The sequence below is a fragment of the Streptomyces sp. TLI_146 genome (assembly GCF_002846415.1).
GTDB lineage: Bacteria > Actinomycetota > Actinomycetes > Streptomycetales > Streptomycetaceae > Streptomyces.
In genome coordinates, this window is record NZ_PJMX01000001.1 from 4103499 (window position 1) to 4334184 (window position 230686).

Annotated in this window: 187 protein-coding genes, 3 tRNA genes and 2 pseudogenes (2 of these 192 only partly in view); 95 read left to right on the forward strand and 97 right to left on the reverse strand. The window is 72.4% G+C overall.

All coding sequences use genetic code 11. The annotated features are described in order from the left end of the window. Positions 1–1524 carry the 5' portion of a transcription-repair coupling factor gene (gene mfd, locus BX283_RS18390; RefSeq protein ID WP_101388665.1) on the reverse strand. Its footprint begins 2010 nt before the window's first position, so the window shows 1524 of its 3534 coding nt (coding positions 1–1524); it begins with the start codon at positions 1522–1524; its stop codon lies off the left edge, out of view. A 259-nt stretch (positions 1525–1783) separates the two neighbouring features. On the opposite strand from mfd, the gene BX283_RS18395 reads away from it, so the two are divergent. From BX283_RS18395 to BX283_RS18410, 4 genes are all read left to right on the forward strand, one after another. Beyond that, positions 1784–2935 carry an acyltransferase gene (locus tag BX283_RS18395; RefSeq protein WP_101388666.1) on the forward strand — a complete coding sequence of 384 codons (1152 nt, stop codon included), beginning with the start codon at positions 1784–1786 and terminating at the stop codon, positions 2933–2935. Between the two features lie 132 nt (positions 2936–3067). Then, the gene (locus BX283_RS18400; protein ID WP_101388667.1) at positions 3068–3559 is read left to right on the forward strand and encodes a SigE family RNA polymerase sigma factor; all 492 of its coding nucleotides are present in this window, start codon (positions 3068–3070) and stop codon (positions 3557–3559) included. After that, positions 3552–4067, forward strand: coding sequence for a hypothetical protein (locus tag BX283_RS18405; RefSeq protein ID WP_101388668.1), 516 nt, complete (start codon positions 3552–3554; stop codon positions 4065–4067). The genes BX283_RS18400 and BX283_RS18405 overlap by 8 nt, the downstream gene beginning before the upstream one ends. A gap of 102 nt (positions 4068–4169) precedes the next feature. Further along, complete coding sequence (locus tag BX283_RS18410) at positions 4170–5513, forward strand: DUF2079 domain-containing protein (RefSeq protein WP_306822810.1); 1344 nt, start codon at positions 4170–4172, stop codon at positions 5511–5513. Positions 5514–5592: 79 nt separating this feature from the next. On the opposite strand, the gene BX283_RS18415 is transcribed toward BX283_RS18410, so the two are convergent. Together BX283_RS18415 and BX283_RS18420 are read right to left on the reverse strand one after the other, a co-directional pair. Next, complete coding sequence (locus BX283_RS18415; protein ID WP_101388669.1) at positions 5593–8172, reverse strand: ABC transporter permease; 2580 nt, start codon at positions 8170–8172, stop codon at positions 5593–5595. Beyond that, on the reverse strand, positions 8169–8957 hold the full coding sequence (locus BX283_RS18420) for an ABC transporter ATP-binding protein (protein ID WP_101388670.1): 789 nt from the start codon (positions 8955–8957) through the stop codon (positions 8169–8171). The genes BX283_RS18415 and BX283_RS18420 overlap by 4 nt, the downstream gene beginning before the upstream one ends. A gap of 367 nt (positions 8958–9324) precedes the next feature. Here BX283_RS18420 and BX283_RS18425 point away from each other — a divergent pair, with 367 nt between their 5' ends. The 3 genes from BX283_RS18425 (at position 9325) to BX283_RS18435 (ending at position 13334) form a co-directional block, all read left to right on the forward strand. Then, positions 9325–10929, forward strand: a complete 1605-nt coding sequence (locus tag BX283_RS18425) for an MFS transporter (RefSeq protein WP_101388671.1) — start codon at positions 9325–9327, stop codon at positions 10927–10929. A gap of 477 nt (positions 10930–11406) precedes the next feature. Then, the gene (locus BX283_RS18430) at positions 11407–11739 is read left to right on the forward strand and encodes a DUF485 domain-containing protein (protein WP_101388672.1); all 333 of its coding nucleotides are present in this window, start codon (positions 11407–11409) and stop codon (positions 11737–11739) included. Next, a complete protein-coding gene (locus BX283_RS18435; RefSeq protein WP_101388673.1) occupies positions 11736–13334 on the forward strand; it encodes a cation acetate symporter in 1599 nt (532 codons plus the stop codon). Before BX283_RS18430 ends, BX283_RS18435 begins: the two co-directional genes overlap by 4 nt. A gap of 262 nt (positions 13335–13596) precedes the next feature. On the opposite strand, the gene BX283_RS18440 is transcribed toward BX283_RS18435, so the two are convergent. The 3 genes from BX283_RS18440 to BX283_RS18450 all read right to left on the reverse strand — a co-directional run bounded on the left by BX283_RS18440 (position 13597) and on the right by BX283_RS18450 (position 18702). After that, on the reverse strand, positions 13597–14499 hold the full coding sequence (locus BX283_RS18440) for a cellulose-binding protein (protein ID WP_101388674.1): 903 nt from the start codon (positions 14497–14499) through the stop codon (positions 13597–13599). A 226-nt stretch (positions 14500–14725) separates the two neighbouring features. Then, positions 14726–17722: an SUKH-4 family immunity protein gene (locus BX283_RS18445; protein ID WP_101392437.1), complete on the reverse strand. Its 2997-nt coding sequence runs from the start codon at positions 17720–17722 to the stop codon at positions 14726–14728. Positions 17723–17727: 5 nt separating this feature from the next. After that, positions 17728–18702, reverse strand: coding sequence for an SMI1/KNR4 family protein (locus BX283_RS18450; protein ID WP_101388675.1), 975 nt, complete (start codon positions 18700–18702; stop codon positions 17728–17730). A 287-nt stretch (positions 18703–18989) separates the two neighbouring features. Between BX283_RS18450 and BX283_RS18455 the strand changes: the two genes are divergently transcribed. Next, a complete protein-coding gene (locus BX283_RS18455) occupies positions 18990–19568 on the forward strand; it encodes a YwqJ-related putative deaminase (protein WP_101388676.1) in 579 nt (192 codons plus the stop codon). Positions 19569–19578: 10 nt separating this feature from the next. Beyond that, positions 19579–20070: an SUKH-3 domain-containing protein gene (locus tag BX283_RS18460; RefSeq protein ID WP_101388677.1), complete on the forward strand. Its 492-nt coding sequence runs from the start codon at positions 19579–19581 to the stop codon at positions 20068–20070. A 386-nt stretch (positions 20071–20456) separates the two neighbouring features. Here the strand turns inward: BX283_RS18460 and BX283_RS18465 are convergent, their stop codons facing one another. Next, complete coding sequence (locus BX283_RS18465) at positions 20457–21773, reverse strand: sensor histidine kinase (RefSeq protein WP_101388678.1); 1317 nt, start codon at positions 21771–21773, stop codon at positions 20457–20459. 162 nt (positions 21774–21935) lie between these two features. Between BX283_RS18465 and BX283_RS18470 the strand changes: the two genes are divergently transcribed. The 5 genes from BX283_RS18470 to pth all read left to right on the forward strand — a co-directional run bounded on the left by BX283_RS18470 (position 21936) and on the right by pth (position 26184). Next, positions 21936–22010: transfer RNA gene (locus BX283_RS18470), tRNA-Gln, on the forward strand. A gap of 179 nt (positions 22011–22189) precedes the next feature. Next, entirely contained in the window at positions 22190–23638 is a 1449-nt protein-coding gene (gene glmU / locus BX283_RS18475) for a bifunctional UDP-N-acetylglucosamine diphosphorylase/glucosamine-1-phosphate N-acetyltransferase GlmU (protein ID WP_101388679.1), read from the forward strand. A gap of 117 nt (positions 23639–23755) precedes the next feature. Beyond that, positions 23756–24730, forward strand: coding sequence for a ribose-phosphate diphosphokinase (locus tag BX283_RS18480; protein ID WP_101388680.1), 975 nt, complete (start codon positions 23756–23758; stop codon positions 24728–24730). A 184-nt stretch (positions 24731–24914) separates the two neighbouring features. Continuing rightward, positions 24915–25505 carry a 50S ribosomal protein L25/general stress protein Ctc gene (locus BX283_RS18485; RefSeq protein WP_101388681.1) on the forward strand — a complete coding sequence of 197 codons (591 nt, stop codon included), beginning with the start codon at positions 24915–24917 and terminating at the stop codon, positions 25503–25505. Positions 25506–25590: 85 nt separating this feature from the next. Continuing rightward, the gene (gene pth, locus BX283_RS18490) at positions 25591–26184 is read left to right on the forward strand and encodes an aminoacyl-tRNA hydrolase (protein ID WP_101388682.1); all 594 of its coding nucleotides are present in this window, start codon (positions 25591–25593) and stop codon (positions 26182–26184) included. Positions 26185–26252: 68 nt separating this feature from the next. On the opposite strand, the gene ppc is transcribed toward pth, so the two are convergent. Next, entirely contained in the window at positions 26253–28982 is a 2730-nt protein-coding gene (ppc, locus tag BX283_RS18495) for a phosphoenolpyruvate carboxylase (RefSeq protein WP_101388683.1), read from the reverse strand. A gap of 218 nt (positions 28983–29200) precedes the next feature. Here ppc and BX283_RS18500 point away from each other — a divergent pair, with 218 nt between their 5' ends. The 3 genes from BX283_RS18500 to BX283_RS18510 all read left to right on the forward strand — a co-directional run bounded on the left by BX283_RS18500 (position 29201) and on the right by BX283_RS18510 (position 32917). Continuing rightward, a complete protein-coding gene (locus tag BX283_RS18500; RefSeq protein WP_101388684.1) occupies positions 29201–30229 on the forward strand; it encodes a fatty acid desaturase in 1029 nt (342 codons plus the stop codon). After that, positions 30229–30927: a TetR/AcrR family transcriptional regulator gene (locus BX283_RS18505; protein ID WP_067159980.1), complete on the forward strand. Its 699-nt coding sequence runs from the start codon at positions 30229–30231 to the stop codon at positions 30925–30927. Before BX283_RS18500 ends, BX283_RS18505 begins: the two co-directional genes overlap by 1 nt. Positions 30928–31207: 280 nt before the next feature. Then, a complete protein-coding gene (locus BX283_RS18510) occupies positions 31208–32917 on the forward strand; it encodes a VCBS repeat-containing protein (RefSeq protein ID WP_257583075.1) in 1710 nt (569 codons plus the stop codon). Positions 32918–32977: 60 nt separating this feature from the next. Here BX283_RS18510 and BX283_RS18515 read toward each other — a convergent pair whose 3' ends face one another. Further along, the gene (locus tag BX283_RS18515; protein WP_101388685.1) at positions 32978–33982 is read right to left on the reverse strand and encodes a methyltransferase domain-containing protein; all 1005 of its coding nucleotides are present in this window, start codon (positions 33980–33982) and stop codon (positions 32978–32980) included. Between the two features lie 131 nt (positions 33983–34113). Here BX283_RS18515 and BX283_RS18520 point away from each other — a divergent pair, with 131 nt between their 5' ends. Then, complete coding sequence (locus BX283_RS18520; RefSeq protein WP_101388686.1) at positions 34114–34611, forward strand: MarR family winged helix-turn-helix transcriptional regulator; 498 nt, start codon at positions 34114–34116, stop codon at positions 34609–34611. Here the strand turns inward: BX283_RS18520 and BX283_RS18525 are convergent. Beyond that, entirely contained in the window at positions 34570–35337 is a 768-nt protein-coding gene (locus tag BX283_RS18525) for a response regulator transcription factor (protein WP_101388687.1), read from the reverse strand. The two genes, BX283_RS18520 and BX283_RS18525, sit on opposite strands and share 42 nt — an antisense overlap. Before the next feature lie 241 nt (positions 35338–35578). Here BX283_RS18525 and BX283_RS18530 point away from each other — a divergent pair, with 241 nt between their 5' ends. Beyond that, positions 35579–36019, forward strand: coding sequence for an N-acetyltransferase (locus BX283_RS18530; RefSeq protein ID WP_101388688.1), 441 nt, complete (start codon positions 35579–35581; stop codon positions 36017–36019). 196 nt (positions 36020–36215) lie between these two features. On the opposite strand, the gene galK is transcribed toward BX283_RS18530, so the two are convergent. The 13 genes from galK to rsmI all read right to left on the reverse strand — a co-directional run bounded on the left by galK (position 36216) and on the right by rsmI (position 52063). Beyond that, positions 36216–37388, reverse strand: coding sequence for a galactokinase (gene galK / locus BX283_RS18535; protein ID WP_101388689.1), 1173 nt, complete (start codon positions 37386–37388; stop codon positions 36216–36218). After that, the gene (galE, locus tag BX283_RS18540; RefSeq protein WP_101388690.1) at positions 37381–38349 is read right to left on the reverse strand and encodes a UDP-glucose 4-epimerase GalE; all 969 of its coding nucleotides are present in this window, start codon (positions 38347–38349) and stop codon (positions 37381–37383) included. Before galE ends, galK begins: the two co-directional genes overlap by 8 nt. Further along, positions 38346–39395, reverse strand: coding sequence for a galactose-1-phosphate uridylyltransferase (gene galT, locus BX283_RS18545; protein WP_101392439.1), 1050 nt, complete (start codon positions 39393–39395; stop codon positions 38346–38348). Before galT ends, galE begins: the two co-directional genes overlap by 4 nt. Before the next feature lie 156 nt (positions 39396–39551). Continuing rightward, the gene (locus tag BX283_RS18550; protein WP_101388691.1) at positions 39552–40226 is read right to left on the reverse strand and encodes a LuxR C-terminal-related transcriptional regulator; all 675 of its coding nucleotides are present in this window, start codon (positions 40224–40226) and stop codon (positions 39552–39554) included. 266 nt (positions 40227–40492) lie between these two features. Then, positions 40493–42142: a PQQ-binding-like beta-propeller repeat protein gene (locus BX283_RS18555; protein ID WP_101388692.1), complete on the reverse strand. Its 1650-nt coding sequence runs from the start codon at positions 42140–42142 to the stop codon at positions 40493–40495. A 210-nt stretch (positions 42143–42352) separates the two neighbouring features. Continuing rightward, positions 42353–44134, reverse strand: coding sequence for a PQQ-binding-like beta-propeller repeat protein (locus BX283_RS18560; protein ID WP_180357189.1), 1782 nt, complete (start codon positions 44132–44134; stop codon positions 42353–42355). A 254-nt stretch (positions 44135–44388) separates the two neighbouring features. Then, entirely contained in the window at positions 44389–46197 is a 1809-nt protein-coding gene (locus BX283_RS18565) for an ABC-F family ATP-binding cassette domain-containing protein (protein ID WP_101388694.1), read from the reverse strand. Between the two features lie 260 nt (positions 46198–46457). Next, the gene (locus tag BX283_RS18570; protein ID WP_101388695.1) at positions 46458–47363 is read right to left on the reverse strand and encodes a 4-(cytidine 5'-diphospho)-2-C-methyl-D-erythritol kinase; all 906 of its coding nucleotides are present in this window, start codon (positions 47361–47363) and stop codon (positions 46458–46460) included. Beyond that, positions 47360–48220 carry a 16S rRNA (adenine(1518)-N(6)/adenine(1519)-N(6))-dimethyltransferase RsmA gene (gene rsmA, locus BX283_RS18575; protein WP_101388696.1) on the reverse strand — a complete coding sequence of 287 codons (861 nt, stop codon included), beginning with the start codon at positions 48218–48220 and terminating at the stop codon, positions 47360–47362. Before rsmA ends, BX283_RS18570 begins: the two co-directional genes overlap by 4 nt. Next, the gene (locus tag BX283_RS18580; protein WP_373979189.1) at positions 48217–49542 is read right to left on the reverse strand and encodes a ubiquitin-like domain-containing protein; all 1326 of its coding nucleotides are present in this window, start codon (positions 49540–49542) and stop codon (positions 48217–48219) included. The genes rsmA and BX283_RS18580 overlap by 4 nt, the downstream gene beginning before the upstream one ends. A 141-nt stretch (positions 49543–49683) precedes the next feature. Beyond that, positions 49684–50556, reverse strand: a complete 873-nt coding sequence (locus tag BX283_RS18585; protein WP_101388698.1) for a TatD family hydrolase — start codon at positions 50554–50556, stop codon at positions 49684–49686. 30 nt (positions 50557–50586) lie between these two features. Next, a complete protein-coding gene (locus BX283_RS18590) occupies positions 50587–51000 on the reverse strand; it encodes a hypothetical protein (protein ID WP_101388699.1) in 414 nt (137 codons plus the stop codon). A gap of 184 nt (positions 51001–51184) precedes the next feature. Continuing rightward, entirely contained in the window at positions 51185–52063 is an 879-nt protein-coding gene (gene rsmI, locus BX283_RS18595) for a 16S rRNA (cytidine(1402)-2'-O)-methyltransferase (RefSeq protein WP_101388700.1), read from the reverse strand. 95 nt (positions 52064–52158) lie between these two features. Here rsmI and BX283_RS18600 point away from each other — a divergent pair, with 95 nt between their 5' ends. From BX283_RS18600 to BX283_RS18620, 5 genes are all read left to right on the forward strand, one after another. After that, on the forward strand, positions 52159–53931 hold the full coding sequence (locus BX283_RS18600; RefSeq protein WP_101388701.1) for a dolichyl-phosphate-mannose--protein mannosyltransferase: 1773 nt from the start codon (positions 52159–52161) through the stop codon (positions 53929–53931). 117 nt (positions 53932–54048) lie between these two features. Then, positions 54049–55689 (forward strand): penicillin-binding transpeptidase domain-containing protein, encoded by a 1641-nt coding sequence (locus BX283_RS18605; RefSeq protein WP_180357190.1) that lies wholly within the window; start codon positions 54049–54051, stop codon positions 55687–55689. Between the two features lie 111 nt (positions 55690–55800). Beyond that, a complete protein-coding gene (locus BX283_RS18610) occupies positions 55801–56289 on the forward strand; it encodes a YbaK/EbsC family protein (protein ID WP_101388702.1) in 489 nt (162 codons plus the stop codon). After that, complete coding sequence (locus BX283_RS18615) at positions 56286–57137, forward strand: DMT family transporter (protein ID WP_101388703.1); 852 nt, start codon at positions 56286–56288, stop codon at positions 57135–57137. The genes BX283_RS18610 and BX283_RS18615 overlap by 4 nt, the downstream gene beginning before the upstream one ends. A gap of 273 nt (positions 57138–57410) precedes the next feature. After that, positions 57411–58574: a serine hydrolase domain-containing protein gene (locus BX283_RS18620; protein WP_180357191.1), complete on the forward strand. Its 1164-nt coding sequence runs from the start codon at positions 57411–57413 to the stop codon at positions 58572–58574. Positions 58575–58588: 14 nt separating this feature from the next. Here BX283_RS18620 and BX283_RS18625 read toward each other — a convergent pair whose 3' ends face one another. Genes BX283_RS18625 through BX283_RS18635 form a run of 3 tightly spaced genes read right to left on the reverse strand, consistent with a single transcriptional unit; the run spans position 58589 to position 61198 of the window. Then, positions 58589–59365, reverse strand: coding sequence for an energy-coupling factor ABC transporter ATP-binding protein (locus tag BX283_RS18625; protein WP_101392441.1), 777 nt, complete (start codon positions 59363–59365; stop codon positions 58589–58591). Between the two features lie 8 nt (positions 59366–59373). After that, complete coding sequence (gene cbiQ / locus BX283_RS18630; protein ID WP_101388705.1) at positions 59374–60135, reverse strand: cobalt ECF transporter T component CbiQ; 762 nt, start codon at positions 60133–60135, stop codon at positions 59374–59376. A 1-nt stretch (position 60136) separates the two neighbouring features. Next, positions 60137–61198, reverse strand: coding sequence for an energy-coupling factor ABC transporter permease (locus BX283_RS18635; protein ID WP_101388706.1), 1062 nt, complete (start codon positions 61196–61198; stop codon positions 60137–60139). A 201-nt stretch (positions 61199–61399) separates the two neighbouring features. Here BX283_RS18635 and BX283_RS18640 point away from each other — a divergent pair, with 201 nt between their 5' ends. Then, positions 61400–61750, forward strand: coding sequence for an SsgA family sporulation/cell division regulator (locus BX283_RS18640; protein WP_101388707.1), 351 nt, complete (start codon positions 61400–61402; stop codon positions 61748–61750). Positions 61751–61850: 100 nt separating this feature from the next. On the opposite strand, the gene BX283_RS18645 is transcribed toward BX283_RS18640, so the two are convergent. After that, on the reverse strand, positions 61851–64070 hold the full coding sequence (locus BX283_RS18645; RefSeq protein WP_101388708.1) for an MMPL family transporter: 2220 nt from the start codon (positions 64068–64070) through the stop codon (positions 61851–61853). 97 nt (positions 64071–64167) lie between these two features. Next, positions 64168–64743 (reverse strand): TetR/AcrR family transcriptional regulator, encoded by a 576-nt coding sequence (locus tag BX283_RS18650; protein WP_101388709.1) that lies wholly within the window; start codon positions 64741–64743, stop codon positions 64168–64170. A gap of 153 nt (positions 64744–64896) precedes the next feature. Between BX283_RS18650 and BX283_RS18655 the strand changes: the two genes are divergently transcribed. Continuing rightward, positions 64897–68184: a S41 family peptidase gene (locus tag BX283_RS18655; RefSeq protein ID WP_373979190.1), complete on the forward strand. Its 3288-nt coding sequence runs from the start codon at positions 64897–64899 to the stop codon at positions 68182–68184. A gap of 285 nt (positions 68185–68469) precedes the next feature. Here the strand turns inward: BX283_RS18655 and BX283_RS18660 are convergent, their stop codons facing one another. Next, the gene (locus tag BX283_RS18660; RefSeq protein ID WP_101388710.1) at positions 68470–69105 is read right to left on the reverse strand and encodes a MerR family transcriptional regulator; all 636 of its coding nucleotides are present in this window, start codon (positions 69103–69105) and stop codon (positions 68470–68472) included. 224 nt (positions 69106–69329) lie between these two features. Here BX283_RS18660 and BX283_RS18665 point away from each other — a divergent pair, with 224 nt between their 5' ends. The 4 genes from BX283_RS18665 (at position 69330) to BX283_RS18680 (ending at position 73001) form a co-directional block, all read left to right on the forward strand. After that, on the forward strand, positions 69330–70904 hold the full coding sequence (locus tag BX283_RS18665) for an NAD(P)/FAD-dependent oxidoreductase (protein ID WP_101388711.1): 1575 nt from the start codon (positions 69330–69332) through the stop codon (positions 70902–70904). Beyond that, positions 70901–71821: an alpha/beta fold hydrolase gene (locus BX283_RS18670; protein ID WP_101388712.1), complete on the forward strand. Its 921-nt coding sequence runs from the start codon at positions 70901–70903 to the stop codon at positions 71819–71821. The genes BX283_RS18665 and BX283_RS18670 overlap by 4 nt, the downstream gene beginning before the upstream one ends. Continuing rightward, complete coding sequence (locus BX283_RS18675) at positions 71818–72705, forward strand: SDR family oxidoreductase (protein ID WP_101388713.1); 888 nt, start codon at positions 71818–71820, stop codon at positions 72703–72705. Before BX283_RS18670 ends, BX283_RS18675 begins: the two co-directional genes overlap by 4 nt. A gap of 113 nt (positions 72706–72818) precedes the next feature. Continuing rightward, entirely contained in the window at positions 72819–73001 is a 183-nt protein-coding gene (locus BX283_RS18680) for a hypothetical protein (RefSeq protein ID WP_101388714.1), read from the forward strand. 84 nt (positions 73002–73085) lie between these two features. Here BX283_RS18680 and BX283_RS18685 read toward each other — a convergent pair whose 3' ends face one another. Beyond that, on the reverse strand, positions 73086–73889 hold the full coding sequence (locus BX283_RS18685) for an exodeoxyribonuclease III (RefSeq protein WP_101388715.1): 804 nt from the start codon (positions 73887–73889) through the stop codon (positions 73086–73088). Positions 73890–73947: 58 nt separating this feature from the next. Between BX283_RS18685 and BX283_RS18690 the strand changes: the two genes are divergently transcribed. The 4 genes from BX283_RS18690 (at position 73948) to BX283_RS18705 (ending at position 76722) form a co-directional block, all read left to right on the forward strand. After that, positions 73948–74430, forward strand: coding sequence for a GNAT family N-acetyltransferase (locus BX283_RS18690; protein ID WP_101388716.1), 483 nt, complete (start codon positions 73948–73950; stop codon positions 74428–74430). 83 nt (positions 74431–74513) lie between these two features. After that, the gene (locus tag BX283_RS18695; protein ID WP_101388717.1) at positions 74514–75104 is read left to right on the forward strand and encodes a WXG100 family type VII secretion target; all 591 of its coding nucleotides are present in this window, start codon (positions 74514–74516) and stop codon (positions 75102–75104) included. Beyond that, complete coding sequence (locus BX283_RS18700) at positions 75104–76243, forward strand: hypothetical protein (RefSeq protein ID WP_101388718.1); 1140 nt, start codon at positions 75104–75106, stop codon at positions 76241–76243. Before BX283_RS18695 ends, BX283_RS18700 begins: the two co-directional genes overlap by 1 nt. Before the next feature lie 5 nt (positions 76244–76248). Further along, positions 76249–76722 (forward strand): hypothetical protein, encoded by a 474-nt coding sequence (locus tag BX283_RS18705; RefSeq protein WP_101388719.1) that lies wholly within the window; start codon positions 76249–76251, stop codon positions 76720–76722. Between the two features lie 111 nt (positions 76723–76833). Here the strand turns inward: BX283_RS18705 and BX283_RS18710 are convergent. The 7 genes from BX283_RS18710 to galU all read right to left on the reverse strand — a co-directional run bounded on the left by BX283_RS18710 (position 76834) and on the right by galU (position 82307). Further along, positions 76834–76907: transfer RNA gene (locus BX283_RS18710), tRNA-Ala, on the reverse strand. A 75-nt stretch (positions 76908–76982) separates the two neighbouring features. Beyond that, on the reverse strand, positions 76983–78194 hold the full coding sequence (glpR, locus tag BX283_RS18715; protein WP_101388720.1) for a gephyrin-like molybdotransferase receptor GlpR: 1212 nt from the start codon (positions 78192–78194) through the stop codon (positions 76983–76985). 142 nt (positions 78195–78336) lie between these two features. Further along, positions 78337–78963, reverse strand: coding sequence for a GNAT family N-acetyltransferase (locus BX283_RS18720; RefSeq protein WP_101388721.1), 627 nt, complete (start codon positions 78961–78963; stop codon positions 78337–78339). Continuing rightward, positions 78960–79517 (reverse strand): molybdenum cofactor biosynthesis protein B, encoded by a 558-nt coding sequence (locus BX283_RS18725; RefSeq protein ID WP_373979595.1) that lies wholly within the window; start codon positions 79515–79517, stop codon positions 78960–78962. The genes BX283_RS18720 and BX283_RS18725 overlap by 4 nt, the downstream gene beginning before the upstream one ends. Positions 79518–79537: 20 nt before the next feature. Beyond that, positions 79538–80038, reverse strand: coding sequence for a cyclic pyranopterin monophosphate synthase MoaC (gene moaC / locus BX283_RS18730; RefSeq protein ID WP_101388722.1), 501 nt, complete (start codon positions 80036–80038; stop codon positions 79538–79540). Between the two features lie 59 nt (positions 80039–80097). Then, a complete protein-coding gene (glp, locus tag BX283_RS18735; RefSeq protein WP_101388723.1) occupies positions 80098–81399 on the reverse strand; it encodes a gephyrin-like molybdotransferase Glp in 1302 nt (433 codons plus the stop codon). Then, complete coding sequence (gene galU, locus BX283_RS18740; protein WP_101392444.1) at positions 81396–82307, reverse strand: UTP--glucose-1-phosphate uridylyltransferase GalU; 912 nt, start codon at positions 82305–82307, stop codon at positions 81396–81398. Before galU ends, glp begins: the two co-directional genes overlap by 4 nt. Before the next feature lie 93 nt (positions 82308–82400). Between galU and BX283_RS18745 the strand changes: the two genes are divergently transcribed. Continuing rightward, positions 82401–82994: a 5-formyltetrahydrofolate cyclo-ligase gene (locus BX283_RS18745; RefSeq protein WP_101388724.1), complete on the forward strand. Its 594-nt coding sequence runs from the start codon at positions 82401–82403 to the stop codon at positions 82992–82994. A gap of 34 nt (positions 82995–83028) precedes the next feature. Here BX283_RS18745 and BX283_RS18750 read toward each other — a convergent pair whose 3' ends face one another. Continuing rightward, complete coding sequence (locus BX283_RS18750) at positions 83029–85773, reverse strand: penicillin acylase family protein (RefSeq protein WP_101388725.1); 2745 nt, start codon at positions 85771–85773, stop codon at positions 83029–83031. Between the two features lie 202 nt (positions 85774–85975). Between BX283_RS18750 and BX283_RS18755 the strand changes: the two genes are divergently transcribed. The 6 genes from BX283_RS18755 (at position 85976) to BX283_RS18785 (ending at position 92052) form a co-directional block, all read left to right on the forward strand. Continuing rightward, positions 85976–87514: a potassium/proton antiporter gene (locus tag BX283_RS18755; protein ID WP_101388726.1), complete on the forward strand. Its 1539-nt coding sequence runs from the start codon at positions 85976–85978 to the stop codon at positions 87512–87514. 365 nt (positions 87515–87879) lie between these two features. Next, positions 87880–89157: an MFS transporter gene (locus tag BX283_RS18765; protein WP_101388727.1), complete on the forward strand. Its 1278-nt coding sequence runs from the start codon at positions 87880–87882 to the stop codon at positions 89155–89157. Between the two features lie 68 nt (positions 89158–89225). Further along, positions 89226–89531 (forward strand): FmdB family zinc ribbon protein, encoded by a 306-nt coding sequence (locus BX283_RS18770; RefSeq protein WP_101388728.1) that lies wholly within the window; start codon positions 89226–89228, stop codon positions 89529–89531. Between the two features lie 123 nt (positions 89532–89654). After that, positions 89655–90500 (forward strand): S-methyl-5'-thioadenosine phosphorylase, encoded by an 846-nt coding sequence (locus BX283_RS18775; protein ID WP_101388729.1) that lies wholly within the window; start codon positions 89655–89657, stop codon positions 90498–90500. 322 nt (positions 90501–90822) lie between these two features. Then, a complete protein-coding gene (locus BX283_RS18780) occupies positions 90823–91446 on the forward strand; it encodes an RcpC/CpaB family pilus assembly protein (RefSeq protein ID WP_101388730.1) in 624 nt (207 codons plus the stop codon). Positions 91447–91569: 123 nt separating this feature from the next. Beyond that, a complete protein-coding gene (locus BX283_RS18785; RefSeq protein WP_101388731.1) occupies positions 91570–92052 on the forward strand; it encodes an MscL family protein in 483 nt (160 codons plus the stop codon). A 19-nt stretch (positions 92053–92071) separates the two neighbouring features. Here the strand turns inward: BX283_RS18785 and BX283_RS18790 are convergent, their stop codons facing one another. The 6 genes from BX283_RS18790 to BX283_RS18815 all read right to left on the reverse strand — a co-directional run bounded on the left by BX283_RS18790 (position 92072) and on the right by BX283_RS18815 (position 97737). Then, complete coding sequence (locus BX283_RS18790; RefSeq protein ID WP_101388732.1) at positions 92072–92275, reverse strand: hypothetical protein; 204 nt, start codon at positions 92273–92275, stop codon at positions 92072–92074. 204 nt (positions 92276–92479) lie between these two features. Beyond that, positions 92480–92875, reverse strand: a complete 396-nt coding sequence (locus BX283_RS18795; RefSeq protein WP_257583103.1) for a hypothetical protein — start codon at positions 92873–92875, stop codon at positions 92480–92482. After that, a complete protein-coding gene (locus tag BX283_RS18800) occupies positions 92872–93459 on the reverse strand; it encodes a ubiquinol-cytochrome c reductase iron-sulfur subunit (RefSeq protein ID WP_306822811.1) in 588 nt (195 codons plus the stop codon). The genes BX283_RS18795 and BX283_RS18800 overlap by 4 nt, the downstream gene beginning before the upstream one ends. A 302-nt stretch (positions 93460–93761) precedes the next feature. Next, the gene (locus BX283_RS18805) at positions 93762–94361 is read right to left on the reverse strand and encodes a 4Fe-4S dicluster domain-containing protein (protein WP_101388734.1); all 600 of its coding nucleotides are present in this window, start codon (positions 94359–94361) and stop codon (positions 93762–93764) included. A gap of 8 nt (positions 94362–94369) precedes the next feature. Beyond that, positions 94370–96664, reverse strand: coding sequence for a molybdopterin oxidoreductase family protein (locus BX283_RS18810; protein ID WP_101388735.1), 2295 nt, complete (start codon positions 96662–96664; stop codon positions 94370–94372). Next, on the reverse strand, positions 96661–97737 hold the full coding sequence (locus BX283_RS18815; RefSeq protein WP_101388736.1) for an MFS transporter: 1077 nt from the start codon (positions 97735–97737) through the stop codon (positions 96661–96663). Before BX283_RS18815 ends, BX283_RS18810 begins: the two co-directional genes overlap by 4 nt. Positions 97738–97932: 195 nt before the next feature. Between BX283_RS18815 and BX283_RS18820 the strand changes: the two genes are divergently transcribed. From BX283_RS18820 to BX283_RS18835, 4 genes are all read left to right on the forward strand, one after another. Next, a complete protein-coding gene (locus BX283_RS18820) occupies positions 97933–99114 on the forward strand; it encodes a low temperature requirement protein A (protein ID WP_101388737.1) in 1182 nt (393 codons plus the stop codon). Beyond that, positions 99107–100132: a P1 family peptidase gene (locus tag BX283_RS18825; RefSeq protein WP_101388738.1), complete on the forward strand. Its 1026-nt coding sequence runs from the start codon at positions 99107–99109 to the stop codon at positions 100130–100132. The genes BX283_RS18820 and BX283_RS18825 overlap by 8 nt, the downstream gene beginning before the upstream one ends. Before the next feature lie 136 nt (positions 100133–100268). Continuing rightward, positions 100269–101549 (forward strand): Ig-like domain-containing protein, encoded by a 1281-nt coding sequence (locus tag BX283_RS18830; protein WP_101388739.1) that lies wholly within the window; start codon positions 100269–100271, stop codon positions 101547–101549. A gap of 167 nt (positions 101550–101716) precedes the next feature. Further along, a complete protein-coding gene (locus tag BX283_RS18835; RefSeq protein ID WP_257583104.1) occupies positions 101717–102478 on the forward strand; it encodes a DUF6227 family protein in 762 nt (253 codons plus the stop codon). Positions 102479–102576: 98 nt separating this feature from the next. Here the strand turns inward: BX283_RS18835 and BX283_RS18840 are convergent, their stop codons facing one another. Then, entirely contained in the window at positions 102577–104115 is a 1539-nt protein-coding gene (locus BX283_RS18840; RefSeq protein WP_101388740.1) for an MFS transporter, read from the reverse strand. 62 nt (positions 104116–104177) lie between these two features. On the opposite strand from BX283_RS18840, the gene BX283_RS18845 reads away from it, so the two are divergent. Further along, positions 104178–105155 (forward strand): YafY family protein, encoded by a 978-nt coding sequence (locus BX283_RS18845; RefSeq protein ID WP_101388741.1) that lies wholly within the window; start codon positions 104178–104180, stop codon positions 105153–105155. Positions 105156–105227: 72 nt separating this feature from the next. Here the strand turns inward: BX283_RS18845 and BX283_RS18850 are convergent, their stop codons facing one another. Together BX283_RS18850 and BX283_RS18855 are read right to left on the reverse strand one after the other, a co-directional pair. Beyond that, a complete protein-coding gene (locus BX283_RS18850) occupies positions 105228–106223 on the reverse strand; it encodes an RNA polymerase sigma factor RpoD/SigA (protein WP_101388742.1) in 996 nt (331 codons plus the stop codon). A gap of 384 nt (positions 106224–106607) precedes the next feature. After that, positions 106608–107363, reverse strand: a complete 756-nt coding sequence (locus BX283_RS18855) for a dioxygenase (protein ID WP_101392446.1) — start codon at positions 107361–107363, stop codon at positions 106608–106610. A gap of 168 nt (positions 107364–107531) precedes the next feature. Here BX283_RS18855 and BX283_RS18860 point away from each other — a divergent pair, with 168 nt between their 5' ends. Beyond that, complete coding sequence (locus tag BX283_RS18860; RefSeq protein ID WP_180357193.1) at positions 107532–108044, forward strand: MarR family winged helix-turn-helix transcriptional regulator; 513 nt, start codon at positions 107532–107534, stop codon at positions 108042–108044. 75 nt (positions 108045–108119) lie between these two features. On the opposite strand, the gene BX283_RS18865 is transcribed toward BX283_RS18860, so the two are convergent. Then, positions 108120–109655, reverse strand: coding sequence for an MFS transporter (locus BX283_RS18865; RefSeq protein ID WP_101388743.1), 1536 nt, complete (start codon positions 109653–109655; stop codon positions 108120–108122). A gap of 90 nt (positions 109656–109745) precedes the next feature. Further along, a complete protein-coding gene (locus BX283_RS18870) occupies positions 109746–110402 on the reverse strand; it encodes a TetR/AcrR family transcriptional regulator (RefSeq protein ID WP_101388744.1) in 657 nt (218 codons plus the stop codon). Between the two features lie 426 nt (positions 110403–110828). On the opposite strand from BX283_RS18870, the gene BX283_RS18875 reads away from it, so the two are divergent. Beyond that, entirely contained in the window at positions 110829–112034 is a 1206-nt protein-coding gene (locus BX283_RS18875; protein WP_101392448.1) for a M6 family metalloprotease domain-containing protein, read from the forward strand. 256 nt (positions 112035–112290) lie between these two features. Here the strand turns inward: BX283_RS18875 and BX283_RS18880 are convergent, their stop codons facing one another. The 4 genes from BX283_RS18880 to BX283_RS18895 form a co-directional block, all read right to left on the reverse strand. Continuing rightward, positions 112291–114009, reverse strand: coding sequence for a class I adenylate-forming enzyme family protein (locus BX283_RS18880; RefSeq protein WP_101388745.1), 1719 nt, complete (start codon positions 114007–114009; stop codon positions 112291–112293). A 14-nt stretch (positions 114010–114023) separates the two neighbouring features. After that, positions 114024–115976, reverse strand: a complete 1953-nt coding sequence (locus tag BX283_RS18885) for an anthranilate synthase family protein (protein WP_101388746.1) — start codon at positions 115974–115976, stop codon at positions 114024–114026. Beyond that, a complete protein-coding gene (locus BX283_RS18890) occupies positions 115973–116632 on the reverse strand; it encodes an isochorismatase family protein (protein ID WP_101388747.1) in 660 nt (219 codons plus the stop codon). Before BX283_RS18890 ends, BX283_RS18885 begins: the two co-directional genes overlap by 4 nt. Before the next feature lie 65 nt (positions 116633–116697). After that, a complete protein-coding gene (locus tag BX283_RS18895) occupies positions 116698–117870 on the reverse strand; it encodes a 3-deoxy-7-phosphoheptulonate synthase (protein WP_101388748.1) in 1173 nt (390 codons plus the stop codon). 550 nt (positions 117871–118420) lie between these two features. Between BX283_RS18895 and BX283_RS18900 the strand changes: the two genes are divergently transcribed. Beyond that, positions 118421–119563, forward strand: a complete 1143-nt coding sequence (locus BX283_RS18900) for a transposase (protein ID WP_257583108.1) — start codon at positions 118421–118423, stop codon at positions 119561–119563. Here the strand turns inward: BX283_RS18900 and BX283_RS18905 are convergent. Further along, positions 119542–121527, reverse strand: a complete 1986-nt coding sequence (locus tag BX283_RS18905) for a helix-turn-helix domain-containing protein (protein WP_101392450.1) — start codon at positions 121525–121527, stop codon at positions 119542–119544. The two genes, BX283_RS18900 and BX283_RS18905, sit on opposite strands and share 22 nt — an antisense overlap. 137 nt (positions 121528–121664) lie before the next feature. Between BX283_RS18905 and BX283_RS18910 the strand changes: the two genes are divergently transcribed. Continuing rightward, entirely contained in the window at positions 121665–122372 is a 708-nt protein-coding gene (locus tag BX283_RS18910; protein ID WP_101388749.1) for a methyltransferase domain-containing protein, read from the forward strand. Positions 122373–122580: 208 nt separating this feature from the next. Here the strand turns inward: BX283_RS18910 and BX283_RS18915 are convergent, their stop codons facing one another. The 5 genes from BX283_RS18915 to BX283_RS18935 all read right to left on the reverse strand — a co-directional run bounded on the left by BX283_RS18915 (position 122581) and on the right by BX283_RS18935 (position 127914). Further along, positions 122581–124080 carry an FAD/NAD(P)-binding protein gene (locus BX283_RS18915; RefSeq protein WP_101388750.1) on the reverse strand — a complete coding sequence of 500 codons (1500 nt, stop codon included), beginning with the start codon at positions 124078–124080 and terminating at the stop codon, positions 122581–122583. Positions 124081–124115: 35 nt separating this feature from the next. Further along, a complete protein-coding gene (locus tag BX283_RS18920) occupies positions 124116–125492 on the reverse strand; it encodes an FAD-binding oxidoreductase (protein WP_101388751.1) in 1377 nt (458 codons plus the stop codon). Between the two features lie 12 nt (positions 125493–125504). Beyond that, positions 125505–126338 (reverse strand): PhzF family phenazine biosynthesis protein, encoded by an 834-nt coding sequence (locus BX283_RS18925; RefSeq protein ID WP_101388752.1) that lies wholly within the window; start codon positions 126336–126338, stop codon positions 125505–125507. Then, entirely contained in the window at positions 126338–126826 is a 489-nt protein-coding gene (locus tag BX283_RS18930; RefSeq protein ID WP_101388753.1) for a PhzA/PhzB family protein, read from the reverse strand. Before BX283_RS18930 ends, BX283_RS18925 begins: the two co-directional genes overlap by 1 nt. Before the next feature lie 194 nt (positions 126827–127020). Then, the gene (locus BX283_RS18935; RefSeq protein ID WP_101388754.1) at positions 127021–127914 is read right to left on the reverse strand and encodes a LysR family transcriptional regulator; all 894 of its coding nucleotides are present in this window, start codon (positions 127912–127914) and stop codon (positions 127021–127023) included. A gap of 172 nt (positions 127915–128086) precedes the next feature. On the opposite strand from BX283_RS18935, the gene BX283_RS18940 reads away from it, so the two are divergent. The 3 genes from BX283_RS18940 (at position 128087) to BX283_RS18950 (ending at position 130473) form a co-directional block, all read left to right on the forward strand. After that, positions 128087–128470 (forward strand): nuclear transport factor 2 family protein, encoded by a 384-nt coding sequence (locus BX283_RS18940; protein WP_101388755.1) that lies wholly within the window; start codon positions 128087–128089, stop codon positions 128468–128470. Between the two features lie 182 nt (positions 128471–128652). Then, the gene (locus tag BX283_RS18945; RefSeq protein ID WP_373979196.1) at positions 128653–130248 is read left to right on the forward strand and encodes an MFS transporter; all 1596 of its coding nucleotides are present in this window, start codon (positions 128653–128655) and stop codon (positions 130246–130248) included. Positions 130249–130400: 152 nt separating this feature from the next. Beyond that, a tRNA-Arg gene (locus BX283_RS18950) sits at positions 130401–130473 on the forward strand. Between the two features lie 74 nt (positions 130474–130547). On the opposite strand, the gene BX283_RS18955 is transcribed toward BX283_RS18950, so the two are convergent. Then, on the reverse strand, positions 130548–131369 hold the full coding sequence (locus tag BX283_RS18955) for a DUF6415 family natural product biosynthesis protein (RefSeq protein WP_143676434.1): 822 nt from the start codon (positions 131367–131369) through the stop codon (positions 130548–130550). Between the two features lie 173 nt (positions 131370–131542). Here BX283_RS18955 and BX283_RS18960 point away from each other — a divergent pair, with 173 nt between their 5' ends. After that, a complete protein-coding gene (locus BX283_RS18960) occupies positions 131543–132298 on the forward strand; it encodes a DUF6879 family protein (protein WP_101388757.1) in 756 nt (251 codons plus the stop codon). 13 nt (positions 132299–132311) lie between these two features. Next, a complete protein-coding gene (locus BX283_RS18965) occupies positions 132312–133163 on the forward strand; it encodes a helix-turn-helix transcriptional regulator (protein ID WP_101388758.1) in 852 nt (283 codons plus the stop codon). A 40-nt stretch (positions 133164–133203) separates the two neighbouring features. On the opposite strand, the gene BX283_RS18970 is transcribed toward BX283_RS18965, so the two are convergent. Both BX283_RS18970 and BX283_RS18975 read right to left on the reverse strand, forming a co-directional pair. After that, the gene (locus BX283_RS18970) at positions 133204–134406 is read right to left on the reverse strand and encodes a GAF domain-containing protein (RefSeq protein ID WP_143676435.1); all 1203 of its coding nucleotides are present in this window, start codon (positions 134404–134406) and stop codon (positions 133204–133206) included. A 192-nt stretch (positions 134407–134598) separates the two neighbouring features. Then, positions 134599–135732 (reverse strand): helix-turn-helix transcriptional regulator, encoded by a 1134-nt coding sequence (locus BX283_RS18975; protein WP_257583111.1) that lies wholly within the window; start codon positions 135730–135732, stop codon positions 134599–134601. Between the two features lie 244 nt (positions 135733–135976). Between BX283_RS18975 and BX283_RS18980 the strand changes: the two genes are divergently transcribed. From BX283_RS18980 to BX283_RS19030, 11 genes are all read left to right on the forward strand, one after another. Beyond that, entirely contained in the window at positions 135977–137395 is a 1419-nt protein-coding gene (locus BX283_RS18980; protein ID WP_101388761.1) for an FAD-binding oxidoreductase, read from the forward strand. Then, positions 137392–138033 (forward strand): NADPH-dependent F420 reductase, encoded by a 642-nt coding sequence (locus BX283_RS18985; protein ID WP_143676436.1) that lies wholly within the window; start codon positions 137392–137394, stop codon positions 138031–138033. The genes BX283_RS18980 and BX283_RS18985 overlap by 4 nt, the downstream gene beginning before the upstream one ends. 79 nt (positions 138034–138112) lie before the next feature. Then, positions 138113–139300 (forward strand): MFS transporter, encoded by a 1188-nt coding sequence (locus tag BX283_RS18990; RefSeq protein ID WP_101388763.1) that lies wholly within the window; start codon positions 138113–138115, stop codon positions 139298–139300. Positions 139301–139542: 242 nt separating this feature from the next. Continuing rightward, entirely contained in the window at positions 139543–140436 is an 894-nt protein-coding gene (locus tag BX283_RS18995) for an AfsR/SARP family transcriptional regulator (RefSeq protein ID WP_180357194.1), read from the forward strand. 220 nt (positions 140437–140656) lie between these two features. Then, complete coding sequence (locus tag BX283_RS19000) at positions 140657–141973, forward strand: aspartate kinase (protein ID WP_101388765.1); 1317 nt, start codon at positions 140657–140659, stop codon at positions 141971–141973. Between the two features lie 18 nt (positions 141974–141991). After that, positions 141992–142831, forward strand: a complete 840-nt coding sequence (locus BX283_RS19005) for a 2-amino-3,7-dideoxy-D-threo-hept-6-ulosonate synthase (protein ID WP_101388766.1) — start codon at positions 141992–141994, stop codon at positions 142829–142831. Between the two features lie 14 nt (positions 142832–142845). After that, positions 142846–143952: a 3-amino-4-hydroxybenzoic acid synthase gene (gene griH / locus BX283_RS19010; RefSeq protein WP_101388767.1), complete on the forward strand. Its 1107-nt coding sequence runs from the start codon at positions 142846–142848 to the stop codon at positions 143950–143952. 135 nt (positions 143953–144087) lie between these two features. After that, the gene (locus BX283_RS19015) at positions 144088–144465 is read left to right on the forward strand and encodes a tyrosinase family oxidase copper chaperone (RefSeq protein WP_101388768.1); all 378 of its coding nucleotides are present in this window, start codon (positions 144088–144090) and stop codon (positions 144463–144465) included. A 25-nt stretch (positions 144466–144490) separates the two neighbouring features. After that, a complete protein-coding gene (locus tag BX283_RS19020) occupies positions 144491–145408 on the forward strand; it encodes a tyrosinase family protein (protein ID WP_101388769.1) in 918 nt (305 codons plus the stop codon). A gap of 19 nt (positions 145409–145427) precedes the next feature. Beyond that, complete coding sequence (gene asnB / locus BX283_RS19025; protein WP_101388770.1) at positions 145428–147290, forward strand: asparagine synthase (glutamine-hydrolyzing); 1863 nt, start codon at positions 145428–145430, stop codon at positions 147288–147290. 1 nt (position 147291) lies between these two features. Next, positions 147292–148908, forward strand: a complete 1617-nt coding sequence (locus BX283_RS19030; protein ID WP_101388771.1) for a carboxylesterase/lipase family protein — start codon at positions 147292–147294, stop codon at positions 148906–148908. Here the strand turns inward: BX283_RS19030 and BX283_RS19035 are convergent. Beyond that, positions 148901–149875, reverse strand: coding sequence for a LacI family DNA-binding transcriptional regulator (locus BX283_RS19035; RefSeq protein ID WP_257583118.1), 975 nt, complete (start codon positions 149873–149875; stop codon positions 148901–148903). The two genes, BX283_RS19030 and BX283_RS19035, sit on opposite strands and share 8 nt — an antisense overlap. A 209-nt stretch (positions 149876–150084) precedes the next feature. On the opposite strand from BX283_RS19035, the gene BX283_RS19040 reads away from it, so the two are divergent. Continuing rightward, positions 150085–151923, forward strand: a complete 1839-nt coding sequence (locus BX283_RS19040; RefSeq protein WP_101388773.1) for an amidohydrolase — start codon at positions 150085–150087, stop codon at positions 151921–151923. A gap of 275 nt (positions 151924–152198) precedes the next feature. On the opposite strand, the gene BX283_RS19045 is transcribed toward BX283_RS19040, so the two are convergent. After that, the gene (locus tag BX283_RS19045) at positions 152199–153926 is read right to left on the reverse strand and encodes an MFS transporter (RefSeq protein WP_257584337.1); all 1728 of its coding nucleotides are present in this window, start codon (positions 153924–153926) and stop codon (positions 152199–152201) included. 539 nt (positions 153927–154465) lie between these two features. After that, positions 154466–157069, reverse strand: coding sequence for a D-alanyl-D-alanine carboxypeptidase (locus BX283_RS19050; RefSeq protein WP_101388775.1), 2604 nt, complete (start codon positions 157067–157069; stop codon positions 154466–154468). A 195-nt stretch (positions 157070–157264) separates the two neighbouring features. On the opposite strand from BX283_RS19050, the gene BX283_RS19055 reads away from it, so the two are divergent. The 3 genes from BX283_RS19055 (at position 157265) to BX283_RS19065 (ending at position 159622) form a co-directional block, all read left to right on the forward strand. Further along, complete coding sequence (locus tag BX283_RS19055; RefSeq protein WP_101388776.1) at positions 157265–158017, forward strand: GPP34 family phosphoprotein; 753 nt, start codon at positions 157265–157267, stop codon at positions 158015–158017. 323 nt (positions 158018–158340) lie between these two features. Further along, on the forward strand, positions 158341–159198 hold the full coding sequence (locus tag BX283_RS19060; RefSeq protein ID WP_101388777.1) for a helix-turn-helix transcriptional regulator: 858 nt from the start codon (positions 158341–158343) through the stop codon (positions 159196–159198). A 214-nt stretch (positions 159199–159412) separates the two neighbouring features. Continuing rightward, a complete protein-coding gene (locus BX283_RS19065; RefSeq protein WP_101388778.1) occupies positions 159413–159622 on the forward strand; it encodes a DUF397 domain-containing protein in 210 nt (69 codons plus the stop codon). A gap of 99 nt (positions 159623–159721) precedes the next feature. Here the strand turns inward: BX283_RS19065 and BX283_RS19070 are convergent, their stop codons facing one another. Further along, the gene (locus BX283_RS19070) at positions 159722–160570 is read right to left on the reverse strand and encodes a hypothetical protein (protein ID WP_101388779.1); all 849 of its coding nucleotides are present in this window, start codon (positions 160568–160570) and stop codon (positions 159722–159724) included. A gap of 81 nt (positions 160571–160651) precedes the next feature. Here BX283_RS19070 and BX283_RS19075 point away from each other — a divergent pair, with 81 nt between their 5' ends. Together BX283_RS19075 and BX283_RS19080 are read left to right on the forward strand one after the other, a co-directional pair. Beyond that, complete coding sequence (locus tag BX283_RS19075) at positions 160652–161434, forward strand: SDR family oxidoreductase (RefSeq protein ID WP_101388780.1); 783 nt, start codon at positions 160652–160654, stop codon at positions 161432–161434. Positions 161435–161841: 407 nt separating this feature from the next. Next, positions 161842–163407, forward strand: a complete 1566-nt coding sequence (locus BX283_RS19080; protein ID WP_101388781.1) for a sodium:solute symporter family protein — start codon at positions 161842–161844, stop codon at positions 163405–163407. Positions 163408–163428: 21 nt separating this feature from the next. On the opposite strand, the gene BX283_RS19085 is transcribed toward BX283_RS19080, so the two are convergent. From BX283_RS19085 to BX283_RS19095, 3 genes are all read right to left on the reverse strand, one after another. Next, complete coding sequence (locus BX283_RS19085) at positions 163429–164586, reverse strand: ADP-ribosylglycohydrolase family protein (RefSeq protein ID WP_101388782.1); 1158 nt, start codon at positions 164584–164586, stop codon at positions 163429–163431. 377 nt (positions 164587–164963) lie between these two features. Then, a complete protein-coding gene (locus BX283_RS19090; RefSeq protein ID WP_143676437.1) occupies positions 164964–168359 on the reverse strand; it encodes an ATP-binding protein in 3396 nt (1131 codons plus the stop codon). A gap of 37 nt (positions 168360–168396) precedes the next feature. Next, the gene (locus tag BX283_RS19095; protein WP_101388784.1) at positions 168397–171006 is read right to left on the reverse strand and encodes a bifunctional FO biosynthesis protein CofGH; all 2610 of its coding nucleotides are present in this window, start codon (positions 171004–171006) and stop codon (positions 168397–168399) included. A gap of 194 nt (positions 171007–171200) precedes the next feature. Here BX283_RS19095 and BX283_RS19100 point away from each other — a divergent pair, with 194 nt between their 5' ends. Beyond that, complete coding sequence (locus tag BX283_RS19100) at positions 171201–172871, forward strand: CocE/NonD family hydrolase (protein ID WP_101388785.1); 1671 nt, start codon at positions 171201–171203, stop codon at positions 172869–172871. A 42-nt stretch (positions 172872–172913) separates the two neighbouring features. Here the strand turns inward: BX283_RS19100 and BX283_RS19105 are convergent, their stop codons facing one another. Beyond that, a complete protein-coding gene (locus BX283_RS19105) occupies positions 172914–173744 on the reverse strand; it encodes an LLM class F420-dependent oxidoreductase (RefSeq protein ID WP_101388786.1) in 831 nt (276 codons plus the stop codon). Between the two features lie 170 nt (positions 173745–173914). Here BX283_RS19105 and BX283_RS19110 point away from each other — a divergent pair, with 170 nt between their 5' ends. After that, positions 173915–175444, forward strand: a complete 1530-nt coding sequence (locus BX283_RS19110; RefSeq protein ID WP_101388787.1) for a CehA/McbA family metallohydrolase — start codon at positions 173915–173917, stop codon at positions 175442–175444. Positions 175445–175720: 276 nt separating this feature from the next. Here BX283_RS19110 and BX283_RS19115 read toward each other — a convergent pair whose 3' ends face one another. The 7 genes and pseudogenes from BX283_RS19115 to BX283_RS19145 form a co-directional block, all read right to left on the reverse strand. Continuing rightward, entirely contained in the window at positions 175721–177175 is a 1455-nt protein-coding gene (locus BX283_RS19115; protein ID WP_101392452.1) for an aldehyde dehydrogenase family protein, read from the reverse strand. A gap of 2 nt (positions 177176–177177) precedes the next feature. Next, a complete protein-coding gene (locus BX283_RS19120; protein WP_101388788.1) occupies positions 177178–178920 on the reverse strand; it encodes an amidohydrolase family protein in 1743 nt (580 codons plus the stop codon). A 396-nt stretch (positions 178921–179316) separates the two neighbouring features. Then, a complete protein-coding gene (locus BX283_RS19125) occupies positions 179317–180444 on the reverse strand; it encodes an LLM class flavin-dependent oxidoreductase (RefSeq protein ID WP_101388789.1) in 1128 nt (375 codons plus the stop codon). A 124-nt stretch (positions 180445–180568) separates the two neighbouring features. Further along, complete coding sequence (locus BX283_RS19130) at positions 180569–181354, reverse strand: SDR family NAD(P)-dependent oxidoreductase (protein ID WP_101388790.1); 786 nt, start codon at positions 181352–181354, stop codon at positions 180569–180571. An 11-nt stretch (positions 181355–181365) separates the two neighbouring features. Continuing rightward, positions 181366–182271, reverse strand: coding sequence for an LLM class F420-dependent oxidoreductase (locus BX283_RS19135; protein ID WP_101392453.1), 906 nt, complete (start codon positions 182269–182271; stop codon positions 181366–181368). A 156-nt stretch (positions 182272–182427) separates the two neighbouring features. Beyond that, complete coding sequence (locus tag BX283_RS19140) at positions 182428–182835, reverse strand: PaaI family thioesterase (protein ID WP_101388791.1); 408 nt, start codon at positions 182833–182835, stop codon at positions 182428–182430. Between the two features lie 358 nt (positions 182836–183193). Next, positions 183194–184410 (reverse strand): annotated as a pseudogene (locus tag BX283_RS19145) (amidohydrolase family protein). A gap of 379 nt (positions 184411–184789) precedes the next feature. Here BX283_RS19145 and BX283_RS19150 point away from each other — a divergent pair. Further along, positions 184790–187756, forward strand: a complete 2967-nt coding sequence (locus tag BX283_RS19150) for an AfsR/SARP family transcriptional regulator (RefSeq protein ID WP_101388792.1) — start codon at positions 184790–184792, stop codon at positions 187754–187756. Positions 187757–188078: 322 nt separating this feature from the next. Next, a complete protein-coding gene (locus BX283_RS19155; RefSeq protein ID WP_101388793.1) occupies positions 188079–188396 on the forward strand; it encodes a hypothetical protein in 318 nt (105 codons plus the stop codon). Between the two features lie 326 nt (positions 188397–188722). On the opposite strand, the gene BX283_RS19160 is transcribed toward BX283_RS19155, so the two are convergent. Continuing rightward, positions 188723–189463, reverse strand: a complete 741-nt coding sequence (locus BX283_RS19160) for a GbsR/MarR family transcriptional regulator (RefSeq protein ID WP_101388794.1) — start codon at positions 189461–189463, stop codon at positions 188723–188725. A gap of 226 nt (positions 189464–189689) precedes the next feature. Here BX283_RS19160 and BX283_RS19165 point away from each other — a divergent pair, with 226 nt between their 5' ends. The 3 genes from BX283_RS19165 to BX283_RS19175 are packed head-to-tail and all read left to right on the forward strand — an operon-like array spanning position 189690 to position 192129. Further along, on the forward strand, positions 189690–190355 hold the full coding sequence (locus BX283_RS19165) for a DUF4097 family beta strand repeat-containing protein (protein ID WP_101388795.1): 666 nt from the start codon (positions 189690–189692) through the stop codon (positions 190353–190355). A 35-nt stretch (positions 190356–190390) separates the two neighbouring features. Next, positions 190391–191347 (forward strand): ATP-binding cassette domain-containing protein, encoded by a 957-nt coding sequence (locus tag BX283_RS19170; protein WP_101388796.1) that lies wholly within the window; start codon positions 190391–190393, stop codon positions 191345–191347. Then, on the forward strand, positions 191344–192129 hold the full coding sequence (locus tag BX283_RS19175) for an ABC transporter permease (protein ID WP_101388797.1): 786 nt from the start codon (positions 191344–191346) through the stop codon (positions 192127–192129). Before BX283_RS19170 ends, BX283_RS19175 begins: the two co-directional genes overlap by 4 nt. A gap of 232 nt (positions 192130–192361) precedes the next feature. Here the strand turns inward: BX283_RS19175 and BX283_RS19180 are convergent, their stop codons facing one another. Further along, on the reverse strand, positions 192362–193981 hold the full coding sequence (locus tag BX283_RS19180) for a FadD3 family acyl-CoA ligase (protein ID WP_101388798.1): 1620 nt from the start codon (positions 193979–193981) through the stop codon (positions 192362–192364). A gap of 140 nt (positions 193982–194121) precedes the next feature. Between BX283_RS19180 and BX283_RS19185 the strand changes: the two genes are divergently transcribed. The 3 genes from BX283_RS19185 to BX283_RS19195 are packed head-to-tail and all read left to right on the forward strand — an operon-like array spanning position 194122 to position 196464. Next, positions 194122–195264 carry a lipid-transfer protein gene (locus BX283_RS19185; RefSeq protein ID WP_101392454.1) on the forward strand — a complete coding sequence of 381 codons (1143 nt, stop codon included), beginning with the start codon at positions 194122–194124 and terminating at the stop codon, positions 195262–195264. Between the two features lies 1 nt (position 195265). Continuing rightward, entirely contained in the window at positions 195266–195697 is a 432-nt protein-coding gene (locus BX283_RS19190; RefSeq protein WP_101388799.1) for a Zn-ribbon domain-containing OB-fold protein, read from the forward strand. Next, complete coding sequence (locus tag BX283_RS19195; protein WP_101388800.1) at positions 195694–196464, forward strand: enoyl-CoA hydratase/isomerase family protein; 771 nt, start codon at positions 195694–195696, stop codon at positions 196462–196464. Before BX283_RS19190 ends, BX283_RS19195 begins: the two co-directional genes overlap by 4 nt. Before the next feature lie 202 nt (positions 196465–196666). Here BX283_RS19195 and BX283_RS19200 read toward each other — a convergent pair whose 3' ends face one another. The 3 genes from BX283_RS19200 to BX283_RS19210 form a co-directional block, all read right to left on the reverse strand. Beyond that, positions 196667–197191: a hypothetical protein gene (locus BX283_RS19200; RefSeq protein ID WP_180357196.1), complete on the reverse strand. Its 525-nt coding sequence runs from the start codon at positions 197189–197191 to the stop codon at positions 196667–196669. A 362-nt stretch (positions 197192–197553) separates the two neighbouring features. Continuing rightward, positions 197554–199890, reverse strand: coding sequence for a PQQ-binding-like beta-propeller repeat protein (locus tag BX283_RS19205; RefSeq protein WP_101388801.1), 2337 nt, complete (start codon positions 199888–199890; stop codon positions 197554–197556). Positions 199891–200071: 181 nt separating this feature from the next. Beyond that, positions 200072–200848 (reverse strand): VOC family protein, encoded by a 777-nt coding sequence (locus BX283_RS19210; RefSeq protein ID WP_101388802.1) that lies wholly within the window; start codon positions 200846–200848, stop codon positions 200072–200074. Between the two features lie 376 nt (positions 200849–201224). On the opposite strand from BX283_RS19210, the gene BX283_RS19215 reads away from it, so the two are divergent. Then, positions 201225–201872, forward strand: a complete 648-nt coding sequence (locus BX283_RS19215) for a TetR family transcriptional regulator (protein WP_101388803.1) — start codon at positions 201225–201227, stop codon at positions 201870–201872. 77 nt (positions 201873–201949) lie between these two features. Here BX283_RS19215 and BX283_RS19220 read toward each other — a convergent pair whose 3' ends face one another. Beyond that, positions 201950–202453 (reverse strand): nitroreductase family deazaflavin-dependent oxidoreductase, encoded by a 504-nt coding sequence (locus tag BX283_RS19220; RefSeq protein WP_257583134.1) that lies wholly within the window; start codon positions 202451–202453, stop codon positions 201950–201952. Between the two features lie 35 nt (positions 202454–202488). After that, positions 202489–203674: pseudogene (locus tag BX283_RS19225) on the reverse strand (acyl-CoA dehydrogenase family protein). A gap of 185 nt (positions 203675–203859) precedes the next feature. Between BX283_RS19225 and BX283_RS19230 the strand changes: the two are divergent. From BX283_RS19230 to BX283_RS19245, 4 genes are all read left to right on the forward strand, one after another. Beyond that, positions 203860–204330, forward strand: coding sequence for an NUDIX domain-containing protein (locus BX283_RS19230; RefSeq protein WP_101388804.1), 471 nt, complete (start codon positions 203860–203862; stop codon positions 204328–204330). 61 nt (positions 204331–204391) lie between these two features. Next, positions 204392–205582 (forward strand): acetyl-CoA acetyltransferase, encoded by a 1191-nt coding sequence (locus tag BX283_RS19235; RefSeq protein ID WP_101388805.1) that lies wholly within the window; start codon positions 204392–204394, stop codon positions 205580–205582. A 116-nt stretch (positions 205583–205698) separates the two neighbouring features. Beyond that, positions 205699–206262 (forward strand): GNAT family N-acetyltransferase, encoded by a 564-nt coding sequence (locus tag BX283_RS19240; RefSeq protein WP_101388806.1) that lies wholly within the window; start codon positions 205699–205701, stop codon positions 206260–206262. 23 nt (positions 206263–206285) lie between these two features. After that, entirely contained in the window at positions 206286–206936 is a 651-nt protein-coding gene (locus tag BX283_RS19245) for a pyridoxal 5'-phosphate synthase (protein WP_101388807.1), read from the forward strand. 141 nt (positions 206937–207077) lie between these two features. Here the strand turns inward: BX283_RS19245 and BX283_RS19250 are convergent, their stop codons facing one another. The 4 genes from BX283_RS19250 to BX283_RS19260 form a co-directional block, all read right to left on the reverse strand. After that, a complete protein-coding gene (locus tag BX283_RS19250) occupies positions 207078–208247 on the reverse strand; it encodes a methyltransferase domain-containing protein (protein ID WP_180357197.1) in 1170 nt (389 codons plus the stop codon). A gap of 2 nt (positions 208248–208249) precedes the next feature. Next, positions 208250–208387 carry a hypothetical protein gene (locus BX283_RS40660; protein ID WP_180356956.1) on the reverse strand — a complete coding sequence of 46 codons (138 nt, stop codon included), beginning with the start codon at positions 208385–208387 and terminating at the stop codon, positions 208250–208252. A 93-nt stretch (positions 208388–208480) separates the two neighbouring features. Continuing rightward, a complete protein-coding gene (locus tag BX283_RS19255) occupies positions 208481–208693 on the reverse strand; it encodes a hypothetical protein (RefSeq protein ID WP_101388808.1) in 213 nt (70 codons plus the stop codon). A gap of 23 nt (positions 208694–208716) precedes the next feature. Continuing rightward, the gene (locus BX283_RS19260; protein WP_101388809.1) at positions 208717–209148 is read right to left on the reverse strand and encodes a Zn-ribbon domain-containing OB-fold protein; all 432 of its coding nucleotides are present in this window, start codon (positions 209146–209148) and stop codon (positions 208717–208719) included. 248 nt (positions 209149–209396) lie between these two features. Between BX283_RS19260 and BX283_RS19265 the strand changes: the two genes are divergently transcribed. The 4 genes from BX283_RS19265 (at position 209397) to BX283_RS19280 (ending at position 214580) form a co-directional block, all read left to right on the forward strand. Next, on the forward strand, positions 209397–210536 hold the full coding sequence (locus tag BX283_RS19265) for an NAD(P)/FAD-dependent oxidoreductase (protein WP_101388810.1): 1140 nt from the start codon (positions 209397–209399) through the stop codon (positions 210534–210536). 277 nt (positions 210537–210813) lie between these two features. Further along, entirely contained in the window at positions 210814–213039 is a 2226-nt protein-coding gene (locus tag BX283_RS19270; protein ID WP_101388811.1) for an acetate--CoA ligase family protein, read from the forward strand. Then, positions 213036–213857 carry an enoyl-CoA hydratase/isomerase family protein gene (locus BX283_RS19275; protein WP_101392457.1) on the forward strand — a complete coding sequence of 274 codons (822 nt, stop codon included), beginning with the start codon at positions 213036–213038 and terminating at the stop codon, positions 213855–213857. The genes BX283_RS19270 and BX283_RS19275 overlap by 4 nt, the downstream gene beginning before the upstream one ends. Before the next feature lie 126 nt (positions 213858–213983). After that, a complete protein-coding gene (locus BX283_RS19280) occupies positions 213984–214580 on the forward strand; it encodes a flavin reductase family protein (protein ID WP_101388812.1) in 597 nt (198 codons plus the stop codon). Between the two features lie 21 nt (positions 214581–214601). Here BX283_RS19280 and BX283_RS40665 read toward each other — a convergent pair whose 3' ends face one another. After that, on the reverse strand, positions 214602–215339 hold the full coding sequence (locus tag BX283_RS40665; RefSeq protein WP_180357198.1) for a hypothetical protein: 738 nt from the start codon (positions 215337–215339) through the stop codon (positions 214602–214604). 27 nt (positions 215340–215366) lie between these two features. Beyond that, positions 215367–216701: an MFS transporter gene (locus BX283_RS19290; RefSeq protein WP_101388814.1), complete on the reverse strand. Its 1335-nt coding sequence runs from the start codon at positions 216699–216701 to the stop codon at positions 215367–215369. A 212-nt stretch (positions 216702–216913) separates the two neighbouring features. On the opposite strand from BX283_RS19290, the gene BX283_RS19295 reads away from it, so the two are divergent. Genes BX283_RS19295 through BX283_RS19305 form a run of 3 tightly spaced genes read left to right on the forward strand, consistent with a single transcriptional unit; the run spans position 216914 to position 222314 of the window. Continuing rightward, positions 216914–220840 (forward strand): tetratricopeptide repeat protein, encoded by a 3927-nt coding sequence (locus BX283_RS19295; protein ID WP_101388815.1) that lies wholly within the window; start codon positions 216914–216916, stop codon positions 220838–220840. Positions 220841–220864: 24 nt separating this feature from the next. Continuing rightward, positions 220865–221263 carry a hypothetical protein gene (locus BX283_RS19300; RefSeq protein ID WP_257583137.1) on the forward strand — a complete coding sequence of 133 codons (399 nt, stop codon included), beginning with the start codon at positions 220865–220867 and terminating at the stop codon, positions 221261–221263. A gap of 52 nt (positions 221264–221315) precedes the next feature. Further along, positions 221316–222314: a GlxA family transcriptional regulator gene (locus tag BX283_RS19305; RefSeq protein ID WP_101388816.1), complete on the forward strand. Its 999-nt coding sequence runs from the start codon at positions 221316–221318 to the stop codon at positions 222312–222314. Here the strand turns inward: BX283_RS19305 and BX283_RS19310 are convergent. From BX283_RS19310 to BX283_RS19325, 4 genes are all read right to left on the reverse strand, one after another. Beyond that, positions 222234–223472, reverse strand: coding sequence for an MFS transporter (locus BX283_RS19310; RefSeq protein WP_101388817.1), 1239 nt, complete (start codon positions 223470–223472; stop codon positions 222234–222236). The genes BX283_RS19305 and BX283_RS19310 overlap by 81 nt on opposite strands. Positions 223473–223538: 66 nt before the next feature. Beyond that, a complete protein-coding gene (locus BX283_RS19315; protein ID WP_101388818.1) occupies positions 223539–224588 on the reverse strand; it encodes a Zn-dependent alcohol dehydrogenase in 1050 nt (349 codons plus the stop codon). Then, entirely contained in the window at positions 224585–225724 is a 1140-nt protein-coding gene (locus tag BX283_RS19320; RefSeq protein ID WP_101388819.1) for an acyl-CoA dehydrogenase family protein, read from the reverse strand. The genes BX283_RS19315 and BX283_RS19320 overlap by 4 nt, the downstream gene beginning before the upstream one ends. 338 nt (positions 225725–226062) lie before the next feature. Next, positions 226063–226983, reverse strand: a complete 921-nt coding sequence (locus BX283_RS19325) for an SDR family oxidoreductase (RefSeq protein ID WP_101388820.1) — start codon at positions 226981–226983, stop codon at positions 226063–226065. A gap of 86 nt (positions 226984–227069) precedes the next feature. Here BX283_RS19325 and BX283_RS19330 point away from each other — a divergent pair, with 86 nt between their 5' ends. Further along, positions 227070–228008 (forward strand): cyclase family protein, encoded by a 939-nt coding sequence (locus BX283_RS19330; protein WP_101388821.1) that lies wholly within the window; start codon positions 227070–227072, stop codon positions 228006–228008. A gap of 294 nt (positions 228009–228302) precedes the next feature. Here the strand turns inward: BX283_RS19330 and BX283_RS19335 are convergent, their stop codons facing one another. The 3 genes from BX283_RS19335 to BX283_RS19345 all read right to left on the reverse strand — a co-directional run. Further along, positions 228303–228794 (reverse strand): ATP-binding protein, encoded by a 492-nt coding sequence (locus BX283_RS19335; protein WP_101388822.1) that lies wholly within the window; start codon positions 228792–228794, stop codon positions 228303–228305. Between the two features lie 370 nt (positions 228795–229164). Next, positions 229165–230037: an acyl-CoA dehydrogenase family protein gene (locus BX283_RS19340; protein WP_101388823.1), complete on the reverse strand. Its 873-nt coding sequence runs from the start codon at positions 230035–230037 to the stop codon at positions 229165–229167. After that, positions 230037–230686 carry the 3' portion of an acyl-CoA dehydrogenase family protein gene (locus BX283_RS19345; RefSeq protein ID WP_101388824.1) on the reverse strand. 484 nt of this gene lie beyond the right edge of the window, so 650 of the gene's 1134 nt are visible here — the last part of the coding sequence; its start codon lies off the right edge, out of view; the stop codon is at positions 230037–230039. Before BX283_RS19345 ends, BX283_RS19340 begins: the two co-directional genes overlap by 1 nt.

Sequence of the window (230686 nt, forward strand, 5' to 3'; positions counted from 1 at the left end):
GTGCACGATGTAGTCGCCGACCTGGAGGGTGAGCGGGTCGATGGTCTTGCGGCGGCGGGCCGGCATCCGGCCCATGTCCTTGCTGACCGTGCGCTGCCCGGTCAGATCGGTCTCGGTGAGCACCGCGAGCCGCAGGCCCGGGTCGACGAACCCGTGGTCGAGGGCGCCGCAGGCGACATGGACCACCGAGGGGCCGATGTCGGCCAGCTCGGCGTCGAGGCGGGCGGCGATGCCCTCGCCGCCGAGGACCTCCACGGTGCGGGACGCCGGGCCGTGGGCCTCCGTCACATAGACCGCGCGCCAGCCGTCCGCGAGCCACTGCTTGGTGTCCGCGAGGGCCCGCTGGGTGTCGCCCCGGTAGGTCTCCGGCGCGTGCATGCCGAGCTTGAGGGTTTCGTCGTCCAGATCGGCGTCGTCGGCCGCGAACGGCGAGACGGACCACCACATCATGCCGAGCTCGCGGGCCCGGTCGCGGACGTCCGCGATGCCCCACAGCGAGGCCGCGCCGACGTCGATCGGGGCGTCGCCGCCGCCGGCCGTCGCCGCCCAGGAGGCCTGGAGGAACTCCTGGCTGGTCGCCACCAGGTCGGTCGCCCGGGTACGCACCCGCTCCGGGTCGCAGACCAGGGCCATCGCGCCCTCGGGCAGCACGTCGAGCAGCAGCTCCATCTCGTCGACCAGCACCGGCGCCAGCGACTCCATGCCCTCGACCGCGATGCCCTCCGCGATCTTGCCGAGCAGCTCGCCCAGCTCCGGGTGCGCCTCGGCCAGGGCGGCGGCGCGGCGGCGCACCTCGTCGGTGAGCAGCAGCTCGCGGCAGGGCGGCGCCCACAGACCGTGCTCGGCGACCTCCAGCGAGCGCTGGTCCGCGATCTTGAAGTACCGGATCTCCTCGACGTCGTCGCCCCAGAACTCGACCCGGAGCGGGTGCTCCTCGGTCGGCGGGAAGACGTCCAGGATGCCGCCGCGGACCGCGAACTCGCCGCGCTTCTCGACCAGTTCGACCCGGGAGTACGCGGCGGCCGCCAGGCCCTCCACGATCTCGTTCAGATCCGCCGACTGCCCGCTGCGCAGCGCCACCGGCTCCAGGTCCCCGAGCCCCTTGACCTGGGGCTGGAGCACCGAGCGGATCGGGGCGACCACCACGCTGACCGGGCCCGCCGCCGGGTCGTCGTCCCGGGGGTGCGCCAGGCGGCGCAGCACGGCGAGCCGGCGGCCCACCGTGTCGCTGCGGGGCGAGAGGCGCTCGTGCGGCAGCGTCTCCCAGGACGGGTACTCCGCCACCTCGTCGGGGGGCAGCAGCGAGCGCAGCGCCGCCGCCAGGTCCTCCGCCTCGCGCCCGGTCGCGGTCACCGCGAGCACCGGGCGCCCGGTCTCGCGGGCCAGCGCGGCCACCGCGAAGGGCCGCGCGGCGGGCGGGCCGACCAGGTCGACGTGCATCCGGTGTCCGTCGGTGGCGGCCTTCACCGCTTCGGCGAGCGCCGGGTCTCGTACCACCGCGTCCAGCAGACCGTGCAGGCTCATGAAGGGCTTCCATCCCGGGGAGAGGGCAACGCGAACCGCCCGACACGTCACACGGGCCGGGGGTTCCCAGCGTACGGCGTGGGTGTGACAGCCGCGCGGGAAGCAAGCCAGGGGGCGCACGTGGGCAGGATCACCCCTTCGGCGGTATTCCTGAGCAAAGGGTGAGCCTTTGCAAATCTTGTGGAACCCCATAGGCTCCGGCGGACGTGCCGAACGCCTGGCAGGACGGCGGCGTCGCGGAGACCATGCATTGACATCTGTGCCCGAGGGGAACCCGCTCGACATGCCCGACCAGGCCCGGACAGCGCTCCTTCAGCCCGAGCCGGTGCTCATCAGCACCGGCGTCCCGCAGCGGACCGGCTCCGCCACCGAGGGGAGCCGCCCGAGCCGCATCTACGCACTCGACGGACTGCGCCTCCTCGCGGCCCTGACGGTCGTCATGTTCCACTACATGGCACTCACCGGACGATGGCCGGGAACCGACTCCCGGGCGAGATTTCCGGCCACTTATCCGGTCGCCGCCTACGGCTGGCTCGGTGTGCAGCTCTTCTTCCTCATCAGTGGCTTCGTGATCTGCATGAGCAGCTGGGGCAAACCGCTCCAGTCGTTCTTCGTCTCGCGCGTGGTGCGGCTCTACCCCGCGTACTGGTTCGCGGTCATCGCCACCACGGTGGTCGTGGCGGCCGTCCCGGGCGGGCTGAGCGCGCACCCGGTCGCCGACGTGCTGACCAATCTCACGATGTTCCAGGAGCCGATGGGCGTCGAGAGCGTCGACAGCGTCTACTGGACCCTCTTTGCCGAACTGCGGTTCTATTTGCTGTTCGCAGTGGTGGCCTGGCGGGGGCTGACCTACCGCCGTGTCCTCTTCTTCTGCTGCGCCTGGGCCGTGGCCAGCGCGCTCGTCTACCAGTCGGACGACAGCACGCTCCGGATGATCGTGATGCCGGACAACAGCTGGTGCTTCATCGCGGGCGTGGCGTTCTATCTGATGTACCGGTTCCGGCCGAGCCTGATGCTGACCGGCATCGTCCTGTTCTGCCTGGCCGCCTCGCTGCCCGGCGTCCACCGCACCTGGGAGCACGCCCGGGAGCGCCTGACCCACCCGGTGCCGTACTGGCCGGTCGTCGTGATCATGGCGGCCTGCTTCGCGGTGATGGGCCTGGTGGCGACCGGGAAGCTGTCCTGGATCCAGTGGCGCTGGCTGCCGTACGCGGGCGCCCTGACGTATCCGCTCTATCTGCTGCACGAGTACATCGGCTGGGAGATCATCGGCGCGCTCTCCCCCCAGGTGAAGCCCGTCCCGCTGGTCAGCGGCGTGATCGTGCTGATGATGGCGGTGGCCTGGCTGGTGCACCGGTACGTGGAGCGCCCCCTCGGCAAGCGGCTGAAGCAGGGCCTGCAGAAGCTCTGAGGCCCCCGGTCTCCCCGAACCGGGAGCGGTCCGAAAATATGTGCGGCGGCCTGTCAACCGAGAGGCCGCCGCCAGGCGTACATCCCGTGAGACCTGTCCGCCGACAGGTCTGTCCATCCGACGGGAGCCGCCTTGACCGACGACGAGTTCGAGGAGTTCTACGCTCACTCGGTCAAGAACCTGGTCGGCCAGGTCTATCTGATGACCGGCGACCTCCACGAGGCGCAGGACGTCGTCCAGGAGGCGTTCGTACGGGCCTGGGGCCGCCGCGCGCGACTGCGGCGCGAGGCCGGGCCCGAGGCCTGGGTCCGCACCGTCGCCTGGCGGCTCGCGGTGAGCCGGTGGCGCCGGCACCGCCGGGCCGGTGAGGCCTGGCGGCTGCACGACGGCCGCCCCGAGGCCGCGCACGGCCCCGACCCGTCCTCCGTCGCCCTCGTCGACGCCCTGCGGCTGCTCTCCGAACGCCAGCGGCGCGTGGCGGTCCTGCACTACGTCTGCGATCTCACCGTCGAGCAGGTGGCCGCCGAGACCGGCCTGGCCACCGGCACGGTGAAGACGCACCTCTCCCGGGCGCGCGCAGCGCTGCGGCCCCACCTCACCTCCGAGGAGGATCAGGGTGTCTGAATTCCCCCATGGCTCCCCCGACGGCCACGAGGGCGATCCGGCCCTGGCCCGGGCGCTGAAGCGGGCCGCCGCCGAGAGCGGGCGCCGGATCGTGCCGGAGCCGCCCGCCCGGGTCGCCGAGCGCGGGCTGCGGCGGCGCCGCCGCACCCTGGCGGCGACCGCCGCCTGTGTCGTCTGCCTGGTCGCCGGTACGGGCGCGGTCGCCGCGCTCCGGCTCCAGAGCGACTCCTCGGCGACGGTCCCGGCCACCCCGCCGACCCCGTCCGGGACGCCCTCGGGCTCGCCGTCGTACGGCTCGGGGTCGCCGTCCCGCAGCCCGTCCGACATCGGGACCCCCTCGCCCGGCGGCTCCGGCTCGGGCTCCCCGCCCCTGTCGGCGACGCCGAGCATGCCCTCGCGCTCGGCCGTGGGCGGCGGGCCCGGCGGCTCGCCCACGCCCACCGGGAACCCGGCCCCGCCCCCGACCGGCACCCCCACCGCCAGTCCCACCCCGTCCCGCAGCCGCTGACCCAAGGACCTCACCGTGCACGGAGCTCTACTCGCGCTGCCCGAAAACCGGGTCCACTCGGCCCCCATATCTGAGCAAACGCTGCCAAAGCGTCACGTCGGTGTGCCCGCACGCCTGGACCCGTATCTGCTCGCCGCCGCGCTCTTCGCCGCGTACGCCGCCGTCTCCGTGCTCCGCTACCGGCGGATGGAGACGCTCTCCTGGGACCTGGGGATCTTCGAGCAGGCGGTGCGGGCGTACGCGCATCTGCGCACCCCCGTCGCCGACCTCAAGGGGCCCGGCACCAACATCCTCGGGGACCACTTCAGCCCGGTGACAGCGCTGCTCGCCCCCTTCTACCGGCTCTTCCCGACCCCCGTCACCCTGCTCGTCGCCCAGGCCGCGCTGTTCGCGCTCTCGGCCGTGCCGGTCGCCCGGGGCGCCGCCCGGCTGCTCGGGCGGGGCGCGGGGCTGGCGGTCGGCGTCGCCTACGGGCTCTCCTGGGGGCTCCAGCGCGCCGTCGACTTCGACTTCCACGAGATCTGCTTCGCGGTGCCGCTGATCGCCTTCGCCCTGGAGGCCGTACTGGCCCGGCACTGGCGGGCGGCCCTGTGCTGGGCGCTGCCGCTCGTCGTGGTCAAGGAGGACCTGGGGCTGACCCTCGCGGCGATCGCCGTGGTCGTCGCGCTGCGCGCCCGGCGGAGCTCGCCGCGCACCGCCGCGTACGCGCTCGGCGCCGCCGCCTTCGGTATCGCGGCCGTCGTGGTCACCCTCACCGCGGTGATACCCGCCTTCAACTCGACCGGCGCGTACGACTACTGGGGCAAGACCACCGGCGCCGGACCCTTCACCGCCTCCGGCACCAAGCTGCGCACCCTGCTGTGGCTGCTGCTGCCGACCGGGCTGCTCGCCGTGCGCTCCCCGCTGTTCCTGGCCGCCATGCCGACCCTGGGCTGGCGGTTCCTCTCCTCCGACGACCACTACTGGTCCACCGACTGGCACTACAGCGCGGTGCTGATGCCCGTCCTCGCGCTCGCCCTGGCCGACGCCGTGGACACCGGCCGCCGCAGCCCGCGCCCCTGGCTGCGTTCGTACGCCCGCCAGCTGCCCGCCGCCGCGGCCGCCGCCGCCCTCGCGCTGACCACCTCGCTGCCGCTGTACTCGCTGACCGAGGCCGCCGCCTACCGCAGGAGCCCGGAAGTCGCCGAGCGGGAAAGGATGCTGGCGAGCGTCCCGGACGGGGCGAGCGTCGAGGCCGACGTCGGGCCGGTCTCCCGGCTCACCTCCCGCTGCCGGGTCTTCTGGGTCGGCGACACCCGCGGAGTCGTCCCCGAGTACATCGCCCTCGACAACATCTCGGGCTGGGCCGGGAACCCGCTGGAGTACGCCCGCGAGCTCCACCCGGGCAGTCGGTACGCGATGGCGGGCGTGGCGTACGGATACGTCCTGCTGAAGCGGCAGACGTGACGGGACATCAAAAAAGAAGCGGCCCCGGAGAGTTCAGGAGAACTCTCCGGGGCCGCCCCGCCGACCCCCGTACGGCGGCTCACTCGCTCGCGATGGCTCCGAGCACATTCATCCGGCCCGCCCGGAAGGCCGGGACCAGGGCGGCGAACAGACCCACGAACGCCGACGCGACGAAGACCGTGATGATCGTCGGCCACGGGATGTCCAGGACGTTCAGGCCCTCCAGGGCCAGCAGCTTCTGCGCGGTCGTCCCCCAGCTCATGCCCAGGCCGAGGCCGAGCAGGGCGCCGAAGAGGGCGATCACCACCGACTCCAGACGGATCATCCGGCGCAGCTGGCGGCGCGAGAGGCCGATGGCGCGCATCAGGCCGATCTCCCGGGTCCGCTCGACCACCGACAGGGCCAGGGTGTTCACCACACCGAGCACCGCGACGATGATCGCGAGCGCCAGCAGGCCGTAGACGATGTTCAGGAGCTGGCCGATCTGGTCCTTCAGGTCCTTCTTGAAGTCCGTCTGGTCCTGCACCTTGTACTGCGGGTAGGGCTTGAGGGCCGCCTTCAGCGAGGCGTACGCCTCCTTCTCCTTGCCGTCCTCCGCCTTGGCGAACATGATCATGTTCTTCGGGACCCGGTCGGCGGGCAGATAGCGCTCGGCGGTCGTGACGTTGGTGTACATCGCGCCCTTGTCGACATTGGTGTCGTCCGAGGTGATCGCAGCGACCTTCAGGTGGGCCGTGCGGCCGCCCTTGAAGGCGACGGTGAGCGTGGAGCCCACCTTCACACCGTGGTCCCCGGCGAACTTGTCGCCGACCGACATGGCGTCCTTGCCGTACGCCTGGGAGAGCGTGCCGGAGACCGTCTCGCGCCGCAGGTCCTCGGTGTAGGTCGGGCTGGCCGCGGCGAGGTCCTCGCTGCTGGTCTTCCCGTCCGGCGTGGTGATCTTCACGTCCACCGACTTGTAGTCGGTGACATGGGCGATGCCCGGGGTCCTGCGGAGGGCGTCGGCGGCCTGCGGCACGATCGGCCGGCCGTCGTTGCCGCCCGACTGGACGATGAAGTCCGCGCCGACCGACTTGTCGAGCTCGGCGGTGGCCGAGGCGACCATCGAGGAGCCGACCACCGCGAGGCAGGCCACCAGGGCGAGGCCGATCATCAGGGCCGCGCCGGTCGCTCCCGTACGCCGCGGGTTGCGCAGCGCGTTGCGCTCGGCGAGACGGCCCACCGGGCCGAACATCCGCAGCACCAGGACGCTGATCACCCGCACCACACCGCTCGCCAGCAGCGGGCCGATGACCACGAAGCCGATGAGGGTGAGCACCACGCCGAGGGCGAGGACACCCGAGCCGGAGCTGGCCTTGTCGGCGTGGGCCGCGGCGTAGAGCGAGGCGGCGCCGGCGCCGGTCAGGACCAGGCCGATGATCGCCCGGACCAGGCCCGCCTTGCCGTCCGCCGGCGTACCGGCGTCGCGGAGCGCGGCCATCGGGGAGATCTTGCCGGCCCGGCGGGCCGGGAGGTAGGCGGCGAGGACGGTGACGACGATGCCGAGCAGCATGCCGACCACCGGGGTCGTCCACTTGACCGTCAGGTCGTCGGTGGACAGCTCCAGGCCCATCCCGCTCATGATCTTCATCAGGCCGACGGCCAGGCCGACGCCCGCGCCGACGCCGAGGACGGAGCCGAAGAAGCCGAGCAGCAGCGCCTCGACCAGCACCGAGCGGTTGACCTGCTTGCGGCTGGAGCCGATGGCCCGCATCAGACCGATCTCGCGGGTGCGCTGGGCGACCAGCATCGAGAAGGTATTGACGATCAGGAAGATGCCGACCAGGAAGGCGACTCCGGCGAAGCCGAGCATCGCGTACTTCATCACGTCGAGGAAGGAGCCGACCGAGTCGCGGTTCGAGTCCTTGGCCTCGGCGGCCGTCTCCAGCTTGTACGTGCCGGCGCCGAGCTTGGCGGCGACGTTCTTCTTCAGCTGCTCGTCGCTGACGCCGTCGGCGGCGGTGAGCGAGACATTGGTGAACACGCCGGTGCGGCCGAGCAGTTCGCGCTGGGCGGTGACGGTGTCGAAGTAGACGATCGCCGCGCCCGGGTTGGTCACCTTGAAGGAGGCGATGCCGGTGATCTTCGCCTTGAAGTCGCCGGTGACGGCGATGGTGCGCAGCTCGTCGCCGATCTTCAGGTTGTGCTTGTCGGCGGTGTCGGAGTCGACCATCATCTCGGTCGGCCCGCGCGGGGCGTGGCCGGAGGTGATCTCCATCGCCTTGAGGTCGTTGGCCGTCCAGTTGGCCGCGATGGTGGGACCTCCGTTGGAGGAGCCCATGTTCTCGTTCTCGGTGTTGACGACCGTGACGCTGGAGCTGGAGACGCCGCCCTCGGCGGACTTCACCCCGGCGGCGCCGCGCGCCTGCTCCAGGGCCGAGGCGGGCAGCGTCTCCGGCGTGCCGGTCTGCGGCCGGTCGTCCGGCTTCGCGTTCTTCGGGCTGACGGTGACGTCGGCCGAGGTGGCGGCGAAGAGCTTGTCGAACGTGGTGTTCATGGTGTCGGTGAAGACGAGCGTGCCGCACACGAACGCCACCGAGAGCAGGACCGCGACGGCCGAGAGCGCCATCCGTCCCTTGTGCGCGAAGAAGTTGCGCATCGAGGTCTTGAGCACGGTCACGACGTCCGCCCCCGCGCGTCGAAGTCCTTCATGCGGTCGAGCACGGCGTCGGCGGTCGGACGGAACATCTCGTCGACGATCCGGCCGTCCGCGAGGTAGAGCACCCGGTCCGCGTAGGACGCGGCGACCGGGTCGTGAGTGACCATCACGATGGTCTGGCCCAGCTCGTCCACCGAGCGGCGCAGGAAGCCGAGGACCTCGGCGCCCGCGCGGGAGTCCAGGTTTCCGGTCGGCTCGTCACCGAAGATGATCTCGGGCCGGGCCGCGAGGGCGCGGGCCACCGCGACGCGCTGCTGCTGGCCGCCGGAGAGCTGGGTCGGGCGGTGCTTGAGCCGCCCGGCGAGGCCGACGGTCTCGACCACGCGGTCCAGCCACTCCTGGTCGGGCTTGCGGCCCGCGATGTCCATCGGGAGCGTGATGTTCTCCAGCGCGTTGAGCGTCGGCAGCAGGTTGAACGCCTGGAATATGAAGCCGATCCGGTCGCGGCGCAGCTGCGTGAGCTTCTTGTCCTTGAGGCCGGTGATCTCGGTCTCGTCCAGATAGATCTGGCCGCCCGACACCGTGTCGAGCCCGGCCAGGCAGTGCATCAGCGTGGACTTGCCGGAGCCCGACGGGCCCATGATCGCGGTGAACTGCCCGCGGGCGATGTCCACGTCCACGTGGTCGAGGGCGACGACGCGGGTCTCCCCCGACCCGTACGCCTTGACGACCTGGCGCGCCCGAGCCGCGACCGCCGCTTGCCCTCCAGTACCCCCGTGCCTGGGAATGGTCACAGCCGTTGTCACGGTTCTTCTCCTCGTTGCGAGTCAGTGCGTCGTGCGTACGTCGTCCGTACGTCTCGTCCGTACGTCTTGAGTCTGGCGATCGAGGCGTCCCGGCACCCTGGTGCCCGGCGGTGTCTTCAGTGGGGGGTTAGCCCCACCTCCCACCTGCGGCTCCCCGCAGCCGCTCGATGTAGGACCACGTTAAAGAACCACTCCCCCTCTTCTCGTCCTCCGCCAGGACGAACACCCCCTGCCCTGAAGTAGGGAGTAACCCGTAGGGGCTCTCCACCCCAGGGCGGAGTCCGCTCGCGAGGATCTCCACCCCGCCGCTCTCTGTCGCCGCTCAGGGCCGGGGTGAGAGGGTGGAGCCCGGCCAACTACATGCAGAATGAACCGATCTTGGGGGAGCGCGCGTGAGTACGGGGCGTACGCGGTGAGTACTCGGGGCGGGTCCGGCGGCAGCACGGAGGCGATACCCGGCGCGGCGGCCGACGCCGTCCCCGCGCGGGGGCGCGGCCCGGTCGTCGCGGCCCTGATGCTGGGCATGGCGCTCGCCGCGCTCGACGGCACGGTCGTCTCCACCGCCGTCCCGCAGATCGTCGGCGACCTCGGCGGCTTCTCCGTCTTCTCCTGGCTCTTCTCCGGCTATCTGCTCGCCGTCACGGTCACCCTGCCGGTGTACGGGAAGCTCTCCGACACCTTCGGCCGCAAGCCCGTGCTGATCGCGGGCATCGTGCTCTTCCTCGCCGGGTCGCTGCTGTGCGCGGCCGCCTGGAACATGGCCGCGCTGATCGCCTTCCGGGTCTTCCAGGGCTTGGGCGGCGGGGCCCTCCAGGGCACGGTCCAGACCGTGGCCGCCGACCTCTACCCGATGAAGGAACGCCCCAGGATCCAGGCGAAGTTGTCGACGGTCTGGGCCGTGTCCGCGGTGGCCGGACCGGCACTCGGCGGCGCCCTCGCCTCGTACGCCGACTGGCGCTGGATCTTCCTGATCAACCTGCCGGTGGGGGTGCTCGCGCTGTGGCTGGTCGGCCGCCATCTGGTGGAGCCGGTACGGGAGAAGCCGCCGGGGCCGGTACGGGTCGACTGGGCCGGGGCCCTGTGCGTCTTCGCGACGGGCGCGCTGCTGCTCACCGCGCTGGTCCAGGGCGGGGTGGCCTGGGGCTGGCTCTCCGCGCCCTCGCTCGGTCTGTTCGCCGCGAGCGCGGCGCTCGCTCTCGTCACGGTGCTGGTCGAGCGGCGGTCCGCCGAGCCCGTCATCCCCGGGTGGGTGTGGCGTCGGCGCAGCATCTCGGCGGTCAACCTGGCGATGGGGGCGCTGGGGCTGCTGATGGTGGCGCCGACGGTGTTCCTGCCGACGTACGCGCAGTCGGTGCTCGGGCTCGACCCGGTGGCGGCCGGATTCGTCCTGTCGGTGATGACCCTGAGCTGGCCGGTCTCCGCGGCGCTCTCCAACCGGGTCTACACCCGGATCGGCTTCCGCGACTCGGCGGTGATCGGCATCGGGCTGGCGGCACTGATCCTGCTGGCCTTCCCGCTGCTGCCGTACCCCGGCCAGGCGTGGCAGCCCGCGCTGATCATGCTGGCGCTCGGGGGTGCGCTCGGCCTGTTCCAGCTGCCGCTGATCATCGCGGTGCAGTCGTCGGTGGAGTGGGCGGAACGGGGTACCGCCACCGCGTCGATCCTGTTCTGCCGCCAGGTGGGGCAGTCGGTGGGCGCCGCGCTGTTCGGCGCGGTCGCGAACGCGACGATCACGGCCCGGCTGGCGTCCGCGCCGCTGCCCGGCCTGCCGGACGACCTGGACTCGGCGTCCCGGGCCCTGTCGTCTCCGTCCGGGCTGTCGGCCGAGGCCGCGGACTACCTGCGGCGGGGGGTCGCGACGGCGGTGGGGCATGTGTACGTGGGCGCTGCGCTGGCGGGGGTGGGGGCGCTGGTGGTCCTGGTGCTGCTTGCGCCTCGGCGGTTTCCGGTGTTGGCGGAGCACGAGGGCTGAGGCCTGGGTCCGGCGTTTGTCTGCGGGCCGGTGGGTGGTTGCTCGCGCAGTTCCCCGCGCCCCTGAGGGGTTGCGAGGCTCGGGGCGGGCGGGCTGCCCGAGGGCGTGTTTTTCGTCTGCGGCCGGTGGTCGGCTGAGCGCGCAGTTCCCCGCGCCCCTGAAGGTGCCGCTCCGCGGCAATCCCCTGGGCGCCCCGCAGGGGCGCTCTCAGGGGCGCGGGGAACTGCGCGAGCAACCCGCCACCGGCCCGCAGACGAACACCCGGCCGAAGAAGGGGCGCGGGGAACTGCGCGAGCAGCCCAGCACGGTCCGCAGACAGACACGGGGCCCGGGCGCCCCGGATCGTTACCTACGGTAACCACCGTCCCGTGCCGAAAACTTCACACCAGGGGCTCCCCACACCGCATACCGACCGGTAAGTTCGCCGCCACCCACCAGCGCTTCCGGCTCCCCCGTCCCCCCTGCAAGGAGCAGCCGATGCCGCACCACCGCCCATCCCCCGGCATCCCCCAACTCCGCACCGCCTACCGTCTGTTGCGGCGCGTCTCCACCCTCACCGCCCTTGGGTACTTCGTCCTCTTCCTCGTCCTCTCCGGCTACGCCCCCGGTCTCCTCGCCCGGCACGTCTCCGGTGGGCTCACCGCCGGACTGCTGCTCGGGCTCTGCCAGTTGCCGGTGACGCTGGCCGCGATAGGCGTGTACGAGTGGACCGCCCAGCGGACCGTCGACCCGCTCGCCGCCGCCATCCGCCACCAGGCCGCGCAACGCCCGGCGAACTCCCGCCGGTACACGGACGGAGGCCCCCGATGACCGGATTCGCCTCCGACGCCCGCGCCATGTCCCTCGTCGCGTTCATCGCGGTGATCACCGTGACCCTGCTGCTCTGTGTGATGACCGCGCCCGACCGCGACGACCTCGGCGAGTTCTACACCGGCTACCGCTCGCTCTCCCCGCTGCGCAACGGCCTGGCCATCGCCGGGGATTACGTCTCGGCGGCCACCGTGCTCAGTACGGTCGGGGTCATCGCCCTGACCGGGTACGACGGTCTCGTCCTCACCCTGAGCACCGCGCTCTCCCTCGTCCTGCTGATGTTCCTGCTGGCCGAACCGCTGCGCAACGCGGGCCGGTTCACCATGGGCGACGCGTTCGCCCGGCGGGCGCCCGGCCCGGCCGTCCGGGTCACCGCGTGCCTGGTCACGCTCGCCGCGCTGCTGCCGCTGATGGTGGTGCAACTGGCCGGCGCGGGCGACCTCATCGCGTTCGTCCTCGGCTTCGGCGCCGCCGAGTTCAAAACCGGCTGCATCGTGATGCTCGGCCTGCTGATGATCGGCTACGCGGCGATCGGCGGCATGAAGGGCACCGCCTTCATCCAGGCGGTCAAGACCGTCGTCCTCGCCGTCTCCTCGCTCGCCGTCGCGGCCCTGATCCTGCACCGGTACGGGTGGAACCCCGGGCACCTGCTCGACGAGGCGGCGAAGGGCAGCGGCGCGGGCCCGGCGTACCTCTCCTCCGGGCTCCAGTTCGGCGGCGACTCGCTGGACATGATCAGCTCGCAGCTGACGGTGGTGATCGGCGCGGCCTGTCTGCCGCACATCACCATGCGGATGTACAGCGCCCGCAGCGCCCGCGCGGTCCGGCGCTCGCTCTCCTGGGCGGTGTCGGCGGTCGTGGTGATCGCCCTCGCGCTGATCGTGATCGGGTTCGGCGCGGCGGCGGTGGTGGGCCGCCAGGCCATCACCGAGGCGGATCCGCAGGGCAAGACGTCCCTGCTGCTGACCAGCCAGGCGATCGTCGGTACACACGCGTCGACGGTCGGCACGCTGCTGTTCACGGCGGTCGCCACGGCCATCTTCATGACCCTGCTCGCCTCGATCTCCGGGATGACCCTGGCGTGCGCCAACTCGCTCGCCCACGACCTGGTCGCGCACGGGCTGCGCGGCCGGGCGGGGGTACGGGACGCCACCGAGACGAACACGGCCCGGGTCGCCGCGCTCGCCGTCGGGATCCCGGCGATCGCGCTGGCCGCGGCGGCCCAGAACCACAACCTCCAGCCGCTGGTCACGCTCTCGTTCTGCCTGGGCGCGTCCGCGCTCGCCCCGGCGCTGATCCTGAGTCTGTTCTGGCGGCGCTACACCCGGGCGGGGCTGCTGTGCACGCTGATCGGCGGGACGGTGTTCACGGCGGTGCTGATGACGGGCACGAAGCTGGTGTCGGGCTCGCCCCAGTCCGTCTTCCCCGCCCATGACTTCAACTGGTTCCCGTTCACCACGACGGGCATCGCGTCCATCCCCTTCGGCTTCGCGGCGGGCTGGCTGGGGACGGCGTTGAGCCGGCGCGATGTGTACGGGCAGCGGCGGCGGTACGAGGCTGTGGAGGCGTGGATTCTGGCGGGGGCGCGGCGGTGAGTGACCGCCGCCGCCGTCCGTGCCGCCGCCGCTGTGGGCAATCGTGCCGCTAAGGGCTGGGGGTCCCCCCTGCTCCTTAAGAGCTTGGGGGAGGGTGGGCACACGGCACCCCCGTCCCGCCGGGCTGCGCACCCCGCCTTGGCCCCCGCTCCCGCCGGTGGGGGTCTGTCTGCGGACCGTGCGTGGTTGCTCGCGCAGTTCCCCGCGCCCCTTGAGTGGCCCTGCGGGCCAACACACGCCCCAGCCGCGCCGGAGTCGCCCCTCAGCCCTCCGCCGGAGCTCGGCCCGTCAGGCCCGCCAGGCCGCTTCGTACGTGGGCCATGTGCGAGACGACCTCCTCACGGGCCTCCGCGTGCTCGCGCAGCAGCCGGTCCGTGTCGCGGCCGATCCGTTCGGCCCGTACGGCCGCCGCCGCCAGCGCCTCCGCGGCCTGGGCCTCCGCGTTCTCCTGGGTGTGGCGGGCGGATTCCTGGGCGGCGGTCCAGGCGCGGCCCGCCTCGGCCAGGGCGGCTTCGGCGGACGTGGTCAGTTCGGCGTGGCGGGCGGTCGACTCGGCCTCGCGCGCGGCCACTTCGCGGTCGAGGGCCTCGACGCGCTCGGCGTGCTCGCGGGCCTGGTCGGCCAGCGTGGCGGCGGTCCGCTCGCGTACCTCGCGCAGCGCGTCCGAAGCCTCGGCCCGCCGCTCGTCGGCCTCGGCGCGGGCCTCGTTCAGGTGCTCGTCGGCGGTCGTGCGGGCGGCCAGCAGCAGCTGCTGCGCCCGCGCCTCGGCCTCCGCGCGGACCGACTCCCCGTACTCACGGGCGCTTTCGCGCGCCAGCCGCGCGGCCGCGTCCGCCGCGTCGCGCACGCCCGCCGCCTCCTCGTGGGCGGCCGCCCGTACCGCGTCGGCCTCCTCGACCGCGAGGGCGTGCAGCGCCTGGGCCCGGCGGCCGAGCGACTCGTACGACTGCGGGCCGAGCGCCGCGACCCGGTCGCGCAGCGCGGCCGCCTCCGCCTCCATCCGCTTGGCGAGGACGGTGAGCCGCGCCGCCCGCTCCCAGGCGGCGTCGCGCTCCTCGCCGAGGACGGAGAGCTGGCGGTCGACCTGGTCCGTGCGGTAGCCCCGGCCGCCGCGTACGACGGCGAAGCCTCGGGGTGACTGCGGTGGTTCGGGCGCTGCACTCATCGTTGACGTCCTCCGACCTCTCCGGCTTGTCCGGGCACATCCTGCTGGATCGAAGCGAAGTGGTCATAACGCGACACTCCGCCCATCCGTAACGGCCAAGGATGCGTCAACTTCCGTCGTAACCGGAAAGCGACACCGAAAGCGACACCGGAAAGCCGACGAGGCGCCCGCCGCGCGGGTGCGGCGAACGCCTCGTCGTATCAACGTACTTGCGTACGGCCGAATCTCAGAGCAGGCCGTCCCAGAACTGTTCCAGGAGCACCGACCACCAGCTCTCCGGCGACGCCAGCGCCGCCGGGTCGAGCGCGGCGAGCTGGGCCTGGAAGTCGACCGTCCAGCGGCCCGCCTGCTCGGGGTTGAGCCCGTAGCGCAGCCGCCACATACGGCCGAGCAGCGCCATGCACCTCACGAACTCGGGGAGTCCGGTGTTCACGAACTGCGGCGGTACGGACTGGCCGCCCGGGCCCGCCTCCACCGGCACCGCGACGATGTTCGCCGTGCCGTACTGGACGCAGATCGCACGGCCGAAGTCCGAGCCCATGACCAGGTACGAACCCGCGTCCGGGGCGGGCTGGACCTGGCGCTGGGCGGCGAGTTCGGCGAGCGTCGGGACCGGCTGGCCGGGTACGGCCTGGGCCCAGAAGAACGGCCCGAAGTCGGCCGGGAGCCCCGCCCACACCAGCGTGACCGCGACGGCCTCGGGCACGCCCTGGCGGGACACCGCCCGCTGGTCGAAGCGGAAGACGCCCTGCGGGCCGAAGGCGCCGGCGAGCTCGTGCGCGACGCCCTCCGGGGGGAGCGGCGGCGCGGGCTGCACCTGCGGCAGCGGCGCGCGCACCGGCTGCGGCCGGGCGGGGCCGTCCGCGACCTGCGCCAGCTCGCCCTGGTGGGTGAGCAGGTGCTGGACGCCCTGGCGGCGGGAGGCGTGGTCCGTGCCGTACGGGGCGACGGAGGTGATCCGCACCTGCGGCCAGGTCTCCCGGATCATCCGGGCGCAGTAGCCGCCGGGCAGCTCGCACGAGGCCAGCTCGGTGTGCAGCTCCAGGACGTGGTCCGGCGGCACGTTCATCCCGCGCAGCTCGTGGAAGATCTGCCACTCGGGGTGCGGGATGCCGGGCGCGGACCGCCGGATGAGCTGCTGCTCGGACCCGTCGGCGGCACGGTAGCGCAGCACGGCCTGGTACCCGGGCCCGACGGTCGGCAGGCCGGTGGGCTGCTGGGGGTAGCCGTACGCGGGCGGCTGGGGCGCGCCGGGCCCCATCTGGGCGGGCCCGGCGAGCATGGTGGCGGCGTGGTGCACACCGCCGCCGGGGGCGCCGGGAGCGCCGGGAGCTGCGGGCACGCCGGGGGCGGCGGGCTGGCCGGGGGCCCCGGGCGGACCGGGCGGCTGGGGCGCACCGGGCCGACCGCCGGGCCCGAGCTGGCTCGGGTCGGCGAGCATCGTGGCGGCGTAGTGGGCACCACCGCCACTGCTCCCGCCGGGAACACCGGGCGGGCCGGGGGGCTGCGGCGCGCCGGGCGCACCAGGGGGCCCGGGCGGCTGCGGCGCGCGGCCGGCACCGGGGGCGCCGGGCGGACCGGGAGGCGCGGGCGGCTGCGGCCCACCGAGCTGGCTCGGGTCGGCCAGCATCGTCGCGGCATGGTGCACCCCGCCGCCCGCGGGCGGCGGCGTGGGCGGCCCCGCGGGCTGCGGGCCGTCGGGCCCGAGCTGCGAAACCAGCTGCGTGGGTACGTACGCGGGCGCCCCACCCGGCCGGGCCCCGGGCGCCCCGGGCTCACCGGGCGGCGGCGGAGTACCCCCTCGGGCCCCACGCGGCGGAGCGGCCTTACTGGTGGCGGCATCGGCGATGTCAGCGCCGGGGGCGCCGGGGGCGCCGGGACCGGCGGGGCTGGAGTGGGCACCCGGGGCGGCGGGTGCGGCGGGGCCGGGGGCCGCGCCGGGGGTGCCGGGCGGGGGGCCGGGGGCGGGGGGCACGGCGGGGCCGCCGGGCTGGCCGGGGCCGCCGGAGCCCACCGGGGCGCCGGGCGCACCGGGAGCGCCCGGCAGGCCGGGGCCACCCGGACCCGCCGGAGTTCCGGCCGGACCAGGGCCACCGGCCGCACCGGGGCCACCCGGACCCACGGGCGCCCCAGGACCGCCAGCCGCATTGGGGGCACCTGGACCCGCCGGAGTTCCGGGCAGACCCGGACCACCAGCCGCACCATGGCCACCCGGCGCACCCGGACCGCCAGGCGCGCCAGGACCGGGGTGCGCCCCAGGTCCGCCCGGTGCCGGAGCCTGCGGGTCGATCGCCGGGGCGATCGCCGTCGGGGGAAGCTGACTGCCGCCCTGGAGCAGGGCCGTCTTCGCCTCGGGCAGGGCCCTCGGCGGCGGGGTGTCGTCGGCGTCCGAACCGGACAGCGGCGGGGCGAACACCGTCGCGGGCAGCGGTACGGAACCCTCGTCCGACCCGGCGTTCGTGTCCGTACCGGCCCACGGGGTGGCCCCCGACGCCACGTCGGCGGTCGGCGTCGGCCACGCGACACCGCCGGACGGCGCGGGCGGGGGCGTCGCGCCGGGCCACGCGGGGCCCGGCTCGGCCGGGGCAGGGGCCGCCGCATCCGGCGCGGAGGCCGCGCCAGGCCAAGCGGGACCGGATGCGGGCGCCGACTCAGACGCGGCGGCCGCCACCGGCTCCGGCCCGGACCCCGCACCCGGCCACGCGGGACCGGACGACGCGGACGCGGACGGAGCGGGCGTGGGCGTGGGCGCCGCGGCAACCCCGGCGTCCGCAGGGCCCGGCACCGAACCCGCGCCCGGCGCCGAAGGCGTCCCCGCACCCGTGTCCCCCGGGCGGCGGTCGGGGATGCCCATCCGGTCCGCCGCCTCCTGGAGCCACTCGGGCGGGGTCAGCAGGAACGACGTCTGGTTGAGGTCGATGCGTTCGGGCGGGGGCGCGGGGACCGCGTCCTCGGGCTCGTCCGGCACGCCGTACTCCTCCTCGTACCGGCGGATGACCTCACCCACCGGCAGACCGGGCCACAGCGTGGCCTCTCCGCTGTCCCGGGCGATGACGAGCCGCTGGCGGCCGCCGTCCGAGGAGGGGCCCTCGGCGCGGTCCTCGGCCCACACCACGAAGCCCAGCTCGAACTCCCGCACCCGCACCTCGCGGTGCTGGTACGCGGGCACGTCCCCGTTGATCCACTCTTCCGCGCGCTCCTGCGCCTGGGCGAAGGTCACCATCACACTCACTCCCCCACCGGCACGGCGCGCGCGAAGCCGCCGTCCACCATCAGGTTCGCCACGGTCTCCAGCTCCGGCGGGTTGCCCGCCAGCCGCTGGAGGAAGTCGTCGAAGTCGGCGCCGCAGGGCAGCAGCAGCCGCTCCACGCGCTCCTGCACGCTCCAGCCGTCCTGGTCGCGCGCGTCGTCGTAGGCGCAGAACCAGACCGAGCCGACGGCCTGGCCCTTCACCTTCACCGCGAGGATGCCGCCCTGGACGAAGGCGACGCCCAGGTAGTCCTTGGTGAGATGGTCGCGCAGGCACTTGTTGATATAGACGAGGTCGTTGACCGCCGCCTGGTCGCGCACCGTGAAGAACGGCTGGTCCACCAGGAGCCCCAGCTCCGCGTCGAGCGCCGCACCCACCGGCGCACAGCCGCCCGCCGCCTTCAGGAACGCCCGGTAGGCGCCCGGCAGCCGGTACCCCAAGTCCTCCTCCACGCCCAGGAGTTGGGCCTCGGAGACCGACACCAGGTGCTTGGGTACGCCGAAGTGCGCCGGGCGCGTCTCCTGGAGCGGGCGGGTGCCGCGCTTGTCCTGGTCGACACTGGTCGTCGCCAGACCGCCGTGGTGGCGCAGCAGCGCCTTCACCTCGACCGGGACCAGTTCGAGGCGGCGGGTGCCGGGCACGTGGTGCCAGGTCCAGCCGTGCGGGGTGGCGACGGCGGGGACGGTGTCCCACAGCTCGTGGCCCTCGGCGGCGAGCGCCGCGTTGGCCGACACGTAGTCGGTCAGCCGCAGCTCGTCCACGCCGAAGCCCTCCGGCGGCTCCGCGATCTCGGCGGCGGCGCGCGCGTACGCGGAGAAGTCCGGGTGCCCGTTGCCGTCCACCCGCACCCCTCTGGGGTGGCGGGAGGCGCGGACCGGGTCCGGGAAGTTCACGACCTGTCCGGCATAGGCCGCGTTCGGTGGCGCGGCGTGCCCGAGCCGACCTGTCGTCATGGCGGATGCCCCCTGCGTGCGAGCTGCTGCGTCTGGCTGGTGAGGACCAGACTATGCGGTGGGGCAATACCGGGTCCCTGCCCCGCACCCGGCCCCGTACCACCGTGACCAGGTGTCACAACCGGGTCACCGTGCGGCGATGGTGACGACACGGACGTAGTGACATCAGAGCCCCAGCTTCCGTACCACTGGGCACATTTGGCAGTCTGTTCCCGCAACGGGGCGTTAACGGGGGCGTTGACACCGGCTTGCGCACAGTGCCGGCAACGGGAGGGACAGCGAGCACCATGCACGGAACGACCGACATATCGGGTACGGCGGCGGACGCCTCCCGGACGGGGGACCCCCGGGCCGGGGCCGCGGGGACAGGGGACCCGCGCACCGGGGACCCGCGCCTGACGTGGAGCACCACGGTCGCCTCCGCGCCCGTACTGCGCCACCGCCGCGACGGGATCCTGCCGGCCGTGGCCGCCGCGCTCTCGGTCCGGGGCGAGACGCTGACCTGCACCGCGGGCAAGGGCGACCAGCCGCCGGTGCTCCACCCGCTCGTACAGGACTTCCACGACACCCTCACCAGCGGGCAGCGCGAGCGGTTCACCGGGCGCTGCCCTGAGGCGATCCTGCTCTCCCGCCAGCTCGCCTCCCTGGAGTCGGCCCGGGCGGGCAAGTCGCGCCGGTCGGGCCGCAAGCCGCTGACCCACGGCGAGGCCCGGCGCGCGCTCAAGCACGCCAAGGTGACGGCCCGCCGCATCCGCGAGGACGGCGACCCGCTGCACGGCAGCTACGCCCCGCCCTGCCGCTCCTGTACCGCCCTGCTCGCCCACTTCGGCGTGCGCGCGGTCGACCCCGCCGCCGAGAAGGGCTGAACCGAACGCGATGCCGGACGTGTCCACCACCCGCTTCCCCGTCCCCGTCGACGCCGCGCTGCGCGCCGCCGGATGGCACCCCGGTCGCTGGGACATCAGGCAGGCCGAGGCCTGGGCCGACGTGCTGCGCTCGCACACCTCGCCCGCCGGGCACCGGCACACCGTGTTCCCGGCGGCCGTGGAGGCGTGGGCCGAGTTCGGCGGCCTGCGGCTGACGGCGCCGGGGCCCGGCCGCCACAACGCGCCCGCGACGGTCCGCTTCGACCCGGTGGCGGGTCTGCACCTGGCCCGTACGTTCGCGGACCTCGGCCGGGCGCTGGAGACGGAGCTGGCGCCGTTGGGCGAGGAGGGCGATCAGCAGGCGGTGCTCGCGATCGACGCGGAGGGGCGGGTGTACAGCGTCGACCACACGGGGGACTGGTACCTGGGCTCCGACCTCGACGTGGCCCTGAACACGCTGGTGACAGGCACCCAGCCGATCCGCCTGACATCGCCTCGCTGACGCGCCTGACGTTTTGCCCGGGGTTCGTCTGCGGGCCGGTGGCGGGTTGCTCGCGCCCCTCTTTAGCCCGGGGTTCGTCTGCGGACCGTGCTGGGTTGCTCGCGCAGTTCCCCGCGCCCCTCTTTAGCCCGGGGTTCGTCTGCGGGCCGGTGGTGGGTTGCTCGCGCAGTTCCCCGCGCCCCTTAGCGGGGACGTGGCTGCTCAGCGCGGCAAAGCCAGGCGGACCGACCCCGCCGAAGTCGCGCCCCCGCCGATCGGCAACCCCCTAGGGGCGCGGGGAACTGCGCGCCCGGCCACCCACCACCCGCAGACGAACACCGGGCCCAAAAGGGGCGCGGGGAACTGCGCGACCAGCCACCCACCACCCGCAGACGAACCCCGGGCCCCTACAACCCCACCCGGTCCGGCAACACCGCCGACACCCGCCATCCCCCCGCATCCGTGACCCCGGAAACGAACACACCCCCCAGCGCAAGCACCCGCTCGCGCATCCCGACCAGCCCGTTCCCCCCGCTGGGAAGCCCCGCGTCGGGGCTCGCCCCGTCCGCCGGGCCGTTTTCGACCTGCATCGCGACCTCGTCGTCCCGATGCGCGAGGCGGACCATCACCTTCGCCCCCGCCGCGTGCTTGTGCACGTTCGTGAGGGCCTCCTGCACCACCCGGTACGCGGTCTGCTCCACCAGCGCGTCGTACGCCCGCGCCGCCCCGTGGACCGCCAGCTCGACCACCATCCCGGCCTCCCGGGACTGGCCGACCAGCGCCTCGATGTCGGCCAGGCACGGCCCCTCCTCGGCCGCGGCGGCGGCGGCCGCGGCGGCCGCGCCCACGGCGGCCAGCGGGACCGGCGCCGAAGCCGCGGCGTCGGCCCGGACCGCCTCCCCGCTCCGCAGCACGCCCAGCATCTCGCGCAGCTCGGTCAGCGCCTGGCGGCCCATGTCGCCGACGAGCACCGCGTTCTTGACGGCCTTCTCGGGGTCCTTGCGGGCCACCGCCTGGAGCGCGGCGGCGTGCACCACCATCAGGGACACCCGGTGCGCGACCACGTCGTGCATCTCGCGGGCGATCCGGGTGCGCTCCTCCGTACGCGCCCACTCCGCGCGCTCCTCCGCGCGGTCCGCGAGCAGCGAGAGCTCCCGCTCCAGGGAGTCGGCGCGTTCGCGCAGCGACTCCATCAGCCGCCGCCGGGCCCCTATATAGAGCCCCAGGAGCAGCGGCGGGGCGGTCAGGCCCAGCGACATCACGACGGAGAAGAGCAGGACCAGCGACCGGCCGCCGCTGAACGCGCCGTCGTCGACGCTCTGGTTCATCCGTACGAAAGTGACGATGAACGTGCCCGCCAGGCACATTCCGGCCAGCGCGGCGGTGATGCGGCGCGGCACCTCGGAGGCGGCCAGCGTGTAGAGCCCGACGATGCCGAGCAGAAAGCCCATGTTGGCGGGGGTCACGGCGATCGAGACCAGCACGACCGCGACCGGCCAGCGCCGCCGCGCGGCCAGGGTCGCCCCGGCCACCAGGCCGAACAGCACCCCGGCCGGTACGGGGACCCCCGCGTCCCCGGCGAACTTCACACCTTCCAGTGCGCACTCGAACGCGGACGCCAGCCCCAGTCCGATGTCCAGGGCGGCACTGCGCCGCCGTTCCCACCACCACCAGCCGCGGGAGGTCGTCCCCGCGGAGTCGTGGTCTGCCCCCGTTGCGGTCATGCCATCCAGCCTACGGGCGCCCGCCAGCGATTTTCCGGCGACTTCGGCCGACCTCGCGGCGATCACGGTGATCGGCACCGTCGCACGGAAGGGGTTCGGTACGGCATAGTGTGGGGTGCCGATCCGGTGACCTGACGCAATGTCCGGTCGAACCGGTTTCCATCCCCCGTGGTGTAATTGGCAGCACTGAGGCTTTTGGTGCCTTATGTCCGGGTTCGAGTCCTGGCGGGGGAGCCAGCGCAGTTCGGGTCCTGACCACAAAGGTCGGGACCCGGTTGTTTTTCCCCGCCACTCCCCTTCTGTGGTGCATTCCGCTCTCCGCGCCGTTTTCCGGCCGCCGACCCTCCTGGCATTTCGGCCCCCGGACCCCCCGGTATCCTGCGGATGTCCACCACACAAAGCCGAAGGGCATTCCCGTGAGCGCCAACCGCCCGGCAGCCGTCGTCGTCCTCGCCGCGGGTGAGGGCACCCGCATGAAGTCGGCCACCCCCAAGGTCCTGCACGAGATCTGCGGGCGCTCGCTCGTCGGCCACGTCGTCGCGGCCGCCCGCGAGCTCGACCCCGAGCACCTCGTCGTGGTCGTCGGCCACGCCCGTGAGCAGGTCGCCGCACACCTCGGCGCGATCGACGCCTCGGTGCGCACCGCCGTCCAGTACGAGCAGAACGGCACCGGCCACGCCGTGCGGATGGCCCTGGAGGAGCTCGGCCAGTCCATCGAGGGCACCGTCGTGGTGGTCTGCGGCGACACCCCGCTGCTCACCGGCGCCACGCTGGCGGAGCTGACCCGTGCGCACGAGGCGGACGGCAACGCCGTCACCGTGCTCACCGCCGAGGTCCCCGACTCCAGCGGCTACGGCCGGATCGTGCGCGACGGCGAGTCCGGCGCGGTCACCGCGATCGTCGAGCACAAGGACGCCACCGAGGCCCAGCGCGCCATCAAGGAGATCAACTCCGGCGTCTTCGCCTTCGACGGCGCCCTGCTCGCGGACGCGCTCGGCAAGGTCCGCACCGACAACAGCCAGGGCGAGGAGTACCTCACCGACGTCCTCGGCATCCTGCGCGAGGCCGGGCACCGCGTCGGCGCCTCGGTCGGCGGCGACCACCGCGAGATCCTCGGCATCAACAACCGCGTCCAGCTCGCCGAGGCCCGCCGGCTGCTCAACGACCGCCTGCTGGAGCACGCGATGCTCGCGGGCGTCACCGTCGTCGACCCGGCGACCACCTTCGTCGACGTCACCGTCACCTTCGAGCAGGACGCGCTCGTCCACCCCGGCACCCAGCTGCTCGGCTCCACGCACCTGGGCCGCGGCGCCGAGGTCGGCCCCAACTCCCGGCTGACCAACACCTCGGTCGGCGCGGACGCGCGCGTGGACAACGCCGTGGCGTACGACTCCGAGGTCGGCGAGGGCGCGTCGGTGGGCCCGTACGCCTATCTGCGCCCGGGCACCCGCCTCGGCGTGAAGGCCAAGATCGGCACGTACGTCGAGACCAAGAACGCGACGATCGGCGAGGGCACCAAGGTCCCGCACCTGTCGTACGTGGGCGACGCGACCATCGGCGAGTTCACCAACATCGGCGCCGCGAGCGTCTTCGTGAACTACGACGGCGAGGCCAAGCACCACACCACGATCGGCTCGCACTGCAAGACGGGCTCGGACAACATGTTTGTTGCTCCTGTCACAGTGGGGGACGGCGCCTACACCGCGGCCGGGTCCGTCATCACCAAGGACGTGCCCGCCGGCTCGCTGGCCGTCGCCCGTGGCCAGCAGCGGAATATCGAGGGCTGGGTGGCCCGCAAGCGGCCGGGCAGCGCCGCCGCGCAGGCGGCTGCGGCCGCCTCCGAAGAGGCCGTTGGCGAAAACTGACCGGAAACATCTGCGTCTGTCACGGCGTACCGTGATAGACGCACACGATTCGGCTGGCTCGTCGCCAAGGGACCGCGCGGGCTCAGCAGCAGAAAACACCTCTGAGGAGACAGTGCTGTGACCGGGATCAAGACGACCGGCGAGAAGAAGCTGATGCTCTTCTCCGGCCGCGCCCACCCCGAGCTGGCCGAGGAGGTCGCGCACCAGCTGGGTGTCGGCCTCGTGCCGACGAAGGCCTTCGACTTCGCCAACGGTGAGATCTACGTCCGCTTCCAGGAGTCGGCGCGCGGCGCCGACTGCTTCCTGATCCAGAGCCACACGGCTCCGATCAACAAGTGGATCATGGAGCAGCTGATCATGATCGACGCGCTGAAGCGCGCGTCGGCCCGCTCCATCACCGTCATCGTGCCGTCCTACGGGTACGCCCGCCAGGACAAGAAGCACAAGGGCCGCGAGCCGATCTCGGCCCGTCTGGTCGCCGACCTGCTGAAGACCGCGGGCGCCGACCGGATCCTCACGGTCGACCTGCACACCGACCAGATCCAGGGCTTCTTCGACGGCCCGGTCGACCACCTCACCGCCCTGCCGGTCCTCGCGGACTACGTGGGCGCCAAGGTCGACCGCTCCAAGCTGACGATCGTCTCCCCGGACGCGGGCCGCGTGCGCGTCGCCGACCGCTGGTGCGACCGTCTGGACGCCCCCCTGGCGATCGTCCACAAGCGCCGCGACAAGGACGTCGCCAACCAGGTGACCGTCCACGAGGTCGTCGGTGACGTCAAGGGCCGCGTCTGCGTCCTGGTCGACGACATGATCGACACCGGTGGCACCATCTGCGCCGCCGCCGACGCCCTGTTCGCGCACGGCGCCGAGGACGTCATCGTGACGGCCACGCACGGCATCCTGTCCGGCCCGGCCGCCGACCGCCTGAAGAACTCCAAGGTCAGCGAGTTCGTCTTCACGAACACCCTGCCCGACCCGGCCGACCTGGAGCTGGACAAGGTCACCGTCCTCTCCATCGCCCCGTCGATCGCCCGCGCGGTCCGCGAGGTCTTCGAGGACGGCTCGGTCACCAGCCTCTTCGAGGAGCAGTAGGCAGCACCGCTCCAGAAGATCCTTTTGGGTACGGCCTCCCCGCCGGGTAGACTCATCGAGTTGCTCGGCGAGGGAGGCCGTACCCATAGGTACGGCGGTCCGTTATCGACGCGCTCTTCGTAGCAGGCCAGTCGTGGCCGGGTAACCCGCCACAGCCATCCATCTGGTTATACGAGGAGTGCGCATGTCCGAGATCAAGCTTGCCGCCGAGGTCCGTAACAGCTTCGGCAAGGGCGCCGCCCGCAGCATCCGCCGTGAGAACAAGGTTCCGGCCGTCGTCTACGGCCACGGCACCGAGCCGGTCCACGTCACCCTGCCGGGCCACGAGCTGCTGCTCGCCCTGCGTACCCCGAACGTCCTGCTCTCCCTGGACATCGACGGCAAGAACGAGCTGGCGATCCCGAAGGCCGTCCAGCGCGACGCCATCAAGGGCTACCTGGTCCACGTCGACCTGCTGCTCGTCCGCCGCGGCGAGAAGGTCACGGTCGAGGTCGCCGTCGAGACCGAGGGCGACCTGGCCCCGGGCAGCTTCCTCGTCGAGAACGTGCTGAACACGCTCTCCGTCGAGGCCGAGGCCACCCACATCCCGACCTCCGTGACCGTCTCCATCGAGGGCCTGGAGGCCGGCGCCTCCATCCACGCCAAGGACGTCCCGCTGCCCAAGGGCACCACGCTGGCCACCGACCCCGAGGCCGTCGTCATCCAGATCCTGGCCGCCCAGGCCGAGGAGCCGGCCGCCGAGGCCGCCGAGGGCGACGCGTCCGCCGAGGCCTGAGCCGTACGCTCTGCCTGACGGGGTGGCGGGCCACTGCGGCCCGCCACCCCGTTTTCCTGTCGGCACGCGAGGAGACGCAGCACAGATGACCACGGAAGCGAACGCCCCCTGGCTGGTCGTGGGGCTCGGCAACCCCGGCCCCGAGTACGCGGGCAACCGGCACAACGTCGGCTTCATGGTGGCCGACCTGCTCGCCTCGCGCATCGGCGGCAAGTTCAAGGCGCACAAGGCGCGGGCCCAGGTCGTCGAGGGCCGCATCGGCCCGGCCGGACCGCTGAACCGCCGTGTGATCCTCGCCAAGCCCCTGTCGTACATGAACCTGTCGGGCGGCCCGGTCACCCAGCTGCGCGACTTCTACAAGGTGCCGGTGGAGAACATCGTCGCCGTCCACGACGAGCTGGACATCGACTACGGAGTGCTCCGCCTGAAGCTCGGCGGCGGCGACAACGGCCACAACGGCCTCAAGTCGATGACCAAGTCGTTCGGCCCGGACTACCACCGCGTCCGCTTCGGCATCGGCCGCCCGCCCGGCCGGATGCAGGTCGCGGACTTCGTCCTGAAGGACTTCTCCTCGACCGAGCGCAAGGAGCTCGACTACTTCGTGGACCGCGCGGCCGACGCCGTCGAAGCGCTGGTCATCGAGGGTCTTGAGCGCGCGCAGATGACGTACAACTCCTAGCTCGCGTAACGACGGGAAAGCCCCGGCGGCCGATCGGCCACCGGGGCTTCGCCATGTCCGCGCGAGGGTCAGCCGGTGTTGCGCAGGCCCGCCGCGACACCGTTGACGGTCAGCAGCAGCGCCCGGGCGAGCAGCGGGTCGGGGCTCTCGCCGCGCTCCGCCTCGGCCCGCTGACGGGCGAGCAGGGCCACCTGGAGGTAGGAGATCGGGTCCAGATAGGCGTCCCGGATCGCGAAGGTCTGCTGGAGCACCGGGTGCGAGCCGAGGAGCTCCTCGCCGCCGGTGATGCGCAGCACCTCGCTGACGGTGAGCGCGTGCTCCGCCTCGATGTCGGCGAAGACGTGCTTGAGGTCGTCCGGCACCAGCGTGTCGACGTAGTGGCGGGCGATCCGCAGATCCGTCTTGGCCAGCGTCATCTCCACGTTCGAGATGAAGTTCCGGAAGAAGTGCCACTGCTCGTGCATCTCGTCCAGGACGGTGTCCAGACCGGCCTCGCGCAGCGCCTTCAGGCCCGAGCCCACGCCGTACCAGCCGGGCACGATCTGCCGCGACTGCGTCCAGCCGAACACCCACGGGATGGCCCGCAGGCCGTCCAGGCCCGCGCCGGAGTCCGGGCGGCGCGAGGGGCGCGAGCCCAGGTGCAGCTCGGCGAGCTGGTCGACGGGGGTGGAGGCGAAGAAGTACGCGGGCAGGTCCGGGTCCTCGACGAGCTTGCGGTAGGCCGCGTGGGCCGCGTCGGAGACCGTGTCCATCGCCGCGTCCCAGCGCGCCAGCGCCTCGTCGGACTGGCGCGGGGCCGTGTGCAGCGCGGACGCCTGGAGGGTGGCCGCCACCGTCAGCTCCAGGTTCTCCCTGGCCAGCGACGGGATGAGGTACTTGTCGGAGATGACCTCGCCCTGCTCGGTCACCTTGATCTCGCCCTCAAGGGTGCCCCACGGCTGCGCCAGGATCGCGTCGTGCGAGGGGCCGCCGCCACGGCCGACGGTGCCGCCGCGGCCGTGGAAGAGCCGCAGCCGTACGCCGTAGCGGTGGGCCACGTCGCGCAGTCGGCGCTGGGCGCGGTGGATCTCCCACTGGCTGGTGGTGATGCCGCCGAACTTGGAGGAGTCGGAGTAGCCGAGCATGACCTCCTGGACGTCGCCGCGCAGCGACACCAGACGGCGGTACGAGGGGTCGGCCAGCATCTCGTCCAGGATGACGTCGGCGGCGCGCAGCTCGTCGGTGGTCTCCAGGAGCGGCACGATGCCGATCTTCGCCCAGCCCGCGTGCAGATCGACCAGCCCGGCCTCGCGGGCCAGCACGGCCGCCGCGAAGACGTCGTCGGCGCCCTGGCACATCGAGATGATGTACGACTCGATGACCTCGGGCCCGAACCGCTCGAAGGCCTCCTTGATCGTGCCGAAGACGCCCAGGGTCTTCTGCCCGGCCTCGTCCAGCGGCGCGGGCGTGGGAGCCAGCGGGCGCCGCGAGCGGAGCTCCTTGGCGAGCAGCTTCTGCCGGTACTCGCGCGGCATGTCCGCGTACCGCCAGGACTCCTCGCCGAGCCGGTCGAAGAGCTGCCCCAGCGCGTGGTGGTGGGCGTCCGCGTGCTCGCGTACGTCCATGGTGGCGAGCTGGAGGCCGAACGCGGCCAGCGTGCGGATCGTCCGGTCCATCCGGCCGTCGGCGAAGAGCGCGCCGCGGTGGGCGCGCAGCGACGTCTGGATCAGCGTGAGGTCGGCGAGCAGCTCGGAGGTGCCCAGGTAGTCGCGGCCGTTCTGGTGCGGGGTGCCCTTGGCGAGCCGCTCCTTGGTGTTGACGAGCTTCTGCCGCACGCACGTCGCCTTGAGCCGGTAGGGCTCCTCGGCGTTGAGCCGCTTGTAGCGGGGGCTGATCTCGGGCAGCGCCTCCAGGTCGGCCTGGAGGGAGGCGAGGAGCTCCTCGGTGGCCCCGGCGTACCGGATCGAGTTGGAGAGCAGCCCGCGCAGGAAGTCGATCACTTCGAGCGCGTCGTTGATGCCGTGCTCGTGCTGGAGGATCAGCACGTCCCAGGTGACCTGCGGGGTCACATTGGGGTTGCCGTCGCGGTCGCCGCCGATCCAGGTGCCGAAGGTCAGCGGCCGGGTGCCGGCGGGCAGCTCGACGCCGACCCGCTCCAGCTCGGCCGCCAGGTCCTCCAGGACGTCGCCGACGGCGTTGGCGTGCAGCTCGTCCAGGTAGTAGATGGCGTTGCGCGCCTCGTCGGCGGGCTCGGGGCGGACCACGCGCAGCTCGTCGGTCTGCCAGATGAGGTCGATGTTCTCGGCGAGCCGCAGGTCGTGGCGGCGCCGGTCGGCCTCGGTGACCGGGGTCTCCAGGAGGGCCGCGATGCGACGCAGCTTGTTGAGGACGGAGCGGCGGGCCGCCTCGGTGGGGTGCGCCGTGAAGACCGGGCGCACGTTGAGGTTCTTGACCGTCTCGCGCAGGTGCTCGGGGTCGGCGTCCTTGAGCATGTCGGCGGTGCGGGCGAGCAGCCCGCCCTCGGCGGCCCGGTGGGCGCGCAGCTCACGGCCGCGGTGCACCTGCTCGGTGACGTTGGCGAGGTGGAAGTAGGTGGAGAAGGCCCGTACGAGCTTGGCTGCGGTCTCCACCTCGGTGCCGCCGAGCAGCTCGGCGGCGGCCTCGCCGTCCGTCCGGGTGAGCGCGCGCACGCGCTCGACGAGCTCCAGGAGCTCGGGCCCTTCCTGGCGGACGAGCGCCTCGCCCAGGAGGTCACCCAGTCGGCGGATGTCCGCGCGAAGCTCGGGGCTGGCGGCGTGGGTCTGGTCGGCACTGCTCACAGGTGCGGCTCCTTGCAGTGTTTGAGCACGTCTGGAGGGGTACTGGAGGCTTGCGGACCGCGCTGTCCGACGAGACCCAGGATAGGTGTCCGTGCGCGCGACGCAGTCCACTGCCCTCTTGTACGGAGGCGCGGCACTGCCATACTTACGTCGCCGTAGGTTACGGATGCGTAGCCTGGCCTCTCGTCTTCCTCTCTCACCCCGCAGGGGGATTCCCCATGACCACAAGCCCCGACCTCATCGATCCGGCCACCGAGCCGCCGGGTTCCTCCGCGACGCGCGGGGGCGAGAGCAAACGGTCCGTCGAACAGATCGCGCTGCTGCTCTTCATCGTCGTGCCGTTCGTGGCCCTGCTCGCCGCGGTGCCGCTGGCCTGGGGCTGGGGCGTGAGCTGGCTCGACCTCGGCCTGCTGGTCTTCATGTACTACTGGGGCTGCCACGGCGTCACCATCGGCTACCACCGCTACTTCACGCACGGCTCCTTCAAGGCCAAGCGCCCGCTGCGGATCGCGCTCGCGGTGGCCGGGTCGATGGCCGTGGAGGGCCCGCTGGTGCGCTGGGTGGCCGACCACCGCAAGCACCACAAGTTCTCCGACGCGGACGGCGACCCGCACTCCCCGTGGCGGTTCGGCGAGACGCTGCCCGCGCTGATGAAGGGCCTGTGGTGGGCCCACATCGCGTGGATGTTCAACGAGGAGCAGACCTCGCAGGAGAAGTACGCGCCCGACCTGATCAAGGACCCGGCGATCCGCCGCATCTCGCGCGACTTCGTCTACTGGACGATCCTGTCGCTTGCCATCCCGCCGATCGTGGGCGGTCTGGTGACGATGTCCTGGTGGGGCGCGTTCACCGCGTTCTTCTGGGGCTCGATGGTGCGGGTCGCGCTGCTGCACCACGTGACCTGGTCGATCAACTCCATCTGCCACGCGGTTGGCAAGCGCCCCTTCAAGTCCCGCGACCGCTCCGGCAACGTGTGGTGGCTGGCGGTCCTGTCGTGCGGCGAGTCCTGGCACAACCTGCACCACGCCGACCCGACCTCGGCCCGGCACGGTGTGATGCGCGGCCAGATCGACTCCAGCGCCCGGATCATCCGCTGGTGCGAGCAGCTGGGCTGGGCGTACGACGTGCGCTGGCCCACCGAGGCCCGCCTCGACGCCAAGCGCAGCGAGCCCGGCGCCCCCTCCCGGCGTGCCGGGAAGGCCGCCGAGGAGAGCGCCCGTAAGGAGAAGGCCGCAGAGGCGGCATGATGGAGGACGTGGCGACCGACTCCAGCACCACCCGCACGACCAGCAGCAACGGCTCTGCGGGCACCGAACGACCCCGGCGGACCCGACGCACCCGGATGACGGGCGCGGAGCGCCGGGAGCAGTTGCTGGACATCGGCCGCACCCTCTTCGCCGAGAAGGGCTTCGAGGGCACGTCGGTGGAGGAGATCGCGGCGAAGGCCGGCGTCTCCAAGCCGGTGGTCTACGAGCACTTCGGCGGCAAGGAGGGGCTGTACGCGGTGGTGGTCGACCGCGAGATGCGCTCGCTCCTGGACGGAGTGACGGGCGCCCTGACGGCGGGGCACCCGCGCGAGCTCCTGGAGCAGGCCGCGTTCGCGCTGCTCGACTACATCGAGAAGTACACGGACGGCTTCCGCATCCTGGTGCGGGACTCCCCCGTGGCGCAGTCCACCGGCACCTTCGCCTCGCTGATCTCCGACATCGCGACCCAGGTCGAGGACATCCTCGGCCTGGAGTTCAAGGCCCGCGGCTTCGACCCGAAGCTCGCCCCGCTGTACGCGCAGGCGCTGGTCGGGATGGTCGCGCTGACCGGCCAGTGGTGGCTGGATGTGCGCAAGCCCAAGAAGGCGGAAGTGGCCGCGCACCTGGTGAACCTGGCGTGGCACGGCCTCGACGGCCTGGAGCAGAAACCGCGGCTGATAGGGCACCGCAAGAACTGAAGCGCGGTGGTGGGTCCCGAATGATCTCGAATGGGTCGCGAGTCTCCCTCGTGGCCCATTTTCCACTTCAACCACCCATGCATCAGCTGTAGGCTTCACGCACATTCCCGGGGGGATTTGGGCATTCCTTCGTGAGCGGCCACGCGTGCCTCAACGTCTGTTTCGACGCGCTGCGTGTGGGCCCCGCGAGGACTGTTCCCGCGTGCTCCGCTTTCGCGTGAGCCGCGATGAATTCGACCCGGTTCCACCCGCATATTCCCTGGGGGGAATTTTGTCTTCTGTGCGCATCCCGCGCCCCGGCCGCCTCGCGGCCTGCACCGCCCTCGCGCTCTCGGCCGGCATGCTCCTGGCGGGCACGGCGTCGGCCGACGAGGCGCCCACGGCGCCGAAGGCGACCGTCGAGGCCGCCAAGCCGTCCGCCGGAAAGCCCTCGGGCGCGCTCCCGCAGCGGATCCACCGCTCGTCGGCCGTCGCGGCCGCCACCGCCGCCAAGCCGCGCCTGGACCTCAACAAGGACGGCTCCACGGATCTGCTCTACCGGGGCGTCGACAACCAGACGTACCTGGAGACCTGGACCGAGAAGACCAACCCGGCGTACGCGAACTCCTTCGGCGCCTACAAGGAGATCATCACGCCGGGCGACCTGGACGGGAACGGCATTCCCGAGCTGCTGACCGTGCAGCCGGACGGAACGCTCTCGCTCTACGCCAACATGACGAACGACGGCTTCACCGCCTACCCGAACTGGTCGGGCGGCGGCTGGAACGCCTACAACAAGATCGTCGGCGCGGCCGACCTGACCGGCGACGGCAAGGGCGACGTGCTGGCCCGCACGCCGGGCGGCGACCTGTACCTGTACCCGGGCAAGGGCGTCGCCGCCGGTGACCCGTTCTCCGGACGTATCAAGGTCGGCGGCGGCTGGCAGGCCTACGACCAGCTGGTCGGCGCCAACGACATGAACGGCGACGGCTTCGGCGACGTCGTGGCCCGCACCCCCGGCGGCGACCTGTACTTCTACGCGGGCACCGGCGACGCCGCCGCCCCGCTGAAGTCGCGGGTCAGGATCGGCGGCGGCTGGACCGCGTACAACCAGATCCTGTCGATCGACGACGGCAACGGCGACGGCTACGCCGACCTCGCGGCCCGCAGCAACGGCGGCACGCTGTACTACTACGCGGCCGACGGCAAGGGCAACTTCCAGAGCCCGCAGCTGATGGGCACGGGCTGGGAGTACACCCAGGCGTTCAGCGGTTCGGGCGCCAACGCGACCCCGGTGAAGAACGCCATCGTCGGCCGCGACGCCAAGGGCACGCTCTGGCAGTACTACACCGAGTACAACGGCCAGCTCTCGCAGCGCTACCGGGCCAGCGACGACGGCGTCTTCGCCAACGCGCGCCACCTCGCGTTCGCGGCCTCGATCAGCGGCGGGCTCTACGGCGACCTGCTCCAGTGGGACAGCGGCCGCCTCTACATCGGCGTCGACCTCAGCGACGCGGGCGGCGGCTGGGGCGGCTTCACCACCCTGGTCGGCCCGGGCGACCTGAACAACGACGGCAAGAACGACCTGCTGGCCCGGGACGGCTCCGGCACGCTCTACCTGTACCGGGGCTACGGCAACGGCTACCAGTTCGCCTCCCGCCTCAGGATCGGCGGCGGCTGGAACGCGTACGACCGGATCGTCGGTGCCGGTGACCTCACCGGGGACGGGCTGACCGACATCGTCGCGCGCACCGGCGACGGGAAGCTGTATCTGTACCAGGGCACCGGCGTCTCCACTTCGCCGTTCAAGTCCCGCGTCTACGTCGGGCCGGGCTGGCAGCAGTTCAGGAACATCGCGGCCCCGGGCGACCTCAACGGCGACGGCCGGGCGGACCTGATCGCCACCAACTCCCGCGGCGAGGCGTTCCGTTACGACTCGAACGGCTACGGCGGCTTCAAGTCCCGGGTGAAGCTGGGCGACGGCTGGAACGCGTACCGCGACCTGTTCTAGGCCGTGACGGTGTGACGTGACAGTGCCCCGCGCCCCCTTCCGGGGTGCGGGGCACTGTCGTCAGCGGTCCTTCCTGCGGGCCACCGCGAAGATCCGGCGGAACGGGAAGACCGTGCCGTGCGGGCCCGGCGGGTACGCGCGGCGCAGCAGGTCGCGGTATTCGGCGAGGAAGGCCTCCGTCGCCTCCTCGTCGTCGGCGAGCGCGGTCAGCGCCGGGCGCAGGGCGGTGCCCTTGACCCAGTCCAGGACCGGGTCCTGGCCGTACAGCAGCTGGGAGTACGTCGTCTCCCAGGCGTCCGCTTCGCAGCCGAGGTCGGTCAGCCGCAGCAGATAGTCGGCGGGTTCGAGGATGTGCACATAGCGGCGCCCGTGGTCGCGCAGCCGGGCGCGCCAGCGCGGCGACTCGCAGAGCTCGCCGAGCAGGGCGTGGCTGGGCGAGGTGAAGTTGCCGGGGACCTGGAAGGCGAGGGTGCCGCCGGGGGTGAGGCCGTCGATCCAGCAGGCGAACGACTCCGGGTGGTTGGGGACCCACTGGAGGGCCGCGTTGGAGACGATCAGGTCGTACGGCTCGTCGGGCGTCCAGTGGGCGAGGTCGGCGGGGCGGAAGTCCAGCCAGCCGCCGCCCGAGGTGGTGCCCGCGTGGTCCTTGTCGGCCTGGGCGAGCATCTCGGGCGAGAGGTCGAAGCCGGTGACGCGGGCGTCGGGCCAGCGGTCGGCGAGCAGCGCGGTGACGTTTCCGGGGCCGCAGCCGAGGTCCGCGATCCGGGCGGGCGGGCGGGTCCCGGGCCCGTGCGGGACGTCCGGGAGGCGCGGGGCGCCCACGCCCCGGGCGCCGGAGGCTCCCCTGGCGGCGGCCGGGTCGGCGGCGGCCGCGCCGGAGGGGCCCGGCAGGGCCGGGATCCTCGCCAGCAGATCGAGGAACGGCCGGGTGCGGTGGCCGGAATGGTGCAGGTACTGCTGCGGATCCCAGCGGGGAGCGGGCAGCGGGGTGGACGTCGGATCGGACGTGCCGGTGTGCTCCCGGGGCGCCGTCTCGACGGACTCCGGGACGAAATCGGAATGCATGTTCGAGCCCCCTTGCAGGTACGGGCGGGCGAAGCGGAACAGGGTCCCGGCCCCTCCATGCCCAATGGTGGGGGTTTATATATCTTGACGTCAAGAGACTTCACATCGACAGACCCTCTACACTGATCGTCATGGAGGACGAGGTCGACCGACTGGTCTCAGCATGGCGCCGCGAGCGCCCGGACCTCGACGTGGAGCCGCTTGAGGTGCTCAGCCGCGTCAGCAGGCTGGCGCGCCACCTCGACCGGGCGCGCAGGCTCGCCTTCTCCGAGCATCAGCTGGAACCCTGGGAGTTCGACGTGCTGACGTCGCTGCGGCGCGCGGGCGCGCCCTACCAGCTCTCTCCCGGGCAGCTGCTCACGCAGACGCTGGTCACCTCCGGCACCATGACCAACAGGATCGACAGGCTCGCCAAGAAGGGCCTGGTCGAGCGGCTCCCCGACCCCAGCGACCGGCGCGGGGTACTGGTCCGCCTCACCCCCGAGGGGCGCGACCGGGCGGACCAGGCGCTGGCCGGACTCCTGGAGCAGGAGCGGGCCATCCTGGCCCAGCTGTCGCGCACCCAGCGGGGCGAACTGGCCGGGCTGCTACGCCAGTTGACCGCCCCGTTCGACAACATCCCCGGCTAGGTCGACCGGCCCCACCCCGGCCCGGCGCGCGAGCGCGACGGCGGCCAGCGTGGAGTGCACACCGAGCTTGCCCAGCACGTTCTGCATATGGGTGCGGACCGTGTGCGGGGAGAGGTAGAGGCGCTCGGCGACGGCCTTGCGGCCGAGTCCGGCGACCATGCACCGCAGCACCTCGCGCTCGCGCGGGGTCAGCGACTCCACCAGGCGCTCGCTCTCGGTGCGGTGCTTGCGGGCGGCCGTGAGCTCACGCAGCACGCCGGTGAGCAGCGCGGGCGGCAGATGCGTCTCGTCCCGCAGCACCCCTCTGATCACCGCGAGCAGCCGCTGGAGCGAGCAGTCCTTGGCGACCCAGCCGGACGCCCCCGCCTGGAGGGCGAGCGCGGCGCGGCGCGGGTCGTCCTTCTCGGCGAGCACCACCGTACGCACGGCGGGCTGGCCCGAACGGACCCCGGCGACCAGCGAGATGCCGTCCACCAGGCCGTCGGCACCACCGCCGTCCGGCACGGCCCGGGCCACCGGCGCCCCGGCGAGCGCGCCGAGGTCGGCGTCGACGAGCATCACGTCGAAGCGGCGCCCCTCGGAGGCCCCCCGCTCCAGACAGCGCAGCGCGGCGGGGCCGCTGCCGGCCGCCGCGACGTCGACGTCGGGCTCGGCCGCCAGGGCGGCGGCCAGCGACTCCGCGAAGATTCGGTGGTCATCCACCACGAGAACCCGGATACGAACCACAGACACCCCCATGCGTCGGGGAACGGACCGGTCAGGGCACGGCGCCCGGAAGAGGAAGCACGGCAGTCGCGCGGCCGCCGCCGTGGACTGACTGGTACCCCACCCCGGGCGTCGTACCCGACTGTCTCGCCCCCTGATCAACACCGGCCCCCACCGGTGCTGTGCTTCAGAGTAGGGCCGTGGGCCGCAAGCGGAAGGCAATTTGCAGAACTGATTGGCCGGGGTGTTTAGGGTGTGGCCCATGTTTCGTTTTGAGACGGAAGTGGACAAGGCGCGACGGATTCTGCTGCACCAGCGGCTCAAGGACGCCAATACGGAACGCTCTTCGGCGCTCCGCGCCCTGCGCGGCGGTCCCGGCGAGAGGGAAGTGCCGCTGCACGTCTGGGCGCTGGACGCGAAGGGCGGCCTGGCGGGTGGTCTGACCGGCCGCGTCTGGGCGAGCTGGCTCCATGTGGACCAGCTGTGGGTGGACGCGGCGCACCGGGGCGCGGGCCTGGGCGCCGAACTCCTCGCCCGCGCCGAGGAGTCGGCCCGCACCGAGCACGCCTGCGCCTGGTCGCGCCTGGAGACCTGGGACTTCCAGGCACCCGGCTTCTACCGCAAACAGGGGTACGAGGTGGTGGGCGAGGTGCCCGAGTACCCGCCGGGCGTAACGGAGTTCACCCTGACCAAGCGGATCTGAGGGCCCGGGGTTCGTCTGCGGGCCGGTGGTGGGTTGCTCGCGCCCACGCGGCGGAGCCGCAAATGTCACAGCCCCGCGCCCCTGAGATGCGCCCCTGCGGGCCGCCCAGGGGATTGCCGCGCAGGGGATTGCCGCGCAGCGGCATCTTCAGGGGCGCGGGGAACTGCGCGACCAGCCACAGACGACCCGCAGACGCTCAGCGCAGCCTTCGCGCCCCCGTCGACGGGAGCGCCGGGAAGACCATGGGCGTGGTGTGACCCGCCGCGGCGAACGCCTCCTCGACCGACTTGGTGACCGTGTCCGCCGTCGCCGCCTCGACGAGGACGATCGCCGACCCGCCGAAGCCGCCGCCCGTCATCCGCGCGCCCAGCGCGCCCGCCGCCACCGACACGGCCACGACCAGGTCCAACTCGGCGCAGGAGACCCGCAGATCGTCGCGGAGCGAGACGTGGCCCTCGGTCAGGACCGGGCCGACCGCACGCGGATCTCCCGCCGCCAGGTGCGCCGCGACCCGCTCCACCCGCGCGTTGTCGCTCACCACATGGCGTACGCACCGGCGAACGGTTTCGGAGTCGAGCCTGGCCAGCGCGGCCTCCAGGCGCGCGTACGGGACCTCGCGCAGGGTCCGCACTCCGAGCGCCCGCGCACCCGCCTCGCAGGCGGCGCGCCGCTCGGCGTACGCGCCGTCTCCCAGCGCGTGCTTCACCCGGGTGTCCACGACGAGGAGCGCGAGTCCGTGGGCCGCGAGGTCGAAGGGGACCTGGCGCAGCGAGAGGTCCCTGGTGTCCAGGTGGAGGGCATGGCCCTCGGCGCAGCAGGCGGACGCGGTCTGGTCCATGATGCCGCAGGGGACGCCCACGAAGGCGTTCTCGGCGCGCTGGGCGAGCCGGGCCAACTCGGGCCGGGTGAGGCCGAGTTCGTACAGGTCGTTCAGGGCGAGCGCGGTCACGACCTCCAGGGCCGCCGAGGAGGAGAGCCCGGCGCCGGTCGGCACCGACGACGACAGGTGGATGTCCGCGCCCGTCACCGGGTGCCCGGCCGCCCGCAGCGCCCAGACCACGCCCGCCGGGTACGCGGCCCAGCCGCCGCCCGACAGGGGCTCAAGGGCGTCCGCGTCGAGCCGGACCACCCCGCCGTCCATGTCCGCCGAGTGCAGCCTGAGCACCCCGTCGGTGCGCCGCGCGACCGCCGCGACCGCCGTGTGCGGCAGCGCCAGCGGCATCACGAAGCCGTCGTTGAAGTCGGTGTACTCCCCGATGAGGTTGACCCGCCCGGGCGCCTCCCAGACCCCCTCGGGGGCCCTGCCGTACAGCTCCTGGAACTCGGCCGTGATGGCGGCGAGGTCGGTGAGGCCGGCGCTGTCAGCCATCCGCGCGCTCCCGCCGGGCGAACTCCCAGGCGTCCGCGACGATCCCCACGAGGTCCGCGCGCGACGGCGTCCAGCCGAGCCGCTCGTGGGCGCGGGCGGCGGAGGCCACCAGGACCGCCGGGTCGCCCGGCCGGCGCCCGGCCGTGACCTCGGGGACCGGGTGCCCGGTGACCTTCCGTACGGTCTCGATGACCTCGCGGACGGAGAAGCCGTTGCCGTTGCCGAGGTTGCAGATCAGGTGCTCGCCCGCGGTGGCCGCGTCCAGCGCGAGCAGATGCGCCTCGGCGAGGTCGGCGACGTGGATGTAGTCGCGTACGCAGGTGCCGTCCGGGGTCGGGTAGTCGTCCCCGAACACCGAGATCGACTCCCGCTCGCCGAGGGCGACCTGGAGCAGCAGCGGGATCAGGTGCGACTCGGGATCGTGGCGCTCGCCGCAACTGCCGTACGCCCCGGCCACGTTGAAGTACCGCAGCGAGACGGCCGCCAGGCCGTGGGCGGCGGCCTCGCCGGTGATCATGTGGTCGACGGCGAGCTTGGAGGCGCCGTAGGGGCTGGTGGGGGCGGTGGGGTCGGACTCGGTGAGCAGCGCGGAGGCCGGTTCGCCGTAGGTCGCGGCGGTGGAGGAGAACACCAGCTTGCGCACCCCCGCCGTGCGCATCGCGTCCAGCAGCGCCATGGTGCCGCCGACGTTGTTCGACCAGTACTTCTCGGGGCGTGCCACCGACTCCCCGACCTGCGAGAACGCGGCGAAGTGCAGGACGGCGTCGTACGAGGAGTCCAGCCGGCGGGCCGCGTCCTGGATGCGGCCCTCGATGAACTCCGCCCCAGCCGGGACGGCCTCGCGGAAGCCCGTGGAGAGGTCGTCGAGGACGGTCACCGTGTGGCCCGCCTCCAGGAGGTGGCGCGCCACCACGCTGCCGACATAGCCGGCGCCGCCGGTGACCAGGTACTTCCCGCTCATTGACTCGCTACCTCTCGCAGTCGCCGGGCCGCGGCCTCCGGCGGCACGTCGTTGATGAACACACTCATGCCGGATTCGGAACCCGCGAGGAACTTCAGCTTGCCGGAAGTGCGGCGAATGGTGAAAAGCTCTAGGTGGAGCGCGAATTCGTCCCGGTCCGCACCCCCGGAGAACGGCGCCTGATGCCAGGCCGAGATGTACGGCGTGGGCGGCTCGGCGTCCCCGAAGATCCGGTCGAAGCGCCTCAGGAGTTCCAGATAGACCTGCGGGAACTCGGTGCGCGCCGCCTCGCCCAGGGCCCGCAGGTCCGGGACGCGCCGACGGGGGTAGAGGTGCACCTCGTACGGCCAGTGCGCGGCGTACGGCACGAAGGCGACCCAGTGCTCGCCCTCCAGGACGACCCGGACGCGCTCGGCGAGCTCGCCCGCGACCACGTCGTCGAAGAGGTTGCGGCCGCCGGTGCGCTCGCGGTGCTCGGCCAGCGAGCGGAGCATCAGGGCGGTGCGGGGGGTGGTGAAGGGGTAGGCGTAGATCTGGCCGTGCGGGTGGCCGAGGGTGACGCCGATCTCGGCGCCCCGGTTCTCGAAGCAGAACACCTGCTCCACCTGCGGGAGTTCGGCCAGTTCCGCGGTACGGTCGGTCCAGGCCTCCAGGACGAGGGCGGCCTGCTCCTGGGTGAGGTCGGCGAAGGAGGCGTCGTGGTCGGGGGTGAAGCAGACGACCTCGCAGCGGCCGGAGGCCCCGGCGAGGGAGGGGAAGCGGTTCTCGAAGACGGCCACGTCGTAGTCGGCGGCCGGGATCTCGCTCCGCCGTCCGTCGCGCGAGGGGCACAGGGGGCACGCGTCGGCGGGCGGATGGTAGGTGCGGCCCTGGCGGTGGGAGGCGATGGCCACCGAGTCGCCGAGCAGGGGGTCGCGGCGGATCTCCGAGGCGGTGGAGACGGGGTCGAGCGGCCGGGTGTCCGCCTCGTCCCGTACGACGTCGTCCCGCGAGTCGTAGTAGAGCAGCTCACGGCCGTCGGCGAGCCGGGTCGACGTCTTCTTCACCTGCACCTCCATCAAACAGAACCGAACATAAAGAACCACGAGCCAACACCATCAGTCAATGGGCGCGACGAAGACGTCGGCGGAAGGCGGCCGGACATACGTGTGGGCGCGACCGCCACGCGGTCGCGCCCACAGCGCCGACAAGAGAGGTCCGGCTCAGCCCGCCGGGGGGACCGCCCGGTCCAGGAGGCCCGTGCGGGCGGCCAGCGCCGCCGCCTCCAGCCGGGAGCCGACGCCCAGCTTCATCAGGACGCGCTGGACGTGGGTGCGCGCGGTGGAGGGGGCGATGCCCATGCCCGCGGCGATCAGCCGGGTGTCCTCGCCGTCCGCGACCCGGACCAGCACCTCGACCTCGCGCGGGGTCAGCATCTGGAGCAGCCGCTGCCCCTCGTCGTCCGGCTGCGCGGCCGGGTTGAGCAGCTCCGCGAAGGCGCCCTGGAGCAGCTGCGGCGCCACCGCCGCCTCCCCGGACCGCGCCTTGACCATGGCGCGCTCCACGCCCTCGATGCGCTCGTCGTGCCGTACGTAACCGGACGCGCCCGCGGCGAAGGCGGCGGCGATCCCGCGCGGGCTGGGCACCGGCCCGAGCACCACCACGGCCACCTGCGGCCGCTCGCGCTTGATCCTGACGATCGGGTCGAACACCCCCGGCTCGGCGGGCGTGGCCGTGCCGAGCAGACACACCTCCGGCGCCCGTGACACCACCAGCTCGGCCGCCCCGGCGACCGGAGCGGCCGCGGCGAGCACCCGGTGCCCGCGGAGCTTGAGTGCCGAGGCGAGCGCCTCCGCGAGCAGGCGGTGGTCGTCGACCACCATGAGCCGCACGCCCATCGAAGCAACCCCCCATCCCCCGGGGCACGTTGCCAACTCCCCTGGCCCGGCCCTCCCTGACCCGGCAAGCTACACGCTTGTTCGACGTAGCGCGCCCCCTACCGGTGAGAAGACGCCCGGATTGCCGAAATCCCCGCCATTCAGGACTACTTGGCGACCGACTGTGTCCGCCCAGGTGAACGCGGCGGCCCCGGCCGCGGAGAGTGCTCCGCGGCCGGGGCCGCCGTGGTGGAGAAGTTGACGCCGTCGGGGACGGCGCCGCCCGGTCAGCCGGTGCCCAGGCCGATCAGCAGGTACTTCGTCTCGCTGGTCACCGTGCTCGGCTTCATGACCGAGGTCGACGACATGAAGAGCTTGCCCTGGTTGTAGCGGATCTCGCCGTACTCCGGGCCGAACTGCGAGAGCGCGTCGCGCACCGCGTTGTCCGCCGGGTTCTGCAGCAGGACCGTCTGCTTGAAGCTGCCGCCGTCGACGCTCACGACCTGGCTGCCCTTGTCGTACGGGGGCTTCTTGAACGCGATGACGTTGTTGCCGTCCATCCGCAGCGGGTACAGCGAGGAGCCGTCGCCGCCGTCGGCCTTGCCGGGAACGGGCTGCCCGGTGGCCAGGTCGAAGGCGATGATCTCGTTGGTGCGGCCGGAGTAGCCGCTGCCGCCCGCGCCGTCGTGCTGCTCGGTGGGCACGAACAGCTTGCCGCCGCCCGCCGCGACCGAGGTGCACTTCTCCACCTCGGTGGAGTCGCAGTCGGCGGCGTACTTGTCGCCCGGCGCCGGGATGCGGGCCAGCAGCTTGCCGGTCTTGTCGTCGAGGGAGAAGAAGTCCGAGATCCCGCTGCCGTCCCCGGCGGTGTCGCCGACGTCGGCGGCCACCACCAGCGGCTTGGTCGAGACGATGTGCGCGTACTGGACACCGGGCGGCATCTTGTACGAGGAGATCGGCGCGCCCGTCTTCGGGTTCAGCGGCTGGATGGTGACCGTGGGGTTGTCGTAGTCACCGCACTTGCGGACCGCCACCAGCGCGTCGCCGCCGCCGTAGCCGGCGTCCTTGCACTGGTCGGTGGTGACCTTCGGCTGCCACAGCAGCTTGCCGGTGGCCAGGTCCCAGGCGGAGCCGCCCGAGGTGCCGCCGGTGGCGACCGTGCCGGCGCCGATGGTGACCTCCTCGTACGCCGTCTTGCGGTCACCCTCCTTGACGGTGTTCGTCCAGGCCAGCTTGCCGGTGGTCAGGTCGAGGACGGCGACCTCGGTGCAGCGCGCGTACTTCTCGCCGGAGGCCTTGGGGCCCTCGTAGACGATCGCCGTCTTGTTGTCGGAGGTGATGTGCCGGGTGGCCGCGCAGACCGCGCCGGGCAGCGGGGTCTTCCACAGCTGGGTGCCCTTGGTGTTGTCGTAGCCGACGACCTCGTTGACGCCCGACTTGGCGTACACCTTGTCGGTCAGCCAGGAGCCGTCGACGTGGACCAGGTCGGTGACCTTGGGCTGCGGGACCTGGAAGAGCACCTTGGAGGCCGTGTTCGCGGGCGCCTGCTCCTTGCCGCCGCCCCCGGTCGAGCCGCCCTGCTTGCCGCCGTCGGCGCCCTGCGTGGAGCCCGACTTGGACTCGTCCTTCTTGTCGCCGTCCTTGCCCTTGGCGTACCAGATGCCGCCGCCGACGATCAGCGCCACCGCGACGACCGCCGAGACGATGATCGTCATCTGGGTGTTGAGCTTCTTGCCGCCGCCGGGGCCGCCCGGGGCGCCCTGCGGCGCCATGGGCTGCGTGACGGGCTGGCCGTAGCCCTGCTGCGGCTGGCCCGGGTAGCCGTAGCCCGGCTGGCCGGGGGCCGGGGTCTGCGGATAGCCGTACCCGGGCGGCGCGGCCTGCGGGTAGCCGTAGGCCGGGGCCGTCGGCGGCTGGGCCGGAGGGGCCGGGGGCATCGCCGGGGGCGGCGGCGTCGGGGCGCCGAAACCGCCCGCCGGGGGCGGGGTGGGCGCGCCGAAACCACCGGCCGGGGGCTCCTGCGGGGCGCCGAAGCCTCCGCCCTGGGGCGGCGTCGGCTCGCCCGGCGGCTGCTGGGGCGGCTGGGGGGCTGGCTCATGGCGTACGTACCTCTGCGGAAAGGAAGTGGGCGGGAGCGGGCGCGTTCATCAGTTGCCGAACCCCATCAGGGCCTTCTCCTTGGTGTCGCCCTTGGGGCTGGAGACCCGGCCGTTGAGGATGAAGAGCCGGCCGTCGCGGTAGGCCACGTGCTTGGAGAAGAAGCCGTTCTCGATGGAGGCGGTAGACGCCGGGTTCTGGAGCACGGTCTTCGGCTGGCCGCCGGTCGCCGCGATCTCCGCGACCGCGCCGCCCTTCTCGGTGGTGGGCGCGATGTAGGCGAGGACCTTGCCGTTCTCGGAGGTCAGCGGCAGCATCGTGCGGTCGCCGCCCGCGCTCGAACGCCACTTCTCCTTGCCGGTGTTGAGGTCGAACGCCACGACCTCGTTGGTGCGCCCGTAGCTCTCGCCGGTGCTGCGCTTGGGCTCGGTCGGCAGGTACAGCGTGTTGGCGTCGGCGGCGGTGCCCAGGCAGCCCTGGAGGTCGCGGTCCATGATCGCCCAGCCGCACTCCGGCTGGAAGCTGTCCTTGCTGCTCAGCTCGGAGCGGAGCGAGCCGTCCGGCTTGAACGTCGAGATGTTGTACTGCTTCTTTTCCTTGTTGGTCAGGTAGACCACCAGCGGGTCGGCGGAGAAGACCCGGGAGACCTTCCAGCCCTTGGGGAACTGCTTGGTCCACTTGGGCTTGCCGGTCGTCGCGTCCAGCTCCTGGATCTGGTCGATCCCGAGCGTGTCACCGCCGACCGTGCAGCTGCCCGCCGCGACCAGGCGGGGGCCGCCCGCGAAGGCGTCCGCGCGGCAGTTGCCGCTGCGCTCCTGGCCGAAGATCTTCTTGCCGTCGAGGACCGAGAAGCCGCTGACGCCGCCCATCCGGGCCACCGCCACGGTGTTGCCGCTGATCGCCATGTCGAAGCTGGTCATGATGTCGAAGGCGTTCTCCGACGGGACCGCCACCTTCCAGCCCGCCTTGCCGGCCGCGAGGTCGACCTGCTGGAGCTGGTTGCACTTGGCGTTCTTGGTGTTGTTCTCCTGCACACCGAGGACGATCTTGCCGTCGGCGGTGGTCTGGTGCGGCGCGCCGCACAGCGGAGCGCTCAGCGGCACGCTCCACTTCTGCTTGCCGTCGGTCACCGAATAGCCGGTGACCTCCTTGTACATCGCCTTGACGACGGTGTCGCCGATCACCCAGGGGCCGGACTGCTCGGCGCCGTTCTGGGTCAGCTGGGTGGCGTTCTCCTGGAGCCAGACCTTCGCCTCGCCGTCCTTGCGGCCCGCGTTGAGGTCGTCGCCCCCGGCGCGGCCGTCGCCCTTGCCGTCGCCGGTGTCCGCCGACGCGGAGCCGGTCGGCTTGACGCTCTCGCCCGTCTTCGCCACGGGCTTCTTGTCGTCACCGTCGCCCTTGGTGGCGAAGTACACGCCGCCGCCGATCACCAGCAGACCGGCCACGGCCGCCGCCACGATCACCGCGGGCTTGCCCTTGAAGGGGTTGCGGCCCCCGCCCGGCTGCTCCGGCATCGGGGCGCCCGGGTACTGCGGCTGCGTCGGGTAACCGCCGTACGGGCCCTGCTGGCCGTAGGGGCCGGGCTGCTGGCCGTACGGGCCCGGCTGGCCGGGGGCCTGCGGGTAGCCGTAGCCCGGCTGGGCACCGGGCTGCTGCGGATAGCCGTACGCGGGCGCGCCCTGCGGCGGGGCGGGCGGCATCGCGGGCGGCGGGCCCGCGGGCGGCGGCGGCATCTGCGGCGGCTGGGCGGGCGGGGTGGGTGCCCCGGCGGGCGGGTCCGTGGGTGCCCCGAAGCCCCCCTGCGGCGGCTGCTGGCTGGGCGGCTGGGTCACAGCGTGTTTCCCCCTTCGTGCGGACCGCTGTCCGAACGGACTCCCCCGCGTTTCCGGAGCGGAATCGGACATGGTCCCGCACAGTTTGCGTCAGTCGAGCGGGGCTTCTTTCTATCACCCGCAACCCCTCGAACAGGGGGCCGGTCCGCCCCTGTTCCCAAGGGCGGACCGGCCTGTGATGTGCCTGTTATGGAGTTTGCACGTGCTCTTTACGACTCGTCACGCGACCTCGACAGTCACACGCGTCCCACGTGTTACTGGGCCTCCTCGGCCAGTTCCAGCCAGCGCATCTCCAGTTCGTCGCGCTCGCCGATGAGGCCGCGCAGCTCCGCGTCGAGCTTGGCGACCTTCTCGAAGTCGGTCGCGTTGTCGGCGATTTGTGCGTGCAGGCTGGTCTCCCGGTCGGAGATCTTGTTCAGCTGGCGCTCGATGCGCTGGAGTTCCTTCTTGGCGGCCCGGCTGTCGGCCGACGAGGCCGTACCGGCGGGCCGGGCGGCGGCCTGCGCCGGGGCGGGGGCCGCCTCCTCGATCATCCGCCTGCGCCGCTCCAGGTACTCGTCGATGCCGCGCGGCAGCATCCGCAGGGCCGCGTCGCCGAGCAGCGCCCACACCCGGTCGGTGGTGCGCTCGATGAAGAACCGGTCGTGCGAGATGACGACCATCGAGCCGGGCCAGCCGTCGAGCAGGTCCTCCAGCTGGGTCAGGGTCTCGATGTCGAGGTCGTTGGTGGGCTCGTCGAGGAACAGCACGTTCGGCTCGTCCATCAGCAGCCGCAGCAGCTGGAGCCGCCGCCGCTCACCACCGGAGAGGTCCCCGACGGGAGTCCACTGCTTCTCCTTGCCGAACCCGAACTGCTCGCAGAGCTGCCCGGCGGTCATCTCCCGGCCCTTGCCCAGGTCGACCCGGTCCCGGATCTGCTGGACGGCTTCGAGTACGCGCAGGGTGGCGGGGAGTTCGGTGACGTCCTGCGAGAGGTAGGCGAGCCGGACGGTCTTGCCGACCTTGATCTGCCCGGCCGCGGGCTGCGCCTCGCCGCCGGTGCGCTGCGCCTCGGCCAGCGCGCGCAGGAGCGAAGTCTTGCCCGCGCCGTTCACGCCGACCAGGCCGATGCGGTCGCCCGGGCCGAGCTGCCAGGTCAGGTGCTTGAGCAGCACCTTCGGCCCGGCCTGGACGGTCACGTCCTCCAGGTCGAAGACGGTCTTGCCGAGCCGCGCGTTGGCGAACTTCATCAGCTCGGAGGTGTCGCGCGGCGGCGGCACGTCCGCGATGAGCTCGTTGGCGGCCTCGATGCGGTAGCGCGGCTTGGAGGTGCGGGCGGGGGCGCCGCGCCGCAGCCAGGCCAGCTCCTTGCGCATCAGGTTCTGCCGCTTGGCCTCCTCGGTCGCGGCGATGCGCTCGCGCTCGGCGCGGGCGAACACGTAGTCCGAGTAGCCGCCCTCGTACTCGTACACGCTGCCCCGCTGGACGTCCCACATCCGGGTGCAGACCTGGTCGAGGAACCAGCGGTCGTGGGTGACGCACACCAGCGCCGAGCGGCGGGCCTGGAGGTGGGCGGCCAGCCAGGAGATGCCCTCCACGTCCAGGTGGTTGGTGGGCTCGTCCAGGATGATCAGGTCCGGGTCGGCGATGAGGATCTTGGCGAGGGCGATACGGCGGCGCTCGCCGCCGGAGAGGGGGCCGATGACCGTGTCGAGCCCGCTCTCGAACCCGGGCAGGTCGAGGCCGCCGAAGAGTCCGGTGAGCACGTCGCGGATCTTGGCGTTGCCCGCCCACTCGTGGTCGGCGAGGTCGCCGATCACCTCGTGGCGGACGGTGGCCTTCGGGTCCAGCGAGTCGTGCTGCGTGAGCACGCCGAGCCGCAGCCCGCCGACGTGGGTGACACGGCCGGTGTCCGCCTCCTCCAGCTGCGCGAGCATCCGGATGAGGGTGGTCTTGCCGTCTCCGTTACGGCCGACCACACCGATCCGGTCCCCTTCGGAGACGCCGAGGGAGACGCCGTCGAGCAGGGCACGGGTGCCGTATACCTTGCTGACTGCCTCGACATTGACCAGGTTGACGGCCATTTCACTCCTGAACAGGGGGGCTGAATCGTCCCCAAGGTTACGTCCCCGGCTGCGCCGGGTGCCCCGGCACCGGCCGCCGCTTCGCTTACGTGGTGCGGTGCCTTCAGGGGCGCGGGGAACTGCGCGACCAGCCACGCACGGTCCGCACCCGTAAGACGTCGTTCTTCACCTGCGGGCCGGTGGGGGCTGGTCACGCAGTTCCCCGCGCTCCTGAAAGCCTGGTGGCTGAGCCCGAGACACACCCCGCCCCAGCCCCCAGCTCAGGCAGACACGATCGTCGCCCCGGGCGCCGGGGACACGGCCGCCCTCGCGGAGCGGCACGTGTCGGATGTCGTCAGGGCGGTCGCGATCTTTTCGGCGGATGCCGCGTCCTGCGCCAGGAAGGCGGTGGTCGGCCCGGACCCTGAGACCAGGGCCGCCAGCGCACCCGCCTCCACGCCCACCGCCAAGGCGCTCGCCAGGGACGGCCGCAACGACAGGGCCGCGGCCTGGAGGTCGTTGGTGAGCGCGCCCGCCAGGGCGACGGCGTCGCCCGAGCGCAGCGCGTCCAGCAGTACCGGATCCGCCTCCGGCGCCCCCGCGTCCGGCGTCAGGCGGTCGAACTCCCGGTACACCGCGGGCGTGGACAGCCCCCCGTCCGCCGCAGCGAACACCCAGTGGAAGGAGCCCCCCACCTCCAGGACGGAGAGCTTCTCGCCCCGGCCCGTGCCCAGCGCCGCCCCGCCGACCAGGCTGAACGGGACGTCGCTGCCCAGCTCCGCGCAGATGTCGAGGAGCTCCGCACGCGACGCCCCCGTACCCCACAGCGCGTCGCACGCGACCAGCGCCGCCGCGCCGTCCGCGCTGCCGCCCGCCATGCCGCCCGCGACCGGGATGTCCTTGGCGATGTGGAGGTGGACGTCGGGCGCAAGGCCGTACCGCGCGGCGAGCAGCTCGGCCGCCCGCGCCGCCAGGTTCGTACGGTCCAGGGGGACCTTGTCCGCGTCCGGGCCGGAGCACGTGATCCGCAGCGAGTCGGCCGGGGTGGCCGTGACCTCGTCGTACAGGCCGACCGCGAGGAAGACGTTGGCCAGGTCGTGGAAGCCGTCGGGCCGGGCCGGGCCGACCGCGAGCTGGACGTTGACCTTGGCGGGGACCCGGACCGTGACCGCCCCCGGCTGCGTCACTTCTTCGCCTCCGCGATCCGCGCGAACTCCTCCACCGTCAGCGCCTCGCCGCGCGCCTGCGGCGAGATCCCGGCCGCGACCAGCGCCTCCTCGGCGAGCGCGGCCGAACCGGCCCAGCCGGCCAGCGCGGCCCGCAGGGTCTTGCGGCGCTGGGCGAAGGCCGCGTCCACCACCGCGAAGACCTCCGCCTTGCTGGCGGTGGTCGCCACCGGCTCGGTGCGCCGCACCAGCGAGACCAGGCCCGAGTCGACGTTCGGGGCGGGCCAGAAGACGTTGCGGCCGATGGACCCGGCGCGCTTGACCTCCGCGTACCAGTTGGCCTTCACCGACGGCACGCCGTACACCTTGTTGCCGGGCTTCGCCGCGAGCCGGTCCGCGACCTCCGCCTGGACCATCACCAGGGTGCGCTCGATCGTCGGGAAGCGGTCCAGCATGTGCAGGAGGACGGGCACGGCCACGTTGTACGGAAGGTTCGCGACCAGTGCGGTCGGGGCGGGCCCCGGCAGCTCCTGGACCACCATCGCGTCGGAGTGGACCAGCGCGAAGCGGTCCTTCTTCGCGGGCAGCCGGGCCGCGATCGTGCCGGGCAGCGCGCCCGCGAGGACGTCGTCGATCTCGACGGCCGTCACCCGGTCCGCCGCCTCCAGGAGCGCCAGGGTCAGCGAGCCGAGGCCGGGCCCGACCTCCACCACGACGTCGTCGGGCCGCACCCCCGCCGTCCGTACGATCCGGCGGACCGTATTGGCGTCGATGACGAAGTTCTGACCGCGCTGCTTGGTGGGGCGTACGCCCAGCGCTGCGGCCAGTTCACGGATGTCGGCGGGGCCGAGGAGGGCATCGGGCTCAGTGGTGCTCACCGATACAGCCTACGGCCGCAGTGCGGCCACGGACTCGACCCCCGCTGTACGTAGAGCTTCTTCGCCCGGAACGTCTGCTCGGAGGCGCTGGCGTGCTGCGGCAGGCCGCTGCCGCCGAGGGCGTGCCAGGTCCGGCCGTCGAACTGGTAGAGCCCGCCGTAGTTCCCGGTCGGGTCGACCGCCCCGGGGCGCCCGCCGGACTCGCAGTGGGCCAGCCCGTTCCAGTCGAGGTGGTCGGCGCCGCCGACCGAGGTGGGCAGCGGCTTGGTGCCGACCCGGACGGTCTGGGTGACGGGCCTGCGCACCACGTGCTCGGCCACCTTCTTCGGCTTCTGCCGGACGCCGTCGACGATCCGCAGCGCGTAGGTGACCTTGCGGAAGCCCCGCTGCCCGGGCCGGTCGACGACCTCGGTCCCGGCGAAGAGCGAGTCGTCCTTCGTCTTCTCCACCTCGTACGGGATGGGCTCCTCGCGGACCTCGCGGGTGCCGGTGATCCGCATGACGGTGATCGTCTGGCCGTCGCGGGGGAAGGCGGCGGTCGGCACCGAGGTGGTGTCCTGGCCCCGCAGCGAGATCCCGGCCTCCTCGATGGCCTCGGCGACGGTGGCCGCGTTGGTGCGGATCGTGCGCTCGCGGCCGTCGGCGAGGAAGGTGACCTGGCGCTCGGTGCGCACGTCCAGACCGATCCCGGCGCGGCCGATCTCGGAGGAGCGCGAGGCCGACAGATACGCGCCCTCGGCCCGCACCCCGAGCTGACGCAGGGCCCCGTCGACCGTCTGGGCGGTGGTCCACACCTGGCGGCGCCGGCCGTCGAGGGTGAGCGCGACGGGGCGGCCGTAGCGGACGACGACCTCGTCGCCGCCGGCCAGCCGCTCATGGCGGCCGGGCGCCACGATGTCGTGGTCGCCGACGCTCACGTGCTGGTCCGCGAGGAGCTCGTCGACGTCGTCCGCGAAGGTGTGCAGGGTGCGCGGCACCCCGTCGACGGTGAGCCGCACCGCCTTGTCGTTGGCGAGGAACGCGGTGGTCCCGCCCGCGAGGAAGGCGACCACCAGCGCCTGCGGGATGATCTTGCGCAGGGTGTCGGGCCCGGCCCCGAACAGCGCCCCGGCGCTCCTGCGCCGCCGCGCGGCCCGCCGCGCCCCGGCCCGCGAACCCTCGTCCCGGCCCGCGCCCTGCCTGGGGCCGGGCACCTCGGCCGGCTGCGTCTCGTACGTGTCGTACGAGGGCGGCGCGCCCTCGGCGTACGGCGGCTCGGCGGTTCTGGTCGCCGCGCGGCGGCCGCCGCGTGCGGCACGGTGACTGCCCTGCGTATTGCTCACGGCGCTCCAGAGTTCCGGCCGGTCGTCCCGTCGAGGCCGGGACATTAGCGGAGCGCCGGTCACCGTCCAAAGCGATTCGACTACGGAGCGTCGCCGCGCTACCCTGCGCTCGCCCAGTCGGAGCACCGCTGCCGTTATCGGTCAGTAATCGAAGGCGCGCGCGGTGTTGTCCGCGATGGCCGCGGCCAGCACGTCCTCGTGAATCGACTTCACCGCCGCCATGGCCCGCACCGTAATCGGAATGAGATACGGCGCATTGGGCCGTCCGCGGTACGGCGCCGGGGTGAGGAAGGGCGCGTCCGTCTCCACCAGGACCAGTTCGAGGGGTGCGACGGCGAGCGCGTCGCGCAGCGGCTGGGCGTTCTTGAAAGTCATGTTTCCGGCGAAGGACATGAAGTACCCGGATTCCGCGCAGAGTTCCGCCATTTCCGCGTCACCGGAATAGCAGTGGAAGACCGTGCGGTCCGGGGCGCCCTCTTCCCGCAGAATGCGCAGCACATCCGCGTGCGCCTCGCGATCGTGGATGACGAGCGCCTTTCCGTGCCGTTTGGCGATCTCGATGTGTGCCCGGAACGAGCGTTCCTGGGCGGCCATGCCGTCGGCCCCGGTCCGGAAGTAGTCGAGCCCGGTCTCGCCGACGGCCTTGACGTGCGGGAGGGCGGCGAGCCGGTCGATCTCGGCGAGCGCGTCGTCGAGGGCGGCGTCGCCGCCGGGCTGCCGCGCCCCCTGGCGCGACCAGCCGTCGGGGTCGCCCAGGACGATCCTGGGCGCCTCGTTGGGGTGCAGGGCGACGGCGGCGTGCACGTTCTCGTGCGCCTCGGCCGTGTCCGCCGCCCACTGGGAGCCCTTGAGGTCACAGCCCACCTGGATCACCGTGGTCACGCCCACGGAGGCGGCCTTGGTCAGGGCCTCCTCCACCGTGGTGGACTGCATGTCCAGGTGGGTGTGGGAGTCGGCCACCGCCACACCGAGCGGTTCGGGCAGGGGCGGCGGGGCATCCTTGGCGGCACTCATGGGGCCGATCCTATGAAAGGCCCCGGCCCGTCACTTCTTGTGGTGGTGCTGGAAGGGGTGCAGGAGGTCCGACAGGTGCCAGTGGTGCTCCGGCCGGGGCTCGCCCGCGGGCTCGGCCGCCGCCGGGGTGTCCGGCTCCGGGTCGCCCCCGGACCCCACGGGACCGGCGGGCGCCTGGTGGGTCGAGTGGTGCGCCAGCCACTGCTGCACGCTGGAGACCCGGCCGGCGCGCAGGGTGCGCACGACGTGCCCGCCGCAGTTCAGACAGGTGGGGTGGGAGAGCGGTGACGGCACCCGTTCCCCGTTCGCCTTGTAGACCACGAACGGCTCCCCCTTGCCGTCCACGTAGTGCTCTATGTCGTACGCCTGCTCCCAGCCATACCCACACCTCATGCACGCGAAGGCGTATGCCTCGTGCGCCGTGGTCTCAGCGATCTCACTCATATGCCGGCTCCTCTTGTCCGCTGGACAAGCTCTTGCGAGCGCTCTCCTTGCGAGCGGGGGCGAAAGCGTCCCCCGGTCCATGGGACGCCTTTCGCCGCCAAAACGCATCAGGGGCTGTCGAGTGTTGGTGCCGATTTGGCCTTTCCTAGGAAAAAGCCCCGGTGCGCGGCCTGCGCTTTACTTTTTACGATAGTCCTTTGCCATCCGCGGGTGCCTGTCGTGCCGCGTTCTTTGCCGCCACGACCGCGTCGAACACCTCGCGCTTGGGCAGGCCCGCTTCGAGGGCCACGGCGGCGATCGCCTCCTTGCGCCGCTCCCCCGCCTCCTCGCGCACCTGCACCCGGCGCACCAGCTCCTCGGCGTCCAGCTCGGCAGGCCCGCTCTCGGCCGCGCCCTCCACCACCACGGTGATCTCGCCGCGCACCCCGTCGGCGGCCCACTCGGCGAGGTCCTTGAGGCTGCCGCGCTTGACCTCCTCGTACGTCTTGGTCAGCTCGCGGCAGACGGCGGCGCGGCGCTCGGCGCCGAAGACCTCGGCCATCGCGGCGAGCGTGTCGTCGAGGCGGTGCGGGGCCTCGAAGTAGACGAGGGTGCGGCGCTCGTCGGCGACCTCGCGCAGCCGCCCGAGGCGCTCGCCCGCCTTGCGCGGCAGGAAGCCCTCGAAGCAGAACCGGTCGACGGGCAGCCCGGACAGGGCGAGCGCGGTGAGCACGGCCGAGGGCCCGGGTACGGCCGTGACCTTGATGTCCTTCTCGACGGCGGCCGCCACCAGCCGGTAGCCGGGGTCGGAGACCGACGGCATCCCGGCGTCGGTCACGAGCAGCACGCGCGCGCCGCCCTCCAGCGCCTCGACCAGCTCGGGCGTACGGGCGGACTCATTGCCCTCGAAGTAGGAGACCACCCGCCCCGAGGTGTGGATGCCGAGCGCCCGGGTCAGGCCGCGCAGCCGCCTGGTGTCCTCGGCGGCGACGACGTCGGCCCGCTCCAGCTCGGCGGCGAGCCGCGGCGGCGCGTCCGCGATGTCGCCGATGGGGGTCCCTGCGAGTACGAGTGTTCCGGTCACCCCGCCATCCTCCCAGCCCCGGGCGCCCCCGGTCGCCCGGGCGGGTTCTGGCCCGGCCACGGGACTCGCACAGGCGCTTTCCCTACGATGGCGCGGTGACCAGTACTGCGCCACACCCCCTTGAGGGCCATGACGCCGGAGATCCGCCGCCCGGCTGGCAGGACCGGCTGCGCCGCTTCGGCTACGCGGCCCGGCCGAGAATCGGCCTGCGCGACCGGCTGGTGCCGCCCTACACCCGGCCGTCCGGGCAGCTCTGGGCGGTGCTGAAGGTCTCCCCGCCGATGGCCGAGCGCCTGGTGCGCTGGTCGGCGTGGGGCGGGCCGCTGCTGGTCACGCTGGTCGCGGGGGTGCTGCGGTTCTGGAAGCTGGGCAGCCCGGACGCGGTGATATTCGACGAGACGTACTACGCCAAGGACGCCTGGGCGCTGATCAACCGCGGCTACGAGGGCGCCTGGCCCAAGGACGTCGACAAGTCGATCATCAAGGACCCCTCGTCGGTGCCGATCCCCACCGACCCGGGCTATGTGGTGCATCCGCCGGTCGGCAAGTACCTGATCGGCATCGGCGAGAAGTGGTTCGACTTCACCCCGTTCGGCTGGCGCTTCGTGATGGCGGTGCTCGGCACGCTCTCGGTGCTGATGCTCTGCCGGATCGGGCGGCGGCTGTTCCGCTCCACGTTCCTGGGCTGTCTGGCGGGCCTGCTGCTCGCGGTGGACGGGCTGCACTTCGTGATGAGCCGGATGGCGCTGCTCGACCTGGTGGTCATGTTCTTCGTGCTCGCGGCCTTCGGCTGCCTGCTGATCGACCGGGACCGGGCGCGGGCCCGGCTCGCGGCGGCGCTCCCCGAGAGCGAGGACGGCGACCTGCGCCCGGACGCGACCGTCGCGGAGGGCCTGCGCCTGGGCTGGCGCCCCTGGCGGATCGCGGCCGGGGTGATGCTGGGCCTGGCCGCCGGCACCAAGTGGAACGGCCTGTACGTCCTGGTCTTCTTCTGCGTGATGACGGTGCTGTGGGACGCGGGCGCCCGCAGGACGGCGGGCGCGGTGCGGCCGTACCGCGCGGTGCTCAGGAAGGACGTGCTCCCCGCGTTCGTCTCCACGGTCCCGGTGGCCCTGGCGACGTATCTGGCCTCCTGGACCGGCTGGTTCATGACCGACAAGGGCTACTTCCGGGACTGGGCGCACGGCCGCGACGGCCTCTCCCCCGACCATGTGAAGCTGCCGCTGCTGGGCGAGGTGAGCCTGCCGCAGTTCGACATGAGCTGGATGCCCGAGTCGCTGCGCAGCCTGTGGCACTACGAGGCCGAGGTCTACAGCTTCCACGTCAACCTGCACGACAAGCACACCTACCAGTCCAACCCGTGGAGCTGGATCGTCCTGGGCCGCCCGGTCTCGTACTTCTACGAGAGCCCCTCGCCCGGCACCGACGGCTGCCCCTCGGACACCTCCGGCAAGTGCGCCCGCGAGGTGCTGGCGCTCGGCACGCCGCTGCTGTGGTGGGCGGCCTGCTTCGCGATCCTGTACGTGCTGTGGCGCTGGGTGTTCCGGCGCGACTGGCGGGCGGGCGCGATCGTCTGCGGCATCGCGGCGGGCTGGCTGCCGTGGCTGCTCTACCAGGACCGCACGATCTTCTTCTTCTACGCGGTCGTCTTCGTGCCGTTCCTGTGTCTGGCGGTGGCGATGATGATCGGCGCGATCCTGGGGCCACCGGGCTCGGACGAGCGGCGCCGGGCCATCGGCGCGATCGGTGCGGGCGTGCTCGTGCTGCTGATCGTCTGGAACTTCATCTACTTCTGGCCGCTGTACACGGGCACGGCGATTCCGCTCGATTCCTGGCGAAACCGGATGTGGCTGGATACGTGGGTGTGACCCGGTGAGTGGTGTCCCGGTCCGGTAACGGGTGGGGCTGGTGTCAGTGCTGTCACGTAAAGTTCCTCCCAAGCATCTCTTGAACACGTTCAAGAGACTCCTGGGGAGGGGCTGCAGATGCGCAGTGGAGCCAAGGCCGCCATCGTCGGCGGCGTGTTCGTGGTGGTCGGCACCGGCGTGGTGTACGGCGGCTACCAGATGCTGGCCGGGGACGACTCGTCCCCGGGCCCGCACACCAAGGCCGCGCCGGTACGGACCGGGCCGCCCCGCGCCGACGAGATCACCAAGACCGCGCAGGCCTTCTTCGACGCCTGGTCGAAGGGGGACGCGACGGCGGCGTCGGCCCTGACCAACAACAACGCCGCCGCACAGACCGTGCTCGCCGCCTTCCACGACGAGGCGCACGTGGACAAGGTGACGATCACGCCGGGGACGGCCACGGGGGCGACCGTTCCGTACACGGTGAAGGCGGAGGTCGCCTACGAGGGGAAGACGGCGCCGCTCGCCTACAGCTCCCAGCTGACCGTCGTCCGGGGCGTGACCACCGGCAAGGCGCTGGTGGACTGGCAGCCGGCCGTCGTCCACCCGAAGCTGAAGGCGGGCCAGAAGCTGGTGACCGGGGCGGCCAAGAACCCCGAGATCGAGGCCGTCGACCACCGGGGGCGGGTGCTGACCAAGGAGAAGTACCCCTCGCTGGGCGTGGTCCTGGACGCCCTGCGGCAGAAGTACGGCGCCAAGGCCGACGGCACGCCCGGCGTGGAGACCTGGATCGAGGGCGGCGGCGCCGACAGCACCCCGAACCAGACGCTGCTCACCCTGGCCAAGGGCAAGCCCGGCAAGCTGACGACGACGCTCGACGCGGACGTACAGGCGGCGGCCGAGCAGGCGGTGAAGCAGTTCGCGGAGTCGTCGGTGGTCGCGATCGAGCCGACCAGCGGGGCGATCCGGGCGATCGCCGACAACCGCAGGGACGGGTTCCCCGCATCCCTCCAGGCGTCCATCGCGCCCGGCTCCACGATGAAGATCGTCACGGGCGCGATGATCATCCAGAACGGGGTGGGCGGCGCGAACCAGAAGGTCGAGTGCCCGGCGACGGTCCCGTGGGAGGGCTACACCTTCCACAACCTCAAGGACTTCACCATCCCCGGCGGCACCCTGACCGACGCGTTCGCCAGGTCCTGCAACACCGCCTTCATCAAGCCGGTGAAGCCGCTCACCGGCAAGGGCGTCGCCGGGACCGCGCTCGGCCAGACCGCCCGGGACTACTTCGGGCTCGGCCAGAACAATTGGAAGCTCGGCGGGGTGAAGTCCTTCGACGGCAGCGTCCCGGAGTCCTCCGGCGTGGAGACCGCCGCCTCCTACATCGGGCAGGGCAAGGTCCAGATGAGCCCGCTCGACATGGCGTCCGTCTCGGCCACCGTGATCAACGGCGGGTTCCGCCAGCCGGTGATCGTGCCGAAGGACCTGGACGGCCGCGAACTGGCCACCGCCAAGCCGCTGCCCGACTCGCTGGCCGCCCAGCTCCGGCAGATGATGCACGCGGCGGCCGTCAACGGGACGGCCGTGAAGGCGATGGCAGGGGTGCCCGGACCCAAGGGCGCCAAGACCGGCTCGGCCGAGGTGGACCAGCAGGGCAAGTCCAACAGCTGGTTCACCGGGTACGGCAACGGGCTCGCCGCCGCCGCGCTCGTCCAGTCCGGCGGACACGGCGGGGACGCGGCGGGGCCGATAGTGGCGCGGGTGCTGCGGGCGGGCTGAGCGGGCCGGGGGCGGACCGGGGGCAGACCAGGGGCGATCGGGGGGCACCCCCGGGGGGGGAGCCGAAACGCCCTCGCATGGGGCATACAACGACCGCTAGCCTGCGGGGGCATGAACGCTCAAGATTCCGTTGCCCACCCCCGGTTCGCCGAGGCGCTGCGCGCCCTCGGGCTCGACGTGGAGGTACGCCGCTTCCCGGACGCCACCAGGACCGCGGCCGAGGCGGCCGCCGCCATCGGCTGCGACATCGGCGAGATCGTCAAGTCGCTGGTCTTCGAGGCGGACGGGGTCCCGGTGATCGTCCTGATGGACGGCTCGTCGCGGGTGGACGTGGAGCGCGTACGGCACGAGCTGGGCGCGGAGAAGGTCAAGCGGGCCGGGGCGGAGCTCGTACGGGAGACGACGGGGTACGCGATCGGGGGCGTCCCGCCCTTCGGCCATGTGCGCCGCACCCGGGTCCTCGCCGACCGCGCGCTGCTCGACCACGACGTGGTCTGGGCGGCGGCGGGCACACCCCACACCGTCTTCCCGCTCGACCCGAAGACGCTGATCGGGCACGCGGGCGGGGCGCTGGTCGACGTGCGCGAGCGCACGGCGTGACGCTGACCGTCGCGCTGGCCGTCCTGCTCGCCGCCGTCACCCACGCCTCGTGGAACGCGATGGCGCACACGATCAGGGACCAGCTGGTCGCGTTCACGCTGATAGGCGGCGGGGGGACGGTGATCGGCGCGGTGCTGGCGGTGTTCGCGCCGCTGCCCGCCTCGGGCGCCTGGCCGTACCTCGTCGCCTCGGCCCTGCTGCACACCGCCTACCAGGTGCTGCTGATGCGGTCGTTCAGCCTGGGCGACTTCGGGCAGATGTATCCGATCGCGCGGGGCACGGCGCCGCTGGTGGTGACCGTGCTGGCGGTGCTGTTCGTCGGCGAGAGCCTGAACGCGTGGCAGGCCGCGGGGGTGGCGGTCGCCTCGGCGGGGCTAGTCGGGGTCGCCCTGTGGGGCATCCGGGGCTCGGGGGCGCGGCCGCACTGGCCCGCGCTGGTGGCCGCGGGGGCGACGGGCCTGTCGATCGCGTCCTACACGGTGGTGGACGGCGTGGGCGTCCGCGCCTCCGGCACGCCCGTCGGCTACATCGCGTGGCTGATGGTCCTGGAGGGGCTGCTGATCCCGGGGTACGCGCTGTACCGGCGCCGGGGTGCGCTGGTGGCCCAGCTCCGGCCGTACGCGGTGCGGGGTCTGCTGGGGGCGGCCCTTTCCATGACGGCGTACGGCCTGGTCCTGTGGGCCCAGACGCGGGCTCCGCTGGCGCCTGTGGCGGCGCTGCGGGAGTCCAGCATCATCGTGGGGGCGGCGATCGGGGCGCTGTTCTTCAAGGAGCGGTTCGGGGGGCCGCGGATTGCTGCGGCGGGGGTGTTGGTGGTGGGGATCGGGTTGCTGCTGCGGGCGGGGTGACCGGCGGTTTTTGCCCCACCCCGCCCCTTCCCGAAACTCTCCGAGGGCTGTCGTCCAGCTGCGGACCGTGGGTGGCTGGTCGCGCAGTTCCCCGCGCCCCTAGGTAGTTAGGGGCGCGGGGAACTGCGCGAGCAACCCAGCACGGTCCGCAGACGAAGCACCCGGCCGCCCGCCCAGGGCTTTCGGGAAGGGGTGGGGTGGGGTGGGGGAAGAAAGCCCCCGGCCACCACGTTTCAATGGACCGGACGCGTAGCCAAGATCGTGGGAGCAGGCGTGAGTGACGTGCAGGGGTCCGTGGGCCCGGGGTACGAAGCGGTTCGGGACGCGTTCGTCCGTAACTTCACCCACCGCGGAGACCACGGCGCCGCCGTCGCCGTCTACCGCGACGGACAGAAGGTCGTCGACCTCTGGGGCGGCACCAAGGACGTCGACGGCCAGGCACCCTGGGCCGTCGACACCGCCCAGATCCTCCGCTCCGCCACCAAGGGCATAGCCGCAGCCGTCCCCCTCCTCCTCCACCAGCGCGGCCAGCTGGACCTGGACGCCCCCGTGGCCACGTACTGGCCCGAGTTCAAGGCGAAGGGCAAGGAGCGCACCCTCGTCCGGCACCTCCTCTCGCACCGCGCCGGCGTCCCCGCCCTGGACCGGCCGCTCAGCCCCGCCGAGGCCGCCGACGGCGAGTCGGGACCGGCCGCGGTCGCCGCGCAGACGCCGTTCTGGGAGCCGGGGACCGAGCACGGGTACCACGCCCAGACGTACGGCTGGCTGCTCGGCGAGCTCGTCCGCCGCGTCAGCGGCCGCACCCTCGGCCGCTGGGTCGCGGAGGAGATCGCCCGGCCGCTGGGGGCCGATCTCTGGATCGGGATGCCGCAGGAGGAGACCGGCCGCGTGGGTCGCGTGGGGCCGACGGAGGCGCCCCGCGTCCCCGGCGCCATCACCCTGCGGCCCAAGCGCGACGTCTCCGCCGCCTACGCCGACCCGGCCTCCCTCACCCGCCGCGCCTTCGGCGCCATCGACCCGCTCCCGGACCAGAACGACCCCGCCTACCGCGCCGCCGAACTCCCCGCCGCCGGCGGCATATCCACCGCCCGCGGCCTCGCCCGGTTCTACGCGGCGACGATCGGCGAGGTGGACGGGCGCCGTCTGTTCGCCCCGGCCACGGTCGCGCTCGCCCGTACCGAGGAGTCGGCGGGCCCGGACCGGGTCCTGGTGGTCCCCACCCGTTTCGGACTGGGCTACATGCTGCACGGCGCGGCGTCCCCGCTCCTGGGCCCCGGCTCCTTCGGGCACCCCGGCAGCGGCGGCTCCCTCGGCTTCGCCGACCCGGAGTCGGGCATCGCCTTCGGGTACGTCACCAACGGCCACCAGAAGGGCGTCACCGCCGACCCGCGCCCCCAGGCCCTGGTCCGCGCGGTCCGGGAAGCGATCGGGCAGTAAGGACCCGGTAAGGACTACGCCTTCGCCGCCGCCGCCCTCGGGTCGAAGCCGAACGGCAGCTCCAGGCGGTGGGTGCGCATCAGCTCCTCGTCCGCCAGGACGTCCGCCGTCTTGCCGTCCGCCGCGATCGTCCCCCCGCTGAGGATCACCGACCGGCCGCACAGCTCCAGCGCGTACGGCAGGTCGTGCGTGACCATCAGCACGGTGACGTCCAACGCCCGCAGGATGTCGGCCAGTTCGCGCCTGGACGCCGGGTCCAGGTTCGACGACGGCTCGTCCAGGACCAGGATCTCCGGCTCCATCGCGAGCACGGTCGCCACCGCGACCCGGCGGCGCTGGCCGAACGAGAGGTGGTGCGGGGGCCGGTCCGCGTACTCCGCCATGCCGACGCGCTCCAGCGCCTGGTGCACCCGCGCCTCCAGCTCCGCCCCGCGCATCCCCGACGCGGCCGGGCCGAACGCCACGTCCTCGCGGACCGTGGGCATGAAGAGCTGGTCGTCGGGGTCCTGGAAGACGATGCCGACCCGGCGCCGGATCTCGGCCAGGTTCCGCTTCTCCACGGGGAGTCCGGCCACCTTCACCGAGCCCGCTCCGCCCGTGAGGATGCCGTTGAGGTGCAGGACCAGGGTGGTCTTGCCCGCGCCGTTGGGGCCGAGCAGCGCGACCCGCTCACCGCGCCCCACCGTCAGGTCGACCCCGAACAGGGCCTGGTGGCCGTCGGGATAGGCGAAGGCGAGACCGCTCACCTCAAGGGAGGCGGGGGAAGCGGAGGAGTTCGTGGAAGAAGTCACCGACGTGTTCACAGAGTCCACCCCAACAGACAGATCACGAGAGCCGACGCGGGGAGCACCGCCGCGTAACGCCATTGCGCACCGGTCGCCGTCACATCGTCGATGACCGGCATCGAACCCGCGTAGCCACGGCTGACCATGGCCAGATGTACGCGCTCACCGCGCTCGTACGAGCGGATGAACAGCGCGCCCGCCGACTTGGCGAGGACGCTCCAGGCCTTCAGTCCCTTCGCCTCGAAGCCGCGCGAGCGGCGGGCGATCGACATCCGGCGCATCTCGTCCGTGATCACGTCACCGTAGCGGATCATGAACGACGCGATCTGGACGAGCAGCGACGGGAGCTTGAGCCGCTGGAGGCCGAGCAGCAGGGCCCGCAGGTCCGTGGTGGACGCCAGGATCACCGAGGCGGCGACCCCGAGCGTGCCCTTGGCCAGCACGTTCCACGCGCCCCACAGACCGTTCTTGCTCAGCGCCAGGCCGAGGACGTGCACCTGGTCGCCCGGCACCACGAACGGCATCAGGACCGCGAACGCCACGAAGGGGATCTCGATCAGCAGGCGCTTGAGCAGGACGCCCGCCGGGATCCTGGCCACGCCCGCCACCGCGGCGATCAGCACCGCGTACAGGCCGAAGGCCCAGACCGCCTCGCGCGGGGTCGAGACGACCACGATCACGAAGAGGAAGACGGCCGCGAGCTTGCAGTGCGGGGGCAGGTCGTGGACCGGCGACACGGCCCGGTGGTAGAGCTTGTGCGTGTGGCCCGCGCCCATGTCAGACCTTCTCCGTCTCGCGCACGGCGGTGGGTGCGGCGTCGGCCGCGCTGCCCCGGCGGCGGCGCACCACCCAGAAGATCCCGCTGCCCACGCCGACCGTCACCGCGACGCCGGTCATGCCCGCGAGGCCGGTGGCGACCCGGTCGTTGCCGATGTCCTTGACCGAGTAGCCCGCCAGCGGCGAGTCCTCGGCGGCGTGCTTCTTCTCCTGGGTGTCGATGCCCTTGTCGTGGGCGACCTTCTCCAGGCCGTCGGGCGAGGCGGACGCGTAGAAGGAGAAGAATCCCGCCAGCAGCAGGGCGGCGACGACGAAGGCCGCGCGGACCTTGTGCGTGGAGCGGGCCGCGCCGGGTACGGGCTCAGGAGCGGGGGCGTCGACCAGTTCGCCGCCCACGCGGAGCTTCAGCGGGGTGTGCAGCCCGCGGGCCCCGTGGACGAGGTCGGGCCGTACGGCGATGACCGCGCCCACGGTGAGCGCGGTGATCGCGGCCTCGCCGATGCCGATCAGGATGTGCACGCCGACCATCGCGGTGAGCACCTTGCCGATGGGGACGTCGGTGGTGCCGCCGGCCGCGTAGATCGCGGTGAAGGCGAGGGCGGCGGCCGGGACGGAGAGGAGGGCGGCGACGAAGGCGGCCGCGGTGACGGAGCTCCGCCTGCGGGGCAGCACCTTCACCAGGCCCCGGAAGACGGTGTACGCCACGACCGTCGTCACGATCGCCATGTCGGTGATGTTGACGCCGAGCGCGGTCAGGCCGCCGTCGGCGAAGAGGATGCCCTGCATGAGGAGCACGACCGAGACACAGAGGACGCCGGTGTACGGCCCGACGAGTATCGCCGCGAGCGCCCCGCCGAGCAGATGGCCGCTGGTGCCGGCCGCGACGGGGAAGTTCAGCATCTGCACGGCGAAGATGAACGCCGCGACCAGACCCGCGAGCGGGGCCGTCTTCTCGTCGAGTTCACGTCGGGCCCCGCGCAGGCTGACCGCGATGGCGGCGGCCGCGCCGACTCCGGCTATCGCGGAGACGGGGGCGTTGATGAATCCGTCCGGGACATGCATGAGTGGTCTCCGCTGGGGCCGGGATGGCTGGAACTGCTCGAAGGAACCGCTCGATGATAGTCGTGCACCTGCGAATGGGTCGCAAGAGCGTATGAGTGAGATTTACCAGCTCTTCTCACGCCCGGCGCGCCCCGCAAAATATGCGACATTTAATGACAGAGAGTCTGAAAAGCTGCGCAGTGTGAGTGTGAGGAGCGACTGATGTCCCCCGCCGTCGAGGAACACGCCCGGGCGAGGATCGTCTCCGACGCCCCGCACCACCGCCCCGTTCCGGTCGCGCTGCGCTATGACCCCGCCGAGGACCCGCTGACCGTGCGTTTCGAGTTCCCGGGCGGCAACGAGTGGGTCTTCCCGCGCACGCTCCTGGAGGCCGGTCTGCGCGGCCCCACCCGGCGCGGCGACGTCTCGGTCTGGCCATGCGGCCGGGCCCAGACCGTCCTGGAGTTCCACTCCCCGGACGGTGTCGCGGTGGTCCAGTTCGACAGCTCGCCGCTGGTCCGCTTTCTGCGGCATACGTACAGCGTGACGCCCGCGCCGAGCGGTCGGGCCTAATCGCCCCGGCGTAGCCGGACGTACGCAGCGAAAGAACCGGCCCCTACGCGTGAGGCGTAGGGGCCGGCCATGAGGGGGTGCGGCGGAGCCGCTCCGGGGGTCAGACGCGCGCGAGCTCGCGGTCGTCGTCGCCGTCGGACGCCTTCGCCGCGTGGGCCTTCAGGCCCTCACCCTCGACGTCGACGTTCGGCAGGATCCGGTCCAGCCAGCCCGGCAGCCACCAGGCCTTCGAGCCGAGCAGCGCGAGCACCGCCGGGACGATCGCCATCCGGACCACGAAGGCGTCGAAGAAGACCGCGATCGCCAGGGCGAAGCCGATCATCTTGATCATCTGGTCGCTGGCCCCGATGAAGCCGGAGAAGACCGCGATCATGATCACCGCGGCGGCCGTGACCACCCGGGCGCCGTGCCGGAAACCGGTCACGATCGCCTGGCCGGGACGCTCGCCGTGGACGAAGGCCTCGCGCATCCGGGTGACGAGGAAGACCTCGTAGTCCATCGCCAGACCGAAGACCACACCGACCATGAAGATCGGCATCATCGACATGATCGGGCCGGGGTTCTCCACCCCGAACAGCCCGCCGAGCCAGCCCCACTGGAAGACCGCGACGACCGCGCCGAGGGCGGCGACCACCGAGAGCAGGAAGCCGAGGGCCGCCTTCAGCGGAACCAGGATCGAGCGGAAGACCACCATCAGGAGCAGGAAGGCCAGGCCCACCACGAGCGCCAGATAGGGCAGCAGGGCGTCGTTCATGCGCTGCGAGAAGTCGATGTTCATCGCGGTCGCGCCGGTGACCAGGACCTCGGCCTTGGTCTCGGACTTGATGTCCTTGCCCGCGTCCCGGATCGAGTGGACCAGGTCCTCGGTGTCCTTGGAGGACGGCTTGGACTTCGGGACCACCGTGATGGTCGCGGTGTCGCCCTCCTTGTTGAGGGCGGGCGCCATGACCTCGGCGACGTCCGGGAGCTTCTTGATGGTGTCGGAGGTGCGGTCGGCCGCGGCCTTGGCACCGCCGGCCCTGGCGCCGTCCACGACGATCATCAGCGGGCCGTTGAAGCCCGGGCCGAAGCCGTCGGAGAGGGTGTCGTAGGCGCGGCGCTGGGTCGTCGACGTCGGCTGCGAGCCGTCGTCGGGCAGGCCCATCTCCAGGGAGGCGGCCGGGACGGCGACGGCGCCGAGCCCGATCACACCGGCGAGCAGCACCCAGATGGGCTTGCGCAGCACGAAGCTGGACCAGCGGGTGCCCATGTTCGGCTTGGCCTCGGTGGGGGCCTCGACCGTGCCGGCCTCCATCTTCTTGCGGGTGCGGCGGCCGAAGACGCGCTTGCCCGTGAAGCCGAGGACCGCCGGGATCAGGGTGAGCGCGATCAGGACGGCGATCACGACCGTACCGGCCGCGGCCACGCCCATCTTGGTGAGCATCGGGATGTTGACGACCGCGAGGCCGCACAGCGCGATGACCACGGTCAGACCGGCGAAGACGACAGCGGAACCGGCGGTTCCGACGGCCCGGCCGATCGCTTCCTCGCGGTCGCGGCCCTCGCGGAGCTCGGCCCGGTAGCGCGAGACGATGAAGAGCGCGTAGTCGATGCCGACCGCGAGGCCGATCATCGAGGCCAGCGTCGAGGTGGTGTTGCCGAGGTCCAGGACGTTGGCGAGCGCGGTGATGGTCGAGACGCCGATGCCCACGCCGATGATGGCGGTGACCAGCGGAAGCCCGGCCGCGATCAGCGAGCCGAAGGTGATCATCAGCACGATGCCGGCGATCACCACACCGATGATCTCGCCGGAGCCCGTCTCGGGCTTGGCCTGGAGCGCGTCACCGCCGATCTCGACGGTGAGCCCGGCCTTCTGCGCGGCCTTGCCGGAGTCCTCCAGCGACTCGCGGTCGCTGTCCTCCAGGGCCATGCCGTTGACCTTGTACTTCACGGATATGTACGCGGTCGAGCCGTCCTTGGAGACGGCGTTCGCCTGGTACGGGTCGGTCACCGAGGCGACCTGCTTCGAGCCCTTGGGCAGCTCGTCGACGACCTTGGCGACCTCGGCCTTGTTGGCCGCGTCGTTCATGGTCTTGCCGGCCGGGGCCTTGAAGACGATACGGGCGGTGGCGCCGTCGGCGCTGCCGCCGGGGAAGCGCTGCTCCAGCAGGTCGAAGGCCTTCTGGGCCTCGGTGCCGGGCATCGAGAAGGAGCTTGCGGAAGGAGTGGAGGCGGACGCGGCGCCGAATCCGGCGAGGAACAGCAGCGCCACCCACACCAGGGCGACATAGCGGCGGCGCCGGAAGGCGAACCTGCCGAGTCGGTAGAGGAACGTGGCCACGAGGGCGTACTCCCGGTCGAGTCGAGGGAAACAGGGCGTGGATAACCAGCCCGACGACGAGAGCGGCGTACGTCAGGTGGGGCAGGTTGGTGGGGAGCTAGACGGGATCGCCGAGGGCGGGGAGGACCACGGCGTCGATGTAGTTTGCGAGGAAGGCCTTGTCCACCGGCTTGTCCTCGACGAGCTGCCGGGCGACGAAGGCGCCGACCAGCATGTGTACGACGTAGGGGAGCGCGGGACAGTCCGCGCGGACCTCGCCGCGTTCCACCGCGCGCCGCAGCACCTGGTCGAGGCCGGTGATCTCCGGCTCGATCAGCACTTCGCGCAGCGCCTGGTGGAGGTCCGGGTTGTCGTGGACGGCGCGCATCAGGCCCCGCATCAGCGCGGAGTCCTTCTCCAGCTTGCAGTCGTCCTCAAGACCGACCAGCTCGTGGAAGTCGCGGCGCAGCGAGCCGGTGTCGATCTGGTGGAGACCGACCGGCTTGTTGTGCCGCAGCGCCCGCGCGACCAGCTCCGGCTTGTTCCCCCACTGACGGTAGAGGGTGGCCTTGCTGGAGCGGGTACGGGCGGCGACGGCATCCATCGTCAGGGCGTCGTAGCCGACCTCGCGCAGCAGGTCGAGGACCGACTCGTACAGCTCTGCCTCACGTTCGGCCGTGAGCCTGCTCGCCATGTCTCGACCTCCCATCCGAACGAAACGGTTTCGTACTCGTACGACGATATCGCCGGTGGTCAGCGAAACGAAACCGTTTCGCTTGTGTTCTGCGCCACAACTGTCAAGGCTCCATAAGTTGCCGCACCCCCGTCGCGCGGAAAGCATTGACGAGTGAGCGACGCACGCGAGGACGACCAGCAGCCGGCGCCTGTGACCGAGGGCGCATACCTCCGCTTCCCGCATCTGCACGACGACTTGATCTGCTTCGCCGCCGAGGACGACCTGTGGGTCGCGCCCCTGGTCCCGGCCGGCCACAGCCCCTCGCGGGCCTGGCGGGTCACCGTCGACCGCACCAAGGTCAGCCACCCCCGGTTCTCCCCCGACGGGAAGCAGATCGCGTACACGACCTGGCGCAGCCTGGACCCGGAGATCCATCTGGCCCCCGTCGGCGGCGGCCCGGCCCGGCGGCTGACCTACTGGGGCTCGACCGACACCCGGGTCTGCGGCTGGACCCCCGACGGCCACATCCTGGCCGTCTCCTCGCACGGCCAGCCCTTCTCGTACTTCTCCTGGGCCTACAGCGTCCCCACCGACGGCTCCCCCGGCGGGCGGCTGCCCTGGGGCCCGGTCTCCGACATCGCGGTCAACGACCTCGACGGCGAGCGCCGCACCCTGTTGCTCACCGGCAAGCCGCCGCACGAGCCCGCCGCCTGGAAGCGCTACCGGGGCGGCGCCATGGGCCGCCTGTGGCTGCACGGCGAGCGGCTGCTCCCGGACATCGGCGGCCATCTCGACTCGGTGATGTTCGTGGCGGACCGCATCGCGTTCCTCTCCGACCACGAGGGGGTGGGCAACCTCTACTCCTGTCTGCCCGACGGCTCCGACCTGCGCCGCCACACCGACCACGACGAGTACTACGCCCGGCACGCCTCCTCGGACGGGCACCGGGTGGTCTACCAGTGCGCGGGCGACCTGTGGATCGTCGACGCGCTCACCCCCGACTCGGCCCCGCGCCGCCTCGACGTGCGCCTGGGCGGCCCGCGCGCCGGGCGGCGTACGTACCAGGTGCCCGCGGCCAGCCATGTGGACGCGCTCTCGGTCGACACCACCGGCCGGGCCAGCGCCGTCGTGGTGCGCGGCAGCCTGTACTGGCTCACCCACCGCGACGGCCCGGCCCGCACCATCACCGACACCGCGGGCGTCCGCGTCCGCCTGCCCGAGATGCTCGGCACCGGCGGCCAGGTGGCGTACGTGACGGACGCGGACGGGGAGGACGCGGTGGAGATCGCGTACCTGCCCCGGGCCAGCGGCGACCGCGAGCCGAGGCGGCTGGCCTCCGGCGGGCTCGGCCGGGTCCAGGAGCTGCTCTCCGACCCGGAGGGCGAACGCCTCGCGATCGCCTCGCACGACGGCCGGCTGCTGCTGATCGACGCCACCGAGGAGTCCAACGGCGAGGTCACCGAACTGATCAGGTCGATCAACGGACCCGTCCGCGACCTGGCGTTCTCACCCGACGGGGCCTGGCTGACCTGGTCCCACCCGGGCATCGGCCGCTCGCTGCGCCAGATCAAGATGGCCCGGATCTCCGGCCCCGGCGCCCGGGTCATCGTGGACGTCACCAACGGCCGCTTCGAGGACGAGAACCCGGTGTTCACCCGGGACGGCCGCTATCTCGCCTTCCTGTCCTGGCGCGGCTTCGACCCGGTCTACGACGTCCACACCGGCGACCTCTCCTTCCCGCTCGGCTGCCGCCCGTACCTGGTCCCGCTCTCCTCGGCCACCCCCTCCCCGTTCGCGCTGCTGCCCGACGGGCGCCCGGCGGCGGGCGGGCTGGACCCGATGGAGGAGAGCGGCGACGGCACGGTGACGGTCGAGGTGGAGGGCCTGGAGAGCAGGGTGACGCCGTTCCCGGTGGCGGCCTCCAAGTACTCGGCGCTGAACCCGGTCTCCGGCGGCGGCCTCGTGTGGCTGCGCTGGCCGATCTCGGGCGCGCTGGGCGAGACGTTCGCCAACCCGGCGGACACCTCGGGCCGCCCGACCCTGGAGCACTTCGACATCACCAAGGCCCGCAAGAGCGAACTCGTCGACCATCTCGACTGGTTCGCGGTGAGCGGCGACGGCAGCCGTCTGGTGGTCGTCGACGAGGGCGAGCTGCGGGCCGTGCCCGCCACCGAGTCCGGCGACTCGGACTCCACCGTCTACCTGGACCTGCGCCGGGTCCTGCACGAGGCCGACCCGCCCTCCGAGTGGCGCCAGGCCTACGACGAGGCGGGCCGGATCATTCGCGCGTACTTCTGGGAGCCGCGGATGTGCGGCATCGACTGGAAGGCGGTCCTCGACCAGTACCGCCCGCTGGTCGAACGGGTCGCCTCCCCCGACGAGTTCGCGGACCTGCTGCGCGAGGTGCTGGGCGAGCTGGGCACCTCGCACGCGTACGTCTCGGCCGCCCGCAGGAACGAGGGCCCGCCCCACTACCAGCGCCCCCAGGGCCTGCTGGGCGCGGACTTCGTCCACCGGGAGGAGGGCTGGATGGTCCGGCGCATCCTGCCCGGCGACTCCTCCGACTCCAAGGCCCGCTCGCCGCTGGCCGGCACCGGCATCCGCGAGGGCGCGGTGCTCACCCATGTCGACGGCCGCCCGGTGGACCCGGTGACGGGCCCCTACCCGCTGCTCGCGGGCTCCGGCGGCACGACCGTCGAGCTGACGTTCCAGCCCGCCGAGGGCGAGGGGCGCTCCCGCCGGGTCGCCGTGGTCCCGCTGGTGGACGAGCGTCCCCTGCGCTACCAGGACTGGGTGGCCAAGCGCCGTGCGGTGGTACGGGAGCTGAGCGGCGAGAGGTGCGGCTATCTGCACATCCCGGACATGGGCGGCTCGGGCTGGGCCCAGTTCAACCGGGACCTGCGCCTGGAGATGTCCCGCCCGGCGCTGATCGTCGACGTACGCGGCAACGCGGGCGGCCACATCAGCGAGCTGGTGATCGAGAAGCTCACCCGCAGGATCATCGGCTGGGACCTGACGCGCGACGCCCAGCCGGTCTCGTACGCCTCGAACGCCCCCCGGGGCCCGGTGGTGGCCCTCGCCGACGAGGCGACCTCCTCCGACGGCGACATGATCACGGCGGCCTTCCGGCTGCTGCGGCTGGGCCCGGTGGTCGGCCAGCGGACCTGGGGCGGTGTGGTCGGCATGACCGGCCGCCACACGCTGGGCGACGGCACGGTGATCACGGTGCCGATGAACGCGGCGTGGTTCGACACGTACGAGTGGTCGATCGAGAACCACGGGGTGGAGCCGGACCTGGAGATCCTGCGCACGCCGCTGGACTGGGCGGAGGGGCGCCATGCGCAGCTCGACGACGCGGTGCAGCTGGCCCTGGATCTGCTGGCGGGGACGCCGGCGGCGGCGCCGCCCGGCTATACGAACACGCCGGATCGGCGACGGCCGGAGCTGCCACCGCGGTGAGGCCCGGTGTTTGTCTGCGGCCCGGTGGACGGCTGGCCGCGCAGTTCCCCGCGCCCCTAAACCCGCTCTCGCCTGCGGACCGCGGCCGGTTGCTCGCGCAGTTCCCCGTGCCCCTGAAAGCCTGTGGCTGAGCTGGGGTCTCCGGCTGCGGCCGACTGCCTAAGGGGCGCGGGGAACTGCGCGAGCAACCCACCACCACCCGCAGACGAACACCGGACCGAAAAAGGGGCGCGGGGAACTGCGCGACCAGCCCACCACCGGCCCGCAGACGAAGACCTCGCCGGATCAGGACCCGTCCGGGCCCTCCGCCAGGCGGCGGTCCATCGCCAAGGACAGTTCCGCCTCCACCACGTGCTTGGCCAGCGGGCGCAGCCGGGAGAGGTCCTGGTCGGAGGCGTGGGCGTGCGCGTGCAGCAGGTCGACGAACAGACGGGCCAGCGCGTCCGCGTGGGCACGCACCTCCCGGCCCGCCGCAAGCACCGCGGCCAGCGGAATCCCCTCCCGCACCAGCGCCGCCGAGACATCGAGCAGGCGCCGGCTGATGTGGACGATCTCCTCGCCGTCGACCGCGAGGTAGCCGAGGTCGAGCGCGGCCGCCAGGTTCTCCGGCGTCACCTCGCCCGCGAAGTGGTCCGCGAGGGCCTCGGGCGTGAGCCGGACCGGGGTCTCCTCGGTCGGCTCGACCAGCCCGAGCGCCTCGCCCGCGTCCCGGCCGGACTCGAACGCGGCGGTCAGATCGGCGATGCCGGAGAGCGTGTGGCCGCGTTCGAGGAGCGCGGCGATGGTGTGCAGCCGGGCCAGATGGCGCTCGTCGTACCAGGCGATGCGGCCCTGGCGGCGCGGCGGCGGGATGAGGCCCCGCTCGCGGTAGAACCGCAGCGTGCGCACGGTGATCCCGGCCTTCGCGGCCAGCTCCTCCATGCGGTACTCGCGGGGTACGGCGGGGGCTTCGCCCCCGGGCCCGCTGCCAACTCCTCCGTCTGCCACATCCGCCAGCCTATGTTGTACCGCCAGTAACTTTCCCCGGCCGGACCCCTACCGCTCGGTATGCCGCTGCTCTACTCTCCCAACTGTGCCAGTGATTACTGGCAGAGTCGCGCGTCATACAGACTCTCCGCACAGACGTCCTGCATGGAGGCGGTGGCATGGTCCAGCACGAGCGCGAGCCCGAGCACGTACGGGTGGCGGTGATCGGGTCCGGATTCGGCGGGCTCGGGGCCGCGGTCCGGCTGCGGCGGGAGGGCATCACCGACTTCGTCGTCCTGGAGCGGGCCGACTCGGTCGGCGGGACCTGGCGGGACAACAGCTATCCCGGGTGCGCCTGCGACGTACCGTCCCATCTGTACTCGTTCTCCTTCGCGCCCAACCCGGACTGGCCGCGCACCTTCTCCGGGCAGCGGCACATCCGGGCCTATCTGGAGCACGTCGCCGACACCTTCCGGCTGCGCCCGCACATCCGCCTCGACCACGAGGTGACGATGATGCGGTGGGACGCCGAGCAGCTGTACTGGGTCGTCGAGTGCGCCAACGGGGCCGTTCTGCGCGCCGACGTCGTCGTCTCCGCGACCGGGCCGCTCTCCGACCCGAAGATGCCCGACATCCCCGGCCTGGACTCCTTCCCCGGCAAGGTCTTCCACTCCGCCCGCTGGGACCACGACTACGACCTGCGCGGCAAGCGCGTCGCCATGATCGGGACCGGCGCCTCCGCGATCCAGATCGTCCCGGCCATCCAGCCGCAGGTCCGCAGTCTCACGCTCTTCCAGCGCACCCCGCCCTGGGTCATGCCGCGCGTGGACCGGGCGATCACCGCGCCCGAGCGCTGGCTGCACCGGCAGTTGCCGTTCACCGGGGCCGCGCGCCGCGGACTGCTGTGGGGCATCCGGGAGTTGCAGGTCAGCGCGTTCACCAAGCGGCCCAACGAGCTGGGTCTGGTCGAGTCGCTGGCCAAGCGGAACATGGCGCGGGCCATCAAGGACCCGGCCCTGCGCGCCAAGCTGACGCCGGACTACCGCATCGGCTGCAAGCGGATCCTGCTCTCCAGCGAGTACTACCCGACGCTCGCCAAGCCCAATGTGGACCTCGTCGCCTCCGGGCTCAGCGAGGTGCGCGGCTCCACGCTGGTGGCCGCCGACGGGACCGAGACCGAGGCCGACGCGATCGTCTTCGGCACCGGGTTCCACGTCACCGACATGCCGATCGCGGACCGCGTGGTCGGCGCCGACGGGCGCACCCTGGCCGAGGCGTGGAAGGGCGGCATGGAGTCGCTGCGCGGCGCCACCGCCGCCGGGTTCCCCAACTGGATGACGATCATCGGGCCCAACACCGGCCTCGGGAACTCCTCGATGATCCTGATGATCGAGTCCCAGCTCAGCTATATGGCCGACTACCTGCGGCAGTTGGACGTCCTCGGCGGCCGCGTCGCCCTCGCCGCCCGGCCGTCCGCCGTCGGCGCCTGGAACCGGCGCGTCCAGGAGCGCATGAAGCGGACGGTGTGGAACACCGGCGGCTGCACCAGCTGGTACCTGGACGCCAGCGGGCGCAACACCACCATCTGGCCCGGCACGACCGGCGAGTTCCGCAAGGAGACCCGCGCGGTCGACCTCGGGGAGTACGAGGTCGTCCGCCCAAAGGCCGCCGAGCCCGCCGAGCCCGCCGCGGCGGCGGCCGAGCCCCGCAAGGGGCGCAAGGCGTCCGGCGCCCCCGAGGCGGTGGCCTCGTGAAGCGCCCCGCACACGTCACCTCGGGCCCCTTCGCCCCGCCGACCCCCGCCCGTACCCTCACCGCCGTCTCCGCCGACGGCGCCCGGCTGCACGTCGAGGTGCACGGGCCCGACGGCGCCCCGGCCGTCGTCCTCGCCCACGGCTGGACCTGCTCGACCGCCTTCTGGGCCGCGCAGATACGCGCCCTGGCCGAGGACCACCGGGTCGTCGTCTACGACCAGCGCGGCCACGGCCGTACCGCCGCGAGCGGGGTCTGCTCCGCCGACGCGCTCGCCGACGACCTGGAGGCGGTGCTCGCGGCGACGCTCGCACCGGGCGAGAAGGCGGTGCTCGCCGGGCACTCCATGGGCGGCATGACGCTGATGGCCGCAGCCCGCCGCCCCGGGCTGCGCGCGCACGCGGCGGCGGTGCTGCTCTGCTCCACCGGCAGCTCCCAGCTGGTCGCCGAGTCGCTGGTGGTGCCGCTGCGGCCGGGCCGGCTGCGCACCCGGCTCACCGCGGCCGTCCTCGGCTCGAAGGCCCCGCTCGGGCCGGTCACTCCCGTGGGCAAGAAGGTCCTGCGGTACGCGACGATGGGCCCGGGGGCCGCGCCCGACCGGATCGAGGCGTGCGCCAGGATCGTGCACGGCTGCGCCCGGGGCCCCCGGTACGCCTGGTCGCGGGTGCTGGCCGAGCTGGAGATCGACGCCCTGGTACGGGAGTTGAGGGTGCCCACCGCCGTGGTGGCGGGGACGGCCGACCGGCTCACCCCGCCGGTGCACGCCCGGCGGATCGCGGCTGCGCTGCCGCTCTGCGTGGGCCTCACCGAGCTGACGGGCGTCGGGCACATGACCCCGATGGAGGCCCCCGAAGTCGTCACGGAACGCATCCGTGAACTGGTCCGTACGTACGTGGCAGTCGAGGAGGACGTGGCATGAGCAGGGTGAGCCTGGAGGGGCAGGTCGCGGTCGTCACGGGCGCGGCCCGGGGCGTCGGCGAACTGCTGGCGCGCAAGCTGTCGGCGCGCGGCGCCAAGGTGGCCCTGGTCGGCCTGGAGCCGGACGAGCTGAAGCGGGTGGCCGCGCGGCTGCACACCGAGGCCGAGTCGTGGTTCGCGGACGTCACCGACCACGAGGCGATGGCGCGGGTCGCGCGGGAGGTGAAGGAGCGGTTCGGCAAGGTCGACATCGTGGTCGCCAACGCGGGCGTCGCCTCCGGCGGCCCGTTCGTGGACTCCGACCCGGACGCCTGGCGCCGCGTCATCGAGGTCAATCTGATCGGCGGCGCGGTCACGGCCCGGGCCTTCCTGCCCGTACTGATGGAGAGCCGCGGCTACTTCCTCCAGATCGCCTCGCTCGCCGCGATCACCCCGGCGCCGATGATGACCGCGTACTGCGCGTCCAAGTCGGGCGTGGAGGCCTTCGCGCACAGCCTGCGGGCCGAGGTGGGCTACAAGGGCGTACGGGTCGGGGTCGGGTATCTGTCCTGGACCGACACGGACATGGTGCGCGGCGCGGACCAGGACGAGGTGATGCGCGAGCTGCGCCAGCGGCTGCCGTGGCCGTCCAACCGCACGTATCCGCTGGGCCCGGCCGTCGACCGGATCGTGGCGGGCATCGAACGCCGCTCCTCGCATGTGTACGCGCAGTGGTGGCTGCGGGGGATGCAGTCGGTGCGCGGCTATCTGCCCGCGGTCATCGGGGCCGTGGGCCAGCGCGAGATGCGGCGCTTCGAGCCCCGGCTGGCGGGGGTCGGGCGGGGTCTGGTGGGCGCGGGCGGGGCCGCCGACGAGCAGGAACGCACGCTCCGTGACCTTCCGTAACTGATCGAAATGCGCCCTTTGTCCACCCATGCCACGCTGGTCGAGGCCCGGAGGAGCCGCGGGAACAGCCCCGGCACCCGGCCCCCCACACCCCCTCATCAGGAGTGAACTCGATGGGCATCAAGGACCAGTTCCAGGACAAGGCGAAGCAGGCCGAGCAGCAGGCCAAGCAGGCGATGAGCTCGAAGAAGGGCCAGCAGCAGGAGCGCTCGCGGCAGGCTCAGCAGGCCCCGGCCGAGGCCCAGCGCGCGGCCCAGGAGGCGCAGGACAAGTTCGACATGGACTACGACGCCTGACGCTTCGCGCTCCGCGCGTACGAAGTGGCGCACCCGGGCCCGGGTGCGCCACTTCCGTATGTCCGCCGAGGATCCCGGCAGGCCCTAGAGCCCGTACACCACCGTCACCGGGGCGTGGTCGCTCCACCGCTCCTCGTGCGAGGCGGCCCGCTCCACGTACCCCTTGACCGCGCGCGCCGCGAGGCCCGCCGTGGCCAGCTGGTAGTCGATGCGCCAGCCCGAGTCGTTGTCGAAGGCGCGCCCGCGGTAGGACCACCACGAGTACGGCCCCTCCTCGTCGGGGTGCAGCGCGCGCACCACGTCCACGTAACCGCCGTCGGCGGCGTCCAGGACGCGGGAGAGCCACTCGCGCTCCTCGGGCAGGAAGCCCGCGTTCTTCTTGTTGCCCCGCCAGTTCTTGAGGTCGGCCTCGCGGTGGGCGATGTTCCAGTCGCCGCAGACGACGACCTCGCGCCCGTCGGCCGCCGCCCGCGCCCGGAGCTCCTTCAGATACGGCAGGAACTCGCCCATGAACCGGTACTTCTCGTCCTGCTTCCCGGTCCCGGCCTCGCCGGACGGCAGATAGAGGCTGGCGACGGTGACGCCGGGCAGGTCGGCCTCCACATACCGGCCACTGCCGTCGAACTCCGCGCTGCCGAAGCCGACCCGGACCCGCTCCGGCTCGCGGCGGGTGTAGAGCGAGACCCCGGCCCGGCCCTTGGCCGCGGCGGGCGCGTGCACGACGTGCCACCCCTCGGGCTCGCGCACCTCGGCGGTGAGCTGCTGCGGCTCGGCCCGTACCTCCTGGAGGCAGACGACGTCGGCGTCCGACCCGGCCAGCCACGGAAGGAATCCCTTCTTGGCGGCGGCGCGGAGCCCGTTTACATTCACAGTGGTAACAGTGAGCACCCGGGCACCCTACCGACCCGGCCTCCGTGATCGCCTGCATAGAAGTACTCTGGGACGCATGAATATACGTACACGGGGGTACGACCACCCGGACGCCGTGAAGCTCGACGACCAGGTCCAGCTCGAATACATCGAGCGCTACACGGACGAGGGCGACGCCACCCCGCTGGACGCCTCCATGTTCGTACCGCCCAACGGGCTCTATCTGATCGCGTACGACGAGGACGAGCGCCCGGTCGCCACCGGCGGCTGGCGCACCCAGGACAAGAACGACCAGGGCTACTCGGACGGCGACGCCGAGCTGAAGCGCATGTACGTGATCCCGCAGGCGCGGGGCCTGGGCCTCGCCCGCCGCATCCTCGCGCTCCTGGAGGACGACGCCCGCGCCGCGGGCCGCACCCGCATGGTCCTGGAGACCGGCGACCAGCAGCCGGAGGCGATCGCCCTCTACGCCTCCAGCGGCTACTCCCCCTGCGAGAAGTTCGGCCACTACCGCTTCCACGACAACAGCATCTGCTACGCGAAACCCCTGGTGCCGTGACGTCCCCGAACGGCTTGTCATGAGCCCATCTCCCGGCAGCGGTTAGGCTGCTGAGCGCACGCGCACCGCACGGGGGATCTTGCATGAGTGACGACAAACTGCCCGAACCTTCCCAACTGCCGCTCTCGCCGGACGAGCTGAAGCGGCACCACTCCGAGTGGGCCGCCGGTGTCACCAAGGCCCCGCCCGCCGACAGCTATGTGGACCCGCTCACCCCGGTCTTCCCGCAGCCGGGCCCGCCGCTCACCGGCTCGCCCCTCCTCAAGCCGCCGCTCCAGGGCCCGTCCCTCCAGGGACCGCCGCTCGGAGGGTCGCCCTTCCTCAAGCCGCCGGTCCAGGGCCCGCCGCAGGACGCGCTGCGCATCGCGCCCGGCGTGCTCACCGCGGCGGCGGGCCGCGCGGACGAGATCCACACGGACTTCACCAAGCCCGCGGCCGCGCTGGAGGACCCGGCGCAGAAGGCGTCGGCGGCGATGGACGGCTGGGAGTCGGCCAAGGCCATCCGCACGGCCGGCACGCAGTGGGAGAAGCAGGCCGGCACCGTGGCCGGCTGGCTGGCCCGTATCTCCGAGAGCCTGCGCGTGGGAGCCCGGGACTACCACGCGACGGACCACGCCGTGGACGAGTCGCTCCGGGGCATCGCGCCGCGGCGTTCGAAGCTGGAGGGGCTGTAATGCCGTCGTTCTACCGGGAGATCCTGGACACCGACCTCGGCCCGCTCCAGAAGCTCGCCGACCAGTGGCGCACCACGCACACGGACCTGGCCAAGCTGCCCAAGCGGGTCCACGACGACGTGCTCACCCCGCTGCGCGACAAGGGCTACTGGGAGGGCGCGGCCGCCCCGTACGCCTGGCGGATGATCGACGACGTCGAGCGCCAGATCGAGGCGGCCGCCAAGGTCGCCCAGGCGGCGGTCGGTGTCCTGGACGACGCGCTCGGCGAACTCAAGGCCGTGCAGAAGGACCTCAAGGACGCCGTCCGGCGCGCCCTGGAGAGGGGTCTGTACATCGACAAGGACGGCGCCGTCTCGCCCGACATGGTCCACGGCGTCTGCAAGGTGGTCGAGAAGGGTTCGGCGGACGCGAAGGCCATCGAGGACGCCCAGCGGGAGATCGTCGAGATCGTGAAGCGGGGCATCGTCGCCGACCGGAACCTGGCGTTCTCCCTCATGTCGGACATCGGGCTCGGCGACTGGTTCAACACCGCCCCGCGGCACAACAACATCGACACCACCAACACGATCGACCAGGCCGACTACAACGCCCTCGACCTCGCGATGCAGGGCAAGGACCCGTACCCGTCCCGCCAGGGCGACGACCCGTACTCCCTCGGTGTGGACTGGGTCACCGGCAGCGGGCCGCGCGACCGCGAGTACCACGAGGGCGACCGGATGACCGAGCTGATCAAGTCCAGCGTCAGCATGGAGCAGCTCCGGGCGGACACCCTGGCCAACTGGCGCAAGGACGGCAACGACGAGGGCACCGTCAGCTACTCCATCTCCAAGGGCGGAAAGGCCGCGGCCTTCGGGAAGCTCCTCTTCACCGACCTGCCGGCGATCGCCACCGGCGACGAGGACCACCTGGGCGAGGCCTTCGTCGGCTCGTACTCCCTCGACTACTCGGTCAAGGGCCAGGACCCCGACGGCTCCCTCGTCGTCGAGTACACGCTCAACAACAAGACCAGCAACGAATCGTTCCTCCACTACGTCGGCTACTACGACTGGCTGAAGAAGATGAACCGCGACGACGGCATCTTCTCCACCGTCGGACAGCGGATGACGTGGACCGAACGCATCCCGGCAGCAGGGAAGTAAGCACCGTGCCCCACCGTTCCCGACGCGCCCTCGGGGCCGTCGCCGCCCTCGCGCTCCTCACCGCCCCGCTCACCGCGTGCGGTTCGGACGCGCTGGAGCGCTGCGTCCCGGTCGCCGCCGAGTCCGCCACCCCCGGCGAACTCATCGGCCGTTACGAGGGCGCGCACGAGGCCGACGGGGTGCGCCTGACGCTGTCCCCGGGCGGTGCCATGCGGGCGGAGAAGTGGCCCACCGGCGACTACCACCGCGCGAAGCTGGGCAAGACGTTCGACGGCTCCGGCACCTGGGAGATCGAGTCGGCCACGGCGTCCACGGGCCGCGCGCTGCTGCGGCTGCACTTCACCAAGCCGACCCTGTTCCTCCAGGGCGACACCCTCGACAAGCTCACCATCGGCATCGACGCCACCCGCACGGACCTCTACCAGGACACCGACCCCGACATCTGCCCGGACTTCCGCCTCCGCCGCCACAAGCCCTGACGGACGGGCTCCTGCCGGACGGGCCCGGGCGACCGGGCCCGAACGGGCCGTCCGGGCACATGAGAAGAGCCCCTGCCGGATTTCTCCGACAGGGGCTCTTCCCTGTTGTTGTGGACCTGAGGGGATTCGAACCCCTGACCCCCTCGATGCGAACGAGGTGCGCTACCGGACTGCGCCACAGGCCCTTGCAACGGGTGAAACATTAGCACCCCGACGGGGGTGCTTGGAAATCCGGTCCCCGCTGGTCAGCGAGACGGGCGTCACTCGTTGGCCGCGCGGGGGCGGTCGTCGTCCGCGTACTGGTCGAAGAGCGGGGTCCGGCGGCCGCTCTGCGACGTGCGCCGACGCGGCGCCGGAGGGGCCACAGCCGTCGGGTCCGCGGTGGAGGAGCGGGCCGAGGACCAGGTGTCCGGGGCGCCCAGGTCGATGCTGCCGGTGGCGCGCGGGGCGACCGGGGCCGTCACATACGTCGGGAGCGGCACCGGGACCGGCTCCCAGCTGTCGCCGCGCTCGGGGCCGCGCTCGCGCTGCTGGTCGACCCACTCGGCGTGGTCGGTCTGCTCGACCAGGGCGCGCCGGTCGGCCTCCTGCGGGGAGACGACGGGCTCGGGCTCGGGGGCCGGATGCGCCTCCGGCTCGTCCTCGGTCTCCGCGACGGGGGCCGGCTGGCGGCGCGGCTGGCGCTCGCGCAGCCGGGCGGCGGCCGCCTCGGCGCGGCGCCGGTCCATGACGAACGCGAACCGTCGCCGCTCCCGCGCCCGCAGATGCACGATGTACGCGCTGAGCAGTACGGCGGGGACCGCGGGCGCCCACAGGAAGGCGAGGCCGCCCACCGCCGCCACGACCGTGCCCAGCGTGAAGGCGAGGAAGAGGATCACCGTCGTACGGCGGCGGCGCGCCAGGACCGCGCTGCGCCGGGCGCGCCGGGCACGCTCGGCGGCGTCCGCGGAACGGCCGTCACGCCGGCGCCCGTCGCCCTGCCGCGCGCCCCCGGGTCGCTCGTCACCACGGCGCTCGCCACCGCGGCGCTCCTCGGAACGGGACGGCTCAGGACGGGACTGCTCGGAATGCGACTGCTCGGGACGCGACTCGTCGCGGTGCGGGTCCTCGGGGCGGGCCCCCTGGGGGCGCGGCTCCTCGCGCCCGCCCGGCCGCTGTGCCCCGGCACCCGTGGGGTGCTGTCGGGGCACGGCGAAGTCCCGGACGTCGACGCCCTTGGCGGGGTCCCCGAGGGACTCCGTGGGCGCGTCCGGGTCGGCGTCGGCGGCGGGGTCGCCGGAACCTCGCTGCCTCAGCTCCTTGGCGTACCGGCGCTCCATGGCCGACCGTCCGGACAGCAGCCGGATGGCGGTGCTGAAGCGTTCCGTCGGACGGGCCTCGTTGAGCTCGTCCTGCCTGCGGAGCCACATCGGCACCAAGTAGGCGGCCCAGGCCCCGACGATGACTGCGTAAATGAGGCCGCTGCTGCTCACACCCCACACGGTAGAGGGACGGGCACGAGGGGATACGCCAATTGAGCCGGTGTGTCGCACGATCTGGCTGATATCACTGGCTTTTTTTGTGATTCTTCAGATCGGTTCACGGTCATACGGGGACCGAATTCGAACGTTTATTTCATTTTTCGTGGTGGGCCCGGCGTGCCTGCTTCCACCTGTGCAGCAGCCCCTCGGGCACCTCCTCCGCCGTCAGCGCGTACACCAGGTGGTCCCGCCATCCGCCGTCGATGTGGAGATAGCGCGGGCGCAGCCCCTCCTCGCGGAATCCGAGTTTCTCCACCACCCGCCGGCTCGGCCCGTTCTCGGGGCGAATGCAGACCTCCATGCGGTGCAGTCCGACCGTACGGAAGCAGTAGTCGGTGGCGAGCGCCACGGCCGTCGGCATGACGCCCCGGCCCGCCACGTCCCGGTCGACCCAGTAGCCGACGTGCCCCGAGCACATCGAGCCCCAGGTGATCCCGGCGACCGTGAGCTGGCCGACGAGGTGGCCCTGGTACTCGATCACGAAGGGCAGCATCCGGCCCGCGTTCGCCTCGGCGCGCAGATGGCGGACCATCTGCCGGTAGGTGGGCCGCTGGGCGGGCGGGGCGCCGGGCGCGGGCGGCGGGATGGTCGCCTCCCAGGGCCGCAGCCACTCACGGTTGCGCCGGTTCACCTCGCGCCAGACCCGCTGGTCGCGCAGCTTTATGGGGCGGAGGAGCACCTCGCCGTCCGCCAGCTCGACCGGCCACGATGGGACGTTCAGCTTGGGCTCCCCACGGGTCTGGGGTGGTCGCCGCCCCGGATCTGGTCGACGGCGTGCAGCAGCAGCCGCTCCAGGACGGCCAGTCCGTCGCGGACGCCGCCGGTGGAGCCCGGCAGGTTCACGATCAGCGTGCGGCCGCCCGCGACCCCGGCGAGCCCGCGGGAGAGCGCGGCGGTCGGGACCTTCGCCAGGCCCTCGGCGCGGATCGCCTCCGGGATGCCGGGGACCTCGTAGTCGAGGACGCGGCGGGTGGCGTCGGGGGTGCGGTCGGTGGGCGAGATGCCGGTGCCGCCGGTGGTGACGATGACGTCGTAGCCGGCCGCGGTGCCCGCGCGCAGCGCCTGCTCCACGGGGTCGCCGTCGGGCACGACCAGCGGCCCGTCCACGGCGAAGCCGAGCCCGGCCAGGCCTTCGGCGAGGATCGGGCCGCCGCGGTCCGCGTACACCCCGGCCGCCGCGCGGTTGGAGGCGGTGACGACCAGCGCGGCGTACGGGGCCGCCAGCGCCCCGCCGAGCCCTGACGAGTCGCCGGGGAACGGCGGCGCGTTCTCCACTCCGGGGCGCTCCGGCGCGCTCACGGGGTGGCCCCGTCCGGCTCGGGGCGGGACCAGTCGCCCGACTTGCCGCCGGTCTTCTCCTCGACCCGTACGTCGGTGATGACGGCCGCCTTGTCCACGGCCTTGACCATGTCGACGACCGTCAGCGCGGCCACCGACACGGCGGTCAGCGCCTCCATCTCGACGCCGGTGCGGTCGGTGGTCTTCACCGTCGCCAGGATCTCCACGGCGTCGTCCGCGACCGTGAGCTCCAGCTTCACCCCGGACACCGCGAGCGGGTGGCAGAGCGGGATCAGGTCAGGGGTGCGCTTGGCACCCATGATCCCGGCGATCCGGGCGGTGGCCAGGGCGTCGCCCTTGGGCACGCCCTCGCCGCGCAGCAGCTCGATCACGCGCGGCGAGACGCGTACGCGCCCGCTCGCGCGCGCGGTGCGGGCCGTCACGTCCTTCTCGGAGACATCGACCATACGGGCCGCGCCCGCCTCGTCGATGTGCGTCAGCCTGCCTTGCGTACTCATGGTGTGGCGCTCCCGGTCCGGCCTGTGTGGGCAGACACGCTACCGCCACCCCGGCCCGGTCAGCCGAGCAGGACCACCTCCACTTCGGAGCCGGGCTCCACCGAAGTGACGTCCTCGGGAATGACGATCAGGCAGTCCGCCTGGGCGAGGGCGGCGATCAGATGCGATCCGGAGCCGCCGACCGGCGTGACGGCCGAGGCGTCCGCGTCGTAGGTCCCGCGCAGGAACTGGCGCCGGGCCGCCGGGGAGGTGAGCGCCTTGTCGGCCCTGAGCGCGGCACGCGCGCGTGGCCGGTGCACGTCGGGCAGGCCCATCAGGGTGCGGATGGCCGGGCGGACGAACAGCTCGAAGGAGACGTACGACGACACCGGGTTGCCCGGCAGGGCGAGCAGCGGGGTGTGGTCGGGGCCGATCGAGCCGAAGCCCTGGGGCTTGCCGGGCTGCATGGCGAGCTTGCGGAAGTCGATGCCGCCGCCCGGCTCGTCCTCGTCGCCCACCGAGGACAGCGCCTCCTTGACGACGTCGTACGCCCCCACGCTCACGCCGCCCGTGGTCACCAGCAGATCGGCGCGGATCAGCTGGTCCTCGACGGTGGCGCGCAGGGTCTCGGCGTCGTCGGTGACCGCGCCCACCCGGTAGGCGATCGCGCCCGCGTCGCGCGCGGCGGCGGCCAGCGCGAAGCTGTTGGAGTCGTAGATCTGGCCCTCGCTCAACTTCTCGCCGGGCTGGACGAGTTCGCTGCCGGTCGACAGGACGACCACGCGGGGGCGCGGGCGGACCTTCACGGTGCCGCGGCCGATCGCCGCGAGCAGGCCGATCTGGGGCGGGCCGAGCACGGTCCCGGCGGCCAGGGCCAGGTCGCCCGCCTGCACGTCGCTGCCGCGCGCGCGGACGTGGGCGCGGGCCTCGGCGGGCCGGTGCACCCGGACCTCGCCGCTCGCGCCCTCGGGCGCGTCACTGGCGGCGCGCATCCCGGTGGCCGCGCCGCCGCCCGTGCCGCCGTCGGTCCACTCGACCGGGACGACGGCCTCGGCGCCGGGCGGCAGCGGGGCACCGGTCATGATCCGGGCGGCCTCGCCGGGGCCGACGGACGGGAGCTCACCGCTGCCCGCGGCGACGTCGCCGATCACGGTGAGCACCGCGGGGAACTCCTCGCTGGCGCCCGCCACGTCCGCCACCCGCACCGCGTACCCGTCCATCGAGCTGTTGTCGAAGGGCGGCAGCGCGAGCGGCACCGTGACGTCCTCGACCAGGACGCAGCCCTGGGCGTCGGGCAGTTGCAGCTCGATGGGTTCGAGCGGCTCCACGGCGGCGAGGACGTCCTCCAGGTGCTCGTCGACCGACCAGATCGTGTTGCTCAAGGTGCCTGCATCTCCTCGGTCACGTAACTGCGAAGCCAGGCCTTGAAGTCGGGGCCCAGGTCTTCACGTTCGCACGCGAGTCTGACAATGGCCCGCAGATAGTCGCCGCGGTCGCCGGTGTCATAGCGGCGGCCCTTGAAGACCACGCCGTGCACCGGGCCGCCGACCTTCTCGTCGGCGGCCAGCTGCTGGAGCGCGTCGGTGAGCTGGATCTCGCCGCCGCGGCCCGGCTCGGTCTGGCGCAGTATCGAGAAGACCGCGGGGTCCAGCACGTACCGGCCGATGATGGCCAGGTTGCTGGGGGCGTCCGCCGGGTCGGGCTTCTCCACCAGGCCGGTGATCCGCACGACGTCGCCGTGGCCGGTGGGCTCGACGGCCGCGCAGCCGTACAGATGGATCTGGGACGGGTCGACCTCCATCAGGGCGATCACGCTGCCGCCCTCGCGCTCCTGGATCTCCACCATCCGGGAGAGCAGCGGGTCGCGCGCGTCGATGAGGTCGTCGCCGAGGAGCACCGCGAAGGGCTGCTCGCCGACGTGGGGCGCGGCGCACAGCACGGCGTGGCCCAGGCCCCTGGGGTCGCCCTGGCGCACGTAGTGCATGGCGGCCAGGTCGCTGGACTCCCGGACCTTGGCGAGCCGGGCCTCGTCGCCCTTGCGGGAGAGGGCCTCCTCCAGCTCGTAGTTGCGGTCGAAGTGATCCTCCAGGGGGCGCTTGTTGCGCCCCGTGATCATCAGTACGTCCGAGAGGCCGGCGGCGACCGCCTCCTCGACCACGTACTGGATCGCGGGCTTGTCGACGACCGGCAGCATCTCCTTGGGCGTGGCCTTGGTGGCCGGCAGGAACCGGGTGCCGAGGCCTGCCGCCGGGATGACAGCCTTGGTGATCCGTGGGGGCGACTGAGTCATGCGCAGCACACTAACCGCTGCGTATGGGCGGAAGATTATCCTCCGGTTAATTCGCTCTCATAAACAGGCATTTGAGGGGATTGTGAAAACACTGTGAGTGATGATGCAGCCGAAAAGGCCCTCTTGCGCGGGGAACTCCTGGGTGCCCGGCGCCTCCTGACGGAGGACGACGTCCGCTTGGCGGCCCAGGCGCTGGCCCGCCATGCGCTCGGACTCCCCGAGCTCGCGGCGGCCGGCACCGTCGCCGCGTACGTCTCGGTGGGGCGCGAGCCGGGCACGCGCGCGCTGCTCGACGCGCTGCGCACGCGTGGTGTGCGCGTCCTGCTGCCCGTACTGCAATCGGACAATGACCTGGACTGGGCGCACTACGAGGGCGCGGACCGGCTCGAACCGGCCGGGCGGGGGCTGCTGGAGCCGTCCGGGCCCCGGCTCGGCCCGGACGCCGTCCTCGGCGCCGACACCGTGCTGCTGCCCGGCCTCGCCGTCGACGCGCGCGGGATGCGCCTGGGCCGGGGCGGCGGCTCGTACGACCGGGTGCTCGCCCGGATCGCGGCGGCGGGCCGCCACCCCGCGCGCGTGGTGCTCCTCTACGCGAACGAGGTGGTCGCCCGGGTCCCGGAGGAACCGCACGACCACCCCGTCCACGCGGTGGTCACCCCGCAGGGCGTGACCCGCTTCACGGCCTGAGAGCCTGATTCGAGAACAGGCTCCCGGCCTCGGCTCACTTCGTGAGCGTCAGCGTGTCCACCGTCGAGGCGCCGACCGCCTTGGCGCTGAACGACCAGTCCAGCTGCTCGCCCTTGGCCCACTTGCCGGTCTGGTCCGAGTAGTGCGCGCTGTAGGCGTGGCCGGAGGCGCCGGTGAGGTTGATCCACTTCGACTTGTCGAAGTCCTTCAGGTTCACCACCATCCGCATCGACGGCACCCACGTGACCGAGTAGTCGCCGCCGCCCGCGTTCCAGCCCGTCGCGTTGACCGCCGCCTCGCCGCCGCCCAGGTTCCACGGGCCGCGGTTGAGGAGGAACTGCACGATGCCGGGGCCGTCGGTGCCGAGGGTCTGGTTCTTCAGCATCAGCTGGTGCAGCCGGCCCCAGCTCCAGGTGGTGACGTCCTTGCCGAGCTTGGCCGTCAGCTCCCAGCGGGCGTCCTTCATGGCGCGCGCCAGCAGCTGGTCCCGGGTGGTGGTGGCCGGGTCGAGACGGCTCTTGGGCGTCTGCCACCAGGCGTTCTTCTCGTCGTTGAAGATCCGCCGGACCACCTCGAACCAGCGGTCGCCGCCGTCGGGCTGCGCCGAGTCCGCATCGCGCTGGCCGCACTCGCGCACCAGCCCGTTGAGGTCGTCGACCGGGCCGGAGCTGTCCGGCGGGCGCACGTTCAGGCACTCGTCCTTGACCCTCAGCTCCTTGGGGAGCTTGTTGCCGAAGGCCAGCTTGAGGACGTTGCGCCACACCGCGTTGAAGTAGGCGGCCGCCCCGGAGTCCGACTCCTGGGTGTAGTCCCAGCCCTCCAGCAGCTTCTGCGCCTCCCGTACGGCCGGGTCGGAGACGTCGACCTTCAGCAGCGCGGGCGTCAGCAGCGCGGCGATCTCGCTGCTGTTGTCCATCTGCATCTTCTGCATGTCCTCGGTCGAGACCTTGCCGCCGTCCTTGGTCTTCGACTCGATGAGGTCGTTGATCCGCTGGCTGCGGGTGCCGTAGCCCCAGTCCTTGGTCAGCAGGTACGGGTACTTCTTCTCGTCGACCACGGCCTGGTTGGCGGTGACGATGTAGCCGCGCTTCGGGTCGAGCTCGTACGGCAGCTGCTCGAAGGGGATGGACCCCTTCCAGTTGAACTTCGAGTCCCAGCCGGGGGCGGGCACGGTGCCGTCGAAGCCCTTGGCCCGCAGCGGGATCTTTCCGGGTGCCTGGTAGCCGATGTGGCCCTTGGTGTCCGCGTAGATCAGGTTCTGCGAGGGGACCTCGAAGTCCTTGGCGGCCGCCCGGAAGGACTTGAAGTCCTTGGCCCGGTCGAGCTCGAAGACGGCGTCCATGGACCTGCCGGGCTCCAGGGCGGTCCACTTCAGGGCCACCGCGTACCCCTCGCCCCGGTCCGGGGCGGAGGTGGCCACGGGGGCCTTCTTGCCGACCTTCTCCAGCTCGTCGTCGCGGTCGGAGACCAGCGGGCCGTTGTTGGTCTCGCGCACGGTGATCGTCTTGCTCTTGCTGCCCGCGACCTTGATGACCTCCTCGCGCGTGACGAGGGGCTTCTGCTGGTTGTCGAGCAGGTAGGTGCCGCCGGGAGCGATCTTCTCCAGGTACAGGTCGGTCACGTCGGCGCCGAGGTTGGTGAACCCCCAGGAGACGTCCTGGTTGTGGCCGATGATCACGCCGGGCATGCCGGAGAACGTGTAGCCCGCCACGTCGTAGCCGCAGCTCGCGGAGACCGTGCGGCAGTGCAGGCCCATCTGGTACCAGAGCGACGGCATCATCGGCGCCAGGTGCGGGTCGTTGGCGAGCAGCGGCATGCCGGTCGTCGTGTACTTGCCGGAGACGACCCACGAGTTGGAGCCGATGCCGCTGCCGTTGGGGCCGAGCAGCGCCGGGATCTTGTCGAGGCTGTCGGAGAGCCGCGCCAGCTGCGCCTGGGCGCCCTGCGTCGCCCCCTGTATCGCCGATCCCGCCCCGGTCTCGGTGCTCGGCTCACGGCTCGGGTCGTACTTCTTGGTGAGCTTGTTGACCGAGCCCTCGTCGACGATCGGCCGGTGGGTGGCCGTCGGGTACGGCGGGTACAGGTCCTTGATCTGCTTGGGGGTCAGCCGGCTGGCCATCAGGGACCGGTCGATCTCGTCCTGCATGTTGCCGCGCAGGTCCCAGGCCATCGCCTTGAGCCAGGCCACCGAGTCGACCGGCGTCCACTTCTCGACCTTGTAGTCGTGGACGAAGTCCAGCGCCGCGTACTCGACGGAGATGTCCTTGGGGCCCTTGCCCTCCAGGTAGGCGTTGACACCGGCGGCGTACGCCTGGAGGTACTTCTTCGTCTGCGGTGACAGCTTGGTGTCGTACTCCTGCTGCGCGACCCTGCGCCAGCCGAGAGTGCGCAGGAAGGCGTCGGTCTCGACCTGGTCCTTGCCGAACATCTCCGACAGCCGGCCGGAGGTCATGTGGCGGCGGACGTCCATCTCCCAGAAGCGGTCCTGGGCCTGGACGAAGCCCTGGGCCATGAAGAGGTCGCTGTCGTTGTCCGCGTAGACCTGCGGCACCCCGTAGTCGTCGCGCTTGACCTCCACCGGGTTGCCGGTGAGGCCCTTGAGCTGGATCGACCCCGTGGTCTGCGGGAAGGAGGCGCGAACGGTGCTGACGCCCCAGTACGCGCCGTAACCGACACCCGCGACGAGCGCCAGCACCAGGACGATCAGGATCAGGCGGGCACGGCGTCCCTTCTTCTTCCTGACCTTCTTCTCGGCTGGGGCTGTGGTGTTGGCGGGCATCGCTGTCCTTCGAGGGGCAGGGTGGTCCTAGGTGCTGGAGCAACCATAGGCGCAGCGACTGACAGCCCCGGACGCGGTGTCTTTTATGAGCCTCGGCCCGTCCCGCAGACCCACCCATGCGTAAAGAACTCGTCAAAGATTAGGTAAGGTAACGAAGTAACGGTGGCTGGCGAATCGTTCCGGCACCCGTGCGTGAGGGCGCCTGACGGCGCGTGAGGGGAAGGATCGGCCACTGACTGTCCACCATCTCAACGAGCTCCTGCTCATCTGCTCGCTCGTCCTGCTCATCGCCGTCGCGGCGGTGCGCGTCTCCTCCCGCAGCGGGCTCCCCAGCCTGCTCCTGTATCTCGGCATCGGGATCGCGATAGGGCAGGACGGAATCTTCGACGTCCAGTTCGACAACGCCGAGATGACCCAGGTCATCGGCTATGCCGCCCTGGTGGTGATCCTGGCCGAGGGCGGTCTGGGCACCAAGTGGAAGGAGATCCGCCCGGCGCTGCCGGCGGCGGTCGTGCTCTCGATCGTCGGTGTCGCGGTGAGCGTGGGGGTCACCGCGGCCGGTGCGCACTACCTGGTCGGGCTCGAATGGCGGCAGTCACTGATCATCGGCGCGGTGGTGTCCTCGACGGACGCCGCGGCCGTCTTCTCCGTCCTGCGCAAGGTCCCGCTGCCGTCCCGGATCACCGGCGTCCTGGAGGCCGAGTCGGGCTTCAACGACGCCCCGGTCGTCATCCTGGTCGTCGCCTTCTCCACGCCGGGCCCGGTGGACTCCTGGTACTTCCTGGCCGGAAAGATCGCCCTTGAGCTGGCGATCGGCGCCGGCGTCGGGCTCGCGGTCGGCTGGCTGGGCTCCTGGGGCCTGCGGCACGTGGCGCTGCCCGCGTCCGGCCTCTACCCGATCGCCGTGATGGCGATCGCCGTCACCGCGTACGCGGCGGGCGCCATGGCCCACGGCTCCGGCTTCCTCGCCGTCTATCTGGCCGCGATGGTCCTCGGCAACGCCAAGCTGCCACACTGGCCCGCCACCCGCGGCTTCGCGGACGGCCTCGGCTGGATCGCCCAGATCGGCATGTTCGTCCTGCTCGGCCTGCTGGTCACCCCGCACGAGCTGCCCGGCGACTTCTGGCCCGCCGTGCTCATCGGCCTGGCCCTGACGATGGTGGCCCGGCCGCTGGCGGTACTGGTCAGCCTGGCGCCGTTCCGGATGCCCTGGCAGGAGAAGGCCCTGATGTCCTGGGCGGGGCTGCGCGGCGCCGTGCCCATCATCCTGGCCACGATCCCGATGGTCTCCGGGATCGACGGCAGCGAGCGGGTCTTCAACATCGTCTTCGTCCTGGTCGTCGTCTACACCCTCGTCCAGGGCCCGACGCTGCCCTGGCTGGCCCGCAAGCTCCGGATCTCGGACACCGAGGCGGCCTCCGACCTGGGCATCGAGTCGGCGCCCCTGGAGCGGCTGCGCGGCCATCTGCTGTCGGTGGCGATCCCGCCCGAGTCGCGGATGCACGGCGTCGAGGTGCACGAGCTGCGGCTGCCGCCCGGCGCGGCGGTCACGCTGGTCGTCCGGGACGGGAAGAGCTTCGTACCGGGCCCCACGACCGTGCTGCGGCGCGGCGACGAGCTGCTCGTGGTGGCGACGGATCCGGTACGGGACGCGGCCGAGGCCCGGCTGCGGGCGGTCGGCCAGGGCGGCAAGCTGGCGGGCTGGCTGGGCACGGGGGGCGGTGCGGGCCCGCACCGCTAGGGCCCGCCCGGCGGGTCCGGTCTGCGCGTCCGGTCGGGACGTCGGACAGGCTCCGGGCCTGCCAGGGTCGTCCCGCGTCCATCGAATCAGGGAACCACCGGGAAAAGATCCGGTTAATCACAGGTGTGATCTCGGTCATCCGTGCGCTTTCACAGGCGCGGAGCCGGATCCCCCTGTACCATGAAGGCACACCACTGATCGACCAACTCTGCCTGACGCAGAGCTGGCGCGACCGTATGGCGGTCGGAGGCTCTCGCAGTGAGCCCCGGCATCTACCGCAGTTCCGCGCAAGAGGACAGCTCTCGGCAACGCCCGTACTCACCCGTACCAGGGGCGCGCTACCAGGCGGCAGAAAGGCAAGGGCCGTGGCATCCACGGTCACTTCCGAGCGTCGCCCGGGCTACGGGCAGCTCCTGCGCACTCCCGGCGCACTCTCGTTCCTCCTGCCCGGCTTCGCCGCCCGGCAGCCCTTCGCGATGCTCACCATCAGCATCGTGCTCCTCGTCCAGCACACCACCGGCTCGTACGGCAGCGCCGGCGCCGTGGCCGCCGTCACCGGCGTCTCCATGGCCCTGTTCGCGCCGCAGAGCGGCAAGCTCGCCGACCGCTTCGGCCAGCGCGCCGTGCTGCTCCCCGGCGTCCTCGTGCACTCCGCCTCGGGCTCCGTCCTGATCGCGCTGGCGCTGTCCGGCGCCCCCCTGTGGGCGCTGTTCCTGGCCGCCGTCCCGACCGGCGCCTCGGTGCCGCAGGTCGGGCCGATGGTCCGGGCCCGCTGGGCCGCCAAGCTCGACGGCTCGCCCCTGATGTCGACGGCCGCGGCCTTCGAGTCGGTGACCGACGAGTTCACCTTCGTCATCGGCCCGGTGCTCGCGACCGCGCTGTGCACGGGCGTCCACCCGGCGGCCGGACTGATCACCGAGGCCGCGCTGACCCTGGTCGGCGGCCTGCTCTTCGCCGCCCAGCACCGCACCCAGCCGCAGCCCAGCCGCGCCGCCGACGGCCACGCGCGCGAGGAGCACGTCTCCGCGCTCTCCATCCCCGGTGTGCGGGTCCTGGCCGTGTCGTTCCTCGGCATCGGCGCCGTCTTCGGCGGCATGCAGGTCTCGCTGACCGCGTTCTCCGAGGAGATCGGCAACCCCGGCGCCAACGGTCTGCTGTACGGGATCTTCGCCGCGGGCAACATGCTGGCGGGCATCGCGTGCGGCGCCATCGCCTGGAAGTCCGCTCCCCGGACGCGGCTGATCGCCGGCTACACCGGACTGACGCTGGCCGCCTCGGGCCTGTGGGCCATGCACTCCGCGGTGCTGCTCGGCGGCCTCGGGCTGATCGTCGGCCTGTGCATCGCCCCGGCACTGATCACCGGCTACACCCTGGTCGAGTCGCTGGTCCCGGCCTCCGCCCGGACCGAGGCCTTCACCTGGCTGACCGGCGCGGTGGCGCTGGGCCAGGCCGGCGCGGTCACCGTGGCCGGCCGGCTGGCCGACGCCCACGGCTCCAGCGCGGGCTTCCTGGTGCCCATGGCGAGCACCGCGCTGGCCCTGATCACGCTGGTCTCGCTGCGCTCGCGGCTGGCGCCGCGCTCCTCGGGACGGACCGTCGCCCGTAGTGGCGTCGGTCACCGAGTTCCCGTGACGGTGGACTGATCCAGCGGAATACGTCACTATGGACCGTCGTTAGCACTCATCGAGTGAGAGTGCCAGGAGGAAGACAAGTGCCGACCTACCAGTACCAGTGCACCGAGTGCGGCGAAGGCCTCGAGGCGGTGCAGAAGTTCACCGACGACGCCCTGACCGTCTGCCCGAGCTGCGACGGACGCCTCAAGAAGGTCTTCTCGGCCGTCGGCATCGTCTTCAAGGGCTCCGGCTTCTACCGCAACGACAGCCGCGGCGCCTCGTCGAGCAGCACGCCCGCGTCCTCGGCCGCCAAGCCGTCGACGTCGTCGAGCTCCGACTCGAAGCCGGCCGCCTCGACGACCTCCTCGTCGTCGAGCTCCACCAGTTCGTCGTCGGCCGCCTGACCCGGCCGTACGCCCCGGACACACCGGACCCCGCCGTCCCCGACGGCGGGGTCTTCGGCATGCCCGCACCCGTTCTGGCCGCACCCGTTCTGGCCGCCGACCGCCCCGGCTAGGGTGCTGCGCATGACCAACGCGCGCGTGACCAACGCAGAGATCGGCGTCATCGGCGGCTCGGGCTTCTACTCGTTCCTGGAGGACGTGACCGAGATCCAGGTCGACACCCCGTACGGCAGCCCCAGCGACTCCCTGTTCCTGGGCGAGATCGCCGGGCGCCGGGTCGCGTTCCTGCCCCGGCACGGCCGCGGCCACCACCTCCCGCCGCACCGCATCAACTACCGCGCCAACCTGTGGGCCCTGCGCTCGGTCGGTGTGCGGCAGGTGCTCGGCCCGTGCGCGGTGGGCGGGCTGCGGCCCGAGTACGGACCCGGCACGCTGCTCGTGCCGGACCAGCTGGTGGACCGTACGAAGTCGCGCGTCCAGACGTACTACGACGGCTACCCGCTGCCCGACGGCTCGGTCCCGAACGTCGTGCACGTGGCGCTGGCCGACCCGTACTGCCCCGAGGGCCGCAAGGCCGCGCTCGCGGCCGCGCGCGGGCGGGACTGGGAGCCGGTGGACGGCGGCACGCTGGTCGTCATAGAGGGCCCGCGCTTCTCCACGCGCGCGGAGTCGCAGTGGCACGCGGCGATGGGCTGGTCGGTGGTGGGCATGACCGGGCACCCCGAGGCGGTGCTCGCCCGCGAACTGGGGCTCTGCTACACGACGATGACCCTGGTCACCGACCTGGACGCGGGCGCGGAGACGGGCGAGGGCGTCTCCCACGAGGAGGTGCTGCGGGTCTTCGCGGCCAACGTGGACCGGCTCCGCTCGGTGCTCTTCGACGCGGTGGCGGCCCTGCCGACGGGCGAGCGGGACTGCCTGTGCACGCGGGCACTGGAGGGGTTGGACACGGGGATTCGGCTGCCGTAGGGCTGACGCCGGGCGGGGGCTGGGGGTCGGGTCGAGCTGAGGTCGGGGGCGGGCCTGGGGTCGGGGCGGGCCTGGGGTCGGGGCGGGCCTGGGGTTGGGGCGGGCCTGCGGTCGGAGACGGGCCTGCGGTCGGGCGCGGTTCGTCTCTCCCTCCACGGGCGGCGGAGTTTCCACAAACCGGTGGCGCCATCTGCCCGGGCGGGTGACGGAGTTGTCCACAACCTGCGGGTAATCCACAGGGCCCGGCGGGAAGTTGGCCGGGCGGGGGATCGTGAGGAGCGTTCGAGCAGCACCCGCTCCTCACGATCGGTGGTGACCCGCCATGTCCTGGCCCTCTCCCCTGCCCTCCGCGACACCCTCCTCGGCTCCCTCCCCCGCGCCCGCTCCCCTGCCTTCCCCGGCGCCCGAGCCGGCCGGCGTCCCCGTCTTCCCCCCGCTGCGGGTGCGCGGGAGCCGGAACCGGCTGCGGCGGGCGGTGCGGCGCCGACGGCGTGCGATGGCGGCCGGGCTCGCGGTGGCGGCGGCAGCCCTCGCGGCGGTGGGCGCCCGGGCCCCGGGGCGTACGGATCCGGGGCATGCGAACCCCGGCGCCGTCGCCGTGACGACTGCGGGCGCCCAGCAGCCGAGCACGCCAACCCGGCCCGCCCGCACGGCCGTTGACGTGGTGTCCGCGCCGGTCCGGATCGCGGACGCGGAGACCGTGCGACTGCTGCGGCCCGGCGACCGGGTCGATGTGATCGCGGCGCCCGACTCGCCGCCGGGCGGCTCGGGCGGCCCGGGCGCGGCGCACCTGGTGGCCTCGGGCGTGCGGGTGACCGACGTACCCCGGCCGCGCGGCCCCTCCTCCGACGAGGGAGCGCTGGTCGTCCTGGCCGTCCCCCGCGCCACCGCGACGACGCTCGCGGGTGCCGGTGCGACCTCCCGACTGGTGGTGACCTGGCGATGAATCGCACTGACTTCCTGTCAAGTCACCTGTTTGCGTACGCGGATTGGACAGCGCGACCATGCGCTGACGTAGGTTGCGGAACGGTTTGCTCCACCCCCTGCACCTGCGAAGAGAGGCTCACTCGTGACCGACGAGAAGAAGGGCGGCGGCCTGCTGGTCGGCTTCAAGGCCTTCCTGCTGCGCGGCAATGTGATCGACCTGGCGGTCGCGGTGGTCATCGGCGCCGCGTTCACCGCCGTCGTGAACTCGGTCGTGAAGGGCGTCATCAACCCGCTGGTCGGTGCGTTCGGAACGAAGGACCTGAACAGCTACAGCTCGTGTCTGAAGGGTCCCTGCGGGTTCGACTCCAAGACGGGCGAAGCGGTCTCCGGCATCCCGATCATGTGGGGCCTGGTCCTCAGCGCGGTGCTGAGCTTCGTCATCACGGCGGCGGTCGTGTACTTCCTGATGGTCCTGCCGATGGCCAAGTACCTGGCCAAGCGGGCCCAGCGGGACAAGGCCAAGGAAGGCGTCCAGGAGACCCTGGAGGTCAGCGAGCTGGAGGTGCTGAAGGAGATCCGCGACGCCCTGGTCTCCCAGCGCGGCTCGGGGCACAGCGCGCCGTAGCGCACGGCCCCCGGACGGGTCAGATGTGGTGGGGCGGCTTCTCGTCGAGGAAGCGCGCGAGGTCGGCCGCGCTGCCGTTGGCAGGAGCCCGCTCGCCCCACCCGCGGTCCGTATCGTCCGAGGATTGCTGGTCCAGCGGATCGTCGAAGACCAGCTTGGGCCTGGGCTTCGGGTCGGACACCGGCTTCGCATCGCGCGGTCCGGGGGCAGGGGCGGTACTCATACCTCAAGGGTACGGCGAGGCGCGGGGCGGCGCGGCGGCGGTCGCCGCGGGGCGGGCCGCCACGGCGTGGGCCGCCGCGACACAGGCCAGCGCGGCGACGGCCGCGGGGCCCGTCCGCACTCGCTCCCCCGCTCGCCGTCCCACCTGGGGGCCTCCCCGCCAGGGTCCTCCAAGCAGCGTCCTCCCGGTCAGCGGTCCTTCGGGTCAGCGGTCCTTCGGGTCGAGCAGCCAGAGGCCGAGGACCACGAGGAACGACAGGCCGAGGAAACCCGTGCCCCACCAGGCGGTTCCGGTGTTGCCCTTCATCCACTCGTTGACGATCACCGTCAGCCCCCAGAGCTGGCCGACGACCACGGTGATCGCCAGGGCGAGGCGGGCCGTCAGCTTCGAGGACCGCTCCGGCTCCTGCTCGGTGCCCGCGCCGGGACCCGGGCCGGTGCGGCGGATCCGGGGATCGCCGTATCCGCTGGTGGCACGGATCTGGGGGTACCGCTCCCGTACGGGACGGTTGAGGCGGGGCTGGGTGCTGCCCGCGGTGTACGGGGGCGGCGCGGGCACGGTGGCGTCGCCGCTCCCGCCCGGGCCGGTGTCGGCGCTCATGTCCGCTCGCTCCTCTCGGTCCGGGTCCGCGTTCCCGGGCAGCCGATCCGGGCCGCCATGTCCGGGCGCTGCTCGCCGAACTGGCGGCACATGGCGGCCTTGACGCTCTCGCCGGAGCGGGTGGTGGCCACCGCCCAGACGCTGCCGTCGATCTCCTCCACGAGGAGCACCTTCGGCAGCGGGCGGGGCGGCGGTCCGGCGGTCACCTCACCGGTGCGGGCGTCGAAGGCGCCCTCGTGGCAGGGGCAGTACAGCTCGCCGTCGCTGCCCCGGTCCTCACGCCACAGCACCGCGCAGGCCAGATGCGTACAGACGGCGGAGTAGCCGACGAGGGTGCCGTCCTTGAGGCGGACTCCGACCGCCCGGTCGTCCTCGCCGGGGAAGCGGAAGGCGATGGACTCCCCGGGGCGGAGCCGGTCGGCGACACGCTTGGGCCTGGGGGCGTCCTCGCTGTCCCCGTGCCGGTGGAGCACACCGCCGGCGACGGCCACCGCGCCGACGGCGAGTCCGCCGGAGACGGTGGTGACGATCCGCAGATAGTCGCGGCGGGTGGTGAGCGAGTCCGCGGCGACGCGGTCGCGCAACGCCTCCTGAGCGGGGTCGGGCCAGGGGGCCGGGGCGGCTTGCCCTGTTCCGTTCTCGCCAGGGCCACCGGGGCCGCCACGCGTGCCGAACGCTCCGGGAACTTCGGGCCTACCAGCCCCACCGGAACCGCCAGTCCCACCAGAACTTCCCACCCCACGGAGACCGTCAGTCCCACCAGACCCCCTCACCCCACCGGAACCGCCAGCCCCACCAGAACCCCCCACCCCACCGGGGTCTCCAGGCCCTCCGGGCCTCCCCCCTCCCTCCGGATCGCCCGCCGCCCGGGGCCGTTCGGTCGGGTTCATCGGACCGTCCTTCCGTTCACCTCGACGATCGGGAGGCCGCCGGGGACCGGCCACTGGACCTTGTCGGCGGGGACGACCATCGCCACTCCGGTGGACACGACGACATCGCCGAACGTGAAGGAGTCGGCGACCTGGACGCCGGGGCGCTCGGCTCGGAGCTCCTCGACGGTTCCGTAGAAGAGGGCGCCGGTGGGGCAGACCGTGGCGCACATGGGGGCGAGGCCGTAGGCGGTGCGGTCGTAGCAGAGGTTGCACTTCATCTGCAGCTTCGCCTGGAGATCGATCTTCGGTACGCCGAAGGGGCAGGCGTTGACGCAGTTGGCGCAGCCGATGCAGCGGGTGGTGTCGGCCTGCTGCACCACACCGTCGGCGGTCACCAGGATCGCGTCGGCGGGACACACCTCGGCACAGGGGGCGACCGGGTCCTCGCAGTGCATACAGACCGTGGGAAGGGAGGCGACCGAGTGCCCCTCGTCGGGGTAGTCGAGATGGATCATGGATTTTCCCCGGTGCGAATCGCATTCGCGGCAGGCCGAGACACAGGCCTGGCAGCCGATGCAGCGCCCCGGGTCGATGAAGATCGTTCTGCCCATCATGGCGGGCGTCAGCCCCTCTCGGCGGTGCCGCGCCCCTGCGGGGACGTGGGCGGCAGCGGGTCGGTGCGGGAGACCTGGGCCGCCGGATAGGCCACATGGCCGGGCGCGGTCGGGGGCGCGGGGACCTCGGCGATCCGGTCACCGGGCTCGATGCGGCAGGCGCAGACCTTGTACTCGGGAATCTTGGAACGGGGGTCGAGAGCGTCGATGGTGAGCGCGTTGGCGGCCGTGGGAACCGGCCAGTGGTACGGGATGAAGACGGTGTCGGGGCGGATCGCCTCGGTGACCAGGGCGGGGAAGACCTCGCTGCCGCGCCGGGTGACGACGCGGACCGGGTCGCCGTTGCGGAAGCCGTGCGAGGGGTGGATCTCGACCCAGGGGCGCGGGGTCTGCTCGACGAGGGCGCCGAGCCTGCGCGTCTGGTTGCCGGAGAGGAAGTGCGCCACGGTCCGGCCGGTGGTGAGGGAGAGGGGGTGCTCGTCGTCGTACGGGTCCACCGGCGGGTGCCATTCGACGACCTGCATATGGATCCTGCCGTCGGGGTGCGCGGTCCGCCCGTCCTCGAAGAGGCGGGGGGTGCCGGGGTGGTCGGTGGAGGGGCAGGGCCAGGCGATCCCGCCGGTCTCCTCCAGGCGCTGGTAGGTGATGCCGTAGTAGTCGTTGACCGTTCCGGCGGAGGCCCTGCGCAGTTCGTCGAACACCTCGCGGGAGCCGGCGAAGGCGAACTTGTCGCCCGCGCCCAGCCGCTGGGCGAGCTGGCAGATCACCCAGGTGTCGGTGCGGACCCCGGCGGGTGGCTCCTGGGCCTTGTTGTGCTTGACGACCCTGGCCTCGGCGTTGGCCATCACGCCTTCGTCCTCGGCCCAGGTGGTGACGGGGAAGACCACGTGCGCGTTGGCCGCGGTCTCGGAGAGGAAGAAGTCGAATTGGGCGTGGAATTCGAGGGTGTCGTAGCCCTCCTTGACGGTCGAGTAGTTCGGGAGCGAGACGAAGGGGTTGTTGCAGATGCCGATCAGGCCGCGGATCTCCTGGCGGCGCATCTGATGGACCATCTCCATCATCGAGGTTCCGGCGGGCGGGAGTTCGGACTCCTCGATGCCCCAGATCTCGCAGATCTGCCGGCGGTGCTCGGCGTTCATGATGGAGCGCCCGCCGGGCAGCAGGTCGGCCTTCTGGCCGTGCTCGCGGCCGCCCTGGCCGTTGCCCTGGCCGGTGATGGTCCCGTAACCGGCGCCGGGCTTGCCGAGGTTGCCGGTGGCGGCGCAAAGGTTGATCACGGAGAGGCAGTTCTCGACGCCCTGCGAGTGGTGCTCGATGCCCCGGGCGTGCCAGGCCATGGCCTTGGGGGCGCGGGCGAAGGTGCGGGCCACCTCGACGATCTGGGAGGCCGGGACCCCGCAGATCTCGGCGGCCCGCTCGGGGGGATACTCCATGGCCTTGTCGCGGACCTCCTCCCAGCCCGTGGTGTGGGCGCCGACGTAGGCCTCGTCGTCGAGCTCCTCCTTGATGACCACATGGAGGAGCGCGTTGAAGAACGCCGAGTCGGTGCCGGGCTTGAGGGCGACGTGGATGTCGGCGGTGCGGGCGATCGCCGTCTCACGCGGGTCGACCACGATCAGCGAGGCGCCCCGGTCGCGCGCTCCCCATACGTACTGGGTCATGACGGGGAAGCACTCGCCGACGTTGGACCCGGCGATGAGCAGGCAGTCGGTGAGGAGGATGTCGGAGAAGGGGTTGGCGGCCCGGTCGATGCCGAAGGCGAGCTTGTTGGCACCGGCCGCGGAGACCATGCACAGCCGTCCGTTGTAGTCGACGTGCCGCGACTTGAGCGCGACGCGGGCGAACTTGCCGACCAGATAGGTCTTCTCGGAGAAGAGGCTGGCCCCGCCGAGCAGCCCGAACGCGTCGTTGCCGTGGGCGGCCTGGATGCGGCGGACCTCGTCGGCCGTGTGGTCCAGCGCCTCCTCCCAGGAGACCTCCCGGAACGGCTCGTCGCGGGAGCGGCGCAGCAGCGGCGCGGTGAGCCGGTCGGGGTGGTTGATCTGCTGGTACGCGTTGATGCCCTTGGGGCACAGGCGCATCCGGTTGATGTCGTGGTTGCGGGGTTCGACACCGAAGACCTTGCCGCCCTTGTCGACGCGGAGATACATCCCGCACTGCACCCCGCAGAAGCAGCAGTGGGTGGGGACGAGGGTCTCGCCGTCCTGGTCGGCGCGCCACTGATCGGCCGGGATGCCGCCCGCGTCGCGGAAGGTGCGGGTGCCGGGCGGGGCGAGGGAGGGGTCCAGCGGGAGCCGGTTCACTTGTAGCCCTTCTTGACGTGCGCGAGGTAGGCGGTGCCGCGCAGCACCCGCTTGCAGCGCGGGCAGTACTCGGCCCAGGCGTCGAAGCCGAGGTCCAGGTCGCGCATGGTCCCCCGCAGGTTCTCGACGTAGGGGGCGGTGTCGACGGGCCGGCCGCAGCGGCGGCAGGGGAAGACCTGCTCGTCCTGGCGGGCGGTGTACTTGAACAGCTGCATCCCGACGGCGGCCGGCCGCTGGACGATGTGGAAGAACTTCCCGAACGGGATGTAGATCAGGGTCAGCACCACCGACACCATGTGCAGCACCGCGAGGAACTCGTAGCCCCCACCGCGCAGGAAGATCGACGAGAAGGTGAGGAGGAGGCCGGTCACGGAGATGACGATCAGCAGGAGCAGCGGGACCAGGTCGTAGGCGAAGCGCTGGCCGGTGATCGCGCCGCGGTCCTTCATCCGGCGCCACAGGAAGTACGAGGCGCCGGGGATGACCAGGACGGCGGCGATGTCCAGGCCGTGGAACATCAGCCAGCCGAGGACGTTCAGCGAGTCGAAGCCGAGGATCTTCACGCCCCAGATCCGCATCTCGTAGCCGGGTCCGGAACCGGTCGACGAGGTGAAGGTGAACCAGCCCCAGGTGAGGGGGAAGGTGATCGCGGCGGCCAGCAGACAGCCCCAGAAGATCAGCTGGTGGGCGGCCCAGCGGGCGTGCGAGCGGGCGCCCAGGAACTTCTGGAGGCCGAGGTAGGTGGCGGCCATCCTGGGCAGGGCGGTCGGCGCCCGGCGGAAGTTGGCGGCGGAGAACAGGCTGCGCCAGCCCTGCCTCAAGAGGCGGCGGGCGCCCGGGGAGGAGATCCAGACGGTGTAGCGGTAGGCGACGCCGAAGGCGAGGAAGACGGTGGCGCAGGCGTACGGGAGCAGGGCGGAGTCGAAGTCCTTCAGCCGGCGGCTGCCGAAGACGATGGCGAGGATCAGCAGGAGGGAGACGGCGGTACCGGCGGCGGTCGCGCGCAGCGCGACGGCGGGTTTCTCCGCGGGACGCTTCACTGCGGGAGGCTTCGCTTCGGGAGGCTCGGTCACCCGGCCACCGTAGGTGTATCTGACCGTTTATCACCTGATTTGGTGGGCGGTGGGGTGAAGCCTTCAGTCAGATGGCAGCCAGGGCGTTCGGGGCTGTCGACCCCGGGTGCCGTAAGCCGCCGCCCCCGGACGCAACCCGCCCGGACGCCCCTGGGTGCCGCCGTCCCGCCGCCCCCGTCTGGTCTGCTATCCCCCATGCCCCGCATGACCGCTCGCAGCCGCCACGAGGAACACCGCGCGGCCACGCCCCTGGAACTCTTCTTCGACCTCTGTTTCGTCGTCGCCGTCGCCCAGGCCGGTGCCCGGCTCGTCCACTCGCTCGCCGAGGGGCACCTCGGGACCGGGCTCGCCGGGTACACGGCCGTGTTCTTCGCCATCTGGTGGGCCTGGATGAACTTCACCTGGTTCGCCTCGGCGTACGACAGCGACGACGTGCTGTACCGGGTCGTCACGCTCGTACAGATCACCGGCGTCCTCATCCTCGCCGCCGGTGTGCCGCGCGCGTTCGACAAGAGCGACTTCACCGTCTGCGTCGTCGGCTACATCGTGATGCGGCTCGCCCTGACCAGCCAGTGGCTGCGCGCGGCGCGCGACGCGGCGGACCCGGGCGAGCGGCGGATGGCGCTGCTGTACGCCGCCGGGCTCGTGGTGTGCCAGCTCGGGTGGATCGGGATGCTCTTCGTGCCGGCCGGGACCGCCCGTTCCTGGGTGTTCGTGGTGCTGGCGGCCGCCGAGCTCGCCGTGCCCGTGGTCGCCGAGCGCTCCACCCAGAGCACCTGGCACCCGCACCACATCGCCGAGCGGTACGGCCTGTTCACGCTGATCGTGCTCGGCGAGACCGTCGCCGCCGCCACCGTCGCCGTACAGGAGGCGCTGGACGAGCACGAGGCGCTCGGCGAGCTGCTGCCGATCGCGGGCGGCGGGCTGCTCATCGTCTTCGCCGCCTGGTGGATCTACTTCGCCGTGCCCATCGCCGGGCACCTCACCTCGAACAGCCAGGCGTTCGCCTGGGGGTACGGACACTTCGTCATCCTTGGCTCGGCCGCCGCCATCGGGGCCGGGATGGAGGTGGCGGTCGAGCAGGCCGTCGGCAAGGCGCACATCTCCACGGCGGCGGCCGCGGCGGCCGTCACCGTGCCTGCCGCCCTGTTCATGCTGACCGTCTGGGCCCTGCACTCGCGCCACTTCAAGCGGACCCTCGCCGAGCAGCTGACCCTGCCCGTCTCGGCGGTCGCGATCCTCGGCTGCACCTTCGCCGGGCACGGCGCCGTACTGGCCGCCGGTCTGGTGGCCGCCGCCACCATCACTGTCGGCGTGACCCTCAGCAGCCGTGGTGTCGAGCGTCATGGCCGCCGTAGGGTCGAGAGTCATGACTGAGCATCAGACGGACCGGCCGACGCGGGCCGACTCGATCACCGATGTGCCCGGCTTCATCGTCGGGCACGCCTCCGTTCCCGGCGAGCGCGCCCTGTCCGGGACGACCGTGGTCCTCGCCCCGGCGACGGGCGCCGTCGCCGCCGTCGACGTGCGCGGCGGCGGGCCCGGCACCCGGGAGACCGACGCCCTGGACCCGCGCAACGTCGTCGAGCGGATCGACGCCGTGGTGCTGACGGGCGGCAGCGCGTACGGACTCGACGCGGCGGGCGGGGTCATGGCCTGGCTGGAGGAGCGCGGGCGCGGTGTCCGGGTGGGGCCCGAGCCGCACCAGGTGGTGCCGGTCGTCCCGGCCGCCTGCGTCTTCGACCTCGGGCGCGGCGGCGACTGGCGCGCCCGCCCGGACGCCGCCACCGGCCGGGCCGCCGCCGAGGCCGCGGGCCCCGAGGCCGCCCAGGGCAGCGTCGGCGCCGGGACCGGGGCGGTCGCGGGCGGCCTCAAGGGCGGGGTCGGCACCGCGAGCGTGACCCTGCCCTCGGGCGCCACCGTCGGCGCGCTGGTCGTCGTCAACGCCGCGGGGTCGGTGCTGGACCCCGCCACGGGCGCGCTGTACGGGCTGACCGGCCGCGTCGCGTACCCCGAACCGGACGTCCACGCGGCGGCCTCGAAGCGGCTCGGCGAGGTCCTCGCCGCCGCCGGGCTGCCGCCCATGAACACCACGCTCGCGGTCGTCGCCACCGACGCGCCGCTCACCCGGCCGCAGGCACAGAAGCTCGCGGGCACCTCACACGACGGTCTGGCCCGCGCGATCCGGCCGGTGCACCTGATGCACGACGGCGACACCGTCTTCGCCCTCGCCACCGGCGTCGGCGAGCCCCTGTCCCCGGCCGACCTCAACTCCGTACTCGCGGCGGGCGCGGACGCGGTGGCCCGGGCGATCACCAAGGCCGTACTGGCCACCGACGGGGTGGAGGGGCCCGGCGGCTCCTTCCCGTCCTACCGTGACTTGTACGGGAGTTGAGCCACCGGCCCGCGACCCCCGGCTCCCGGCCCCGGCTCGCGACCCCGGCGCGATGTGGCGTGAGTCACAAGCCGCGCCCGCAACCGTTCCGCCCGCATGGGTGCTCTGTGCACGTACTGGAGTAAGGCCCGCACAGATGGAGCAGCCCGTGACCTCGCCCGACGCCGCCGCGCAGCCGCAGTCCCGCACCCCGCAGCAACTGCGCACCCGGCGGCGGGCGTTCGCCGCCGCGTCGGCGCTGCTGCTCGGCGCCCTGACCCTGACCGCCTGCGGCGGCAGCGCGTCGGGCTCCGACAAGGGCGACGGCAAGGGCAAGGGCGGCGACTCGGCCGCCGCCCAGGACGTCTCCACGCTGAAGATCACCATCTCGGCGAAGGACGGCGCCACCAACGCGAGCATCAGCAGCACCGCCGTCACCGCCCAGGGCGGCAAGCTCACCCAGGTCACCATGGTCGAGACCCAGACCGGCAAGGCGGTGGCCGGGGCGCTCGCCGCCGACGGGCTGTCCTGGAAGCCCACCGCGAAGGTGGAGCGCGGTACCCAGTACAAGATCATGGCGACCGGCAAGGACGACAAGGGGCGCTCCGCCACCGAGAACGCGGCCTTCACCACGGTCACTTCGAAGAACAGCTTCATCGGCACCTACACGCCGGACAACGGCGCGACCGTCGGCGTCGGCATGCCGGTCTCGTTCACCTTCGACAAGCCGATCACCGACAAGAAGGCCGTCCAGTCGCACATCACGGTCGCCTCCAGCAGCGGCCAGCAGGTGGTCGGCCACTGGTTCGGCACCCAGCGCCTCGACTTCCGGCCGCAGGACTACTGGAAGGCCGGGTCCAAGGTGACGATGAAGATCGCCCTGGACGGGGTGCAGGGCGCCAAGGGCGTCTACGGCGTGCAGTCCAAGACGGTCGCCTTCACCATCGGCCGCAACCAGGTCTCCACGGTCGACGCCAAGACACAGACGATGACCGTGCGGCAGGACGGTAGGACCGTGAAGACGATCCCGGTCTCGACGGGCAGCGCCGAACACACCACGTACAACGGGCAGATGGTGATCTCCGAGAAGTTCACCGAGACGCGGATGAACGGCGCGACGGTCAACTTCGGCGGCGAGTACGACATCAAGGACGTGCCGCACGCGATGCGGCTGTCCACCTCGGGGACCTTCCTGCACGGCAACTACTGGTACAAGGGGAACCCGTTCGGCAACGCGGGAACCAGCCACGGCTGCGTGGGACTCCGGGACGTCCGCGGCGCCCAGGGAGACACCCCCGCCAAGTGGTTCTTCGACCACTCGCTGATCGGCGACGTGGTGACGGTCAAGGGCTCGCCGGACAAGACGATCGCCCCCGACAACGGCCTGAACGGCTGGAACATGGGGTGGAGCGAGTGGCAGGCGGGCAGCGCCGTCTGACCCTCCGCCGGAGCGCGACCGTGGGCCGCCTCCCCTGGGCTTTCCCGGGGCTTTCCCCGCCGTTCCAAGCCGATGAGACTGTTTCGGCCATGCCCGCTGCGCGAAGCGCGCGCAAGGGCTACGTTGAGCACCCTCTACGTGACGAACAGCTACGGCGGGGAGACGCCTTGGTGCCCAACGAGTGCGAGTACGAGACGGCCGAGGAGCACCTCGCCGGTCTGCTCGGCCGCGCGCTGAACTCGTTCGACCTGCCGGACGAGTTGGTCGAGAGCCTCGACTCGGCCCTCGCGCACACCACTTCGCTGCACTCGTCGCTGCACGCCTCGGGCGGCCCCGGCCGCCCGAGGCTCAGCCGCGAGACCTACCGCCACACCTATCTCCTCCTCGACGGCGCCACGGTCACCCTGTGGGAGGTCGTGCACGGCCGAGGCAACGAGGTGTACGCGGACGAGGAGAGCGCCCTGGTCGCGGCAGCCCGGCTGCGCGAGCAGGTCCTGCCGGACCTCGCGCCCGGGTTCGCCGAGGGCGACCTGGACCCGGGCCTGACCGACCTGGACGTCCTGAGCGGGCTGGCGCCGGTGGAGCGCGCCGGGACGGGCAGGACCTACGAGGCGGACGGTTCGGCCGACCACGCGCGGCGGCTGCTGCGCCGCGCCGAGAACCCCGACCGGCCCGGCGAGAGCGTGGCCCGCGCCCTGCGCGGCGCCCTCGCCCACCGCATCACCCGGGCCCTGGGCGGCCACGGCGGGGCGGGCGGGCGCGGCGGGGTCATCCTCTACGAGCACGCGTTCCTGCTCCTGGACGGCGTCGAGCTGAGCCTGTGGGAGGTCGAGCACACGGCGACGCCGGACGGCAGCCATATGTGCGAGGTGTACGCGACGGAGGGGGCGGCGCGGGCCGCGATGGAGCGGCGGGCGCGGGTCTCCTGACGTACGGCTGACACACGGCTTCCCGCACAAGACAGAAGACGCCGGGCGCGGTGGAGGAACCTCCACCGCGCCCGGCGTCCGTCGTCACCGGCGCCGCGTCACGAGGTGAGCGCGGGCTCCTTGGTGACGTCGTCGGACGGGGTCCCGTCCGCCCCGCCCTCCAGGTGCTGCTTCGGCCTGGCCGGGAGCAGGAACATCCCGATGAAGATCACGACGCAGACCGCCGTCACGACCCACAGCGAGCGCTGGAAGGCGGTCGAGAAGGCCGGGCCGATCTCCGCGAGCTGGAGGTTGTCGCTGATCGCGCCGAAGAAGACCACCGAGACCAGGCCGAGGCCCAGCGCGTTGCCCATCTGCTGCACGGTGTTGATCAGGCCGGACGCCGAACCCGCGTGCTCCTGCGGGACCTCGGAGAGGACCGCGTCGGTGAGCGGGGCGACGATCAGGCCCATGCCGATGCCGAGAACCACCAGCGGCAGCGCCATCTGCCAGGGGGCGATGTCCATCCCGTAGTGGCGCGCCTCCCAGATGTAGATCAGCAGGCCGAGGGCGGTGATCAGGGCGCCCGCCTGGAGCACCTTGCGGCCGAACTTCGGCACCAGGGACTGGACGGACATGCCCGCCGCGGCCGACATGGCGATGGAGAACGGGATGCCGGTCAGACCGGCGCGCAGCGCGCTCCAGCCCAGGCCGATCTGCATGTACAGCGTCCAGACCAGGAAGAAGATGCCCATCGCGATGCCGAAGGTCAGCTGCACCGCGATGCCCGCCGCGAAGCTCTTCACCCGGAACAGCGAGAGCTCCACCAGCGGCGAACCGTCCTTGGCCGCCTTGTACTTCTCGTACGCCACGAGCGCGCCGAAGACGACGAGGCTGCCGGCCATCGAGAGGTGGCCCCACAGCGGCCAGTCCAGCTCGCGGCCGCGGGTCAGCGGGTAGAGGAGCATCAGCAGGCCGAGCGTGACCAGCGCGACGCCCACCAGGTCGAGCTTGAGGGCCTTGGGCGCCTTGGACTCGGTGATGAACTTGGCGCCCAGGATCAGGCCCGCGATGCCGACCGGCAGGTTGATCAGGAAGATCGGACGCCACTCCAGGCCGAACAGGTTCCACTCGGTCAGCAGCGCGCCCAGGATCGGGCCGGAGACCGCGCCCAGGCCGATGACCGCGCCGAACATGCCGAACACCTTGCCGCGCTCCTCCGCCGGGAAGGTCGCGTGGATGATCGAGAGCACCTGCGGCACCATCAGGGAGGCCATGCCGCCCTGGAGGATGCGGGAGGCGACCAGCATCTCCGGGTTGGCCGCGAAGCCGCAGAGCGCCGAGGCGATGGTGAAGCCGGTCATGCCTATGAGGAACAGCTTCTTGCGGCCGTGGATGTCGCCGAGGCGGCCACCGGTGATCAGACCGGCGGCGAACGCCAGGGCGTAACCCGCGGTGATCCACTGGATCGAGGCGAAGGTCGCCCCGGTGTCCTTCTGGATCGAGGGAATCGCTACGTTGACGATCGTGACGTCGACCAGGTCCATGAAGGCCGCGGTCATCACGATGGCCAGGGCGAACCACCGTCGGCGGTCGTTCACGGCGGGCGCCGCGCCGGGGCCCGCGGCTTCTGGGGGATTGGTCGTGGTGGAGGTCATGGAAAGAAGTTAGACCGTATGTAGGTCAGACTGCGTCCTAATTTTCCCGCATCCTGGATCTCATGACGGACACCCCGGCTCGGCTCCTCCAGCTCCTGTCCCTGCTCCAGACGCCCCGCGAGTGGCCCGGCGGCGAGCTCGCCGACCGGCTCGGCGTCTCGCGGCGCACGGTGCGCCGGGACGTGGACCGGCTGCGCGAGCTCGGCTACCCGGTGCAGGCGACGCTCGGCGCGGACGGCGGGTACCGCCTGGTGGCCGGGAAGGCGATGCCGCCGCTGGTCCTCGACGACGAGGAGGCCGTGGCCATCGCGGTCGGGCTGCGGGCGGGCGCGGGGCACGCGGTCGACGGGGTGGAGGAGGCGTCGGTACGGGCGCTGGCCAAGCTGGAGCAGGTGCTGCCGTCCCGGCTGCGGCACCGGGTGGCCACCCTCCAGGCCGCGACGATGCCGCTGGTGGGGCCCTGGCGCGGCGACGGCGCGACCGTCGACCCGCACACCCTGACCGTGATGGCGTCGGCCGTCACCGGCAACGAGCGGCTGCGGTTCGACTACCGCAAGGGCGACGGCAGCGAGTCCCGCCGCCAGGTCGAGCCGTACCGGCTGGTGTCGACGGGGCGGCGCTGGTACCTCGTCGCGTACGACATCGAGCGCGAGGACTGGCGTACGTTCCGGGTCGACCGGGTGGAGAACCCGTTCGCGACGGGGTCGCGGTTCGCGCCCCGGGAGCTGCCCGCGCAGAACGCGGCGGAGTTCGTGAGCCGGTCGCTGAACCGGATGCAGCCGGAGCTGGACCTGGACGTGACGTTCGAGGCGCCCGCCGACTTCGTGGCGGCGCGGCTCACCGGGATGGGCACGCCGGTGCCGCTCGGTCAGGCGCGGTGTCGGCTGCGGGCACGGGTCACCGAGTCGCTGGAGTGGGTGGCGGTCCGGCTGGCGCTGGTGGACTGCGAGTTCGCGGTGGCGTCGCCGGGTGCGCTGACGGAGTACCTGGCGGATCTGGGCGCCCGGATCACCCGGGCGGCGGGGCCGGGACCGGAGTGACGGGCAGGGGGGAGCCCCCGGCACCAGGGGGGGAGGGTGCCGGGGGCTCGTCTATGGGGGGGGCGGCTGGGGTTACGCCGCCGCGTCGAAGCCCGTGTCGCGTGCCATCTTCTTCAGTTCGAGCAGCGCGTGCTTCTCGATCTGGCGGATGCGCTCGCGGGTGAGGCCGTGCTCCTTGCCGACCTCCGTCAGCGTGCGCTCGCGGCCGTCGTCGATCCCGTACCGCATCTTGATGATGGAGGCGGTGCGCTGGTCGAGCTTGCCGATCAGGTCGTCGAGCTCCTCGCTGCGCAGCAGCGTGAGCACGGACTGCTCGGGGGAGATCGCCGACGTGTCCTCCAGGAGGTCGCCGAACTGGGTCTCGCCCTGGTCGTCGACCGCCATGTTGAGCGAGACCGGGTCGCGCGCCCAGTCCAGGACGTCGATGACCCGCTCCGGCGTGGAGCCCAGCTCCGCCGCCACCTCGGTGGGCTCCGGCTCCCGGCCGTTCTCACGGTTGAACTCGCGCTGGACGCGGCGGATACGGCCCAGCTCCTCCACCAGGTGGACGGGCAGGCGGATGGTGCGGGACTGGTCGGCTATCGAGCGCGTGATGGCCTGGCGGATCCACCACGTCGCGTACGTCGAGAACTTGAAGCCCTTGGCGTAGTCGAACTTCTCCACCGCGCGGACCAGGCCCGCGTTGCCCTCCTGGATCAGGTCGAGCAGGGGCAGGCCCGCCCTCGGGTAGCGCCGGGCCACGGCGACGACGAGGCGGAGGTTGGAGCGGATGAAGAGGTCCTTGGCCCGGTCACCGGCGGCGACCAGGGCTTCGAGCTCCTCGCGAGAGGCGCCGCCGGCCGTGCTCTCCACCTCTTTGTCGAGGATCTGGCGTGCGTACACACCCGCCTCGATGGTCTGGGAGAGCTCGACCTCCTTGGCGGCGTCGAGCAGCGGCGTCCGCGCGATCTCGTCGAGGTACATCCCGACCAGGTCGCGGTCGGCGATCTCCCCGCTGACGGCGCGAACACTGCTCCCCGACCCGGATCCGCTGCTTGCGGTCCGACGGGCGACGGCGCGGGTTGCCATGCGTGCTCCCTTGCTGTGTAGGTCGCGACACCCTCCCGGGTGCCCTGCATCCGATGGAAACAACGGCTGGAATCCGGACAGAATTCCCGTCCCGCCCATCGATTTTCCGGATCATGCAGTACCCTGTGCCGCCGACGGTGGCGGACGGATGCCGCGGGAACGTACAGAGGCGCAGGTCAGGCCCGGTGCCGGGACTCTCCGTACCCGGCCGCGACCACCGTCCACATGAGACCGGCGTCACACCCGAAACAGTTGCCTTCACCCCGGAAGAGCCCCATCCCCGTTTATCGCTCTCCCACCGTGAAGACGACCCGCGCCGCCTTCTGGTTGCTCAGGATGTCCAGACTGCCCGGATTCTCGGGTACCCGTTCCGGCGGACCGCTCTCAGCCGAACTGCACCGATCTCTTCGCCAGACCCATCCAGAAGCCCTCGATGACACTGCGGGCCCCGTCCAGCTCGCCCTCCGAGGCGCCCAGGGTCACGAACAGCGGGGCGAAGTGCTCGGTGCGAGGGTGGGCGAGGCGGCCCGCCGGGGACTTGTGCGCGAAGTCGAGCAGGGCGTCCACATCGGCGGCGGCCAGGGCGCGCGCCCCCCAGTCGTCGAACTCGGCCGACCAGCCGGGCACCCCCGCATGGCGCAGCGCCGCCAGGTTGTGGGTGAAGAAGCCGCTGCCGACGATCAGCACGCCCTCGTCGCGCAGGGGCGCGAGCTTGCGCCCGATATCCATGAGCTTTCGCGGATCGAGCGTGGGCAGCGAGATCTGGAGGACAGGAATGCCGGCATCGGGGTACATCTCCACCAGCGGCACGTACGCGCCGTGGTCGAGGCCCCGGTCCGGGATGTCCTGGACCGGCGTTCCTGCGCCGCGCAGCAACTTCCGTACACTGTCGGCGAGTTCGGGGGCGCCCGGAGCCGCGTACCGCACCTGGTAGTAGCGCTCGGGGAAGCCCCAGAAGTCGTATACCAGCGGGACCGTCCGAACGGCGCCGAGGGCGAGCGGGGCCTCCTCCCAGTGGGCGGAGACCATCAGGATCGCCCGGGGGCGGGGCAGGCCGGCCGCCCAGGCGGCCAGCTCGCCCGGCCAGACGGGGTCGTCGGCGAGCGGCGGGGCGCCGTGCGAGAGATAGAGGGCGGGCATCCGTCCCGTACCGGAACCGGAGGCACCCGCACGGTCGGCGGCGACTGCGGAAGTGGCGGTCATGACGGACTCCCTGTCTACTGGACCCAGGATCTACTTGAACTCTAAAGCTTTCCCTTATGCCGAGATTAGCGGTACATTGTTCAACTTTCAAGGAGTGGCCGTACAGTGGAGTCCATGACCACCACCCCTGCCGAGGAGCCGCGCTGGCTCAGCGACGACGAGCAGCGCACCTGGCGTGCCTACCTCCATGCCACCACGCTCCTGGAAGACCATCTGGACCGCCAGCTCCAGCGTGACGCCGGGATGCCGCACATCTACTACGGCCTGCTCATCCAGCTCTCCGAGGCGCCCCGGCGACGGCTGCGGATGACCGAGCTGGCCATCGGCGCCAAGATCACCCGGTCCCGGCTCTCGCACGCGATCGCGCGCCTGGAGAAGAACGGCTGGGTGCGCCGCGAGGACTGCCCCTCCGACAAGCGCGGCCAGTTCGCGGCGCTCACCGACGAGGGCTTCGCCGTCGTGGAGCGCACCGCGCCCGGCCATGTGAGCGCCGTGCGCCAGGCGCTGTTCGACCGGCTCACCCCCGAGCAGATCGAGCAGCTCGGAACGGTCATGCGGGCGATCGCCGAGGGCCTTCAGCCCAAGGACGCGAACGCGGACCTGCCCTGGCTCCGCTGAGCCGGACAGATCCGCGTTCTGTTCGTTGCGTGTACTTGCTCTCCGCTTACGCGTCCCCCACGTAGGCGGCGGGCGTCAGTGGGCGACCACCGGCACCCGGATCTCGTCCTCGACGCCGTCGCCGTCGCCGGAGCCGGTCAGCGAACCGGTGTCCGGGCGGCCGGTGTTGATGAGGGTGACCGCGATCGCCGAGGCGAGCACCAGGATGCCGACCGCCCACCAGATGGCGCTGGTGAAGCCGTGCACCATCGCCTGGAGCTTCAGCAGCTCCACGCTCTTGGCCCCGGCGGCGTGCGAGGTGACGTACGCCGTGGTGGCCGAGGCGGCGATGGTGTTCAGCAGGGCCGTGCCGATGGCGCCGCCCACCTGCTGCGAGGTGTTGACCATGGCGGAGGCGACACCCGCGTCACGCGGCTCGACCCCGATGGTGGCCAGCGACATGGCCGGCATGAAGGCGGTGCCCATGCCCAGGCCGAGCAGGATCTGCGCCGGCAGGATCAGCCCGGCGTACGAGGTGTCGATCTGGAGCTGGGTCAGGATCAGCATGCCGATGCCGGCGGTCAGGAAGCCGGGGCCCATCAGCAGGCGCGGCGGGACCCGGGTCATCAGCCGGGCGCCGATCTGGGTGGAGCCCGTGATCATGCCCGCGATCATCGGCAGGAAGGCGAAGCCGGTCTTGACCGGCGAGTAGCCCTTCACGACCTGGAGGTAGTACGTCAGGAAGAGGAAGAGGCCGAACATCGCGATGATCGCCAGGCCGAGGGAGAGGTAGACCCCGCCCCGGTTGCGGTTGGTGACCACGCGCAGCGGCAGCAGCGGGTTCTTGACCTTGGCCTCGGTGACCACGAACGCGATCAGCAGCACGGCCGCGGAGACGAACATGGACACGGTCAGCGTGTCGGACCAGCCCGCCGACTCGGCGCGGGTGAAGCCGTACACCAGGGCGACCAGGCCGAGGGTGGACAGGACCACGCCGGGGACGTCCAGCGGCGAGCGGTTGCGGGTGCCGGAGGGCTCGCGGATGACGAAGTAGGCACCGGCGGCCGCGACGATCGCGAACGGGATGTTGACGAAGAAGGTCCAGCGCCAGTTCAGGTACTCGGTGAGGAAGCCGCCGAGGATCAGGCCGACGGCGCCGCCGCCGCCCGCGATCGCGCCGTAGATGCCGAACGCCTTGGCGCGCTCCTTGGCGTCGGTGAACATCACCGCGAGCAGGGAGAGCGCGGCGGGCGCGAGCAGCGCGCCGAACGCGCCCTGGAGCGCGCGGGAGCCGAGCAGCATGGCCTCGCCGGTGGCCGCGCCGCCGAGCGCGGAGGCCGCGGCGAAGCCGAGCAGACCGACGACGAAGGTGCGCTTGCGTCCCCACAGGTCGGCTATGCGGCCGCCGAAGAGCAGCAGACCGCCGAAGGCGAGGGCGTAGGCCGTGATGACCCACTGCTTGTTGCCGTCGGAGATGCCCAGGTCCGTCTGGGCGGAGGGCAGGGCGATGTTCACGATCGTCGCGTCGAGCACGACCATGAGCTGGGCGAGCGCGATGAAGGCGAGGGCCTTCCAGCGACTGGGGTCAGGACCGAGGTCCTGGGCGGGAGCAGCCTGGGCTGTTTTCGACATGGGTGTAGCCACCTTGGGACGCGATGTGCGATGAGCGGAGTACTGAAGTACGGGCGCGGAAAGCGGAGTCGCCGCCGGCCGCGGGTCGGGTTACGGCTGGCTGAGGTCCTGCAGAGTCGCCGCCGTCCCCGGCAGCTCCGACCGCGCCGGGGCCATGAGCCCGTCGAGGAAGAGCTGCAGGTGTCGGTGGACGAACCGGTCCATGTTCGGGCACGCGGTGCCCGGCAGCGGCCGGGTGAGCTGGGTGAGGGCGACCATCAGATCGCCCACGTCGACGTCGTCGCGCAACTGGCCGCTGCGCCGGGCCCGCGCCATGAGGTCACGGACGGCCTCGTCCAGTCGCTCGCGGGAGGCGTTGAGCTCCGGCAGGTCCTTGTCGAAGCCCTCGGAGAGCATCGGGCACAGGGCTCCGATGCGCTCGTCGGCCGCCGCGAACACGAACCGCCGCAGCGCGGCGAAGGCGTCGGGCTCCTCGGCGGTCGCGGTCTCCGCGGCCGTCGAGACCCGCTCCATGACCGCGAGCACCACGCTGGTGATCAGCTCGGCGCGGTCCTTGAAGTGCCGGTAGAGGGTGGCGTTGCCGATGCCCGCGCGCCGCGCGATCTCGTCGAGCGGCACCATGGCGCCCTCCTCGACGAACATCTCGCGCGCGGCCGCGATGATCCGCTCCCGGTTGCGCAGGGCGTCGGCCCGCGGCCGCGGGGCGCGACGGGGCTCCGCTGCGGTGGTCGGGGGGGCGGTGGACACGGCGTGCTCCTTCTCTTACGTACGAAGTCGGTCGTCCCCACCGGAAGCGGAGAGCCTCCGGGATCCCCGGATTCTCCGGAACCTTTGGAACCGGGGAAGCTCTCCCCGTTTCGGCGGGACACAGGTGCAAACGGGGAAAGGATCCCCGGTTATTTCCGGCCGGGCGCCCTGTTTGATGTGACCTGAGTCACACCTTCCTCTTGCGGAAACCACACGCCCGGCCCACCCAGCGCGCGCCCGCGACACGCCCGACACAGGGTGATCGCACGAGCGCAGTCAGGAACGGCCTGCTGCCGGTGGCCGAAGGCGGGCGTGCTCATGGAGGAGTCCGGCAGACCTCCCCGTCGGATATCCGGCGGGCCGCGCGACCCGCGCCGCCGCCGCACCCTCGCGGGCGCGGCCCTCGCCGCCGTCGTGCTCGCCTCGATGACCTCGGGCAGCACCACCCTGGCGCCCCCCTTCCGGGCGTCGGCGGGACCGGTGGCCACCGGCAGCGAGACGGCGCTCGGCCCGTGCCGGATCACCGCCACGCTCGGCGTGCAGATGTCGGAGGGCCTGCCCACCCCGCCCGGCTACGCCCACTCCACGGGCACGGTCCGCGCGCTCACCCTGATGGTCGACTTCCCGGACGCGCAGGGCACCGAGTCCGCGCTGAGCCGGTACGCGGAGTTCTTCCCGCAGACCACCGAGTGGTTCCGCACCGCGTCGTACGGGCGGCTCGACTACCGGCCCGACATCCCCCTCCCGCAGTGGCTGCGGATGCCGCAGACGTTCGCGGCGTACGGCATCGAGCGCGGCTCGCCGTACGAGCCGGGCTATCGGCGGCTGGTCAAGGACATCGTGGCGGCGGCCGACGCCAAGGTGAACTTCGCGGCGTACGACCTGGTCAACATCCTGATGTCGCCGAACGCGGGGCCGTCGGCGCTGGACACGGTGCTCTCGGTGACGTTCTCCGGGAACGAGGACGCGCCGCTCGCGGACGGCGTCCCGCTCTCCAACACGTCCTTCGTCTACAGCCGCCAGGACGACGGCTCCGGCTCGTACCGCGAGACGGGCTACCGGGTGCTGCCGCACGAGAACGGCCATGTCTTCGGGCTGCCCGACCTCTACACGCCCGAGGGCGGGGGCGCGGTCGGCCACTGGGACATCATGTCCGAGGACTGGGGCGCCAACAACGACATGCTCGGCTGGCACAAGTGGAAGCTGGGGTGGCTGGACAACACGCAGGTGGGGTGCGTGTCGGCCACGGCGGGCGTGAGCGAGTACGTGCTGCGCCCGCTGTCGGCGCCGGGGGCCGGGCGCAAGCTGGTCTTCGTCCCGCTGTCGGACGAGTCCGGGTACGCGCTCGAAGTGCGGACGCGTACGGGGAACGACGAGGCGGTGTGCAAGCCGGGGGTGCTGGTGTACCGGGTGAGCACGGACGTGGACACGGGGCGGGGGCCCATCACGGTGGCGGACAGTGCGAAGGACAGTGGGGGGTGTACGCGGCGGCCCAATGTGCATGCGGAGTTGTCCGATGCGCCGTTCGGGGCGGGGGAGGTGTTTGTGGATCGGGAGCGGGGGGTGCGGGTTTCTGTGCTGGGCACGGACGAGCTGGGGAACTACCGCGTGCGGGTGGCCCGGGGCGCGTGAGGGCGTGCGTGCAGTTCACCTGCGGGCCGGTGGACGGCTGGTCGCGCAGTTCCCCGCGCCCCTGAAAGCGCCCCTTCGGGCCGCCCAGGGGATTGCCGCGCAGCGGCATTCTTAGGGGCGCGGGGAACTGCGCGAGCAACCCACCACGGTCCGCAGACGAAGCAAGGGGGTCTGGGGGCGTAGCCCCCAGCAGCCCGCCCCGACCCACCACCCGGCCGCCCGCCAGAGGGCTTTCGGGAAGGGGCGGGGTGGGGGATCAGCGGCGCAGCCAGCCCTCCACCTCCGCCCGCAGCTCCCGCTTCAGGACCTTTCCCGTCGCGTTGCGCGGCAGAGGGACCGTACGGACAAGTACATGCGCGGGCACCTTGTACCCAGCGAGGGTCCGGGCCGCATGCGCCCGCAGCTCCTCCGGGCCCACCGGCGAAGCCAGGCGCACCACCGCCGCCACCTCCTCCCCCAGCTCCGCGTGCGGCACCCCCACCACCGCCACCTCCCGCACCGCCGGATGCCCGTGCAGGACCGACTCGACCTCCACGCAGTAGACGTTCTCGCCGCCCCGGATCACCACGTCCTTGATCCGGTCGACGACCGCGATCCGGCCGTCCCGGGCCACCGCCAGGTCGCCGGTGCGGAACCAGCCGTCCACGAAGGCGAGTTCGGTGGCGGCGGGGTCGTTCCAGTAGCCGCGCACATTCGACTGGGCGCGCAGCCAGAGCTCGCCGACCTCGCCGTCCGGTACGTCCGCGCCCGAGCGCCCGACGACCCGCACCTCGGTGGTGGGCGTCGGGCGGCCCACGCTGCCCGGCCACTCCCGGTATTCCGCGCCGAAGTTGGCCAGCACTCCCCCGCTGGTCTCGGTCAGCCCGTACCCGTTGCGCGGCTCGATCCGCTCCCCGTACCGCTCGGTGAGGCGGCCCACCAGGGTGGGCGGCGCGGTGGAGCCGCCGGTGTTGAACATCCGCAGCGACTCCAGCGGGTCGCCCGCCCGCTCGGCCTCGTCGAGCAGTTGCAGGGCCGTGGTGGGGACGCCCGCGTAGTGGGTCACGCCGTGTTCGCGGATCAGCGCGAGCGCCCGCCGGGCGTCCCACTTGCGCATCATGACCAGGGTGCCGCCCGAGCCCATCACGGAGTAGAACCCGCTGAACCCGGCGACGTGGAAGAAGGGGTAGGTGACGAGGGAGACCGGCGCGGGGCCCTGGCCCGGCACCAGGCCCCGGCCCAGCGCGGAGGCGGCCGCGTGGAAGCGCGGGTTCATCGCCGCCCCGGCCTGGGCGAGGTGCGTGGCGACGGCGCCCTTGGGGCGGCCGGTGGTGCCGGAGGTGTAAATGATCGTGGCGTCGTCCCCGGGCGAGACCGTCACGTCGGGCGGCCCGGCGGCGGGGTCGGCCGGGCCCAGGTCCTCGTACGCCTCGAAGCCCCCGGGCAGCGGGCCGGTGCCGGCGAAGACCACGCCCGGCACCCGCGCCGCGCGCGCCCACCCCTCGACCCGCGCCAGCCGCTCCCCGTCCACGAGCAGCACACCGGGCGCGCAGTCGTCGAGCGCGTACGCCAGCTCCGCCTCGGTCCACCAGGCGTTCAGCGGCACCGCCACCAGACCGGCCAGCTGCGCGGCCCAGAACGCGATGTGCCACTCGGGGAGGTTGCGCATCGCCACCACCGCGCGGTCGCCGGGCCGCAGCCCGTACCCCTCGACCAGCCGGCGGGCCAGCGCGGAGGCGGCCGCGAAGAACTCGGCGTAGGTGTGGGTGCCGCTCTCCGCCACCAGGAAGGGCCGGTCGCCGTACGCCCAGGTGACCTCCACGAACTCGCGCAGGGTCCGCGGGCCCCCGGCGTAGACCGGCACCCCGTCCGGGCCCCGCTCGACGGCGAAGGGCGCCCCGGGTGCGGTGAGGAGCTCTTCTGCTGCGGCGGGGGTGTACGGCACGGGGTGCCCTCCTTGGCGGCGGGTGCGGGGCGCGGGGCTCCCCCACAACATAGACGCCGCCCCTCTCAGACCGGGCGGCGCGCCTCCCCCGCCAGCGGTCCGGCGCCGGAGCGGATCACTCCGGTCAGCGCCTCGGCGAGGATCCGCACACCGTCCTCGGTGAGCACCGACTCGGCGTGGAACTGCATCGAGGCGAAGCCGGGCCCGCGCAGCGCGTGCACCTCGCCCGTGTCCGGGTCGCGGCTGATCTCGATGACGCCGTGGTCGGGGTCGGTGAGCTTGTCGTCGGCGCTGCGGGCGGCGAACGTGTTGTAGAAGCCCACCCGCTCGTACGCGCCGAACAGGTCGATCTCCTTCTGGACGCCCTGGTTGGGGGTGTCCCGGCGGGCCAGACCCAGGCCCAGCAGGGTCGACAGGACCTGATGGCTGAGGCAGACCGCGACAAACGGGCGCCGGTCGTCGAGGAGCCGGGTCACCGCGCCCCGCAGATGCGCGATCTTGGGGTGGGCGGTCTCCCGGGGGTCGCCCGGGCCGGGGCCCATGACGACCAGGTCGTGGTCGGCCACGTCGTACGGCTCGTCGAAGCGACGGACCGTCACATCCAGCCCCAGGGCGGCCAGTTCGTGGCCGATCATCGATGTGAAGGTGTCCTCCGCGTCCACGATCAGCACGGTGCGCCCGGCGAGTTCCTCGACGGGGGCGGCCCGCTGTGCGGGGTCGCGCAGCCAGAAACGGGCGATGCGGTCGTTGCGTCGCTCCAGCGCCTCGCGCACCCGGGCGTGCCCGGCGAACCGCTCGACGGGGGCCGGGCCGGGCGCCCCGGCGGGGCCCGCTTCGAGGGCGGCGAGCAGCCCGGCGGCCTTCGCCCGGGTCTCGGCGACCTCACTCACCGGGTCGGAGTGGCGCACCAGGGTCGCGCCCACGCCGATGCTGAGCCGCCCCTCGTCGCTGATGTCGGTGGTGCGGATGAGGATGGCGGAGTCCATGGTGCGCCCGCCGTGCTCGTCGCGGCCGACGAGGGCCATGACGCCGCTGTAGTAGCCGCGCCCCTCCGGCTCGTACCGCGTGATCACCTTGCAGGCGCTCTCCAGTGGACTGCCGGTCACGGTGGGGGCGAACATCGTCTCGCGCAGGATGTCGCGCACGTCGTGGCCGGTGCGGCCCTCGATGAAGTACTCGGTGTGCGCGAGCCGGCCCATCTCCTTGAGGTACGGGCCGACGACCCGGCCGCCGCCCTCGCAGATCCGCGCCATCATCTTGAGCTCTTCGTCGACCACCATGTAGAGCTCGTCGGCCTCCTTGCGGTCGGCCAGGAAGGCCATCACGCCGGGCAGGTCGGGGCCCGTCCGCGGGTAGCGGTAGGTGCCGCTGATGGGGTTCATCACGGCGGTGCCGCCGTGCAGGCTCACATGCCGCTCGGGGCTGGCGCCGACGAAGGTGCGCCCGCCGGTGTGCACCAGGAACGTCCAGTACGCGCCGGACTCCCGCTCGACCAGCCGCCGGAAGAACGACAGGGCGCTGTGCGGGGTGTACGGCGTGATGTCGGCGACGAAGGCGCGCTTGATGACGAAGTTGGCGCCCTCGCCGTTGCCGATCTCGTGCTCGATGACGTCGCGCACGATCTCGGCGTAGCTGTCGTCGTGCACGTCGAAACGGCCGTCGGTGAGGGTGACCGGCTCGTCCGGCAGCCTCCGTAACGCCTCGGCGAGCGGCAGTTCGCCCTGCTCCTCGACGGACATGACGAGCAGCGGCTCGCCGTCGTCGGTGCTGGTGAAGCCGCGCTCGGAGATCTGGCGGTACGGGACGACCGCGAGCACCTCGTGGCGGGCGCCCTCGCCGGCGGGCGCGTCCGGCAGCGGTATCGCGGCCAGGGTGTCGACGGCGGACACCTCGCCGAGCAGCACTTCGAGGACGTCGCGGCCCAGCGTCTCGGGCCGGTGCAGCAGGGCGTACGCGGCGGGCTCCCGCGCCAGCACCCGGCCCAGCAGGTCCGGTCGCGCGGGGAGTCTGCCGGTCATCGGCCCGCCCCGTCCGCCGGGGCCAGCTCGGCGAGGACCGACTTGGCGGTGGTGACCACGGCGCAGCGCTCGGCCGCGTAGTCCAGGGCCAGGCGGTGGTACTGCTCGGAGAAGTCCGCGACCGCGTCGGCGACCAGAAAGGGCTGGATGTCGTGGGTGAACGCCTCCACCGCCGTCATCAGCACGCCCACGTGCGCGTACACCCCGCAGACGATCAGCTGGTCGCGGCCGGCCGCGCGCATCCGCTCCAGGAGGTCCGACTTGAAGAACGCGCTGTAGCGCCACTTGGTGAACACCCAGTCGTCCGCGCCGGGTTCGAGCTCGTCGATCACCTTGCGGTCCTCCGGGGCGACCCGCATGCCCGGCCCCCAGAAGTCCTTCAGCAGCCCGCGCTCCTGGTCGCTCATCCCGCCGGGCTGCGCGGTGTAGGCCACCGGGATCCCGGCCGCCGCGCAACTCTCGCGCAGCAGCGCGGCGTTGCGCACCAGGGCGGCGCCGGGCGCCTGGTCCGCCGGGAACGGCCGCAGGAAGTAGCGCTGCATGTCGTGGACGAGCAGCACGGCGCGGCTCTGGTCGACCTTCCAGGTCGCGGTGTTCGCGGGGAGGTCGCCCTCGGAGGGCATCGGATACGGGTCGATGGTGGGCAGGCCCGCCATGGTGGTCCTTTCGCTGTGGGCTCGCGGTGCCGGGGCGTACGGCGTCGTGTGCGGCTGCGGGCGCGTCAGCCCAGCCAGGCCGACGCCACCGAGACCGCCTGGCGCGGGTTGAGGCGGGGGTCGCAGAAGCTCGTGTACTTGTCGCCGACCTCGTGCAGCCGGTCCTGGTCGGTGACGCACTCGGTGACGTCGTCCGGGGTGGTCTCCAGATGGATGCCGCCCGCCGTGCCGCCCGCCGCGGTGACCGCGCGGTGGAACTCGACGACCTCCCGTACGACGGTCTTCACCAGCCGCGTCTTGAGGCCCTCGGGGCCGTTGACGGTGTTGCCGTGCATCGGGTCGGTCAGCCAGATCACCGGGTGGCCCGCCGCGCGCACCGCGGCGACCAGCGACGGCAGCCGCTCCCCCACGGTGTCCGCGCCCATCCGGGCGATCAGCGTGAGGCGTCCTGGCACCCGCTCGGGGTCGAGCCGCTCGCACAGCGCCAGCAGCTCCGCCGAGGTGGTCCGCGGGCCCACCTTGCAGGCCACCGGGTTGGCCACGGCCGCGAGCAGCGCCACATGGGCGCCGTCCACCTGGCGGGTGCGCTCGCCGATCCACGGCCAGTGGGTGGAGGTGAGCAGCAGCCGGCCGTCGTCCAGGGTGCGCACCATCGGCAGTTCGTAGTCGAGCAGCAGCGCCTCGTGGCTGGTCCACACCGGCGCCTCGTGCCGTGCCCCGCGCACCGGACCGCTCCAGCCGAGCAGGTCCAGGATGCCGCGCGCCGCCCAGTAGCCGGTCAGCATCCGGGTGGGGTCGGGCCTGCGTAACTCCGGATCCGGCTCGGGCGCGTTGACCATGTGGCCCCGGTAGACGGGGAGTTCGACCCCGGCGACCGTCTCGGTGGGCCGGGAGCGGGGCTTGCCGTACTGGCCCGCCAGGCGCCCGACCCGCAGGACGGGCTTGTGCGAGGTCATCCGCATGACCCCGGCCAGCACGTCGAGCAGTCCCACCTTGCGGGCCACGTCGCCGTGGCCGTTCTCCGCCCAGTCCTCGGCGCAGTCGCCGGACTGGACGACCTGGACCCGCCCGGCCGCGACCTCGGCAAGCCGGCCGCGCAGGTGGTCGACGTCGTCCGCCTCGACGAGCGGTGGCAGCGCGGCGAGCTCCTGCCTGACCCGTACGAGATCCGCGTGGCCTTCCCAGTCCGGTTGCTGCACTGCGGGGAGCGAGCGGAGGAACGTGTGGACGCTGTGCACCTGATACCTCCCAGGGTGGCGTGGCACCGCTCACCCGTAGGCGGATCAGCAAGCGGCCGGACGCCGAGCCTCGCCGACCGCGTGAGCAAAACCGAAGCGGGTTCCCGGGACTCCCGGAAGTGCGGGTGGAACCTGGGCCCGACTTGACGGAGTGTGCGTTCCGGCGCCCCGACAGGATCCGGCCGGGGCGGGCCCCGGCGACTTGCGCGCGCCGCGCGGCGGCGTATGGCGGGCCCGCGGTGGCGCAGCCACCACCGGGGCGCACCGTACCGCGTGGCACAGCGCCGGTAACGGGTGCGCGCCGGCGGGTCGGCAGTGGCGAGCCACCCACGCGGCGGCGCGATGGGGTGCCCCGTGCACCTCGCCCGTCCGTCGAGTCCCGGCCATTCTCGAAACGGTGGCTTCGATCAGCCGCCCAAACAGCACTAGATGGGGGTTTCTGGTGAGCGTTCCCGCTGGGGGTATGAGGTCCGTATGGAATCGTCGCGCTGTGCCGTCACAGCGGACTTCACCGGCGGTGATGTACGAGCGCGAGTTCATGCTCAGGGACATGAGCAACGTGCTGTTCGCCTCCTTACCGAGGCGCGACCAGCGGCACAAGGGCGAGCAGTACCTGCGCGGGCTGCTGACGGCGAAGGGACGCCGGTCCATCAGGAACGTGGCGGCCTGTCTGGGCGATCCCACCCTGGAGCAGACCCTGCACCACTTCATCTGCAACTCCACCTGGGAGTGGCGGCCGGTGCGCGAGGCGCTGGCCTGCTGGCTGGGCCAGGTGATCTCGCCGCAGGCCTGGGTGGTGCGGCAGATGTCGATCCCCAAGTCCGGCAGCCACTCGGTGGGCGTGGGCCGCAGCTTCGACCTCTACCGCAACCAGATGTTCCACGGCCAGCAGGCCTTCGGCGTGTGGTGCGCCTCCGAGGAGGCGGCGGCGCCGGTGAACTGGCGCCTGGTCCTGCCCGCAGGGCCGGGCGAGGAGAAGGGTAGGGCCACCGGCGCGTCCGGCGGAAGGTCCTCCCGGCACCCCGTCGAGACGCCCGAGGAGTGCGCCACCACCGCGGCGCTGGAGTTCGCGGGCCTGCACGGGGCCCCGCTGCTGCCCGTGGTGCTGGACCTTCCGGTGCGCGACCCCGAGGCGCTGGTGCGGCGGTTCGGCGCGGCCGGGGTGCCGGTGCTCGCCCGCGTCGGGGCCGCCTCCCTGTTCACCGTGGAGGAGCCCGCCCTGGCCCGGTTCGGTACCGGCCCGCTGCCGGTGCAGCGGATCCTCGACTCGGTCAAGGGGCGCCGCCAGCGGGTCGGCAGGTTCGACCCGGGCGCGCCCTCGGGCGTACGGCACGCTCCGGCGGTCAAGGTACGGGTGGGGCTGCCGGGCGGGACGCCGGTGTTCCGGGACAACCGCGAGGGCGGGCTCGCGCTGGTCGGGGAGTGGGAGGAGGCGCACCGGGCGCCCACCCAGCTGTGGCTCACCAACATGGGCGGCGTGCCCACGTCCACGCTGCTGAGCCTGACCCGGCTGGCCGACCGGGTCGGCCGGGACCTCGCGGAGCACGGGGACCGGTCGGGGCTGCGGGACTTCGAGGGGCGGTCGCTGCGCGGCTGGCACTGCCATATGACGCTGGCCTCGGCGGCCCACGCCCTGGAGGTCCTGACGGCGAGCCGCAGGCCGGTGGAGGGCTACTTCCCCAAGGTGTCCTGAACCGCCGCGGTGTCGTGCGGGCCGACGGCGGCCCCCCGCTGGCCGAGCACCGCCTCCCGGCGGCGGCGCAGCACGTCCCGGGCGCGCAGCAGCCGTAGCGCCAGCTGGGCTTCGGTGGCGCGCTCGGGCTGCTGCCAGCCGGGGCCGAGCAGCTCCGTGATGCGCTCCAGGCGGCGGGTCACCGTGTTGGGGTGGACGTGCAGGCCGCCCGCCGCGCGGGTCGGGCTGCTGCCCGAGGCGAAGTACGCCTCCATCGTCGCCACCAGGTGCGTCGCGCGCTCGGTGTCGTGGTCGAGCACCGGCCCGATGACCGAGGCGACGAACCCGTCGACGTCGTGGTCGTCGGAGAGCAGCAGCCCGAGGAAGCCCAGGTCGTCGATGGAGGCGGCGCTGCCCGCGCCGTCGAGCGCGAGCAGCGCGTCGAAGCAGCGCAGCGCCTCCTGGTAGACCTGGGCCACCGAGGCGAGCGAGGCGGCGGGGCCCGCCGAGGCCACCGTGACGGGCTCGGCGAGCAGCGGCGACAGCTCGCCGGAGACGGCACGGGCGACGGCCGAGGCGTCCGTGCCGGGCAGCAGCAGCACGATGTCGCCCTCGTGCACCTTCATCAGCCCGGAGCCGCGGTACGCGTACGACGAGGCCCACACCACCGCCTTGCCGTGCTCCCCGCCCTGCGGCCGGGCCACCACCACGACGTGCGGCGCGTCCGCGTCGATGCCCAACTGATGGGCCTGGCGGGCGAGTTGGCCCGGCGACTGGGTGACCGCGGTGAGCAGCCCGTCGAAGAACTCGTCGCGCAGCGGCCCCTCGGCCACGGCCGTGCTGCGCTGCACCACGAGCAGCAGCGCCACCGTCTGCCCCACCGAGCCGAGGAAGGCCCGCTCGTCCTCGGTGAGCGGCCCGTCGGCCCGCAGCAGCACCAGGCCGCGCTCCACGCCCGCGCCGACCGGGGCCGCCCAGACGTTCTGTGCGATCTCCACCGGCCCGCCCGCCGCGTGCGCCTCCAGGGCGGCGTCGCGGGTGCGCGCCTCGTCGAGGCCGGGGGGCTCGCCCGCGCTCGCGAGGGTGCGCCCGCAGCCGTCGCTCACCGCGAGCCCGGCGTCCAGGGTGGTGGCGGCGGCCTTCGCGAGGTCGTGCAGATCGCCCCCGGCCAGGACCAGTTGGACCAGCGCGGCCAGGGCCCCGGACAGCTGCCGGGTCCGGTCGATGGTGGCCCGTGCGCGGACGCCCGCCGCCTGGAGCGCGACGATCTCCTTCTGGGAGCGGTCGAGCAGGCGGGCCTTCTCCAGGGCGACGGCGGCGAAGTCCGCGAGGTAGCGCATGAAGCTGATCTCGTCGGGCGTGAAGTGCCGCACGACCCGGTCCGCCCCGTACAGCGACCCGATGGGCACCCCGCTCTGGCGGATCGGGACCACCATGATGGCGTGCAGCCCCTCGGCCCGGACGACCGCGTCGAGCTCCTCGCCGTGCGGGATGCGGTCGTCGTTGAGGTAGTCCGCCGTCCAGTAGGGCGCGCCCGTCTCGTGCGCCATCTCGCCCAGGCCCCGGCTCTCCTCGACCACCAGCCCCACGTTCAGCGAGGTGGTGTCGCCGTCCGAGCTGTGCACGTACGAGCCGCCGCCGGGCCTGCGCAGGCTGATGTAGGCCATGTCGAACCCGAGCAGTCTTCGAGCGCGGCTCGTGATGACCTTGAGCAGGGTGTCGGGGTCGTAGGGGATCGTCATGTCGTGGACGGTGTTGACCAAGTCGGCCATGACGGACTCCCGCTGCCGGCGCTGATGACTGGAGGCCTGGATCTTCAGGGCGAGACGGGTCGCCCTTTCCAGTTCCTCCAGCGGGATCCGGGGGAGCTTTTCGCGGTGTGCGCGGTCGAGCAACTCCTGAAAGTGCCCGGGGGGTGAATCCAGTGCGAGCAGTTCCAGAACGGCCAGTGCCGGGGCGTCCGCTAATGCCTTGTCATCCACCATGTCGCCGCCCCCCATAGGCTCGAACCAGGGCGCGAGCCCTCATCGAACTTACGTTCCTCCGTAGGGTGGGTCAAGTTGCTGACCAGCGGACGGCACCGCCCCGCGCGAGGCCCGACGCGGATCGAATTGGGGCCGGGATGACCGAAATCAAGAACTATCTGCGATCGCTGGAGCGAAGCCGTGCGGCGCTGCTGCGAGCCGACCGGCCGCGCACTTTCACGCTGGCCGGACACGAGTGGGATCTGCTGGACGGCGTGTTCGCGCCGCCGTTCTCCGCGTCGACGGGGGCGGCCGTGGAACTGCTCGGGCTGAGCGGCCCGCGACAGCGGCCCTGGCGCGGGTCCTTACTGGAAGTGGGCTGCGGGACCGGGGTGATCGCCGTCCGCGCCGCGCTGGCGGGCGCCGGCCCGGTGACGGCCCTGGACATCAATGAACAGGCCGTCCGCAACACGGAGATGAACGCGCACCGGCACGGCGTCGCGGACCGCCTCACCGCCGTGCACAGCGACCTGTTCGACGCGCTGGAGCCCGGCCGGAGCTACGACACGGTGTACTGGCACTCCAACTTCGTGCTCGCCCCGCCCACGTACCGCCACGAGACGGTCCACGAACAGGCCTATGTGGACCCGGGCTACCGCGCCCACCGTCGCTATCTGGCTGAGGCCCCGGCCTTCGCGGCCGCCGGGGGAAGGGTGCTGCTGCACTTCAGCGACCGCGGGGACATCGACGCGCTGCACCGGATCGCGGCGGAGTGCGACCGCACACTGCGGGTGCTCGACAGCCGCCGGATCGAGGAGGGCGAGGAGACGGTCGAGCACATTCTGTACGGGATTACAGCGCGCTGAGGAAAACCGGTCGGAGTTCCGGATTCACGGGGCACATTCGGCGCCAATCCGCATATGGCGGCCCGGGCTTGAATGCGATGCGACTCCCGGAATTCCGCGATTCCGTGATTCCGCCTTCCCCCGGGTCCGGGCACTCCCTGCCGTGCGGCCGAATTCCGAATACGGGGGAATTCGTCGCAGACAAGGAGATTTCCCCGGAGCCGATCCGCTACGGCGTCGACAGGGCCGCGTCCCGTACCGCCGGTTCGGGGAGCGCGGCGAGGCTCGCCGCGATCTCGTCGGCGCGGCGGGTGAAGGAGGCGACGGCGCTGACGAAGTAGTAGGCGCCGCGCGTCAGTTCACCCAGCACGAAGAGGTGGTCGTCGGCCTGCCCGGACGCGGTGAGGGCGCGGCCGGTCTCCTCGTCGACCCGGATGCCGCCGTGCGGGTGGTCGGCGAGGACGCCCGAGGTGCGGGCGAGCCCGAGGAGGCCGCCCGCCGACGGCGGCTCGGGCCGGTAGACCGAGGTGACCGCGTTGACCACCAGATCGGCGCGGTCGGCCTCGCCGCCCTCGTACCGAACCAGGTAGCCGTCGCCGTCGCGCTCGACCGTCTCGATGCCCGCGCGCACCCGCAGCCGCTTCTCGTCGCACAGCTCGACCAACTTGACCGCCGTGGAGCGCGGGATGGGCGAGGCAAAGCTCCACAGCCGGGCGTGCAGGGTGCGCAGCACCTGCTCCTTGTCGCTGTCGTGCAGAGCCAGCCACAGGTCCTGGCCGATGTCGACGACCGCGCGCTGGAGCAGCTGGGTGCCGATGTCGTCCGAGAGGGAGTCGTCGAGCTGGCGGCGCAGCCGCTCCTCGGCGGGGGCCGGGTCCAGGAGGTCGGCGGCGATCGCGTCGAAGTCGCCGCCCGCCGCCTCGACCTCCTCCCGCGCGAGCGCCGCGATGTCCGCGAGCCACAGCGGCTTGGGCAGCTCCGCGAGCCGCTCGGCGGTCAGCACGGCCGGCCGTACCCGCGCGGCCTTGCGGCGCACCGACGGCAGCAGCCCCGAGCGGGACGCCAGGGTGACCCGCCCCCGGTGGCCGAAGGCGCGCAGGGCCATCAGCACATCGGTGGCGATCATGCCGGAGCCGATGACCGCGATCTCGGCGTCCTCGGCGACCTCGGCCAGGGCGTCCCGCAGGGGATACGGGTCGTCGATGTAGCCGGGGGTGCCGCGCAGCCCGTACGCGTCGTCGTCGGCGCGGCCGCCGACGCACAGCACCGCGCGGTCCACCCGGACGCCTCCGCTCGCGTGGCGGATGACGACGCCGTCCCCGTCGCGCTCGACGCCGGTGGCCCTCTCCTCGACCGACCGCACGCGCCACCCGGCCGCGCGCAGCTTGTCCAGGGCCTCCTCGACCCCGTCCTCCAGGTAGTCGCCGTAGACCGGGCGGGACAGGAAGCGGTGCACCCCGCGCTCGTCCGGGTGCACGGCGAGGCCCCGGGCCTCGGCCCAGCGCACGCCGTGCTCGGGGTCGTTCAGGTACAGGGACATGCCGAACATCGGCCCGTTGGCGAGGACGGCCTCGGTGTCGCGCTGGTAGGCGCGGCCGCGCCAGCGGCCCTCGGGGCGGTCGACGAGGACCAGCTCGCCCGGCCCGGTGAACTCCTCCACCCGGGCGGCGAGCGCGGCCACCAGCGTCGCCCCCACGGTCCCGCATCCGATCACGCCGATGCCAGGCATGTGGTGTTCCTTTCCTGAAGAACGATGACGGACCGTCAGCGAGTTTCGGCCGGGGGGATGTTGTGGTAGCTCCGGAACAGGTTTCCGGGGTCGTACACGGCCTTCAGCGCGGCGAGCCGCTCGTAGTCCGCCTCGTCGTAGCAGGCCCTCAGCTGCTCGGCCGTCACGGGCCCGCCGAGCAGGAAGTTCGGCGCGATGCCGGTCACCCGGTCGCCGAAGAGGGCGTAGACCCGCTCGTGCCCGGCCCGCTCGGCGGCGGCCACGGTGTCGCCCGCGCCGGGGGCGACGCGGCTCAGCACCCGGACCAGGAAGCGGGCGTCGCGGTGGCCCACCGACGAGGGCACGGCCGGGCGGCGGGCGAGGGCGCCGCCCAGGTGGCTGATCTGGACGACGCAGTTCAGGCCCGAGCCCGGCCCGGTCAGCTCCACGATCCGGGCGGCCGTGGTCACATCGAGGTCGTCGAGCAGGACGTTGGTGCCGTAGTACGCCATCGGGGTCGGCGGATCGCGGTAGATCGCGTCCGATTCGGTGTACGGCATGTCCGTGAGCGTGTCGAGCACGTAAGGGCCGAGCGCGCGCAGCGGGGCGACGGCCGCCTCGCCCTCGGCGGCGCTTCCGGTGTGGGCGATCCGGATGTGCGCGGTGTACCGGCCGCGTACGGGCTCGGGCACCACCGGCTTGTCCGGGAAGGGCACCAGACCGATCGAGGAGGTCATCTCCTCGCCCTGGTCCGCCGTCCACTCCAGCCAGGTGCGCAGGGCGTCGGGCACGTACCGCTCGGCGAAGTACAGGCCGCCGCCGTAGATCCGGGGCTGGCGGACCAGCTCCACGTCGAGGGAGGTGACCACGCCGAAGTTGCCCCCGGCGCCGCGCACCGCCCAGAACAGGTCCGGGTCGCTCGCGGCGGTGACGTTGCGCAGCTCGCCGTCGGCGGTGACCAGCTCGGCCGCGGTGATCCGGTCGGCGGCGAAGCCGTAGGTGCGGGCCAGCAGGCCGATGCCGCCCTCGACGGTGTAGCCGACCGCGCCGACGCCGAGCGTGCTGCCGGAGAGCGGCGCGAGCCCGTGGCGCGCGGCCTCCCGGATCACGTCGCCCCAGGGCGTCCCGGCCCGGATGCGGGCGATGCCGCTGCCGGGGTCGACCTCCACGCCGCGCATCCGCGCGGTGGTCACCAGGACGCCGCCGGTGCGGTCGCCGGGCAGGCCGTGGCCGGTGGACTGCACCGCGAGGGGCAGCCCGCGCCCGGCGGCCAGCCGGACGGCGGCGCGCACGTCGTCAGGACTCGTGGCGCCGACCACGACGTCCGGCCGCTGGCCGAACCCGAGCTGGTACGCGGCGACTTCCTCGTCGTATCCCGCCGACTCCCGCCCGAGGACCGGGCCTTCGCTCGCGATGTCCGCGGGCACGTTCACTGGACTGCCTCTCTACACATAGATCGTGCCGCGGGCGACGACCGCACCGTGACCCCCGACGTGCACCGCGCCGACCCGGTCGCCCTCGCCCTCGGCGTTGGCGTACATCGGGGACGGGCGGCCCATCTCGACGCCCTGGAGGATCTCCAGGTCCTGGCCGTACGCGGCGAGGCCGTGGCGTGCCAGGTGGATCGCCATCGGCCCGGCCGCCGAGCCGGTCGCCGCGTCCTCGACGACGCCGTACGCCGGGGAGAACATCCGCGACCGCCAGTGCGTGCCCGAGCCCGCGAAGCAGTACGCCGACATGTCGGGGAAGGCGCGCAGCGCGTTGTGGTCCGGGGTGAGGGCGGACAGCGCCTCGACGCTCTCCAGGCCGACGAGCACGTGCCGGGGCCCGTTGCGGTAGGCCTCGACGGGGGTGATGGACGCGTCGAGTCCGAGCGCCGCGAGCAGTTCCGCGGCGTGCTCGTACGGCTCCCAGACCGGGGTCGGCTGGAGCATCCGTACGGAAGTGGCGTCGTCGTCGTGGACCAGCTCGAAGGGGACCGCGCCCATGGCGGTCTCCAGGAGCAGCCGGTCCGCCTTGCGCGGGCGCCCGATGGCGACCGCCGTGCCCAGGATCGGATGCCCGGCGAACGGCAGCTCGTTGACCGGCGTGAAGATCCGGATGCGTGCGTCGCCGCCCTGCTCGGCCGGGAGCACGAAGGTGCACTCGGACAGGTTCATCTCCTTGGCGATCCGCTGCATCGCCTCGGCCGGCAGGTCCCCCGCGTCGAAGAACACGGCCACCGGATTGCCTTCGAGCGGGGTACGCGAGAAGGCGTCCACCACCGTGTACTCGTGCATCAGGTGGGGATTCCCTCTCGCTTCACCGACGGGACGGGGATGCCCAGGGCGCGCAGCTGCTGGTTCGGGTTCATGAACTCCCGCTCCAGCTTGATCTTCCCGTTCTCGAACTCGAAGGAGTGGATGAAGTGGTTGCGGTAGTACCCCTCCGGGTAGCCCGGGAAGAGGATCTTGCCTTCGCCGTCGCACTCCACCCAGAACCGGTTCGGGTCCTGCGTCTCGAAGATCTCGACGTTGGTCCACACCCAGTCGGGGAAGCACTTCAGCGACCACACGGCGTGCTCGCCGAGGGTGTCACGGCCGCGGATGGCGATGGGCTCGCCGGTGTCGGTGGTCCACAGGCCGCCGACGCCGTCCTCGGTGAACAGCAGATGCCGCTTCAGCCGGTCCTCGCCGCGGGAGTTCATGTACTGCTCGACGATGGCGCGGTTGTTCCTGCGGAGCTCCGCGTCGTCCTGGAACGCCTGCGGCTGGGTGGTCTCGGACATCGCTCGTCCTCCAAGTGCTGCGTCTGCCGTTGTACGTGCCGGGTCCCGTCCTGCTGCGACCCTGTTCCGGGGCCCGGCGCACTGGCAACCGAGTACCGGGGACTTTGGCAAGTACCGCCGAGAGAGCGCGCGGACCTGACGGAGTCCTGCGCCGCGGGCCCGGGCCGGACGGAATCCCGTCCGGGACCCGGGTCTCAGTCCGCGCGGGGCAGCCGGGCGCGGGCGTGGGCGATGAGCGCGGCCCCGGCGGGGCTGGTCGGGCCGTCGGTGCGCCAGGCGAGGGCGAGGCTGCCGTGGATGCGCGGCCGGTCGATCTCCACGAGCCGGACCTCCGCCTCGTTGGCGCGGGCCAGCGAGGCGGGCATGAGCGCGACGCCGAGCCCCCGTCCGGCGAGTTGGGCCAGTACGTGCGGGTCGGCGGCCTCGAACGCGATGTGCGGCCGGAACCCCGCCCCCGCGCACGCCGCCTCCACGACACTGCGCAGCCCGGTCCCCTGGGTGAGGCAGATCAGCGGGCGGTCGGCGAGCTCGGCGAGGCCGACGCACTCCCGGCCGGCCAGCGGGTCCTGGTGGCCGACGGCGGCGACCAGCGGCTCGTTGACGATGTCGTAGAGCGTGATGCCGGGCGGGCGGGTCCCCGTGCGGCCGGTCACCGCGAGATCGATGCGGCCCGCGTGCAGGGCCTCCAGGAGGTGTTCGGAGCTGTCCTCGGTCAGCCCGATCTCCACCCCCGAGTGCGCCTCGTGGAAAGAGGCGAGGAGCCCCGGCAGGTCGATGGTCTTGCCCATGGAGATGACGGTGCCGATGGTGACCCGGCCCCGTACCAGACCGCTGAGTTCGTCGACCGTCTGGCGCACGGCGGCGACGGCGGCGAGCGCGGCCTGCGCGTGCGGCAGGACGGAGGCGCCGACCGGGGTGAGCCGGACCGTACGGCTGGAGCGGTCGAGCAGGTCGTGGCCCAGCTCCCGCTCCAGCTTGCGCACTTGGGCGCTGACGCCGGGCTGGGCGACGTGCAGGGCCTCGGCCGCCTTGGTGAAGCTCGCCAGCTCGGCGACGGTGACGAAATACTCCAGCTGACGCAGCTCCATAACCGCTGATTATAGTTCGCAGAAAATGTAGATGTTGGACTTCTACATACGGACGGGCGCAGAGTGGACCCGCCCGGGAACGGGCACCACCCCGGAACGGGATCCAACCGGATCCGGGACCCACCAGAGCCGGAACGCCGACCGAGCGGCTACGCGTCGAGAGGACCGTCCGATGGCCCAACGCCCCACCCAGCCGCGTGCGTTCACGTCCCCGACCACCCGGGCGGTGGTCGAGGCGTTCTTCGCCCGGCAGCGCGCCGGGGACCTCACGGGCCTGCTCGACCTCTTCGCGGACCGGGTCGACTTCTTCGCCCCGGGCGCCGCGAACGCGGGCGCGCTCGGCCCCGGCTCGACCCGCTCGGACATCTCCCTCTTCTTCTCGACGCTCGGCAAGGTCCTCGTACCCGACCGGGACTTCCTGGTCCTGGGCCAGGACGCGGTCGTCACCGGGTTCGCCCGCTGCGACACGAGCCTCAACCCGATCGCGATGCACTTCACGGTGGCGGGGGCGAAGATCGGCCGCTGCCACCTGACCGAGGTCAGCACGAGGCTGTGATCCCGCTGCCCGCCGACGCGTCGCCCGAGGCGTCGTCCGAAGCATGATCCGAGGCGTCGTCCACGCACCTCTGACGGGCCATCAGGCCAACTTGCCAGCTTGCCCACTTCCCCCACCGCCCCGGCGAGGACGGTTCCTCCGGTACGCCTTCTGCGGGCTCCGGGGACGCAAAGGAGTACTCAGTGAATGCCACGACCGCGGCGAGGGGCGGGCGCGACAGCCGCGCCGCCACCATCGCCATGGCCTGCGTGGGTGTGTTCGTCGCCTATCTGCCGGTCACCACGGTCTCGGTGAGCCTGCCGACGATCCAGCGCAGCCTGGGCGCGTCGACCGCCGACCTGTCCTGGGTCACCGACGCCTTCGTCCTGCCGATGGCGGCGCTGATCCTCACGGCCGGGGTCGTCGGTGACGTATACGGCCGCCGCAAGGTCTTCCAGGCCGGACTCGCGTTCTGCGCGACAGGCGCGGCGATAGCGCTGAGCGCGGACGCCCTGGACAGTGTCGAAGTCCTGTGGACGGGCCAGGCGTTCGCCGGGGTCGGGGCCGCCGCCCTGCTCCCCGCCACGCTGGGTCTGATCAGCCACGCGGTGCCGGATCCGCGCGAGCGCTCCAAGTACGTGAGCCTGTGGACGGCGTCCCTGATGGGCGCGCTGGCCGTCGGCCCGATGATCTCCGGCGTGATCCTGGAGAACGCCGCCTGGCGCTGGATCTTCCTGGCGCCGATCCCGGCGTCGCTGCTGACGATGGCGGCGGCGTCCCGGTACGTGGCGGACTCGCGCGCGGCCGGCGCCCGCAGGCTGGACTGGCCGGGCCAGATCACGGCGGCGATCGCGATCACGGCGCTGGTGTACGCGGTGATCGAGGGAGGCGGGGACTCGTTCGGCGAGACGCGCGTACTGCTGGCGCTGGCGCTCTCCGCGCTTTCCCTGGTGGCGTTCATCGTCACGGAGCTGCGCAGCGAGAGCCCGATGCTGGACCTGAAGCTGTTCCGCTCCCCCGCGTTCAGCGCCACGGCCCTGGTCGCGATGATCAGCTTCCTCGGCCTGATCGGCTTCATCTTCGTGCTCAGCCTGTACCTGGGGCAGGTGCAGCAGCTGGGCACGCTGGACGCGGGCTACCGGATGCTGATGTTCACGTTCACGGCGATGGTGGCCGGACCGGTCTTCGGCCAGATCATGCACAAGGTGTCGGCGCGGATCCTGATCACGACGGGCCTGCTGCTGGCGACGGGTTCGCTGCTGTCGCTGACGTCGATCGACGCGGACACGTCGTTCCTGGCGCTGGCCTGGCGCCTGGTGATCCTGGGAATCGGCTTCGGCGCGGTGTTCGCGCCGATGACGGCGACGGCGATCAACTCCGTACCGCACCAGCTGGCGGGGATGGCGGCGGCGGGCAGCAACGCGTTCCGCCAGGTCGGGGCGGCGCTGGGCCCGGCCCTGATGAGCGCGCTGCTCACGACCAAGGTGAGCGACGCGCTGCCGGGCCATCTGACGGACGCGGGCCTCGGCGCGTCCGCCCGGGACCGGGTGACGGGCGCGGTCGACAGCGGCGGCTTCGGCGCGGTCCACGCGGTCGACCTGGGCGCGGACACCCCCCGCATGCTGCACGCCTTCAGCCAGGCCTTCGTGGACGGCCTCCACCTGTGCCTGACGATCTCGGCGGCGGTGATGCTGGTGGCGGCGGTGGTGAGCGCGGTGCTGCTGCGACGGCCGCGGCCTTCTGCTCCGGCGCCGTCGGCTCCTGCCCGGCGCCAGGAGGAGCCGGCGCTGAACGGCTGACGCGCCGGGGGGCCGTCCCCCCTGGAGGCGCCCGCCCCGCCCCACAGACGGCGGGCGGACCGGTCCACCCCCGCACCGGCCCGCCCGCCCCCGCCGTCCCAGCGCCATCCGCTACCCTGTCCTGGGCTGCCCACCACGGGCCACCCGGATACGCCTCCGTAGCTCAGGGGATAGAGCACCGCTCTCCTAAAGCGGGTGTCGCAGGTTCGAATCCTGCCGGGGGCACAGAGAAGTACCAGGTCAGAGGCCCTGTCGTCCTTGCGGATGGCGGGGCCTCTCGGGTTTGTCGGTGCGCGCCCTCAGAGATGCGGGGGTGCATCGGCCGCCGCATCCAGTTCGCGCAGCACCCGCACCTGATCCAGGCAGCACCGCGCCAGCCGCTTCGCGTGGGCGTACTGCCGGGCAAGGTTGAGCGACGAGCTGTCGGTCTCCAGTTGGCGGTACGCCTCGGTGAGGGCGCGGGCGAGGCGGGCCTGAGTGGCGTGGTCGAGGGGGAGTTGGGTTGCGGCCTCCTGGGTTACGGGCAGGAGTGCCGCCAGGTGGTCCCAGGCCTGCGTGGTCGCGGCTGCGGCGTCCTGCGGGCCGGGGTCGCGGCCGTCGTCGTCGAAGAGGGCGCGGCAGGCCCGCTCGATGGTGTCGAGCTCGGGGAGCGTGCGCGGGTGGGTTTGACCTTCACCGCCGCGACGGATCAGCTCCGTGATGTCGTCCTCCGGGCAGAAGTCCTCGCGGTGGCGGGGTGGGCGGATCCAGTACGCGCCGGGGCGGGTCGTACGGCCCGCCTCGGGGACGCCGAGCCAGGTTCCCCCGTCCAGGCGGTACGCGTCGTGCTGCGCGCACGCACCGGGCCGCACCAGTGCGTAGTACCAGCGGCCCGGCTCGTACGCGTCGTGGATCACCGCGCCGTCCCCGAGCCGGGCGCGCACCAGCTCCGGTACGGCGGAGCCCACGGCCCGGTGGACGATCGCGGCCGGGAGGCGGAGCGCGTCGAAGACGCGGCCGGTGGGGATCAGGGCGATCCCGGCGGTGCGCCATTCACGGTGGGCCGCCTGGGGGGTGGGGTGGGCTGAGGCCAGCCAGTCGGCCGACGACCGGCTGGCGATTGCGTCTCTCTGCACTGCCATGAACAAGACGCTAGGGACCGGGTGTTGGGACTGCCCTGCGATGTTCTCAGATGTTCTCATAACGTGGCTGAATGTTCTCGTGTGTTCTGACATCGGAGACGACACTCTGTAGTGCACGGCACCCGGACCGGGAATGCTGAACGGACTCGGCCCCTACGCAAGGGAGTACGTCCATGGCTCGACGACTGCGCTTGAACGGCACGGGCAGCGGCAACGGAGGATGCCCTTCAGTGCACGAAGACCTGGATACCGGCGAGGTGATCGTTCACGGTCCGCCGCTCACCGACCCCGAGGCCATCGCCCAACTGCGCCACTTCTCCGAGGGGGAGGTGGCCATCGTGATGCCGCGCAGCGATCTCGCGGACTGGGTCCCCAAGGACACCACTCGCGCGGCACGGATCATCGGCCTGGAAGAGTTCGGACAGCTCTTCTCCACCTTCGAGCACTCGGCCTGGCGGCTGGAGACCCGCGGTGGCTACGCCTCTGACCGGGAGGAGGACACCTACCGCGAGTTCGTCGAGACCGGGACCGTCCAGTGGGATCCCGAGGACGCGTGGTGTGTCAACATGCGGCGCCAGACCTCGGCGGGCAAGCGCGTGGGAAGGGTGCGGATCGTCGACGACCCGCCGACCACCGGGCAGCTGTACCTACTTGACAACGCACGGCGCAATGCGGCCACGGGCGAGGACATGCGCAACCTGTGGCGTGCGGACGCAGAGCGGCTGCACCTCGGGAACGAAGACTTCTGGATCTTCGACTCCCGGCTGGTCGCCCTGCTTCACTTCGACGACGCCGACACCCTGCTCGACGTCGAGCTGATCACAGAACCTGCGGAAGTGGTGCGGTACTCGACCCTGCGCGACGCGGCGATCCATCACGCCGTCTCCTTCGAGGAGTTCGCGGCCCAGGTGGCCACCACAGCGGAGTAGTTACAGTGAACCGGTGAGCACCGACTACCAGCAGGCGCGTGCGGCCCTCGGAGCGAGGCTCCGCGAGCTGCGTCTCTCGTGCCCGGGCGGCCGGCTCACCGGTCCCCAGCTGGCCCGGCGGCTCGGCTGGACGCACTCCAAGATTTACAAGCTGGAGAACGGCAAGCAGACGCCCACCGCCGAGGATCTACGGGCCTGGGCGGACGGCACCGAGCAGTCCGCCGCGTACAGCGAACTCGAAGCGCGCCTAAGGGGGTTCGAGTCCCACATCAGGTCCTGGCGGCGGCAGCTCGCCCACGGTCACCGGCCCGTGCAGGAGACCTGGAAGGCCGAGATCGACCGCACGACCGTGCTTCACGTATGGGAGAACGCGGTGATCGTGGGCATGCTGCAGACAGCGGACTACGCCAGGTCGGTCTTCACCCACTACGCCGAGCTGCATGGGTCCGCCCGGGACACCGAGGACGCCGTACGCACCCGGATGCGGCGCCAGGAGTGGCTGTACGAGTCGGGGAAAAAGCTCCGCGTCCTCATGTGGGAGGCGGCCCTCCACGCCCGGATCTGCCCGCCCGCGGTGCTCGCCGCGCAGCTCGATCGACTGGCTGGGGCGATCGGGCTCGACACCGTCGAACTGGGCATCGTTCCGTTCGGGGCGCCGCTGAGCATCCCTCCGGCCAACGGCTTCTGGGTTCTGGACGATCGGCTCACGATCGTCGAGGATTGGCACGCCGAGCTGTGGCTGGACGATGCCGACACGATCGCCACCTACATGAAGGCCTGGGACGCCCTACGCAAGTCCGCCGTATACGGCCCCGAAGCCCACCGCCTGATCACCCGCGCCCGCGCCGCCCTCCAAGAACCCTGACCAGGACCCAGGCACACCCAGCCCGCGCCCAGCCGCAACCTCACGCACAATTGCTGTCGAACCCCCCAACCCCCGCCGCCCCCCTCCCCACCCCCACCGCCAGCGCCACCGCCTGCCCCGCGTAGGCCAGCATCCGTTCGCCCTCGGGGGTGAGGGTGGTGCGGGGGCGGGCCAGGATGTGGCCGAGCCAGGTCGTGCCCGCCCAGATCGCCGCCTGCCAGGTGCCGCCGTCCAGGAGTTGGGGGGTGCGGGGGGACGCGGTCGGTGGCGGGAGCGGGGGCCAGGTCTCCTCGCGGCCCGCCAGGACGCGGCCCCGGTGGTCGCGGACCAGGATCTCCGCGTCGAGCAGAACGCCCACCTCCGCCGCCAGGCCCGCCACGCCCTGGCCGGAGAGGGCGAAGCCGATGATGTGGTCGCGTACCGCCTCCAGCCAGCGCTCCGTCTCGATCGTCTCCATCGCCAGCGCGCTGTGCTCCTCCAGCTTGGCGACCTCGGCGTTGTAGAGCTCCAGCCACTGGGCCTTGTCGACCGCGGCCGCCGCCAGGTCCGCGAGGGAGCCGAGCAGGGCCGCCTCGTCGGGCTCGAAGTGGCGTACGTCGCGGTGCGCCGCGTACAGCACGCCCACCGTGCCGCTCGCGTGGTGCAGCGGCAGCGCGAGCACCGAGCGGATGCCCTCGCGGGCGATCGCCGCGTCCAGCTCCGGGTCGTGGTCCACCCGGGTCTCGGTCTGGTAGTCCGACGTCCAGAACGGGGCGCCCGTCGCCCGCACCACCGCGCCTATGCCGTGTTTGCCGGACAGTTGCAGGCCTATGTGCAGGGAGGTCGTGGCGCCCGCGGAGGCCCGGATCACCGAGTCGCCCGAGCCCGTCGTCAGCAGGGCCACGAACGCCATGTCCACCTGGAGCAGCGCCCTGGTGCGGTGGGCGACCGTCTTGACCAGGCCGTCCACGTCGCACGACGAGGCCAGTTCGCGGGCCGTGTCGAGCAGGGCCGCGAGGTCCGCCTCCCGTCTGCGGCGGCGGTCCAGGAGCCCGTGCACCGTACGGCCCAGACGGCCCGCCCGGTGGATGACCGCCAGCTCGTCCGCCGTCGCACCCCGGTCGTGCGCCCGTAACAGAACCTCGTCTATGCCGTCCAACGGGGCTTGTACGGCCAGGAGTTCAAGGATCTCCAGAGCGCCTGAGCCGTCCTCCCCGTCGCTCGGCTCCCAGTGTGCCGCCGCAGCCGTCGGCCTCTTCGCCACCACAAGCCTCCCCCGGACCCCGGACGCGTCGGCATCAGCGTTTGCGCCCAAGATATGTGCGCATTGTGTGGAGGCGGAAGGGGGGAGTCATGTTCATCCGGCATTTCTCGGCGAGGTGTTGAACCGGGCGGGGTTCCGCCCCGTGTGTATTCGCCCCCAGGGCCACCACCGGGTCGCCCCCGGGCCCGGGGCTCACCCCCACACCCGCTGCTCCGACTCCTCCCCCAGCGGCGCGTAGTGCTCGGTGAACAGCTTCGCCACCAACTCGCCGCGGCTGGACACCCGGACCTTCTCGAAGATCGCCTTCACATGGTCCCGGACGGTGTGCGGCGAGAGGAACAGTTTCCCGGCCATCTCCGCGGTGCCCAGACCGCGCGCGATGTGCTGGGTGATCTCCAGTTCGCGGTCGGTCAGTTCGTACGCCTTCACCATCAGCGGGGCGACCTCCGAGATCGAGGCGCGCTCGATCACCACCGCCGAGGCGCCCAGCTCGCCGTCCGCGCCGCGCAGGCAGGAGGCGTGGCAGGCCAGCCAGCGGCCGCCCTTGCTGCGCACCCGTACCCGGGCCACGCCCTTGTCCCAGCCGGCCGCGATGGCCCGAGCCTTGCTGGCCGTGCTGTGCATCCAGGCCGGGACCGCGACCCCCAGCGGGGTCGGGGTCGCGGGCCCCGGGACCAGGTCGTCCAGCAGTTCGCGGGCCTCGTCGTTGACCGAAAGGAGACGGCCCGCCGCGTCGAAGAGCAGCAGTCCGGGGCCGGGGCCGTGGCTCGGGGTCGGATCGGCCGAGGCGGACGGCTCCGTGAAGGAGCGCAGCCGTCTGGCCATCGCCGCCGACAGCTCCTTCACCACCAGCGTGTCGTCCGCGCCGAACGCCGGCGCCCCCTGCGCCCGGAACAGGCTGACCTGGCCCCACGGGTGGCCGCCCACCCGCAGCACGGCGCGCAGTTCGTCGTCGAGGCCGCGCGGCGCCAGGAAGTCGCGGTAGAGCGTGCTGCGGCCGGGCAGCCCGCCGGTGGCCTCGCGCAGCCCCGCCACCGGCAGCGGGGCGCGGGCCAGATCGCGGAACAGGTTGATGTTCTCCGCGAGCAGCTCGGACTCCCAGTAGACCGAACAGCCCTCCTCGGTGAGGTTCTCCACCCGGATCGGCGAGGTCATCATGCCCGTCACCGGGTCGGTGGCCCGCCATACCGAGGCGTCGTACGGGATGAGGCGGCGCAGCTGCTCGGAGGCGGTGGCGAACAGCGCCAGGGCGTCGGGGGCCGCGCCGATCGCCGTGAGGAGCGTGTCGATGGCGTGGGTGGTGCCGGGGTTCCTGGACGCGGTCACGGCCGGTACTCCTCGTTCGCCGCGCCTCCCGGTGCGCGGTGGGCGGCGGCTGTCGTCGGGTGCGCGGGTCTGCCCCGCCATCGTCCCTCACCCAACGCCCTTGCACACCCCCCTCAGTTGAGGGGGGCCGGGCCCCGCCAACACCTTGATCTCGGGATGTCGCCCGGACCGCCGCGCGGCCGACGATGGACAACGCCACGCCGACCCCGCCCCCCACCCCGCGCCGAATGAGGAGGCACCCACCGTGCGATCCGCCGTCCAGCACCCGCCGCACTTCCACCCCGACCAGGTCGCCGGGCTCGCCGCCGCGGTGCGGGGGCCCGTCCTCCTTCCCGGGCAGGACGGTTACGCCGAGGAGGGCGCGGGCTTCAACACGCTGCTGGAGCACCGCCCCGCGCTGGTCGTGGGCGCGACCGGGGCGGCGGACGTGGCGGCGGCGGTCCGGTTCGCCGCCCGGCACGGGCTGCCGGTCGCGGTCCAGGCGACCGGGCACGGCGCGGCCCGGGCCGCCGACGGCGCGGTGCTCGTCTCCACCCGCCGGATGACCGGGCTGCACATCGACCCGGACCGGGGCACCGCGCGGCTGGCCGCCGGGGTGCTGTGGGAGCAGGTCATCCACGAGGCCGCGCCCCATGGCCTGGCCCCGCTGAACGGGTCGTCGCCGCTGGTCGGAGCCGTCTCGTACGCGCTCGGCGGCGGGCTCGCCGTGATGGCCCGGACCTTCGGGTACGCCGCCGACCACATCCGGGGCGTCGACCTCGTCACCGCCGACGGCGCCCTGCGCCAGGTCGACGCGGAGCGCGAGCCGGAGCTGTTCTGGGGGCTGTGCGGCGGCAAGGGCAACTTCGGGGTCGTCACCTCGATGGAGATCGGCCTGATGCCGGTGCGCCGGCTGTACGGCGGGGCGCTCACCTTCGACGGCGCGCTGGCCCCGGCCGTGCTGCGCGCCTGGCTGGAGTGGACGGCGCGGGTGCCCGAGGAGATGAGCTCCTCGCTGGCCCTGGTCCGCTTCCCCGACGACCCGGCGCTCCCCGCCGAGGTGCGCGGCCGCTTCGTCACCCAGGTGCGGATCGCGTTCACTGGCGCGGCCACCGTGGGGGCGCAACTGGTCATGCCGCTGCGGGAGTTGGGCGAGCGCGTGCTCGACACCGTACGGGAGATGCCGTATACGGAGGTCGCCTCGATCCACGGCGATCCGACCGTGCCGTACACGTACCACGAACGCACCATGATGCTCGGCGAGCTGGACCGGACGGCGGCCGGGCGCATCCTCGCGGTGGCCGGGCCTGGCTCCGGCTGCTCGCTCGGGCTCGTGGAGCTGCGCCACCTCGGCGGGGCGCTGCGCCGCCCGGTGCGGCACGCGAACGCGGTGGGCAACCGGGACGCGCGCTACTGCCTGCTCACCGTCGCCCCCGGCGGGCCGCGCCCGGCCGCCCAGGGGCCGGACGACCTGCTCCTGGACCACCTGGCGCCCTGGGCGACCGGCGGCAAGTACCTCAACTTCCTGGACTCCTCGGCCGGGGAGGAGCATGTGCGCGCCGCCTACACGCCGGACGCGTACGCGCGCCTGGCCGCGCTCAAGGCGCAGTACGACCCGGGGAACATGTTCCGCGTCAACCACAACATCGCGCCCGCCGCGCTCCCGAGCGGGGTGTCGGCGTGAGTGTCGGGGTGGTCGGCGCGGGGCCGATGGGCCGGGCCGCCGCACGGCAGTTCGCACTCGCGGGCGAGACCGTACGGCTCGCGGACCGCTCCCCTGAGCTGGCGGTACGGGCCGCGGCGGCCGCGAGCGCGGGCACCCGGGGCAGCGTCGAGGCGCACGACGTCGCGGGGGTCCTGGAGGCCGAGCTGATCACGCTGGCGATGGGCACCGACGAGACCCTGGCGTTCGTCGTCCACCACCGCTCGGCGCTCGCCGGGAAGATCCTCATCGACACCACCAACCCGGTGGAGGAGGGCGGCGGCTCGGCGCTCGGCCGCACGGGCCCCAGCATGACCGAGCTGATCGCCCGGGCCGCGCCGCAGGCCTCCGTGGTCAAGGCGTTCAACACCACCTGCGCGGCGACCCTGTTCGCCGGCCGGGTCGACGGCGCCCACCTCGACGTGTTCGTGGCGGGCGACGACTACAGCGCCAAGATCCCGGTCATCGAGCTCATCGACCGGGCGGGGCTGCGCGGCCTCGACGCGGGCGATCTGCGCAACGCGCACGTCCTGGAGCAGATGGCGCTGCTGTGCATGGAACTCATCGAGCGGCTCGGCCTGGGCCTGGGCGCCGGGATCAAGCTCCTGCCCGACGGATGACCGCTCCCCCGGTCGCACCCGCGACCGCGACCGACCGGCCGTCCCCTACCCCTCCCCCGCACACTCCCAAGGAGCCATCGTGCGACTGCGACTTCTCGTCCTCGCGCTGGGAAACTTCGCGATGGGCGTCGACACGTTCATCATCGCGCCGATCCTCGACCCCATGGCCGACGACTTCGGCGTCTCCCGCACCACCGCGGGCTGGCTGATCACCGCGTTCGCCCTCGCGTACGCGATCGGCGGACCGCTGCTCGCGGCGGCCACCGGGCACCGGCCGCCCCGCCAGCTGCTGCTGGGCGCCCTGGGCGTCTTCGCGGTCGGCAACGCGCTGACCGCCGTGGCCGGGGACTACTCCTGGGCCATGGTGGGCCGGGTCGTCGCCGGTGCGGGCGCCTCCATGTACACCGCCAACTCTCTCGCCGTGGCACGGGCGATGGTGCCGCCCGAGCGGGCCGGACGGGCGGCGGCCCTGGTGGTGGGCGGGCTGACCGCGGCCATCGTGCTGGGCCTGCCGCTGGGCGCCTGGCTGGGCGACCAGGCGGGCTGGCGTGCGGCGCTGTGGCTGGTGGTGGGGCTGACGGCGGTCGCGACCGCCGGGATCGCGGCGACCGTCCCGCAGCTCAAGGGGCAGGCCGCGACGACCCTGCGGGCCCGGCTCGCGCCGCTGGGCCAGCCGCGCGTTTTGGTCACACTGATCGCCACCTGGCTCTGCCTGAGCACCAGTTGGACCGTCTACAACTACATCGACGAGGTGATGGACAAGGCGACCGGCGGCGACGCGGGCCGCACCTCGCTGATCCTGCTCTGCTTCGGCATCGGGGCGGTGTCGGGCAACCTGCTCACCGGGCGCCTGACCGACCGGATCGGGCCGGTGCGCACCATCACGGTCGCCGCGCCGCTCCTGGTCGCCGCCGCCACCCTCACCCCGCTGCTGTCCAAGTCGCTGGGCGCGGGCATCGCGATGGCGGTCGCGTGGGGCGTGTGCCACTGGATGATCAACGTGCCGCAGCAGATGCGGCTGGTGGCGACCGCGCCGCAGTCCGCCCCGCTCCTGCTCGGCCTGCACCAGAGCACGATCTACATCGGCATCAGCACCGGCGGTGTGGCGGGAGCCGCCGGGTACTCCGCCGACGGCGCCTCGGGCGTCGGCTACGCCGCGCTGGCCGTGGGGGTGGTGGCGCTGGGCATGCTCGCGCTCTCCCTGCGGATCAACCGGCCCGCCGCGGCCCCCGCGACGGCCGCCCCGGCCACGGCTCCGGCGCGGTAGCCGGGCGCCAAAGGGACGCGGAAGGCGGGCGCCTCCACGCGTACTCCACGGGCCATCTGAAATCCTTGCCGAAGACGTTCCGCCCGGCCGCCGCATCGGCCGGGCAGGAATAGCCTCCGGAGGCCGAAATCAGGCCTCCGGAGGCCGAAATGTCTTGCTAGAACGCCGACTTGGGGAGGGCTCAGCCAATGCAGTCAGCGGGAAACCAAGCATTCACTTTCCGGATACTCGGCCCACTTGAAGTGGAATGCGCGGGCCGGAAGGTCCGCCTGGGAGGCTTTAGGCAGCAGGCACTGCTCGCGACGCTCTTACTGGAAGCCGAACACGTCGTACCGATCGAACGCCTCCTGGAGGCCATCTGGGAGGACACCCCGCCCGCCTCGGCCAAGGGACAGGTGCGGATCTGCGTCTCGGCGATCCGCCGCCAGTTCGTCGGCGCGGGCGTGGGCGACCTCATCGAGACGCACCCCGCCGGATACCGCATCCGGCTGCCCAGCACCGCGCTCGACCTGGCCCGCTTCGAGCACCTGGCTTCCCTCGGGCGCCGGGCGGCCCGCGACAAGCAGCCGGAGCAGGCGGTGGACCTGTTCCGCTCGGCACTGGCGCAGTGGAAGGGCCCGGTGGCGGCGGGCCTGGAGAGCAGGGTGCTGCGCCAGGCCGCCACCATGCTGCGCGAGGAGCAGCTCTCCGTACTGGAGGAGTGCGTCGACCTGGAGCTCCAGATGGGGCGGCACCGCAAGGTCGTCGGGGAGCTGTACCGGCAGGTCGCCGAGAACCCCTACCGCGAGCAGATGTGCGCCCAGCTGATGCTCGCCCTGTACCGCTCGGGGCGGCAGGCGGACGCGCTGCGGCAGTTCCGCGAGACCCGGACGCTCCTGTCGGCGGAGCTCGGCATCGACCCCGGTGAGTCGCTGCGCACCCTGGAGCGGGCCATCCTCGCCGAGGACCCGTCCCTGGAAACACCCGCCCGGCCCGCCCCGGAGCAGCCGGGCCCGGCCCCCGTCGGCTCGCTGATCCGGCAGCCCGTGCATCGCGCCGTGAAGACGTCCTGGACCGACCACACCCTGGCCATGCGCACCCGGCTGACCAGTTTGCAGCAGGCCAACCTCCGCCTCCAGGCAACGTTGAAACTCTGACGAAATCCGGTGGGGCGCGGTCCCCACCAGCGATTTCCCCCATGCCCCGTGCCTTCGGCACGGGGCATTTCGCATCCGGTATCGCCGCGCGCGGCTCCGCGATATCCGCGTGAAACCTGGCCGATACGCACCTCGGGGAGCGTCACCGCCGGTGGGGCCGGACGGGACGTACGGGGACCCGGGAAACGGCCTCGCCGAAGCCGCAGGAAAGGACTGCTTCATGGCTCTCTCGAACGGCGGAGGTGACCCCTCGCACGCCGAACGCCCCGACCGGCGCGGGCCCGTGGTGCACAAGTACGGCGGGAGCTCGCTCGCCACGCTCAAGCAGGTACGCGCCGTGGCGCAGCGGGTCGCGGCCGCCCGCCGCACCGGCCGCGACGTGGTCGTCGTGGTCTCGGCCCGGGGCAACACCACCGACCGGCTGCTCCAGCTGACGGAGTCCGTCGGGGCACCCCCGGCGGGCCGGGAGACCGACCAACTGCTCGCGACCGGCGAGAGCGCGTCGGCCGCGCTGCTCGCCATGGCCCTGCACCGGACCGGGGTGCGGGCGGTGTCCCTGGTCGGTGCCCAGACCGGCATCCTGGCGACCGGGGCGCACGGCCGGGGCGTGATCGTCGCCGTCGACACCGAGGCCATCGGCGAGGTGCTCGCCCAGGGCGCGGTCGCGGTGGTCGCCGGGTTCCAGGGGCTGACCGCCCGCCGGGACGTGATCACTCTGGGGCGCGGCGGGTCGGACACCACGGCGGTGGCCGTGGCCGCCGAACTCGGCGCCGCCCACTGCGAGATCTACACCGACGTCGACGGCGTGTTCACCGCCGACCCCCGGCTGCTGCCCGGCGCCTCGGTGCTGCCGGTCGTCGACGTCGACGTGATGGCCGAGATGTCGTTCGCCGGCGCCCGGGTCATGCACGCCCGGGCCGTGGAGCTGGCGGCGCTGCGCAACGTCGACATCCACGTCAAGCACTCCGCACGGCCCGGCCCCGGGACCGTGATCGCCGCCAGGGAGGAGACGAAAGCCGCCATGCTCGAATCACCGACGACCGTCACCGGAGTGGTCCTCGACGCGGACGTGGCCCGGGTGACCCTGCGCTTCGGCGCGGGTGACGCGGACGCGGCCACCGACGTCTTCGCCTTCCTCGCCCGCGAGTCCCTCTCCGTCGACATGGCGGCGCTCTCCGACGAGAGCACGGGCGTGAACATCGGCATCACCCTGCGCACCGACGACGTACAGCCGCTGCGCGACTACCTGGCCCGGCGCCCCGGGCCGCCGGGCCGGCCCATGGAGTCCGACGAGGGGATCACCAAGCTCTCCCTGGTCGGTACGGGACTGCTCAGCCGCCCGGACAGCACCGCCCGGATGCTGCGCTGCCTCAAGTCCGCAGCCATCGCGCCCAGTTCCGTCTCCACCTCGCAGATGCGGATCTCGGTGACCGTCCCGGACGACGAGGCGGTCCGGGCCGCCCGGGTCCTGCACGACGAGTTCGGTCTCGCCGCACTCAACGCCGGGTCGGGCTTCACCGCGCCCGTGCCCGCCTGATCCGACAGAGGAGGTTCGATGATGTTGCACCATTCGTTCGCACGCCAGTTACGGCTGCGGCGCATCCACCGCCACGGCGGCGACCGGCTGCTGATCGTCCCGCTGGACCATTCGGTCACCGACGGCCCGCTGACCGGCGGCAACCGTCTCGACCACCTGGTCGGGCAGCTCGCCGACAACGGTGTGGACGCGGTGGTCCTGCACAAGGGCAGCCTGCGGTACGTCGACTCCGCCCGGTTCGCCCGCACCTCGCTGATCGTGCACCTGAGCGCCAGCACCGTGCACGCCCCCGACCCCAACGACAAGTACCTGGTCGCCAGCGTCGAGGAGTGCCTGCGGCTGGGCGCCGACGCGGTCAGCGTGCACGTCAACCTGGGCTCCACGCAGGAGCGGCAGCAGATCGCGGACATGGCCGCCGTGGCGGACGCCTGCGACCGGTGGAACGTGCCGCTGCTCGCCATGATGTACCCGCGCGGCCCGAAGATCACCAACCCGCGCGACCCGGCGCTGATCGCCCACGCCGCCTCGCTCGCGGCCGACCTGGGCGCCGACATCGTCAAGACGGTCTGCGCCGAGTCGATCGCCGAGATGCGCGACATCACCTCCGCCTCCCCCGTCCCCCTGGTCGTCGTCGGCGGCCCCCGGGAGCCCGACGAGTCCCGGGTGCTCGCGTACGTCGACGAGGCGCTGCGCGGCGGCGCCAGCGGCGTGGCGATGGGCCGCAACGTCTTCCTCGCGCCGGACCCCGGGGCCATGGCCGCCAAGGTCGCCCGGCTGATCCACCCCGTACCGCACGAGGTGCCCGCGCCCGCCGCGGTCGCCGAATCCCTCGCCGTACCGCTGACCACCGTCTCTTAAGAGGAGTTCTCCCCATGAAGCTCAGCTGGCTCGACGCCCGTTCGCTCGGCGAGGCCAAGGACGCCATCCTCCAGGAGGCCCTGCACTACCGGCTGGAGGGCGTCGTCGCGGACGACCCCGCCGACCTGGCCGACCTGCCGCCGACCATCACCAAGGTGCTCTTCCCGCAGGGCAAGCCGCTGCCGGAGTCGTTCGGCGACGCGTCCGTGGTGATCGTGGACCCCGCCCGGCACGGCATCACCCCCGCCGAACTCACCATCAAGCACCCGGAGGTGGAGTTCGGGCGCTTCGTGGAGATCATCGACGCGCCGACCCTTGAGGACGCCTGCGAGTCCGCGCGCACCGAGAAGTGGAGCGTGCTGCTCTTCCGCGACCCCACCAAGATCCCGCTGGAGATCGTGATCGCGGCGGCCGCCCGGTCCACCGGCAGCATGATCACGGTGGCCCAGGACGTGGAGGAGGCCGAGATCATCTTCGGCGTCCTGGAGCACGGCTCGGACGGCGTGATGATGGCCCCCAAGGCCGTCGGCGACGCGGCCCAGCTGAAGAAGGCCGCCACCGCCGAGGTGCCCGACCTCAACCTGGTCGAGCTGGAGGTGCGCCACACCGAGCACATCGGGATGGGCGAGCGGGCCTGCGTCGACACCTGCACGTACTTCCGCGAGGACGAGGGCATCCTGGTCGGCTCGCACTCCAAGGGCATGATCCTGTGCGTCAGCGAGACGCACCCGCTGCCGTACATGCCGACCCGTCCGTTCCGGGTCAACGCCGGGGCGATCCACTCGTACACCCTCTCCAAGGACGAGCGGACCAACTACCTCAGCGAGCTCAAGGCGGGCAGCAAGGTCCTGGCCGTGGACATCAAGGGGCAGACCCGGCTCGTCACGGTCGGGCGCGTCAAGATCGAGTCGCGGCCGCTGATCTCTATCGACGCGGTGGCGCCGAACGGGCAGCAGGTGAATCTGATTCTTCAGGACGACTGGCACGTGCGGGTCCTTGGACCCGGGGGTGTCGTCCTGAACAGCACGGAGCTGAAGCCGGGGGACAAGGTGCTGGGGTTCCTGCCCAGCGAGGACCGGCATGTGGGTTACCCGATCGATGAGTTCTGCCTGGAGAAGTGACCGGGTTCTAGGTCGTCGGTCTGCTGCGGGCCGTCCCCAACTGGTCGCGCAGTTCCCCGCGCCCCTGTAGGGCGCCCAGTACCGCATCGGTCCTGGGCGCCCCCCACCCACCCCCACCACAGAAAGGACTCCCCCATGCTCAATCGCCGCGATGTGATCAAGCGGGGCGCCGTCGCCGCCACCGTTGCCACCGGGATCGCCGGGGCCGGCGGGGTGGCCGTGTACGGCACCCGTCATGACGGCTCTCCCGCCGTCGCCGCCGCCCGGAGCGACGACCACACCGAGACCTACAAGGGCCGCACCATACGGGTCACCCAGGCCGGTGACGGTCACGCCGTCTCCATCGACGGCAAGCCGCTGCACCTGATGAAGCTCGGCGAGGGCGCCTATCTGAGCGCCCTGTGCCACTACGAGGTCGCCAAGACGCCGCTGCACGCCGCCCGCGCCGCCGTCGACGAACTGCACGGCGCCAACCTCGTACCGCTCGGCGACGGCTTCCACCACTCCATGTGATCCCGCGAGATTGAGGAACAGGACCATGACGCACGTCCGCAGGAACCACCTGGACATGTCGCGCAGCGAGCGGCGGCGGTTCATCAAGGCCGTTCTGGAGATCAAGCGGCGCGGGATCTACGACCGGTTCGTCAAGCTCCACGTCGACGTCAACTCCCAGGACTACCTGGACAAGGACACCGGCAAGCGGGTCGGCCACATCAACCCGGGGTTCTTCCCCTGGCACCGGCAGTACCTGATGGAGTTCGAGAAGGAGCTGCGCCGGGTCGACCCGACGGTGACCCTGCCGTACTGGGACTGGACCAAGGACCAGTCGCCCCACTCCCCGCTGTGGGCCGACGACTTCATGGGCGGCGACGGGCGGCCCTCCGACGGCATGGTGATGACCGGGCCGTTCGCCTACCCCAACGGCTGGCAGCTCAAGGTCAACGTGCAGCCCGAGGGCGACGAGAACCCGGCGCTCAACGGCCACTACACCGTGGACGACCGCAAGTTCCTGATCCGGCGCATCGGGCAGAAGCTGCCGTCGCTGCCCTCGCCCGAGCAGTTGCAGCAGACGATGGACCTGCCGGTGTACGACTGCCCGCCGTGGAACTACACCTCCGGCAGCCAGCCCCCGTACAACAGCTTCCGCAACCACCTGGAGGGCTACACCAACTTCGCCTGGGAGCCCCCGGCCGGGAAGCTGCACGGCGCCGGGCACCAGTGGGTGGGCGGCCACATGATGTACATCTCCTCGCCCAACGACCCGGTGTTCTTCCTGCACCACTGCTTCATCGACAAGATCTGGGCGGACTGGCAGACGCTCCACCCGGACGTGCCGCACTACCTGCCGCAGGAGCCGACCCCCGAGGTCGCCGACCCGAGCACCCCGCTGTTCCCGTGGCACACCAGGACCGTCGCCGAGGTCATCGACCACCGCCCGTTCTACACCTACGCCTGACGAGAGGGGGGTCTGAGACATGTGCGGTATAGCGGGCTGGGTCGGTTACGGCCACGACGTGACGCGGCACGAGGACAGCGCCCGGGCCATGACCGCCACCATGGTCTGCCGGGGCCCCGACGCGGGCGGCGTGTGGACCGGCCGGCACGTCGCGCTCGGCCACCGGCGCCTCGCGGTCATCGACATCGAGGGCGGCAGGCAGCCGATGGCCGCCGGGTTCGGCGTCGCCCCCGAGGCGGTCGTCACCTACAGCGGCGAGGTCTACAACTACCGCGAGCTGCGCGCCGAGCTGAGCGCCCGGGGCCACCGGTTCCGTACCAACAGCGACACCGAGGTGGTGCTCCAGGCGTATCTGGAGTGGGGCGACGCCTTCGTCGAGCGGCTCAACGGCATGTTCGCGTTCGCCCTGTGGGACACCCGCACCGAGGAACTGCTCCTGGTGCGCGACCGGATGGGCGTCAAACCGCTCCTGTACTACCCCACCGAGGACGGGGTGCTCTTCGGCTCCGAGCCCAAGGCGATCCTCGCCCACCCGCTGGCCGAGCCGGTCGTCGACGCCGAGGGCCTGCGCGAGGTGTTCGGCCTGACGATGACGCCCGAGAACGCCGTGTTCCGGGGGATGTACGAGGTGCGGCCCGGCAGCATGGTCCGGCTCTCGCGGCGCGGGCTGCGCAAGACGCGGTACTGGCAGCTGGAGTCCCGGCCGCACACCGACGACCTGGACACCACCGTCGGCACGGTCCGCGAGATCCTCGACGACACCGTGCGCCGCCAGCTCGTCTCCGACGTGCCGCTGTGCTCGCTGCTCTCCGGCGGACTCGACTCCAGCGCCGTCACCGCGCTCGCCGCCCGGGCGCTCGCCGAGGAGGGCGGCGGCGAACGCATCCGCACCTTCTCCGTCGACTTCACCGGCCACGCCGAGCGGTTCGAGGCCAACGCGGTGTGGGAGGCGCCGGACGCGCCCTTCGTGAAGGAGGCCGTCGCCCACATCGGCACGGACCACGAGGACATCGTCCTCGACAACGCGCAGCTGCTCACGCCCGAGGTGCGCGGCGCGGTCCTGCGGGCGCTCGACCTGCCCACGGTCACCGGTGACATGGAGTACTCGCTGTACCTGCTCTTCCAGGCGGTACGGGCCCGCTCCACGGTCGCCCTGTCCGGCGAGTCGGCCGACGAGCTCTTCGGCGGCTACAGCCACTTCCACGACCCCGAAGCGGTCTCCTCGGCCACCTTCCCCTGGCACCTGCCCTACCGCCGGGCCGGCGGCCAGGACGCCCTGCGCACCACGGGGCTGTGGGACCGGCTCGACCTGGGCGCCTACATCGACCAGCGGTACAAGGAGTCGATCGCGGACGTCCCGGTCCTGCCCGGCGAGAGCCCGCAGGAGGCGCGGATGCGCGAGATCAGCTATCTGCACCTCACGCGCTTCGTGAACTTCCTGCTCGACCGCAAGGACCGCATCAGCATGGCGGTGGGCCTGGAGGTCCGCGTCCCGTTCTGCGACCACCGCCTGGTCGAGTACGTCTTCAACACCCCGTGGGCGATGAAGACGTTCGACGGCCGCGAGAAGAGCCTGCTGCGCGCCGCCACCCAGGACGTGCTGCCGCGCTCGATCGTGGAGCGCAAGAAGAGCCCGTACCCGTCCACCCAGGACGTCCAGTACGAGCTGTCCCTGCGCGACCGCATCACGGCCCTGGCCTCGGGCGACTCCCCCGTCCTGGACCTGGTCGACCCCAAGGGCCTGCGGCGCCTGCTGGAGCGGCCGGTGGGCTCGTACTCGATCGGCGGGCCCTACAGCGGGCGCGCGGTCATGGAGCGGCTGATCGACCTGGACGCGTGGATCCGCGGCTACGGCATCCGCTTCGTGCCCGAGGCGGGCTGAGATGCCCTCACCCGCGCCGGGGCGCCGGGCGGTCCTGGCGGCCTCGGCCGCGGCGGCCGTGGGCTGGGCGGCACCGGCCGTCGCCGCCCCCTCCGGCCCGGCGGTGGCCCGCACCACCGCCGGGCCGGTGGCCGGGGCCCGCGCCGACGGCGCCCTGGCCTTCCGGGGCGTGCCCTACGCCCGGCCGCCGCTGGACGAGCTCCGGTTCGCCTCGCCGCGGCCGCCGCGCCCCTGGCGGGAGGTGCGGGACGCGACCCGGTTCGCCCCGGCGTTCCTCCAGACCGTCGACCCCGCCAGCAGCGAGGACGGCCTCTACGCCAACGTGTGGACGCCCGCCCTGCACGGGCGGCGCCCGGTACTCGTCTACATCCACGGCGGCGGCTGGCAGGTGGGCGCGGGCAGTCTGCCGACGTACGACGGAGCCCGCCTCGCGGTCCGCGGCGACCTCGTCGTCGTCACCTTCAACTACCGCCTGGGGCCGTTCGGTTTCGGCTACCACGAGGACCTGACCGACGAGAGCACCGGCGACTGCGCCAACTGGGGCCTCCAGGACCAGGCCGCGCTGCTGCGCTGGGTGCGGGACAACGCCGAGGCGTTCGGCGGCGACCCGCACAACATCACCCTCAGCGGCACCTCGGCGGGCGGCGCCTCCGCCTGGCAGCTCGCGCTCCGCCCCGAACTGCGCGGCCTGGTCCGCCGGATCGTCCCGATCAGCGCCTGCCACGTCTGGCAGCCCGCCACCTCGCTGACGGTCCCGGACGCGCGCCGGGCGTACGAGGAGGTGGCCGCCCGGCTCGGCACGACCGTACGGGGACTGCGCGCCGCGCCCGCCGGGGCGCTCCGGGACGCCTGGTGGACGGTCTTCGGCGGCGCTCCGGGCGGGCGGGCGGTGGGCAGCGGGCGCGAGTACCGGGGCCCGGTGGTCGACGGCCGCTGGATGCGCGGCTTCGACCACGAACTGGCCACCCCCGCCCTGCCCATCCTGTCGGTCCACACCCGTACCGAAGGCTCCTTCTACACCGGCCCCGGCTCCCCGATCCCCACCCCCGCGCCCACCGACGACGCCTCGCTGCGGGAGGCGGTGCGCGGGGTGCTGCTCAAGGGCGCGGCGCGGGTGCCGGACTCGCTGGTGGACGGGTGCGTCGACGCGTACCGGGCGGCGGCCGTGGCCGACGGGCTGCCGCTGGACCCGGTCTCGCTGTGGACCGACGTCTGGGGCGACGGGCTCTTCCGGTACCTGAACGTCCGGCTCGCCGAGCGGCACGCCCGTACGGGAACGGCGCCCGGCCACCTCATGGAGTTCGCGCACCCGGCCCGACCGCCGTGGTTCGGCACCCCGCACGAGCACACCTCGCCGTTCCTCTTCGGCACCTACGGGCTCCCCGAGAACGTCGGCGCGTGCGGCGACGGCCCGGCCGAGGCGGAGGTCAGCGCCGCGTTCATGGACGCGGTGGCGTCGTTCGCGCACACCGGCACCGTGCCGTGGCCGGTCTTCTCCCCGGATCGCCCCAGCACCCTGATCCTGGGCGAGCCGGGCGGCCCGCGCCTGGCGCACCCCACCAAGGCGCAACAGCTGCGGTTCTGGGACGACAACGCATGGGTGCCGCCGATCAGTTGACGGCCCGCAGCGAGGAAGCCCTCGGGGTGAGCCGCGCCGGAACCGTCTGCCCCGACCCGCCGTGGCCGCCCTCGACCAGATCCACGAGCGCGGCCACGGCGGCCCTGGCCGTGCGGTGCGGTGCGAGCGTCACCGTGGAGACGGGCGGGGCGGTTCTCTCGTACGCCGGATCCTCGCTCGCGCACACCACCAGCAGGTCGTCCGGCACCCGCAGCCCGCAGCGCGCCGCCGAGGCCAGCACCCGGTGGCCGCACGGGTCGTAGAGGCCGTGCACCGCGTCCGGGCGGCCGGGCCCGGCGAGCAGGGCGTCCAGGGTCCGGCCGTCGCGGTCGTCGAAGTCCAGCGGCACGACCCTGGGCTCGCTGCCGCGCGCCGCGCACCACTCCTCGTACGCCGCCCGGCAGCTGCGCGTGTAGTGCTCCTCCCCCGGGCCCGCGACCAGGGCGATCCGCCGGGCGCCGCGCGAGGCGAGGTGGTCCAGGACCTCGTGCGTGGTGGCCCGGTGGTCGTTGTCCACCCACGCCTCGCGCGCCCCGAGCCGCGCCGGGCGGCCGTCGAAGACCAGCGGCAGGCCCCGGGCGCGCAGGACGCGGACGACGGGGTCGTCGGGCGGGCTGTCCAGGAGCACCGCCCCGGCGACCGGCACGGTCCGCCACAGCGACTCGGCGGGCGCGGCCGGGAGGGCGATCAGGGCGTAGCCGCGCCGGTGCGCGGCGGCCGTGGCGGCGCTGATCGCCCGGGCGTAGAACGGGATGCCCGCGAAGTCCCAGGAGAGCGTGCCGTACGTGGTGACGGCGAGGGCGAGGGTACGGGGCGGGGGCTCGCCGTAGCCGAGCGCAGCGGCGGTCGCCCGCACCCGGGCGCGGGTCGGCTCGGCCATGCGGCCGGTGCCGTTGAGGGCGTTGGAGACGGTCGCCACGGACACCTCGGCCGCGCGGGCCACATCGGTGAGGGTCACTCGGGGCACGGCCTCAGCGTACGGAATCCGTTGCCCGAGCGGGAGTTCGCGGAGCAGATCGGCTGCGGCGGGGCGCTGGTGGTTAAGGGATTAATCGCGAAGGGTGCGGTGCGAAACGGGGCGTACGGCCGCCGCTCGCGACCGCGGTCCGCGGCCGGGTGGTTCGCGGCCGCCGCCCCGGACCCGTCCGCCCTCGCCCCCTCACCCCAGGAGCAGCCATGCGCAGCAGCGCCTCTCCCTCCCGCCGTCTGGTGCTGGCGGCCGCCCTCGGGACGGCCGCCGCCTCCGTCGCGGCGCCCGGTACCGCCGTCGCCTCCTCCCCGCGGCGCTCCGCCGCGCTCGTCGTGCACCGGGCGCGGGTGCTCACCGGCGAGCCGCACGCGCCCGTACGGGAGGCGGTCGCCGTCGGGCGGGACGGCCGGATCCTGGCGACCGGCACCGATGCCGAGCTGCGGCGGTACATCGGCCGGGACACCGAGGTCGTCGACGCGCGCGGGGCGACGGTCATGAGCGGCATCCACGACGGCCACGCCCATCCGCTGGGCGCGGGCGAGCGCAGCCTCCACCCGACGCTGGAGGGAGCGAGCCTGACGGTCCATCAACTCCAGGACAGGCTAAGGGAGTTCCTGGCCGCCGACGCGGCCCACGAGCCCGACGGCTGGCTGGTGGTGGAGGACTGGAACCCGGTCGGGCTGCTGCCCGCCGGGACCGTCCCGCACCACCGCATGCTCGACGCGCTGCCGACCCGCCGCCCCATCGCGCTCATCGGCAACGACGGGCACAACGCGTGGGCCAACCAGCGGGCGCTCGACCTCGCCGGGATCACCGCGAGCACCCCCGACCCGGCGGGCGGCCAGATCGTGCGCGACCCGGACGGAAAGCCGGGCGGCCTGCTGAAGGACACGGCCCAGGACCTCCTGACGCGGGTGATCCCGCCGCCGAGCCGGGCGGAACTCCTGGACGCCTGCGCCAAGGCGCTCGCCCAGGCGGCCGCGTCGGGCATCACCACGTTCATGGACGCGTCGGTGGACATCCACCAGCTCGACACGTACGCCGCGCTGTCCGCCGCCGGCCGGCTGCCGCAGCGGATCGTGCCCGCGCTCCTGATCGGGCCGGAGCTGGCGAAGGATCCGGCGGGGGCGCTGCGTCACGTACGGGATCTGCGGGCGCGGTACGGGCAGGTGCGGGGGCTGCGGTTCGGCACGGCGAAGGTGTTCCTGGACGGGGTGATCGAGTACCCGTCGCAGACGGCGGCGCTGCTGGCCCCGTACCTGGACGCGGAGGGCAGGCCGACGTCCCACCGGGGCGACCTGTACGTCTCGTCCCGGGACTACGGCCGCCTGGCGACGGTGTTCGACCGGGCGGACTGGCAGCTGCACGCGCACGCGATCGGGGACCGGGCGGTGCGGACGGCGCTCGACGGGTACGAGACGGCGGTACGGGCGAACGGCCGCCGCGGCAACCGCCACACCGTGGCCCACCTCCAGCTCGTCCACCCCTCGGACTACCGCCGCTTCGCCCCGCTCGGGGTGGTCGCGTGCATGCAGCTCCAGTGGGCGATGCGGGACATCTGGACGATGGAGGCGCTGCTGCCGTACATCGGCCCCGAGCGGCACCGGCTGATGTATCCCGCGCGGAGTCTGGAGCGCCACGGGGCGGCTCTGGCGGGCGGCTCCGACTGGCCGGTGGACCCGCTCCAGACGTGGAACCAGGTCCGTACGGCGGTGGACCGGGAGGGGTCGGAGGCGGGGCAGGGCGCGCTGTATCCCGAACTGGAGGGCCTGACCCGGGCGTCGTCGTTGCGCATGCACACGGCGGGGACGGCGTACCAGTTGCGCATGGAGCGGGTGAGCGGGCGTCTGCTGCCGGGGATGGCGGCGGACCTGGTGGTGCTCGACCGCGACGTGACGCGGGTCCCGATCGCGGAGGTGTCGGGGACCGGGGTCCGTCTGACGCTGGTGGGGGGCCGGGTGGTCCACGAGGGCGCGGCGCCGCCCGCGGGGCCGCGGCGGGCGAGGTCGCTGACGGGGGTGCACGGGGCCTGCGGGTGCGGGTGACCCTTCGGGGGCCCGGTGTTCGCCTGCGGGCCGGTGGTGGGCTGGTCGCGCAGTTCCCCGCGCCCCTGAAAATGCCGCTGCGCGGCAATCCCCTGGGCGCCCCGCAGGGGCGCATTTAAGGGGCGCGGGGAACTGCGCGAGCAACCGGCCACGGTCCGCAGACGAACGAGGGCTTAGGGGCGCGGGGAACTGCGCGACCAGTTGGGGACGGCCCGCAGACGAACGGCATCCCGGGGCGCAGCCCCGAAAGCGAGGTGCGGGGGCGCAGCCCCGGGCTAGTGGTCGGGGCGGAGTTCCGTCGGGCACGCCGTGCCCCGGCGGAGGCTGTACGGGGCCGCCAGCCGGTACGTGCCCGCCTTCGGCGCGAGCAGCTCCGTCCACTCGTCGCCCGCCGCGTCCTCCGGCGCCTTCCACAGGCACCCGTTGGGGTTGGTGAACGTCTTCGGCGTGCCATGGGCCCGGCTCTTGGACTCCGGCGTCTCCTGCGGCGGCTCCACGCCCTTCCCCTTCTCGTCCACCAGCTTCAGCCAGGGCGAGTAGGGGATGCGGACGAGGACGGTCCCGGGCGCGCTGACCTTCAGCGTCCACTCGCCCTCCCCCGCCTTCTCCACCACCGCGGGCGGATCGGCGAGCGGGGTCGGGTTGTCGACCGCGAACAGCCGCCAGTTGTCGTTGCGCCACACTTCCTTGAGGTACGGCAGACCCTTCTGGATCAGCTTGGCCTCCTGCTCGGCGCCGTTGGAGTCCGGCGGGCCCATGGGCAGCACCACGTAGTGGACGGCCCAGCGGCCCAGCCAGCCCTGGTAGCTGGAGGCGTTCAGCGTGTCGTCGTAGAAGATCGGGTTGCGTTCCATGTCGGCCTGGCGGTTCCAGCCCCGCGCGAGGTTGACGTACGGCGCGACCGCCGAGGCCTCGCGGTGGCTGGACGCGGGCACGACCTCGACCCGCCCGCGCTCCGCGCCGACCTCCTGGAGCTGGTCCACGAGCGGCGCGAGCTCACGCGCCCAGGACGCGGCCGGCAGGGTGCTGACGATGTCGTCGACGGCCTTGAAGCCGATCCAGAAGTTCATCCCCGCGAAGGCGATGACCAGCGCGTACCACTTGCGCGAGCGCGGCACCACGTACGGCAGCGCGGCCAGGAACACCACGCCCGCGAAGAGCATCGCGAGCCGGGTCACATTGGACCCGATCTGCGAGTCGATGATCCAGGTGAGCAGCACGCCCACGCCATACACCGCGGCCCCCGTGCGGACCGTCCGCCACTCCTTCGGCACCGAGAAGAGGGTGATCACCGCGAACAGGAACGGCAGCGACACCGAGGCGAGCGACATCGGCTGGGTGCCCGAGAACGGGAACAGCAGGGCCGAGGCCGCCACGACCGCGGCCGGCGGCAGACCGAGGGCGTACGAGCCCGGGCGGCGCCCGTTCAGGAACAGCGCGGCCGCGATCACCCCGAGGAAGAGGCCCGCGACCGGGCTGCTCGCCGTGGCGAGCCCGGCCAGCGGCGCGGCGACCGCGCCCTTGGCCCACCGGTTCTCGGCCCACTTGCGGGGCCAGCAGAAGACCGCGGCGACCGCGCCGAGCGCGAACATCGTGCCGAGCCCGAAGGTCACCCGGCCGGACATGGCGTTGCACAGGAAGGCGAAGAGGGCCGCGAAGGCACACGGCAGCGGATTGCGGACGGCCCGCACCCGCACCAGGATCAGCGTGATCAGCCCGGCCGACAGGGTCCCGGCGATCATCATCGTCGACCGGACGCCGAGCACCGACATCAGATACGGCGAGACCACGCTGTACGAGACGGGGTGCATCCCGCCGTACCAGGCCAGGTTGTACGCGGAGGCCGGGTGGCGGCCGACGAACTCGGCCCAGGCGTCCTGCGCGGCGAGGTCGCCGCCGCTGTTGGCGAAGAAGAAGAACCACAGGATGTGCACGACGGCGGCGGCGGCCGTGACGGCGTACACAGGGTGCCGGACGGCGAAGGCCCGCAGCCGGCACAGCACGGTCGAGTCGGCGGCCGGGACGGGGTCCTCGGCGGGCACCGAGCCCTCGGCCGGGCCCGGGTCCTCGGCCGAGTGATCGGTCGGGCCCTCAGCGGGGCCCTCGGCCGGACCCGGCTCCTCGGTCCGTACCGGTTCCTTCTCCAGGACCGGGGCCGCGTCGGCCAACCCGGTCAGGTTCTCTTCCCTCACCGGGTCCCTGTTCTCGTCCTGTATTCGTCCACCCGGCTGCCGAGAAGGGCTGCTGCCGTCGGCGCGGGTGGGCGTCGGCTCAGCGGTGGTCACTGCGGCTCTCCCGCCTCACACAGTCTCAGGACGTCTCTCGCCCCATCGCTCATAGGGACGCCGCCCAGCGTCCTCCAGTTGACCGAAGCTAGCACGAGAGCGCGAGCGACCTGCGCCCGAAGCCCGGCGGGCACCGGTGCTCCCGGCTTCCCGATCACGGTCATCTGCTGTCCGCCCCCTTCGTTCCGAAGCCGTCGTCACGCGGGCCCGGCACCCTTCCCGGTGCCGGGCCCGCGCTCGTGCGTACGTCGCGTCCGTTAGCCCAGACGGGTCAGCTTCGACCCGAAGCCGGGCTCGGCGAGCGCCTTCTGGAGGGCGACCGGGGCGGAGACCTGGCCGGGTCCGGAGCCCACGGTCAGCTTGCCGACCACCGTGCCCGCCTTCGCGGAGTGCGGCACCTTGGTGTCACCGGGAGTGAGCGAGATCGTCGTCTGGAGACCGGACCATCCGGCGACGGTCAGGTCCTTGGTGGCGACGACCGGGGTCCGGCCGCCGAGCCCGTCGTCCACGTACCCGACGACGTCACCCTTCTTGATCACGGTCGCCGAGGTGAGCGACTTGCGGGTGGCGATCAGGACGTCCTTGCTGACCTTGTTGACCAGGTCCAGGATCGACGTGCTCTTGTGCTGGCCGAAGACCGCGCCGACGATCGTCTGCTTCGTACCGCCGACGTCCTTCGTGGCGGCGAAGAGCAGGTTGCCGCCGGCCTTGGTGGTCGAGCCGGTCTTGATGCCGATCGCGCCGTTGAACGGCACGAGGGTGTTGTAGTTGCGCCGCTTCACACCCATCGGGTCGATCCAGAACGGCTGCCGGGTGATGTCGACGAGCGCCGGGTCCTTCACCAGCTCGGTGGCCAGCTTCACCTGGTCGACGGCGGTCGACACGGTGGTGGCGTTCAGACCGGACGGGTCGGTGTACGTGGTGTTCGTCATCCCGAGCTGCTTCGCGGTGTCGTTCATCTTCTGGACGAACGCCGCCTCGGAGCCCGCGTCCCAGCGGGCCAGCAGGCGTGCCACGTTGTTCGCGGACGGAATCATGATCGCGCTGAGCGCGTCCTTCTGCGTGAGGGTCTGGCCCGCCTTGATGTTGTCGAGGGTCGACTCGTCCTTACCGGCCTTGTTGTAGCCGCCCTCCTTCTCCGCGAGTTCGTCGACGGGGATGGAGGCGCCCTTCTCGCCGACCTTCATCGGGTGGTCGCGCATGATGATGTACGCGGTCATCGACTTGGTCACGCTGGCGATCGGGGCCGGCTTCTCCTCGCCGAACCGGCCGACCGTGCCGAGGCCCGACACCGTGATGAGGCCCTGGCCCTCACTGGGCCACGGCAGCTGCGGCGCGCTGCCCTCGAAGGTGAACCGCGGCGCCGACGTCATCTTGAGCTCGGCGTCCGGCAGCGGGCGTACGAACTGTACGACCGCAAACACGACCAGCAGCAGAATGACCAGCGGGGTCCAGATCTTGAACCGCCGCACCGCGGTGCGGACCGGGGTCTGCGGCGGGGGCGGGGTGTTGGTGAGCTCCGCGAGCAGGTCGAGCGGCGGCTTCGGCGGCAGCGGCTGCTGCCGGGTCCGCTCGGCGGCGTCGGCGTCCGGCACGGAGATGCGGGGCGAGGCGGGGGGCTTCGGCGCGGCGGCCTTGGCGGCCTCCGCCTTCGGAGCGTCCGTCTTCGGAGCATCCGTCTTCGGAGCCGCCGCCTTGGGCTTCTCGGTCTCGGGGCGTACGTCGTCGGAGCGCAGCGGTACGAACGTGCTGGCCCGCTCGGCCGTCGGCTCGCCCGACTTCGGCAGCCGGATGGCGGTGGTCGGCTGGTCCACCACGGGCGGCTTGACGGCCTTGAAGACGGCGGTGGGCTGGTCGACCGCCTCGGCCTTGCCCGCGCTCTCGGCACTGGGCTTGGCACCCCAGGAGGCGGCCCGGCCTTCGGAGGCGGGCTTGTCGGAGACGGCCTTGTCGGAGGCGGGGGCGGCCTTGGCGGCGGCTTCCGGCTTGGGGCCGGACTCCTTGGCGTCCGCCTTCGGCTCGGGCTTCGCGTCCGCCTTCGGCTCGGGCTTCGCCTCGGGCTTCGCGTCCGCCTTCGGCTCGGGCTCAGGCTTCGCCTCGGGCTTCGCGTCCGGCTCGGCGTCCTGCTCGGCAGCCTTCTCGGCGGCGGGCGCGGCGGCCTGCTCGGCGTCCGGCTCCTCGGGAGCCTTCCCGGCGGCCTCGGCGGCCTCGGCGGGCTCGGCGGCCTCGGCGGGCTCGTCGGCCGTTTCGGCGGTCTCGGGCGCCGGAGCGGCCTTGTCGCCCGACTCCTGGGCCGCGGGCTCGTCCTCGGTGTCGTCCGCCTCGGGCGCCGCCTTCGGCGCGGGCACGGTCTCCCGTACGGGCGTGGCGTCGGCGGCGGGCTCCTCGTCGGTGCCCTCCGCGTCGGCGTCCGGCTTCCCGGCCGCGGAGCCGTTCGCGGACGTCTTCGCGGCACCGGCACCGGCACCGGCACCGGACCCGGCGTCCTCGGCCGCGTCCGCCTCCGCGTCGCCGTCCGTGGCCACCCAGGCCGCCACGGCCGCCCGCAGACGGGTGTCACGGGCCTCGTGGTCCTCCTGGCGCGGGGCACGGAAGACGGCGGTCGCCTGGTCCACGGGGGCGTCGGCGGACCGGTCGGCGCCGGAGCCGTTCACGGCGCCCTTCGCCGTATCGGCCGCGGAGCCGTTCGCGGACGTCTTCGCGGAGCCGTTGCGCTCCGTACCGGAGACGGCACCGGAACCGGACGCGGCCCGGGGGCCGTCATCCGGTCCGAACACCGCCACACGGGGGTCGCGTTCGCTCGGAGTCGTCTCCCCCGACGACTGCTGCTGCTCCGACCTGTCGGGGGACTCGCCCGCCACCGATGCCTCCTCCCGGCGCCCCGGGGCGCCGTCCGAACCTGTCCGAACCATCTACCAGTGTCCTGTGTGCGGGGTTGACCCCCGTGCTAGACGAGAACGACATACCTGTCGGTTCCCGTACTTACCGCCCAGGCGCTCTCGACAGATGAATGTGAGAGGGGTCACCCTGTCATTCATCCACGCGGGGAGGCATGGATGGGCAGGAGCCGCAGAACAATTCCGGAGGAGCTTCTGCTGCTCGCTCTGGACCCGGCCACGGGTACCACAGCGCAGCCGCAGTCGCTCGACCTCGGCCTCGCCGGAGCCCAGCTAGTGGAGCTGGCTCTGGCAGGACGGATAGCCCCAGACGGGGATCGTATCGCCGTGGTGATGGCACGGCCGACAGGAGATCCGACACTGGACTCCGCACTGGAACTGCTGCGCAGGCGCGGCAGCCCGGTCCGGGCCGTCCACTGGATCGGCGGGCCCCGACTGGGGCTGCGCCAGATTTACCTCGCGCACCTGGAGCGGTGCGGCATGGTGCATGCCGTCTCGGGCCAGATGTGCGGAGTGCTGCCGACGACTCGCTACCAGGCGACGGACACGGCGATCAGCCGGGACATCAGGGCCCGGCTGGACAGTGCGATCCGCACCGGCGTACCGCCGGACCCGCGGACCGCGGCGCTCGCCGCACTGGCCCACGCGGTCGGACTCGGCAAGCACCTGTACCCGGGCAACGAGGGGCGTTCATCCCGCTCCCGCCTCCGGGACCTGATCAGGCACGACCCGATGGGCGGACTGGTGGCGCACGCCGTCATGGACGTCCAGAACGGAGTGGGCGCACAGCCGCGCCGCACCGCCAACGGCACCGGCAATGGCGCCCCGGCGGGCACGCGCGCGACGGCGACCGCGCCGGGCGTGCCGATGCAGCCGCACCGCGGCAGCATGGCCCGAGCAGTGGCCCACTAGCGGCCGCTCCGGCACCGGCACACGCACCACCTCACGCACCACGCACCGCCCGCACCACCGAGCACCACGGCACCACCCCGCACCACCCGCCGCACCGACGTCCCCCTCACGACCCGGTTCGGGAGCCGCATCACGGGCGCGCGGGGCCGGCCACCGCCGGTCCCGCGCGCTTCGCGTCCGCCGAGGCCCGGCGCTCGTACCCGCGGTAGCCGGTACCCCACCGTGTGTGGCCATTTCCCAGCGCGGCCAGGAACATTGGTGGCAGTCTGCTGAGCACAAGAGCAGAGAACAACAGAAGTGCCGCAGCCGGAGGTGCAGTTCCCGTGGCGTCCAACGTCAATCCCACCGTCAGGCGACGCCGACTGGGCCAGGAGCTCCGTCGACTCCGCGAGCTGAAGGGCATGACGGCCGAGGAGGTCGCCGAGCGCCTGCTGGTCTCCCAGTCGAAGATCAGCCGCCTGGAGAACGGCCGCCGCTCCATCAGCCAGCGCGATGTGCGCGACCTGTGCGGGGTGTACGAGGTCGAGGACCACCGGATCGTCGACTCGCTGATGCAAATGGCCAAGGACTCCCGGCAGCAGGGCTGGTGGCACGCCTTCGGCGACATCCCGTACAGCGTCTACATCGGTCTGGAGACCGACGCGGCGAGCCTGCGCGTCTACGAGTCGCTGATCGTGCCCGGACTGCTCCAGACGCGCGAGTACGCGCAGGCGGTGATCGAGGGCATGTGGCCCGAGGCCGCCTCCAGCGACATCGACAAACGGATCCAGATCCGGCTCAAACGCCAGGACCGGCTCACCGACCCGACCAACCCGCTGCGCTTCTGGGCGGTGATCGACGAGGCGCTGCTGCGCCGCGTGGTCGGCAACGAGCAGATCATGCGCGACCAGCTGCTGCATCTGGCCCAGCTGAGCGAGCAGCCGCATGTGACGCTCCAGGTGCTGCCGTACGACGCGGGTGCGCATCCGGGGATGTACGGCAAGTTCGCCATCCTGGAGTTCCACGACGCCATGGACGCGAGCGTGGTCTATCTGGAGGGCGTCACCAGCGACCTCTATCTGGAGAAGGCCAACGACGTGCAGAGCTACACCGTGATGTACGAGCATCTGAGGGCCAAGGCGCTCAGCGCCGAGCAGTCGCGGGAGTTCATCCACCGTGTGGTCGACGGGTACTCGTCGTGAGCGAGTGACGCGAGAGGCGCCGGGGGCCGCCATGGGGGCGCGCACCCTACACCTCGGCGGCCTCAACTGAGAAGAACCCGATGGAATATGCCATCCGGATGGGTGAAGGGCCCCTGTCATCGGTGATGTTGCGGCGTAGCGTCACACGCAGAGCCGCTGGGCTTCAGCGGCCGGGCACATCACCCGGGCAACCGGACCAACCATCGGAGTCATTATGCGCGTTCAGCAGCATGCACTGACGGAGTGGACCAAGTCCTCATACTCCGCCGTGAACGGCGACTGTGTGGAAGTCAAGGCGGCAGATCACTCGACCGTGTCGGTCCGCGACTCCAAGAACCCGCTCAACGGGATGATCGACTTCGCCCCCACGACGTGGTCGGCCTTCATCCAGGACGTCAACCGCACCGCACCGCGTGGAGTCTGACCTTCACCGGCACCGCTCCACCGCGAAGTGAGCAAGGCCCTCTCGACTGGTCCGCCGTCCTAGCCGAGGGGGCTGGTTGCTGTCCGGATGCCGTCCGTCTCACTCCGTGCGGCGCAGCAGGTCCACATAGCGATCCGTGCCCGGCACCGTCGGAATGAACGGCGCCACCAACTCAACGCGCCCCAGACCGGATTCGGCCACCGCCGCCTCCAGCCCCGTGAAGTGCTCCTCCCACACCTCGGCCGGGTCCCGCTCCAGGAACCACAGCAGCGTCAGCCGGGTGTCGACCCCCTCGACCTGCTTCACGTACGTCATCCGGTCGCCGGGCAGCGGGGTCGGCCGGAAGACCGTCACCAGCGCGGCCGGTCCGCCCGCGAGCCGGCGCGGCAGATGCCGCGACCGCAGCCACTCCAGCAACTCGCCCCGCCGCTCCGCGTCTTCGGCGTCGATCACCTGGAGCACCAGGCCCGCGTACGGGTGGTCGAGCGCGTGGTGGTCGCGCGGACCCGCCGCCCCGTCGCGGTAGACGGTCGCCTCGTGGTCCTGGAAGGCGGTGAAGACGTGCGTACGGTCCTGGTAGACGCGGCCGTCGCGGTTGAGCCGCTTGTTGATGCCGACGGTCCACTTCATGTGGTCGTCGTAGCGGCCCTCGGTGATCCAGTACGTGGAGAGGTAGCACCCGGCGGTCACCGGCTGGGCGATCGCGGACTTCTCCGGGTAGCGCAGCTCCTGGAGCTCGCGGGTGGCCACCCAGCGCCGCCCCGCGAACATCCAGGGCATCGCCATCGCCCCGGCGTAGTAGTGGTCGTCCTCGTACCAGCGGTTGTAGGCGTACTCATGGCCCGGGTGCGGCTCCACCATGGTGATCAGGGCATGGCCGGGGTGCACCCCGTACGGCCCGACCGCCGCCAGCTCCGCGTACGTCCCGCTCCTCGTCTCCTCACCCACGACACTCCCCTTCCCTCCTGCCGCCGACCGCCCTACTCTGACGCCCCGTCAGAAGAACTGCCAGAGCCGGGAGGCGCCCAGATGTTGCTGAACGGGAAGACGGTCGTCGTGTCCGGCGTCGGCGCCGGGCTCGGGCACCAGGTGGCCGCGGCCGTCGTGCGGGACGGGGGCAACGCGGTGCTCGGGGCGCGCACCGAGGAGAACCTCGCCAAGGCGGCCCACGAGATCGACCCGGAGGGCGCGCACACCGCGTACCGGCCGGCCGACATCACCTCCGAGGCCTCCTGCGAGGCACTCGCCGCGCTCGCGAGGGAACGGTTCGGGCGGATCGACGCGGTGGTCCATGTGGCGGCCTGGGACAGCTACTTCGGCGGGGTCGAGGACGCGGACCTCGCCACCTGGCAGGGCGTGCTCGACGTCAACCTGCTCGGCACGCTGCGGATGACCCGGGCCTGCCTGCCCGCCCTCAAGGAGCGCGGCGGTTCGGTGGTGGTCATCGGCACGCAGTCGGCGGTGGCCGCCCCGTCCCAGGTGAGCCAGGCCGCGTACGCGGCGTCGAAGGGGGCGCTGACCTCGGCGATGTACTCCATGGCCCGGGAGTTCGGCCCGTACCGGATCCGGGTGAACACGGTCCTGCCGGGCTGGATGTGGGGCCCGCCGGTACAGGCGTACGTCCGGTTCACCGCGCACACCGAGAAGGTCCCCGAGTCCGAGGTGCTCGGGCGGCTGACCGAGCGGATGGCGCTGCCGGAGCTGGCGACGGACGCGGACGTGGCGGAGGCGGTGGCGTTCCTGGCCTCCGACCGGGCGAAGGCGATCACGGGGCAGTCGCTGCTGGTGAACGCGGGGGAGATCATGCGCTAGGCGCCTGCCGACCTGCTCTCTCGGCCGCACGGGACCCGCATCCCGTGCGGCCGTTCACGTATGTACGCGTCCGATGTGCGTGTCCGATGTGCGTGTCCGATGTGCGTGTCCGATGTGCGTGTCCGATGTGCGCGTCCGATGTACGCGTCTGACGAAGTGCTCGTTCATGGTGTGGCCCAGGTCTCGGGCGCGACAATGGCCCGTTCCGTAAAGCAGAAGCAAAATCGTTCCACTTTATGATCTGTGTTCATATCCATGACCACCGAAAGCCTTGACCAGCCCTCCGAACAGGCGGTTCAATCCCCGGAAGTCCCCGCTCCCGCACGGGGCCCGCTGAGCCGGACGCACTGACGAAGAGCACCGGCAGACACCTCGATGTTCACAAGGCGGACCCCTCGGAGGGGACAATGAACAGTCTCGACTGGGCCGTGCTCATCAGCTACTTCGGCGTGATGGTCGCGATCGGCGTCTGGTCCCACAAGCGGGTCGACGACGTCGCCGACTTCTTCACGGCCGGCGGCAAGATGCCGTGGTGGCTCTCGGGCATCTCGCACCACATGTCCGGGTACAGCGCGGTGATGTTCACGGGGTACGCGGGGATCGCCTACCGCTACGGCGTGACGTCCTTCGTCACCTGGTCCTTCCCCATCGCGGTCGGCATCGGCATCGGCGCCAAGCTCTTCGCACCCCGGCTCAACCGGCTGCGCTCGCGACTGCACGTCGCCTCGCCGCTCGAATACCTCAAGAACCGCTACAACGTTCCGACGCAGCTGGCGCTCGCGCTCTCGGGCATGCTGCTCAAGATCGTGGACGTGGGCGCCAAGTGGGCCGCCATCGCCACCCTGCTCTCGGTCTTCACCGGGGTCACGATCACCCAGGGCATCTTCGTCACGGGCTGCATCACCGCCGTGTACTGCACGGTCGGCGGGCTGTGGGCGGACGCGCTGACCGAGCTCGGCCAGTTCGTCATCCAGCTCTGCGCCGGCGTCGCCATGCTGATCGCGACCCTGAGCGAGCTCGGCGGGTTCAGCGCGCTGTGGACCGTGTGGGACAAGCTGCCCAGCGGCCACGCCCACCCCACCGCCGGGCCCTACACGGTCACGTTCCTGCTCGCGTTCCTCTTCATCAAGACCTTCGAGTACAACGGCGGCATGTGGAACCAGGCCCAGCGGTACATGGCCACCGACTCGGCCCGCTCCGCGACCCGTTCGGCCCGGCTCTCCGCCCTGCTGTGGCTGATCTGGCCGCTGGTCCTGTTCTTCCCGATGTGGTGCGCGCCGCTCCTGGTGCACGCCAAGAAGCCGGACGCCTCCGACTCGTACGCCCTGATGACCGAGAGCCTGCTGCCGCACGGGCTGCTCGGCCTGGTCATCGTCGGCTTCTTCTCCCACACGATGGCGATGTGCTCCTCGGACGCCAACGCCATCTCGGCCGTCTTCACCCGGGACGTCGCACCGGCGCTCTCCCGGCGGGCGCGCGGCTGGGACTCGCGGGCGGGCCTGCTGGCGGCGCGCCTGTCGACCCTGGTGTTCCTGGGCCTGTCGATGTCGATCGCGACCCAGGTCAACTCGCCCGCGTTCAAGGACATCATCACCGTGGTGATCAAGTGGGTGGCCGGGCTGATGGGCCCGATCGCCATCCCGTTCATGCTGGGCCTGCTGCGTACGTTCCGCAGGTCCGGCCCGACGGCGGCGCTCACCAGCTGGGCCGCGGGCCTGCTGACCTTCTTCTTCGTCAACTACAACCTGGACGGCTCGGACCGTACGGGGGTGGCGCTCCAGTACCAGGTGTCGGTGCCGCTGGCGGTCTCGCTGGTGCTCTACATCGTGATCGGTCTGGTCAGGCCGGAGGACACCCCGGAGCGGGACGCGCTGCTGGCGCGGATCGGCTCCGACGACGACGGCCCCGGTTCGGCTCCGAAGGCGGCGGCGATCCCGGCGCAGGAGGGCGAGCCGAAGGCGCTGGAGCTCTGACCCGTACGGTCGCCCGTACGGTCATGCCCTGGGGTAACGGGCCAGCCAGCCCGGGCTGTTGACGGCCGGGCCGTGCAGGGCCGGGCCCTGGGTCATCTCCATGGCGAAGTCGTCGGCGAGTTCCAGGACCGTGGAGCGGCCCTCCAGTTCGGCGAGCCAGCCGGGCGGCAGGGCCGTTTCGCCGTGCAGGGCGCCCAGGAGCGTGCCGCAGAGGGTGCCGGTGGCGCCGGAGGGCCCGTCGTGGTTGACGGCGAGCAGCAGGCCGTGGCGGATGTCCTCGCCGACCAGGGCGCAGTACACGGCGATGGCGAGCGCCTCCTGGGCGAGGTGGCCCTCGCCGAGGGAGGCGACCAGGCCGGGGCTCGGCATGCCCTGGCGTACGGCGCCGAGGGCGTGCTGGAGGGCGTCCGTGACGGGCTGGTGGCCGGGGCGCTGGGCGAGCAGGGCGAGGGTGCGCTGGACGGCCGCGTCCAGGGACTCGCCGCGGGCCAGGCCGTGCACGATCACGGCGTGGGCGCCGGCCGAGAGGTACGCGGCGGGGTCGCCGTGCGTATGGGCCGCGCACTCCACGGCGAGCTGGAACACGAGCTGCGGCTCCCAGCCGACGAGCAGGCCGAAGGGGCCGGAGCGGGTGACGGCGGCGGGGTCGCGGGCGTCGGGGTTCTTGGGGCGGTCGAGGGTGCCCATGACGTCGTCCGCGAGCCCGATCAGGCAGGGGCGGGCGGGGTCGCGTCTGCTGTACAGCCACTCCTCCCTGGCGAGCCACCCGTTGTCCTTGCGCCGCTCGTCCGGCCCCCAGTCGCGCTGGGTGGCGGCCCAGCGGAGGTACGCGCGGTGGACGTCGGTCGGGGGGTGCCAGGCGCCGGTGTCGCGGCGGACCTGGGCGCGGATGAGGCCGTCGACGGTGAAGAGGGTGAGTTGGGTGGCGGCGGTGATGCGGGCGGGTGCGGGTGCGGGTGCGGTGGGGGTGGGTGCGGCTGCCTCGATTGCGGTCGGGCCGGTGATGCCCTCCGGGCCGTATCTCGTGCGGATCGCGTCGAGGGCGAGGGGGGTGGCGGGGGCGCCGAGCGCGTCGCCGATCGCACCGCCGAGGAGGCTGCCGCGGACTCGGCTGCGGAAGTCCTGCTGCTCGGTGCGGCCCCATATGGACGTGGTGGGTCCGGTGGCTGCTGCGCTCATGGCGCAGCACTGTAATTGATTGGGTGCGGGTGAATAAGAGCGCGAGGGGGGTGGGGAGGGACGCCGTTTGAACGCTTTTGGTCGTTTCCCCCCACCCCGCCCCTTCCCTGAACCCTCCGGGGGTGGGTGGGGGGTGAGGATGGATTTCCCCGGGGGCTGCGCCCCCGGCCCCCGTTCGCGGGGCCTGCGGCCCCTGCGCCCCGGCTCGCGTCCGTCTGCGGACCGTGGGTGGCTGGTCGCGCAGTTCCCCGCGCCCCTAAAAAGCGTCCCTTCGGGCCGCCCAGGGGATTGCCGCGCAGCGGCATCCAAGGGGCGCGGGGAACTGCGCGACCAGTTGGGGACGGCCCGCAGACGAACGGAGGCCCCGGGGGACCGGCTCAGCCCACCCCCGGCGGGTTCCGCGGGATGGTGCTCTCCAGGCTCGTCCATGCCCGCTCCCGGCGGCGCGACAGCTCCTCGCCGTTCAATCCCCCGCACAGCCCCAGCTCCTCCAACCCCTCCGCCTCCTCCCACGTGACGGACGGGAGCAGTTCGTCCGCCCGTGCCCAGTCCCCCCGCGCACAGCACGCCACCAGGCCGTCGCCCCGCCAGGCGTGGGGCGGGGAGCCGCGGCGGGTCGCCGCCATCGCGCGGTGGAAGTCGCCCGACACCCCGCGCAGCGACGCCGCCACGTCCGCCGCCGGGCCGAAGTTCCCCCGGGCCCGGTGGGACGCCGCCAGGGCCTCGCCCGACACCCGGCCGTCCAGCAGCGCCAAGCAGTGGTCCAGGAACGGGAGGGCGTCCCCGCCGGAAGCGAGGCAGATCCTCGCCCGGCGGCCGTACGCCCAGCCGATCTCCCGGTCCAGCTCCAGCGCGCGGTCCAGGGCGTCCAGCGCCTCCCGCGGGCGCGACAGGGACAGCAGCGTCGCCGCCAGGGCCGCGTGCAGCGCGCCCTGGCCGGGGTCGAGCGCGACCGCCCGCGTCAGGCACGCGTACGCCTCCTCGTGCCGCCCCAGCGCCCGCAGCACATATCCCCGGCCCGCCACCGGCAGCGCGTCCCGGGGGTCGTCCTCGGCCGCCGCCGCGTAGTCCGCGAGGGCCTCCTCGTACCGCCCGGCCCGCCGGTACGCCTCCCCCCGCATCGCCCGTACACCCCCGTCGTCCGGGCCGGACAGGGCCACCGCCCGGTCCAGGTCGGCGGCCTCCGCCTCGGTCTCGCCCAGGTCCGCCAGCAGGAACGCCCGTTCCACCAGGGGCGACGGGAGGGAGGCGTCCAGGCCCACCGCGCGGTCGAGGTCCGCCCGCGCCCCCTCCACCTGCCACAGCCGCCTCCGCACCCGGCCCCGCCAGGTGAGCGCGTACACATCGTCCGGAGCCGTCTCCAGTGCCCGGTCCAGGTCCTCCAGGGCCCCTTCGGGGTCGTCCAGTTCCGAGCGCAGCCGGGCCCGCATGATCAGGGCCCAGGTGTACGCGGGCTCCACGTCCAGCGCCCTGCCGTAGTCCGCGAGGGCCTCCTCGTGGCGGCCCAGCGCCTCCAGGGACAGGGCGCGGCTGCCCAGCGCCCAGGCGTAACCGGCGTCGAGGGCGAAGGCGCGGCCGTACTCCGCCACCGCCTCCTCGTGGCGGCCCGCCGCGCGCAGCACGTCGCCGCGCTCGCCGATCACCCACGCCGGGTCGGCCGACAGCCGCTCCGCGCGCTCCAGGTCGGCCAGCGCGCCCGCCGTGTCCGCGAGGCCGCGCCGCACCTGGGCGCGGCGCACCAGCGCCCACTCGTAGTCCTGGTTGAGCTCCAGGGCCCGGTCCAGGTCCGCCAGGGCGCCCTCCAGCAGGCCCAGCTGGTGGCGGGTCCGGCCGCGGCTGGCGGGGGCCCAGGCGTCGCCCGGGTCGAGGAGGACCGCGCGGTCCAGATCCGCCAAGGCCTCCTCGAAGCGGCCGAGCCGGCGGTACATGTCGCCCCGGTAGCCGAGGTAGAACGCGTCGTCCGGGGCCAGTTCGCAGGCCCGGTCGACGTCGGCGAGCGCCGCCACGGGGTCGTCGAGCGCGTTGCGCACCACGCTCCGGCTGTAATGCGCCCACGCCCGCCCCGGGGCGAGCACGATCGCCTGGTCCAGCTCGGCCAGCGCCTGTGCGTGGTTGCCCTCGTGGCGCAGCTCCCGGGCCCGTACGACATGGGCGCCCGCGCGGCCCTCGGCGCTCAGCCCGCCCCGGGACAGCAGCAGGGCCAGCACCCTTTCCACGCCCGCCTGTTCGTCGGCTAGCGCGGCCAGGGCGTCCGCACCCCAGCGGCGCAGCGGCTCGTCGTCGGCGTCCTGGCCCGCCTCGGCCAGGGTCGTGGCCCAGCGGCGGGCGACGGCGGGCCCGGCGTCGCAGGCGTCGACGCCGTCGCGCAGCATCTGGGCGAGTGCGGCCCCGGGCCGGGCGCACAGCAGGTGGTAGGACTCCTCCAGGCGCAGTTCGCGCCACCGCTCGCCGCTCCACAGGCGGCGCGCCGGGACCGCCTCCGCGGCGGCCTCGCGGCGCGCCCCGATCGCCTCGGCGAGCCGCTGGTGGCAGGCGGTCCAGCGCTGCGGCGAGCCGGTGCGCTGGACGCCGAGCATGGCCGTGCGCACCACCGCGTGGTACTGAGCACGGCCGCCGTGGTCGCTGACGAACGGCAGCGACCACAGCCAGCCGTACAGGCCCGCCGCGTCCTCGTCGACGGCCGCCCGGAACACGTCCTCGTCGATGTGCCGGGGCAGCGCGCAGGCGAGGGCGGCCGCCCGCCGCACGGGGTCGCCCTCCCACTTCAGGAAGCGGTCGACGGCGGTGGCGCCGGGGGCGCGCGCGTCGCCGGGGTTCTCCGCGAGCGTGGAGACCAGGACGGGCAGCCGGCCGGAGAGCCGCAGCACGTCGCGGACGACCTCCTCGTCCACCACGCCCTTGGCGGCGAGCAGTTGGCGTGCCTCGGTCTCGGTGAACAGGTCCAGGGGCAGCTCTGTCACCAGGTCCGCGTAGTCCGCCCAGCACCCGGGGTCCAGTCGGCGCTGGCCCGCGAGGACCACGACGACCTGGGCGGGCAGCGCCCCGTACCGCTCGGTGGTGAGCAGGTCGCGCAGCCAGGTGTCGAGGAACGGCGAGGTGCGCTCGTACGTGTCGAAGAAGAGCACGGTCCACGGCACCTCGTCGGCGATCCGCACCAGCTCCGCGACCAGGACCGGGGTGAGGACCTTCACCGGGTCCAGGACCAGCTGGACGTCCTCCTGTTTGCCGAACCGGGCGCTCAGGGCCGCCCGCATCCGCTCGGCGCCCAGGGCCAGTTGCTGGGCGTCCATGCCGCCCGCGAGCACGCCCACGCCGGGCACCAGGCCGAGGCCGACCAGGGACGCCTGGGCGAGCGCGGTGGAGCCGGGCGAGGGGGCGGGCGCCGCCGGGTCGGCGGGCGCGGTGGTGGACTCCGCCTCGTACCGCCGCTGGCGGTAGGTGGCGAGGAGGCGTTCCAGGGCCTTGAGCGGGTGGCCCTGGCGGGCGAAGTGCGTGCAGAGCGCGGCGAGCGTCTCGGGGACGCTGTTGACGGCCTCGTCCGCGTAGGCCGTCAGCGCGCCGCGCTCGCGCGCGGTGTGTTCCAGCTCGCGCACGAGCGACGTCTTGCCGACCCCGGCGGCGCCGTGGACGTGGAAGACGAACCGGTGCCCCTCGTCGTCGACCGGGGTGTCGAAGTTCTCCCGGAACAGGGCGAGTTCGCCGCGTCTGCCGACGAAACCCGCCCGTCTGCGCCGCCGGATGAGTTCCTGCATCGACGGTTTGCCCGCTGCCATGGGATCAGTATGCGATCCCCCGGCACACCTGGACCCCTCAGTCCCCCAACACCGGCAGCAGCTCGGGCAGATGGCCGTCCGAAGCGTGGGCCGCGTCCTGCCGCTCCTGGGGCACCTCGCCGTACAGCGTGGTGCGCGGCCTGGCCGGGCGGCCCGCCGCCTCGGCGATGGCGACCAGGTCCTTGATGGAGCGGTACGAGCCGTAACTCGACCCCGCCATCCGGGAGATGGTCTCCTCCATGAGCGTGCCGCCCAGGTCGTTGGCGCCCGAGCGCAGCATCTCGGCGGCGCCCTCGGTGCCCAGCTTCACCCAGCTGGTCTGGATGTTGGTGATGTGCGGGTGCAGCAGGAGGCGGGCCATCGCCATCACCGCGCGGTTGTCGCGGGTGGTGGGGCCGGGGCGGGCGATCCCGGCGAGGTAGACCGGCGCGTTGGTGTGGATGAACGGCAGCGTCACGAACTCGGTGAAACCTTGCCGCCCGGAATCCAGTGCGGCCTGCTGGATGCGGGAGAGCGTACGGAAGTGGCCGAGCCAGTGTCGGGGCTGGTCCACGTGCCCGTACATCATGGTGGAGGAGGAGCGGATGCCCAGTTCGTGCGCGGTCCTGATGACCTCGATCCAGGTGGCGGTGGGCAGTTTGCCCTTGGTGAGGACCCAGCGGACCTCGTCGTCGAGGATCTCGGCGGCGGTGCCGGGGATCGAGTCGAGGCCCGCCTCCTTGGCGGCGGTGAGCCACTCCCGTATCGAAAGGCCGGTGCGGGTGGCGCCGTTGACGACCTCCATCGGCGAGAAGGCGTGCACATGCATGCCCGGCACGCGCTCCTTCACGGCCCGCGCGATGTCGAAGTAGGCGGTGCCCGGCAGGTCCGGGTGGATACCGCCCTGCATACAGACCTCGACCGCGCCCACGTCCCAGGCCTGTTCGGCGCGGTCGGCCACCTGGGAGAGGGAGAGGGTGTACGCGTCGGCGTCGGTGCGGCGCTGGGCGAAGGCGCAGAAGCGGCAGCCGGTGTAGCAGACGTTGGTGAAGTTGATGTTCCGCGTGACGATGTACGTGACGTCGTCCCCCACCACGTCCCGGCGCAGCTCGTCGGCGATGCGGCAGAGCGCGTCCAGGGCCGGGCCGTCGGCGTGCAGCAGCGCCAGCGCCTCGTCGTCGGTGAGCTTCGTCGGGTCGTCGGCGGCCGTCGCCAGCGCCGCCCGTACGTCGGTGTCGATGCGGGAGGGCACCATGCCGGGGGCGGCCGCCTCGCGCAGCGCCTCCCAGTCGCCGTACACCTCGTCGAAGTCGTCGCGGCGGTCGGAGGTCCGGCCGTCGGTGTCGATGGTGCGGTGCAGATCGGTGCGGCCGGTGGAGGTGAAGGCCTCCTCGGGCTCCTGCCACGGGTGGCCCTCGACCACCGCGTCCGGCCGGGCGAGACCCGTCTCCGGGTCCGCGAGCGCGCGTACGTGCGGCAGCAGCCGGGGGTCCAGCCAGGGCTCGCCGCGCTGGACGAACTCGGGGTAGACGCAGAGGCGTTCGCGCAGCTCGAACCCGGCGGCGGCCGACTCCGAGGTGAGCTGCTCGATCTGCGGCCAGGGCCGCTCGGGGTTCACATGGTCGATGGTGAGCGGCGAGACCCCGCCCCAGTCGTCGATGCCCGCGCCGATCAGCCGTGCGTACTCGCTGTCCACCAGGTTCGGCGGCGCCTGGAGGCAGGCGGAGGGGCCCATGATGTGCCGGGCGACGGCGACCGTGGCGACCAGCTCGTCCAGCTCCGCGTCCGGCATGCCGCGCATCGCGGTGTCCGGCTTGGCGCGGAAGTTCTGGATGATGAGTTCCTGGATGCCGTGGTACGAGCGGGCCACGCGGCGCAGCGCGAACAGCGACTCGGCCCGCTCCTCGTACGTCTCGCCGATCCCGATGAGCAGCCCGCTGGTGAACGGCACGGACGAGCGCCCCGCGTCCTCCAGCACCCGCAGCCGCACGGCCGGTTCCTTGTCGGGCGAGCCGTGGTGCGGGCCGCCGGGCTCGGACCACAGACGGGTGGCGGTGGTCTCCAGCATCATCCCCATGGAGGGGGCCACGGGCTTGAGCCGCTGGAAGTCGGTCCACGACATGACACCCGGGTTGAGGTGCGGCAGCAGACCCGTCTCCTCCAGGATCCGGATGGAGATGGCCCGTACGTACGCGATCGTGTCGTCGTAGCCGCGCGCGTCCAGCCACTCGCGGGCCTCGGGCCAGCGGTCCTCCGGCTTGTCGCCGAGGGTGATCAGGGCTTCCTTGCAGCCGAGTTCGGCGCCCCGGCGGGCGATGTCGAGGACCTCGTCGGGCGACATGAACATCCCGTGCCCGGCCCGGCGCAGCTTGCCGGGGACGGTGACGAAGGTGCAGTAGTGGCACTTGTCCCGGCACAGCCGGGTGAGCGGGATGAAGACGCTCTTCGAGTACGTGATGACCCCCGGGCGGCCCGCCGCCGCCAGACCCGCGTCGCGCACCCGGGCCGCCGAGGCGGCCAGGTCCACCAGGTCCTCGCCGCGCGCCCGGAGCAGCACGGCCGCCTCGGTGGTGTCGAGCGCGACGCCGTCCCGGGCGCGTTTCAGCGCGCGCCGCATCGCGTTGGCGGTCGGTGCGTCTGCCTGCGGTCGCTGCGCGCTGGAAGTCATCCCCCGAGCATACGAGCGGCTCCCCCGCGACGGCGTGCCGCCCGGGATCTTCGCGTACGCACACTTTTCCGGCCAATCTCCTCCGGCAGCGGGGAACCCGCCGTGTGTCCGCGCCGATACTGAGAGCCGCTCCGGGCCCGGGTGCGACCGCTCAGCCTTCCGATCCGCACCACGACGAACGGGACGGTACTGACGTGACATCAGAGCGTACGCAGCCGACGACCCTGTACCCGGAGCTCGACGAGGACGCGCTCAAGCGCTACTTCGAGGCGCTGACCAGCGGCGACACCTCACGTGTGGCACCCGCGCGGGCCGTCGAGATCGAGGAGGCCAGGGCCGTGGCCGTACCGGTCCGGGTGAAGATCCCAGGGGCGCGCGGGGACGAGCTCGACGGGGTGCTGTGGAAGCACCTGGTGGGCCCGCGCGAGCGGCCCGCGGTGATCATGCCGTCGCCGTGGACCTCGGTCGGCTGGCTGGTCTATGTGGCGCAGGCGACCCGGTTCGCGGCCGCCGGGTACAACGTCCTGGCCTACTCGGCGCGCGGCTTCGGCGCGTCCGGCGGCGAGGTGGAGGTCGCGGGGCCGCTCGACGTCGAGGACGGCGTCAGGGCGATCGACTTCCTGACCGACCGGATCGGCGCCGAGCCGACGAAGCTCGGCTTCCTCGGCGACTCGTACGGCTCCGGCATCAGCCAGCTGGTCGCCGCCCTCGACGAACGTGAGCGCGTCCACGCGGTCGCGGCCCTGTCCACCTGGGGCGACGTGGGCGAGGCGTTCTACGAGAACTCCACCCGGCACACCGCGGCCGTCGCCACCCTGCTGAGCGCGGCGGGCGACGCGCGGCTGAGCGAGCGCACCCGGCGCGCCTTCGACGACCTGCTGGCGGACCGGAACATCGACAAGACGCTGGAGTGGGCGGCCGAGCGCTCCCCGCTCACCCACGTCCACGCCCTCAACCACCGCCGGGTGCCGGTGTTCTTCGCGCACGCCTGGCACGAGACGCTCTTCCCGGCCAACCAGACCCTGCGGATGTTCCAGGAGCTGACCGGCCCCAAGCGGATCGACCTGTCCATCGGCGACCACTCCGGCCCGGAGATGACCGGGATGCTCGGGCTGCCCAACCGGATCTGGGAGGACGCGCACCGGTTCTTCGCCCACCACCTCAAGGGGGTGGACAACGGCATCGACACCGAGGGCCAGGTGGTCAGCCAGGTCATGTGGAGCAAGACGCTGGAGACCAGGCCCACCTGGGACGCGGTCACCGGCAGCACCGAGCGCCTGTATCTGACCGGCGCGGCCGTCAACGGCGACGGCTGGGGCGGGGCCGAGACCGACGGCGGCCTCGCCGACAAGCCCGGCAGCGGCTGGAGCGTGCGCTTCCAGACCGGCGCGGACACCCCGGCGACCGTCGCCGACGCGATCGTCACCGCCGGGTACGCCGAGATGGCGGGCAACCCGAAGGTCTATCCGGTGCACGACATCGACCGGGCCGACGCGGGCGTGTGGGCGAGCCCGCCGATGGCCGTCACCACCAAGCTGCGCGGCATCCCGCGCCTGCACCTCGCGTACACGCCGAGCGCCGAGCACTCGACGCTGATCGCCCACCTCTTCGACGTCTCCCCCGACGGCTCGGCGCACATCGTCACGCACGCGCCCTGCACCCGACTGGGCGGGGAGCCCGGACAGCCGGTCAGGGCCGAGATCCCGCTCCAGGCCACCGGCTACGACGTGCCGGCCGGGCACCGGCTGCTGCTGGTGGTCGACGCCCGCGACCCGTTCTACGGCGACGCCAACCAGCCGCGCGCCACCATCGACATCACGGCGGACGAGGACGACCCGTCCTACCTGGACATCCCGCTCGGCTGACCTTCCCGGCGGCGGCCCGGCCGGTGCCGGGCCGCCGTGGGCTCACACGTACGGCGCGAACTCGTCCAGCGTCTTCAGCACCGCCGCCTCGTCGGCGGACGGCAGCTGGAGGACGATCTCCTCGATGCCCAGGTCCGCGTAGTGGGTGAGCTTGCCGGGCGAGGGGAGCACCGCGTACGGGACGATCTCCAGGTCGTCGGGGGCGCGGCCCGCCTCCTCCCAGGCCCGGCGCAGCTGCGGCAGGGAGTCGGTGAGCCCGCCACCGCCGATCGGCAGCCAGCCGTCCGCGTACTCGGCGACCGCCGCGAACAGCTTGGGCCCGGCCGCGCCGCCCAGCAGGACGCGCGGCGCCCCGTTCCGCACCGGCTTGGGGTGCGCCTCGCTGGCCCGCACCGAGCCGAACGGGCCCTCGTACGCGGTGGGCTTCTCGGCCCACAGCGCCCGCATCAGCGCCATGCGGTCGCGCACCAGCTCGCGGCGCGTGGACCACTCCACACCGTGGTCGGCGGCCTCCTCCCGGTTCCAGCCGTAGCCGACGCCGAGCGTGAACCGGCCGCCGGAGAGGTGGTCCAGGGTGGCGGACTGCTTGGCCAGGTCGATCGGGTCGTGCTGGGCGACCAGCGTGATGCCGGTGCCCAGGCCCAGCGAGTCGGTGACGGCGGCCGCCTGCCCGAGCGCGACGAAGGGGTCCAGGGTGCGGCCGTACTGGCGCGGCAGCTCGCCGCCCGGCGGGTACGGCGAGAGCCGTTCGACGGGTATGTGCGTGTGCTCCGGCAGATACAGCCCGGCGAATCCGCGCTCCTCCAGCTCGCGGGCGAGCCGGACGGGGGTGATCGTCTCGTCGGTGAGGAAGATCGTGGTGGCGATACGCATTCCCACTTCTTAGCCCCGGCGGATCGAGGGTGCAAGAGAGCGATGCGGGCCATCGACCTGTCATGGACCAGCCATACGCCAACCTCCGCCCCTTGCCGCAGAGTTCACGGGAGCGTACGACTGTGGACACCCATCCAGCCGCCTCTTCCACCCCCCTGGGAGCACTGGCCATGAGCGGACCCGAGGACAGCACCTCCGACGACAGGACCATCGGCCGCCGTGCGCTGTTCGTGACGGGAGCCGCCACCGCGCTTACGTTGGGAACCGTGAGCTTCGCGAACGCGGCCCCCGGCGGCGACAGCGGCGGCGGCCCCGCCGAGCGGACCCGGATCGTCACCGGCACCCTGCCGCCCGGCGCGCCCGACTTCGTCTACCTGCCGGTGGAGGTGCCGCGCGGAGTGCGCGAGATCGCGGTGTCGTACGCGTACGAGAAGGCGACGGTCCCGGCGGGCACCCAGAACAACGCCCTGGACATCGGCATCTTCGACGAGCGCGGCACGGAGCTGGGCGGGAAGGGCTTCCGGGGCTGGTCGGGCGGCGCCCGCACCGAGTTCTTCATCCGTGCGGACGCGGCGACCCCCGGCTACATCCCCGGCCCGGTGCGCGCCGGGACCTGGCACATCGCGCTCGGCCCGTACACGGTCGCGCCGCAGGGCCTGCCGTACACGGTGACGATCACCCTGAAATCCGGCGAGCGGGGCAGCACACCCGCGCCGGTGTACCCGCCGGCCCGCGCCAAGGGGCGGGGCCGGGCCTGGTACCGGGGCGACTGCCACCTGCACTCCTGGTACTCGGACGGCCGGCGCACCCCGGCCGAGATCGCGGCGCTGGCCCGTGCGGCGGGCCTGGACTTCATCAACACCTCCGAGCACAACACCCACTCCTCGCACCCGGCGTGGGAGGGTCTGTGGGGCGACGACCTGCTGATCCTCACCGGCGAGGAGATCACCACGCGCAACGGGCACGTGCTGGCGCTCGGCGTCGACCCCGGCACCTTCGTCGACTGGCGCTACCGCGCCCGCGACAACCGCTTCGGCCACTTCGCCCGGGAGATCCGCCGCGCCGGGGGCCTGGTCGTCCCCGCCCATCCGCACGCCACCTGCGTCGGCTGCAACTGGAAGTTCGGGTTCGGCGAGGCGGACGCGGTGGAGGTGTGGAACGGGGCGTACACACCGGACGACGAGGTGTCCCTCCAGGAGTGGGACAACACGCTGGCGGTGGCGGCGCGTTCGGGGGGCCGCTGGATCCCGGCGATGGGCAACAGCGACGCCCACCGCGACCCCGACCGCATCGGCGGCCCCCAGACGGTGGTCCTCGCCGACGAGCTGTCCCGCGAGGCGATCCAGGCGGGCCTGAAGGCGGGCCGCTCGTACGTGGCGGAGTCCTCGTCCGTCTCCCTCGCCTTCACGGTGTCGGGCGGGCGGGGCGGGCACGCGGGGATCGGCGAGCGACTGCGGGTGGCCCGCGACGAGCCGGTCACCGTGCGCCTCGATGTCACCGGTGCGGAGGGTTGCACGGCCTCCTTTGTCACGGACCAGGGGACGTTGTTCACCGCGCCGGTGGGGGCGGGGGCCGTGGAGTGGCGGACGACGGCGTCGTACGCGACGTACGTACGGGCCGAGGTCCGCCACGCGCCGGCGGTGCCGGGGTTGCCGGGTCCGCTGGCTGCGTTCACGAATCCGGTGTTCCTGGGCGGTTAGGAACGTTCGCCGCCTGCGGGTGGTGGGTGGCTGGTCGCGCAGTTCCCCGCGCCCCTTATAGGGCCGGTCTTTGTCTGCGGGCGGCGTGTGGTTGCTCGCGCAGTTCCCCGCGCCCCTAAAGATGCCGCTCCGCGGCAATCCCCTGGGCGGCCCGCAGGGACGCATTTAAGGGGCGCGGGGAACTGCGCGAGCAACCGACCACGGTCCGCAGACGAACGAGGGTTTAGGGGCGCGGGGAACTGCGCGACCAGTTGGGGACGGCCCGCAGACGAACGGCTAGCCAGGCCAGACGATCGCCTGGAGTTCGCTGTACGCGTGCAGCGCGTACGAACCCACATCCCGTCCCACCCCGCTGCGCTTGAAGCCCCCGAACGGCGCCTCCATGTTCCGCCCGATCGTGTTCACGCCCACACCCCCCGCCCGCAACCGCCGCGCGACCCGGAACGCGCGGGCCACATCGCCGGACCACACGTAGTCCAGGAGGCCGTAGTCGCTGTCGTTGGCCAGGGACACCGCCTCCTCCTCGTCCTCGAAGGGGACCACGGCCACGACCGGCCCGAAGATCTCCTCGCGGACGACGCGCATGTCGTTGGTGCAGTCGGCGAGGAGCGTCGGGGCGACGTAGAACCCCCGCTCCAGCGGCGGCCGTTCGCCGCCCGCCACGACCCGCGCACCCTCCTTGCGGCCGAGCTCCACATACGACTCCACCTGCGCGCGGTGCGCGGCCGAGATCACCGGCCCGACCACCGTCCCCGCCTCCGCAGGATGCCCCACCTTCAAGTGGCCGATGTAGACGGCAAGTTGCTCGATCAGGCGGTCGTGCACCGACCGGTGGACGAGGACCCGCGTCGGCGCCGTGCAGATCTGCCCGCTGTAGAACGAGAACGTCGTGCCGATGCCCATCACCGCCGCCCCCACGTCCGCGTCGTCGAAGACGACCGCCGCGCCCTTCCCGCCGAGCTCCATGAGCTGGCGTTTCATCCCCCGCCCGCACACCTCCGCGATGCGCTGCCCCACCGCCGTGGAGCCGGTGAAGCTGACCATGTCGACGTCCGGGGAGTCCACGGCCGCCTCCCCGACGGCCGGGGCCGAGCCGCTGACCACGTTGACCACTCCCCTCGGCACGCCCGCCTCGGCCAGGGCTTCGGCCATGCGGAAGACGGACAGGGGGTCCTGGGGGGCGGGCTTCACCACCACCGTGTTGCCCATGGCGAGCGCGGGCGCGACCTTGCCCGCCGGGTTGGCCCAGGGGTTGTTGTACGAGGTGATGCAGGTGACCACCCCCACGGGCTGCCGCACGGCGACGGCCCCGAAGACGCCCGCGCGCCCCATCGGCCCGGCCTCGTTGATCTGCGGCACGACGGCGCTCTCGACCGGTTCCAGCGCCCCCTTCGCGTACCGCCGGAAGCGGGCCGCGCCCACCGCGACCTGCATGCCGCGCGCGGTGGCGGTGGTGGCGCCGGTCTCGGCGCGGGCGAGTTCGGCGTACGGGGTGAACTCGCGCTGGATGACGTCCGCAGCCCGGTCGAGGATCGCGGCGCGCTCCTCGGGGGCGGTGCGCGACCAGCTGTCGAAGGCGTCCCGGGCGGCGGCGGCCGCCGCGTACACCTGCGCGCGGCTCGCCTCGGGGGCGAGCCCGACGACCTCCTCGGTGGCGGGATCGAGGATCTCGTACCGCCCACCGTCGGGCTCGACCCACTCGCCCCCGATGAACAACTTCGGCTCGTACAGGCTCACTTGACGGACACCGTCCTCGTGTCGCGGCCGGAGCGCAGGACCGTGCCCGGTACCGCGCCGGTCACCACGTCGTCGCGGATCGTCTCGACGCCGTTGACGCGGACCGAGACGACGCCGATCGCCTTCGAGTCCAGGCGCGGGCTGTCGCCGGGCAGGTCGTGGACGAGGGTGGCCGGGCCCGCCTCGATGCGCTCGGGGTCGAAGAGGACGAGGTCGGCGTGGTACCCCTCCTCGATCCGGCCCCGCTCGCGCAGCCCGAACAGCCGCGCCGGGTCGTCGGTCAGCATCTTCACCGCCTGCTCCAGGGGCATGAGCCTGCGGCCGCGCAGACAGTCGCCGAGGAAGCGCGTGGTGTACGGGGCGCCGCACATCCGGTCCAGGTGGGCACCCGCGTCGGACCCGCCGAGCAGGACGTCCTCGTGCTGCCAGGTCTCCTGGCGCAGCGCCCAGCTGGCCGGGTCGTTGTCGGTCGGCATGGGCCACAGGACGGTCCGCAGCCGGTCGTTGGCGCAGATCTCGACCAGGGTGTGGAAGGGGTCCTGGCCGCGTTCGGCGGCGATGTCCCGGACCACGCGCCCGGTGAGCCCGGTGTTGGCCTCGGAGTAGGTGTCCCCGATGACGTACCGCCCGAAGTCGGCGAGCCGCCGGAAGACCCCGGCCTCCTTGCTGTCGGCGCGCCGCAGCATCTCGGCGCGTACCCCCGGGTCGCGCAGCCGCTCGATCCGCTCGGGGACGGGCAGGTTGAGGACGTCCCCCCAGCCGGGGATGAGGTTGAGGGCGCAGAAGGTGCCGAGCGACATGTTCATGGGGGTGAGGATCGGCATGGTCAGCGCGACGATGCGGCCGCCGGCCCGGCGGGCGCGCTCACTGGCGGCGAGCTGGCGGGGTACGCGCTCGGGGACGGCGGCGTCGATGGTGAGGACGTTCCAGTTGAGCGGCCGCCCGGCGACGGCGGACATCTCCACGAAGAGGTCGATCTCCTCGTCCGAGAACTGGTCCAGGCACCCGGCCACGATCGCCTCGATCTGGGTGCCCTCGTGCTGCCCGACCGCCTTGGAGAGGGCGAGGAGCTCGGCGGGGCGGGCGTGCCGGGAGGCGACGGGGTGGCCGTCGCCGTCGGAGTGGGTGGACGACTGGGTGGTGGAGAGCCCCCAGGCGCCCGCGTCCATGGCCTCGTGGAGGAGGCGCAGCATGGCGTCGAGCTGGTCGGCGGTGGGCTGCCCGCCGACGGCGTCGGGGCCCATGACGTACCGGCGCAGCGCGCAGTGCCCCACCATGAACCCGGCGTTTACGGCGATACGGCCGTCCAGCGCGTCCAGGTACTCCCCGAACGTCGACCAGCCCCAGTCGACCCCCTCTTCCAGTGCCTTGAGCGCCATGCCCTCCACCCGGGCCATCATCCGGCGGGTGTAGTCGGCGTCCTCGGGGCGGTCGGGGTGGAGGGGGGCGAGGGTGAAGCCGCAGTTTCCCGCGGCGACGGTGGTGACGCCGTGGTTCATGGACGGGGTGGCGTACGGGTCCCAGAACAGCTGGGCGTCGTAGTGGGTGTGGGGGTCCACGAAGCCCGGGGCGAGGACGAGGCCGTGGGCGTCCTCGCTGGTGCGGGCGGTTTCGGGGGCGAGGGTGCCGGGCTCGGCGATCTGGGCGATGCGGCCTGCGTGGACGCCGACGTCCGCGGTGTAGGCGGGGGCGCCGGTGCCGTCGACGACGGTCGCGCGCCGGATCAGGTGGTCGAGCATGGGTGTTCCTCTCTCCCTCGCATGGGTGTGCCCCGGCCGGAGTCCACGCGGCGGGCCGCCGCCGGGTGGCCTCCGGCCGGGGTGGGCGGGGGAACGGCCCGGGAAGCCGCGCCCCCGCGTCTTGGTTTGGCCCCCACCCCGCCCCTTCCCTGAACCCTCCGGGGGTGGGTGGGGGGCCGAGGTGGTCTCCCGAGGGTCTGCGTTCGTCTGCGGGCCGTCCCCAACTGGTCGCGCAGTTCCCCGCGCCCCTAAATGCGCCCCTGCGGGGCGCCCCTGTAGGGGCCCGGGGAACTGCGCGAGCAACCGGCCACCGGCCCGCAGACGAACACCGGGCTCATAAGGGGCGCGGGGAACTGCGCGACCAGCCCGCCACCGGCCCGCAGCCGAACAGTTCGCTCAGGCGCCCGCGGCCTCGCGGAATCGGGTCGTCCGGTGCACCGGATCCGTGTCGATCTTCGGGATCACATGCTCCCCGATCAGCCGGATCGTGTTCATCGTGTCCTCGTACGGCACACCGATCGGCAAGCCGAACGAGAGCTGATCCGCCCCCGCCTGCTCCCACCGCTTGCACTGCCGCGTGACCTCGTCGGGATCGCCGCAGATCATCAGCTCCTCCGCGATGAGGAGTTCGATGATCTCCGTCGTGTACTCGGGCAGCAGCTCGGGCCACTCCGGCACGCCCTCCGGCCGCGGGAACGTGTCGTGGTAGCGGAACACCAGCGACTGGAGCCGGTTCAGACCGCCCGCCGCCGCGATGGCCACCGCCTTCTCGTGCGTCTCCGCGCAGATCGCCGTCGACGTCACCATCACGTTGTCGTTGACGAAGTCGGAGATCGGCTCCGCCTCCCGTATCGCCGTCTTGTACTGCTCCAGGACCCACTCCATGTCCGAGACCTTCTGGACGGAGAAGCCGAGGACGCCCAGGCCCTTCTTCGCGGCCATGGCGTACGAGGACGGGGACCCGGCCGCGTACCACATCGCCGGGTGCGACTTCCCGTACGGCTTGGGGAAGACCTTGCGCGGCGGCAGCGACCAGTGCTTGCCCTGGAACCCCACGTACTCGTCCTGGAGCCACATCTTGGGGAACTCCGCGATGGTCTCCTCCCAGATCTCCTTGGTGTGGTTCATGTCGGTGACGCCCGGCATGAACCCGAGGATCTCGTGGGAGCCCGCGCCCCGCCCGGAGCCGAACTCGAACCGCCCCTCGCTGAGGTGGTCCAGCATCGCGACCTTCTCGGCGACCTTGACCGGGTGGTTCACCGCCGCCAGCGGGTTGAAGATGCCCGAGCCGAGGTGGATCCGCTCGGTGGCGTGGGCGAGGTAGCCGAGGAAGACCTCGTTGGCCGACAGGTGGGAGTACTCCTCCAGGAAGTGGTGCTCGGAGGCCCAGGCGTACTTGAAGCCGGACTTGTCCGCCTGGATGACGTACTCGGTCTCCTCCATGAGCGCCTTGTGCTCCGCCTGGGGGTCGACCGACGAGCGTGCCACGGGCACGTATCCCTGTACAAACAGTCCGAATTCCAAGGAGGTTCACCGTCCCTGTCAACGTTTCTGACACATCGTCAGATCTCTGCGATACGGCGACTGTTCCACCGGCGTACGGCGTCGTCAATACCTGACGCCGAGTCAGACATGGCTCAGAAATGGCTCAGAAGAGGCTCACACCGGCCAGCCAGCCCCCGTCGATCACGAACGGCTGACCCGTGATGTACGCCGAGTCCTCGCTGGTCAGGAAGAGCGCGAGCGCCGCGACCTCCTCCGGCCGCCCGATCCGGCCCAGCGGCACCAGCCGCTTGTAGAGCTCGGCCACCGCCTCCTTGGCCTCCTCGGGGTCGGCCGTCGGGTCGAGGGCCGCCGGGTTGGTCATCGGGGTGTCGACGGCGCCGGGGCAGACCGCGTTGACCCGGATCCCCTTCGCCGCGAGCTCCACCGCGGCGACCCGGGTCAGGCCCAGGATGGCGTGCTTGGTGGCGGCGTACGCGCCGACGTACGCCATGCCCGTGAGCGCGGTGTACGAGGCGGTGTTGACGATGGTGCCGCCGCCGGCCGCCTCGATCTCGGGCGCCGCGTACTTGATACCGAGGAACGCGCCCACCTGGTTGACCTGGATGATCTGCTGGAACTCCTCCAGCGGGGTGGCGACGAGCTCGTTGAAACGGAGGATGCCCGCGTTGTTGACGAGACCGTCGAGATGCCCGAAGGCCTGCTTGGCGAGGCCGATGGCGGCGATCCACTCCTCCTCGCGGCTGACGTCGAGATGGACGAACCGCGCCGACCCCTCCCCCAGCTCCTTGACCACCGCCTCCCCCTGGTCGTCCAGGACGTCCGCGAGGACCACCTTGGCGCCCTCGGCCGCGAAGAGCCGCGCCTCCTGCTCGCCCTGCCCGCGCGCCGCGCCCGTGACGAGGACGACCCGCCCGTCCAGCTTGCCCATGTCCGTACTCCCTAGGTGAGGTGGGGTGCCACGTCGGCGGCGAACGCCGCGATCTGGTCGGTGAGTTCGGCGCGGCCGCGCGAGCGGAAGCGCAGCTGGACCTGGTGGACGCCGAGCGCGGCGTACTCGCGCAGGGAGTCGGCGAGGGCGTCCGGCTTGCCGCTGAGGGTGCGGCGCCCGAGGTCCCAGCGCGCCTCGCCCACGTACAGCGGCTCCGCGATGGCGCCGACGCAGAACGGCCCCTCGATGCCCGCGCGCTCCCGCAACTCCCTGATCCGGCCGATCTGGCGGGGCAGTCTGTCGCGCGGGTCGCCCTGCGGCAGCCAGCCGTCGCCGCGCAGGGCGGCACGCCGGACGGCGGCGGGCGAGGAACCGCCGACCCAGATGGGCACGCGCTCCTGGGCCGGGCGCGGCCGCTGCCCGAGGTCGCTGAAGCTGAACCTCTCCCCCCGGAACTCCGGGAACTCCTCCGGCCCGAGCGCGGCCCGCAGCGCGTCGACGCTCTCGTCGAGCACGGCCCCCCGGCCCTCGAAGTCCGCCCCGAGGACCTCGAACTCCTCCTGTACGTGACCGGCCCCCACCCCCAGGACCAGCCGGCCGCCGCTGAGGTGGTCGAGGGTCGCGTACTGCTTGGCGGTGAGGAGGGGGTGGCGCAGGCCGACGACGGCGACGTGGCTCAGGAGGAGGGTGCGGGTGGTGATCGCCGCGAGGTAGGCGAGGGTGGCGACGGGGTCGTACCACGTGGTGCCCATCGCGCCCGCGAGCCTGCGGGGGATGGCGACGTGGTCGCAGGTGGCGAGGTAGTGGAAGCCGGCGCGGTCGGCGACCCGCGCGATCTCGGCGAGGTCGTCCGGGGTGGCGCCGGCTTCCCAGGGTTCGGCGTAGAGGGTGCTCTGGGACTGGATGGGGAGCTGCATCCCGTACGAGAGCGGCCCCCCGGGTATGTCCGGGTACGGGTCCACGACGCGGCCTCCTCGGCGGCCGGGACGAGGACGCCGACCTGACGCCTCGTCACTCTCCGACCGGCTGGCCCCATCGTGATATCTGACGCCCCATCAGACAAGGGTCTCGTCTCACCCGAGGAGGGCGTAGACGGTACTGGCCCGGGCGGCGGGCTCGTCCGCGCCCTCGGCGGTGAGGGTGATCTCCGCGAACGCCATCCGCTTGCCGAGCTTGGTGACGCGCGCGTCGACCAGTACGTCCGCGTCGACGACGGGGCGCTGGAAGCTGGTCGACTGCTGGACGGTGGTCATGGGGCCGTACGCGCCCCGGGCGGCGGAGACGGCGATGACGGTGGCGGTATCGGCGGCGGCCATCATCGCCTGCCCCGACATCCCTCCCCCGTCCCGCGCCAGCCGCGCGTCCCAGGGCAGCCGCAGCAGGGCGTGCGCATCGTTGACCTCGACGACGCGGAGGTTCAGGTCGAGGACCCAGGGGGCGAAGTTGTCGGTGAGGAGTTGTTGGGCGGTGTGGGTGTTCATGGGGTGGATGGTGGGGGGTTCCGGGAGCGGGGACAAGTGGGCCGAGGCTGGTGTCCGGAGTTCGCCCGCGGGCCGTCCCCAACTGGTCGCGCAGTTCCCCGCGCCCCTTAATCGGCCCGGTGTTCGTCTGCGGGTGGTGGTGGGCTGGTCGCGCAGTTCCCCGCGCCCCTCAACCCTCTTTCGTCCGCGGACCGTGGTCGGTTGCTCGCGCAGTTCCCCGCGCCCCTAGGGGGTACCGGCGATGGCGATGGCGAAGCCGAGCATTTCAGGGGCGCGGGGAACTGCGCGACCAGCCATCTACGGTCCGCAGACGAACGAAGCCGGGGGGCTGGGGGCGTAGCCCCCTGGAGCGCCGCCGTCAGCCCCGCCACAACCCATCCGCCCCCAGCGACAGGAGCTCAATCGCATTGCCCCGCACGATCCTCTCCACCACATCCCCCGAAGGTGCGCCATCTGCGCCTCCCCCACCTCCTTCGACTTCGGCCACGTCGAGTCCGAATGCGGGTAGTCCGTCTCGTAGAGGACATTCCCCACCCCGATCGCCCCCAGGTTCCGCAACCCGAACGCGTCGTCGAAGAAGCAGCCGTAGACGTGCTCCGCGAAGAGTTCGGACGGGGGGCGGTGGACCTTGTCCGCGACGCCGCCCCAGGCGCGGTTCTCCTCCCAGACCACGTCCGCCCGCTCCAGGATGTAGGGGATCCAGCCGATCTGGCCCTCCGCGTACATCACCCGCACGCCGGGGAAGCGTTCGAACTTGCCGCTCATCAGCCAGTCGACCATCGAGAAGCAGCAGTTGGCGAAGGTGATCGTGGAGCCGACGGCCGGCGGCGCGTCCGCCGACGTCGACGGCATCCGGGACGAAGAGCCGATGTGCATCGCGACCACCGTCCCCGTCTCGTCGCACGCCGCCAGGAAGGGGTCCCAGTAGTCGGTGTGGATGGAGGGCAGACCCAGGTGCGGGGGTATCTCGGAGAAGGCGACCGCGCGCACCCCCCTCGCCGCGTTCCGCCGCACCTCCGCCGCCGCGAGCTCCGCATCCCAGAGGGGGATCAGCGTCAGGGGGATAAGACGGCCCCCGGCCTCCGGGCCGCACCACTCCTCCACCATCCAGTCGTTGTACGCCCGCACCGAGAGCAGCCCGAGCTCCCGGTCCGCCGCCTCCGTGAACGTCTGGCCGCAGAAGCGAGGGAAGGTGGGGAAGCACAGCGCCGACTGGACGTGGTTGACGTCCATGTCCGCGAGCCGCTCCGGCACGCTGTACGAACCCGGCCGCATCTGCTCGTACGTGATCACTTCGAGGCGGATCTCGTCCCGCGCGTACCCGACCGCCGTGTCCAGGCGTGTCAGCGGGCGGTGCAGGTCCTCGTACACCCACCAGTCGCCGATCGGTCCCTCGTCCCCGGGCGCGCCCATGACCGGCGCGAACTTTCCGCCGAGGAAGGTCATCTCCTTGAGGGGGGCGCGGACGATGCGCGGGCCCGAGTCCCGGTATTTCGACGGGAGCCGGTCCTGCCAGACGTGCGGCGGCTCCACCGTGTGGTCGTCCACCGAGATGATCCTCGGGAAGCTCTCCACGGTCTCCACAGTCTTCATGGTCTCCATGGCTCTTCACCGTAGACCTGATCTGACGATCCGTCAGCTAGTCGTGCGGGGCGCTCTTCGGCCACTTCACCGCTCGGCCCCGGCCAAACCACCACCGGATCCGGCCGACCCGTCACCCGCGCACCGGTCACACCTCGGCCACCCACCGGTCACTCCTCGGCCATTCACCCCTCTCTCCCCGCCCCTCGACGCCTGTCCGCCCCCCGGACAGGGCCGTGGACACGCACCGGCGACCTGTAACGAAAGTGTGCAGAGGCCTTGTGCGGAGCGTCACCCGTAGCTGACGCGCATGCCATGGACAGGGCAGACTGGCACGGGCATTACCAGCGCTACGGGGGCACAGGGGGTCGCTATGGACCGAAACGGCGAGCCGCGCATTCCGGAGCAGCGGGCTCCGGTCCTGGCAGCGGACGACGACCAGGCCGCGGACACCGCGGACCTGCGCTTCGGCGTGCTCGGAAGCGTACGCGCGTGGCGCGGGGCCGACGTCCTGCCGTCCGGCTCGCCGCAGCAGCGCGCCCTGCTCGCCGCGCTGCTGCTGCGCGACGGCCGCACGGCCACCGCCGCCGAGCTGATCGACGCCATCTGGGGCGACGAGCCGCCCTCGCAGGCCCTGGCGGCGGTACGGACGTACGCCTCGCGGCTGCGCAAGGCGCTGGGTCCCGGCGTCCTGGTGAGCGACGCGGGCGGCTACGCCATCCGGCTCTCCTCCGGCGTCCTCGACCTCGCCACCGCCCAGGAGCTGGCCGCCGAGGCCGAGAAGGCGCGCGCGGGCGGCGACCAGGTCAGGGCGCGCGAGCTGCTGAAGGCCTCGCTGGCGCTGTGGACCGGCGAACCGCTCGCCAACGTGCCCGGCCCGCACGCCGACACCGAGCGGACCCGGCTCAGCGAGTGGCGCCTCCAGCTCATCGAGGCGCGGCTCGACATGGAGCTGGACGCCGGGTGCCACGCCGAGGCCGTCTCCGAACTGACCGCGCTCACCGCCGCGTACCCGCTGCGCGAGCGGCTGCGCGAGCTGCTGATGCTCGCGCTCTACCGCAGCGGCCGCCAGGCCGAGGCCCTCGCGGTGTACGCGGACACCCGCAGGCTGCTCGCCGACGAGCTCGGCGTGGACCCGCGCCCCGAGCTCTCCCGGCTGCAGCAGCGGATCCTCCAGGCCGACGAGGACCTGGCCCGGCCCGCCGAGGCGCCCGCCGCCCCGGCACCCGTCCGGGCGGCCCAACTCCCCGCCTCGGTGCCCGATTTCACCGGACGTGTCTCCTTCGTCCAGGAGCTGTCGGCGCGGCTCGCCGCCGCCGACACCACCGTCATGGCCGTCTCCGCGCTCGCCGGGATCGGCGGCGTGGGCAAGACGACGCTCGCCGTGCACGTCGCCCACGCGGCCCGCCCGCACTTCCCCGACGGCCAGCTGTACGTGGACCTCCAGGGCACCGGGCCGCGCGCCTGCGAGCCGGAGGCGGTGCTCGGCGCGTTCCTGCGGGCGCTCGGCACCCCCGACACCTCCATCCCGGACTCGCTGGAGGAGCGCGCGGCCCTGTTCCGCTCCACGCTCGACGGCCGCCGCGTCCTGGTCCTGCTCGACAACGCGCGCGACGCCGCCCAGGTGCGCCCGCTGCTGCCCGGCACGGCGGGCTGCGCCGCGCTGGTCACCAGCCGGATCCGGATGCTGGACCTGGCCGGGGCGTACCTCGTCGACCTGGACGTGATGTCGCCGGAGGAGGCCCTCCAGCTCTTCACGAAGATCGTCGGCAAGGAGCGGGTGAGCGCGGAGCGCCAGTCGGCGCTCGACGTGGTCGCCGCCTGCGGCTTCCTGCCGCTGGCGATCCGTATCGCCGCCTCCCGGCTCGCCTCCCGCCCCACCTGGACCGTCTCGTTCCTCGCCGCCAAGCTCGCCGACGAGCGGCGCCGCCTGGACGAGCTCCAGGCGGGCGACCTCGCGGTCAAGGCCACCTTCGAGCTCGGCTACGGCCAGCTGGAGCCCGCCCAGGCCCGCGCCTTCCGGCTGCTCGGCCTGCCCGACGGCTCGGACATCTCGCTGGCCGCGGCCGCCGCCGTACTCGACCTGCCGCTCCAGGAGACCGAGGACCTGCTCGAATCCCTCGTCGACACCAGCCTGGTGGAGTCGGCGGCCCCCGGCCGCTACCGCTACCACGATCTCGTACGGCTCTACGCGCGTGCGTGCGCCGAGCGCGACGAGGACCCGCCGTCCGGCCGGCACGCGGCCATGTCGCGGCTGCTGGACTTCTATCTGGCCACGGCCGCCCGGGTGTACGCGATCGAGCGGCCCGGCGACCGGCTGGTGGAGCACCTGGCGCCGACCCAGTACCCGGGGCTGCCGTTCGCCGACGGGCACGCGGCGGTGGACTGGCTGTACGCGGAGGCCAACTGCCTGCTGTCGTGCGTCCACCAGTGCGCGGGCGACCCCGCGCTGCTGCGGCGCGCGGTGGACCTGCTGTGGGCGGTGAAGGACCTCGCCGAGTCTGGCGCCAACTCGCGGCAGTACGAGACGACGGCGGCGGCGGTACGGGACGCCGCGCACGGGCGGGGCGACGCCAGCGCTGAGGCGCGCGCCCGGATCTCGCTCTCCACCGTGCTGCTGATCTCCGGCCGCTTCGAGCAGGCCGACGAGGAGGCGCGGCTCTCCTCGCTGCTCGCCAAGGAGGCCGCCGACCCGATGCCGGCCGGGGCCGCGCCCAACGACCGCGGGATCATCGCGTTCTACCAGAACCGGCACGCCGACGGCGAGCGCTTCCTGAAGGAGGCGATCGACAACTACCGCGCCGACGGCAACCGGCCGGGCGAGGCCAGCGCGCTGTGCAACCTGGCGCGGATCCACGTGAACATGGGCCGTACGGCGAGCGCGGTCGACCTCGCGCAGCGCGGGCTCGACATCTTCAGCGAGATGGGCCTGGCCCTGCGGGTCGCCAACGGCCGCTTCGCGCTGGGCATCGCGCTGACCCGGGCGGGCCGCCTGGACGACGCGCTGTCCCAGCTCGGCCAGGCCCTCCAGGTCTTCCAGGACAACCGCCAGCGCCTGTGGGAGGGCACCACGCACTTCCGCATCGCCGAGGCCCACTTCGCGGCGCGGCGCCCGGCGCGGGCCGCCCAGCACGCGGAGCAGGCGCTGGCGCTGCGCTGCATCGGCGGCGAGTGGATGCGCGGCAACGTCCTGACGACGCTGGGCCGCGCCCTGGACCAGCTCGGCCAGGCCGACCGGGCCCGCGCGTGCTGGCGCGAGGCGCTGGCCATCTACGAGTCGACGGGCGCGGCGGAGGCCAAGGACGTACGGCAGTTGCTGAGCCCGATGGCGGCGGCGTAGCGGATACGGTTCACTGGGCCGGGCGTTCGACGAGCCCTTTCACGAGGCCTTTCACCAGGCCTTCCGCCGCCGTACGGGGATTTCACCGCGGCTGTCCGCGCGGCTGTCCAAGCTGTTGCCGACGCCGTTTAGCCATCGTTTATCGCCCCTCGGCACTCTCTTACTCAACGATCCGCCGCGTCGGGGGGCAGGCGGGTCGACGGTGGGCCTCCCCGCTAGTGTGGACGGCCCTTGAAGTGCCCGTCCGGCGACCCTCGGGGGAGCCGCCGGGCGGGCACCGTTCACAGCACGACATGCAGAAAACTCAGGGGAGCTGAGCACGATGAGTGACGGAAACAAGCCCGACACCGGCGACACCACGACGCAGGAGAACCACGCGGGGAGCCCGGGTTCCGGCACGGGCACCGGCACGATCCGCCCGATGGAGAACCACGCCGGCCTGATCGGCGGCGACGGCAAGATCAGGCCGCTGGAGAACCACGCGGGCCTGGTCGGCGGCGACGTGGTGAAGCCGCTGGAGAACCACGCCGGGCTCATCGGCACCGGCGGCCCCATCAAGCCCATGGAGAACCACGCGGGCCTGATCGGCACGGACGTCCTCAAGCCCCAGGAGAACCACGCCGGTTCCGAAGAGGCCTGAGTACCTGAGAACCACTGCTGGCGGGGGCCGGCCGCGGCGACGCGGAGGGGGGGCCGTCGCGGCCGGTGACACACGGGGGAGCACGGGGGAACCACGGGGCCAACGGGGGAACGGGGGCCACGGGGGAACGGGGGATCGTCGGGGACGCGTACTTGGGGGTGCGCGTCCCCGACGGGGGGAGCAACGGGGGAAGTACGGGGGAGCACGGGGGAACGGGGGAAACAGGGGGGAGAACGGGGGAAGTACGGGGGAAACCAAGCGCCCCGCGGCCGGACGTGCCGCGGGGCGCTTGGTGTTGTCCGAGGGGACGGGGACGGGGGACGGGCTCAGGACGCCGGTGACGTCTCGGGTGGCGTCTCGGCCTTCGTGTGCAGGACCTCGCGGGCCTGCTCGGCGGCGCGTATGAGGCTCTCGCCCACGAAGTCGAGGAAGCGGGCGATGTTCTCGAGCCGGGCGGCGGCCGGGGTGCCGGGGACGAGGACGCCCACGCCCTGCCGGGCGATCTCGACGATCTGGGCGTTGGCCCGGACGCTGGCCATCATCGACCGGTACCAGATGTCGTCGTCGATGAAGTAGCGCTCGCGGCGGCGTTCGTCACGCTCCCGGCGGATCATGCCCTGGCCGTCGAGGAACGCGACCGCCTTGGAGATCGACGCCGGGCTGACCTGGAGGCGCTGGACGAGCTCGGACGCGGTGAGGCTGCCCGCGTCGGTGAGGGTGAGGCAGGCCATCACCCGGGACATCATCCTGGGCAGGCCGGAGCCCATCATGACGGCGGTGAGCGCCTCCTCGTACGCGCGCACCGCCTCGGGGTCGCGCCCGTACGCCTGCGCGGGCGTCTCCGGGTCGTGGGGCGCGGTCCGGGTACGCCGGTGGGCGCGGCGTTCGGTGGCGCGGTGGGCCAGGTCGGAGCGGTAGGCGGTGGGGCCGCCGTTGCGCATCACCTCGCGCGTGACCGTCGAGGTGGGGCGGTCGAGCTGTCGGGCGATCTCCGCGTACGCGAGGCCGTCGGCCAGTCCCAGCGCGATCTGCCGACGTTCCTGCTGGGTGAGCCTGCCTCCCGGCATCGGGATCTCCTTCGTCTGTCCGTGATGTCCGCAGCATAGCGTTCACGCTCACCTCATTGCAACGACCAAGAGGATCCCCGTTGCATTAAACCGCAAACCATTGCAACGATTTAACGCCTCTGACCTGCTGCAATGCACACTCCATGCAACGAACTCATTGCCGACTCCCTAAACGCAACGTAGCTTTTCCCTCATCGGAAACGACAACGAAGCGAAGGAACACACCGTGCAGAAGTTCGCCACCACCGCCCCGATCTCCGCCGTCCTGGACATCCCCGCCGGACACATCCGCCTCATCGCCGCCGACCGGGCCGACGCCACGGTCGAGGTCCTCCCCGCGAACGCCTCGAACAGCCGCGACGTGAAGGCCGCGGAGCAGACCACGGTCGAGTACGCCGACGGCGTCCTGCGGATCGCGGCCGCGCCCGCGAAGAACCGGATCCTCGGAAGCTCCGGCTACGTCGAGGTGACGGTCCAGCTGCCCGCCGGCTCCCGTATCGAGGCGAAGGCGGCCGACGCCGAGTTCCGGGGCGTCGGGCGGCTCGGCGACGTCGTCATCGAGGCCGCGCGGGGCACGGTCAAGCTCGACGAGACCGCGGGCGCCGACCTCACCCTCCAGGCCGGTGACGTCATGGTCGGCCGCCTGGGCGGCCCCGCCCGGATCAGCACCCAGAAGGGCGACCTCCGTATCACCGAGGCCGTGAGCGGCACGGTCGAACTGCGCACCGAGGCAGGCAACATCGAGGTCGGCGCGGCCCGCGGGGTCTCCGCCTCGCTGGACGCGCACACCGCGTACGGCCGGATCCAGAACGCCCTCATGAACACCGGGACCGCCGCCCTGGACATCCGGGCGACCACCTCCTACGGCGACATCGCCGCCCGCAGCCTCTGACCCCCGACCCCGCAGCCTCCGAAGGAGCACCCCTCATGACCAGCTTGGCCATCGCGGCGAACGGGCTGCGCAAGTCGTACGGCGACAAGGTCGTGCTCGACGGCATCGACCTGGCCGTCCCCGAAGGAACGGTCTTCTCCCTGCTCGGCCCGAACGGCGCGGGCAAGACGACCGCCGTGAAGATCCTCTCCACCCTCGTCCCGGCGGACGCCGGGGACCTGCGCGTCGGCGGCCACGACCTGGCCGCCGCCCCGCAGGCGGTGCGCGCCACGATCGGCGTCACCGGGCAGTTCTCCGCCGTCGACGGCCTGATCACCGGCGAGGAGAACATGCTCCTCATGGCGGACCTGCACCATCTGTCCAGGCGGGAGGGGCGGCGGGTCGCCGCCGAGCTGCTGGAGCGGTTCGACCTCACCGAGGCCGCGGGGAAGCCCGCCACGACCTACTCGGGCGGGATGAAGCGCCGACTGGACATCGCCATGACGCTGGTCGGCGCCCCGCGGATCATCTTCCTCGACGAGCCGACCACCGGCCTCGACCCGCGCTCCCGGCACACCATGTGGGGCATCATCCGCGAGCTGGTCTCCGACGGGGTATCCGTCTTCCTCACCACGCAGTACCTGGACGAGGCCGACGAACTCGCCGACCGCATCGCCGTGTTGAACGACGGCCGGATCGCCGCCGAGGGCACCGCGGAGGAGCTGAAGCGGCTGATCCCCGGCGGCCACGTACGGCTCCGCTTCACGGACCCGGCGGCGTACCGCGACGCCACGTCCGCGCTGGGCGAGGTCGCCCGCGACGACGAGGCGCTCTCGTTGCAGATCCCCAGCGACGGCAGCCAGCGGGAGCTGCGCTCCCTGCTCGACCGGCTGGACTCGGCGGGCATCGAGGCGGACGAACTGACCGTGCACACCCCCGACCTGGACGACGTGTTCTTCGCCCTGACCGGCACCGCCACCCTTCCCAGCCAGCCCAAGGAGTCCGTCCGATGAGCACCTTCTCCCTCGCCGTACGCGATTCGAGGACGATGCTGCGCCGCAACCTGCTGCACGCGCGCCGCTACCCGTCCCTCACGCTGAACCTGCTGCTCACCCCGGTCATGCTGCTCCTGCTCTTCGTCTACATCTTCGGCGACGTGATGAGCACGGGCATCGGCGGCACGGACCGCTCCGACTACATCGCCTACATCGTCCCGGGCATCCTGATGCTGACGATCGGCGGCACCGTGATCGGGGCGGCGGTGTCCGTGGCCACCGACATGAACGAGGGCATCATCGCCCGCTTCCGTACGATGGCGATCCACCGGGGCTCGGTGCTGATCGGGCACGTCGTCGGCAGCGTGCTCCAGTGCGTGATGAGCGTGGTCCTGGTCGGCGCGGTCGCGGTGGCCATCGGCTTCCGCTCCACGGACGCGACGCCGCTGGAGTGGCTGGCGGCGTTCGGCCTGCTGGTGCTGTTCGCCCTCGCCCTCACCTGGATTGCGGTCGGCATGGGCCTGGCCAGCCCGAACGCCGAGGCCGCCGCGAACAGCGCCCAGCCGCTGATCGTCCTCCCGCTCATCTCCAGCGCGTTCATTCCCGCCGACACGATGCCGGGCTGGTTCCGCCCGATAGCCGAGTACCAGCCGTTCACCCCCGCGATCGAAACGCTGCGGGGCCTGCTGCTGGGCACGGAGATCGGCCACAACGGGTGGCTGGCGGTGGGGTGGTGCGTGGGTCTGGCGACGCTGGGGTACTTCTGGTCGACGTCGAGGTTCAACGCCGACGCGAAGTGAGCAGGGCCCGGTGTTCGTCTGCGGGCCGGTGGCGGGTTGCTCGCGCAGTTCCCCGCGCCCCTGAGACGCGCCCCTGCGGGGCGCCCAGGGGATTGCCGCGAAGCGGCATCCAAGGGGCGCGGGGAACTGCGCGACCAGTTGGGGACGGGCCGCAGACGAACGGGGACCCGGGGGGTCCGGGGGCGAAGCCCCCGGGAAGCGAGCCTCAATCACCCACCCACCCCCGGAGGGTCTAGGGAAGGGGCGGGGTGGGGGAAAACGACCGCAGCACCCCCTTCACCACCTTCCCCCCCGCATTCCGCGGCAACTCCCCCAAAAACACCACCTCCCGCGGCACCTTGAAGTTCGCCATCTCCCGCCGAGCCCACCCGATCAGCTCGGCCGCCGTGAGCCCGGCCCCCTCCCGCCGCACCACGAACGCCCGCCCCACCTCACCGAGCCGCCCGTCCGGCACCCCCACCACCGCCACATCCGCCACCTCCGGATGCAGCCCCAGCACCTGCTCGATCTCCGCGGGGTACGCGTTGAAGCCCCCCACGATGAACATGTCCTTGATCCGGTCGGTGATCCGCAGGTTCCCCGCCGCGTCCAGCACCCCCACGTCCCCCGTCCGCAGCCACCCGTCCTCCGTGAACGCCCGCGCCGTCTCCGCCTCGTCCTCGAAGTACCCGCGCATCACGTTGAACCCGCGCACCAGCACCTCCCCCGGAGCACCCGGCTCCGCCAGGACCCGTACCTCCGTACCCGGTATCGCCCGCCCGGAGGTGTACGCGATCACCTCCGCCGGGTCGCCGCGGCGGCACATCGTGACGATGCCGCTCGCCTCGGAGAGCCCGTACGCCGTGAGCACCGTGCCGATCCCCAGCTCCGCCCGCAGCCGCTCGACGAGCCGCAGCGGGACGACCGCCGCGCCGGTCACCACGAGCCGCAGCGCGGACAGGTCGTGGGCCGCTCTCGCCGGGTGGTCGAGGAGGGACTGGTGGAGCGTGGGCGGGCCGGGCAGTACGGAGACGCGCTCGGCGGCGATGTTCGCCAGGACCGTGTCGACGTCGAACACCGGCTGCGGCACCATCGTCGCGCCCCGCATCAGACAGGCGATGATCCCCGCCTTGTATCCGAAGGTGTGGAAGAAGGGGTTCACGATCAGATAGCGGTCGCCCTCGCGCAGCCCCGCCAGCTCGCTCCAGATGGCGTAGCCCCTCAGCGTCTGCGCGTGCGTGATCACCACGCCCTTGGGGCGGCCCGTCGTACCGGACGTGAAGACGATGTCCGAGGGGGCCGAGGCCGCCACCGCGTCCGCCCGCTCCCGTACGTCCGCCGCCGGGACGCCTTCCCCGCCCGCCAGGAAGTCCTTCCAGGTCCAGAAGTCGTCCGGCGCGTCCTCCGCCAGGACCACCACCCGCTCCAGACACGGCAGTCCGGGCAGCGGGCCCGCGCCCGCGCCCTCGCCCTCGGCGGCGGCACGCCGCAAGGTGGCAACGTACGACGTCCCCAGGAACGTTCCCGTGACGAACAGCAGCTTCGCCCGGCTGCGCTGGAGTACGTACGCGGCCTCCGCGCCCTTGAACCGGGTGTTCAGCGGGACCAGCACCGCCCCGGCCGTGACCGCGCCCAGCGCGGAGACGATCCAGTCCAGGGTGTTGGGCGCCCACACCGCGACCCGGTCGCCGCTCTCGACCCCGGCCGCCATACAGGCCGCCGCCGCCCGCTCGACCCGCTCGCCGAGCTCCGCGTACGAGACACGGGTGCGGCCCTCGACGACGGCCTCCCGCTGTCCGTACCGCTCGGCCGCGCTCCGTACGAGCGCGGGGACGGAGCCCCACTCCAGGTCGCCCCGAAGGTCTTCCCGCATGGCAAACCCTCCCACCCGCAGTAGCCGTCGACCGTCGACGCAATAGCTGACTACCCGTCAGATTAGCTGTACCCTTCCACGCTGTCAGCAGCAAACCGGTGCCGATGGCGCACGGGGATCGCGGAGGTGGCGGGGTGTCGATGCTCAAGGACGCGACGGCGATCGCGGGCATAGGCCAGACGGAGTTCGCCCGCCGACTGGGCGACTCCGAGAAGAAGTTGGCCTGCCGGGCCATCCTCGCCGCGCTCGACGACGCCGGGATCTCCCCCTCCGAGGTGGACGGCTTCGCCTCGTACACGATGGAGGAGACCGACGAGGTGGAGGTCGCCAAGTCCATCGGCGCCGGCGACGTCACCTTCTTCGGCAAGGTCGGCTTCGGCGGCGGCGGTTCCTGCGCCACCGTCGCTCATCTCGCCGCCGCCGTCGCCACCGGCCAGGCGAACGTCGGAGTCGCCTGGCGCTCCCGAAAACGCGGCAGCGGCCCCCGGCCGTGGACCAGCACGACGGTCCAACTGCCCACCCCCGCCCAGTGGACGCGCCCCTTCGGGCTGCTGCGGCCCGCCGACGAGATCGGCATGCTGGCGCGGCGCTATATGCACGAGTACGGCGCCACCCGCGACCACCTCTTCAACGTCGCCCTGGCCTGCCGCAACCGCGCCAACCAGAACCCGGCCGCGATCATGTACGAGCGGCCGCTGACCCGCGACATGTATATGACCTCGCGCTGGATCAGCGAACCGCTCTGCCTCTTCGACAACTGCCTGGAGACGGACGGCGCGCTGGCCTGCGTGATCGTCTCCGCCGAGCGGGCCAGGGACTGCCGCCACAAGCCCGTGTACGTGCACTCCGCCGCCCAGGGCCTGCCCGCCCAGCACCACGGCATGGTCAACTACTGGAACGACGACCCGCTGACCGGACCCGCCTGGACCGCCGCCCGCCACCTGTGGAAACAGGCCGACTTCGGGCCCCAGGACGTCGACGTGGCCCAGATCTACGACGCGTTCACCCCGCTCGTCCCGCTCTCCCTGGAGGGCTACGGCTTCTGCGGCCGGGGCGAGGGCGCCGCGTTCACCGAGGGCGGCGCCCTGGAGATCGGCGGCCGCCTCCCCCTCAACACGGGCGGCGGCGGCCTGAGCGAGGCGTACGTCCACGGCTTCAACCTCATCAACGAGGGCGTGAAGCAACTGCGCGGCACGTCCACGGCACAGGTGCCGGACGCGGCGACGTGCCTGGTGACGGCGGGCGAGGGCGTCCCCACATCGGCCATCCTGCTGAGGAGTTGAGATGCTGACCCCGGTGACCGACGACGACGGCGCCCCGTTCTGGGAGTACGCCGCGCGGGGCGAACTGCGCGTCCAGGCCTGCGCCGCCCCCGACTGCGGCCGGCTGCGCTTCCCGCCCCGCCCGTGCTGCCCGCACTGCCACTCCTTCGACAGCGAGTGGCGCCGGATGTCCGGCCACGGCCGCATCTGGTCGTATGTGCTCCCCCACCCCCCGCTCCTGCCGGAGTACGCGGCCCAGGCCCCCTACAACGCGGTGGTCGTCGAACTCGTCGAGGACCCCCTGATCCGCCTGGTCGGCAACGTGGTCACCGACCCGGACGCGCCGCTGGACTCGGTGGCGCCGGAGCGGCTGCGGATCGGCGCCCGGGTGCAGGTGGCGTTCACGGAGACGGATGGCATGACCGTCCCCCGCTGGCTCCTGGAGCGCCCGTGACGCTGGAGGTCGTACGGGACGAGAAGACGGGCGTGGCGGTGGTGCGGCTGAACCGCCCGCACAGACTGAACGCGATAGACGAGGAGACAGCGGCGCAACTGGCTTCCACCTGGCGTCAGTTCCGCTACGACGAGACGGTACGGGCGGTGGTGCTGACCGGATCGGGCGAGAAGGCGTTCTGCACGGGCATCGACCGGGCGACGGAGGTGCCCCAGCCGCCGTCCCCGTACTCGACGGACGACCCCCTCCTGACGATCGGCCCCAAGGCGAACGACCTGTGGAAGCCGGTGATCGCGGCGGTGCGGGGGATGGCGTGCGGCGGGGCGTTCTATCTGCTGGGCGAGGCGGAGTTCGTGATCGCGGCCGAGGACGCCACGTTCTTCGACCCGCATACGACGTACGGGATGGTCAGCGCGTACGAGTCCGCCTACCTGGCGACCCGGATGCCCGCCGGGGAGGCGGCCCGGCTCGCCCTGATGGGCACGGCGGAACGGGTCTCGGCGCGGCGGGCGTACGAAACGGGCCTGGTCAGCGAGGTGACACCACCGGGAGAGGAGGTGCCGGCGGCGCGGCGCTGCGCGGAGATCCTGTCCTCGTACCCCACGGAGGCGGTCCAGGGAACGGTCCGCGCCCTGTGGACGACCCGCACCCCCACCCTGACCCAGTCCTTCGCCCAGGCACCCCATCTGATCGCACTGGGGAATCTGCCGCCGGGGAGGCAGGAGGAGTTGTTCGGGGGGAGGGGAGGGGGGTTTCGGTTGCGGTGAGTTCGTCTGCGGACCGTGGGTGGCTGGTCGCGCAGTTCCCCGCGCCCCTAGGTATTTAGGGGCGCGGGGAACTGCGCGACCAGTTGGGGACGGCCCGCAGACGAAGGCAGACCCCAGGGCGCGAGCCCCCGGCCGCCCGCCAGAGGGCTTTCGGGAAGGGGCGGGGTGGGGAAACCCGCCGGAGGCGTCACCCGCCGCAGCGTCAGGCCCACTCCATGACCCGCACCACCCGGCACTCCCTGACCCTGTCGAGCCGCGACGTCAGCGCCATCGGCACCTCCACGCTCCGCGCCGCCCCCGCATCGAGGGTGACGAAGGCGGACCCCGTGTCGACGGTCTCGTCGGCCGCGCCCAGGAAGGCGACCTCCACCCGGTAGCGGTGGCTGCCGCTCGCCAGCGGGTCGCCGGTGACCCGTACGGTCGCGGAGGTGACGGCCGGGCGCTTGCCCTTGGCGGGCGAGACGCAGGTGACGACGGTCCCCGTGGCGGTGGCCGAGGGGGACGGGGTCGGGCTCGGGGTGTAGGAACCGGAGTGGGAGCCGGAGCCGCTGCTGCTGCTGCCGTAATCGTCGTTGTCGTGGCGGTAGCCGGAACCGCCGGAACCGCCGTTGCTCTTATGGGAGTTGGAGCAGCCGCCGCCACCCCCGCCGCTGCTCTTGCCATGGCCGTGGCCGGAGAAACCGGTCAGTGCCAGCACCACTCCGGCCAGTACGGCCGTGAACCTCATCCGCCGACGGAACACCGCGCGCTACCCCCCGTAACGATCCCTGCTGAAAGCCGCCGACACCGTAACAGGAGGGGCGGGTGGGGAAGGGGGGTCTCCGGTGCCGGCCACATGATCTCCTCGGGGTCCACGTGGTACTGCCACAGCCGCCCCGGCCGCCCGCTGGCAGCGGGGCGGGGTGGGGGGTAGCGTCGTGAGCGAGAGCCGGGGTGACTCCGGTCCGCTGTGCTTGTGCCCGGACCCGTCTCCCCCGCTCGTGAACGGCGGCCGCCGTTCCAGCCCCTTCCGTGCCGGGTACGACGGCCGTCCCGGGGTGGGTTTCCCGCCCGGGGACGCGACCGGCCACAGCCAGCCCGCCGCCAGGGCTATCGATGGGCCCCCGACGTCGCCGTCCCCTTCACCGCGTCCAGCGCGTACACGCAGCGGTCCTTGCTGCACGCGTACACCACGCCGTTGCGGGCCACCGGCGAGCCCGTGATCTCGCCGCCCGTGGCCAGCTTCCAGCGGAGCTGGCCGCCCGCCGCGTCCAGCGTGTACAGGCAGTGGTCGGCCGAGCCGAAGTGGATGCGGCCGTCGGCCACCACCGGTGTGCCCACCACCTCCGCGCCCGCCGCGAACCGCCACTTGGGGGTGGAGGTGACCGCGTCCAGCGTGTACAGCGCGTTGCCGCTGCCCACGTGGATGTTGCCGTCCGCCACCAGGACCGGCTCGATGGACTGGCGGGACTCGGTCGCGATGCGCCAGCGGTCCTTGCCGGTGGCCGCGTCCAGCGCGTACACCGTGCCGAGATAGTCCGCCAGGTATACCCCGCCGCCCGCGACCGCCGGGCCCGGCGCGAAGGTCGGCGGGCAGAGGAAGACCGCCGGGGCCTCGAAGTGCCAGCGGACGTGGCCGCTGGCGATGTCGACCGAGAGGACGCGGGTGCCCGCCGAGACGTACACATACCCGTCCGGCGCCGGGGCCAGGCGGACCGGGACGCCGCCGCACGACGCCGCGTCGCCCACCGGGTACGACCAGCGCTCGGCGCCGGTCCGCGCGTCGAGGGCGCGCAGCCGCGCGTCCTGCCACACGTACACCGTGCCCTCGTGGATCACCGGCCCGGCCTCGGGGGTCTCGAAGTCGCTCTGGGCGCCGGTGATCTCCCACAGCTTCTCGCCGTTCGCGGCCTCCCAGGCCTGCACCCCGCCGCCCCGGGTCGCGGTGACGATGGTGCCCCGGTCCGCCTTGAGGGCGTAGACCCAGGCGTCGGTCGGCAGCCGCCACAGCTCGCGGCCGTCCGTCGCGTCCAGCGCGTACAGCGTGGGGCCGTCGGAGGCGTGGATCCGGCCCGCCTCCACGGCCATCGCCCACGCCACGTCCCGCGTCTTGAACTGGCGCCGGCCGGATCCCACGTCCAGCGCGTGCACCTCGAAGGAGGTGACGTAGAGCAGGTCGCCCGCGACGGCCGGGGTGCCCCACACATCGTTCGACATACGGAAGCGCCAGGGACGCCAGCGGCCGGGCGGCTCGGCGGAAGGGGCCGGGACGGGCGGGGCCGCCGCCGGCGCCCCGTTGGCCGGGGGCCGGTCCGGTCTGCCCAGGGCGGCGCCGGCCGGGAACCTGACCCACCCCGTGGCGGGGCTCGCCTCGGCCACCGCGCGCGCCCCGTCCATGACCCGGGGCCCGGGGCCGATCGGCACCTTCGCCCCGGCCAGCCGGACGGGCCCGTCCGGCACGGCCTCGGGCAGCGAGGGGTGCGGCCGCTGCGGCGGCTGGTAGGGCGGGCGCGGCGGCGGCGAGGGGTCCACGGGCTGGACGACGGGCTTGGCCCGGCCGCCGCCCCGGCGCTGCTCGATCATCGCCACCGAGCGGTCGGGCAGCCACGCCGAGGCGGTGCCGCTGTCGTCCGAGCCGCCGAAGAGGTGCGGGGCGAGCTGCGCCTGGAGGTCCTCGGGCGAGGGCCGCAGCCCGGCCTCCATCTGCATACAGGACTCGATGAGCGGCCGCAGCTCGTCCGGCAGCCCGGTGACGTCCGGGCCCTCGCGCAGCAGCATGAAGACGGTCTCGACCGGGTTGGCGCCATGGAAGGGCGCGTGGCCGGTCGCCGCGAAGACCAGCGTCGAGCCGAGCGAGAACACATCGCTCGCGCCGGTCACGCTGCGCGAGTCCTTCGCCTGCTCGGGCGACATGTACGCGGGTGTGCCCACGGCCACGTTCGTCATGGTCAGACGCGTGTTGGAGACGCCGGACGCGATACCGAAGTCGATCACCCGGGGGCCGTCCTCGACCACCAGGACGTTGGACGGCTTGAGGTCGCGGTGGACCAGGCCCGCCCCGTGGATGGACTGCAGCGCCTCGGCGATGCCGGCCGCGAGCCAGCGCACCGCCTGGGCCGGGAGCGGCCCGCACTCGTTCACTATTTCTTCCAGCGAGGGCGCCGGTACGTACGCGGTGGCCAGCCACGGCACCGCCGCGCGCGGGTCGGCGTCGACCACGGCCGCCGTGTAGAAGCCGCTGACGGCCCGGGCCGCCTCCACCTCGCGGGTGAAGCGGACCCGGAACAACTGGTCCTCGGCGAGTTCCGTGCGCACCGTCTTGATCGCCACGCGGCGGCCGGACGCCGAGCGCGCCAGATAGACCAGCCCCATGCCGCCGGCACCGAGCCGTCCCAGCACCTCGAAGGGGCCGATCCGCCTCGGGTCGTGCTGCGTCAGCTGCTCCACTTGCCTGCCACCTCCCCGTACGGGCCCTAAGTATCAACGCGTCGCAACAAGGCCCCGTGCAGCGTCTCACGCGGCACCCCGATTCTTCCTGCCGGAGGCGCCCGGAGGCCAACCCGAGTACGGATCGGGATGTCTCACCCCGATCCGGACATCCCCCGCCCGTTCCTCCCGGAGCGGTGGCTCACTCCTTCTGGAGGATCGCGAAGCTCGCCCCCTGGTCGTCGCTGAGGACCGCCATCCGCCCGTGGGCCATGTCGAACGGTCCGGTGGTGACCCGGCCGCCCAGATCGGCGCAGGTCGCGGCCGTGGCGTCGCAGTCGCCGACCGCGAAGTACACCAGGAAGTGGTCGGGCATCTCGGCCGGGAAGGCGTCCCCCATCAGGCCGCGGCCGCCGAAGGCGGTGTCGGGGCCGGGCTCGGAGCCCGCGGGCGACCACATACGGAAGTCGTCGTCCGTGCCGTCCAGGTCGCGGCCCTCGAAGCCGAAGACCGCCTCGTAGAAGCGGTCGGCCTGGGCCGTGTCCCTCGTGTACACCTCGGTCCAGCAGAAGGAGCCCGGCTCGCCGCTCTTCTCGAAGCCGGTGTGCCCGGCGGCCTGCCAGAGGCCGAAGACCGCGCCGCCGGGGTCGGCGGCGACCGCCATCGTCCCGTACGGAGGAACCTCGACCGGGTCCCTCACCAGCTGGCCGCCCGCCGCCCTGATCCGCACGGCGAGGCCCGAGGCGTCCGGAGTCGCGAAGTAGACGCCCCAGGCGGTGGGCATCCGGCCGTCCCGCTTGGGGACGAGGGCGGCGACACGCTTCCCGCCGCTGAAGGCGTTGGTGTAGTACCCGTACCTCTCCTCGGCGTCGTCGTCGAAGGTCCAGCCCATCAGCGCGCCGTAGAACCGCTTGCCCGCCGCGAGGTCGGGCAGCGTCACGTCGGCCCAGCACGGCGCGCCTTCCGGAAATCCGCCCATGCGCCTGGTTCCTTCCTGGGGTGGCCCCGCGCGGGTGCCGCCGCACGGTGAGCTCTTCGCCGTGAAGCTGTTCGCCGTGAAGCTAACGGCCCCGCCCGCACCCCGCAGTGACGCAAATCGAACAAATACTCTGCTTTGCCCCCACTGTAGGCGACCGCGCCCTTTTCCCGCACGGGTTGTCCACAGAGCGTGTCCACAGGCTGTTGATAACACCATTCGAGTGGCGGACGGGCGCTCGATGCCGGGCCCGGGACGGCGCGGGCGCGTGGCGGCGCGAGGCACCGCGCCGGGGCGCGCTCCCGGCCTCCGTCAACCCCCGGCCCCCATTTGCAGTCGGCCGAATCGCGCTCCGATCACCCCTCGGTAAGCTGACGGCATGACAGGACAAGTACGCACCGTCGACGGCCGCGTGGCCGGCCGACGCGGCCAGGCGACGCGGCAGAAGCTGCTCGACTGCCTCAGCGAGATGCTCAGCTCCTCGCCGTACCGGGATGTAAAAGTCATCGACGTGGCCCGGAAGGCGGGCACTTCACCCGCGACCTTCTACCAGTACTTCCCCGATGTCGAGGGCGCCGTCCTGGAGATCGCGGAGGAAATGGCCAAGGAGGGCGCGGCGTTGACCGCCCTCGTCGAGGGCCGCTCCTGGGTCGGCAAGGCCGGCTGGCAGACGGCGGAGGAACTGGTCGAGGGATTCCTCGACTTCTGGCGCAAGAACGACGCGATCCTCCGCGTGGTGGACCTGGGCGCGGCCGAGGGCGACAAGCGGTTCTACAAGATCCGCATGAAGATCCTCAACTCCGTGAACAACTCCCTTACGGACGCGGTCAAGGAGCTCCAGTCCAAGGGCAAGGTCGACAAGGACGTCAGTCCGGCGGCGATGGCGGGTTCGATCGTCGCGATGCTGGCGGCGGTCGCCTCGCACCAGAAGGGCTTCCAGACCTGGGGCGTCAAGCAGGCCGAGCTGAAGCCGAACCTGGCGCTGCTCGTCCATCTGGGCATCACGGGCAAGAAGCCGACGAAGTAGGCGCGGCGCGGGGAACGTACGGGTCGGCCACCTCGCGCCGACGCCGCGATCGCCGGGGCGCGCGCCCTCAAGTCCTGTCACGCCGACGGTGGTTCACCCAGGTGAGCCCCGTCGGCGTTCCCGCGCCCCGGCACCTCCGCCTCCCGCCGCTCCAGCCGGAAGAGCCGTATCTCGCGCTCTACGCGGGCCTGGTACGCGGCGTACGGCGGCCAGAACGCCAGCGCCGCCCGCCAGGCCGCCGCCCGCTCCTCCCCCGCGAGTAGCCGGGCGCGTACCGGCACGTCCTGCCCCTTCCAGCTGATCTCGGCGTCCGGGTGGGCCAGCAGGTTGCCGGTCCAGGCGGGATGGCCGGGACGGCCGAAGTTGGAGCCGACGAGCAGCCAGGTCCCGGCGTCCTCCGGCATACAGGCGAGCGGAGTCCGCCGCGCGAGCCCCGACCTGGCCCCGCGCGCGGTGAGCACGACCCCCGGCAGCATCCGCGCACTGGGCAGCACCCGGCCCCGGGTGAGCCGGTGGACGGCCCGGTCCAGGGCGGGGACGACATGGGGGGCCACTTTCGCGAACGCGCGCGTGGACGACACCCTCTGGACGAGCCGTACGCCGCGCGAGGCCCCGCTCACCGGGTGGCCGCCCACGCGCGCGTGCCCGTCGTACGCCCCCGGAACAGCCCGGCCCGCTCGGCGGCGCGGGCCCTCAGCGCCGCCACGGGCCCGAAGAGCAGCTCGTCGGCCGCGGCCCGCTTGAAGTACAGGTGCGCGTCGTGCTCCCAGGTGAACCCGAGGCCTCCGTGCAACTGGATCGCCTCGGCGGCGGCGCCCCGCAGCGCCTCCAGCGCCTGCGCGAGCGCGAGCCCCCGGCGTCCGGGTCGCAGGCCGCGTAGTAGGCGGCGGAACGGGCCGCCTGCACCTGTACGTACCGGTCCGCGAGGCGGTGCTTGACCGCCTGGAAGGACCCGATGGGGCGCCCGAACTGCTCGCGCTCCTTCACGTACGCGACGGTCCGCTCCAGCACGTGCGCGGCGGCGCCGACGGCTTCGGCGGCGAGCGTGGTGGCGGCGGTGCGGCCGACGGCGGCGAGCGGTTCGCCGACACCCTCTCCGATCACCTCGCCTTCCACGTCCCTGAGTTGGATACCGCCTTGGACCCGGGTCTCGTCGAGGGTCGTGTGCCGGGTGCGACGCAGCCCGGCGGCGTCCGCTCGTACGAGGAAGAGCCGGACGCGGCCGCGGGTGAAGCCGCCGGTGTGGGCGGGGACGAGGAGGAGGTCGGCGCGGTGGGCGTCGAGGACCTGGGCGGCCTCGCCGTACAGCCGCCATGTGCTGTCGACCTGCCGGGCCTGGATGCCCCCGGCGCGACCGCCGCCCGCCCACGAGCCGTCGGCGTTGTCGCCGGTCAGGCCGAGGGCGAGCGCGAGGACGGGGCCCGGGACGGCGAGGGTCGCGGTGAGCTCGCCGCGTGCGAGCGGGGGAGGTACGTGCGCTTCTGCGGCTCGGTGCCGAGGGCGAGGAGGAGGGGGGCGGCGAGGGCGGCGGTGGCGAGGAGGGGGGACGGGAGGAGGGCGCGGCCGGTCTCCTCGGCGGCGAGGGCGAGCTCGGTGTCCCCGCAGCCGACGCCGCCGTACGCCTCGGGGATGGCGAGCCCCGGGAGGCCCAGCTCCTTGGCGAGCTGCCGCCACAGGGTGGGGTCGTATCCCGCCGGGGTGCGGACGGCGGCCTTTACCTCGTCGGGGCCGCAGCGCTTGGCGAGGAGGGTGCGGAGGGTGCGGCGGATCTCGTGCTGCTCCGGGGTGAGGTGGGGGTCCATGAGCGGCTTTCCTCCCGGGGGGGCGGGGTCGACGCGGCGAATCTGACGGTACATCAGTTTCCTTCGACCCACCCCTCCCCTTCCCGAGGTCGCCCCGTCCGGCCTGCGTCAAGTTCGACGCCTGTCACAGAGAGCCTCAACGCCACATGGAAGACGGGCCGTCCGACCCATGGAAGGGTGACCGCATGGCACGGACCGAGTACTACGACGACCCGAACGCGCCGAAGCCCAACAGCCTGGTCGTTGCCGCCTCTGCCGTCGTCACTGACGACGGGGGGCGCGTCCTCCTCCAGCGCCGCCGGGACAACGACTTGTGGGCACTTCCCGGTGGAGCCATGGACATGGGGGAATCACTGCCCGGCACGGCTGTCCGGGAGGTCAAGGAAGAGACGGGCCTGGACGTGGAGATCACGGGGCTGGTCGGCACGTACACGGACCCGCGGCACATCATCGCGTACAGCGACGGAGAGGTTCGCCGGCAGTTCGCCGTCGTCTTCACGGCACGCGTGGTCGGCGGGAAGCTCGCCATGTCGGACGAGTCGACGGAGCTGCGCTACGTCTCACCCGGTGACTTCGCGGCGCTGCCCATGCACCACACGCAGCGGCTACGGCTCGCGCACTACCTGGAGCACCGGGACCGGCCCCATCTCGGTTGAGCCGCCAAGGGCTTTCGGGAAGGGCGTCCCAGAGGCAGGAATCTGATGTACCGTCAGATTCATGGCAGCAGCCCACACGCGCGCCCGCCCACACCCCCGCCCCGTCGCCATAGTCGGCACCGCCCTCTCCGACACCGGCCGAGTCGACGACGCCACCCCGTACGCCCTGCACGCCCAAGCCGCCCGCAGAGCACTCGCGGACTCCGGGCTGGACAGGGGTGTCGTCGACGGGTTCGGGTCGGCGGGGCTCGGCACGCTCGCGCCGGTCGAAGTCGCCGAGTACCTGGGGCTGAAGCCGACCTGGGTGGACTCGACCGGCGTCGGCGGCGCCACCTGGGAGGTGATGGCCGCGCACGCCGTGGACGCCATCGCCGCCGGGCACGCCAACGCCGTACTCCTCGTCTACGGCTCAACCGCACGCGCCGACATCAAAGCCGGGCGAAGGACATCGAATCTATCGTTCGGCGGGCGCGGACCCCTGCAATTCGAAGTTCCTTATGGACATACCTTGATTTCGAAGTACGCGATGGCCGCGCGCCGCCATATGCACCAGTACGGCACCACCGTCGAGCAGCTGGCCGAGATCGCCGTCCAGGCGCGCGCCAACGCCGCGACCAACCCCGACGCGATGTTCCGCGACCCGATCACCGTCGACGACGTCCTGTCCGGACCGATGATCGCGGACCCGTTCACCAAGCTGCACTGCTGCATCCGCTCGGACGGGGGGTGCGCGGTGCTGCTCGCGGCGGAGGAGTACGTACGCGACACGGCCAAGGCCCCTGTCTGGGTGCTGGGTTCGGGCATGGCCGTCTCCCACACCACGATGTCCGAGTGGGACGACTTCACCGTCTCCCCGGCCGCCGTCTCGGGCCGGCTCGCCTTCGAACGGGCCGGAGTGGGACCGTACGACATCGACCTCGCGGAGATCTACGACGCCTTCACGTACATGACCCTCGTGACCCTCGAAGACCTCGGGTTCTGCGCGAAGGGGGAGGGGGGCGCGTTCGTCGAGAAGGGGCGGCTGCTGAGGGACGGCGCGCTGCCCGTCAACACCGACGGCGGCGGGCTCTCCGCCTGCCACCCCGGCATGCGGGGGCTCTTCCTCCTCGTGGAGGCCGTACGACAGCTGCGCGGGGAGGCGGGCGGGGGTCAGGTCCGCAGGCCCGACGGCAGCCTCCCCGAGCTCGCCGTCGCCTCGGGCACGGGCGGCTGGTTCTGCTCGTCGGGAACGCTCGTCCTGGGGCGCGGGTGAGCCCCGCACGCCCCAGGGGGCGCGGGATCGCCACCCTTCGTTCATGGTGCGCTTCGAGCCAAGCAGAGCCTCTAATTCAGTGGCTCCCCGCGTCCCCACCCCCGACAATCGCCCCCATGACCACCCCACTCCCCTTCCTCACCACCGACCGCCTCGTCCTCCGCCCCTTCACCGACACCGAGGCCGACCTCGACCTCGTCGTCGAGCTCGACAGCGACCCCGAGGTCATGCGGTACCTCACCGGCGGCCGCCCCATGACCCGGGACGAGATCCGGGCCGGATCGTTCGGGCGGATGCTGCCCGGGGACGCGGGATTCTGGGCGACGCATCTGCGTGACACGGGCGAGTTCATCGGGTGGCACTGCCTGCGCCCCGGCCTCGACGCCCCGCCGGACCACGCGGACCTCGGGTACCGGCTGCGGAAGCCGGCCTGGGGCAAGGGGTACGCGCGCGAGGGCGCGCTCGCGCTCATCCAGAAGGGGTTCGGGGAGCTGGGCTACACGCGCATCACCGCCAACACGATGTATGTGAACGACCGCTCCCGGCGCGTGATGGAGCGGTGCGGGCTCACGTACGTCCGTACGTACTTCGAGGAGTGGCCCTACTCCGTCGAGGGCGACGAGCACGGGGACGTCGAGTACGCCCTGTCGCGGGAGGAGTGGCTCGCGCGGGGCGACTGAGGCCCACGGGTGACAATCGGCCCATGGAATTCCAGGAGTACCTGCACACCCTGCGCGTCTGGGACGTCGAGCTGCCGCGGTTCGACGTGGAGGTCGCGCCCGACGAGCCCCTGCCGCTCTTCCAGGAGTGGCTGATGCACGCGGGCCGCGCCGGGCAGACCGAGCCGCACACGATGTCGCTCGCGACGGTGGACGGGGAAGGGCGGCCCGACGTACGGACGTTGATGCTGCACGGGGCCGACGCGGACGGGTTCACGTTCGGGTCGCACTCCGGCAGCGCGAAGGGACGGCAGCTGGCGGCCCGCCCCGCCGCGGCGCTCGGGTTCTACTGGCCTGCCGTGGGGCGGCAGGTGCGGGTGCGGGGTTCGGTGACCCCGGCCGGGACGGAGGCCAGCCAGGCCGATCTGCATGCCCGTTCGACGGGCGCGCTGGCGGCGGCGCTGGTGGGGCGCCAGAGCGAGGTGCTGCGCTCCCTGGACGAGCTCGCGGCGGCGTCGGAGAGCGCCTGGACCCAGGCGACGGCTTCACCGAACGCCCCCGTCCCCAGCTGGACGTTGTACGTCCTGGACCCCGTGGAGGTCGAGTTCTTCCAGGGGGATGCCCGGCGGCGACATGTCCGGCTGCGGTATCGGCGGGAGGGGGCTGGATGGGTGCGGGAGTTGTTGTGGCCGTAGGGGGTCGTGAAGCCCTTCCCGCGCTTCCGGTCGAGGCGCGGGCGTAGCTTGAGACCATGGCCTCTGAGCACTTGGGCGACGCGTAGCCCCTTACGTCCCCAGGGAGGAATGCTGGGACGAACGGGGCTCGTGTCGCTGCTCCTAGGCAGAAACCAGGTTGTCGGGCGAGTCGAGCCAGACACGTTCGCCGTTACTGTCCACGGCGAGCCCGAAGCGCTCGAAACCGGGGCGGCCTTGTTCCTCCCACCAGCGGTACGCGATCACCACTTCATCCCAGAGGTTCCGGGGCCCAGACTGGTAGACCTCGAACTCATCCCGCCCCGGCACGTAGTCAGCCGTGGCCCACGACGTGACGGCTGTGTCCCGCAGCCACAGTGTGTAACAGCCGTCGTCGTAGGTCTCAGCCCACGGGAACGCTTCGGGCACCTGCACCCCGATCGCGAACATGACGAGCCAGTCGCCCACATCGTCCGGGGACAGCGCCGTCATGGACCTCACGCCGTCCGCCGGCCACTTCCGCCCGCCCAGGTACTCGCGAACGTGCACACGCTGGATCCTCTGAGCGCGCATGCGCATGAACGCCGACGAGCCCACGAACGGGCCGGACGCTGAGCCGTCCTCAGCGACCGTGAGACGCGCTACCGCCTCCCCGCCGTACGTCGGCCCCCACGGGGTCACGATCACTCCGTCCGGCTTCACCTGCTCCCGCCATGCCGGAGGCACGCTGCCGATGGAGCACGTAGCGATCAGTCGGTCATAGGGGGCCCGCTCCGGGTAGCCCTCCGCGCCATCACCGACGTGCACCAGCGGACGCAGACCAGCGAGGTTCAGGCGAGTACGCGCGTCCTCTGCGCCGGCCTCGTCCACCTCGACCGTGACGACGTTCTCAGCGCCCAACCGATGGGACAGCAGAGCAGCGTTCCATCCGGTACCGGTGCCGATCTCAAGGACCGTGTTCCCGTCCTCGACGCCGAGCGCGTCCAGCATCGAAAACACCATCGTGGGCATGGAGTTGGACGACGTAGGCGACTTGCCCTTGCCCGTTCCGAGGTACGCGCCGTCATCCCATTGGGTCGTGATGGGCGCGTCCCGGTAGACAGCCTCCCACCACAATTCGGGTTGCTCGTCCCGAATCACGCGGTCGTCCTGACGGTTCATGCCCGCCCGGCCCGGCCAGATGACCTCGGGCACGAACAGGTGTCGCGGTACCGCCTCAAAGGCGGGGAGCCAATCGTTTGTGAGCGCGCCCGACTCCAAGAGCGCGGAGGCGAGCCGCTTGGGACCCGCCTCCTTGAGTTCGTGCTCAGACACTGTTACTTGCCGTCCGCCGGGTTCTGGCCGTCGTTCGTGTTGCCGCCCTCGTCGGACCCGCCCCCGCCGTGCTTGTTCCCGCTGTCACTGTCGTCCTGCGGGTTGCCGCCATCGGCCATGGTCATCCACCAACCAGTCATCTCAGAACCTCCGTTGACGATGTTCCTGGTGAACCCGCCCGACTGTCACGTCTCACGAGAATGAGCAGGCGCAACAGGTGCGCTCGGGGGTGGTCATCGCTGCCCCTCTGGGCGGAACGCGTCGGTCTCCCAGGGTTCCCCGCCGTCCGGCGGTACCAGCGTGACCGTGCGCGCGTCGCCGTCCCACGCGATGACCTTTCCGAACCTTCCGCGGGCTGTGTCCTTGACGATGACGCCCGGGATGGACACCCCAAGCCACGCACCGAGCTGCGGACGGTCGAAGGGGCCGACCTTGATCGCGGACACGTCCAGGTCGACCTCCAGAACACTCAGTCCGGAGCATCGGGAAGGGGCGGGGTGGGGGCAAACGACGCCCGGAACACCGGCACCGCCACCGCCCCCTCCCGGAACCCCACCACCAGCTCCATCCCGATCCTCAGCTCCGCCTCCCCGCAGCCCACCACCTCCGTCATCATCCGTGGCCCCTCCGCCAGGTCCACCACCGCCGCCGTGTACGGGACCCGCGCGCCGAACGGGGGCAGGTCGTTGCGGTGGATCACCGACCAGGTGTAGAGCGTGGCCCGGCCGCTCGCCCGTTCCCAGGTCACGTCCTCGCTCCAGCAGTACGGGCAGAACTCGCGCGGGTAGTGGTGGGCCCGGCCGCACACCCCGCAGCGGCGGATCAGGAGGTGGCCCTCGGCGGCCGCGTCCCAGTACGGGCGCGTGAAGGCGTCGATCTCCGGGGTCGCGGCATCCGTCATCGCAACCACCCGATCGTGCGATCGACCGGCCCCTCGGCCCTGCTGAGCCAGATCGTGTCCCTCATCCGCAGCTCCCTGTCGACCGACCCAACTACTCCTGACGGTACGTCAGTTCAGCTGATGCCCCTCCATCCCCGCAAGGGGTCCACCCCACCCGCCCGCGCACACTCCGGAGCGTGATCGATTCGTAACCGATTCAGGTCTTGACCGAGACCCATCAAGTGGCAGCGTCGTTACGCTCGGTTCCCATGGCTACCAACGACCCCACCCGCCCTGTCTACGTCATCGGCGCCGGCCCCGGCGGGCTCGCCGTCGCCGCCGCGCTGCGCGGGCGGGGTGTGCGGGCGGTCGTGCTGGAGAAGGCCGACGCCGTCGGGGACTCCTGGCGGCACCACTACGACCGGCTGCGGCTGCACACCACCCGGCGGCTGTCCGCGCTGCCGGGGCTCAAGATGCCCCGTTCGTTCGGGCGGTGGGTGGCGCGGGCCGATGTCGTGCGGTACCTGGAGAAGTACGCCCAGGTGCATGAGCTGGAGATCGTCACCGGGGTGGAGGTCTCGACCGTCGAGCGCGCCGACGCGGGCGGCTGGCTGCTGCACGCCACCGGCGGGCGGCGGCTGACCGGGCGGGCGGTCGTGGTGGCGACGGGGTACAACCACACGCCGTATGTGCCGCAGTGGCCCGGCGCTGACGCGTACACCGGCACCCTGCTGCACGCCGGGCAGTACCGGAACCCCGCCCCGTACGCGGGCAAGGACGTCCTCGTGGTCGGCAGCGGGAACACCGGGGCCGAGATCGCCGTCGACCTGGCCGACGGCGGGGCCGGGCGGGTGCGGCTCGCCGTGCGTACCGCGCCGCACATCCTGCGCCGCTCGACCGCCGGCTGGCCCGCCCAGGCCTCCGGCATCCTGGTGCGGCGGCTGCCGGTGCCGCTGGTGGACCGGGCGGCGGGGGCGGTGGCGCGGCTCAGCGTGCCCGACCTCTCCGACAAGGGGCTGCCCCGGCCGGAGACCGGCCTCTACACGCGCGTGCGGGAAGGCGCCATCCCCGTACAGGACGTGGGTCTGATCGCGGCCGTGCAGTCGGGGCGGGTGGAGCCGGTCGCGGCGGTCGAGTCGTTCGAGGGCGCCAAGGTCGTACTGGCCGACGGCAGCCACATCTCCCCCGAGGTCGTCGTGGCGGCCACCGGCTACCGGCGGGCGCTGGAGGGGCTGGTCGGCGAGCTGGGCGTGCTCGACGGGCGGGGCCGTCCCACCGTCCACGGCGGCCGCACCGCGCCCACCGCCCCGGGCCTCTACTTCACCGGGTTCACCAACCCCATCAGCGGCATGTTCCGCGAGCTGGCCATCGACGCCGAGAAGATCGCCAAGGCGGTCTCGCGCTCCTGAAGCGGGCCTCACCTCCGGCCGGGTGCGCCCCATCCGCACCGCCCGCGTACGCCGTAGTTGGCGCAATGGTGACGGGTAGCCGCCCCCCGGGCGGGTACGGGAAACGTACTCGGCCGGACCTCCGCACGTCCCGGAGCCTTCGGTGAGCCTTTGCCCGCACGACGGTTCCTGACTGGTCGTCAGGTCTGTAATCTGACTATGCGTCAGTTACCAGCCAGTCGCGTTAAGCCAGTTGCGCAAGAGCCATGTTGGCCATCGACCAGGAGCGGGCGGAACGATGCTTGGATCGACTCACGGCACCCTCACGACCGACCTCCGCGCACGGGTGGTCGCCTGCGGCGAGCAGCCCCGGCCCGGCGCCGTCCACGGCACGGCCGCCGCCGAGGGCGATCTGGACGTCAGCGGCCGGCCACTGCACGCGCCCGTCCCCGACCTCGACCGGTTCTTCCGGCCCGAGTCGCTGGCCGTCGTCGGTGCCTCGGACGCCGAGGGCCGCCCCAACACGGGGATCACCCGCCAGCTGATCGCCTGGGCGGAGCGGGTGGGCGCGCGCGTCCACCCCGTGCACCCCACCCGTGAATCCGTCTTCGGCCTGCCCTGCTCCGCGTCGGTCGCGGACCTGCCCGAGCAGGTGGACCTGGCCGTGCTGCTGGTCGGCGACCCGCTCCCCCTCATCGACGAACTGGCCGAGGCCAAGGTGAAGTTCGCGGTCGCCTTCGCGTCCGGGTTCGCCGAGACGGGCGAGGACGGCGCCGCCGCCCAGGAGCGCCTCGCCGCCGCCGTGCGGCGCTCGGGGGTGCGGCTGCTCGGGCCCAACACCAACCTCAACGCGTTCGAGCGCTTCCGGGACGACCTGGAGGGGCCCGCGATCGCCCTGATCACCCAGTCCGGGCACCAGGGCCGCCCCCTGTTCGCCCTCCAGGAGCTGGGCATCCGCCTCTCCCACTGGGCGCCCACCGGCAACGAGGCCGACCTCGAAGCCGCCGACTTCATCTCGTACTTCGCCGAGCGCCCCGAGGTCGGAGCCGTCGCCTGCTATCTCGAAGGGCTCAAGGACGGGCGCTCCTTCCTGCTCGCCGCCGACCGGGCGGCCCGCGCGCGGGTGCCCGTGGTCGCGGTCAAGGTCGGCCGCACCGAGACCGGGGCGCGCACCGCCGCCTCCCACACCGGCAAGCTGACCGGCGCGGACCAGGTGGTCGACGCGGCGATGCGGCAGTACGGAGTGATCCGCGTCGACGGGCTCGACGAGCTCCAGGACACCTCGGCCCTGCTGGCGCGGGCCCGCCCGCCGGTCGCGGACGGGGTCGTCGTCTACTCGATCTCGGGCGGCACCGGCGCCCACTTCGCGGACCTGGCGACGGCGGCCGGGCTCACGCTGCCCACGCTCTCCGAAGCCAAGCAGGCCGAGCTGCACGAGTGGATACCGCCCTATCTGAACGTGGCCAACCCCGTGGACAACGGCGGCCACCCGGTGGGCGACTGGCGCGGGCGGAAGATCATCGACGCGATCCTCGCCGACCCCGCCGTGGGCGTCCTGATCTGCCCCATCACCGGGCCGTTCCCGCCGATGAGCGACCAGCTGGCGCGGGACCTGGTGGAGGCGGCGGAGGAGAGCGACAAGCTGGTGTGCGTGGTGTGGGGCTCGCCGGTGGGCACCGAGGCGGCCTACCGCGAGACGCTGCTCGGCTCGTCCCGGGTCGTCACCTTCCGTACGTTCGCCAACTGCATCGGCGCCGTCCGCGCCCACCTCGCCCACCACCGGTTCACCTCCTCCTACCGCTCGCCCTTCGACGAGGCGCCGCGCGTGCCCTCGCCGTCGTTCCGCAAGGCCCAGGCGCTGATGCGGCCGGGCCGCCAGCTGAGCGAGCACGCGGCGAAGCAGCTGCTGCGGGCGTACGGGATCCGGGTGCCGCGCGAGCAGCTGGTGACCAGCGCGGCCGCGGCCGTGCGGGCGGCGGGCCAGGTCGGCTACCCGGTGGTGATGAAGGCCTCGGGCACCCACCTCGCCCACAAGACCGAACTCGGCCTGGTCAAAGTCGGGTTGACCTCGGCGAGCCAGGTGCGGGACGCCTACCGCGAGCTCACCGACATCGCCCGGTACGAGGGCGTCGAGCTGGACGGCGTGCTGGTGTGCCAGATGGTCGCGCGGGGCGTGGAGATGGTCGTCGGCGTCACCCACGACGCGCTCTTCGGGCCGACCGTGACCGTGGGCCTGGGCGGGGTCCTGGTGGAGGTGCTGGGCGACGCGGCCGTGCGCGTACCGCCGTTCGGCGAGGAGCAGGCCCGCGACATGCTCGGCGAGCTGCGCGGCCGCGCGCTCCTGGAAGGCGTACGGGGCGGGCCGCCGGTCGACGTGGACGCGCTGGTGGAAGTGGTGCTGCGGGTCCAGCGGATGGCCCTCGAACTCGGCGGCGATCTGGCCGAGCTGGACATCAACCCGCTGATGGTGCTGCCGCGCGGACAGGGCGCGGTGGCGCTGGACGCGCTGGTGGTGTGCTCATGAGCGCCACCCCTTCCGGGGGACTTCGTCCCCTGGAGGAGACCGTACGCCACGCCACTGACAGCGGGGTCTCGTGGATCACGCTCGACCGGCCCGAGGCCATGAACGCGGTGACCTGGGAGCAGCGGGAGCGGATCATCACGCTCCTCGACGCGGCGAGCGCCGACCCGGCCGTACGGGCCGTCGTGATCAGCGCGACCGGGAAGGGCTTCTGCGCGGGCGCCGACCTGCGGGGCGGGGCGGCGGCGGGCGAGCGGGTCGCCGGTGACGTGGCCCGGACGATCCGGCTCGGCGCCCAGCGGCTCATCGCGTCCGTGCTGGACTGCGAGAAGCCGGTGGTCGCGGCCGTCAACGGCACGGCGGCGGGCATCGGCGCGCATCTGGCGTTCGCCTGCGACCTGGTGCTGGCCGCCGAGTCGGCCCGGTTCATCGAGGTGTTCGTCCGGCGCGGGCTCGTCCCGGACGGCGGGGGCGCGTATCTGCTGCCCCGGCTCGTGGGGCCGCAGCGCGCCAAGGAGCTGATGTTCTTCGGGGACGCGGTGGCGGCGGCGGACGCCGAGCGCCTGGGGCTGGTCAACCGGGTGGTGCCGGACGCCGAACTGCCCGCCGTGGCGCGGGAGTGGGCGGAACGGCTGGCGGCGGGCCCGACCCGCTCGCTCGCCCTCGCCAAGCAGCTGGTGAACGCGTCCCTGGACACCGACCGTACGACCGCGTTCGCGGCGGAGGCGGCGGCCCAGGAGATCAACATGACCACCCGGGACGCCCAGGAGGGCGTGGCGAGCTTCGTGGAGCGCAGGACGCCGAAGTACCGGGGGCTGTAGGGATCGCGGGGTGGGGTCGCGGGCTGGGTGGCGGGCCGCGTTTGCAGGCCGGGTTTGCAGGTCCCGTGAGGGTTCCGATCTGACGCTCCGTCAGTTTCAATGGAGAACATGATGGGACACGAAGGGATGGCGGCGACCGTCGTCCGATACCTGCGGTCCGTCGGCGCGGCGGCCACCGCCCCCGCCGAGCCCGTCGAGGCGCTGCCCAGGCCGGACTTACGGGCCGTACGGGACGACGAGCGGCTGCCCGTCGACCCCGCCGAGTTCCGCGGCGTCCTCGGCCACTTCGCCACCGGCGTCACGGTCGTCACGGCCCGGGACGCGACCGGCCCGACCGGTTTCGCCTGCCAGTCCTTCGCCTCCCTCTCCCTCGACCCGCCGCTGGTCGTGTTCATGGTCGGCCGTACGTCGACGACCTGGCCGCGCATCGCCCGCGCGGGCACGTTCTGCGTGAACATCCTGGGGGCCGAACAGGGGCCGCTGTGCCGGGCGTTCGCGGTGAGCGGCGCCGACAAGTTCGCGGGAGTGCCCTACGACGCGGCCCCCGTGACCGGCTCCCCGCGCCTGGACGGCGTACCGGCCTGGGTGGACTGCCGCATCCAGAACGTCCACACCGGCGGGGACCACCTGATCGTGGTGGGCCGGGTGGAGGCGCTCGGCGGGACGGCGGCGGGGGACCCGCTGCTGTTCCACCGGGGGCGGTTCGGGCGGTTCACCGCCTGACGGCGACGGCGAAGCCCCCGTTCACCAGGGCTGCTCGACGACCTCGCCGCCGCTGCGGGTCTCGATCCGCAGCTTTCCCTTGTCCCCGTACGCCTCGTGGCGCCACGCGGCGAACACCTCCGCGATGCGGCGGCCTTCGTAGTCGCTGCCGCCGGACGGAATGAAGTTCACGGTCACCAGCGCCCTGACGGACTCGCCCTCCTGCTTGAGCCTGGCGGCCACCAGGAAGGGCCACATGCCGTCGTCGGCCTTGGTCAGGTGCTTGCCGTAGTAGTCGGCGAACTCCTGGGTCATGTCGAACCACCCGGCGGGCAGACAGGGCGGGGCGGTGCCTTCGGTGGGCGGCCCGGCGTCACCGGCGTCGTCGTCGGTGGTCTCGTCGGTGGGCGGTCCGGGGGTGCCGGTGTCCTCGTCGGTGGTCTCGTCCGTGGGCGGCTCGGAGGTGCCGGCCCCGTCGTCGGTCGTCTCGTCGACGCCCGGGCCCGACGTCTCGTCCGTCGTCTCGTCGGTGGTCTCATCGGTGGTCTCATCGGTGGTCGCGGCCGGCGCCGACGCCTCCTCCGACGTCTCGTCCACACCCCCGCCCGACGCCCCGTCCTCCGTCGTCTCGTCCGGCGGGCACGGCTGCTTCTCGGCGGCCGGCGACGGCGACGACGAGGGCCGCCCCTCGCCCGCCGCGCTCCCCGCCTTCTCGGTCCCGCATCCCGCCAGTACGGCGCAGAGCAGCCCCGCCACCGCCACGTTTCTCGACTTCCTCATATGTCCCCCTCCACGAGGAAGAGGGCATCACACCGCCGCGGGTTCCGCCAAAGGCGCGGGCCGGGTGCCGCTGCCCGGGCGACGGATCACCAGGGCCATCAGCGCGGCCACCGCGCAGAGCGCGCCCGAGCCGTACCAGACCATGTCGTACGAGCCGAAGGCGTCGCGCGCGAGGCCGCCGAGGAAGGCGACGACGGCCGCGCCCACTTGGTGGGAGGCGAGCACCCAGCCGAAGACGATGGCGCTGTCCTCGCCGTAGTGCTCCCGGCACAGGGCGAGCGTCGGCGGGACGGTGGCGACCCAGTCGAGCCCGTAGAAGACGATGAAGAACAGCATCGGCGGATGGATCGAGGGCGCCAGCAGCATCGGCAGGAAGAGGAGCGAGATGCCGCGCAGCGCGTAGTACGTGGCGAGCAGGCGCCGGGACTCGAAGCGGTCGGTGAGCCAGCCGGAGAAGACGGTGCCGACCACGTCGAAGATCCCGATGACGGCGAGCAGTCCGGCGGCGGCCGTCATCGGCATGCCGTGGTCGTGCGCGGCGGGCACGAAGTGCGTCTGGATGAGGCCGTTGGTGGACGCGCCGCAGATCGCGAAGGTGCCCGCGAGCAGCCAGAACGGTCCGGTGCGCACCGCCTGGACCAGCACCTTCAGCGCGCGGGCGGCCGCGCCGGGGACGGGCGCGGGCTTCTCGACGTAGGTGTCCGAACCGTACGGGGCGAGGCCCACGTCCGCCGGGTGGTCGCGCAGGAGCAGCCACACGAACGGCACCACCGCGAGGGCGGCGAGCGCGACCGTGACGGCGGCCGGGCGCCAGCCGTGGTGCTCCACCAGCCACGACAGGACCGGCAGGAAGATCAGCTGTCCGGAGGCGGACGCGGCGGTGAGGATGCCGGTGACCAGGCCGCGCCGCTCGGTGAACCACCGGTTGGTGACGGTCGCGGCGAACGCCAGCGCCATCGACCCGCTCCCGAGCCCCACCAGCAGGCCCCAGCAGAGCATCAGCTGCCACGCCGAGTCCATGAAGACGGTCAGCCCGGCCCCGGCCGCGATCACCGTCAGCGCGACGGCCACCACCCGGCGGATGCCGAACCGGTCCATCAGCGCGGCGGCGAAGGGCGCGGTCAGCCCGTACAGCGCGAGGTTCACCGAGACCGCCGACCCGATCGTGCCGCGCGACCAGCCGAACTCGTCGTGCAGCGGCTCGATGAGCAGTCCCGGCAGCGACCGGAAGGCGGCCGCGCCGATGATCGTCACGAAGGTGACGGCGGCGACGAACCAGGCACGGTGGAAGCGGCGGGCGGGCCGCGGGGCGGGGGCGGTCTGCTGCCCGTCCGGGGCGACGGCATCGGTTGTCTGGGACATGCCCACAGCCTGACGGGGCGGTCAGGTCCGTACGAGTGGCTGGATAGCCATGGTTCGCAGGGATCGGGCCACGCGGGCGGCAAGGGATCCGGCCAGGTAACGGTCGGAGATCCGGCCAACGGGTTCGGCCACGCGGCCAGGCCGCAGTGTCTATCCTCGCACTCACACTGAGTGGCCGGGGACCCACTCGTGGTGATCATGGAGGGTGGGCCATGACCGAGCCGCTTGCCGAACGGCTGTTGGTGGACTTGCGGGACGACGGGCGGGTGCAGGTCTCGTCCTGGCCCGCCGCGGAGCACTCGCCCAGAACGGCCGGGGAGCCGGTCGAGCTGGTGTGGCCGCTGGACGAGCAGGAGATGGCGGACCTGCGGTGGTACCTGGAGCAGTATCTGCGGATGCCGTTCGGGGTGTACGAGCAGCGCGGGCCGCGCGTCGCGGAGCGGCTGCCCGAGTGGGGCGCCCGGATCTTCTCGGCGCTGTTCGCCACGGACGAGGCGAAGCGGGCGTACACGGAAGCACGGACGCGGGGCGGGCCGCTGGAGATCGTGCTGCGGTCGGGCTCGGCGGAGCGCCTCGGCCTGCCGTGGGAGCTGATGGCGGACCCGGCGCGCCCGGTCCCCATCGTCCTCGACCAGGTGGCGGTGTCCCGCAGCCTTCAGACCACCGACACCCGGCACGTCTTCACCGTTCCGGGCTCGCGGCTGCGGGTGCTGATGGTGATCTCACGGCCGGACGGCGAGGCCGACGTCGGCTACCAGATGATCGCCCGCCCGCTGCTGCGCCGGCTGGAGGCGGTGCGCGGGAGCGTGGAGCTGGTGGTGCTGCGGCCGCCGACCCTGGAACGCCTTGAGGAGGTGCTGACCCGGGCCCGCGAGGACGGCGAGCCGTTCCAGGTGGTGCACTTCGACGGCCACGGCGTCTTCGGCCCGCCACCTGCCTCCGGCGGCTGGGGCCCGATGATGTTCCAGAAGTCGGGCCCGCAGGGAATGCTGGCGTTCGAGAAGAGCGGCGGCGGCAGCGACCTGGTGCCCGCGGGCCGGGTGGCGCAGGTCCTGGCCGGGGCGCAGGTGCCGGTGGCCGTCCTCAACGCCTGCCAGTCGGCGGTCGTCGGCTCGCAGGTCGAGGCGGCGGTGGCGACCCGGCTGATGCAGGAGGGCGTGGCCTCGGTGGTGGCGATGGCATACAGCGTGTACGCGGTGGCCGCGGCCGAGTTCATGGCCGCCTTCTACGAGCGGCTGTTCGCGGGCGACCGGATGGCCGAGGCGGTCGCGGCGGGGCGCCGACGGCTCGCCCTGAACGACGAACGGCCCTCCCTCAAGGGGATGCTGCCGCTGGACGACTGGATGGTGCCGGTCTTCTACACCCGCAGCGAGGTGCGCTTCCCGGGCCTGCGCACCGAGCGCGAATCGGAGGAGTCCCTGGACGGCATCCTCGACGCGATCAGCCGCCGCCCCGAGGACGGCCGACAGCCGGGACCGGGCCAGGAGCTCGCTCCCGAGGGCGAGTTCATCGGCCGCGACGCGCTGTTCTACCGGCTGGACGTGGCCGCCCGGCTCCAGCGCGTCGTGGTGCTGCACGGGCCCGGCGGGACGGGCAAGACGGAGCTCGCCAAGGCGTTCGGCCGCTGGTGCCGCGACACGGGCGCGGTCGACCGGCCGGAGTGGGTGATCTGGCACTCGTTCGAGCCCGGGGTGGCCTCGTTCGGCCTCGACGGCGTCGTCAACGCGATCGGGCGCCGCGTCTTCGCGGAGAAGTACGACACGCAGTTCGTCCTGCTGGACGCGGCGCAGCGCCTGCAAGCCGTGGAGCGGGCGCTGCGGACCCGGCGCGTGCTGCTGCTGTGGGACAACTTCGAGTCCGTACGGGCCATGCCGGACCCGGGGCAGGCGACACCGCCACTGCCGGAGCAGGAGCAGGACGAGATGCGCGACTTCCTGTCCCGCCTGGCCCGTGACAGCCGCGCCTCGGTCGTCATCACCAGCCGCTCCGACGAGGACTGGCTGGGCGAGACCGTCCGCCGCATCCGGGTCGACGGCCTGGACACCGAGGAGGCCACCCAGTACGCCGAGCAGCTCCTCGCCCCGTATCCGCACACCCGCAGAGCCCGCGAGTCGCGCGCGTTCGGCGAGGTGATGCGGTGGCTGGACGGCCATCCGCTGAGCATGCGGCTGGTGCTGCCGCATCTGGACACGACGAGCGCGCAGGACCTGCTGGACGGGCTGCGGGGCGTCAGGGCGCTGCCGGGGAACGGCAACGGGGGGCGGACCACTTCGCTGGCGGCGAGCATCGCGTACTCCTTCGACCATCTGGCGGAGGAGGACCAGCGGGCGTTGACCGCGCTGAGTCTGTTGCAGGGGGTGGCGGATGCGAATGTGCTGGGGGCGTTCTCGGCCGGGCAAGGGGTTCCCGAGCAATTCCGCGGCCTCCCCACCTCGGCGTGGCGGGAGCTGCTGGAGCGGGCGTCGGCCCTGGGTCTGCTGTCGCCGGGTGTGGTCGGGACCTATCGGATCCATCCCGCGTTACCGGCGTATCTGGCCGACCGCTGGAAGGCGCAGGCGGCCGACGCGTACGACGATCAGCGCACTGCCTCCGTCCGCGCGCTGCTGGGCGCGCATGTCGAGTTCAGCCGCTGGCTCAGTGACCGCCTGGACGGTGAACACGCCCAGCTCGGCGTGGTGCTGGCCGCCACCCACCGCCGGATGCTGGGGAGCATGCTCGGCCACGCCCTCGACCAGCGGATGTGGTCGCACGCGCAGTTCATCGCCCAGCTGCTGGACGTCTACTGGGACATGCGGGGCCTCGGCGAGGAGGCCCGCGGCTGGACCGCTCGTATCCGACGGGCCGTGGAGGGACCGGTCGGAAGCCCCCTCGACCTGGACACTCCGGCGGGAGCCCTGTGGGCGTACACCACCGGGTCGCAGGCCAACCGGGACCTTCTGGCCGGGCAGCTCGACCAGGCCGAAAGCACCTACCGCTCACACGTGAAGGCCATGCTGGCCGGCCGCGAGACCCCCGCACAGCGCAAGAAGCTCGCCAGCGTCTACCACCAGATCGGCATGGTCGCCCAGCACCGCGGGCGGCTGACAGAGGCCGAGGAGTGGTATCTCAAGTCCCTCGCCATCGAGGAGCTCATCGACAACCAGGACGGGATGGCCAGCAGCTACCACCAGCTCGGCATCGTCAGCCAGCTGCGCGGGCGGATGACCGAGGCCGAGGAGTGGTACCACAAGTCCCTCGCCATCGCGGAAGCCCTGAGCAACCGGCATGCGATCATGCGCAGTTACCACTCCCTGGGCATGATCGCCCAGCACCGCGGTCGGCAGAACGAGGCCGAGGAGTGGTACCACAAGGCCCGCGCCATCGCGGAGGGCCTGGGCAACCGGCCCGCGATGAGCACCACGTACCACCAGCTCGGCATCGTCAGCCAGCTGCGCGGGCGCCTCACGGAAGCCGCGGAGTGGTACCACGCCTCCCTCGCCATCGCCGAAAGCCTGGGCAACCGGCCCGGAATGAGCGGCAGTTACCACCAGCTCGGCATCATCAGCCAACTGCAAGGGCGGCTCACCGAGGCCGAGGAGTGGTACCAGAAGTCCCTCGCCATCAAGGAGGACCTCGGCGACCGGGCATCCGTCGCCACCGGTTACCACCAGCTCGGCGCCGTCGATCACATGCGCGGTCGGCTGGAAGGGGCCGAGCGCTGGTACCGCAAGTCCCTCGATGTCGAGGAGGAGCTCGGCAACCGGCCCGGTATGGCCACCAGCTACCACTCGTTGGCCCTGATCGCTCAGCTTCGCGGTCGGTCCGCGGAGGCCGAGGAGGGGTGCAGAAAAGCCCTCGCCATCTGGAAGGACCTGGAGGATCTGCCGGGCCTGGCGCTGACGTGCGGAACGCTCGGCGCCCTCGCCTTCGAGCAGAACCGGCCGGACTCGGCCCTGGAGTGGATGGTCAGATGCGTGTCGCAGTTCGAGGAGATCCCACACCCCGAGACCGGGAACGGCCCTCTCCTCCTCCAGAAGCTGACCGAACTGCTGGGCATCTCCGCTCTGGAGCGGACCTGGCAGTCCGTCACCGCGAACCCCCTCCCCGCAGCCGTACGGCAGTACGTCCTCGCGCACCCGCCCGCGCCCACCACCGAATGAATCCGACCCCAGGAGGTCCCACCCATGGCCGACCCCATCACCGACCCCGTCGCGCTCGGTGTCCGCGCCGCGGCCCGGCGGCTCGCCCCGCAGACCCACCCCGGGCTCCCCGACGACGTGGAGGCCGCGCTGTACGCGCGCGGCGCCGCCGTCCGCCCCGACCAGTACACCGACCTCGACTCCCTCGGCACGCTGATCGTGAGCATCGCGACCCTGGCCTGGACGGTCCACAACGACCTGAAGAGCAGAGCGGCGGCGCCCCGGCGCGAGGTGACCGTGCGGTACGTGCGGGACCAGCTGGAGCTGGACGACGCGCTGCCGCCCGCGCTCGGGCCTGCCGAGCGGGACCGGATCGTCGGCATCACGGTCGACGAGGTCCTCGACGCGGCGGACCGGCAGGACGAGCCGGAGCAGCCCCAATAGCGATGGCCTGATCGGCATGGCCCGAAGAGATCGGGCCACATACACTCGACCCATGACCACGCCCCCGCCCCACCGCGTCGTCGTCCTCGCCCTCGACGGCCTGCTCCCCTTCGAGCTCGGCATCCCGCAGCGGATCTTCGGGAAGGCGCGGGGCGCTGGGCGGGAGGCGTTGTACTCCGTGACAACCTGTTCCGTGCGGGCGCCGGGGCCCGTGCAGACCGACGCCGACTTCGCCGTGCTCGTCGAGAACGGGCCCGAGGCACTGGCCCTCGCCGACACCGTGGTCGTGCCCGCCTCGCACGAGCTGGGGCCGGTGTACGAGGAGGGCGTGCTCACGGACGAGCTCGCGCGGGCCTTCGCGTACGTACGGCCGGGGACGCGCATGGTGTCCATCTGCACCGGGAGCTTCGTGCTGGCCGCCGCCGGGTACCTGGACGGGCGGCCCGCCACCACCCACTGGTGGCACGCCGAGCACTTCCAGCGGCTCTTCCCGTCCGTCGCCGTCGACCCGGACGTGCTGTTCGTCGACGACGGGGACGTGCTCACCTCGGCCGGGGTCGCCGCCGGGATCGACCTGTGCCTGCACCTGGTGCGGCGCGACCACGGGGCGGCGGTCGCCAACGACGTGGCGCGCCGGACCGTGGTGCCGCCGCACCGCGAGGGCGGGCAGGCCCAGTACATCGAACGGCCGCTCCCCGCCCCGCAGTTGGCGACCACCACGGCCGCCCGCGCCTGGGCGCTCGGGCGCCTGGACGAGCCGATCCAGCTGCGGGACATGGCAGAGCAGGAGGCGATGTCCGTACGGACGTTCACGCGCCGGTTCCGCGAGGAGACGGGGCTCAGCCCCGGGCAGTGGCTCACCCAGCAGCGCGTGGAGCGCGCCCGGCACCTGCTGGAGTCGAGCGACCTGTCCGTGGACCGGATCGCCCGCCTCGCCGGATTCGGTACGGCGACCTCGCTGCGCCAGCACCTACAGGCTGCGCTCGGGGTCCCGCCGACCGTCTACCGGCGCACCTTCCGCGCGGCCGGAAGCGACTCCGTCGCCGGCTGAGCGGTCGCGCTCCGGCTCCCGCAGCACCCCGACCACCGTCAGCAGCAGCGTGAGACCCACCCCGGCCAGGATCGCCGTCGAGGGCGCCACCGAGCGCAGCAGGACGCCGGAGAGGGTGCCGGTGAGCGCGTAACCGGCGCCGACGGCCGCGTACATCACCGAGTACCCGGCGGCCAGCGCGCTCGGCGGCAGCACCTCGCGCAGCAGCATGTTGCGGGTGAGCATCGCCCCGGCCTGCAGGACGCCCGCGAGCACCAGGAGCCCGGCCAGCCACACCGCGCCCGGCACCAGCGCGACGAGCGCCACGCACCCCGAGACCGCCAGCAGCAGCACCAGGCTCTGCGCGCGCAGGGCGCCGGGCCACGAGCGCAGCCCGTACACGAACGCGCCCGCCGCCGACCCCGCCGAGAACCCGGCGAGCAGCGGGCCCGCCCAGCCGAGCGCGATGCCGCGCTGCTCCAGGAGGGCGGGCAGGACGAGTTCGGCCAGGGCGAGCAGGGAGATGCCGGCCGCGCCGGTCACGTACACCGGCCAGGCCCGCCACAGCACCCGGCGCATCGGCTCGCCGCCCCGGTCGGCGGTGTCGGCCCGCCAGCCCGGCGGCAGCGCCCACAGCCCGGCGACGGCGGCGGCCATCAGCCCGGCCGCGAGCAGCATCGGAAGGTACGGGCGCACGCTCAGCGCCAGCCAGGTGGTGACGGCCGGGGTCACCGACCAGATGCCGAAGATCAGCATCGACTCGGCGCTGACCGCCTGCTGGACCGCCTTCTCGGGCACCATCGCGGCGAGCATCGCGCGCAGTCCCCCGGAGGTCGCGGCGGGCGCCGCCCCGGCGACGAACGCGGCGGCGCCGAGCACCACCGGGTGCGCGTCGTGGGCGAGTCCGAGCGCGGCGAACCCGACGGCCCCGCCCGCGAGCCCCAGCGCCAGGTGCGGCCGCGCCCGCTCGGCGCGCATCCGCATGCCGAGCAGGGGGGCGCCGACTATCTCGCCGAGTACGTAGACGGCGGCGAGCACCGCGCCGAGGGTGTACCCGCCGGGCCGGTCGCGGACCATGAAGACGACGCCCAGCGGCGCCATCGCGACCGGAGCACGCGCCCCGACGGCGACCAGCGCCCAGGTCAGAACGGGTCGCGTGGCCAGGTCGCGGTAGCTCATGGGGCTGAAGATAGCCCGGGGGCGAGGGGTGCCCACAAACGGATTTCGGCGCCCGGAGGACGCCCCTCAGAAGGTCAGCACCGCGCGCGCCACCCTCCCCTGCCGTGTGTCCTCGACCGCCTTGGCGAAGTCCTCGACGGGGTACGTCCGCGTCACCAGCTCGTCGAGGAGCAGAACGCCGCTGCGGTACAGCTCGGCGTACCGGGGGATGTCGTGCTGCGGCCGCGAACTCCCGTACCGGCAGCCGAGGATCGACTTGTCCAGGAACATCGCGGCGGGCGCGAACGTCGCCTCCACGTCCGGCGCGGGCATCCCGAGCAGGATCGCCTGGCCGTGCCGGTCGAGCAGGTCGACGGCCTGCCGGACGAGCCCGGCGTGGCCCACGCACTCGAAGACGTGGTCGGCGCCGGTCGCCAGGATCTCCCGCACTCCGTCCACCGACGGCAGGAAGTGGGTGGCGCCGAACTGCCGGGCGGCGGCCTCCTTCGCCGGGTTGGTGTCGACAGCGACGACCGTCCGCGCACCCGCGATCCGGGCGCCCTGAAGGACGTTGAGGCCGATGCCGCCGGTGCCGATGACGACGACGGTGTCACCGCGGTCGACGCGCGCCCGGTTCAGTACGGCGCCCACGCCGGTGAGGACGGCGCACCCGATGAGCGCGGCGGAGGACAGCGGCAGATCGGGGGGAATCCGCACGGCTTGGACGGCCTTGACCACCGTGTGTTCGGCGAAGGCGGAGTTGGCGGCGAACTGGTGGACGGGGGCGCCGCCGCGCGAGAACGGCCGCCCGGGCCGTCCGATCGCCTTGCGGCACATGGTGGGCCGCCCCCGGTCGCAGTCGGCGCAGGCCCCGCAGTTGGCGAGGGTGGAGAGTGCCACGTGGTCGCCGGGGGCGACATGGGTGACGCCCGCCCCGACCGCCTCGACGACGCCCGCGCCCTCGTGGCCGAGCACCACGGGCACGGGGAAGGGGATCGTGCCGTCGACCACGGACAGGTCGGAGTGGCAGAGCCCGGCGGCGGCGATCGCCACCCGGACCTCGCCGGGCCCCGGGTCGCGTACCTCCAGGTCGTCGACCACCCGCGCGTACGTCCCGTCGAACAGAACACCTCTCACTGGCCCCGTGCCTCCCTCGGCAGGCCGAGCACGCGCTCGGCGATGATGGTGCGCTGGATCTCGTCGGAGCCGCCGTAGACGGTGTCGGCCCGGGAGAAGAGGAACAGGCGCTGGAGCGGGTCGAGTTCGTACGGCCGCTCCTCGCTCCAGTCGTGCGGAGAGACCGTGCCGGCCGCGCCCCGCACGGCCATGGCGAGCTCGCCGAGGCGCTGGTGCCAGCCGCCCCAGAGGAGTTTGGCGACGCTGGGGGCGGCGGGGTCGTCCCCGCCCAGGGTGCGCAGGGCGTTCCAGCGCATGGTGCGGAGTTCGGCCCATTGCCGGACGAGCCGGTCACGGAGGAGGGGGTCGAGACGGTCGCCGGTCTGCTGGATCACCTGCTCCAACTCCGCCTCGAACCCGATCTGCTGGGCCAGGGTGGAGACTCCGCGCTCGGCGGCGAGGAGGTCCACGGCGACGCGCCAGCCGTTGCCCTCGCCGCCGACGACGTGCTCGGGGTCGGCGCGGGCCCCGTCGAAGAAGACCTCGTTGAACTCGCTCGTCCCCGTCAGCTGCCGGATCGGCCGCACCTCGACCCTGCCGTCCGGCTGGTCCATCGGGACGAGCAGGAGGGAGAGCCCGTGGTGGCGGTGCGAGCCGGGTTCGGTACGCGCGAGCACGAAGCACCAGTCGGCTTCGTGGGCGTGCGAGGTCCAGATCTTCTGCCCGGTGAGGCGGTACGCGCCGGTGGCGTCGCGGACGGCCGTGGTGCGGACGGCGGCGAGGTCGGATCCGGCGCCGGGTTCGCTGTAGCCCTGGCACCAGATCGTCTCGCCGCGGGCGATGCCGGGGAGGAAGCGGGCCTGCTGGGCGGGGGTGCCGTGGGTGAGGAGGGTGGGGGCGAGGAGGTTCTCCCCGATGTGGCCCGGCCGGGGCGGGGTGTTCGGTGTCCGGGCGTACTCCTCGGCCCAGACGATCTGCTGGGTGAGGGTGGCGGGGGGGTTCCCGTACGGCGTGTCGCCCCACCCGAGACCGATCCACCCGCCCTCGCCGAGGGTGCGCTCCCAGGCGCGTCCCGACGGGTCGGGGGGGTGGGCGTCGAGCCAGGCGCGGGCGTGGTGGCGGAAGGTGTCGTCTTCCGGGGGGAAGGTGAAGTCCATTGCGGGTGCCTCTCTGGTCGCGTGGTGGTGCCTGTCCCCCGCCCCGCCCCTTCCCTGAAGCCCTCTGGCGGGCGGCCGGAGCCCCGTCTTCGCCTGCGGACCGTGCTGGGTTGCTCGCGCAGTTCCCCGCGCCCCTGAAATGCTCGGCTTCGCCATCGCACTCCCCGCGCCCCTTAGGTGCCGCTGCGCGGCAATCCCCTGGGCGGCCCGGAGGGGCGCATTTAGGGGCGCGGGGAACTGCGCGACCAGCCGTCCACGGTCCGCAGACGAACGAAGCGGGGTGCAGGGGCCGCAGGCCCCGCAAACGGGGGTCGGGGCGGGGCCCCGGGAAAACCGCCTCAGCCCGCCGCGTTCGGGCGCGCCCCCGTACCCGCCGCCCGCTCCATCTCCCCAACCCGCTCCAACAGCGGCATGGGATCCACCCCCACACCCCCCGGCAGGAAATCCGCGATCCGCTCCGGCGTCCACGTACCCTCCGCCACATACCCCGCCCGAAGCTCCCGCGGCTGCGCCCACACCGCGATCTTGGGTCCGGCCACGGTGTACACCTGCCCGGTGATCCCGGCCGCCCGGGCCCGTTCGCTCAGCAGATAGACCACGAACGCCGCCACGTCCTCCGGCTCGCCGATCTCCTTGAGTTCGAGGGGAACGTTGGCCGACATCCGGGTACGGGCGACGGGCGCGACCGCGTTGGCCGTGACCCCGTACTTGTGCAGCCCCAGCGCCGCACTGCGCACCAGCGAGATCACACCCCCCTTCGCCGCGCTGTAGTTCGCCTGCGCCACACTCCCCTGGTGGTTGCCGCTGGTGAACCCGATCAGCGTCCCCGTGCCCTGCTTCCGCATCACCGCGGAGGCGGCCCGGAACACCGTGAACGTGCCCTTGAGGTGGGTGGCGACCACCGGGTCCCACTCCTCCTCCGTCATGTTGAAGAGCATGCGCTCGCGCAGGATCCCCGCCACGCACACCACCCCGTCCACCCGGCCCCACCGGGTGAGCGCGGTGTCGACGATCCGCTGGCCGCCCGCCATCGTGGAGATGTCGTCGGCGACCGCCACCGCCTCGCCGCCCGCAGCCTCGATCTCCTTGACCACCGCGTCCGCGATCTCGCTGCTGGGCGAGGCGCCGTCGATCGAGACGCCGTAGTCGTTGACGACGACCTTCGCGCCCTGGGCCGCCGCCGCGAGCGCCACCGCACGGCCGATGCCGCGCCCCGCACCGGTCACGGCGACCACTTTGCCTGCCAAGAAGTTCCCCACGCCCGGCCCCTTCCCGCGGTTTCTGACGGACCGTTAGATTTTAGGGCCCGGCAGCCACCGGAAGACAAGACCCAGGGAGGGCCCACATGCCAGCAGCCTCCGCACTGCCCCCCGAGTTCCACGACATCGCCAAACGCGTGAACAACTGGGGCCGTTGGGGTCCGGACGACGAGATCGGCACGCTCAACCTGATCACCGACGACGTCGTACGCGAGGCCGCCGCCACCGTCCGCGCAGGCCGCCGCATCCCCCTCGCACTCCCCCTGGAGCAGAACGGCGTCCAGACCGGGCTGATCCCCGGCCGGGTCAACCCGCTGCACACGATGGTGCAGATCAACCAGGAGATCTTCGGTCCCGGCACCGTCGCCACCAGCGACGACGCCGTGACGTTCGGGCTCCAGGCCGCCACCCACTGGGACGCCCTCACCCACGTCTCGCACTCCGGCCGCATCTACAACGGCCGCCCCGCCACCACCATCACCGCCCACGGCGGCGCCGAGTTCAGCGGGATCGACAAGCCCCGCCACCTCGTCTCGCGCGGCGTCCTGCTCGACGTGGCCCGCGCCCACGGCGTGGACCGGCTGCCCGGGGACCACGCGGTCACCCCGGAGGACCTGGCGGCGGCCGAGGAGCTGGGCGGCGTCACCGTACGCGCGGGCGACATCGTGCTCGTACGCACCGGGCAGATCCAGCTCTGTCTGGGCGGCGACAAGCACGCGTACGGCTTCCCCTCGCCGGGCCTCTCGCTCCGTACGCCCGAGTGGTTCCACGCGCGCGATGTCGCGGCCGTGGCCAACGACACCCTCACCTTCGAGATCTTCCCGCCGGAGGTCGAGAACCTGTGGCTGCCGGTGCACGCGCTCGATCTGGTGGAGATGGGGATGCTCCAGGGCCAGAACTGGAATCTCGAAGAGTTGTCCACAGCCTGTGCGCAAGAGCGGCGGTACGCGTTCTGGCTGTCGGCGATGCCCGAGCCGTTCGTGGGCGCCACGGGGACGCCGGTCGCGCCGGTCGCCGTGCTCTAGCCGCCGCACTCCAGGGCCTGCACCTCCACGGGTGGCGGCGCGTCATGCGCACCCCGAGCACGGCACGGCGGCCGCCACCCGGCTGCGGCGTGCTCGCCCTGCTCCCCATGCCCTGAAGGAGCCTTGCCCTGAGCTCACGCCGAGCCACGACCCGCACTCGCCGAGGAGAGCCAGGACCGGCCCAGGACGGACCAAGGGCCAGTCCGCGCCCTCGGCGTCCCCTCGCGACGAATCGCTCATCCAAGGGTGATCAGGCCGACACGACGCGTCAACACCTAGTGAAAGCTATGCCGCTTACGCCCGATTTGTGACAGCGCACGACGGCTCATACGCGCCCGGCTCGAACGCCCCGCCGGTGCGCTCCGGCGCGCCCCCGTCGCAGCACCGGTCCACTTCGCACCAGATCGACTTGCCCGCGCCCTCGGGCTGCCAGCCCCAGCGGTCGGCGAGGCCGTCGACCAGTTCAAGGCCCCGGCCGTTGGTGTCGTCGCCGTCCGCGTGGCGCGGCTTGGGGGCACACGCGCTGGTGTCGGCCACCTCGACCCGGACCGTACCGCCGTCGGCCGGCCCGCCGACAGGGCCGAAGAGCATCCGCAGCACGGCGGGGCAGCCGGTGTGCACCACCGCGTTGGTGACGAGCTCCGAGATCAGCAGGATCAGCGTCTCGGCGAGCGGCTCATCCAGCCGTATCCCCGACCCGGCCAGCCGTGAGCGGGCCCATCTGCGAGCGCGCCCCACCTCTGCGGGGTCGGCTCCGACCTCCAACTGAACCTGAAGCACCTGCACCGCTCACACCATCCGAACCGGCGGACACATCGCCTCGCGCCTCGACAAGTTCACGGAACGTGATTTCCTTACGAGACAGCATGGTTGACGTACAGTCACCGCAACAAGCGCTTCAGGCATATTCCAGCGCGAAGGAGTACGCGTGGTGCATACTGTGCGACGCACATTGCGGGGGGTCGAACAGGGGCGCGCAGGATGCCTGGGGGATCGCACCCCACGGAGGGTACCCGAGGGCGGCCCCGACTCCGGCGCGTGACGAGTCCGGCTAAGGACACAACCCGGTATCGACGCTCGGTGACGCTTCATCACGCTTCGGCCAACACTTCGGCCAACACTTCGTCAGACCGCCTGCCGGCCCCACGTGTGCGGGTCACATCGCCTCCTCCAGCGCCGCCGCCTGGAGCTCCCGTGCCCGGGCCGGCGTCGGCCACCGCTCGCGCCGCAGCCACGCCCGCTTCAGATGCAGATGTACCTCCGCCTCCCAGGTGAAGCCCATCCCGCCGTACACCTGGAGGCAGTCCCGCGCGCACCGCACAGCCGCCTCGTCGGCCAGCAGCTTGGCGCCCACGCTCTCCACCGGGTCGCCGGTCACGGCCGCCGCGTACACGGCGGCCCGGGCCACCTCGGTACGCACCAGCATCTGCGCGCACAGGTGCTTGACCGCCTGGAAGGCTCCGATGGGCTGCCCGAACTGCTCGCGTTCGCGGGCATATTGGACCGCGAGCTCCGTGGTGCGGCCCGCGCTGCCCAGTTGCTCGGCGGCGGTCAGCAGCGCCCGTTCCGGCGGCCCCCCGTCCCCGCCGCCCGGGAGCCGGTGCAGCGGGGTGAGCGGGTCGGCCGAGCGGATCGACTCGGCGCCGGTGGCGTCCCCCCGTACGACGTCGGCCTCCGCCAGCCACTCCACCAGGCCGCCGTCGGGCGCGGTCACCACCGTGTCGCCCTCGGCCGCGCCCTCCACCAGGCCCGCCGCCAGGTGGGTGGCGATCAGCGGGCCGGGGAGCAGCGCCCGCCCGGCCTCCTCGAAGAGCAGCACCGCCTCGGGCAGCCCGAGCCCCACCCCACCCGCCTCCTCCGGCAGCCGCAGCGCGAAGAACCCGGACTCGCCGAGCGCCCGCCACAGGCCCCGGTCGAGCCCGCCTCCGTCGACGGCGGCCCGCAGCGCCGTGGCGTCGAAGCGCCGGGCGAGCAGCTCCCGTACGCCCGCCTTCAAGGCCCTTTGGTCGTCGTCGAGTTGGAAGTCCATCAGCGGCCCTTCGGCAGGCCGAGGATCCGCTCGGCGACGATGTTCTGCTGGATCTGCGAGGTGCCGGCGGCGATGGTGTACGAGAGCGAGGACAGCCGGTCGCGGGTCCACTCGCGGCCGAGGTCGAGGGCGTCGGGGCCCAGGACGGCGGCGGCCGCGTCGTAGAGCTCCTGGCGGGCGTGCGAGTAGCGGAGCTTGAAGACCGAGCCGCCGACCCCGGGAACCCCTCCGGTGTGCTCCGACTCGCTGACATTCCACTGGATCAGCCGCCATAGAGCACCGAACTCGGCGTGCAGGGCGCCCAGTTGGCGCCGGATCACCGGGTCGTCCCAGGTGCCGTTCTTGTGGGCCGCGCGGGCGAGCTCCACCAGGACGCGGCGGCAGGCGACCACCTCGCCGACGAAGGCCGTGCCGCGCTCGTACGACAGCGTCACCATGGTCACGCGCCAGCCGTCGTTCTCGGCTCCGACCCGGTTGCCGACCGGGATCCGCACCTCGTCCAGGAAAAGCTGGGCGAACTCGTCCGACCCGGCCAGCGTGCGCAGCGGCCGCACCGTGATGCCGGGCGCGTCCATGGGCATCGCCAGCCAGGTGATGCCCCGGTGCTTGGGCGCGTCCGGGTCGGTGCGCACCAGCAGTTCGCACCAGT

Excerpts from the sequence above, each read along its gene's own strand:
- BX283_RS18425 (WP_101388671.1), top strand. The coding sequence starts at position 9,325 with ATGAACCGATCTTGGGGGAGCGCGCGTGAGTACGGGGCGTACGCGGTG.
- BX283_RS18430 (WP_101388672.1), top strand. The coding sequence starts at position 11,407 with ATGCCGCACCACCGCCCATCCCCCGGCATCCCCCAACTCCGCACCGCC.
- BX283_RS18435 (WP_101388673.1), top strand. The coding sequence starts at position 11,736 with ATGACCGGATTCGCCTCCGACGCCCGCGCCATGTCCCTCGTCGCGTTC.
- BX283_RS18440 (WP_101388674.1), bottom strand. The coding sequence starts at position 14,499 with ATGAGTGCAGCGCCCGAACCACCGCAGTCACCCCGAGGCTTCGCCGTC.
- BX283_RS18445 (WP_101392437.1), bottom strand. The coding sequence starts at position 17,722 with ATGGTGACCTTCGCCCAGGCGCAGGAGCGCGCGGAAGAGTGGATCAAC.
- BX283_RS18450 (WP_101388675.1), bottom strand. The coding sequence starts at position 18,702 with ATGACGACAGGTCGGCTCGGGCACGCCGCGCCACCGAACGCGGCCTAT.
- BX283_RS18455 (WP_101388676.1), top strand. The coding sequence starts at position 18,990 with ATGCACGGAACGACCGACATATCGGGTACGGCGGCGGACGCCTCCCGG.
- BX283_RS18460 (WP_101388677.1), top strand. The coding sequence starts at position 19,579 with ATGCCGGACGTGTCCACCACCCGCTTCCCCGTCCCCGTCGACGCCGCG.
- BX283_RS18465 (WP_101388678.1), bottom strand. The coding sequence starts at position 21,773 with ATGACCGCAACGGGGGCAGACCACGACTCCGCGGGGACGACCTCCCGC.
- BX283_RS18485 (WP_101388681.1), top strand. The coding sequence starts at position 24,915 with ATGTCCGAGATCAAGCTTGCCGCCGAGGTCCGTAACAGCTTCGGCAAG.
- pth (WP_101388682.1), top strand. The coding sequence starts at position 25,591 with ATGACCACGGAAGCGAACGCCCCCTGGCTGGTCGTGGGGCTCGGCAAC.
- BX283_RS18500 (WP_101388684.1), top strand. The coding sequence starts at position 29,201 with ATGACCACAAGCCCCGACCTCATCGATCCGGCCACCGAGCCGCCGGGT.
- BX283_RS18505 (WP_067159980.1), top strand. The coding sequence starts at position 30,229 with ATGGAGGACGTGGCGACCGACTCCAGCACCACCCGCACGACCAGCAGC.
- BX283_RS18515 (WP_101388685.1), bottom strand. The coding sequence starts at position 33,982 with ATGCATTCCGATTTCGTCCCGGAGTCCGTCGAGACGGCGCCCCGGGAG.
- BX283_RS18520 (WP_101388686.1), top strand. The coding sequence starts at position 34,114 with ATGGAGGACGAGGTCGACCGACTGGTCTCAGCATGGCGCCGCGAGCGC.
- BX283_RS18530 (WP_101388688.1), top strand. The coding sequence starts at position 35,579 with ATGTTTCGTTTTGAGACGGAAGTGGACAAGGCGCGACGGATTCTGCTG.
- galK (WP_101388689.1), bottom strand. The coding sequence starts at position 37,388 with ATGGCTGACAGCGCCGGCCTCACCGACCTCGCCGCCATCACGGCCGAG.
- galE (WP_101388690.1), bottom strand. The coding sequence starts at position 38,349 with ATGAGCGGGAAGTACCTGGTCACCGGCGGCGCCGGCTATGTCGGCAGC.
- BX283_RS18550 (WP_101388691.1), bottom strand. The coding sequence starts at position 40,226 with ATGGGCGTGCGGCTCATGGTGGTCGACGACCACCGCCTGCTCGCGGAG.
- BX283_RS18555 (WP_101388692.1), bottom strand. The coding sequence starts at position 42,142 with ATGCCCCCGGCCCCTCCGGCCCAGCCGCCGACGGCCCCGGCCTACGGC.
- BX283_RS18565 (WP_101388694.1), bottom strand. The coding sequence starts at position 46,197 with ATGGCCGTCAACCTGGTCAATGTCGAGGCAGTCAGCAAGGTATACGGC.
- BX283_RS18585 (WP_101388698.1), bottom strand. The coding sequence starts at position 50,556 with ATGAGTGCCGCCAAGGATGCCCCGCCGCCCCTGCCCGAACCGCTCGGT.
- BX283_RS18590 (WP_101388699.1), bottom strand. The coding sequence starts at position 51,000 with ATGAGTGAGATCGCTGAGACCACGGCGCACGAGGCATACGCCTTCGCG.
- BX283_RS18605 (WP_180357190.1), top strand. The coding sequence starts at position 54,049 with ATGCGCAGTGGAGCCAAGGCCGCCATCGTCGGCGGCGTGTTCGTGGTG.
- BX283_RS18610 (WP_101388702.1), top strand. The coding sequence starts at position 55,801 with ATGAACGCTCAAGATTCCGTTGCCCACCCCCGGTTCGCCGAGGCGCTG.
- cbiQ (WP_101388705.1), bottom strand. The coding sequence starts at position 60,135 with ATGGGCGCGGGCCACACGCACAAGCTCTACCACCGGGCCGTGTCGCCG.
- BX283_RS18635 (WP_101388706.1), bottom strand. The coding sequence starts at position 61,198 with ATGCATGTCCCGGACGGATTCATCAACGCCCCCGTCTCCGCGATAGCC.
- BX283_RS18640 (WP_101388707.1), top strand. The coding sequence starts at position 61,400 with ATGTCCCCCGCCGTCGAGGAACACGCCCGGGCGAGGATCGTCTCCGAC.
- BX283_RS18650 (WP_101388709.1), bottom strand. The coding sequence starts at position 64,743 with ATGGCGAGCAGGCTCACGGCCGAACGTGAGGCAGAGCTGTACGAGTCG.
- BX283_RS18660 (WP_101388710.1), bottom strand. The coding sequence starts at position 69,105 with ATGGAGGAGCTGGCCGCGAAGGCCGGGATCACCGTGCGCACGCTGCGG.
- BX283_RS18665 (WP_101388711.1), top strand. The coding sequence starts at position 69,330 with ATGGTCCAGCACGAGCGCGAGCCCGAGCACGTACGGGTGGCGGTGATC.
- BX283_RS18675 (WP_101388713.1), top strand. The coding sequence starts at position 71,818 with ATGAGCAGGGTGAGCCTGGAGGGGCAGGTCGCGGTCGTCACGGGCGCG.
- BX283_RS18680 (WP_101388714.1), top strand. The coding sequence starts at position 72,819 with ATGGGCATCAAGGACCAGTTCCAGGACAAGGCGAAGCAGGCCGAGCAG.
- BX283_RS18690 (WP_101388716.1), top strand. The coding sequence starts at position 73,948 with ATGAATATACGTACACGGGGGTACGACCACCCGGACGCCGTGAAGCTC.
- BX283_RS18695 (WP_101388717.1), top strand. The coding sequence starts at position 74,514 with ATGAGTGACGACAAACTGCCCGAACCTTCCCAACTGCCGCTCTCGCCG.
- BX283_RS18700 (WP_101388718.1), top strand. The coding sequence starts at position 75,104 with ATGCCGTCGTTCTACCGGGAGATCCTGGACACCGACCTCGGCCCGCTC.
- moaC (WP_101388722.1), bottom strand. The coding sequence starts at position 80,038 with ATGAGTACGCAAGGCAGGCTGACGCACATCGACGAGGCGGGCGCGGCC.
- galU (WP_101392444.1), bottom strand. The coding sequence starts at position 82,307 with ATGACTCAGTCGCCCCCACGGATCACCAAGGCTGTCATCCCGGCGGCA.
- BX283_RS18750 (WP_101388725.1), bottom strand. The coding sequence starts at position 85,773 with ATGCCCGCCAACACCACAGCCCCAGCCGAGAAGAAGGTCAGGAAGAAG.
- BX283_RS18775 (WP_101388729.1), top strand. The coding sequence starts at position 89,655 with ATGACCAACGCGCGCGTGACCAACGCAGAGATCGGCGTCATCGGCGGC.
- BX283_RS18780 (WP_101388730.1), top strand. The coding sequence starts at position 90,823 with ATGTCCTGGCCCTCTCCCCTGCCCTCCGCGACACCCTCCTCGGCTCCC.
- BX283_RS18790 (WP_101388732.1), bottom strand. The coding sequence starts at position 92,275 with ATGAGTACCGCCCCTGCCCCCGGACCGCGCGATGCGAAGCCGGTGTCC.
- BX283_RS18795 (WP_257583103.1), bottom strand. The coding sequence starts at position 92,875 with ATGAGCGCCGACACCGGCCCGGGCGGGAGCGGCGACGCCACCGTGCCC.
- BX283_RS18805 (WP_101388734.1), bottom strand. The coding sequence starts at position 94,361 with ATGATGGGCAGAACGATCTTCATCGACCCGGGGCGCTGCATCGGCTGC.
- BX283_RS18820 (WP_101388737.1), top strand. The coding sequence starts at position 97,933 with ATGCCCCGCATGACCGCTCGCAGCCGCCACGAGGAACACCGCGCGGCC.
- BX283_RS18825 (WP_101388738.1), top strand. The coding sequence starts at position 99,107 with ATGACTGAGCATCAGACGGACCGGCCGACGCGGGCCGACTCGATCACC.
- BX283_RS18830 (WP_101388739.1), top strand. The coding sequence starts at position 100,269 with ATGGAGCAGCCCGTGACCTCGCCCGACGCCGCCGCGCAGCCGCAGTCC.
- BX283_RS18840 (WP_101388740.1), bottom strand. The coding sequence starts at position 104,115 with ATGACCTCCACCACGACCAATCCCCCAGAAGCCGCGGGCCCCGGCGCG.
- BX283_RS18845 (WP_101388741.1), top strand. The coding sequence starts at position 104,178 with ATGACGGACACCCCGGCTCGGCTCCTCCAGCTCCTGTCCCTGCTCCAG.
- BX283_RS18850 (WP_101388742.1), bottom strand. The coding sequence starts at position 106,223 with ATGGCAACCCGCGCCGTCGCCCGTCGGACCGCAAGCAGCGGATCCGGG.
- BX283_RS18855 (WP_101392446.1), bottom strand. The coding sequence starts at position 107,363 with ATGCCCGCCCTCTATCTCTCGCACGGCGCCCCGCCGCTCGCCGACGAC.
- BX283_RS18865 (WP_101388743.1), bottom strand. The coding sequence starts at position 109,655 with ATGTCGAAAACAGCCCAGGCTGCTCCCGCCCAGGACCTCGGTCCTGAC.
- BX283_RS18875 (WP_101392448.1), top strand. The coding sequence starts at position 110,829 with ATGACCTCGGGCAGCACCACCCTGGCGCCCCCCTTCCGGGCGTCGGCG.
- BX283_RS18880 (WP_101388745.1), bottom strand. The coding sequence starts at position 114,009 with ATGTTGTGGGGGAGCCCCGCGCCCCGCACCCGCCGCCAAGGAGGGCAC.
- BX283_RS18885 (WP_101388746.1), bottom strand. The coding sequence starts at position 115,976 with ATGACCGGCAGACTCCCCGCGCGACCGGACCTGCTGGGCCGGGTGCTG.
- BX283_RS18890 (WP_101388747.1), bottom strand. The coding sequence starts at position 116,632 with ATGGCGGGCCTGCCCACCATCGACCCGTATCCGATGCCCTCCGAGGGC.
- BX283_RS18900 (WP_257583108.1), top strand. The coding sequence starts at position 118,421 with ATGAGCAACGTGCTGTTCGCCTCCTTACCGAGGCGCGACCAGCGGCAC.
- BX283_RS18905 (WP_101392450.1), bottom strand. The coding sequence starts at position 121,527 with ATGGTGGATGACAAGGCATTAGCGGACGCCCCGGCACTGGCCGTTCTG.
- BX283_RS18910 (WP_101388749.1), top strand. The coding sequence starts at position 121,665 with ATGACCGAAATCAAGAACTATCTGCGATCGCTGGAGCGAAGCCGTGCG.
- BX283_RS18915 (WP_101388750.1), bottom strand. The coding sequence starts at position 124,080 with ATGCCTGGCATCGGCGTGATCGGATGCGGGACCGTGGGGGCGACGCTG.
- BX283_RS18925 (WP_101388752.1), bottom strand. The coding sequence starts at position 126,338 with ATGCACGAGTACACGGTGGTGGACGCCTTCTCGCGTACCCCGCTCGAA.
- BX283_RS18930 (WP_101388753.1), bottom strand. The coding sequence starts at position 126,826 with ATGTCCGAGACCACCCAGCCGCAGGCGTTCCAGGACGACGCGGAGCTC.
- BX283_RS18935 (WP_101388754.1), bottom strand. The coding sequence starts at position 127,914 with ATGGAGCTGCGTCAGCTGGAGTATTTCGTCACCGTCGCCGAGCTGGCG.
- BX283_RS18940 (WP_101388755.1), top strand. The coding sequence starts at position 128,087 with ATGGCCCAACGCCCCACCCAGCCGCGTGCGTTCACGTCCCCGACCACC.
- BX283_RS18955 (WP_143676434.1), bottom strand. The coding sequence starts at position 131,369 with ATGGCAGTGCAGAGAGACGCAATCGCCAGCCGGTCGTCGGCCGACTGG.
- BX283_RS18960 (WP_101388757.1), top strand. The coding sequence starts at position 131,543 with ATGGCTCGACGACTGCGCTTGAACGGCACGGGCAGCGGCAACGGAGGA.
- BX283_RS19000 (WP_101388765.1), top strand. The coding sequence starts at position 140,657 with ATGGCTCTCTCGAACGGCGGAGGTGACCCCTCGCACGCCGAACGCCCC.
- BX283_RS19005 (WP_101388766.1), top strand. The coding sequence starts at position 141,992 with ATGATGTTGCACCATTCGTTCGCACGCCAGTTACGGCTGCGGCGCATC.
- griH (WP_101388767.1), top strand. The coding sequence starts at position 142,846 with ATGAAGCTCAGCTGGCTCGACGCCCGTTCGCTCGGCGAGGCCAAGGAC.
- BX283_RS19015 (WP_101388768.1), top strand. The coding sequence starts at position 144,088 with ATGCTCAATCGCCGCGATGTGATCAAGCGGGGCGCCGTCGCCGCCACC.
- BX283_RS19020 (WP_101388769.1), top strand. The coding sequence starts at position 144,491 with ATGACGCACGTCCGCAGGAACCACCTGGACATGTCGCGCAGCGAGCGG.
- asnB (WP_101388770.1), top strand. The coding sequence starts at position 145,428 with ATGTGCGGTATAGCGGGCTGGGTCGGTTACGGCCACGACGTGACGCGG.
- BX283_RS19030 (WP_101388771.1), top strand. The coding sequence starts at position 147,292 with ATGCCCTCACCCGCGCCGGGGCGCCGGGCGGTCCTGGCGGCCTCGGCC.
- BX283_RS19040 (WP_101388773.1), top strand. The coding sequence starts at position 150,085 with ATGCGCAGCAGCGCCTCTCCCTCCCGCCGTCTGGTGCTGGCGGCCGCC.
- BX283_RS19055 (WP_101388776.1), top strand. The coding sequence starts at position 157,265 with ATGGGCAGGAGCCGCAGAACAATTCCGGAGGAGCTTCTGCTGCTCGCT.
- BX283_RS19065 (WP_101388778.1), top strand. The coding sequence starts at position 159,413 with ATGCGCGTTCAGCAGCATGCACTGACGGAGTGGACCAAGTCCTCATAC.
- BX283_RS19075 (WP_101388780.1), top strand. The coding sequence starts at position 160,652 with ATGTTGCTGAACGGGAAGACGGTCGTCGTGTCCGGCGTCGGCGCCGGG.
- BX283_RS19080 (WP_101388781.1), top strand. The coding sequence starts at position 161,842 with ATGAACAGTCTCGACTGGGCCGTGCTCATCAGCTACTTCGGCGTGATG.
- BX283_RS19085 (WP_101388782.1), bottom strand. The coding sequence starts at position 164,586 with ATGAGCGCAGCAGCCACCGGACCCACCACGTCCATATGGGGCCGCACC.
- BX283_RS19090 (WP_143676437.1), bottom strand. The coding sequence starts at position 168,359 with ATGGCAGCGGGCAAACCGTCGATGCAGGAACTCATCCGGCGGCGCAGA.
- BX283_RS19095 (WP_101388784.1), bottom strand. The coding sequence starts at position 171,006 with ATGACTTCCAGCGCGCAGCGACCGCAGGCAGACGCACCGACCGCCAAC.
- BX283_RS19105 (WP_101388786.1), bottom strand. The coding sequence starts at position 173,744 with ATGCGTATCGCCACCACGATCTTCCTCACCGACGAGACGATCACCCCC.
- BX283_RS19110 (WP_101388787.1), top strand. The coding sequence starts at position 173,915 with ATGAGCGGACCCGAGGACAGCACCTCCGACGACAGGACCATCGGCCGC.
- BX283_RS19120 (WP_101388788.1), bottom strand. The coding sequence starts at position 178,920 with ATGCTCGACCACCTGATCCGGCGCGCGACCGTCGTCGACGGCACCGGC.
- BX283_RS19130 (WP_101388790.1), bottom strand. The coding sequence starts at position 181,354 with ATGGGCAAGCTGGACGGGCGGGTCGTCCTCGTCACGGGCGCGGCGCGC.
- BX283_RS19135 (WP_101392453.1), bottom strand. The coding sequence starts at position 182,271 with ATGCAGCTCCCCATCCAGTCCCAGAGCACCCTCTACGCCGAACCCTGG.
- BX283_RS19140 (WP_101388791.1), bottom strand. The coding sequence starts at position 182,835 with ATGAACACCCACACCGCCCAACAACTCCTCACCGACAACTTCGCCCCC.
- BX283_RS19150 (WP_101388792.1), top strand. The coding sequence starts at position 184,790 with ATGGACCGAAACGGCGAGCCGCGCATTCCGGAGCAGCGGGCTCCGGTC.
- BX283_RS19155 (WP_101388793.1), top strand. The coding sequence starts at position 188,079 with ATGAGTGACGGAAACAAGCCCGACACCGGCGACACCACGACGCAGGAG.
- BX283_RS19160 (WP_101388794.1), bottom strand. The coding sequence starts at position 189,463 with ATGCCGGGAGGCAGGCTCACCCAGCAGGAACGTCGGCAGATCGCGCTG.
- BX283_RS19170 (WP_101388796.1), top strand. The coding sequence starts at position 190,391 with ATGACCAGCTTGGCCATCGCGGCGAACGGGCTGCGCAAGTCGTACGGC.
- BX283_RS19175 (WP_101388797.1), top strand. The coding sequence starts at position 191,344 with ATGAGCACCTTCTCCCTCGCCGTACGCGATTCGAGGACGATGCTGCGC.
- BX283_RS19180 (WP_101388798.1), bottom strand. The coding sequence starts at position 193,981 with ATGCGGGAAGACCTTCGGGGCGACCTGGAGTGGGGCTCCGTCCCCGCG.
- BX283_RS19185 (WP_101392454.1), top strand. The coding sequence starts at position 194,122 with ATGCTCAAGGACGCGACGGCGATCGCGGGCATAGGCCAGACGGAGTTC.
- BX283_RS19190 (WP_101388799.1), top strand. The coding sequence starts at position 195,266 with ATGCTGACCCCGGTGACCGACGACGACGGCGCCCCGTTCTGGGAGTAC.
- BX283_RS19200 (WP_180357196.1), bottom strand. The coding sequence starts at position 197,191 with ATGAGGTTCACGGCCGTACTGGCCGGAGTGGTGCTGGCACTGACCGGT.
- BX283_RS19210 (WP_101388802.1), bottom strand. The coding sequence starts at position 200,848 with ATGGGCGGATTTCCGGAAGGCGCGCCGTGCTGGGCCGACGTGACGCTG.
- BX283_RS19215 (WP_101388803.1), top strand. The coding sequence starts at position 201,225 with ATGACAGGACAAGTACGCACCGTCGACGGCCGCGTGGCCGGCCGACGC.
- BX283_RS19230 (WP_101388804.1), top strand. The coding sequence starts at position 203,860 with ATGGCACGGACCGAGTACTACGACGACCCGAACGCGCCGAAGCCCAAC.
- BX283_RS19235 (WP_101388805.1), top strand. The coding sequence starts at position 204,392 with ATGGCAGCAGCCCACACGCGCGCCCGCCCACACCCCCGCCCCGTCGCC.
- BX283_RS19240 (WP_101388806.1), top strand. The coding sequence starts at position 205,699 with ATGACCACCCCACTCCCCTTCCTCACCACCGACCGCCTCGTCCTCCGC.
- BX283_RS19245 (WP_101388807.1), top strand. The coding sequence starts at position 206,286 with ATGGAATTCCAGGAGTACCTGCACACCCTGCGCGTCTGGGACGTCGAG.
- BX283_RS40660 (WP_180356956.1), bottom strand. The coding sequence starts at position 208,387 with ATGACTGGTTGGTGGATGACCATGGCCGATGGCGGCAACCCGCAGGAC.
- BX283_RS19260 (WP_101388809.1), bottom strand. The coding sequence starts at position 209,148 with ATGACGGATGCCGCGACCCCGGAGATCGACGCCTTCACGCGCCCGTAC.
- BX283_RS19265 (WP_101388810.1), top strand. The coding sequence starts at position 209,397 with ATGGCTACCAACGACCCCACCCGCCCTGTCTACGTCATCGGCGCCGGC.
- BX283_RS19270 (WP_101388811.1), top strand. The coding sequence starts at position 210,814 with ATGCTTGGATCGACTCACGGCACCCTCACGACCGACCTCCGCGCACGG.
- BX283_RS19275 (WP_101392457.1), top strand. The coding sequence starts at position 213,036 with ATGAGCGCCACCCCTTCCGGGGGACTTCGTCCCCTGGAGGAGACCGTA.
- BX283_RS19280 (WP_101388812.1), top strand. The coding sequence starts at position 213,984 with ATGGCGGCGACCGTCGTCCGATACCTGCGGTCCGTCGGCGCGGCGGCC.
- BX283_RS40665 (WP_180357198.1), bottom strand. The coding sequence starts at position 215,339 with ATGAGGAAGTCGAGAAACGTGGCGGTGGCGGGGCTGCTCTGCGCCGTA.
- BX283_RS19290 (WP_101388814.1), bottom strand. The coding sequence starts at position 216,701 with ATGTCCCAGACAACCGATGCCGTCGCCCCGGACGGGCAGCAGACCGCC.
- BX283_RS19295 (WP_101388815.1), top strand. The coding sequence starts at position 216,914 with ATGACCGAGCCGCTTGCCGAACGGCTGTTGGTGGACTTGCGGGACGAC.
- BX283_RS19300 (WP_257583137.1), top strand. The coding sequence starts at position 220,865 with ATGGCCGACCCCATCACCGACCCCGTCGCGCTCGGTGTCCGCGCCGCG.
- BX283_RS19305 (WP_101388816.1), top strand. The coding sequence starts at position 221,316 with ATGACCACGCCCCCGCCCCACCGCGTCGTCGTCCTCGCCCTCGACGGC.
- BX283_RS19310 (WP_101388817.1), bottom strand. The coding sequence starts at position 223,472 with ATGAGCTACCGCGACCTGGCCACGCGACCCGTTCTGACCTGGGCGCTG.
- BX283_RS19320 (WP_101388819.1), bottom strand. The coding sequence starts at position 225,724 with ATGGACTTCACCTTCCCCCCGGAAGACGACACCTTCCGCCACCACGCC.
- BX283_RS19330 (WP_101388821.1), top strand. The coding sequence starts at position 227,070 with ATGCCAGCAGCCTCCGCACTGCCCCCCGAGTTCCACGACATCGCCAAA.
- BX283_RS19340 (WP_101388823.1), bottom strand. The coding sequence starts at position 230,037 with ATGGACTTCCAACTCGACGACGACCAAAGGGCCTTGAAGGCGGGCGTA.